The organism is Sutcliffiella halmapala (assembly GCF_050107295.1).
Taxonomy (GTDB): domain Bacteria; phylum Bacillota; class Bacilli; order Bacillales; family Bacillaceae_I; genus Sutcliffiella_A; species Sutcliffiella_A halmapala_A.
This window is the reverse complement of sequence record NZ_JBNIKR010000005.1, coordinates 1-230,686: the sequence shown is the minus strand read 5'-3', so window position 1 is coordinate 230,686 and position 230,686 is coordinate 1. Positions and strand designations below refer to the sequence as shown.

General features: G+C 43.6%; 220 protein-coding genes, 1 tRNA gene, 1 other RNA gene and 3 riboswitches (1 of these 225 cut by a window edge). Of the genes, 36 read left to right on the top strand and 186 right to left on the bottom strand.

All coding sequences use genetic code 11. The features are described from left to right. From ACQCT5_RS10420 to ACQCT5_RS10290, 27 genes are all read right to left on the bottom strand, one after another. Positions 1 to 160 carry the 5' portion of a hypothetical protein gene (locus ACQCT5_RS10420; protein ID WP_499641585.1) on the bottom strand. Its footprint begins 128 nt before the window's first position, so 160 of the gene's 288 nt are visible here — the first part of the coding sequence; it begins with the start codon at positions 158 to 160; its stop codon lies beyond the left edge, outside the window. A gap of 85 nt (positions 161 to 245) precedes the next feature. Continuing rightward, the gene (locus ACQCT5_RS10415; RefSeq protein ID WP_499641584.1) at positions 246 to 743 is read right to left on the bottom strand and encodes a hypothetical protein; all 498 of its coding nucleotides are present in this window, start codon (positions 741 to 743) and stop codon (positions 246 to 248) included. A 21-nt stretch (positions 744 to 764) separates the two neighbouring features. Next, positions 765 to 1,202 (bottom strand): hypothetical protein, encoded by a 438-nt coding sequence (locus ACQCT5_RS10410; RefSeq protein ID WP_499641582.1) that lies wholly within the window; start codon positions 1,200 to 1,202, stop codon positions 765 to 767. A gap of 176 nt (positions 1,203 to 1,378) precedes the next feature. After that, the gene (locus ACQCT5_RS10405) at positions 1,379 to 1,540 is read right to left on the bottom strand and encodes a hypothetical protein (RefSeq protein ID WP_499641580.1); all 162 of its coding nucleotides are present in this window, start codon (positions 1,538 to 1,540) and stop codon (positions 1,379 to 1,381) included. 128 nt (positions 1,541 to 1,668) lie between these two features. Beyond that, a complete protein-coding gene (locus ACQCT5_RS10400; RefSeq protein ID WP_499641578.1) occupies positions 1,669 to 2,400 on the bottom strand; it encodes a hypothetical protein in 732 nt (243 codons plus the stop codon). Between the two features lie 33 nt (positions 2,401 to 2,433). Next, positions 2,434 to 2,892 carry an ArpU family phage packaging/lysis transcriptional regulator gene (locus ACQCT5_RS10395; protein ID WP_499641576.1) on the bottom strand — a complete coding sequence of 153 codons (459 nt, stop codon included), beginning with the start codon at positions 2,890 to 2,892 and terminating at the stop codon, positions 2,434 to 2,436. Positions 2,893 to 2,949: 57 nt separating this feature from the next. After that, complete coding sequence (locus tag ACQCT5_RS10390) at positions 2,950 to 3,108, bottom strand: hypothetical protein (RefSeq protein WP_499641574.1); 159 nt, start codon at positions 3,106 to 3,108, stop codon at positions 2,950 to 2,952. 36 nt (positions 3,109 to 3,144) lie between these two features. Next, positions 3,145 to 3,294, bottom strand: a complete 150-nt coding sequence (locus ACQCT5_RS10385) for a hypothetical protein (protein ID WP_499641572.1) — start codon at positions 3,292 to 3,294, stop codon at positions 3,145 to 3,147. 20 nt (positions 3,295 to 3,314) lie between these two features. Beyond that, positions 3,315 to 3,476: a hypothetical protein gene (locus ACQCT5_RS10380; protein WP_499641570.1), complete on the bottom strand. Its 162-nt coding sequence runs from the start codon at positions 3,474 to 3,476 to the stop codon at positions 3,315 to 3,317. A 43-nt stretch (positions 3,477 to 3,519) separates the two neighbouring features. Then, the gene (locus ACQCT5_RS10375) at positions 3,520 to 3,879 is read right to left on the bottom strand and encodes a hypothetical protein (RefSeq protein WP_499641568.1); all 360 of its coding nucleotides are present in this window, start codon (positions 3,877 to 3,879) and stop codon (positions 3,520 to 3,522) included. A 10-nt stretch (positions 3,880 to 3,889) separates the two neighbouring features. Then, positions 3,890 to 4,021, bottom strand: a complete 132-nt coding sequence (locus ACQCT5_RS10370; RefSeq protein WP_499641567.1) for a DUF3983 domain-containing protein — start codon at positions 4,019 to 4,021, stop codon at positions 3,890 to 3,892. Then, entirely contained in the window at positions 4,021 to 4,476 is a 456-nt protein-coding gene (locus ACQCT5_RS10365) for a hypothetical protein (RefSeq protein ID WP_499641565.1), read from the bottom strand. The genes ACQCT5_RS10370 and ACQCT5_RS10365 overlap by 1 nt, the downstream gene beginning before the upstream one ends. A gap of 3 nt (positions 4,477 to 4,479) precedes the next feature. Further along, positions 4,480 to 5,031, bottom strand: a complete 552-nt coding sequence (locus ACQCT5_RS10360) for a RuvC family protein (RefSeq protein ID WP_499641562.1) — start codon at positions 5,029 to 5,031, stop codon at positions 4,480 to 4,482. Beyond that, complete coding sequence (locus ACQCT5_RS10355) at positions 5,028 to 5,321, bottom strand: pyrophosphohydrolase domain-containing protein (RefSeq protein ID WP_499641560.1); 294 nt, start codon at positions 5,319 to 5,321, stop codon at positions 5,028 to 5,030. The genes ACQCT5_RS10360 and ACQCT5_RS10355 overlap by 4 nt, the downstream gene beginning before the upstream one ends. Further along, entirely contained in the window at positions 5,315 to 5,485 is a 171-nt protein-coding gene (locus ACQCT5_RS10350; RefSeq protein ID WP_499641558.1) for a Fur-regulated basic protein FbpA, read from the bottom strand. The genes ACQCT5_RS10355 and ACQCT5_RS10350 overlap by 7 nt, the downstream gene beginning before the upstream one ends. A gap of 204 nt (positions 5,486 to 5,689) precedes the next feature. After that, positions 5,690 to 6,991 carry a replicative DNA helicase gene (gene dnaB, locus ACQCT5_RS10345; protein WP_499641556.1) on the bottom strand — a complete coding sequence of 434 codons (1,302 nt, stop codon included), beginning with the start codon at positions 6,989 to 6,991 and terminating at the stop codon, positions 5,690 to 5,692. Continuing rightward, on the bottom strand, positions 6,975 to 7,274 hold the full coding sequence (locus ACQCT5_RS10340) for a replicative helicase loader/inhibitor (RefSeq protein WP_499641554.1): 300 nt from the start codon (positions 7,272 to 7,274) through the stop codon (positions 6,975 to 6,977). Before ACQCT5_RS10340 ends, dnaB begins: the two co-directional genes overlap by 17 nt. Further along, entirely contained in the window at positions 7,267 to 8,172 is a 906-nt protein-coding gene (locus ACQCT5_RS10335) for a replication protein (RefSeq protein WP_499641551.1), read from the bottom strand. Before ACQCT5_RS10335 ends, ACQCT5_RS10340 begins: the two co-directional genes overlap by 8 nt. A 190-nt stretch (positions 8,173 to 8,362) precedes the next feature. Further along, positions 8,363 to 9,265: a RecT family recombinase gene (locus tag ACQCT5_RS10330; protein ID WP_499641549.1), complete on the bottom strand. Its 903-nt coding sequence runs from the start codon at positions 9,263 to 9,265 to the stop codon at positions 8,363 to 8,365. Positions 9,266 to 9,400: 135 nt separating this feature from the next. Continuing rightward, positions 9,401 to 10,933, bottom strand: coding sequence for an AAA family ATPase (locus ACQCT5_RS10325; protein ID WP_499641547.1), 1,533 nt, complete (start codon positions 10,931 to 10,933; stop codon positions 9,401 to 9,403). Positions 10,934 to 11,036: 103 nt separating this feature from the next. Next, positions 11,037 to 11,360, bottom strand: a complete 324-nt coding sequence (locus ACQCT5_RS10320; protein ID WP_499641545.1) for a hypothetical protein — start codon at positions 11,358 to 11,360, stop codon at positions 11,037 to 11,039. Beyond that, on the bottom strand, positions 11,357 to 11,638 hold the full coding sequence (locus ACQCT5_RS10315) for a YqaI family protein (RefSeq protein WP_499641543.1): 282 nt from the start codon (positions 11,636 to 11,638) through the stop codon (positions 11,357 to 11,359). The genes ACQCT5_RS10320 and ACQCT5_RS10315 overlap by 4 nt, the downstream gene beginning before the upstream one ends. 277 nt (positions 11,639 to 11,915) lie before the next feature. Next, positions 11,916 to 12,110, bottom strand: coding sequence for a hypothetical protein (locus tag ACQCT5_RS10310; protein WP_499641541.1), 195 nt, complete (start codon positions 12,108 to 12,110; stop codon positions 11,916 to 11,918). 207 nt (positions 12,111 to 12,317) lie between these two features. Then, positions 12,318 to 12,518, bottom strand: coding sequence for a hypothetical protein (locus ACQCT5_RS10305; protein ID WP_499641539.1), 201 nt, complete (start codon positions 12,516 to 12,518; stop codon positions 12,318 to 12,320). 26 nt (positions 12,519 to 12,544) lie between these two features. Beyond that, on the bottom strand, positions 12,545 to 12,706 hold the full coding sequence (locus ACQCT5_RS10300) for a hypothetical protein (protein ID WP_499641538.1): 162 nt from the start codon (positions 12,704 to 12,706) through the stop codon (positions 12,545 to 12,547). Positions 12,707 to 12,738: 32 nt separating this feature from the next. Continuing rightward, positions 12,739 to 12,954: a helix-turn-helix domain-containing protein gene (locus tag ACQCT5_RS10295; protein WP_499641536.1), complete on the bottom strand. Its 216-nt coding sequence runs from the start codon at positions 12,952 to 12,954 to the stop codon at positions 12,739 to 12,741. Between the two features lie 23 nt (positions 12,955 to 12,977). Further along, complete coding sequence (locus tag ACQCT5_RS10290) at positions 12,978 to 13,244, bottom strand: helix-turn-helix domain-containing protein (RefSeq protein ID WP_499641534.1); 267 nt, start codon at positions 13,242 to 13,244, stop codon at positions 12,978 to 12,980. Positions 13,245 to 13,442: 198 nt separating this feature from the next. Between ACQCT5_RS10290 and ACQCT5_RS10285 the strand changes: the two genes are divergently transcribed. Next, the gene (locus ACQCT5_RS10285; RefSeq protein ID WP_499641532.1) at positions 13,443 to 14,318 is read left to right on the top strand and encodes a LexA family protein; all 876 of its coding nucleotides are present in this window, start codon (positions 13,443 to 13,445) and stop codon (positions 14,316 to 14,318) included. A gap of 10 nt (positions 14,319 to 14,328) precedes the next feature. Next, complete coding sequence (locus ACQCT5_RS10280; RefSeq protein WP_499641530.1) at positions 14,329 to 15,570, top strand: site-specific integrase; 1,242 nt, start codon at positions 14,329 to 14,331, stop codon at positions 15,568 to 15,570. A gap of 41 nt (positions 15,571 to 15,611) precedes the next feature. Here the strand turns inward: ACQCT5_RS10280 and ACQCT5_RS10275 are convergent, their stop codons facing one another. From ACQCT5_RS10275 to ACQCT5_RS10265, 3 genes are all read right to left on the bottom strand, one after another. Further along, entirely contained in the window at positions 15,612 to 16,943 is a 1,332-nt protein-coding gene (locus tag ACQCT5_RS10275) for a Na+/H+ antiporter family protein (RefSeq protein ID WP_499641528.1), read from the bottom strand. A 220-nt stretch (positions 16,944 to 17,163) separates the two neighbouring features. After that, positions 17,164 to 18,672: a leucyl aminopeptidase gene (locus tag ACQCT5_RS10270; RefSeq protein ID WP_499641526.1), complete on the bottom strand. Its 1,509-nt coding sequence runs from the start codon at positions 18,670 to 18,672 to the stop codon at positions 17,164 to 17,166. A 62-nt stretch (positions 18,673 to 18,734) separates the two neighbouring features. After that, on the bottom strand, positions 18,735 to 19,115 hold the full coding sequence (locus ACQCT5_RS10265; RefSeq protein ID WP_499641524.1) for a DUF309 domain-containing protein: 381 nt from the start codon (positions 19,113 to 19,115) through the stop codon (positions 18,735 to 18,737). Between the two features lie 208 nt (positions 19,116 to 19,323). Here ACQCT5_RS10265 and ACQCT5_RS10260 point away from each other — a divergent pair, with 208 nt between their 5' ends. Continuing rightward, complete coding sequence (locus ACQCT5_RS10260; protein WP_499641522.1) at positions 19,324 to 19,806, top strand: divergent PAP2 family protein; 483 nt, start codon at positions 19,324 to 19,326, stop codon at positions 19,804 to 19,806. Between the two features lie 8 nt (positions 19,807 to 19,814). Then, positions 19,815 to 20,624 (top strand): cobalamin-binding protein, encoded by an 810-nt coding sequence (locus ACQCT5_RS10255; protein ID WP_499641521.1) that lies wholly within the window; start codon positions 19,815 to 19,817, stop codon positions 20,622 to 20,624. Positions 20,625 to 20,663: 39 nt separating this feature from the next. Here ACQCT5_RS10255 and spsC read toward each other — a convergent pair whose 3' ends face one another. The 5 genes from spsC to ACQCT5_RS10230 all read right to left on the bottom strand — a co-directional run bounded on the left by spsC (position 20,664) and on the right by ACQCT5_RS10230 (position 24,468). Continuing rightward, the gene (gene spsC / locus ACQCT5_RS10250; protein WP_499641519.1) at positions 20,664 to 21,374 is read right to left on the bottom strand and encodes a stationary phase survival protein SpsC; all 711 of its coding nucleotides are present in this window, start codon (positions 21,372 to 21,374) and stop codon (positions 20,664 to 20,666) included. Positions 21,375 to 21,903: 529 nt separating this feature from the next. Further along, the gene (locus ACQCT5_RS10245) at positions 21,904 to 22,227 is read right to left on the bottom strand and encodes a YuiB family protein (protein WP_499641517.1); all 324 of its coding nucleotides are present in this window, start codon (positions 22,225 to 22,227) and stop codon (positions 21,904 to 21,906) included. A gap of 140 nt (positions 22,228 to 22,367) precedes the next feature. Next, positions 22,368 to 22,490: a YuiA family protein gene (locus ACQCT5_RS10240; protein WP_417899109.1), complete on the bottom strand. Its 123-nt coding sequence runs from the start codon at positions 22,488 to 22,490 to the stop codon at positions 22,368 to 22,370. Between the two features lie 177 nt (positions 22,491 to 22,667). Further along, the gene (locus ACQCT5_RS10235; RefSeq protein ID WP_499641514.1) at positions 22,668 to 23,147 is read right to left on the bottom strand and encodes an NUDIX hydrolase; all 480 of its coding nucleotides are present in this window, start codon (positions 23,145 to 23,147) and stop codon (positions 22,668 to 22,670) included. Between the two features lie 94 nt (positions 23,148 to 23,241). Then, entirely contained in the window at positions 23,242 to 24,468 is a 1,227-nt protein-coding gene (locus ACQCT5_RS10230) for an NAD(P)/FAD-dependent oxidoreductase (RefSeq protein ID WP_499641513.1), read from the bottom strand. A gap of 432 nt (positions 24,469 to 24,900) precedes the next feature. Between ACQCT5_RS10230 and ACQCT5_RS10225 the strand changes: the two genes are divergently transcribed. Together ACQCT5_RS10225 and ACQCT5_RS10220 are read left to right on the top strand one after the other, a co-directional pair. Continuing rightward, positions 24,901 to 25,893, top strand: a complete 993-nt coding sequence (locus tag ACQCT5_RS10225) for an NAD(P)/FAD-dependent oxidoreductase (RefSeq protein WP_499641511.1) — start codon at positions 24,901 to 24,903, stop codon at positions 25,891 to 25,893. Positions 25,894 to 26,238: 345 nt separating this feature from the next. Beyond that, positions 26,239 to 26,769: a hypothetical protein gene (locus ACQCT5_RS10220; protein ID WP_499641509.1), complete on the top strand. Its 531-nt coding sequence runs from the start codon at positions 26,239 to 26,241 to the stop codon at positions 26,767 to 26,769. A gap of 52 nt (positions 26,770 to 26,821) precedes the next feature. On the opposite strand, the gene ACQCT5_RS10215 is transcribed toward ACQCT5_RS10220, so the two are convergent. The 3 genes from ACQCT5_RS10215 to ACQCT5_RS10205 all read right to left on the bottom strand — a co-directional run bounded on the left by ACQCT5_RS10215 (position 26,822) and on the right by ACQCT5_RS10205 (position 29,615). Continuing rightward, positions 26,822 to 27,184 (bottom strand): HesB/IscA family protein, encoded by a 363-nt coding sequence (locus ACQCT5_RS10215; protein WP_499641507.1) that lies wholly within the window; start codon positions 27,182 to 27,184, stop codon positions 26,822 to 26,824. A gap of 114 nt (positions 27,185 to 27,298) precedes the next feature. Next, positions 27,299 to 28,156 carry a diaminopimelate epimerase gene (gene dapF, locus ACQCT5_RS10210; RefSeq protein WP_499641505.1) on the bottom strand — a complete coding sequence of 286 codons (858 nt, stop codon included), beginning with the start codon at positions 28,154 to 28,156 and terminating at the stop codon, positions 27,299 to 27,301. A gap of 226 nt (positions 28,157 to 28,382) precedes the next feature. Then, positions 28,383 to 29,615, bottom strand: a complete 1,233-nt coding sequence (locus ACQCT5_RS10205) for a NupC/NupG family nucleoside CNT transporter (protein ID WP_499641503.1) — start codon at positions 29,613 to 29,615, stop codon at positions 28,383 to 28,385. A gap of 304 nt (positions 29,616 to 29,919) precedes the next feature. On the opposite strand from ACQCT5_RS10205, the gene ACQCT5_RS10200 reads away from it, so the two are divergent. Beyond that, complete coding sequence (locus ACQCT5_RS10200; protein ID WP_499641501.1) at positions 29,920 to 30,615, top strand: DUF2225 domain-containing protein; 696 nt, start codon at positions 29,920 to 29,922, stop codon at positions 30,613 to 30,615. A 32-nt stretch (positions 30,616 to 30,647) separates the two neighbouring features. Here the strand turns inward: ACQCT5_RS10200 and ACQCT5_RS10195 are convergent, their stop codons facing one another. Then, positions 30,648 to 30,884 carry a YuzB family protein gene (locus tag ACQCT5_RS10195; RefSeq protein WP_499641499.1) on the bottom strand — a complete coding sequence of 79 codons (237 nt, stop codon included), beginning with the start codon at positions 30,882 to 30,884 and terminating at the stop codon, positions 30,648 to 30,650. A 371-nt stretch (positions 30,885 to 31,255) separates the two neighbouring features. Between ACQCT5_RS10195 and ACQCT5_RS10190 the strand changes: the two genes are divergently transcribed. Next, a complete protein-coding gene (locus ACQCT5_RS10190; RefSeq protein WP_499641497.1) occupies positions 31,256 to 32,323 on the top strand; it encodes an NAD(P)/FAD-dependent oxidoreductase in 1,068 nt (355 codons plus the stop codon). 45 nt (positions 32,324 to 32,368) lie between these two features. On the opposite strand, the gene ACQCT5_RS10185 is transcribed toward ACQCT5_RS10190, so the two are convergent. Beyond that, a complete protein-coding gene (locus tag ACQCT5_RS10185) occupies positions 32,369 to 32,698 on the bottom strand; it encodes a YuzD family protein (protein ID WP_499641495.1) in 330 nt (109 codons plus the stop codon). Positions 32,699 to 32,763: 65 nt separating this feature from the next. Here ACQCT5_RS10185 and ACQCT5_RS10180 point away from each other — a divergent pair, with 65 nt between their 5' ends. Further along, on the top strand, positions 32,764 to 33,102 hold the full coding sequence (locus ACQCT5_RS10180) for a NifU family protein (RefSeq protein ID WP_204418932.1): 339 nt from the start codon (positions 32,764 to 32,766) through the stop codon (positions 33,100 to 33,102). A 58-nt stretch (positions 33,103 to 33,160) separates the two neighbouring features. Here ACQCT5_RS10180 and thrB read toward each other — a convergent pair whose 3' ends face one another. The 3 genes from thrB to ACQCT5_RS10165 are packed head-to-tail and all read right to left on the bottom strand — an operon-like array spanning position 33,161 to position 36,419. Continuing rightward, positions 33,161 to 34,072, bottom strand: a complete 912-nt coding sequence (gene thrB, locus ACQCT5_RS10175; protein WP_499641493.1) for a homoserine kinase — start codon at positions 34,070 to 34,072, stop codon at positions 33,161 to 33,163. Continuing rightward, complete coding sequence (thrC, locus tag ACQCT5_RS10170) at positions 34,069 to 35,124, bottom strand: threonine synthase (RefSeq protein WP_499641491.1); 1,056 nt, start codon at positions 35,122 to 35,124, stop codon at positions 34,069 to 34,071. The genes thrB and thrC overlap by 4 nt, the downstream gene beginning before the upstream one ends. Then, the gene (locus ACQCT5_RS10165; protein WP_499641489.1) at positions 35,121 to 36,419 is read right to left on the bottom strand and encodes a homoserine dehydrogenase; all 1,299 of its coding nucleotides are present in this window, start codon (positions 36,417 to 36,419) and stop codon (positions 35,121 to 35,123) included. The genes thrC and ACQCT5_RS10165 overlap by 4 nt, the downstream gene beginning before the upstream one ends. 198 nt (positions 36,420 to 36,617) lie before the next feature. Here ACQCT5_RS10165 and ACQCT5_RS10160 point away from each other — a divergent pair, with 198 nt between their 5' ends. Then, positions 36,618 to 38,393, top strand: a complete 1,776-nt coding sequence (locus ACQCT5_RS10160) for a DUF2207 domain-containing protein (protein ID WP_499641487.1) — start codon at positions 36,618 to 36,620, stop codon at positions 38,391 to 38,393. 218 nt (positions 38,394 to 38,611) lie between these two features. On the opposite strand, the gene ACQCT5_RS10155 is transcribed toward ACQCT5_RS10160, so the two are convergent. Next, positions 38,612 to 39,583, bottom strand: a complete 972-nt coding sequence (locus ACQCT5_RS10155) for a 2-hydroxyacid dehydrogenase (protein WP_499641485.1) — start codon at positions 39,581 to 39,583, stop codon at positions 38,612 to 38,614. A 116-nt stretch (positions 39,584 to 39,699) separates the two neighbouring features. Next, complete coding sequence (yutH, locus tag ACQCT5_RS10150; RefSeq protein WP_499641483.1) at positions 39,700 to 40,707, bottom strand: spore coat putative kinase YutH; 1,008 nt, start codon at positions 40,705 to 40,707, stop codon at positions 39,700 to 39,702. Between the two features lie 235 nt (positions 40,708 to 40,942). On the opposite strand from yutH, the gene ACQCT5_RS10145 reads away from it, so the two are divergent. Continuing rightward, positions 40,943 to 41,443, top strand: coding sequence for a phosphatidylglycerophosphatase A family protein (locus tag ACQCT5_RS10145; protein ID WP_386641135.1), 501 nt, complete (start codon positions 40,943 to 40,945; stop codon positions 41,441 to 41,443). A gap of 45 nt (positions 41,444 to 41,488) precedes the next feature. On the opposite strand, the gene ACQCT5_RS10140 is transcribed toward ACQCT5_RS10145, so the two are convergent. The 3 genes from ACQCT5_RS10140 to ACQCT5_RS10130 all read right to left on the bottom strand — a co-directional run bounded on the left by ACQCT5_RS10140 (position 41,489) and on the right by ACQCT5_RS10130 (position 44,143). Beyond that, a complete protein-coding gene (locus ACQCT5_RS10140) occupies positions 41,489 to 42,259 on the bottom strand; it encodes a TIGR01457 family HAD-type hydrolase (RefSeq protein ID WP_499641481.1) in 771 nt (256 codons plus the stop codon). 111 nt (positions 42,260 to 42,370) lie between these two features. Then, positions 42,371 to 42,808, bottom strand: coding sequence for a DUF86 domain-containing protein (locus ACQCT5_RS10135; protein ID WP_499641479.1), 438 nt, complete (start codon positions 42,806 to 42,808; stop codon positions 42,371 to 42,373). Between the two features lie 27 nt (positions 42,809 to 42,835). Then, positions 42,836 to 44,143: an EAL domain-containing protein gene (locus tag ACQCT5_RS10130; RefSeq protein ID WP_499641477.1), complete on the bottom strand. Its 1,308-nt coding sequence runs from the start codon at positions 44,141 to 44,143 to the stop codon at positions 42,836 to 42,838. A gap of 179 nt (positions 44,144 to 44,322) precedes the next feature. On the opposite strand from ACQCT5_RS10130, the gene ACQCT5_RS10125 reads away from it, so the two are divergent. Continuing rightward, on the top strand, positions 44,323 to 44,589 hold the full coding sequence (locus ACQCT5_RS10125) for a DUF3055 domain-containing protein (protein WP_386641446.1): 267 nt from the start codon (positions 44,323 to 44,325) through the stop codon (positions 44,587 to 44,589). Between the two features lie 56 nt (positions 44,590 to 44,645). Then, entirely contained in the window at positions 44,646 to 44,942 is a 297-nt protein-coding gene (locus ACQCT5_RS10120; protein WP_499641819.1) for a cytosolic protein, read from the top strand. A gap of 239 nt (positions 44,943 to 45,181) precedes the next feature. Here ACQCT5_RS10120 and ACQCT5_RS10115 read toward each other — a convergent pair whose 3' ends face one another. Next, positions 45,182 to 45,460: a YutD family protein gene (locus tag ACQCT5_RS10115; RefSeq protein ID WP_204418723.1), complete on the bottom strand. Its 279-nt coding sequence runs from the start codon at positions 45,458 to 45,460 to the stop codon at positions 45,182 to 45,184. A gap of 109 nt (positions 45,461 to 45,569) precedes the next feature. Between ACQCT5_RS10115 and ACQCT5_RS10110 the strand changes: the two genes are divergently transcribed. Next, entirely contained in the window at positions 45,570 to 46,268 is a 699-nt protein-coding gene (locus tag ACQCT5_RS10110) for a YhcN/YlaJ family sporulation lipoprotein (protein ID WP_499641474.1), read from the top strand. A gap of 43 nt (positions 46,269 to 46,311) precedes the next feature. Here ACQCT5_RS10110 and lipA read toward each other — a convergent pair whose 3' ends face one another. After that, the gene (gene lipA, locus ACQCT5_RS10105) at positions 46,312 to 47,208 is read right to left on the bottom strand and encodes a lipoyl synthase (protein WP_386641119.1); all 897 of its coding nucleotides are present in this window, start codon (positions 47,206 to 47,208) and stop codon (positions 46,312 to 46,314) included. 285 nt (positions 47,209 to 47,493) lie between these two features. Here lipA and ACQCT5_RS10100 point away from each other — a divergent pair, with 285 nt between their 5' ends. Then, positions 47,494 to 48,441, top strand: coding sequence for a M23 family metallopeptidase (locus tag ACQCT5_RS10100; RefSeq protein WP_499641817.1), 948 nt, complete (start codon positions 47,494 to 47,496; stop codon positions 48,439 to 48,441). 53 nt (positions 48,442 to 48,494) lie between these two features. Here the strand turns inward: ACQCT5_RS10100 and ACQCT5_RS10095 are convergent, their stop codons facing one another. The 7 genes from ACQCT5_RS10095 to ACQCT5_RS10065 all read right to left on the bottom strand — a co-directional run bounded on the left by ACQCT5_RS10095 (position 48,495) and on the right by ACQCT5_RS10065 (position 56,366). Next, positions 48,495 to 48,608: a MetS family NSS transporter small subunit gene (locus ACQCT5_RS10095; RefSeq protein WP_499641472.1), complete on the bottom strand. Its 114-nt coding sequence runs from the start codon at positions 48,606 to 48,608 to the stop codon at positions 48,495 to 48,497. Further along, entirely contained in the window at positions 48,608 to 50,146 is a 1,539-nt protein-coding gene (locus ACQCT5_RS10090; protein ID WP_499641469.1) for a sodium-dependent transporter, read from the bottom strand. The genes ACQCT5_RS10095 and ACQCT5_RS10090 overlap by 1 nt, the downstream gene beginning before the upstream one ends. Positions 50,147 to 50,506: 360 nt before the next feature. Beyond that, positions 50,507 to 52,069 carry a Na+/H+ antiporter NhaC family protein gene (locus tag ACQCT5_RS10085; RefSeq protein ID WP_499641467.1) on the bottom strand — a complete coding sequence of 521 codons (1,563 nt, stop codon included), beginning with the start codon at positions 52,067 to 52,069 and terminating at the stop codon, positions 50,507 to 50,509. Positions 52,070 to 52,206: 137 nt separating this feature from the next. Next, positions 52,207 to 52,396, bottom strand: a riboswitch (Lysine riboswitch). An 81-nt stretch (positions 52,397 to 52,477) separates the two neighbouring features. Beyond that, positions 52,478 to 53,584: an HD-GYP domain-containing protein gene (locus ACQCT5_RS10080; protein ID WP_499641465.1), complete on the bottom strand. Its 1,107-nt coding sequence runs from the start codon at positions 53,582 to 53,584 to the stop codon at positions 52,478 to 52,480. 149 nt (positions 53,585 to 53,733) lie between these two features. Continuing rightward, positions 53,734 to 54,036: a YunC family protein gene (locus tag ACQCT5_RS10075; RefSeq protein WP_499641463.1), complete on the bottom strand. Its 303-nt coding sequence runs from the start codon at positions 54,034 to 54,036 to the stop codon at positions 53,734 to 53,736. Between the two features lie 79 nt (positions 54,037 to 54,115). Continuing rightward, positions 54,116 to 55,477, bottom strand: coding sequence for a bifunctional metallophosphatase/5'-nucleotidase (locus tag ACQCT5_RS10070; RefSeq protein ID WP_499641461.1), 1,362 nt, complete (start codon positions 55,475 to 55,477; stop codon positions 54,116 to 54,118). Between the two features lie 40 nt (positions 55,478 to 55,517). Continuing rightward, positions 55,518 to 56,366 (bottom strand): DUF72 domain-containing protein, encoded by an 849-nt coding sequence (locus ACQCT5_RS10065; protein WP_499641459.1) that lies wholly within the window; start codon positions 56,364 to 56,366, stop codon positions 55,518 to 55,520. Positions 56,367 to 56,486: 120 nt separating this feature from the next. Here ACQCT5_RS10065 and ACQCT5_RS10060 point away from each other — a divergent pair, with 120 nt between their 5' ends. Then, positions 56,487 to 57,158: a VC0807 family protein gene (locus tag ACQCT5_RS10060; protein ID WP_499641457.1), complete on the top strand. Its 672-nt coding sequence runs from the start codon at positions 56,487 to 56,489 to the stop codon at positions 57,156 to 57,158. A gap of 242 nt (positions 57,159 to 57,400) precedes the next feature. Here the strand turns inward: ACQCT5_RS10060 and sufB are convergent, their stop codons facing one another. From sufB to ACQCT5_RS09950, 22 genes are all read right to left on the bottom strand, one after another. Next, positions 57,401 to 58,798: a Fe-S cluster assembly protein SufB gene (sufB, locus tag ACQCT5_RS10055; protein WP_204418694.1), complete on the bottom strand. Its 1,398-nt coding sequence runs from the start codon at positions 58,796 to 58,798 to the stop codon at positions 57,401 to 57,403. Positions 58,799 to 58,867: 69 nt separating this feature from the next. After that, positions 58,868 to 59,305, bottom strand: coding sequence for a Fe-S cluster assembly sulfur transfer protein SufU (gene sufU / locus ACQCT5_RS10050; RefSeq protein ID WP_499641455.1), 438 nt, complete (start codon positions 59,303 to 59,305; stop codon positions 58,868 to 58,870). Further along, positions 59,295 to 60,515 carry a cysteine desulfurase gene (locus ACQCT5_RS10045; RefSeq protein ID WP_499641453.1) on the bottom strand — a complete coding sequence of 407 codons (1,221 nt, stop codon included), beginning with the start codon at positions 60,513 to 60,515 and terminating at the stop codon, positions 59,295 to 59,297. The genes sufU and ACQCT5_RS10045 overlap by 11 nt, the downstream gene beginning before the upstream one ends. Further along, complete coding sequence (sufD, locus tag ACQCT5_RS10040; RefSeq protein ID WP_499641451.1) at positions 60,515 to 61,807, bottom strand: Fe-S cluster assembly protein SufD; 1,293 nt, start codon at positions 61,805 to 61,807, stop codon at positions 60,515 to 60,517. The genes ACQCT5_RS10045 and sufD overlap by 1 nt, the downstream gene beginning before the upstream one ends. 15 nt (positions 61,808 to 61,822) lie before the next feature. Beyond that, on the bottom strand, positions 61,823 to 62,605 hold the full coding sequence (sufC, locus tag ACQCT5_RS10035) for a Fe-S cluster assembly ATPase SufC (RefSeq protein WP_499641450.1): 783 nt from the start codon (positions 62,603 to 62,605) through the stop codon (positions 61,823 to 61,825). A 318-nt stretch (positions 62,606 to 62,923) separates the two neighbouring features. After that, a complete protein-coding gene (locus tag ACQCT5_RS10030; RefSeq protein WP_417899068.1) occupies positions 62,924 to 63,076 on the bottom strand; it encodes a YuzK family famiily protein in 153 nt (50 codons plus the stop codon). A gap of 592 nt (positions 63,077 to 63,668) precedes the next feature. Then, entirely contained in the window at positions 63,669 to 64,040 is a 372-nt protein-coding gene (locus ACQCT5_RS10025) for a carboxymuconolactone decarboxylase family protein (RefSeq protein WP_499641448.1), read from the bottom strand. Between the two features lie 123 nt (positions 64,041 to 64,163). Next, entirely contained in the window at positions 64,164 to 65,009 is an 846-nt protein-coding gene (locus tag ACQCT5_RS10020) for a MetQ/NlpA family ABC transporter substrate-binding protein (protein ID WP_499641446.1), read from the bottom strand. 19 nt (positions 65,010 to 65,028) lie between these two features. Beyond that, positions 65,029 to 65,685: a methionine ABC transporter permease gene (locus ACQCT5_RS10015; RefSeq protein WP_499641444.1), complete on the bottom strand. Its 657-nt coding sequence runs from the start codon at positions 65,683 to 65,685 to the stop codon at positions 65,029 to 65,031. Next, complete coding sequence (locus ACQCT5_RS10010) at positions 65,678 to 66,703, bottom strand: methionine ABC transporter ATP-binding protein (protein ID WP_499641442.1); 1,026 nt, start codon at positions 66,701 to 66,703, stop codon at positions 65,678 to 65,680. The genes ACQCT5_RS10015 and ACQCT5_RS10010 overlap by 8 nt, the downstream gene beginning before the upstream one ends. Positions 66,704 to 66,818: 115 nt before the next feature. Next, a riboswitch (SAM riboswitch) is annotated at positions 66,819 to 66,933 on the bottom strand. Positions 66,934 to 67,030: 97 nt separating this feature from the next. Next, complete coding sequence (locus tag ACQCT5_RS10005) at positions 67,031 to 67,915, bottom strand: diacylglycerol/lipid kinase family protein (protein WP_499641440.1); 885 nt, start codon at positions 67,913 to 67,915, stop codon at positions 67,031 to 67,033. A 103-nt stretch (positions 67,916 to 68,018) separates the two neighbouring features. After that, on the bottom strand, positions 68,019 to 68,339 hold the full coding sequence (locus ACQCT5_RS10000; RefSeq protein WP_499641438.1) for a hypothetical protein: 321 nt from the start codon (positions 68,337 to 68,339) through the stop codon (positions 68,019 to 68,021). Positions 68,340 to 68,461: 122 nt separating this feature from the next. Next, entirely contained in the window at positions 68,462 to 69,730 is a 1,269-nt protein-coding gene (locus tag ACQCT5_RS09995; protein WP_499641437.1) for an MFS transporter, read from the bottom strand. A 160-nt stretch (positions 69,731 to 69,890) separates the two neighbouring features. After that, the gene (locus ACQCT5_RS09990) at positions 69,891 to 70,424 is read right to left on the bottom strand and encodes a dihydrofolate reductase family protein (protein ID WP_499641435.1); all 534 of its coding nucleotides are present in this window, start codon (positions 70,422 to 70,424) and stop codon (positions 69,891 to 69,893) included. Positions 70,425 to 70,524: 100 nt separating this feature from the next. Next, on the bottom strand, positions 70,525 to 70,839 hold the full coding sequence (locus ACQCT5_RS09985) for a thioredoxin family protein (RefSeq protein ID WP_499641433.1): 315 nt from the start codon (positions 70,837 to 70,839) through the stop codon (positions 70,525 to 70,527). A gap of 27 nt (positions 70,840 to 70,866) precedes the next feature. Then, on the bottom strand, positions 70,867 to 71,214 hold the full coding sequence (locus ACQCT5_RS09980) for a toprim domain-containing protein (protein WP_386641049.1): 348 nt from the start codon (positions 71,212 to 71,214) through the stop codon (positions 70,867 to 70,869). A 150-nt stretch (positions 71,215 to 71,364) separates the two neighbouring features. Beyond that, positions 71,365 to 71,610 (bottom strand): YusG family protein, encoded by a 246-nt coding sequence (locus ACQCT5_RS09975; RefSeq protein ID WP_499641430.1) that lies wholly within the window; start codon positions 71,608 to 71,610, stop codon positions 71,365 to 71,367. Positions 71,611 to 71,672: 62 nt separating this feature from the next. Next, positions 71,673 to 72,056 (bottom strand): glycine cleavage system protein GcvH, encoded by a 384-nt coding sequence (gene gcvH / locus ACQCT5_RS09970; protein ID WP_417900785.1) that lies wholly within the window; start codon positions 72,054 to 72,056, stop codon positions 71,673 to 71,675. Between the two features lie 73 nt (positions 72,057 to 72,129). Beyond that, positions 72,130 to 72,486 (bottom strand): arsenate reductase family protein, encoded by a 357-nt coding sequence (locus tag ACQCT5_RS09965; RefSeq protein WP_499641428.1) that lies wholly within the window; start codon positions 72,484 to 72,486, stop codon positions 72,130 to 72,132. 355 nt (positions 72,487 to 72,841) lie between these two features. Beyond that, positions 72,842 to 74,626, bottom strand: a complete 1,785-nt coding sequence (locus tag ACQCT5_RS09960) for an acyl-CoA dehydrogenase FadE (RefSeq protein WP_499641426.1) — start codon at positions 74,624 to 74,626, stop codon at positions 72,842 to 72,844. A gap of 27 nt (positions 74,627 to 74,653) precedes the next feature. Then, entirely contained in the window at positions 74,654 to 75,832 is a 1,179-nt protein-coding gene (locus ACQCT5_RS09955; protein ID WP_499641424.1) for an acetyl-CoA C-acetyltransferase, read from the bottom strand. Positions 75,833 to 75,876: 44 nt separating this feature from the next. Further along, positions 75,877 to 78,261, bottom strand: a complete 2,385-nt coding sequence (locus ACQCT5_RS09950) for a 3-hydroxyacyl-CoA dehydrogenase/enoyl-CoA hydratase family protein (protein WP_499641423.1) — start codon at positions 78,259 to 78,261, stop codon at positions 75,877 to 75,879. A 215-nt stretch (positions 78,262 to 78,476) separates the two neighbouring features. On the opposite strand from ACQCT5_RS09950, the gene ACQCT5_RS09945 reads away from it, so the two are divergent. Continuing rightward, positions 78,477 to 78,623, top strand: a complete 147-nt coding sequence (locus ACQCT5_RS09945) for a YuzL family protein (protein ID WP_499641421.1) — start codon at positions 78,477 to 78,479, stop codon at positions 78,621 to 78,623. 46 nt (positions 78,624 to 78,669) lie between these two features. On the opposite strand, the gene ACQCT5_RS09940 is transcribed toward ACQCT5_RS09945, so the two are convergent. Then, positions 78,670 to 79,587 (bottom strand): proline dehydrogenase family protein, encoded by a 918-nt coding sequence (locus ACQCT5_RS09940; protein WP_499641419.1) that lies wholly within the window; start codon positions 79,585 to 79,587, stop codon positions 78,670 to 78,672. A gap of 290 nt (positions 79,588 to 79,877) precedes the next feature. Here ACQCT5_RS09940 and ACQCT5_RS09935 point away from each other — a divergent pair, with 290 nt between their 5' ends. Continuing rightward, positions 79,878 to 80,165: a hypothetical protein gene (locus ACQCT5_RS09935; RefSeq protein WP_499641417.1), complete on the top strand. Its 288-nt coding sequence runs from the start codon at positions 79,878 to 79,880 to the stop codon at positions 80,163 to 80,165. A gap of 15 nt (positions 80,166 to 80,180) precedes the next feature. Beyond that, complete coding sequence (locus ACQCT5_RS09930) at positions 80,181 to 80,519, top strand: spore coat protein (RefSeq protein ID WP_499641415.1); 339 nt, start codon at positions 80,181 to 80,183, stop codon at positions 80,517 to 80,519. 281 nt (positions 80,520 to 80,800) lie between these two features. On the opposite strand, the gene ACQCT5_RS09925 is transcribed toward ACQCT5_RS09930, so the two are convergent. The 5 genes from ACQCT5_RS09925 to ACQCT5_RS09905 are packed head-to-tail and all read right to left on the bottom strand — an operon-like array spanning position 80,801 to position 84,727. Further along, on the bottom strand, positions 80,801 to 81,055 hold the full coding sequence (locus tag ACQCT5_RS09925; protein WP_386641020.1) for a YusU family protein: 255 nt from the start codon (positions 81,053 to 81,055) through the stop codon (positions 80,801 to 80,803). A gap of 24 nt (positions 81,056 to 81,079) precedes the next feature. Continuing rightward, complete coding sequence (locus ACQCT5_RS09920; RefSeq protein ID WP_499641413.1) at positions 81,080 to 81,838, bottom strand: IucA/IucC family C-terminal-domain containing protein; 759 nt, start codon at positions 81,836 to 81,838, stop codon at positions 81,080 to 81,082. Next, on the bottom strand, positions 81,835 to 82,653 hold the full coding sequence (locus ACQCT5_RS09915) for an ABC transporter ATP-binding protein (protein WP_499641411.1): 819 nt from the start codon (positions 82,651 to 82,653) through the stop codon (positions 81,835 to 81,837). The genes ACQCT5_RS09920 and ACQCT5_RS09915 overlap by 4 nt, the downstream gene beginning before the upstream one ends. Positions 82,654 to 82,670: 17 nt before the next feature. Further along, positions 82,671 to 83,726: a FecCD family ABC transporter permease gene (locus ACQCT5_RS09910; protein WP_499641409.1), complete on the bottom strand. Its 1,056-nt coding sequence runs from the start codon at positions 83,724 to 83,726 to the stop codon at positions 82,671 to 82,673. Continuing rightward, a complete protein-coding gene (locus ACQCT5_RS09905) occupies positions 83,723 to 84,727 on the bottom strand; it encodes a FecCD family ABC transporter permease (protein ID WP_499641407.1) in 1,005 nt (334 codons plus the stop codon). The genes ACQCT5_RS09910 and ACQCT5_RS09905 overlap by 4 nt, the downstream gene beginning before the upstream one ends. Positions 84,728 to 84,906: 179 nt before the next feature. Between ACQCT5_RS09905 and ACQCT5_RS09900 the strand changes: the two genes are divergently transcribed. Further along, on the top strand, positions 84,907 to 85,899 hold the full coding sequence (locus ACQCT5_RS09900) for an ABC transporter substrate-binding protein (RefSeq protein WP_499641405.1): 993 nt from the start codon (positions 84,907 to 84,909) through the stop codon (positions 85,897 to 85,899). Between the two features lie 50 nt (positions 85,900 to 85,949). On the opposite strand, the gene ACQCT5_RS09895 is transcribed toward ACQCT5_RS09900, so the two are convergent. From ACQCT5_RS09895 to ACQCT5_RS09850, 10 genes are all read right to left on the bottom strand, one after another. Further along, a complete protein-coding gene (locus ACQCT5_RS09895; RefSeq protein ID WP_499641403.1) occupies positions 85,950 to 86,705 on the bottom strand; it encodes a (S)-benzoin forming benzil reductase in 756 nt (251 codons plus the stop codon). Continuing rightward, on the bottom strand, positions 86,702 to 87,169 hold the full coding sequence (locus tag ACQCT5_RS09890; RefSeq protein WP_499641815.1) for a site-2 protease family protein: 468 nt from the start codon (positions 87,167 to 87,169) through the stop codon (positions 86,702 to 86,704). The genes ACQCT5_RS09895 and ACQCT5_RS09890 overlap by 4 nt, the downstream gene beginning before the upstream one ends. Before the next feature lie 326 nt (positions 87,170 to 87,495). Continuing rightward, positions 87,496 to 88,278: a sulfite exporter TauE/SafE family protein gene (locus ACQCT5_RS09885; protein ID WP_417900783.1), complete on the bottom strand. Its 783-nt coding sequence runs from the start codon at positions 88,276 to 88,278 to the stop codon at positions 87,496 to 87,498. A gap of 114 nt (positions 88,279 to 88,392) precedes the next feature. Then, positions 88,393 to 89,508: an MBL fold metallo-hydrolase gene (locus tag ACQCT5_RS09880; protein ID WP_499641813.1), complete on the bottom strand. Its 1,116-nt coding sequence runs from the start codon at positions 89,506 to 89,508 to the stop codon at positions 88,393 to 88,395. A 52-nt stretch (positions 89,509 to 89,560) separates the two neighbouring features. Continuing rightward, on the bottom strand, positions 89,561 to 90,112 hold the full coding sequence (locus ACQCT5_RS09875; RefSeq protein ID WP_499641401.1) for a sulfurtransferase TusA family protein: 552 nt from the start codon (positions 90,110 to 90,112) through the stop codon (positions 89,561 to 89,563). A 24-nt stretch (positions 90,113 to 90,136) separates the two neighbouring features. Then, a complete protein-coding gene (locus ACQCT5_RS09870; protein WP_499641399.1) occupies positions 90,137 to 90,433 on the bottom strand; it encodes a rhodanese-like domain-containing protein in 297 nt (98 codons plus the stop codon). 24 nt (positions 90,434 to 90,457) lie between these two features. Continuing rightward, positions 90,458 to 90,814, bottom strand: coding sequence for a rhodanese-like domain-containing protein (locus ACQCT5_RS09865; protein ID WP_499641396.1), 357 nt, complete (start codon positions 90,812 to 90,814; stop codon positions 90,458 to 90,460). Positions 90,815 to 90,829: 15 nt separating this feature from the next. Then, entirely contained in the window at positions 90,830 to 91,312 is a 483-nt protein-coding gene (locus tag ACQCT5_RS09860) for a DsrE/DsrF/DrsH-like family protein (RefSeq protein ID WP_499641394.1), read from the bottom strand. 15 nt (positions 91,313 to 91,327) lie between these two features. After that, positions 91,328 to 91,555 (bottom strand): sulfurtransferase TusA family protein, encoded by a 228-nt coding sequence (locus tag ACQCT5_RS09855; protein WP_499641392.1) that lies wholly within the window; start codon positions 91,553 to 91,555, stop codon positions 91,328 to 91,330. Between the two features lie 231 nt (positions 91,556 to 91,786). Beyond that, on the bottom strand, positions 91,787 to 92,047 hold the full coding sequence (locus tag ACQCT5_RS09850; RefSeq protein WP_417899038.1) for a metal-sensitive transcriptional regulator: 261 nt from the start codon (positions 92,045 to 92,047) through the stop codon (positions 91,787 to 91,789). Between the two features lie 364 nt (positions 92,048 to 92,411). Here ACQCT5_RS09850 and ACQCT5_RS09845 point away from each other — a divergent pair, with 364 nt between their 5' ends. Continuing rightward, positions 92,412 to 92,786, top strand: a complete 375-nt coding sequence (locus ACQCT5_RS09845; RefSeq protein ID WP_499641390.1) for a PilZ domain-containing protein — start codon at positions 92,412 to 92,414, stop codon at positions 92,784 to 92,786. Positions 92,787 to 92,831: 45 nt separating this feature from the next. On the opposite strand, the gene ACQCT5_RS09840 is transcribed toward ACQCT5_RS09845, so the two are convergent. The 4 genes from ACQCT5_RS09840 to ACQCT5_RS09825 all read right to left on the bottom strand — a co-directional run bounded on the left by ACQCT5_RS09840 (position 92,832) and on the right by ACQCT5_RS09825 (position 97,352). Then, positions 92,832 to 93,713 (bottom strand): sugar phosphate isomerase/epimerase family protein, encoded by an 882-nt coding sequence (locus tag ACQCT5_RS09840; RefSeq protein ID WP_499641388.1) that lies wholly within the window; start codon positions 93,711 to 93,713, stop codon positions 92,832 to 92,834. A gap of 267 nt (positions 93,714 to 93,980) precedes the next feature. Continuing rightward, the gene (locus ACQCT5_RS09835; protein WP_499641386.1) at positions 93,981 to 95,144 is read right to left on the bottom strand and encodes an ROK family transcriptional regulator; all 1,164 of its coding nucleotides are present in this window, start codon (positions 95,142 to 95,144) and stop codon (positions 93,981 to 93,983) included. Positions 95,145 to 95,268: 124 nt separating this feature from the next. Next, positions 95,269 to 96,255, bottom strand: a complete 987-nt coding sequence (locus ACQCT5_RS09830; RefSeq protein ID WP_499641384.1) for a glycoside hydrolase family protein — start codon at positions 96,253 to 96,255, stop codon at positions 95,269 to 95,271. Positions 96,256 to 96,281: 26 nt separating this feature from the next. Continuing rightward, the gene (locus tag ACQCT5_RS09825; protein WP_499641382.1) at positions 96,282 to 97,352 is read right to left on the bottom strand and encodes a Gfo/Idh/MocA family protein; all 1,071 of its coding nucleotides are present in this window, start codon (positions 97,350 to 97,352) and stop codon (positions 96,282 to 96,284) included. Between the two features lie 390 nt (positions 97,353 to 97,742). Between ACQCT5_RS09825 and ACQCT5_RS09820 the strand changes: the two genes are divergently transcribed. Further along, complete coding sequence (locus ACQCT5_RS09820; protein ID WP_499641380.1) at positions 97,743 to 100,154, top strand: beta-galactosidase; 2,412 nt, start codon at positions 97,743 to 97,745, stop codon at positions 100,152 to 100,154. Positions 100,155 to 100,332: 178 nt separating this feature from the next. On the opposite strand, the gene ACQCT5_RS09815 is transcribed toward ACQCT5_RS09820, so the two are convergent. The 25 genes from ACQCT5_RS09815 to ACQCT5_RS09695 all read right to left on the bottom strand — a co-directional run bounded on the left by ACQCT5_RS09815 (position 100,333) and on the right by ACQCT5_RS09695 (position 136,899). Then, a complete protein-coding gene (locus ACQCT5_RS09815) occupies positions 100,333 to 101,094 on the bottom strand; it encodes a sugar phosphate isomerase/epimerase family protein (RefSeq protein WP_499641378.1) in 762 nt (253 codons plus the stop codon). Between the two features lie 21 nt (positions 101,095 to 101,115). Then, positions 101,116 to 102,177, bottom strand: a complete 1,062-nt coding sequence (locus tag ACQCT5_RS09810; RefSeq protein WP_499641376.1) for a Gfo/Idh/MocA family protein — start codon at positions 102,175 to 102,177, stop codon at positions 101,116 to 101,118. A gap of 373 nt (positions 102,178 to 102,550) precedes the next feature. After that, positions 102,551 to 103,519, bottom strand: a complete 969-nt coding sequence (locus ACQCT5_RS09805; protein WP_499641374.1) for a sugar phosphate isomerase/epimerase family protein — start codon at positions 103,517 to 103,519, stop codon at positions 102,551 to 102,553. A 16-nt stretch (positions 103,520 to 103,535) separates the two neighbouring features. Further along, positions 103,536 to 104,573, bottom strand: a complete 1,038-nt coding sequence (locus ACQCT5_RS09800; RefSeq protein WP_499641372.1) for a Gfo/Idh/MocA family protein — start codon at positions 104,571 to 104,573, stop codon at positions 103,536 to 103,538. Between the two features lie 37 nt (positions 104,574 to 104,610). Further along, positions 104,611 to 105,333 carry a ThuA domain-containing protein gene (locus ACQCT5_RS09795; RefSeq protein WP_499641370.1) on the bottom strand — a complete coding sequence of 241 codons (723 nt, stop codon included), beginning with the start codon at positions 105,331 to 105,333 and terminating at the stop codon, positions 104,611 to 104,613. 259 nt (positions 105,334 to 105,592) lie between these two features. Further along, complete coding sequence (locus ACQCT5_RS09790; protein ID WP_499641368.1) at positions 105,593 to 106,582, bottom strand: LacI family DNA-binding transcriptional regulator; 990 nt, start codon at positions 106,580 to 106,582, stop codon at positions 105,593 to 105,595. Positions 106,583 to 106,741: 159 nt separating this feature from the next. Next, positions 106,742 to 107,857, bottom strand: a complete 1,116-nt coding sequence (locus tag ACQCT5_RS09785) for a Gfo/Idh/MocA family protein (protein ID WP_499641366.1) — start codon at positions 107,855 to 107,857, stop codon at positions 106,742 to 106,744. A 78-nt stretch (positions 107,858 to 107,935) separates the two neighbouring features. Further along, the gene (locus ACQCT5_RS09780) at positions 107,936 to 109,300 is read right to left on the bottom strand and encodes an ABC transporter substrate-binding protein (protein WP_499641365.1); all 1,365 of its coding nucleotides are present in this window, start codon (positions 109,298 to 109,300) and stop codon (positions 107,936 to 107,938) included. Between the two features lie 406 nt (positions 109,301 to 109,706). Next, on the bottom strand, positions 109,707 to 110,843 hold the full coding sequence (locus tag ACQCT5_RS09775; protein ID WP_499641363.1) for a Gfo/Idh/MocA family protein: 1,137 nt from the start codon (positions 110,841 to 110,843) through the stop codon (positions 109,707 to 109,709). 4 nt (positions 110,844 to 110,847) lie between these two features. Further along, a complete protein-coding gene (locus ACQCT5_RS09770; RefSeq protein WP_499641361.1) occupies positions 110,848 to 111,633 on the bottom strand; it encodes a sugar phosphate isomerase/epimerase family protein in 786 nt (261 codons plus the stop codon). 515 nt (positions 111,634 to 112,148) lie between these two features. After that, a complete protein-coding gene (locus ACQCT5_RS09765) occupies positions 112,149 to 115,496 on the bottom strand; it encodes a GH36-type glycosyl hydrolase domain-containing protein (protein WP_499641359.1) in 3,348 nt (1,115 codons plus the stop codon). Between the two features lie 23 nt (positions 115,497 to 115,519). After that, complete coding sequence (locus ACQCT5_RS09760; protein ID WP_499641356.1) at positions 115,520 to 117,679, bottom strand: glycoside hydrolase family 3 N-terminal domain-containing protein; 2,160 nt, start codon at positions 117,677 to 117,679, stop codon at positions 115,520 to 115,522. A gap of 571 nt (positions 117,680 to 118,250) precedes the next feature. Next, a complete protein-coding gene (locus tag ACQCT5_RS09755) occupies positions 118,251 to 119,207 on the bottom strand; it encodes a carbohydrate ABC transporter permease (protein WP_499641355.1) in 957 nt (318 codons plus the stop codon). Between the two features lie 14 nt (positions 119,208 to 119,221). Further along, complete coding sequence (locus ACQCT5_RS09750) at positions 119,222 to 120,085, bottom strand: carbohydrate ABC transporter permease (protein WP_499641353.1); 864 nt, start codon at positions 120,083 to 120,085, stop codon at positions 119,222 to 119,224. 2 nt (positions 120,086 to 120,087) lie between these two features. Then, a complete protein-coding gene (locus tag ACQCT5_RS09745; RefSeq protein WP_499641351.1) occupies positions 120,088 to 122,346 on the bottom strand; it encodes a DUF5696 domain-containing protein in 2,259 nt (752 codons plus the stop codon). Then, on the bottom strand, positions 122,339 to 124,360 hold the full coding sequence (locus ACQCT5_RS09740; RefSeq protein WP_499641349.1) for a YIP1 family protein: 2,022 nt from the start codon (positions 124,358 to 124,360) through the stop codon (positions 122,339 to 122,341). Before ACQCT5_RS09740 ends, ACQCT5_RS09745 begins: the two co-directional genes overlap by 8 nt. Positions 124,361 to 124,375: 15 nt before the next feature. After that, a complete protein-coding gene (locus tag ACQCT5_RS09735) occupies positions 124,376 to 125,254 on the bottom strand; it encodes a carbohydrate ABC transporter permease (RefSeq protein ID WP_386640916.1) in 879 nt (292 codons plus the stop codon). 40 nt (positions 125,255 to 125,294) lie between these two features. Beyond that, entirely contained in the window at positions 125,295 to 126,188 is an 894-nt protein-coding gene (locus ACQCT5_RS09730) for a carbohydrate ABC transporter permease (protein ID WP_499641347.1), read from the bottom strand. Beyond that, complete coding sequence (locus tag ACQCT5_RS09725) at positions 126,178 to 129,117, bottom strand: extracellular solute-binding protein (RefSeq protein ID WP_499641345.1); 2,940 nt, start codon at positions 129,115 to 129,117, stop codon at positions 126,178 to 126,180. The genes ACQCT5_RS09730 and ACQCT5_RS09725 overlap by 11 nt, the downstream gene beginning before the upstream one ends. 96 nt (positions 129,118 to 129,213) lie before the next feature. Continuing rightward, the gene (locus ACQCT5_RS09720; protein WP_499641342.1) at positions 129,214 to 130,587 is read right to left on the bottom strand and encodes an ABC transporter substrate-binding protein; all 1,374 of its coding nucleotides are present in this window, start codon (positions 130,585 to 130,587) and stop codon (positions 129,214 to 129,216) included. Positions 130,588 to 131,054: 467 nt separating this feature from the next. Next, positions 131,055 to 132,068, bottom strand: coding sequence for a Gfo/Idh/MocA family protein (locus ACQCT5_RS09715; protein ID WP_499641340.1), 1,014 nt, complete (start codon positions 132,066 to 132,068; stop codon positions 131,055 to 131,057). Between the two features lie 10 nt (positions 132,069 to 132,078). Continuing rightward, on the bottom strand, positions 132,079 to 133,164 hold the full coding sequence (locus ACQCT5_RS09710; protein WP_499641338.1) for a Gfo/Idh/MocA family protein: 1,086 nt from the start codon (positions 133,162 to 133,164) through the stop codon (positions 132,079 to 132,081). 199 nt (positions 133,165 to 133,363) lie between these two features. Beyond that, positions 133,364 to 134,206, bottom strand: a complete 843-nt coding sequence (locus tag ACQCT5_RS09705) for a sugar phosphate isomerase/epimerase family protein (RefSeq protein ID WP_499641336.1) — start codon at positions 134,204 to 134,206, stop codon at positions 133,364 to 133,366. Between the two features lie 12 nt (positions 134,207 to 134,218). Continuing rightward, complete coding sequence (locus ACQCT5_RS09700) at positions 134,219 to 134,716, bottom strand: DUF1854 domain-containing protein (RefSeq protein WP_499641334.1); 498 nt, start codon at positions 134,714 to 134,716, stop codon at positions 134,219 to 134,221. Next, positions 134,713 to 136,899 carry an ABC transporter ATP-binding protein gene (locus ACQCT5_RS09695; RefSeq protein ID WP_499641332.1) on the bottom strand — a complete coding sequence of 729 codons (2,187 nt, stop codon included), beginning with the start codon at positions 136,897 to 136,899 and terminating at the stop codon, positions 134,713 to 134,715. Before ACQCT5_RS09695 ends, ACQCT5_RS09700 begins: the two co-directional genes overlap by 4 nt. 429 nt (positions 136,900 to 137,328) lie before the next feature. Between ACQCT5_RS09695 and ACQCT5_RS09690 the strand changes: the two genes are divergently transcribed. Further along, entirely contained in the window at positions 137,329 to 138,789 is a 1,461-nt protein-coding gene (locus ACQCT5_RS09690) for a sulfatase family protein (RefSeq protein WP_499641330.1), read from the top strand. 35 nt (positions 138,790 to 138,824) lie between these two features. Here ACQCT5_RS09690 and ACQCT5_RS09685 read toward each other — a convergent pair whose 3' ends face one another. Beyond that, positions 138,825 to 139,586, bottom strand: coding sequence for an alpha/beta hydrolase (locus ACQCT5_RS09685; RefSeq protein ID WP_499641328.1), 762 nt, complete (start codon positions 139,584 to 139,586; stop codon positions 138,825 to 138,827). 182 nt (positions 139,587 to 139,768) lie between these two features. Between ACQCT5_RS09685 and ACQCT5_RS09680 the strand changes: the two genes are divergently transcribed. Continuing rightward, positions 139,769 to 140,173: a VOC family protein gene (locus ACQCT5_RS09680; protein ID WP_499641326.1), complete on the top strand. Its 405-nt coding sequence runs from the start codon at positions 139,769 to 139,771 to the stop codon at positions 140,171 to 140,173. Between the two features lie 206 nt (positions 140,174 to 140,379). Here ACQCT5_RS09680 and ACQCT5_RS09675 read toward each other — a convergent pair whose 3' ends face one another. Next, the gene (locus tag ACQCT5_RS09675; RefSeq protein WP_499641324.1) at positions 140,380 to 141,129 is read right to left on the bottom strand and encodes a glucose 1-dehydrogenase; all 750 of its coding nucleotides are present in this window, start codon (positions 141,127 to 141,129) and stop codon (positions 140,380 to 140,382) included. A gap of 139 nt (positions 141,130 to 141,268) precedes the next feature. After that, positions 141,269 to 147,802, bottom strand: coding sequence for a 5'-nucleotidase C-terminal domain-containing protein (locus tag ACQCT5_RS09670; RefSeq protein WP_499641322.1), 6,534 nt, complete (start codon positions 147,800 to 147,802; stop codon positions 141,269 to 141,271). A 281-nt stretch (positions 147,803 to 148,083) separates the two neighbouring features. Here ACQCT5_RS09670 and ACQCT5_RS09665 point away from each other — a divergent pair, with 281 nt between their 5' ends. Then, positions 148,084 to 149,178, top strand: coding sequence for a HupE/UreJ family protein (locus tag ACQCT5_RS09665; protein WP_499641320.1), 1,095 nt, complete (start codon positions 148,084 to 148,086; stop codon positions 149,176 to 149,178). A 32-nt stretch (positions 149,179 to 149,210) separates the two neighbouring features. On the opposite strand, the gene ACQCT5_RS09660 is transcribed toward ACQCT5_RS09665, so the two are convergent. The 5 genes from ACQCT5_RS09660 to ACQCT5_RS09640 all read right to left on the bottom strand — a co-directional run bounded on the left by ACQCT5_RS09660 (position 149,211) and on the right by ACQCT5_RS09640 (position 167,853). Beyond that, entirely contained in the window at positions 149,211 to 149,705 is a 495-nt protein-coding gene (locus ACQCT5_RS09660; protein ID WP_499641318.1) for a hypothetical protein, read from the bottom strand. A gap of 1 nt (position 149,706) precedes the next feature. Then, on the bottom strand, positions 149,707 to 150,957 hold the full coding sequence (locus tag ACQCT5_RS09655; protein WP_499641316.1) for an ABC transporter permease: 1,251 nt from the start codon (positions 150,955 to 150,957) through the stop codon (positions 149,707 to 149,709). Next, the gene (locus ACQCT5_RS09650; RefSeq protein WP_499641314.1) at positions 150,954 to 151,658 is read right to left on the bottom strand and encodes an ABC transporter ATP-binding protein; all 705 of its coding nucleotides are present in this window, start codon (positions 151,656 to 151,658) and stop codon (positions 150,954 to 150,956) included. Before ACQCT5_RS09650 ends, ACQCT5_RS09655 begins: the two co-directional genes overlap by 4 nt. A 210-nt stretch (positions 151,659 to 151,868) precedes the next feature. Beyond that, on the bottom strand, positions 151,869 to 162,386 hold the full coding sequence (locus ACQCT5_RS09645) for a carboxypeptidase regulatory-like domain-containing protein (RefSeq protein ID WP_499641312.1): 10,518 nt from the start codon (positions 162,384 to 162,386) through the stop codon (positions 151,869 to 151,871). 337 nt (positions 162,387 to 162,723) lie between these two features. Further along, on the bottom strand, positions 162,724 to 167,853 hold the full coding sequence (locus tag ACQCT5_RS09640; protein ID WP_499641310.1) for a cell wall-binding repeat-containing protein: 5,130 nt from the start codon (positions 167,851 to 167,853) through the stop codon (positions 162,724 to 162,726). A gap of 248 nt (positions 167,854 to 168,101) precedes the next feature. Here ACQCT5_RS09640 and ACQCT5_RS09635 point away from each other — a divergent pair, with 248 nt between their 5' ends. Further along, positions 168,102 to 168,524 carry an LAGLIDADG family homing endonuclease gene (locus ACQCT5_RS09635; protein WP_499641308.1) on the top strand — a complete coding sequence of 141 codons (423 nt, stop codon included), beginning with the start codon at positions 168,102 to 168,104 and terminating at the stop codon, positions 168,522 to 168,524. 342 nt (positions 168,525 to 168,866) lie between these two features. Here ACQCT5_RS09635 and ssrA read toward each other — a convergent pair. From ssrA to ACQCT5_RS09615, 4 genes are all read right to left on the bottom strand, one after another. Then, positions 168,867 to 169,209: a transfer-messenger RNA gene (gene ssrA / locus ACQCT5_RS09630) on the bottom strand. Between the two features lie 187 nt (positions 169,210 to 169,396). Further along, positions 169,397 to 169,864: an SsrA-binding protein SmpB gene (gene smpB, locus ACQCT5_RS09625; protein WP_386634510.1), complete on the bottom strand. Its 468-nt coding sequence runs from the start codon at positions 169,862 to 169,864 to the stop codon at positions 169,397 to 169,399. 99 nt (positions 169,865 to 169,963) lie between these two features. Then, positions 169,964 to 172,336: a ribonuclease R gene (rnr, locus tag ACQCT5_RS09620; RefSeq protein WP_499641306.1), complete on the bottom strand. Its 2,373-nt coding sequence runs from the start codon at positions 172,334 to 172,336 to the stop codon at positions 169,964 to 169,966. A gap of 36 nt (positions 172,337 to 172,372) precedes the next feature. Beyond that, on the bottom strand, positions 172,373 to 173,113 hold the full coding sequence (locus ACQCT5_RS09615; protein ID WP_499641303.1) for an alpha/beta hydrolase: 741 nt from the start codon (positions 173,111 to 173,113) through the stop codon (positions 172,373 to 172,375). Between the two features lie 476 nt (positions 173,114 to 173,589). Next, a riboswitch (cyclic di-GMP riboswitch) is annotated at positions 173,590 to 173,687 on the top strand. 29 nt (positions 173,688 to 173,716) lie between these two features. Here ACQCT5_RS09615 and ACQCT5_RS09610 point away from each other — a divergent pair. Beyond that, positions 173,717 to 173,863, top strand: a complete 147-nt coding sequence (locus tag ACQCT5_RS09610; protein ID WP_499641300.1) for an anti-repressor SinI family protein — start codon at positions 173,717 to 173,719, stop codon at positions 173,861 to 173,863. A gap of 89 nt (positions 173,864 to 173,952) precedes the next feature. Beyond that, positions 173,953 to 174,291 (top strand): helix-turn-helix domain-containing protein, encoded by a 339-nt coding sequence (locus tag ACQCT5_RS09605; protein ID WP_499641298.1) that lies wholly within the window; start codon positions 173,953 to 173,955, stop codon positions 174,289 to 174,291. 295 nt (positions 174,292 to 174,586) lie between these two features. On the opposite strand, the gene ACQCT5_RS09600 is transcribed toward ACQCT5_RS09605, so the two are convergent. The 4 genes from ACQCT5_RS09600 to tapA form a co-directional block, all read right to left on the bottom strand. Then, the gene (locus ACQCT5_RS09600; protein WP_499641296.1) at positions 174,587 to 175,216 is read right to left on the bottom strand and encodes an LPXTG cell wall anchor domain-containing protein; all 630 of its coding nucleotides are present in this window, start codon (positions 175,214 to 175,216) and stop codon (positions 174,587 to 174,589) included. Between the two features lie 68 nt (positions 175,217 to 175,284). Next, entirely contained in the window at positions 175,285 to 176,007 is a 723-nt protein-coding gene (locus ACQCT5_RS09595) for a TasA family protein (protein ID WP_499641294.1), read from the bottom strand. Between the two features lie 95 nt (positions 176,008 to 176,102). Beyond that, complete coding sequence (sipW, locus tag ACQCT5_RS09590) at positions 176,103 to 176,684, bottom strand: signal peptidase I SipW (protein WP_499641292.1); 582 nt, start codon at positions 176,682 to 176,684, stop codon at positions 176,103 to 176,105. Between the two features lie 24 nt (positions 176,685 to 176,708). Next, a complete protein-coding gene (gene tapA, locus ACQCT5_RS09585) occupies positions 176,709 to 177,944 on the bottom strand; it encodes an amyloid fiber anchoring/assembly protein TapA (RefSeq protein ID WP_499641290.1) in 1,236 nt (411 codons plus the stop codon). 249 nt (positions 177,945 to 178,193) lie between these two features. Here tapA and ACQCT5_RS09580 point away from each other — a divergent pair, with 249 nt between their 5' ends. Together ACQCT5_RS09580 and ACQCT5_RS09575 are read left to right on the top strand one after the other, a co-directional pair. Continuing rightward, entirely contained in the window at positions 178,194 to 178,583 is a 390-nt protein-coding gene (locus ACQCT5_RS09580) for a helix-turn-helix domain-containing protein (protein ID WP_499641811.1), read from the top strand. Further along, positions 178,573 to 178,710 carry an anti-repressor SinI family protein gene (locus ACQCT5_RS09575; protein WP_499641288.1) on the top strand — a complete coding sequence of 46 codons (138 nt, stop codon included), beginning with the start codon at positions 178,573 to 178,575 and terminating at the stop codon, positions 178,708 to 178,710. Before ACQCT5_RS09580 ends, ACQCT5_RS09575 begins: the two co-directional genes overlap by 11 nt. Positions 178,711 to 178,765: 55 nt before the next feature. Here ACQCT5_RS09575 and secG read toward each other — a convergent pair whose 3' ends face one another. The 10 genes from secG to ACQCT5_RS09525 form a co-directional block, all read right to left on the bottom strand. Beyond that, positions 178,766 to 178,996, bottom strand: a complete 231-nt coding sequence (gene secG / locus ACQCT5_RS09570; protein ID WP_204412489.1) for a preprotein translocase subunit SecG — start codon at positions 178,994 to 178,996, stop codon at positions 178,766 to 178,768. A gap of 429 nt (positions 178,997 to 179,425) precedes the next feature. After that, a complete protein-coding gene (gene eno, locus ACQCT5_RS09565) occupies positions 179,426 to 180,721 on the bottom strand; it encodes a phosphopyruvate hydratase (protein ID WP_204412494.1) in 1,296 nt (431 codons plus the stop codon). A 25-nt stretch (positions 180,722 to 180,746) separates the two neighbouring features. Continuing rightward, positions 180,747 to 182,282, bottom strand: a complete 1,536-nt coding sequence (gpmI, locus tag ACQCT5_RS09560) for a 2,3-bisphosphoglycerate-independent phosphoglycerate mutase (RefSeq protein WP_499641285.1) — start codon at positions 182,280 to 182,282, stop codon at positions 180,747 to 180,749. Continuing rightward, positions 182,275 to 183,036 carry a triose-phosphate isomerase gene (gene tpiA / locus ACQCT5_RS09555; protein ID WP_499641283.1) on the bottom strand — a complete coding sequence of 254 codons (762 nt, stop codon included), beginning with the start codon at positions 183,034 to 183,036 and terminating at the stop codon, positions 182,275 to 182,277. The genes gpmI and tpiA overlap by 8 nt, the downstream gene beginning before the upstream one ends. A gap of 39 nt (positions 183,037 to 183,075) precedes the next feature. Continuing rightward, the gene (locus tag ACQCT5_RS09550; protein ID WP_499641280.1) at positions 183,076 to 184,260 is read right to left on the bottom strand and encodes a phosphoglycerate kinase; all 1,185 of its coding nucleotides are present in this window, start codon (positions 184,258 to 184,260) and stop codon (positions 183,076 to 183,078) included. Between the two features lie 147 nt (positions 184,261 to 184,407). Beyond that, on the bottom strand, positions 184,408 to 185,415 hold the full coding sequence (gene gap, locus ACQCT5_RS09545) for a type I glyceraldehyde-3-phosphate dehydrogenase (protein WP_417898950.1): 1,008 nt from the start codon (positions 185,413 to 185,415) through the stop codon (positions 184,408 to 184,410). A gap of 48 nt (positions 185,416 to 185,463) precedes the next feature. Beyond that, positions 185,464 to 186,483, bottom strand: coding sequence for a sugar-binding transcriptional regulator (locus ACQCT5_RS09540; protein WP_386634646.1), 1,020 nt, complete (start codon positions 186,481 to 186,483; stop codon positions 185,464 to 185,466). Positions 186,484 to 186,628: 145 nt separating this feature from the next. Next, positions 186,629 to 186,871 (bottom strand): glutaredoxin family protein, encoded by a 243-nt coding sequence (locus tag ACQCT5_RS09535; protein ID WP_499641278.1) that lies wholly within the window; start codon positions 186,869 to 186,871, stop codon positions 186,629 to 186,631. Between the two features lie 16 nt (positions 186,872 to 186,887). Next, positions 186,888 to 188,219 (bottom strand): RNA polymerase factor sigma-54, encoded by a 1,332-nt coding sequence (gene rpoN, locus ACQCT5_RS09530; protein ID WP_499641276.1) that lies wholly within the window; start codon positions 188,217 to 188,219, stop codon positions 186,888 to 186,890. A 468-nt stretch (positions 188,220 to 188,687) separates the two neighbouring features. Beyond that, positions 188,688 to 188,765, bottom strand: a tRNA-Arg gene (locus ACQCT5_RS09525). Between the two features lie 394 nt (positions 188,766 to 189,159). On the opposite strand from ACQCT5_RS09525, the gene clpP reads away from it, so the two are divergent. Then, positions 189,160 to 189,741: an ATP-dependent Clp endopeptidase proteolytic subunit ClpP gene (clpP, locus tag ACQCT5_RS09520; RefSeq protein WP_204412509.1), complete on the top strand. Its 582-nt coding sequence runs from the start codon at positions 189,160 to 189,162 to the stop codon at positions 189,739 to 189,741. Positions 189,742 to 190,346: 605 nt separating this feature from the next. On the opposite strand, the gene ACQCT5_RS09515 is transcribed toward clpP, so the two are convergent. The 25 genes from ACQCT5_RS09515 to ACQCT5_RS09395 form a co-directional block, all read right to left on the bottom strand. Then, on the bottom strand, positions 190,347 to 190,604 hold the full coding sequence (locus ACQCT5_RS09515; RefSeq protein ID WP_386634656.1) for an HPr family phosphocarrier protein: 258 nt from the start codon (positions 190,602 to 190,604) through the stop codon (positions 190,347 to 190,349). Positions 190,605 to 190,640: 36 nt separating this feature from the next. Next, complete coding sequence (gene whiA, locus ACQCT5_RS09510; protein WP_499641274.1) at positions 190,641 to 191,585, bottom strand: DNA-binding protein WhiA; 945 nt, start codon at positions 191,583 to 191,585, stop codon at positions 190,641 to 190,643. A 106-nt stretch (positions 191,586 to 191,691) separates the two neighbouring features. Continuing rightward, positions 191,692 to 192,657: a gluconeogenesis factor YvcK family protein gene (locus tag ACQCT5_RS09505; protein ID WP_499641272.1), complete on the bottom strand. Its 966-nt coding sequence runs from the start codon at positions 192,655 to 192,657 to the stop codon at positions 191,692 to 191,694. After that, on the bottom strand, positions 192,657 to 193,547 hold the full coding sequence (gene rapZ / locus ACQCT5_RS09500; protein ID WP_499641270.1) for an RNase adapter RapZ: 891 nt from the start codon (positions 193,545 to 193,547) through the stop codon (positions 192,657 to 192,659). Before rapZ ends, ACQCT5_RS09505 begins: the two co-directional genes overlap by 1 nt. 208 nt (positions 193,548 to 193,755) lie before the next feature. Further along, entirely contained in the window at positions 193,756 to 194,214 is a 459-nt protein-coding gene (locus ACQCT5_RS09495) for an 8-oxo-dGTP diphosphatase (RefSeq protein WP_499641268.1), read from the bottom strand. A 534-nt stretch (positions 194,215 to 194,748) separates the two neighbouring features. Continuing rightward, complete coding sequence (trxB, locus tag ACQCT5_RS09490) at positions 194,749 to 195,711, bottom strand: thioredoxin-disulfide reductase (RefSeq protein ID WP_499641266.1); 963 nt, start codon at positions 195,709 to 195,711, stop codon at positions 194,749 to 194,751. Positions 195,712 to 195,891: 180 nt separating this feature from the next. Then, a complete protein-coding gene (locus ACQCT5_RS09485; protein WP_499641263.1) occupies positions 195,892 to 196,101 on the bottom strand; it encodes a hypothetical protein in 210 nt (69 codons plus the stop codon). Between the two features lie 105 nt (positions 196,102 to 196,206). Then, entirely contained in the window at positions 196,207 to 197,646 is a 1,440-nt protein-coding gene (locus tag ACQCT5_RS09480; protein ID WP_499641261.1) for a tetratricopeptide repeat protein, read from the bottom strand. A gap of 428 nt (positions 197,647 to 198,074) precedes the next feature. Further along, positions 198,075 to 198,719 carry a bifunctional phosphoribosyl-AMP cyclohydrolase/phosphoribosyl-ATP diphosphatase HisIE gene (gene hisIE / locus ACQCT5_RS09475; protein ID WP_499641258.1) on the bottom strand — a complete coding sequence of 215 codons (645 nt, stop codon included), beginning with the start codon at positions 198,717 to 198,719 and terminating at the stop codon, positions 198,075 to 198,077. Beyond that, entirely contained in the window at positions 198,716 to 199,474 is a 759-nt protein-coding gene (gene hisF / locus ACQCT5_RS09470) for an imidazole glycerol phosphate synthase subunit HisF (RefSeq protein WP_499641256.1), read from the bottom strand. Before hisF ends, hisIE begins: the two co-directional genes overlap by 4 nt. A 2-nt stretch (positions 199,475 to 199,476) precedes the next feature. Continuing rightward, positions 199,477 to 200,205 carry a 1-(5-phosphoribosyl)-5-[(5-phosphoribosylamino)methylideneamino]imidazole-4-carboxamide isomerase gene (gene hisA, locus ACQCT5_RS09465; RefSeq protein WP_499641253.1) on the bottom strand — a complete coding sequence of 243 codons (729 nt, stop codon included), beginning with the start codon at positions 200,203 to 200,205 and terminating at the stop codon, positions 199,477 to 199,479. Continuing rightward, positions 200,206 to 200,838 carry an imidazole glycerol phosphate synthase subunit HisH gene (gene hisH / locus ACQCT5_RS09460; protein WP_499641251.1) on the bottom strand — a complete coding sequence of 211 codons (633 nt, stop codon included), beginning with the start codon at positions 200,836 to 200,838 and terminating at the stop codon, positions 200,206 to 200,208. Between the two features lies 1 nt (position 200,839). Further along, a complete protein-coding gene (gene hisB / locus ACQCT5_RS09455; RefSeq protein WP_499641249.1) occupies positions 200,840 to 201,427 on the bottom strand; it encodes an imidazoleglycerol-phosphate dehydratase HisB in 588 nt (195 codons plus the stop codon). Then, positions 201,427 to 202,707 carry a histidinol dehydrogenase gene (gene hisD, locus ACQCT5_RS09450; RefSeq protein ID WP_499641247.1) on the bottom strand — a complete coding sequence of 427 codons (1,281 nt, stop codon included), beginning with the start codon at positions 202,705 to 202,707 and terminating at the stop codon, positions 201,427 to 201,429. Before hisD ends, hisB begins: the two co-directional genes overlap by 1 nt. A gap of 4 nt (positions 202,708 to 202,711) precedes the next feature. Next, the gene (hisG, locus tag ACQCT5_RS09445; protein WP_499641245.1) at positions 202,712 to 203,341 is read right to left on the bottom strand and encodes an ATP phosphoribosyltransferase; all 630 of its coding nucleotides are present in this window, start codon (positions 203,339 to 203,341) and stop codon (positions 202,712 to 202,714) included. Beyond that, the gene (locus tag ACQCT5_RS09440; RefSeq protein WP_499641243.1) at positions 203,338 to 204,522 is read right to left on the bottom strand and encodes an ATP phosphoribosyltransferase regulatory subunit; all 1,185 of its coding nucleotides are present in this window, start codon (positions 204,520 to 204,522) and stop codon (positions 203,338 to 203,340) included. Before ACQCT5_RS09440 ends, hisG begins: the two co-directional genes overlap by 4 nt. 299 nt (positions 204,523 to 204,821) lie before the next feature. Continuing rightward, entirely contained in the window at positions 204,822 to 205,334 is a 513-nt protein-coding gene (locus ACQCT5_RS09435; RefSeq protein WP_499641241.1) for an acyltransferase, read from the bottom strand. Next, a complete protein-coding gene (ppaX, locus tag ACQCT5_RS09430; protein WP_499641239.1) occupies positions 205,327 to 205,977 on the bottom strand; it encodes a pyrophosphatase PpaX in 651 nt (216 codons plus the stop codon). The genes ACQCT5_RS09435 and ppaX overlap by 8 nt, the downstream gene beginning before the upstream one ends. Beyond that, on the bottom strand, positions 205,967 to 206,884 hold the full coding sequence (locus ACQCT5_RS09425; protein ID WP_499641809.1) for a nucleoside recognition domain-containing protein: 918 nt from the start codon (positions 206,882 to 206,884) through the stop codon (positions 205,967 to 205,969). Before ACQCT5_RS09425 ends, ppaX begins: the two co-directional genes overlap by 11 nt. Before the next feature lie 88 nt (positions 206,885 to 206,972). Beyond that, positions 206,973 to 207,797: a prolipoprotein diacylglyceryl transferase gene (gene lgt, locus ACQCT5_RS09420; protein WP_499641237.1), complete on the bottom strand. Its 825-nt coding sequence runs from the start codon at positions 207,795 to 207,797 to the stop codon at positions 206,973 to 206,975. A 20-nt stretch (positions 207,798 to 207,817) separates the two neighbouring features. Next, positions 207,818 to 208,753, bottom strand: a complete 936-nt coding sequence (gene hprK, locus ACQCT5_RS09415; protein WP_499641235.1) for an HPr(Ser) kinase/phosphatase — start codon at positions 208,751 to 208,753, stop codon at positions 207,818 to 207,820. 156 nt (positions 208,754 to 208,909) lie between these two features. Next, positions 208,910 to 209,272: a phage holin family protein gene (locus tag ACQCT5_RS09410; RefSeq protein ID WP_204412540.1), complete on the bottom strand. Its 363-nt coding sequence runs from the start codon at positions 209,270 to 209,272 to the stop codon at positions 208,910 to 208,912. Further along, positions 209,269 to 209,472 carry a PspC domain-containing protein gene (locus ACQCT5_RS09405; RefSeq protein ID WP_499641233.1) on the bottom strand — a complete coding sequence of 68 codons (204 nt, stop codon included), beginning with the start codon at positions 209,470 to 209,472 and terminating at the stop codon, positions 209,269 to 209,271. The genes ACQCT5_RS09410 and ACQCT5_RS09405 overlap by 4 nt, the downstream gene beginning before the upstream one ends. A 1-nt stretch (position 209,473) precedes the next feature. Then, entirely contained in the window at positions 209,474 to 210,676 is a 1,203-nt protein-coding gene (locus ACQCT5_RS09400) for a DUF4097 family beta strand repeat-containing protein (RefSeq protein ID WP_499641231.1), read from the bottom strand. 65 nt (positions 210,677 to 210,741) lie between these two features. Continuing rightward, on the bottom strand, positions 210,742 to 211,044 hold the full coding sequence (locus ACQCT5_RS09395; RefSeq protein WP_499641229.1) for a magnetosome magnetite crystal formation protein family: 303 nt from the start codon (positions 211,042 to 211,044) through the stop codon (positions 210,742 to 210,744). Positions 211,045 to 211,835: 791 nt separating this feature from the next. Between ACQCT5_RS09395 and ACQCT5_RS09390 the strand changes: the two genes are divergently transcribed. Next, complete coding sequence (locus ACQCT5_RS09390; RefSeq protein ID WP_499641227.1) at positions 211,836 to 212,246, top strand: hypothetical protein; 411 nt, start codon at positions 211,836 to 211,838, stop codon at positions 212,244 to 212,246. Between the two features lie 108 nt (positions 212,247 to 212,354). Here the strand turns inward: ACQCT5_RS09390 and uvrA are convergent, their stop codons facing one another. Continuing rightward, the gene (uvrA, locus tag ACQCT5_RS09385) at positions 212,355 to 215,231 is read right to left on the bottom strand and encodes an excinuclease ABC subunit UvrA (protein WP_499641225.1); all 2,877 of its coding nucleotides are present in this window, start codon (positions 215,229 to 215,231) and stop codon (positions 212,355 to 212,357) included. 7 nt (positions 215,232 to 215,238) lie between these two features. Next, a complete protein-coding gene (gene uvrB, locus ACQCT5_RS09380; RefSeq protein WP_499641223.1) occupies positions 215,239 to 217,215 on the bottom strand; it encodes an excinuclease ABC subunit UvrB in 1,977 nt (658 codons plus the stop codon). Positions 217,216 to 217,596: 381 nt separating this feature from the next. Here uvrB and ACQCT5_RS09375 point away from each other — a divergent pair, with 381 nt between their 5' ends. Beyond that, the gene (locus ACQCT5_RS09375; RefSeq protein WP_499641221.1) at positions 217,597 to 218,094 is read left to right on the top strand and encodes a hypothetical protein; all 498 of its coding nucleotides are present in this window, start codon (positions 217,597 to 217,599) and stop codon (positions 218,092 to 218,094) included. A 22-nt stretch (positions 218,095 to 218,116) separates the two neighbouring features. Here ACQCT5_RS09375 and ACQCT5_RS09370 read toward each other — a convergent pair whose 3' ends face one another. From ACQCT5_RS09370 to ACQCT5_RS09360, 3 genes are all read right to left on the bottom strand, one after another. Next, positions 218,117 to 218,335 carry a DUF2198 family protein gene (locus ACQCT5_RS09370; RefSeq protein WP_499641807.1) on the bottom strand — a complete coding sequence of 73 codons (219 nt, stop codon included), beginning with the start codon at positions 218,333 to 218,335 and terminating at the stop codon, positions 218,117 to 218,119. A 231-nt stretch (positions 218,336 to 218,566) separates the two neighbouring features. After that, the gene (locus ACQCT5_RS09365; RefSeq protein WP_499641219.1) at positions 218,567 to 218,998 is read right to left on the bottom strand and encodes a hypothetical protein; all 432 of its coding nucleotides are present in this window, start codon (positions 218,996 to 218,998) and stop codon (positions 218,567 to 218,569) included. 144 nt (positions 218,999 to 219,142) lie between these two features. After that, positions 219,143 to 220,720, bottom strand: a complete 1,578-nt coding sequence (locus ACQCT5_RS09360) for a peptide chain release factor 3 (protein ID WP_499641217.1) — start codon at positions 220,718 to 220,720, stop codon at positions 219,143 to 219,145. A gap of 150 nt (positions 220,721 to 220,870) precedes the next feature. Between ACQCT5_RS09360 and brfA the strand changes: the two genes are divergently transcribed. Beyond that, complete coding sequence (gene brfA / locus ACQCT5_RS09355; RefSeq protein ID WP_499641215.1) at positions 220,871 to 221,089, top strand: ribosome rescue factor BrfA; 219 nt, start codon at positions 220,871 to 220,873, stop codon at positions 221,087 to 221,089. A gap of 320 nt (positions 221,090 to 221,409) precedes the next feature. Here brfA and gntK read toward each other — a convergent pair whose 3' ends face one another. The 3 genes from gntK to gnd form a co-directional block, all read right to left on the bottom strand. After that, a complete protein-coding gene (gene gntK / locus ACQCT5_RS09350) occupies positions 221,410 to 222,927 on the bottom strand; it encodes a gluconokinase (RefSeq protein WP_499641805.1) in 1,518 nt (505 codons plus the stop codon). A 131-nt stretch (positions 222,928 to 223,058) separates the two neighbouring features. After that, complete coding sequence (locus tag ACQCT5_RS09345; protein ID WP_499641213.1) at positions 223,059 to 224,402, bottom strand: GntT/GntP/DsdX family permease; 1,344 nt, start codon at positions 224,400 to 224,402, stop codon at positions 223,059 to 223,061. 18 nt (positions 224,403 to 224,420) lie between these two features. Then, a complete protein-coding gene (gene gnd, locus ACQCT5_RS09340) occupies positions 224,421 to 225,317 on the bottom strand; it encodes a phosphogluconate dehydrogenase (NAD(+)-dependent, decarboxylating) (protein ID WP_499641211.1) in 897 nt (298 codons plus the stop codon). Positions 225,318 to 225,530: 213 nt separating this feature from the next. On the opposite strand from gnd, the gene ACQCT5_RS09335 reads away from it, so the two are divergent. Both ACQCT5_RS09335 and ACQCT5_RS09330 read left to right on the top strand, forming a co-directional pair. Further along, on the top strand, positions 225,531 to 226,388 hold the full coding sequence (locus ACQCT5_RS09335; RefSeq protein ID WP_499641210.1) for a MurR/RpiR family transcriptional regulator: 858 nt from the start codon (positions 225,531 to 225,533) through the stop codon (positions 226,386 to 226,388). Between the two features lie 713 nt (positions 226,389 to 227,101). After that, on the top strand, positions 227,102 to 228,775 hold the full coding sequence (locus tag ACQCT5_RS09330; RefSeq protein ID WP_499641208.1) for a ribonuclease J: 1,674 nt from the start codon (positions 227,102 to 227,104) through the stop codon (positions 228,773 to 228,775). A gap of 139 nt (positions 228,776 to 228,914) precedes the next feature. Here the strand turns inward: ACQCT5_RS09330 and ACQCT5_RS09325 are convergent, their stop codons facing one another. The 3 genes from ACQCT5_RS09325 to ACQCT5_RS09315 all read right to left on the bottom strand — a co-directional run bounded on the left by ACQCT5_RS09325 (position 228,915) and on the right by ACQCT5_RS09315 (position 230,419). Continuing rightward, the gene (locus ACQCT5_RS09325) at positions 228,915 to 229,190 is read right to left on the bottom strand and encodes a hypothetical protein (protein ID WP_499641206.1); all 276 of its coding nucleotides are present in this window, start codon (positions 229,188 to 229,190) and stop codon (positions 228,915 to 228,917) included. A 548-nt stretch (positions 229,191 to 229,738) separates the two neighbouring features. After that, a complete protein-coding gene (locus ACQCT5_RS09320; protein WP_499641204.1) occupies positions 229,739 to 229,960 on the bottom strand; it encodes a hypothetical protein in 222 nt (73 codons plus the stop codon). A gap of 84 nt (positions 229,961 to 230,044) precedes the next feature. After that, positions 230,045 to 230,419 (bottom strand): hypothetical protein, encoded by a 375-nt coding sequence (locus ACQCT5_RS09315; RefSeq protein ID WP_499641202.1) that lies wholly within the window; start codon positions 230,417 to 230,419, stop codon positions 230,045 to 230,047. Between the last annotated feature and the right edge of the window lie 267 nt (positions 230,420 to 230,686).

Sequence of the window (230,686 nt, the reverse complement as noted above, 5' to 3'; positions counted from 1 at the left end):
CTTCAAAGATTGATTCTGAATTTAGAATTTCATTTATAGTTTCTGTAACAGACATAATCACTTTGTTATTACTGTAGATCTTTTTAAAAACTAATAACTTAGTATACTCTCTAGTTGTTAAGCAACGAGGTTTTCCCCGCGTGACAGATTCACCACCCATAATTTACTCCCTTCTCATCTATATATATTGATTTCGACAAAAGGAAAGTTTTTCCTGCAATTAAAAAAGCATCCATTACGGATGCTTAACTCATCTGTTTTATTATTTTTTGATTAGTCACATTAAAAATTTTCTTTAGTATTGGTAAAACAATATTAATTAATCCAGTGAATAACGAATGCTCATTGACCCCCATAATTTTAGGAGTAATCTTTTGAAGGGTATCCACCTCGCAACTGACATTCACATATGCTTCAATAATAACCCTAAGATTTAAGAAATCTCTCCATAAAATTCTAAAAAATAAATTTGTTTTTGATGATAAGAGTTTTTTTAACTTCTTTTTATCTTCAAAGGTAAGATCTTTATCCTTGTTAATATCTTTAATAATGTCCGTTTTATACCTCAATATCTTCTTGTACTGAAATATAGGGAAATACGGTAAAACGATAAACGCCTTGAGTATAAGAACAATTGTCTTACGATGTGATTTACACCGATCATATAATTGCCAATACATAGCTGTAACGAACGAGATAAACACTGCTAAAAACAATAACTCGATATAGTTTAACAATACCATATTGATTCCCCCTTTCGGTATTTATGCTGCTTCTTCTGCTTTTTTCCCTACTATAATGGTATTCCTTTTGAATTCAATCCAGACTTCCCAAAAGACGACAATAATTGTAACAATTGAAGAACTAACTATATATCCTTCTAAAGGAACATCTGGGAAAATTCTCATCAATATATATTCGCTATTTCCTACTAATTTATCTGAAGAATTAACAATGATAAATTTCGCCCAACCAAAGATATCAATGAACGTAATTATTCCAGTAATAATGGCACCTGTAATAGCCATTTGCCGTTTAGATCCAGCATTAAATCTTATTAAGTTTATGAAATCAAGTACAAGCATACTATAAAACGCTATTCTCGAAATAAAGAATAATTCTTTTTCGGATGGAATTGTACTTAGAAGTACCAAGCTAAAAATTACAAAACATACCCTGATAATTGCCATTAATATTCCCATAAATACCATTACCTTTATTTGTATTTTTGTAGCACTGTAAATTTTAGCACTTATGAGATAATTTTCAAGACTTTTTTGAAAAATTTATATCATATAACATATATTTCTACATTTTACTTCTATATTCCTTCTTACCCAAAAAAGTTAATTCCTATTCTATTATCCGATATTATTAATTACTTTCTCCTTATTGCTCCTTTGACACGCTTATAAATCGCTCGATTAGAACCCATCATGTCATGCCAGTCAATGTGTTCATCCTTCTTGTTCTTTTTCGGTTTCCCTTTTCCAATGAGCTGCTGCCTTTGATCATCTTTCAAATGGTCGGATAATTTCATGTCATCACCCCATAGGCATAATAAAAGCGCTCCTTCGTAAAAAGGAACGCCTCTTTGAAATATTTCGTTAATACCATAATAACACCTTGGATGAAAAATGCTCTGTCTTATTCCTGCCAAAATACTGCCTAATGTCTGCCAAGTATTTCATAAAAATTAACAACATAGTTTTCCACTTCATCTATACATAAATTTAAAAACTCTATGACATCATTACTTGAATCTTTAAAAACAAAAGAACCATTTTCCACTATTATTACTTGGGACAACAACCTTGGATTAATTGCCCCCTTTATTTCTCCATTTTCAATTTTAAAATTCCCTGAAGGTACCCCATCAAAAATACAGTTTTCAACAGTTACACTCGAACTATCATCTACTTTAATATAGCTACCTATACTTAGTTCTTTAGTACTTTGCCTCACACTCTCAGATAATTGATTGTGCTTATTATGATTTGTAATTTTACACATATAACTTAAAAACTTTTTAAAGGGTTGTCTTTTATAATCCTGTAAGTTCTCAATCAGCTCATAAATCCTTAGGTCTTGTTTATCTAAATTTGGTAAGTTCTTTTTTAAACTTTTTAAAAAATCTTCTTTCTTCTTACCATAAGGAAAATACACATTTTTATTTTTTTTCAATTTGATGGTTCTATCTTCAATAGAGATTACGTTTTCAAAGATATCTTGTGCGGTATATTCAAGAATACTTCTGCAATGCTCGAGAATACTTTTTACTTTTGGTTCAAAGTGAATTTTATCATACGTGGATATGAACTTTTTTTCATAATTTTTCTTTGAAATCTCTAATAGCTCCTTACTTTCATCAATTAAAACTTTGCAATGGTTTATCCTCATTATCAATCTCCCCCCATAAATTCAAAGGAGCACCTAATTATTTAGATGCTCCTCCCTCTTATAAACCTCAATTCTAAGAATAAAAGCAAGCTTATAAAATATTCTCGCCTTTATCCTGTAATACCTTCTTTCACTCATTCCTCCATCATTATATATCTCATAATCATATATTTCATCTTCTTCCAGGTACCTCTTAATAATAAGTTCTCGTTCCCGAGCTCCCAGGCGATTTACAGCCCTTCTGATACGTTCTATATATTCCAAACGATCCTTTTCGCCATCTACTCGATTTATAACTGCATCTTCAGTGGAGGAATAAAACTCATTGGTGTTTGATGGTGGTACTAACGAGTAAGAAGGTGTTATTCGCGGTAACTTCTCTTCTGGAATTGTAAGAAGATAAAATCGATATTTCTCAAGAGCACTTTCAACTGCCTTTTTGGTTAATTCTCTATCTATTTCTGGCAATTTAAACTGTAATTGAGACACCAAGATCCCCTCCAATGTTATAATTTAGTTGAGTTTGTCAGGAGTAGATCCTGGCTTTTTTTATTTTGGCTCGGCTTTATCCAGAATTCGAATAACTTCTTCTACTTTTACCTCTAACCCTTCAGGATCCCGTTTACATTCTCCAGATTGAATATCCAAAGCAATATGAATGAGTTTCAATTTTGCTTCAGAAATTTCACTTTTTAGAATTAAGTCCATTTTAATCACCTCAGTATCATTGTAAGCTTTCAGGACTTATTTCCTCAATTCCACCTTCCTCAATGAATCTTTCACAGTGGCATTAAACTGCAGCTGGGTTTTACTATTCAATTTTCTAATTTCCTCTTCTCTGCGCTCTTCTCGGATGACTTGCTTCTGCCATGTTAACCATTGGTCATGGTTCATGTTCATCCCTCATTCATTATTTAATTGTTTTTCTTTTTCACTCGTTTGCCATAGGTATGGATATTAGAGAAAGCCTCTTTCTTTTTATTTAGTTTTTTATTATCTGCCTTAACCGGATGCTTTTTTCGGTACTCTAGCAGCTCCTCTTCCGTCATGTACCAAACGGTTACTTTTCCAATCACTTTCAATCCACCTCAACTTCATCAATTTTAAAGACAATCGATTTCAAACACGCTGCGCCCATCTCTCTTTCCTGCGTTTCTCCAAGTTCTCTTTATAAAATTCCGTTAACTCCGGGTCCTCACCGTATAGCCAGTTTCGAGATATCCCCGTCTTCCGCCCGTCCATTTGCTCATATGAAACTTCCACTATGTGAAGGTGGTATAGTTTGATTCTAAGCGTGGTCAGATTCTCCAAGGCTTTCCCTTCCACATAGACTTGAGAACCAAGCACCGTTCCGTCTGATGCAAAAACCAATGGTTTGTCATAACGCTCTAACTCGGATAGTCTCGCTTCAGCTGCTATCAATCGCTCGGCTAATTCCTGCTTTTTAAACTTTTTCATTATCGTTGATACTGCTGGCATGTGATCACTCCTATTCGTTAATGATTCCTAGTTTTATACAAAAATTTCGCCATGCTCTGTCCATCTGCTGCTTATATACAGTTTTACGACGAAGGGCAATTGTTCTGCCCAGTCGTCGTTTCTGTTTCTTACTAGCGGCCATTATTTGACCCTCTGCAGTTTTGATTCCGTTTCTGCCTCTTTCTCTAATTCATCCAGACTTAGTTGTCCATCCTCCACTTTTACTGACCCATCTTGTTCAACCTGATACTTGATTCCGTCATGAGCTTCGTTAAATTCATCGATACTCATTTGAGATTCCACGATATGCAACGTCACATCCGAGCCAGCTTTCTTGTAAAAATTGAAAGATTGCTCTGCTGATGTGTCACCCTTCACGATGAATTCAAGGGTGGTCTTTTTACCATCCTTTGAGGTTTTGCTGAACTCGCAAGTAAGTTTTTCATCCACGCCCTCGATCTGCAGCTCTACCACTTCCCGGGTCATCTGGGACAGTTCTTGCTTTTTCTCGTCATCACCCTTCACATAAAACTGGATGAGCTCTTTCTTGCTATCTTTCGTTTGCTTATTGAAGTTTGCTTTTACAGTTACTTGCATGTTTTAACACGCTCCTTCTAATATTTTTTCTATGACTTGGGCCTGGTAGTTTGAAAGGGTAGCAGAATTGGTTTCTCGCACAAAGAAGCATTCCAACGCAATTCTTGCTAGGATATAAGCATCCACCACGTTGTCGCTTTTGTGAGTAAAGCCGAAATGACCTTCCACTGCATCCATTACTGCTTTTTTCTTGGCTTTGCCAGTTAGACGCTTCTTGCTTCCTTTCTCCCCTTCCCAGCCGGTGATATTTACAAATTTCTTTACTGCATTTGGTGCTACCTCGTAATAGCCTAATTTCCGCTTGTAAAGCTCATTTCTTATCCCGTGGTGCAATCCCCCTGCAAACATTGCTTTTTGTGTACTGAAGGGGAATCCTTCGATGCAGATAATGTCTTCTGGCTGAAGATGAGCCACTACCTCGTTAATAAGGGTCACCATGCGTTTTGGATCCACTGAACCTATACCTGTAAGTTCTTTTTCGCGGAGCACCCGACAATGTGCATCCAAAGCAACAAATCCAGTTTTTGATGAGGGGTCAATTCCTACGAATCTCAATACTTCTTACCTCCGTGTTTGTATGGCCGGTGCTTGTTAAGTTCCATCTTTCTAAGGATGTGGTGCTCCAGGTCAATCCCCTTGCTGCCAGCAGTATCGAATACCCGGATGCAAATATCCGCTAATTCTTCAGCGAATTCTTCTTCTGTTCCTTTGCGATCAGCTTCGAGCGCTTCACTCACTTCACTGTGAATCAGTGCAAGTTGTGTTGAGGTTTCAATTGGCTTGTCATACCAGCCTTTCTTCTTTGCAGTTTCGTGTGCTTTGTGACAAAGTTTATTGATTAACACTTCCTCAGCTCCTCTCTCCTTTTTTGATTTTGAAAAATTGCTGTGACCTCTGTTAGCGTCAACTGGTTAAGCTCTTTTCCGTCCGATGTTCGTGTATATCCCATGTTGAAAAGTCTGTGGATAAGTGCCCTTTTTTCCTCCTCTACCGCTTGGGATAACCGCATTTCTATCCTCCTGTTTGCAGTTCTAACTGCTCTTTATATTTCTTCAAATGCTCATTCATCCTATTGCGAAACTTTTCCTGGAAGTAGAACTGCAGCTTTTCTTCATCGTCCTCCATGGTAAGTACCTTCTTTTCGTATATGAGGAAGTCTAGGAGTAGTAAAAGGGACTCTTGGTTATAATCAACAGCATCTAAATACCAATCTCTAATTTGCATTTCTCTGATGGAGATCCCGCATTCGTTGAGTTTCTTTGTTGTAATAGATGTCAACTTTCCCGGTGGGCCCGTTCCTTTGTTTGGCTATATCCACTTCTAGAATGCTTTTCTTGTCAGACTCAGCATCATAATATTCATCCCGGTATAAAAACCCGATGATATCTGCATCCTGCTCGATGCTGCCGCTTTCTCTTAGGTCTGACATGACCGGTCTCTTGTTGGCTCTTTGTTCTACACCACGAGACAATTGGGCAAGCGTAATGACGGGACATTTGAATTCCTTGGCCATCCCTTTCAAGTTGCTGCTAATCTCGGAAACTTGTAAATGAGCATTTCCATTGTGACTTTCCTCTGCCTTGATAAGGGTTAGATAATCAATCATGACCAATATCTTCTTATCGGGATTCTCCCTCTTTACATCCCGGACATGGGCCCTCATTTCGTTGACTGTTTGGCCAGCCTTGTCGAATATCTGAAGATTAATCCTTTCCAGAATCCCGATTGCTGTTACCCAGTTCTGCCGATCAGCGTCATCGAAATAATGGTAAGGGTTTCTAGCCTTAATCCCTTGAATTCCACCAAGTAGGCATAGCATTCGTTTAATCAAGCTCTCTGCACTCATTTCAAGTGAGAATATGACTGGTATTGCTCCTTTGAAACCTGCGTTTGCAGCCACATTCAATACAAAAGCTGTCTTCCCCATACTTGGCCTGGCTCCGATGATAATACTGTCTTCATCCTGGAACCCGTCAGTCATATCATCAAGATCCATGAACCCACTCGGGATTCCGGAATAGCCTTTTTCAACTTTGATAAGAGGTAATTCATACATCTGAACCAAGTGCTGCTTTAAATCGAATTTCTCTTTGGTGCCAGTCTTGTCAATGTCATTCAGCTGCTTAATCACTTTTTGAATATCTGTAGTGTTAAATTCCGGATTTTCCACAACTGGCTTTAAAATATTGTGGATATTAAGCTTTTTCCACGCTTCAATTACAGATGATTCATAGTTTTTAAACCCATGTACGGAAGGAACGCTTTCTTTCAAATGGGAAAGGTGTGCAGTCCCTCCGATCCTGTTCAGGTTATGCCGTCCAATCTGTTCAATGATTGTAATTGCGTTTATTGGTTGGTCCTTATCCGCTATTGCCTTCATGGCGATAAACAGTTCTTTGTTTTGATAGTGCTGGAAGTGCTCTGTCTTCAAGTTGATTTCTGACATGATGGTGTTATCGATTAAGATACAGCCCAATATGGCGCATTCAGCTTCGTAATTAATCACGCGATCCACTCCGTAACTTCCTCATGAAAGCAAGATGTTCATGATTTACTTTTGATTCAGATGGCAGTTCGTAAAGATCCGCTATGGTAGGTGGAAACTTGTTTGTTAATACATGTTTTTTCACCTTGGACCTTACCTGGTTGAAATCTTGGTCTTCTAAGAACTCATGCCATGCTTCAGCGATAGTCTTAATCTTAGTCTGTTGCTCAGAAGGTAAGATGTTTCTCGTAAAAGGATAGTTGTACATCTTTTCGATTAATTGGATAACCTCCAAGACTTCCCTCTTATTCACTTTCAAACTCCTTTGCTAAGGCATCATAGTCCACATTGTTGGCTTTCTTATGGGACCTGATATTTAACTGGAAGTGTTCCAGATCTTCCACTGACTTGATTCCTTCCTTTTTCCACTTCCGTAATTTGTTATAGACAAATAACCAGGTTCGTCCATTGCCTCTTGCAGCTTCTTTGATAGCTTCTTCAATCATTATTTGAGGATCGTTGAAACCGAAATTTTCAAAGACATCATTTATGTCATCCCTAAGGAAATCATTTATGTCTTTTTCTCCGACGATTTTGCTCTTTTGAAGGAGTTCTAAAATCCTCTTCACAGTGTTTCTTTCCTCCTCCTCTTTATTTGTCTTTAAATAAATGTCTTTAATAATGTCTTTAAGAGTGCCTTCGTCCTTACTCTCCCAATTGATTTCGGGCAAGTCCAGTAAGTGTTTTACGAACTTTTGAGTAAGTGTTTTACTTACTTTCACACCCGTTTCAGTAAGTGTTTTACTTACTACACCCTCTAAATCAGTAAGTGTTTTACTTACTTTTCGCTCTCTCAGGTTTAAATGAACTAATTGATCCAGCTTATTATCAACCCAACCCTTATTCGGATTGATTTGCCAAGATTCATAGTTTTTATTTAGAGAAAATATGTTGCTGTCCTTATCCCATCCGATCACTTTTGCTTGTGATAGATAAATCAATTCTTTCCGAATGTCTTGCTTGTAGATCCCTGTTATTTCAAAGTCATTTAATTTATTCAGCATGCAATTTTTCCTATTGCAGCCATACGACAATCGGATAATGAGGTGAAGGATGGCTATTTGTCTTTTTGAAAAATCCCGCCTGATTATTTCGTCCATCAGCTCGTTTGCAATTCTTATGTAGCCATTTTCCACTTGAACATTAGCCAAGTCCCTTCACCCCCTATTTCTTGATACAAATTACTATGTCTGCCAGGCTTTCGCCTTTAGGAATAATCTCTTTGGCTTTAAGCCCGGGATAATAAAGTTTCATGTAACCCTTTATATACCGGACATAAAGCTTTTTGTTACCACGAGACAGTGATTTATAGGTGTATGGCAATTCCACCTGGTACTTCATCTATTCCAGCTCCATGCCCTCAAAATCATCGAAACTCATGGATTCAGCGCCCGGCTTTTGCTTAGGAAAATCGAAATCTAGCATTTTCTTAAGGCCGACCACTTGCTGAAGTGTTAATTCCTTGCTTTTCTTTTGGAACTTCTCTTGGATGTAATCCTTCAAATCTTCTTTGCTTACACCGCGGTCATTCACCATACCCTGAATATCGGCCCATATCTTTGCAAGCGCATCATCAGCGTCAATTACTTCACCTTCATTAACCGAGATACTTTTACTGTTCTCAGGGGTAATGTCCACTCGTTCACGCGGTTGATAGCTGTCCATTTCCTGCTGCTGGTCCTGATCATCAACGTCAATACCGAATTGAGCTTTAAGTGCTCTTTTTAGAACATGCTTTTTGAACATATCGTTAAAGTAGGTGTTCCATTGGCTACCTGATTTCTTACTTAGGTGCTCAACTTCTTCACGCTCGATAATTACCAACTTGTCAGGGAATCCTTCTCTTCTAGCGATCGCATAGCAAGCTGCCACTTTACCGCGCGGGAACTTGAAACTATGTTTGACCACTCTTAATTCCTGGGTGTTTTCATCAACAGCAAATTCGATTTCGTCATTCTCGTGAACCAATTGAGTCGTAACACCTCGGTAGTCTTCACGCTGCTGGGCAAGGTACTGAATACCCTCTACAGATACCTGAATGCTCATCTGGTTACCGTACTTGATGAAGTAGATATGATTCTTGAAAGGATCCAGTCCGTTGTGCTTGCAGATTTGGATGAATAGAGCAAGCTCCTCATTTGTAGCGTTTTTGGCAATGCTATTGACTACAACATCCAGTTCCTTTTGAGTGAAGTAATTTTCAAATTCATTCGTGTTAATTGGTGCAAGTTGGTTTTTGCTCATTTTTTATCTTCCTCCCTCATGGTTTCAGCTACACATCTGATATGGCAGTACAATTCTCTACCTAGTTTCCATACAGTATCACCTTTGAAAATGGGTTTCTCACAGCTGTTGTTGGCACAAACATTGATAGGATTATTATTTGGAGCCATCTGGTTGCCCTATCTCAAACGAAACATTTTTTATACTAAACTCCTCATCTACCACTCTCGCAACGATCAACTGACCAGGCGGTGAAGTGAAGTGAAGAATGGACTCCGCATTATCCACAAAAGTAGGAACAATGACCTCAGCTTGCTTGGACAGTACTTCGATAAGTTCAAGACCGGCTTTAATTTTTTCAGCTGTAGAGAGCTTGCTGTAAGGTCTTCCATCCATTTCAATTTCAAAGGTGGCCTTTTCTTCCCCGTTCTTCAGTTTTTCGTATAGCTTCACAGTGATCTTGGTAAAGAGGTTGTCCACCTTGTTGACCATCATCTCAGAGCGAATGGTACGAAACTTCTTGATTGCTTCCACAATGCGTTGTGATTCATTACGATCTTTCCGGATAGCCTCTGTCTGCAGGCGCGCCTCTTTGATTTCATTCTCCAAGTTGGCAACCCGACTGATGGCATCTAGTTGAAAACGAATCTGCATGATTTCATCATCGATTTTCATTTTTTCCCTAGTATCGATTTGAACTTTATCAGGAAGAGCGTTCAGGATAGTTTGTACAGCATTCCTTTCCTGCACCAACTTTTTCCCGTTCTCGACCTCTGAGTTGAACCTCCTCTGTCTTTCGTCCTTCACCTTTTGGACAGAAGTTTCGTCCAGAGGTTGGCCGCACTTGCTGCAGTTCTCTTGAATTTGTTCTTCTTTAATCCGATTGACCAATTGTTTCTGTCGCTCAATCTGATCAGCAAATCCATTCAATTTGCTTTCTAATCGGATACGCTCATGGTTGTTTTGGATGATTTCCTTATCCTGATTGTCCAGAGCTTCCCTTTGTTTTTTCAGAGTGTTTATTCGAGTGATAAGCTCTTGCTCATTGACATTTGAATCAGCGTATTTCTTCAATTGTTCTTCTAGCGTTAAAGATCTTTCAGCTGCTCGTTCATATGCCTTATCGTTTTTGTTGTAGCGGTCACGATGTACCTTTTCAAGGTCATCCAATGTGTACTTTTTAAGATTGTCTTCTAGCGCCTCTTTGTCCAGACTCTCCATCTTATCTAATACTTCTTTATTCAAAGGTTCGCTGATGTATCGAAGCAGCTGAGTCCGTTGTTCATCCCATTTCTGACTTGAAAAGAACGTTGGGTTGAATAGTGAGAAGAATAGTTTTTCATCCCATAGAGAGTCCACCAACTCTTTAAATGCAGTGGCCTTTTCAGGAACTTCATTGATGTAATACTTTGCTGTTTTCTTTTGGCTACGTGACAGGAGAATTTGAGTGCCATCTACTTCAATAAGCAGCTTCACTGCAGACTCTAGGTCAGTACCTATAGGCATAGGTTCAAGCTTGGAGCCCATTACATCCTTTCCATAAAGGCACCAGGTCACAGCGTCACCAAGTGATGACTTGCCGGCACCGTTGCGGCCATGGATGTTGGTAATGTCGCTGAGAGCCACCTTTAAAGATGTGTGGTTTTTGAAATTTGTTAATTCTATTTCGATAAATGAGATCCGTTTCATGTTTACCTCCAATTGATTTATTGGGGCATTTCCTATAGAATTTTAGTAGGCTCGGTTCTATAGGAACTACCCGGAATGACTCACAGGCCAATGTGGGTCATTTTTATGCTTTCAGGTCGAGGTGAACACCTTTGATTGTGACTACCTCTTCAAGAGCTGCATGCAATCCTTTTTTGTGATCTTTTAGGAAACCGATTAAAGCGTACTTCACAACTTTAGAGAATTCCTTGTGATTGATAAGCATTTCAGAAAGGATATATGGTCGAGGTGAACCTTCATCAATTTTGAATGGTGCCAAATCCATTCTCGTAATCCCTCTGTCCTCCAAATCAAGAATCATGCTATGCGTTTCATTAATTGCAGCAATTAGTTTTAAAGCTTTTTGAAGTTCTTCCTGACACTTCTTTTTTGTTTTGTAATCCATCATTCTTCCTCCCCTGCTATTTTTCTTTTTGCACCCAATATATCCACCAGATAATCGATTGCGTTTGACTCCAGGATGATCTCTCCATTGTGGACTAGGATATAATCGCCTTTCCTTATCTCATCCCCACAGGCATCATCGCCCTCGTATTCTGTGGGCAGTCCTGGCGCTTCTTTCTTCTCGTAGCAACCATTCGGACATACAACATCAAACTCTTCATCTTCACGTACTGTGAACGTCTGGTGACACTCCCAACATTTCCTTTGGACTAGATTCAACATTTTCTCCACCTTTCTTTAAAAAGTAGGAATACTTGTCCTCCTTCCGGATATAATATGTAGTAAGAACAATAAAGTGGTGTCTGTAGCACCGCACCATCCTAGAGGGCAGACAGTCGGGGCGGCTAGAGGGTAACCGATAACCATCCTTTGTCTAAGACAGTGCGGCAATACAGAAACGAAGCTTGCCGCAGCACTTCCACAGTGCTAAAATAAAACTACGCTTTCTTTACCGGATTCATAACGGGCAGCCTTAGTGTTCCAGCACTAGGCTGCTTTATTATTTTGCAAGAGCAGCTTTCATCATTTCTTTTTCAATGTGAAGTTGTTTCAACACCTTGGACAAGTGATATGTCATTCCGCCCAACCCACGATTTTCATACATTTCCTTCAGCTGCACGATTTTACCCATTTTGTTAATAAGAGATAAGTATTTTTCTTTTGTTACAGATTCATTATTTTGTAGAGTTTTCATATTCATATCCCCCTTTGGTTTATAATTTTTCCACCCAAGCAACTACACGATCAGTGAGTCCTACCTTTTCCACAGTCCACATTCCCACACCAGCAACTACCATCAGTGAAGCGAACACGATCAGCGCAAACAACATTTCACCTCCTTTAAGCTTGTCCTTCTGTAAAAGCTCCTTGGATTGCAGGAGCATTATCTTCGAATTGCGAATTATCTACAATGCGGATTTATTTCATCGTCTGGATTGTATAAGTCCTCGAATGTCACTCCGTTTTCAATCATTGATTTTAGTTTCAAAACCTCGTCCATTAACCATTCCATATCGTTGTATAACTGATTGCGATGTTCTCTTACAGTGTAGTCATAACCTTTTGCATATCGCTTTTGAATTTCTTCTAAGGACATTCTCATCTTCCTTTCTATGTCGCTATTTGGGTCTACTTCTCTAAATCCAACTCCATCCTTTCGTACGAATTGAACAACCTTTCCATGATGTACTCCTTTGAGTATTCCTTTGGATTTTCTAAGTGAAGTTCAAGCAAAGCTTTAGTTTGTTTACCAAGTTCAAGAATTTTTGCTTCTCTTTCTGCTAAATTCATGTGAATTCCCTTCTTTCTAAAGACTCTTAAATTTAGATGGCTTTTCTTTCTTGATTATTTAACCAACTCACAAAGCTGTCTTTCCTTACTCTCTTAGTAATGCCAATTTGAATAACTGGAATTCCTCCATTACTCGGTGGGACCTGAAACAACTCGTAAACTCTCCTGCGCGAAATATGTAGATATTCTGAGATGTGTGCAGCAGTCATAATTTCCGGATAATCTTCCAACGCTTTCTTTACATTCATTTTCTTCATCCCCTCTATTTTGTTTAACCAGCTGACTTAATAAGTTTGAATAATGATTCAGGCAGTATCTCTTTCGCTGCAGCAATTCTAAATTTAACAATGTCAATTTCCAATATTTCAGCAAGTGCTATATTGATCTCATCTTTAGCCGGGGGAAGTTTCCCGTTCTGTAATTTACTTAGTACCGATTTGTCTAAACAGATGTCCTTTTTTGCTAAGCGAAACGAAATTTGTGTTAATGAGAGGCCTTTGTTTTCGATCGCTTCCTTAAGAAGAGTTTGATATTTCATTCTTTCACCTCCTGTTCGCCGGGATGTGACTAAAAATTCTACTGTTGATTATTTCGTCACTTTGTAGATTTATCATAGCAAGTGGCGTTTCAAATTGTCAATGACTAAAAGTTCACTCGTTTTAAAAAACGTTGATTATTTATTCAACGATATGTTAATATTGTTACTGAGATTAAGATATGGAGGATAGATAACAAAATGAATTATTCAGAACTTATTGATTCATATATCAAGAAAAGCGGTATGACCTTAGCGGAGATAGCAGAGAAAATGAAAAATGCAAAAGGGGTAAAGGTTGATCGTACTTATATTTCAAAGTTAAGAAACAACCCTAAATATCCTGCATCCGAAGAAATAAACCAAGCATTCGCTGAGGTAACTGGCGGAGATCCTACTCCATTGGTGTGGGCAGGTTTAATTTACGGCTCTCATCCAAGTGTTCGTGACATTCTTAAACTTATTGATAACGAGATTATTATTAAAGCGATAAATCTTTCTAAAAAGTACCCAGGGTATTTCCATATGACTGAACAAGAACAAGAGAAATATGAAAACGAACAAGACGTTTTAGAATTTTGGAATGCTCTAGGTGAATCTTTAAATAAAGGGAAAACTGATAATTTTTATAACCCTCAAGAAAATAAAACAAACCATTACGCTAAGGAACCAGTTGCATACTACGCTGATTCGATGGTAAAGGTCCCGCTACTTGGGAATATACAAGCTGGACAACCTATAGAAATGATTGAAAATAACGAGGGTTATACACTGGTTGATCCACACACACTTAACGGAAAACAAGGGTTTGCTTTAAGAGTAAAGGGAGACAGTATGATAGGGGACCGGATACATGAAGGTGATATTGTGATCGTGGCTAAGCAGGAGGAAGTACATCCACATGAAATCGCTGTTGTTGCTGTTAATGGAGATTATGCAACTTTGAAGAGAGTTAAACGTCATGGTGATATGTGTATGTTAATTCCTTCTAATCCAACAATGGAACCTCAACTAGTCTCTGCAAAAGATGTTTATATTATTGGGAAAGTTGTAGAAGTAAAGTTTTGGGTAAATTAGGAGGTAAATTATGAAAGGACATTTTTATAAACCGCATTGCAAATGTGTTGATTCAAAAGGCGAAAGTAAGAAAACAAAAAAGTGTACTTGCGGTGCAAAGTGGTCCTATATCCTTGATATAGGTTTGGATCCGAAAACAGGGAAGAGGAGACAGAAAAAGAAAGGCGGATTCAAGACCAAATCAGAAGCACAAGAGGCAGCTGCAGTTTTGATAGTTGAGTTATCACGAGGATCCGTCGTCCAGGAAACGAAATTGACATTTGAAGAATTTTCTTCTGAATGGCTCGATTTGTACGAAGCGACTGGAAAAATTAAAATTAGCACTATTAAAATACGCAAGTTTGAAGTGAATGTTTTACTAAATTACTTTGCAAAAATTAAACTAAAAGATTTAACAAGGAAAATGTACCAAAACGCTCTAAATGATTTTAGAAATAAAAAATATGCAGACAACACTATTGTAGGCATTCATAGAACAGCAAGAATGATTTTTAAGAAAGCTTTGGAGATGGAATTGATAATAAAAGATCCTACAGAGTATGCGCAGATTCCAAAAACACAAAAAACAGTTGAAGAGATGGAAAATGAAAATGAAATACCTAAATACATGGAGAAAGAGGAATTATCGCTTTTTCTTAAAATAGCTAAGGAAAAGAGTCCTTATAAAGATTATCCGATTTTTATGCTTTTAGCTTACACGGGGATGAGGATCGGTGAGCTTTGCGCGCTTAAGTGGAAGGATATCGATTTTAACGAGGGAACCATCAGTATCACTAAGACAATTTATAACCCTGGTAACAAAGGTGGAGATTACGTTCTTCTTCCCCCCAAAACAAAAGGGTCCAAAAGAATACTTGATGTGGATGCAGTTATATTAAATGTATTAGAAAAACATAGAGCATACCAAAATAAAATAAAAATGAAATTCCGAAAAAATTACCACGATGCTGATTTTGTTTTTGCAAAAACAGATAATAAAAATCCTGGTTACCCTGAAACTGTTATTAATACTAATCATCGAATGAAGCGTTTATTAAAGAATATAGGTGTTATTAGCACGGACCTATCTCCACACTCATTCAGACATACACATACCTCCCTTCTAGCAGAAGCTGGAGTAAGTTTACCAGCTATAATGGAAAGACTGGGGCATACAAATGATGAAACAACAACACAAATCTATTTGCATATTACGAAAACAAGAAAAAAAGAAGCTGCCCACAAGTTCTCCCGACTCATGGAAAGCCTCTAATTTTTTGTTACCCATGTTACCCAAATGTTACCCGGACCATCTTATAATATCATCGCAGCAATACAACCAAAGATAATCAGTGGAATATTGTAGTGGATAAATGTCGGTACACAAGTATCCCAGATATGGTTGTGCTGTCCGTCTGCGTTCAGACCTGATGTTGGCCCTAGCGTACTGTCGGAAGCGGGCGAACCTGCATCTCCAAGCGCTGCAGCTGTTCCGACTATAGCGATGGTTGCCATCGGGCTGAATCCAAGCTCCATGCAAAGAGGAACAAAGATGGCAGCAATAATCGGAATGGTAGAGAAGGAAGAGCCGATGCCCATCGTAATCAGCAAGCCTACCAATAACATCGCAAACGCGGCCAGGAGCTGGTTCGTCCCAATCCATGTTGCAGATGTCTCCACCAATGATTCAATGTGGCCAGTCTCCCTTAGCACACTTGCGAATCCGGATGCAGCAATCATGACAAATCCGATGAATGCCATCATGCGCATACCTGAAGTCAAAATAACATCTGTTTCATTAAATTTCATCGCACCACCAGCATAAAGGATGATGATACCTACGAGAGATCCATAGATCATCCCTTGAACCCCGACTACTTCCGTCAGATACAGTTGTGAAGCAAGAGAAAGAAGTACAGCAACAATCGCAACAGTAAGTGATTTTTTTGTATAACTCTCTGTCTGCTGCCCTGCAATATCTTCCTGTAAATAGTCTCTTTCTTTTCGATAACTGAAGAAAATGGCAACCAACAAGCCTACTACCATTCCTGATGTCGGAATAAGCATCGCCATCGGGATATCAGAAAGGCTGATATCCATTCCGCTCTCGGCTATATTGGTTTTCAGGATATCATGGAAAATACCACCGAATCCTACAGGTAATAGTATATAAGGTGCCGTTAAACCGAAAGTGATAATGGTCGCGGTCAAACGGCGATCAATTTTCAGTTCATTTAATACTTTCAAAAATGGAGGTATTAGGATAGGAATAAAGGCAATGTGCACCGGTATCACGTTTTGGGACATAATCGAAACGGCAAGAATAATCATGAGGATCAGTACCTTTGATAGAGCCATTTTTCGAGTATCCCCCTTCGACCCGACCAGCTTCAAGGCACCTTCAACAAGTGCATCCGGCAAGCCCGTATTGGACAAAGCGACTGCAAATGCCCCAAGCAATGCATAGCTTAAGGCAACAGCGGCATTACCACCAAGTCCATCTGTAAACGTATTGATTGTCGTTTCAAGGCCCAATCCTCCGACCAGACCTCCGATCAACGCACCCGTTACCAGCGCCAATACAACATTTATTCTAAGTAAACTTAATACGAGCATAACTAAAACTGCTATAAGGACTGCATTCATGTGTGTTACTTCCTTTCATTTCAGTAAGTACGATTTATATTTTCGCTTTACTATATTAAACTATTAGAGAATTAGAGTAAAAAAGCATAAAACTAAATTATCACGATTACTTAGGGGTGTCAACAAAAAATGATAGGAAAAGAGAGGAAGTGTCGATGTAAGAAACAGGTTGCGCAACAAAAAAACACACCTTCAAAAGTGAAGGTGTGTGATACATCTATTATTCCTCTTCCGTCTCACCAAAACGCAGCACAAACGTCACCAGCGTTCTTACCATGACACCCGTTCCGCCTGCTGGGCCTAAATCATGATTCGATTTGATTGTTGCTGTTCCGGCGATATCCAAGTGTACCCAAGGCGTCTCTTCCGCAAATTCGCCGATAAATGCAGCTGCGAAGATGGCATGTCCGTCGCGACCAGGAGAGTTATTCAGATCTGCCACTTTACTGTTGCGAACTCTTTCCTTCGCGTGCTCGAAAATCGGAAGCCGCCACATTTCCTCTCCCGCTTCATAGGAAGCTTCGAGAATCTGTTCGAATAGATCCTCATTATTTGTCAACGCACCGGTAGTGTGGTTTCCTAATGCAATGATCACACCGCCTGTCAGCGTCGCAACATCTACAAGATAGTTGGCCCCGTGCTGCTTGGCATAGGTGATGGCATCTGCCAATACTAGGCGGCCTTCTGCATCCGTGTTCAGTACCTCGATTGTTTTACCGCTCATCGACGTAATAACGTCGTCCGGCTTAAAGGCGTTTCCACTGATCATATTATCGGTAGAGGCGATAACTGCCAGTACGTTCTGTTCCGGTTTCAGCTCCCCGATTACTTCCATGGCACCAAGAACAGACGCTGCACCACCCATATCGGATTTCATGCCGACAATGCCGTCCTTTGGCTTGATGGAATAACCGCCAGTGTCAAAAGTGATACCTTTCCCAACAAGACCGATCACGTCCGTCCATTCTTCTTTCCCCTGGTACTTCATGACAATCATTTTTGGAGGTTCGACTGAGCCCTTGTTTACAGCCAGCAACGCGCCCATTCCAAGCTTTTCCATATCCTCTTTTTCCAGGATCTCCAATTCAAATCCGTATTTCTTTGATAGTTCGGATGCGTAATTTGCCATATCCGTCGCTGTGAGCATGTTTCCTGGAAGGTTGACCAACGTACGTGCCGAGTTGGTTCCTGTTCCGAACTGGTATCCGACCTTCAAGCTCGCCTGGATCTCCTCGTTATCGGAATCGGTAATAACCATGACATTCGCAAGCTTTACCTCTGGTTCATTGGATTTCTTTTTATATCCGTAATACATATAGGTAGCCATCGGAATGGCTTCTCCTAAAGCATGGGCTGCATCCAAAGCATCCATTTTATCTGTCAGAAACGAATCCAAAGCGATTGCAACGCTCGTATACTTTGACTCTTGAATCGTTTTTGCCACTCTGCCAAAAACCTTTCTAAGCTCTTCAAAATTCAATTTCTCTTCTCTGCCTAAACCTACAACAAAAATCCTTTTAAAAGATGTCTTTCCAAACGTATGTATTTTAGCTATTTTGTTCTTCTTGGAGCTAATGTCGCCTTCCTTTAATAGATCGGTAATCTGGCCGTCAAGCTGAGCATCCAATTCTCCGAGCAGACCTTCCACCTTTTTATTTTTTTCTGAAAGCCCTACAATGATTGCCGTTTGCTGCTCTGTAAAATCCGTATGATTTTGTACTGTAAACATTCTCTGGCACCTCCAACATATTTGTCTCTATTATATCGAAAAAGAAGAAATATTTCGAGTTTCTAATCATCTTCCAAAAAAAGCACAAGAGAAGGAAGCTCCGGCAGATTAGTAACCTCCTCAAATGGGACCCTATCAATGTCTTGAGGAAAAGTAGCCAAACAATTAACAATGAACTCGTTGACCTTTTCCAGGTCGACTCCCCAAAACTTCGGACGATACTTCTGGATATACACGAGACCGGCGTGCATCATCAGACGCGCACCTTTCACATTACCGTATTCATAATGGTAAATGGCCACCGTCATTTGCAGCAAACCCTTTAGAAAGTAATTTTCCTTATCGGTCATCCAGATTTCCTCCAACAAATCATGACATGTATAATAATCCCCTTCGTTAAAAGAAATGAAAAATTCATAGTATTCTTCTGGGTAAATGACCATTACATAATCCCCTTCAAAAAATCTCTTATTATAATCTTAACAAAAGGATTAAAATAATTCATAATTATTAGATAGACCCTTCACTCTTTAAAAAGGAATTTCTTACTAAAGAAAAGTGCTACAACGAAAGAGAAAGGGTATAGTAAGGAAGAGTCTACCTGTAAATTGTATATATTTCATTTCATCATAGAAAGGGCGTTGGAGAGGCATGGAACTATTCGATAATTTTCCGTTATGGGCTGCACTCGCAGCAATCTTTTTCGCACAATTTGTAAAGGTACCCATTCAATTTATTGCTACGAGAAGAATTGACTGGTCCCTCATAACAAGCACCGGCGGGATGCCGAGCTCCCATTCTGCTGCGGTAACTGCGTTGGCAACTGGAGTGGGGCTTGAGGTCGGTTTGGCTTCTCCCATTTTTTCAGTGGCAACTGTGTTTGCGATCATTGTCATGTTTGATGCAACGGGGGTAAGAAGGCATGCAGGGGAACAGGCAATCGTGTTGAATAAATTGGTCGGGGACTTTAACCGGTTTGTAGAAGAAACAAAAAAGTGGCCAAAGATGAACGAACAGGAAAAAGTCAAGGACCTGAAAGAACTTCTCGGACACAAACCGATTGAAGTTTTCTTTGGGGGGTTAACAGGAATATTCCTTACGCTTGTGCTTCATTATTTTACAGAGATTTGGTAGGTGATAGAATGCGACTCATTTCATTATGCCCTAGTAATACGGAATTACTGTATTACCTAGATCTGATTGATGATTTGGTAGGGGTGGATGATTTCTCTGACTGGCCACAAGAAGTCACCCATCTGCCAAGGCTTGGGCCTGATCTTCAGATTGATATGGATAAAGTGGAAGCACTGAAGCCCGATCTTGTTCTCGCGAGCCTTAGTGTACCCGGAATGGAACGTAATATTGAAACACTTCAAAAAAGAAACATTCCACATATTGTATTGAATCCACAAACTTTAAAGGATATTCAAAACGACTTATTGCAAGTTGGGGAGCTGACTGATAGGAAAGAGCTTGCCAGACAAGTAGCGGAGTCCATGGATGCATTCATTAAATCGTACAAAGAGCTTGCCACAACCGTCAAAATGAAACCTAAGGTATATTGGGAGTGGTGGCCAAAGCCGGTTTTCACTCCAGGATTGGTAAACTGGCTGACGGAGATAAGCGAATTGGCGGGCAGCAGCAATATGTATGTTGACCAGGAAGTGGCTAGCTATCAGACTGATTGGGAGGATGTCAGGCAGAGGAATCCCGATGTCATTTGCATGATTTGGGTCGGTGTGAAGGAATCCAAAATGAACCCTGACCATGTTCGTAGAAGGCCTGGCTGGAAAGAAACTAATGCAGTGAAGCAGGATAACATTTTTGTACTGGAAGAACGTCTATTCTGCCGTCCCTCTCCAAGGTTGCTGGAAGGACTCCAAAAACTTGCCAAGCTTTTGCATCCCGAAATCTTTCCCACAGAAAAAAAATGGTCGAACTATCTTTTATGATAGTATCGACCATTTTATCAGCTATTCAGCTTGTCCAAATTATCTTTCACTGTCCCCTATGAATTTCTGACGAAACACCTGCATCGTTTCTTCTTCATTCAGTAAGGTCAACTCTTCTTCTGTGATTTTTCCGTCACCTTTTTTGACCACATAGACGTCAAGGGTTCTTTTTCCCCATTCGGAAAATACGTCCTCGACTGTCTCATAGTATAGATCAATCTTTTTCCCTTTGATGGCACTGCCTGTATCGGCCACCACTCCATATCCGTATTCCGGTATAAAAAGAATGGTCCCGATTGGAAATACACTTATGTCTGCTGCAATTGTAGAATAGAGATCTCTTCGGACCTGAAGTCCTGAATATGTAATTCCATACCCTGGATGATCGGGGTTTTTTCCTGTAGACTCTATGCCTGCTGTATAACCGGTAGCAGATACCGTCTGCTTTTCGTATCCACTCCAATCCATATCCTCAAGCCTTTTGGAAGACTCCACCGCCTCTTCGGAAGAAACAAGTGTTGGAGTAGCAAATGCAATCTTTAAATTCTTCCAATCCAATCCGATTTTTTTAAAAAAGCCTTTATGTTCATGTTCGCCAGTTTCTTTCGATGTATAAATTTCATTTTCTTTTAGCCAATTCTGTATGGTCGATGCTTCCACACCAGATAAAGATTGAAAGGTTACAAATAGCGCCAGAGTAAACAAAATCGCTGTAACCATCCTTCGGCATATCGTCTTCGCCGTTTTCATGTGATACAATCACTCCTCTCACAAAGTATTTCTTCCCTCTTTCACCAAGAAATATTCCACTTTTGTGAGATTTGTCTAGTAAACACGTTATTTTTCCAGTAAATGTTAACAATCTATTATTTTTTTTACATAAAAAAAGACCCGTTTTGCAATAAGAAATAGCGGAGTTCAAAATGCCAATAAATAGCCTCCAATTGCAATATGATGAGTCTTATGTGGTGAAAAACTGACCATTTTACCAGCCTATTGCAGCAAATATCATCCGTCCACCCGATTTTTCACCACGGAGCTAAGTCAGGTTTTAGGGATTCGCCCGTTCCTTGGGGGTTTCGCCCGAATCGTTGGATTTTTGCCCGTAAAATTTGTTTTACGCCCGAATTAGAAAATTCACGCCCGAACTTACCTCTTTTTCGCCCGAACTCCAAATTTCCACAACTTTTGCTCGCGTGAATCGAAGTCAGGTTCGCAAACTAACAGCGATGTTTTAAAAGCAAAAGAAAAAGAACCGACTTTGGTCGATTCTTTTTTTTTAGAACATCTGATATCCGCTTTTTCTCAGCATTTTTATGACAATACCGGAAAGGATTGCTCCCATAAAACCACTGATCAGGATTGAGATATCAGCCATCTGCAAGGAGGCAATCCCTTTCCCCACCGTTGAGAATGCTTCCCCAGTATTTCTGAAAAAGTCTATGAGATTCAAGTCATCTTGCACGATAATCCATATACAAACCACTGGATAGATGATTGCCATAATCCAGGACATACGCAATAACATATTTAGAAGGAATCCAATTCCAAAAAATAACACAAAAAATAGTACGATCGAAATAAGCAATATTGGTATATTCATACCACGCACCTCCAATACACATCTTTTCTTAGTGTACTGAATGGCTTGATGCGAGTCAATTATATTTGAAAAGCCACATGAAAAAACACTATCACATTTGTCGGTATTTTGTCCGAACCTATGTCATAGTGCCATTTATCTTATTTTCTGCCGCTTCCACCACAGCAATTGCAGGTTTCAGATCCACCTAACAGCAATTGAAAATATCCTTTACCTGAACAGTAAACACAATCCTTTTTCTCTGTTTGCAGTTGATTTTTCATTCCATATCCCTCCAAATGATGTTTTCTCTTAAAACAGAAATTTAATTTAATTTTCTGATAATATATCATCATTTATATATTCTGCAAAGGGACGAAAATAGCGAAAAAACCTAATGTAAGCGATAACATTACATTGAATCTATTTCAATCTCTTTTTTTCTTAAATTTTCGGAATCTTTAGAAAAATAATTTATAGGAGCTATAGCCAAAGATATCTCCCGGATTCATGGGTTTCGTTCCTTTAAGTAACGAAAGATTCTCTTGATTGATGCAATAATGGATGAGCAAGGATGTGTCGGGATCTTCCTCTAACGCCTCTTTTGTCATAAATGCGGCATCCGACAGCTCACTTTGCTGGTACAGCACCGCTTCGTCTAGTGGCCTGCAGAGAAAAATCAGCATATTATCACTGATTTCTCCTTTGATGACACCCGATCGCACGCCAATCAGGCCCTCTACCCTAACCGTCACTCCTGTTTCTTCTAAGATCTCTCTTTTCACCGCTTCATCCACTGTTTCATTCTGTTCTACAAAGCCAGCCGGAAAAGACCATTTACCTCTAAGTCCCCCATACTTCTTCTTCACCACGAGCCATTTTCCGTCCTCTGACCTCACTACACCGGCTACAGCCAACCAAACATTTCCTCTTTTTGACATGATAGCAACCCCTTAGTCTCTCTTCTATCTATATGTTATCAGTAATTCTCCATAAGAAAAAGCCGCCCATAAGAAGGACGGCTTGATATAAAAATTATAATACGTTGAATTTACCCTTTTTCATGACAAGTCCAGCTCCACCGATCATGTAAAGAGCACGGTTATCAACCATCTTCTTCATGAAGGATGCTTTTGAACCCATGATTTTGCGTCCGAATACTACACCGATCGCATCATCTTCACCTAATGAACATACGGTTCCTTTTAAGTCAGGAGTGAATGTTTGCATTTCGCCTTGACCGCGAACCAGAACAGCCAGGTTTTTCGCACATACTTCTCCTTGTTGCATCGCAATTTGAGCTGTAGGAGGATATGGACGATTGATTTCTTCGTTGATGATCAAGGAGCAGTCCCCAACGATGAATACATCATCATGACCAGGTGCTCTTAGGTAAGGATCTACTTTCACACGTCCGCGCATGTTTTCAAACCCGGAATCTTCAACCAAGTGGTTTCCACGAACACCAGCAGCCCATACAACAGTGCCTGCTTTGATTTCTTCCACTTGCTCATCCTTCGCAACGATAATGCCTTCTTCTGTTGCTTCTTTGATTGCAGTACCGATTTTGAATTCTACGCCCTTGCGCTCTAATGTACCTACTGCATATTCAACAAGCTCCGGATCGAACCCAGGAAGAACAGTTGGGGCAGCCTCTACACATACGATGCGTACTTTTTCTTTTGGTACATCAAACTCGCTGCAAAGCTCAGGAACACGGTTTACCAATTCACCCAAGAATTCGATACCAGTGAATCCAGCTCCACCAACAACAATCGTTAAACGATCATCGCGACGGTTAGCTTCTGTATTGTATGTCGCAAATTGATACTCAATATGCTCTCTGATTTTACGGGCAACATTCAGGTTTGCAATTGAGAAAGCATGCTCTTTTAAGCCTTTGATACCAAATGTTTCCGCTTCATAGCCTAGACCGACAACCAGGTAATCATAGGAAATTTCCCCACCCTTAGTCAACGCAACAGTTTTTGCTTCCTTGTTGATGCCTGTAACTGTGTCATGCAAGAAGTGTACCTTGCTCTTATCGATTACTTCTGACACCTTGTAGCGAGTGCGATCCGCAGGCAAAGTCCCTGCAGATGCTTCATGCAGCCATGTAGACTCATAATGGTAATCATTTTTATTAACAAGCGTGATATCCGCTTCGTTTACTCCGATCATCTTTTGAAGACGTACAGCCGTCATCAATCCACCATAACCTGCACCTAAAATTACTATACTTGGCTTTTTCAATCGAATCACATCCACCTTTAGAATATTTTTATTAAGTATAAATAAAGAAAAATAAAGACGCTAGACAAATCCCACTAAACCTATTCTTACAATCCCCTTAAAGGAAGGTTTTTAATGATAAATGAGAAGAAAAATGTTTGTGAAACACTTCACGAATAAGAACGGCATAAAAGTGCGAAATTTGTCACAGAAATATATTTGCCTACATAACATCATATTCTTTTTCTTGACTTTTTTCAAGACTAAAAGATTGTTTTGAAACCTTTAGAAAATTTTGATAAAAAAACGGCAGAGAACTCCGTTCAAGCCTTTATTATTACTATTTTACAGTCTTTCAGCTGAAAGGTGACAGCATTCGCCCTAATGAAAAAAGATATTATTCTGAATTTATGCTATGATAAAGAGAGGAAGTTATATCAATGTTTAGGGGGATAGACAGAGATGAACGAAGAACAAAAAGTATATGACATCACCATTATTGGTGGAGGACCAACAGGCTTGTTCACTGCTTTCTACGGGGGAATGAGACAGGCAAGTGTTAAAATCATCGAAAGTCTGCCACAATTGGGCGGTCAATTATCTGCTTTATATCCGGAAAAGTACATATATGATATTGCAGGTTTTCCGAAAATTCGTGCGCAAGAGCTAATCAACAACCTGAAAGAGCAGATGTCCAAGTTTGAGCCAACGGTTGCATTGGAACAGTCTGTTCAAACGTTGGAAAAAATGGGAGACGGGACTTTCAAAATCTCCACTGATAAAGAAACACACTATTCCAAAGCTATCATCATTACAGCAGGAAACGGCGCTTTCCAGCCTAGACGTCTTGAACTGGAAAATGCGATGGAATATGAAAACAAAAACATCCATTATTTTGTGGATGACATGAACAAGTTCGCTGGTAAAAAAGTCGTCGTCTTCGGTGGTGGGGATTCAGCAGTGGACTGGGCGCTTATGCTTGAACCAATCGCCGAAAAAGTGACCCTGATCCATCGCCGTGACAAGTTCCGCGCACATGAGCACAGTGTGGAACTCTTGATGAACTCCAAGGTGGAAATAAAAACACCTTACGTACCAGTTGAGCTTATCGGCGACGAAAACGCCATTAATCAAGTGGTGCTTGAAAAAGTGAAATCGGAAGAAAGAGAAGTACTTGATGTAGATGACGTCATCGTTAACTACGGCTTCGTGTCTTCATTGGGGCCGATCAAAGACTGGGGCCTTGAAATCGAGAAAAACTCCATTGTGGTCAATTCCAAAATGGAAACGAATATTCAAGGAATCTATGCTGCTGGTGATATTTGTACGTACGATGGTAAGGTGAAGCTGATTGCCTGCGGATTTGGTGAAGCACCGACTGCGGTGAATAACGCAAAATCCTATATCGATCCTAAGGCTAAAGTACAGCCGCTTCATAGTACGAGCTTGTTTTAAATTTTGTGTAGAAGACCAATCCTTTTCGGGGTTGGTCTTTTTTTGCTAACGGGGTACTTATTTTGTGCGGGGTGGAGCGGGGGAACACGCGGCGGAATTTGACATTTTTTGTCTTATTTTTCGTTTTGTGCATAAATGGTTAGTTTTTGTGCATAAATTCTTTTTTTTGCACGCATTTACAATTTTTTAAGCATAAACCCTCCAGAATTGAGCGCAAACCAGGATTTTTGTGCATAAGACTAATTTCAGCTAATGATGAACACACCATTTCCATCGTCATCTGTAACTTCCCTCCTCCTTCTCACGTCAAACTTATTAACTATAACAAGTTGAGGTGAAAAACTTATGAAATTGCTAAAAATCGGCTTTCTTTTCTTACTGATCAGTCTTTTCTCTCTACCTTTTTCCTCTTCAACCTACGCCTGCTCCTGCTTGCCACCCGGTACTCCGTTAGCGGAATTGGAAAAATCGGATGCTGTTTTCTCCGGAAAAGTGATCGAAGTCAAAACAGATGACAGTACGCTAATAGCCAAAATTAGTGTGAAAGAATCGTGGAAAGGAATGGATTCCAAAGAAACAACTGTTCATACCGCCATTGACTCGGCTGGCTGCGGAGTCAATTTTGAAACCGGAAAAGAATATATCGTATATGCCTATCAGGAAGATGGTAAGTACACTACCTATTTGTGCTCCAGAACAGCAGAATTAGCCTATGCACATGAAGATCTTAACGAGCTTGGGGAAGGAACGATCCCTACAAAATCCGGTGATGCAGCAGCAAACTCCCCTTCCACTCAAAATCTTGTCGTGGGATCATTGGGTGTAGTGCTTTTTTTAGGAGGATGCTTCTTTTATAGATGGAAATCAGCAAAATAAAGTAAAAAAGCTCTTTAGCGACATAAATCCGCTAAAGAGCTTTTCTGTTCTTCTAGCACTCCTCCGGCTTTCCAGCTTCCGTAGCTGTACGGAACGAAGAGCCACATCCACAGTTTGCAATGGCGTTCGGGTTGTCGATGGTGAATCCGCCGCCCATCATGGATTGCTTGAAGTCGATTTTGACGTCCTGAAGGATCGGTTTGCTTTCGTCATCAATCAGGATTCTGATGCCGTGCTGCTCTAGCTCGATATCCTTCTCGCCTTTTTCCTCTTCAAAGCCCATACCGTAGGAAAGGCCGCTGCAGCCTCCCCCCTTTACTCCAACACGCAGGAATACGTCATCGCTTCCGTAATCCTTCATCATATCTTTTATTTGAAAAGCCGCCGCTTCTGTAATAGTGATGATATCTTTCATTATTGACACCTCCTAAACAAATTTCCACTCTTATAGGTTCTATTATACCTGTTATAACCGATTCCCTCAATTTAACAGCTTTTCTATAGTATATGCATATTGGTATCCCTTTTGTTATTTATAAAAGAAAGTCCCTGTACAAATGGTTTCAGCAGGTCCGCGCATTTTAACAGCACCCTCTGTTGTCCAAGTAATAAACAGGTCGCCACCTGCCAAATGTACAGTGGTCTCTCTATTTCTATCCGTCTTTTCATTCAGGACAGAAGCCACCACCGCAGCACATGCTCCTGTTCCACACGCCTGTGTGATACCGGATCCACGTTCCCATACTCGAAAATGAAGTTCATCCTCGGCTACCACTTCCACAAACTCGACATTCACGCCCTCAGGAAATCGTGGGTCCTTCTCTACAATCGGACCTAGTGTCGTAAGCGGAGCATCATGAATATCATCCAGATAAAAAATCACATGGGGATTGCCCATGGATACTGTTGTGATGTGATAGGTCTCTTCCCCTACCTTGAATGGTTCGTTCACTATTCTATCTTGTTTTTCCACAAGAATCGGGATTTCTTCGGTCGCCAAACGGGGCGCTCCCATATCAACTGTTACAATGTGGATCTTTCCATCCTCTGGTTCGACTTCCGCTTCCACCAATCCAGATAAAGTCTCTATTTCAAAGGTTTCTTTTTGTACTAGACCATGCTCATACGCATACTTTGCAACACAACGAAGTCCATTACCGCAGTTTTTCCCTTCCGACCCATCATTATTGAATATCCTCATTTTCACCGGAGCAACGTCTGAAGGACATATCAGAATCAATCCGTCTGAACCGATTCCGGTATGAACATTCGCCGCCTGGATCGCGATGGCTGACAGGTCTTCTTCTTTCAAGGCTTCCTCAAACATATTGACATATATATAGTTGTTTCCTAATCCGTGCATTTTGGTAAATTGAAAGGAGCGCATGTGTGAAATATCCTCCAAGTAAAATTATTATTTCCTACAAGTATAAATACATAAAACTTGGAACACAATAGAAACATCCCCCGTTTTATATGAAAAACTCATGTATCGAATGTTTCCAAGAAGGAGACACGATAATATGGGTTTTTCTTGTTTTTAGACTGGTCCCTTTACCCACAAAAAAAGCCCACACGCCATAAAATGACGGGTGAGCTTATAAACATTTATTTTATAGAATGAACATACCTGCAATTGCAGCACTTAACAGGTTGGAAAGTGTACCTGCAATGATTGCACGGAAACCTAATTTTGCGATATCCGGGCGACGGCTAGGAGCAAGGCTTCCTAATCCACCTAGAAGGATTGCCAGGGAAGAAAGGTTCGCGAATCCACAAAGTGCAAAAGAGATTACCGCAATGGATTTTCCGCTGAACATATCAAGCTGCGCTGCAAAAGTGGAGTATGCAACGAATTCATTTAATACAAGCTTTTGACCAATTAGGTTACCCGCAGCGATTGCTTCGCTCCAAGGAATACCAATAATGAAAGCCAATGGTGCAAACAAGTAGCCTAAAATGAAGTCCAGAGTAAAGTTTTCAGCTCCGAACCATCCACCAATTCCACCTAACATTCCGTTAATCAGAGAAATCAATGCAATGAACGCAAGCAACATCGCACCAACGTTTAATGCAAGCTTTAATCCATCGGATGCACCGCGGGCAGCAGCATCGATTACGTTTGTCGGCTTTTCGTCTTCAGCCTCCTCGATTTCCGCCTTGGTTGGTGTTTTTGCCTCTTCTGTTTCAGGAATCAGCATTTTAGCCATGATCAGTCCACCAGGAGCTGCCATGAAGCTAGCTGCTAGAAGGTACTCCAAAGGAATTCCTAGAGCTGCATATCCAAAAAGAACAGAACCGGCAACAGAAGCCAATCCACCTGTCATTACAGCAAATAGCTCAGACTTTGTCATCGACTTGATATATGGACGAATTACTAAAGGCGCTTCCGTTTGTCCAACGAAAATGTTAGCTGATGCTGAAAGGGATTCCGTTTGACTTGTCCCTAAAAGCTTCGCCAATCCACCACCAAGGAATCTGATAACGATTTGCATGATGCCAAGGTAATAAAGTACAGAAATTAATGCCGAGAAGAAAATAATGATGGTTAATACATGGAATGCAAAAACAAAACCAGTTGCTTCTCCAGGGTTCCCTAAAACAGGCCCGAAAAGGAAAGAAATACCGTCGTTTGCATAAGTGATGATATTTTGTACGTAGTTGGTCAGGCCAAGAAATGCCTCTCTTCCCAACTCCCACTTAAGTACGATAAACGCAAAGAGTAATTGAATCGCAAGGCCGCCTAGAATAGTACGGATGCTGATTCTGCGTTTGTTTTCTGAAAGAAGAAATGCAATAGCAAAAATTACTGCAATCCCCATTAATCCCCAAAGGACATTATTCATAATATTCACCTCTATTAGAAATTTCTGCAAGTTGTTTGTCGTCAGACATCTAACTATCACAATAACACTTTACTACGAAATGAAAGCGTTTGAAAGAACTTTTTTTTGTAAATTTGTTACATGACTTTAAAACGTCGACTATTCCTAATTAAATTACCCACTATTAAAAAAATAATGTATGAAGTCCAAAAAGAAACTATAGCGTTACATAGGCATAAAGATTCATGTCCGTCTTTCCCTCTCGGAAGTTTTGTGGTACTTTTGAAGTATGAGGGTAGTATTTTTAACAAAGGATGTGTTGGTATTGGAGCGATTATTCAACCGAAATCATACATGCAGCATATGTGACCATGCGTACACAACAAAAAAAGTGAAATCTCGCTTCATCCGCCCTATTTCACATGACACGGATTTTTGTTCCGTCTATGATTCACTGGAAACAAATCCTTTGCTCTATTATGTAAGTGTTTGTCCAAACTGTGGCTATTCCATGACTGAAGAATTCAGTTCACACTTTCCGCCAGGCACGTTGAATGCGATTAGAAACAAGATACAGAAACACTGGCAGAAAAAAAGTTATGGGGAAATCAGATCGGTTAATACTGCAATCAACACCTATAAATTAGGTATCTATTCAGGAATAATAAAAAACGAAGCTTCCATTGTGATGTCAGGTATGTATTTGAGGTTGGCATGGTTGTACCGGACGGTGGAAAAAAACGAAGTGCAGGAGTTGCGTTTTCTGAAGCTGGCAGCAGATCAGTTTGAACGTTCCTACTCAAACGGTGATTTCGCGCAGACAAGCATGAGCGAGATTAAATTGCTCTATTTAATAGGAGAACTGCACACGCGCCTAGGAAATACAAGACAAGCGATCCGTTATTTTCAGCTTGTCCTTCAGCACAAAGACAAGGACACCCAAGTGAGATTGGTGGAGAAATCCCGAGATCGTTGGTATGAAATCAGATCCGCACAAAAACAGTTATTTATGCAAGCATAAAAAAATCAGCACGCTACAGATGTGCTGATTTTTTAAAACATTGGATTCTCTTCCAAGTATTGATAGATGTTATCTACGAGCTGCTCAGGTGTGTCGCCAGTAACAACGTCCCCATTTACAAGAGCAAATAGAGAATCAAAACATTTCCCACAGTACCCGAGGCAACCATATTCCACTATATCCAGGTTTGGATCCTTCTCCAGCACTTCACGTGCTTTTTGAGATCCGCTGGCTAAGTTACTGATACAAAACTCTATGATTGGTTTCACCTTTTTCACCCCTCTATTGCACCTTCATGCTACCTTTTTTTCCTTATAACGTCAATATTTTGATTTCAGCTGCAACACTATTCATGCACACTAATCCATACCCCTTTTTCAACTGTATAATTTTAGCTAATCATCTACATATTCCCTACATTTTCAACAGTCATTAATATAAGTATTTTGTGAAAGAATGTTGTTATTTTGTCATAATTTCGATATACTTTTAATGGTATTTTATTTAAACGTGACATACACATTGAAGTTTGAAAGCGCAAACGGGTTATCACATGTGCGTTATTTCACATAATTTTCCTAGATTACTAGAAATTATATTAATAAGAATAGATACGAGCTTGAAAAGGAGTTTAGCTGCTATGAAAAAACTTGTTGTGCTTGGCGGAGGTTACGGAGGAATGCGTATTTTGCATCGTCTCCTTCCGAATCAGTTACCTGAAGATACGGAAATTGTGCTAGTGGATCGTGCTCCCTACCACAGCTTAAAAACTGAATTCTATGCACTTGCTGCAGGAACCATTTCAGATCACCATGTTCGCGTGACTTTCCCGGAGCATCACAAGCTCTCTGTTAAATATGGTGAAGTTACTGGTGTCGATATGGAAAACAAAACGATTCATTTTGAGGACCAAAGTACTCTCTCATATGATGATCTTATTATTGGTCTTGGCTGTGAGGATAAATATCACAACATTCCAGGGGCCAAGGAGCATACCTTCAGCATCCAAACCATCAACAATTCTAGAAAAGCTTATCAGGCACTAAACGACTTAGCAGCTAACAAAGTGGTGGCAATTGTCGGCGGAGGCTTGAGCGGCGTGGAAATTGCAAGTGAACTTCATGAAAGCCGTCCCGATTTGACCATTAAACTATTCGATAGAGGAAACATCATTCTTTCCAGCTTTCCTGAGCGTTTAAGTCAATATGTGCAGAATTGGTTTGAGACACACGGGGTGGAAGTAATCAACTGTTCCAATATTACCCGAGTGGAGGAAAAAACGCTTTACAACCACGATGAACCTGTACACTGCGATGCTATCGTATGGACAGCAGGAATTCAGCCGAATAAGGTTGTTCGTGAACTGGATGTCGAAAAAGATAATCAAGGACGTGTAGTCTTAACGAAACAGCACAATATCCCAGGCAATGAACATGTATATGTAGTGGGTGACTGTGCCAGCCTTCCGCATGCGCCTAGTGCCCAGCTGGCAGAGGGACAAGCCGAACAGATCGTCCAGGTACTGGTAAAGCGTTGGAATGGCGAAGCTCCTCCAGAGGAATTCCCTCCAATCAAATTAAAAGGAGTTCTCGGCTCACTTGGAAAAAAGCATGGTTTCGGCCTTGTGAACGAACGCCCGCTTACTGGAAGGGTAGCCCGACTGTTAAAGTCTGGAATTCTATGGATGTATAAATATCATAATGGTTAATAAAAAAATGCGTGAATGAGCAACTCCCTCATTCACGCATTTTTATTATGAAGCAATGTAACCGTATTTCTCCATTTCCGCATAAACGGTTTTCAGCTTTGGATTCCCTTCCCCCACTATTTCACCATTGATGACTACAACAGGGTAAAACATGTCCTCCTCGACCACACGGCTTGCAAATGCCTTCTTCTCTTCCTCACAGGTTTCCGTTTTAAAAATATCTATATAGGAAATGGTGAAGGGCTGATCAGGAAATTTTCTTGCGACTGCCGCCTGCAGCCATTCATAGGTTTCTTTGGATGATGGCAGGTTTACACAACTTGGACAAAGCACTTCTGCCCCATATACGCTTATTTCTACTGCCTGTTTGGACATGACTCGGCCTCCATGACTCTTTTTCTTTCATTTTACCGTAAACCGCTTACTTTTTCATAAAATTAATTCGAATTCCTAAAAACACCCAGTGCAAGGCAATAGATTTTTTGGTGCATTCGCTATATAATATAAATATGGTATGGAAAGGAGCGATAAATATGTCTAACCCAGAAATCAATGAACAAATTGAACAAGTACAGGAAGTATTAGATAAATTGCGTCCATTTCTTCTTCGTGACGGAGGAGACTGCGAGCTTGTAGATGTGGAGGATGGAATTGTAAAGCTTCGTCTATTGGGAGCTTGCGGTTCTTGCCCAAGTTCAACTATCACGCTAAAAGCTGGTATCGAACGCGCACTTCTTGAAGAAGTTCCAGGCATCGTGGAAGTAGAACAGGTATTTTAATACAGCCTATAAATCGAAACCGGGATGGCGATAGCCGCTCCCGGTTTTTTTTGATGTTTTATACACATGTAAAATGATTGGAGTGGACCTCGCTTCCAACGCTGCTGATATCCAAAAAATCCACGGCAAATTCAGGATATTCTCCCTGCAGTTTCTCTTGTACACTCCGTCCTAACCCACGCTCGCAAAAGCAGATGATGGTCGGGCCGGCTCCACTGATGCTCACCCCGAAGGCTCCCGCTTTTTTAGCCTTCTCCCGCACGGTGGAGAGCTGCGGAAACAATTTCAACCGGTAAGGCTCATGGAACACATCACTTTCCATCATTTTTCCCGCCAGCTCCCAGTCCTGCATCAACAGGCCGGCGAGGAGTACATTCGCATGACTGCTTCCAAGCACAGCTTCTTTGAATGGAAGCACATTCGGCAAAAGTTGCCTGGATTCACTTGTCTTTGCTTCAAAATTCGGCACCACTACCACCAATTCCATATTCGGTACCGGTAACTTAATATACTCAAAGTTTCCATTTCGAAAGGTCGATACGACGAGCCCCCCATAGAGAGAGGCAGCGACATTATCGGCATGTCCCTCAAACCTGGCTGCGAGTTGAAGCTTTTCATCCGGCGTCAGATTTTTTCCACATATGATGTTCATGACCTCAATGGCTCCTACAATGGCTGCTGCACTGCTGCCCAATCCACGTGCCATCGGTATTTCACTCATAATATGAACATGAACAGGTGGTGCTTTCAGTTCCCAGAGCCTCTCCAGCTCCATACAAACAGTTCGCAGCAGATTATCCTCATCATCCAGCAATAATGGAGGGACTGAGGTGAATCGCCACTCTTTTGCATATTGCACGAAAAGTGTTACATACTTTGATACTGCCAGTCCTATCGAGTCGAACCCAGGGCCAAGATTGGCAGAGCTGCCTGGAACCTTTATGACATATCCATTCTTATACTCCTTCATACAGACACACCTTCAAAGGATGCTACCAGCTGCTTGTAGTCCTCCAGATTCTTCACCTTCACATTGGCATGCTCTGTTGCAGTAACTGGATCCTTCAAGCCATTGCCTGTTAATACCGCTACGACCCTTTTCCCTTTTTCCAGATCCTTTTGCTGCAGATGCTTCATGATACCTGCCAAGGAAGCACTTGAAGCCGGTTCTGCAAAGATTCCTTCCCTTTTGGCAAGCAGCCTATACGCCAAAATCATCTCTTCATCTGTGACAAAATCAATCTTGCCTTTTGATTCTTCCGCAGCCCTCACTGCATGTTTCCAGCTTGCAGGATTTCCGATACGAATGGCAGTAGCTATCGTCTCTGGATCAGGAATTATGCTATTCTTCACAATTGCTGCTGCACCTTCCGCCTCAAATCCCCTCATTTCAGGAAGACCAGTTTGAAACTGCTGATTGTACTCTTTAAATCCTTTCCAATAGGCTGTAATGTTTCCGGCATTCCCCACTGGTAATGCCAGTACATCAGGCGCCTTTCCCAGTTGATCGCACACCTCGAACGCTGCTGTTTTCTGCCCCTCGATCCGGTATGGATTAAGAGAGTTCACAAGTGTGATTGGCAATTCCTCCGACAATCTTCTGACAAGCTGCAGGGCTTCATCAAAGTTCCCTTTTATCGAGTAGACCTCGGCTCCATACATGACCGCCTGCGCCAATTTACCTTGTGCTATTTTACCGTCCGGAATCACGACAACACATCTCATACCCGCTCTTGCTGCATAGGCTGCAGCAGAAGCGGATGTATTTCCAGTTGAAGCACAGACGATGGTGTTGCTTCCTTCCTCCTTCGCTTTTGCAACGGCCAGGGCCATCCCTCTATCTTTAAAAGAACCTGTTGGATTCGCTCCCTCGACTTTTACATAAAGTTCTATATCCAATTGGTTAGAGAGGTTCTCTAAAAACAAAAGTGGTGTGTGCCCCTCATGAAGACTCACATTAGGGGTTTTCTCGCTCACAGGGAGAAATCTTCCATAGTTGGCTATTAATCCGTTCCATCTCATACCAGCACTTCTCCCTCCACTCGATAGCTGCTTTTGATTTCCTGAACCATCGGCATACCTGAAAGTTCCTCCAGCAGATCCTCATATCTCTGCAAGGAAGTGTGATGCGTGACAACCACCACTTCAGCCAATGATTCTTCTTTCAGAGGCAGCTGCAGGATCTTTTCAAAGCTAACTTCTTTATTGGAAAAAAGGTTAGTAATATGGGAGAGCACACCCACTTCATCCTTCACATGGACACGAAGGAAATGCTTTGCCTGTACTTCATCCTTTTCTTTCAGCGTCTTTTGGAACTGCGGTGTTACCATACTCTTTCCGTTTACTCCAAGCCTCATATTCTTCATGACGCCTACCAGATCTGATACGACTGCTGTTGCTGTTGGGAGACTGCCTGCACCAGGTCCATAGAACATCGTCTCCCCCACTGCCTCTCCATACACATATACTGCATTGTATTCATTTTGCACACTTGCCAGCGGGTGATCTTGTGGCAGAAGCGTCGGTCCCACGCTCACCTCCACTTTCTCGTTTTCGCGGTGTGCAATCCCGATCAGTTTCATTGTGTAGCCAAGCTTTTTGCTGTATTCCAGATCCTCTTCAGAGATGGCCGATATTCCTTTTACCTGTACATCCTTCAGTTCGATATTCATTGAAAAACCGAGAGTAGCAAGTATCGCCATCTTCCTTGCAGCATCAATCCCCTCCACATCGGATGTAGGATCTGCCTCCGCAAATCCAAGAGCCTGTGCCTGTTGAAGCACCTCTTCATAGGAGGAACCGTCATTGTTCATTTTTGTCAGGATGAAGTTGGTCGTCCCGTTCACAATCCCCATCATTTTCGTAATCCGGTCAGACGAAAGCCCATCCACCAGACTGCGCAGGATTGGGATGCCACCAGCAACGCTTGCTTCATAGAAAAGGTCGCAATTGTTCTCTGCTGCTACGGCCAAAAGCTCCGAACCATAGACAGCCATCAGGTCCTTATTGGCAGTCACCACATGTTTCCGATTTTTCAATGCTCTCAGAATGTAATGTCTCGCCTCTTCCACTCCACCCATCACCTCGATCACCACATCAATCTCGGGATCCTCAAGCACCTCTTCGGCATGCAAGGTTAACAGCTTTTCATCTAGATCCACCAGCCGCTCCTTATGTAAATCCTTTACCAACGCTTTTTTTACCTTCACCGCACAGCCTACTTGATGCATCAGTTTGTCCTGATGATTCTCCACAATCTTCACGACCCCACAGCCAACAGTCCCTAAACCAAGCAATCCCAATGAAATCTCCTTCAATCAAATCTACTCCCTTTTGAGGGTCAAGCCCTTTTGTGTTTTCAGTGTGTACATTTGTTTTTATATAATGGACATTATAGAGTGCTTTTAAGTGGCTGACAAGGGGAAAATTTAGGCGGTTTTTGCTTGTAAGCGTTTTACCTGCTGGGAGAGTAAGGGATATTTTTTTTGAAAATTCTTATAAGCAGATGATGCCGGATGAAACCTTTTATCGCGGATGACGTATTAACTAGTAGAAACGAGGTGGAGGATATGAAATTCAACTACTTTTTAATCCCAATCTTATTACTTAGTCTGTTATTGCTTCCCACTCAGGCTCTTGCAGTGGAGTTCCAGATCAATGACGTACAGATAGATGCTTACCTCCAGGAGAATGGTAATGTAAAAGTCTATGAAGCCCATACGTATACGTTTGAGGGAGAGTTTAAGGGGATCACAAGGACCATCATTCCAAAAAGAGGCACTCAGATAAGAAATCTCGAGGCCAGAGAAAATGAAGTGTTGCTTAAATTGGAGCAGGAAGACAATCTTTACCGCATTTATCGCGGTGGCGACACGGAGACTTTTACCGTTCTCATTACGTACGAAATATTGCAAGGCGTTGATGTTTATCCTGACGTGGCGGAATTCTATTGGCCTTTTTTCGATGAGAGCAATGAAACCGACTATGAAAGCTTTTCCGCAACTGTCTATCCGCCTTCTCCCACAAGCGAAGCTATCGCATTTGGTTACGACGAAGCGTTTGGGACAGAAAAGCTCGATTCGGAAGGGAAGGTTCACTTTGAACTTGGTTATGTGCCAAGCCATGAAAACGGTGATATCCGGGTAGCCTATGATGCAAAACTGTTCCCTTCCGCTCCATTAAGTGGTAGTGATCCGATGAAGGAAAAGATAGTATCAGCAAAAGAGGAAGGAATCAACGAGGCGCTCCAAACCGAAAAGGTGCGTGAGATTCTTTCGTCTACTAGCTATATTCTATTACTTCTATTCTCTTTCATTTTGGGAATACTTATCGTGGCAGCAATGATAAAAGGAAGGAATACCAGAGACTCAGCGAACAGGGAAATCGCATCTCTTTCTTGCACACCAAAGCTGCGTCTCAGCATGCCTGCCACTATTTTGTTCACCCATCACCAGCTGCCGGGCCAAGCTATTGCTGCCGGGTTGCTCGATCTGGTCAGACTCGGATATGTAAAAAAGCTATCCAATGAGAGATTTCTTGCAATAGAACGTGACGTGCCGCTGAAGCATCAAGAAATCCTTATCACCTGGCTTTTTGACAAAATGGGTTCCCATAATGAGTTCAGCATCGACGATCTGAACAGCTACATGAAAAACAAGAAGAATCATGAGGAATTCACAAAATATCAATCCATGTGGACACAGGCCATCAGGGAAGAAGTGAAGGAACAGGGACTCTATGATAAAAAAGAGGGGTACAGAATTGCAGTTGGGCTCTCCAGTATCCTCCTGGTTCCATTTTTATTCCTGTTCCCGATCTATGACCTGTTTCCTGCTTTCTTCATCACACTTGTATTGTTCGTTGCAACCATTCTCTATGCAATTGCCTATCATCCTAAAACGGCCAAAGGCTATACTATTTTGTTGGAATGGAGACAGTTAAAACAGCGGTTTTCCTCCTTGTCCCAAAAGGCCTGGGACTCCTGGACGGAGGACCAGAAAATGCGCGCCTTCATCTATGCACTAGGTATTAACGAAAAATCGATGCAAAAGAAAAATGAAAGGTTCGTATCCGGTTTCCAAATACCAATAGACAGATCACATTACGTCAGCCCTGCATATTCTGGTATGGATGTCACCACTCTATTATTGATCGGGAATGCCACCTCATCCAGTTTTCATTCTGCAAGCCGCAAAGCAGCAGCAAGCACAACAAGTGACAGCGGGGGCGGTGCAGGTGCTGGCGGAGGAAGTGGTGCTGGTGGAGGCGGCGGTGGGTCTGGCGGATTCTAACCCACTGATTATCACTCAGTGAAAAGCGAGGTAATGGGGTCTCTTTGATTCCCTCACTCCGCTACAAACACGGGGATGGGGGTATCATTCCATCTCTTTGATTCCCTCACTCCGCTAAAATGAGGGCAGTAAGGGTTTCAAAACAAACAGCAAAAGGGGCCTGACCCCCGCTGCGTTATTGCGTTAACGCGGCGAGGGTCAGGCCCCTCTTTGTTCAATTATCTCCCGCCAACCACACTCTTCGCTTTTCTACCTTCGAGTACAGCGAGGATGTTATCTCGGCATAGTTCCATCATGATGGTGCGTGTTTCCACGCTTGCACTGCCGATATGAGGCAGTGCGACTACCTGTGGGAACTGGAGCAGCGGGTGGTCCGCGCCAATCGGTTCTTTGTAGAAGACATCGAGACCTGCTCCTGCTATTTCTTTCTGCTCCAATGCGTGAATCAACGCTTCTTCATCCACGACCTGGCCTCTTCCCACGTTGACGAAGATTGCGGAGGATTTCATGCGCTTAAATGCATCTGCGTCAAAGAGATGCTTCGTTTCTTCTGTGAGAGGAGTCAAGCATACCACGAAGTCAGAACCATCAAGCAGTTCTTCAAAAGACTTGTACTTTGCTCCGAGTTCATTCTCCGCTGCAGCATGCCTGCTTCGGTTGTGATAGAGGATTTCCATCCCGAACCCTTTCGCTCTTCTTGCGACTGCTGACCCGATGCTTCCCATTCCAACAATACCAATTGTTTTATGGTGCACATCCGTTCCTGCAAGCAGATATGGACTCCAGCTTTTCCATTGTCCCTCTTTTACAAAGAGATTGGCTTCAGTCAATCTTCTTGCCGCTGAGAGCATAAGCCCGAATGTCAGATCTGCGGTCGTCTCGGTCAGCACATCCGGTGTATTGCAAACGATGACTTCGTTCCGTGCCGCAGCTTCCAAATTGATATTGTCATAGCCGACCGCCAAGTTGGCGACCACCTTCAGTTTTGGTGCATTCTCTAGCAATTCCTCATCCACCGAATCGGAAAGCATCGTCAAGAGTGCATCCGCCTTTTTCCCTTCGTTTAACAGCACTTCCCTAGGGACTGCTTCGCTTTCACTGTTCCACATTTGGACATCTGCTATTTGTTTAAGAGGAGTCAGTACCTCCTCCGAAATCTTTCTTGTGATAAATACGTACGGCTTGGACATTTGCTACACTCCTTGTTGTATATAGGGTTGAATGAATGGTGTGAATAGTAAGTATTTTATCACTGTTTTTCCTATTCTTACATACCTATATAGAGAAAATAACCATCTTTACTTTGTTATCTTTTCACCCATTCCAATTCAGGAATACCGTATGTTTTGGCTGGTACACCTGCCAGTTCATAGAAATTGCCCAACACTTGTTCATACGTGTCAGAAGATTGCAGAATGCCTCGGAGCCGGTCTTCATGCCATTTTTTATCCGCAACAGGCCCGCTCGTATAATAATCCTCTACACATTCGAAATAATGGATTGGGAAAACAAGCCGGGCATACAGGAGCCTCCATGAAAAGCTGGAGAGGGGAGATACTCTTTCATAGTCTCTTAAGAAAGTTTGAATATGACCTGGATTCATGTCAGGACCTTTCCTGCATTCAGCCCGGATCCATTCGGAAAGATCACGTGCAGCATGGTCGAATATCCAGTCGGTAGGGAGCTTCATCCATTGGGACTGCTGCCAGGTCAAGTTGGTGAACCTGTGGTGACACAAAGTGGCTGCGTCATTTATCATCGGACTATCGTCAAGCTCCGTATCCACCAAATATTGAATGGCATTCTCTGTCAGCCCCATATAATAGGGAAAAGATTCAACAAACAACGTATCAAAGAGATCAACCGGATTGCTTCTTACTTTTTCGCGGAAAAAATGTTCCATCTGATCAATCCGCTTTACCCAAAGGCTTTTCCATTGCCCGATACGATTGATGGATGTCACTTTAGCGGGGAAGCTTCTGCCGTTTAGATGAAAGAGTGCAAGTTCCTTTCCAACGACCAGTTTTCTGGAGCTATAATCATAAGGCATGCGGAATAGTGCCATTTTCCTGCCTTCTATTTCCGTTGTGTAGGATTCACTTTTATTTTTCACAAAAGAACTAACATATATATCCTGATGGGTGCGTATCATATACTCACTCAGCTTTTGCAGCTCTTCTATCTCGGCCTCCTCAAGATGACCAACCGGCACTAAAATGTACATCACTCGATTCGCCCAGAAAGCATCATAGTGTCGTACCTTTTGTTTTCTTTCCACCCTCAATTCATAATGTTCATAGATTGTCTGCTTCAACTTTTGCTCCCTCCTTCTCTCTCGTAACCTAAATATATGAGGATAAGAAAGAAAACTTGTTAAGTTGTTTAATTTCACGTAAGGATTCCCCAAAAAGTATAAGTTTTCCTTTCTAGGCAATTATGTATATTAATCAAATGAATCTGGGTACTGTATAGGGGGAAACATTTTCTCCTAAGAGTGATTGCCCTAAAAGAAATCATTTTTCACTATATTATAAAAGATGGGTGAGCGCATGAAGAATTTCAAGGAAATGGATGAAGTAGAAAGAAAGGCTAGAAAACTCTTGGAGGAACGTGGAGTTACCATGGATGACATTGCAGATCTCGTTTATTTTCTGCAATCGAAATACCATCCCGCCCTGGAGAAATCGGAATGCCTGGAAAATATCGATCGAGTGCTTGCCAAGCGTGAAGTCCAAAATACCATATTGACGGGAATTGAATTGGATATACTTGCAGAACAGGGGCAGATTCAAGAACCTCTATTACGAATCCTCCAGCAGGATGAGGGATTATATGGAGTGGATGAAGTATTGGCTTTGTCCATTGTGAACGTCTATGGTTCCATCGGCTTTACCAACTACGGCTATATTGATAAGCAGAAGCCTGGGATACTTGGTACCCTAAATGACAAGAGCTCTGGTAAGGTGCATACATTTCTGGATGACATTGTAGGGGCAATCGCAGCTGCAGCATCGAGCCGGTTGGCACACCGTGCAGCGAATACGGAATAACAAAAAATACTGGCGTTCCCTGTTTAATGGGGACGCCAGTATTTTTTATAAATATTGAATCCAATCTTTTAAGGAATCGACCGTATACGTCGGTTTCTCCTGATATGTTTCCAGATGTGCTTTCGTGGTCACGCCTGTATGAACAAGAAGCGTATCCATTCCCGCATTCATGCCGGCCTTGATATCTGTATGATAGTTGTCTCCAACCATCAGTGTTTCTTCCGGCACAATTCCAAGTACCTTCAAAGCCTGCTCCATGATTACTTTTTCAGGCTTTCCAATGAAGGTCGGCTGAGTTTCGGTGGAAACCGTCAACACCGAAGTCAACGATCCGTTACCCGGAAGAAGTCCACGTTCGGTTGGAATGGCGATATCTCCATTAGTGGAGATGAATCTTGCACCGTTGCGGATATTGATTGCCCCTAGTGCGAGTTTCTCATAAGAGATGGTGCGGTCGATGCCACTTACCACTACATCCGCATTTTCATCTACAAGCTCAAACCCTTTTTCAGTCAGTGCTGTGCGAATGCCTTCTTCCCCGATCACATAGATTTTTGCATCAGCCTTATACTCGTAAATGTAATTGGCTGTTGCATTGCTGGTGGTAAAAACTTGTTCATCCAAAGTGGGGATTCCGAAGTCTCTCAGCTTTTGTGCCACCTGTTGAGGTGTTCTGGAAGAATTATTTGTTACAAACAAGTACGGTATTTTCTTGTCATAGAGATGCTGAACAAAATCGCTCGCCTCTTCTATTTTTTCTTTACCGCGATACATGGTTCCATCTAAATCGATTAGATAGCCTTGGTACTTTTTCATCTATTTCACGCTCCACTTTTTATGCTTATATATAATTGACTAGTTCATGTTAGCATAATCCATTGATTTAATAAAATGCAAAAAACGCTTTCCCGAAAGAAAGCGTTTGTACTATTTTTTAAAAGCCGAAACTGGCCCAAGTTCATTCTCCAGGTAATGACGGACAGATGGACAGAAGGACAGAACCGCGTCTTTCCCTTCGGATAGCTTATTCTTTAAATTCTGATGGTCAATGTCGAGGTATTCCTGGACAAGCACCTTGCGCAATCGTACGAGAACCTTCAGCTGTTCAGCCAAGGAAGTGGAAACCACCTTTTCATCCTCTAGAATATCTATGATGTCCTCATAGCTGCCAGGATCGCGCATGATAAATCCATCTATCATCGCGTTGCCCACGTCCAATATCCCTTCGATCACAGACACCATTATCCGTTCAAGAGCTTTAAGTTCCACTGGTGTATCCCATGTTGGATGATTGGAAAAAATCGTCATGTTTTCTTCTATATAAGCGAGTGTTTTTTCCATCTTTTCTCGGTCGACAAAGTACATACAAACATCCCCTTTATGCTGAAATTTTTATGTGATTGGATGGAGAAGCTTAGGTTTTGCATAGAAATAACCTTGCGCCAGATCGACTTTATGCTTCGATAGTATGTGCACTTCCTCCTGCTTTTCAATGCCTTCGGCTACAACAACAGAGCCGGTTTCATTGGCAATCATGAGCAGTCCCTGCAGCATTTTCTCTTTGACAAGACTCGTATCGATATCCTTTATGACAGATCGGTCAATCTTGATGATATCCGGCATGATCCTGCTGATCGTATGTAAGCTTGCATATCCTGCACCCGTATCATCCACCGCAATCTGAAAGCCAAGATCCCTTAAGGCGGCAATATTTTCTTCAAATTGCATCAACCCGTCCGTAGAGTCCTGTTCAGTTATTTCAATCGCGATATTCTTCGGATTTATCTCCGGATATTTTCTCATAAGAGCTTGCACTTCTTCAAGGAGCTCTACTTCATTTAAAGTGGTAGGGGTGAAATTGATAAAAACTGCCTCTTTCATCTGGCATTGATAGATAAGCAGAAAAGCTTTCTCGAGAATGATCATTTCCAAATCAAATAAAGTGTTCGTTTGCTTGGCAATCGAGAACAGCTGCAGGGGATTTTCCATCTGCGATTGTTTAGGTCCCCGGGTCAGCAGCTCCCACGCTTTGATTCCACCATTGGATACATCGATAATCGGTTGTGCCAATAAAGTGATTTGCTTAAAGGCGATTATCTGATTCATGGTGAATAACAACTGATGATATTGCAGCTTATCCTGCTTCTCAGCCATCGCCATGGCCTGGAGATGCGCTCGGAGCATACATTCAGACAAGGAATAGCGATCAGGCTGGAGAAACACATAACCGTATTCGAGCATCAGGTTTTTATTCTCCAACAGTCGATAGCGCTTCTGCTCCATTGCCCTCTTAACAAGGGTGAGCTTCTCCGCTAGATCTGCAGTGTTGTAAGCATGCTCGTCCACTCGAATCAATAAAGAGATCCCATCGCTGTATTGATCATGCAAACACACAATTTGATCGCTGGGAAATATCTGGTCTACTGCCTTTTGAAGTCTTTCCTTTACAATTTCACGGCAACGGTTAAACTTACGTCTTCCAACTTTCGTGATGATCTGATCGAGGCTATGGAAATAAAAAGAAATGACTGCTACTTGAAAGCCTTTCTTCAACGTATATTTGACACGCTCCTCAATCGGGTTTCTAAGGATGTAAACGGGCGGATAGTAACGCAAATATTTGGATGGAAGCACGAATTTAACAAGATGTGAGCCTTTTTTTCTATAGAAGTTCTGTATATGATTCCAGCTTCGCCCCATGAAGTGGCTCCCTTCTTCCATCGTTAATACTTCTGGTGTTTTTTCTTATTTTATCATAAAAAATAAGAAAATTGTCCCATTTTCAAAAGCAGAATAAGAAATAACTTATAACAAGAAAGCGTTTGTATTTGTTATACTAGAAAAAGTATAACAATCGTTACATTTAGGAGGAAGCAAAGATGGCAGATAGATTTTTTCTATATGATGATATGGTGGAAACAAAAACAAGGTTTGTCAGCTTTATGGGGGAACATACCCGCTTTGATCTTGCAATTGTCAAATCGGATCGCTATTATGGCAAAAGCCTTGTTCTTAACATTCAGAGCAACCGTTTTGCGATTATCGGCAGTGATGACCTCGATGAGCCCGGTTATATCGAGCATGCCTACCAGTTGCCTGAAGATGAGGCGGAAGAATTACGGTCTTTCTTGTACGAAGTAGTTTAGTCATCATAATCCCTTCCATGTTGGTAAAGCTAAGAAAAACTTCATGAAAAGGGATGATGGACTTGAGTAAAAAAGACAAGGAACAATACAGTGATTTTATAAATGTGGAAAACTCGCACAACTATTTGATTCCTGAGACGCTGCCTGAAGGACCTTATGGCTCCCCCCGAGGGAAAAATACTCCTGTAGAAAATAAAAGTACTCCCTGGGAAGAGGGCCAGCGTTATTATAGTGCGTTTAATTATGAAAATAAATCCCTGCATGACGACCTTCCAAGGAAGTATCCCGGGGCACATCCAACACACGACCATCCGGACCAAAAGGAAGAACCAGCAGACAATAAACATTCATAATGGCTTTGTTAAACAAAAAGATTATTTTTTGTGTATACTAGCTGTTGATTGGAGCAATAGGCGAAGACTCCGGCGGGTGTTGCGTTTAGTTGAGACCCCACAGGCGAAGCCGAGGAGGCTCAACAAACGCCCCTTGGGTCGCTGCGCCTAGTGCGGAAATCAACAGCGGTGCTTAACGGAACATTCATAATAAAAAGCCCGTACATCAGAATTTCCATCTGCTGTCGGGCTTTATTTTCTCATGCCTTTTTCACTTTTTTCAATACAAAGAAAGCACAGCCGAAATTACAATACTCTAGTATATAATCAGGAAGTGTACTGATTTTTGTATCGTGTGTGGACTTCTGGTTCTGATCCTCAAAGAATCCGCGCAGACGGAGTTGATTATAGCCCCAATCCCCTACAATATAATCGTATTTATTCAGGACCTCAATGTATCTGCCTTTGAACGCTTCTTCATTGAACCCATTTCTTTCCTCTTCAATCAATTCATAGCAATGGTTCCCTATACAAATCATTTTCCGATCCTCCATTTCTTCTCTTACTTACATTATAGACCATTCTCCATCAATTTCTAAGACAAAAATATTTCTTAAAGGTCATGCTATAGATAAGGGGGTGTTACCATTGAACAAGTCGCTTAAGCTAATTTCTGTTTTAGGCTTATCCGCTGCACTTACAACTGCCTGCCAATTCGATACAACGCCTGAGGAACGACAGGCCCGAAGTGGATATACCGATAGAGATGGCAATCCGATGAATACTGGTCATCATGACAAGTATGAACTGTATGACGTTCGAAACGGCCGCTCGAAAGATCATGAAAAATTCGGATTTGTCCGTGAGCAGGCTTCACCTGTAAAAAATTCACAACGATACAATGAGAACATCGCAGCAGTCGATTATGAGGAATTGGCCAATATCATTTCAAAAATGGTGGTACAGCTTCCAGAGATTGACGACGTTGCGACTCTTGTGACTGATGAAGAGGTGCTGATCGCCTACAAAACAAGTGGCGAGGACAGAGAACAGATAGCAGACCAAGTAAGCAAAACAGGATTATCCTTTGTTCCACGCTTCTATCATGTCTATGTTTCAGACAATCCACAGATGATTGCCGACATAGAACGCTTCCGTACACTGACCGTATCGAGCCCGAACATCGATAAGATACTTGAAAGTACAATCGATACCATGCTCGAATCTCCTCAAGGTAAGGATTTGACCAAAGGCGAAAATGCCAACGGGGAAGGTAAAGGCGAAATAAACGAGGACCTCGAACAGGAATACAGTGAGCATGTAAGAAAAATGAGAAAGAACCAATAAATGTGAAAAGGGTCAGGCCCCATTATGGCCTGACCCTTTTTCATTATGCTTGAGCTTGTCTTGCTTTGGCCGCTTCATTGACCTGCTCATCCGCATGGTAGGAGGAGCGTACAAGTGGTCCAGCTTCTACATGACTGAATCCTTTTGTCATGGCAATTTGGCGCAATTCTTCAAACTCATCCGGATGGTAGTACTTCTGCACTTTGATGTGCTTTTTGGATGGCTGCAGATATTGTCCGATTGTCATGATATCCACATTATTGGCACGAAGATCATCCATTGTTTCGATGATCTCCTCTTTCGTCTCTCCAAGTCCAATCATCAAACTTGATTTGGTTGGAATCTCCGGCTGCATTTCTTTTGCCCGCTTCAGGAATTCCAGAGAACGGTCATAGGTTGCTCTCGCACGGACTCTAGGCGTTAAGGAACGCACTGTCTCGATATTGTGATTCAGGATGTCAGGCTTTGCATCCATGAGCATTTTGAGGTTTTCATACACTCCACCCATGTCTGATGGAAGCACTTCAATCGTAGTGAATGGGTTCTCACGTCGAACCGCTCTAACTGTTTCAGCAAAGATTGCTGCCCCACCATCTTTTAAGTCATCACGGGCAACTGCAGTGATTACCGCATGCTTCAGGTTCATCAGCTTTACGGATTCTGCCACGCGTTCCGGCTCTTGTGTGTCAAGCTCCGTCGGCAATCCTGTTTTGACTGCACAGAAACGGCATGCACGTGTACAAACTGCTCCAAGGATCATGAAGGTTGCTGTACGTCTAACAGCCCAACATTCATGGATATTCGGGCACTTTGCCTCTTCACAGACTGTATTCAAATTACGTTCTCTCATCAGCTTCTTCAAGCCAGTATAGTTTTCATTCGTATTCAGCTTAATTTTAAGCCAATCCGGTTTTCTTATGTAGTCTTCTTTTTTTGCCATATGATCAACTCCAAATTGTCTTATTATTCAAAAGACGACAGATATCCTTATTAAACCCATAGGGAAAATGACATGTTTCTACCATGTCACTTTACCAAACATCCTGCCATTACACAAGTGCAAAAGCTTCCAACAATCCACTTCCATGAATTAGTATTTATTAAATATGAAAAAAACACCAAACTAACAGTAGATATGAAAATAGCCTAGGCATTTTAACACGATTGGAAAGGAGATAACCCTTTGATACGCTTACTTCTATGTTGCATTTTACTAATAGGATATTTGCCTGACTCAGCTTCCGCCACTACACTTGAGAATATGACGGACGAACAGATTTACGAAAAGAGAAACGAGTTATATACAAAAATGCAATCCATCACACAAATTCCCTGGCACTACTTTGCAGCCGTCGACCAATACGAACGCAATGTAAGACGTGCCAGAAGAGATATTCCAAAAGCTACAGGTGTTATCGGCATCTACTATAAACCGGAAATTTGGGCTGGACCATTGAACCCGAATCCAAAAGATACGAACCCTAGCAGCATTCAGTTTTTCAGTGGAGTCGGTCAGGATGGAAATGGGGATGGCGTCGCCGATTCCACCAATGATGAGGATGTCCTTTATACTTTCGCCACCTATCTCCAATCCTACGGAACAGATAAAGAAAACCTGAAAATTGCATTATGGGATTACTATCAAAGAGACAAAACTGTAGGGCTTATCATGGGTCATCTGAAATTGTATCAAACTTATCAAACGCTGAAGCTTGATAAACATGCTTTTCCACTGCCGATCCGCTCCAATTTCAGCTACAAGAATACATGGGGGGATGCCAGGGGCTGGGGGGGCAGAAGAATACATGAGGGAACGGATATTTTTGCAAGCTACGGCGTTCCCGTTCGCTCCACCTGTTATGGAATCATCGAAATCAAGGGTTGGAACAAATTCGGGGGGTGGCGCATCGGAATCCGGGACATCAATAATACCTATCATTACTTTGCCCATCTGAACGGCTTCGCGAAGGACCTGGAAGTGGGACAAGTTGTAGAACCCGGGCAGATGATTGGTTCGGTGGGCAGTTCCGGCTATGGACCACCTGGCACTGCGGGGAAATTCCCTCCGCACCTGCATTATGGAATGTACAAGGATAATGGGTATACAGAATGGTCTTTTGATCCGTTTCCTCATTTGAAATCATGGGAACGCGGGGACCGGAGAAAAAGATAGGAAACAAAAAAAAGCTGCTGGCGTTTTTTGTTAAACGCCAACAGCTTTTTATATTATCCTCTTGCTGCTTCTTTTGACTTCTTGACCGCCCAATAGATACTGGCGCCCATTCCACCCCATATGATGGTAATCCCAACGATCATCATAACTAATGCACTAGCTTCCATTATTTATTGACCTCCTTTGAAGAGGAAGATGGTAAAACTACCTCAGCTTTTTTCCATTTCAATAAGGAGAATACGATTCCTACCAAGATCGCTCCCAAAGCAACGATCCAGCCGTACTGGATGGTGAACAAGCGAGAATATCCGCTATCTTCCGCTCCATACACTTCCGCGATGTTTGTACGGATTAGATCAAACATCATGTATCCTAATACTATTGGCGTGATGTATGCAAGTGAAATTTTCCACCATGCCCCTGTAAAGCCAGTCAGTTTGATATCTGAAACCATATTCGCATGGTCCTGTAATGGTTTCAATTGTTTCACGATCCATACTACAACGATAACTTGCACCAACCCAGCCAAAGCTACCCCAAATTGGTTGATAAAGTAATCCGCTACATCCAGTAGGTTCAGACCGCCTTGAGTCGCAAAGAATAAAGATAGGACAGCGGAAAGTCCTCCACCATAAAGAACCGCTTTTGTACGGGAGATGTTAAATTTATCCTGTACACCTGCAACAAAGGTTTCCACGATGGAAATCAAGGACGTTAATCCTGCAAGAACCAATGAAGTGAAGAAAAGGAATCCGAAGAATTGGTTGAAAGCCGGGAACTCGTTGATAACCTGCGGGAATACCATAAACGCAAGTCCAACTCCGCCTTTAACAACTTCATCCACTCCTACACCCTGCTGCATCGCCATGAAACCTAAAATACTGAATACCCCGATACCAGCCAATAGCTCAAATCCTGAGTTACTGAAGCCCGTAATAAAGGCGTTGTTTGTAATATCGGACTTTTTAGGAAGATAGCTTGAATAAGTTACCATGATGGCAAAAGCAATGGATAAACTGAAGAAAATCTGTCCATAGGCTGCTACCCATACCTTACCGCTTGTCAGAACGTCCCAATTCGGCTTAAAGAATGCGTTCAAGCCTTCCACTGCTCCGTCAAGCATTAAAGCGCGCACAACAATGATCAGGAATAGCACTACCAATGTTGGAATGAAGATTTTGTTCGCAACTTCAATTCCCTTTTTAATTCCTTTGAATAGAACACCTAATGTAATGACCCAAACTAGTATTAATGGAATAAGAACAGAAGGCACCAAGCTTCCGAATTCACCAGGAGCTGCAAGCTGAAGGTAATCCTCTACCAGGAATCCTACTGTGTCCTCGCCCCAGCTTAAATTAAATGAGAATACAGAGTAAGACATCGCCCATGCAATAATGACAGCATAATAAGTGGAAATAACAAATGCTATTGCAACCTGCCACCATCCGAGCCATTCAAACTTTTTGCTTAGTCTAGCATAAGAAAGCGGAGCAGATCCCCGATACTTATGACCTAGTGTGAACTCAAGTATCAATAGTGGGATACCTGCTGTCAGAAGAGCGAATAAGTAAGGTAAAAAGAATGCTCCTCCTCCATTGTCGTAGGCAACTGCCGGAAAGCGCCAAATGTTTCCCAATCCGATGGCCGATCCAACCGCTGCCATAATAAATCCTGCCCTTGTCCCCCATTGCGGTCGATTTTCCATTGTAATATCCTCCCCCGTTGAACTCATGAAATTTCCAAAAAATAGATAAAAGAGTCCAAATCTTTTCTTTTTTCAGACTATTTAATATAATTTATACATAGTATAACTAGACTTTATGACTATGTCAAAACATTATTTTCATTTATACTTTTCGAGTAAAGACGACAAAGTTCGATATTGAATAAATATTCATAACTTTAAGATAATAACCACCCAGATACCGTCAAATAAGCTTTTATCCATGAATAATTATTCTTTGAATGATAATAAAAAATAATATAAAAAAAACACACTCTCCATTATGCTAGAAGATATAGCACAATAAGAAAGTGTGTTTTTTAATATATATGAAAAGTATTTTTAGGCAGTTTTCATTGCTCTACTAGCAAATACCAAGATGACAAATGCTGCAAATACCACCAATAGACCCAACACAGTGCTACCAGTCAACCCAAGCACAATATAACCAATAATGGAAATGACTGCACAGATCAACGCATAAGGAAGCTGCGTCATGACGTGGTCGATATGGTTACACCCTGCACCTGTAGAGGAGAGGATGGTTGTATCGGAAATCGGTGAACAATGGTCCCCGAACACTGCCCCTGCAAGCACTGCAGCCAGGGCCGGCAAAAGAAGGCTTACGTCTGTCGCAGCTGCAATCTGACCTGCGATTGGAAGCAATAGGCCAAAAGTTCCCCATGATGTACCTGTAGCAAGAGCTGTAAATCCTGCGATAATGAAGATGACTACCGGCAGGAACGCAATGTTCATGTTGGAGTCACTTACAACACCAGCAAGATAATCGCCAGTTCCAAGCTCCCCGATCAGTCCGCCAATCGTCCAAGCGAATATCAAGATATAAATGGCTGGAAGCATGGATTTGGTACCCGCCCAAATTCCTTTTCCAACAACATTCCCGCTTATTCCACCTTTGGAAATTTGACGGAACAAGAAAAGGAAGGATACAAGCAATGCAAACATACCGCCATAGAACAAGGATGCGGAAGGATCTGTGTTTTCAAAAATGCCAAGCAGTGTAATATCCCCATCAATAGCAGTTGCCCCAGTATAGAACATCGCACCGATCACACCGACAAAGAGAGAAACGATAGGCCATACAAGGTATCCGATTGTTCCTTTCGTACTTGTAGGAAGATCATCAGCAAGTTCTCCAGGAACCTCTTTTTCCGGATCATATAATTGACCAGTTTCCATGGCACGGTCCTCATGTTTTTTCATAGGCCCGATGTTGAAATTGAAAAAGCATACAACAAAAACCATCAAAAGTGCGGAAAATACGTATAAGTTCATTGGAATGATCTGCATAAACGCGCTGAATGCCGAAATATTGTTGATGCCCTGCTTTAATAATACATCAGTACCAATTGTGCCGATAATGACCGCTCCCCAGCTTGAAATGGGAGAAACAACACAGATTGGAGCAGATGTGGAGTCAATCAAGTATGCAAGTTTAGCACGTGATACTTTATGACGATCTGTCAGCGGTCTACTGATCTGACCAACTGCCAAAGCATTGAAATAGTCATCAATAAAAATGATAATTCCTAGAATTGCAGTTAAAAATTTTGAGCCTCTTCTAGTTTTAATCTTTTTTTGTGCCCAATCCCCAAATGCACGGCTACCGCCTGTAAGGGAGATGAATGCCGTAATGATTCCCAGGATGACAAGGAAAATTAAGATATAAATATTCCATAAGTTCAATTCTTTATCTTCCACGGAATAAAATAGGCCAAGCACTGTGTCCCATATCAGTACAAGCATCGTAATCGGATTGAAATCTGCAAGTAATAGTGCAGATGCCAGGATCCCTGCTCCAAGTGATAGCAATACCCTTCTGGTCAAAATAACCATCAGAATTGCAAGCACCGGAGGAATCAACGTATAAATTGTTCCTTCCATACAAAAAACCCCCATAAAATTGTAATTGGTTTGACCTGTCCAAACGGTTTACAATAATGGGGGCTCTGATTGCAAAATAAAAAGCAATGATAGAAAATAACTATCATTACTTGTATGTAATGTATGTTATCCTCCATCCGATCAGTAGCCCTCCATTATTAACCCGTCCGTACCGGTCATAATGGCAGTGTTATCCTTATTCAAGATAACCCCAGCAAAATAAGCTTGACGACTCATTCAGCTTCGGCACAGCATCCTTTCTTCTACCATCCTAGGTGTCACCCTCCAGTAGTTTTACTCTTATGCTATGCAGCCTCTACCTCATCGTATGATAAGGGAAGTATATGATTTTATTGTTTTACTATATCACAAAAATACCACCAGGACAAAGGAAATATTTTGCTAGTATCAGCTTACCGCTGACATACTACCCTGATTGTCGCAATCCACGATACTGACATCCAAGTGATCCTTTAAATTGATATCATAGGGCGAGTCCAGTTCCGCTCCCTCCGCTTCTATGATCCGGATGATCGGTCGTTCCGTGATGTCCTTATTCTGCCCTACTACGAGCCCTTTTCGGCCGTCATTGAGCGTCACAGCAAGCCCAAAAGGATAGATGGCGACAGATTTCCGGAAAGCCTCGATAATTGCAGGCTCGTAAAGGGATTCAGAACCTGCATACAGGATCTCCAAGCCCTCATGGGGCAGCATCGCGCTTCGATAGATTCGATGCGAGGTTACCGCATCAAAGACATCTGCCACTGCCAGGATCTTGCCGAACAGATGGATATCCTCATTTTTAACCCCTCTCGGATATCCACTGCCATTCAGTCTTTCGTGATGCTGGAAAGCGCAATGAGCGACAAGAAGCGGTATGGTGTGCATATTCCGTAGAATATCATACCCATAAGTGGTGTGCTTTTTCATTTCGCTGAACTCTTCACTTGTCAGTTTCCCAGGCTTGAATAAAATCTCGGAAGGTATCTGCATTTTTCCGATGTCATGAAGAATCCCGCCAAGCCCCAGCATCTCAAGGTCCTTTTGCGGCAACCCCAATTTGATCCCAATGGATAGCGCGTATAACGTGACATTCAAAGAATGGGTGAAAACATAGTTATCATGTATATAAACATCTGTTAAAAGTGTCGCCACTTCCTGGTTGTTTTTCATATCTGCAAGCAAAGTTTGAATAAGGCTCTTTAGGTCCTTGGAATACTGGTCCATCACAAACCATTTGCTAAGCTTTTTTTCGCTCTCAAGCAGCTTGAAGGTATCTGTGATAGTGGTGATCGCCTTTTTTCTTGTTTGATCAGATATCATAGTCGGAGCTTCCAAATCCTTTGTTCTGGCATCTTCTATATAAACATATGTGACATTCAACTGCTGCAACCTTGTAATCATCCGTACTGTTACAGGGATTCCCGCACTCAACAATGCTCTTCCCTGCTCATTATAGATAGTTTTCGCTAGCTTCATTCCCGGCTTCATGGACTTAGTGGGTAATAATCTCATAGTTTCTCCTATCTTCACATTTCGACAAAATCTATATATTTTCCATTATAGTAAAAACAATGAAAGAAAACTTCATTATTAACAAAATTTTTATAAAAAATTTATTATAACTTTCGACACATAAAAAAAGACCTTGCAGCGAAGGTCTTTTATATCATCCTCAACAAAGCATCCCTTCCGGACATCCCCACTGTAATGCCCAGACTTTCCGCTTCATACGTAACCGATTCCAAAGGGGCCTCTATTAATTGCTCAATTGTACGAACACCCACCGCTCGCCCAGCAATGATCCGACGATCTTTCAGCTTTTCATTCAAAAGGGCCACATCGAGGGCACCACACATGATATATCCTTTGTCACTGGTTACAGCAAGAAAATTTGTTTTAGGCAATCTGACAGTGATTGCTGTAAAAGTAAATTCATTAATTTTGATTGGCGTCATTTCAATCATAGATAGTTGTCACGCTCCCTTCCCCTATCAATTTATGACAGGAGGGGAAAAGAGTGTGAAAAATGGGTATTAGCTTAGCTTATAAACGCGAAAGCTTTTCCGCTAGGACGTCCCGAAGCAGCTCTGGCATGTAGAACTTCTTGTCTTTTGCACGCACAATGCTTGGATACATGCGCCCAAACGTGAACATATCGATTGTACCAATGGAAATGGCATCATTGTTTTGGATTACTTTCCCCTTTACTCGAATGGCTTTGATTTGCAATGTACCATCTGAGAAAAATTCACTTTCCAGCTCCAATCCACTAAACGCCATCCTTCCCATCACTTTCCCACGGAAGCCAAGGCCTTTTACCTTCAGTTCTTCCATTTCAGGCTGGATTGCTTGCTGTAGTACCTCCCGAAGCTCCTCACCTGTGAGCGTCACTCGACACGGATTGATTGGATGAGGGCATATGCGATGCAATGCTTCTCTTGTGACAGCACCTGTTGGAATGGACTCCAGCAGCACCCCTGCATTCACCATTCCGATATCTGCATCACACCACTCTTTTAATGCTTCAGCTAAAAGATTTGCGAGGGGAGAAGGAGCGAACCAGTCGATGTTCAAAGGTTCCTGTAATTCAGCCAGCTTGTACTGCAAAGCTTTTGACGCTTCCTCTTCCATCCTATCAATCACCTTTATCACTTCGCTATTGGGTTGAGTCTCTTCCAGGGAATGCAGCTTAGCCGTTTTCTGTATTATCCTCTTCTGCTCATTAAAACCAATAGAGACCTCTCCGATAAACTGCCCATACTTCCCGGCGCCACAAACGAGCGTATTCCCGACCAGTTTCCCTTCAGGCAGCTCATGATGGGTGTGTCCACCGAGAATGACATCGATGTCAGGAAACCTTCTAGCCATCTCTTCATCATCTGAGATTCCGAGATGGGACAGCACAACCACAGCATCCGACTCGGCCCTCACCTCTGGCAGGATTTTTTCCAGTATCGTATAAGGGTCTTCCAGCTTCCAACCCAAGAGCTCATAAAAATGCTGATAGTAGACGGTTATCCCAACAAAACAAACCTTTATATCACCCATCTGTTTATAGAAGTAAGGTTTCACCCAATCCGGGTATTTGCCACTGGTTTCGAACAGGTTTGCCACCAGCACCTGAAAATCAGCCTCCCGGTATAGCCCTGACAGAGCCTGATAATCCAGGGTGATTCCCTCATTGTTTCCAATCGTCGCAAAATCATATTTCAATAGATTCAACATGGCGGTATTCGCTTGGCCCTGTGTTGCCTCCGTGATAGGATGAAAGCGGTCCATATTGTCTCCTATATCCACTAGCGCAGATGGAATCTCACTACTATTCTCTTTCAAAAAAGCAGCAATTTTAGGGTATGCCTCAAAATGACTATGTGTATCGTTAGTATGTAATATCCGAATCTGCACGATCTTGTTCTCTCCTCTTTCATTTACGCACATTGATTGCTTAGAATAAATCCAGTTGTTTAGGAGCCAACCCCTCATATTCCAGCTCCAGCATTTCTATCATCCTTTTGGCATTATCAGCAGCATGCCCACCGGAATTATTGTTAAACAGCACATAAATATCCTTTGTGGAGTCCTTTATACTCTCCAAATTCCGCTTCCATTCCAGCAGCTCTTGCTCATTATAGTCGTAAAGATAACGGACCTCCCGCCAGTCTTTACCTGATACGGCCTTTGTCCATCCGTGCACATTTCTCCCATGCAGCCTTACAAGAGTACGCTCCTTATCAGTAGGATGAAGCACTGTAGGGATGGATCCTTTTCCAGCTTGCGGTTCATCGCAAATGCTGTGTATCCAGCCCTCCTCCTCCATAAACGTCAAAGTCTGCTCTCGAAAAGACTCCGAAAACCAGGACTGATTGCGAAACTCAAGCGCAACTCTTGTATCTTTCATCTTTTCCTTGCACCACCGTATATAGCTCACATTATCTTTGTTGCAGTCAAACCAGGGTGGAAATTGGAAAAGTACCATGGCAAGCTTATTAGACTCTTCAAAAGGCTCGATCGACTCAAGAAAAGCTTCAAACATCGCCTCTTTCGTCTCAAACGGAATATCCCCTCGCTGATGACCGGTCATCCCCTGATAGGCCTTTACAATGAATTGAAATGTTGGTGGAGTGTCCGCCACCCATTTCTCCACATTCCGTTTAGGCTGAATGGCATAAAACGAGGAATCCACCTCCACCACCGGGAAGTGAGCAGCATATTCCTTTAATTTATCCCTTGCTGCAACCCCTGAAGTATAGAGGGAATCATGGTCCCCCCAGCCTGTAACCCCAATAAGAAACATCCGTATCACCTCATTTTTTTCATTTTAACATAATCCGGCAGCCATACTAAAATATATAGTGTTGGGCTTGGGGTTAATTGGTACAATAAAGTAAATAGAATTAGAATAGGCGGGGGATATATGAAGAATAAGATTGTCTTTTTTGATCTGCTGTTTTACCTGGTAATGCCTTATGTGATCTGGAAATATGGACAAGACCCTCTGGGGGATTATTATGCCATTCTACTATCCACAGTCCCTGGATTCGTTTATACCATCGTTAGATTTTTAATAGAAAAACAATATAATGTAACTGGTATGTTCATTCTTGCTTCACTATTCATCTCTACCATTGTGGACATACTGTCAGGCACTGCATTCAATATGCTCCAGAACTCCGTATACGTCGGAGCTGGATTCGCCCTTTTCTTCATAGCAACGATGATTGCGAGAAAGCCATTAGGTCTCTACTTCCTGGCTGACATCGCTTACCTGCAAGGCCATAAAAGGGAGGACAGCCTTCGTTTGTATCGACAGAAGGAATTATTGCCTGCCTTTTATATTGTGACAGGTATTTTTGCCTTGAGAGGCCTATTCTCGGCTGGACTGAAGCAATATCTGATCGGCGTGTATGGAGTGGAAGGCTATGACCGGATACTTTTCTTCATGAAGATCAATGGCTGGGTCTTTTCTGCAATCATTGCAGCAGGATTCATCTATGTTAACTTGAAGATCAATGATTATTTGGAAAAGCAGAAAAAGCAGGATAAGAAAACTGACGTGAAGGAAGAGGTCGGGGAGGAATTGATATAGAAAATGTGCATATTCTGTTGCTAAATTTAATGGAGCATTGACTTATTCACAGCTTATGCACAATTCACAGAGCTCTCTGCACAAAAATATTGATTTGCGCGTAAAAAACTCGATTTACGATGAAAAAAATCATTTTATGCACAAAAAAGGGGCAGTTATGCACAATTCGCATATTTCGGCAAAATAAAAAAAATTACAAAACAAAAACCCACACCTAAGTGTGGGTTTATTTATTCTACCGATTACCCAATACTACCTTCCATCTCGAACTTGATCAGACGGTTCATTTCTACTGCGTATTCCATTGGAAGTTCTTTTGTGAATGGCTCGATAAAGCCCATTACGATCATTTCTGTTGCTTCCTCTTCGGAAAGACCACGGCTCATCAGATAGAACAATTGCTCTTCGGATACTTTCGATACCTTCGCTTCATGCTCAAGTGATACGTTATCATTGAACACTTCGTTGTAAGGAATCGTATCGGAAGTGGATTGGTTATCCATGATCAGTGTGTCACACTCGATGTTGGAACGAGCGCCGGAAGCTTTTTTGCCAAAATGCACGATACCACGGTATGTTACTTTTCCACCCTGCTTGGAGATGGATTTGGAAACAATCGTAGAAGACGTGTTCGGTGCAAGGTGGATCATTTTTGCACCTGCGTCCTGGTGCTGTCCTTTACCAGCTAATGCGATGGAAAGAGTCATACCGCGAGCGCCTTCACCTTTAAGGATAACCGCTGGGTATTTCATCGTCAGTTTGGAACCGATGTTGCCATCAATCCATTCCATTGTCGCGTTCGCTTCACAGACTGCACGCTTCGTTACAAGGTTGTAAACGTTGTTCGCCCAGTTCTGGATCGTTGTATAACGGCAATAAGCATCTTTTTTGATGATGATTTCAACTACTGCACTGTGCAGGGAGTTGGTTGTGTATACAGGTGCTGTACAGCCTTCTACATAGTGTACATGTGCGCCTTCGTCCACGATGATTAGCGTACGCTCGAATTGACCCATGTTTTCAGAGTTGATTCGGAAGTATGCTTGAAGTGGAGTTTCCACTTTAACACCTTTAGGAACATAGATGAAAGAACCACCGGACCATACTGCAGAGTTCAATGCTGAGAACTTATTGTCAGTTGGCGGGATTACCTTCGCGAAATGCTCACGGAAGATATCTTCGTTTTCTTTTAAAGCTGTGTCAGTATCTTTGAAAACGACACCAAGGTCTTCCAGGTCTTCCTGCATGTTGTGGTATACAACCTCGGACTCATACTGAGCGGATACACCAGCAAGATATTTTTGCTCCGCTTCAGGAATACCAAGCTTATCAAACGTCTGTTTGATTTCCTCCGGTACTTCATCCCAAGAGCGCTCAGACTTTTCAGATGGCTTTACGTAGTACGTAATTTCATCAAAGTTTAAGCTGTTCAGGTCGCCGCCCCATTGAGGCATTGGCATGTTATAGAAATGTTCCAATGATTTAAGACGGAAATCCAACATCCATTGAGGCTCGGACTTCATGCGAGAGATCTCTTCTACGATCTCTTTCGTAAGTCCACGGCCGGAACGGAAAATGGATACGTCCTTATCCTTAAAACCATACTTGTAATCGCCGATTTCAGGCATTTTTTTTGCCATTTTCTAATTCCCTCCATTCAAGAGGTGAGCTCTAGAAACATGGTTCCTAAAGCTCCCTATCCTAAAAACTTATTCCGACTTGACGCCCTTTTCCATGGCTTTCCATGCAAGGGTGGCACATTTGATACGTGCAGGGAATTTAGCAACACCTTGAAGTGCTTCAATATCCCCTAAGTCCAAATCTTCTTCGCCATCGTATTCCTTACCTAGCATCATATCATAAAAGATCTGGGAAAGTGCCAAAGCTTTCTCGACTTCCAACCCTTTGACCGCTTGCGTCATCATGGAAGCAGAGGCCATGGAGATGGAACAACCCTCTCCATCGAACTTTGCATCTGCTACTTTTCCATCTTCCACTTTCAGCGTTAAGTGTATGCGGTCCCCACATGTCGGGTTATTCATATCAATGGTAATTCCATTTTCCTCAAGCTTCCCCTTGTTGCGGGGGTTCTTGTAATGATCCATAATCACTTGACGGTAAAGAGTATCCAAATTATTAAAAGACATTGCTAAAGTACTCCTTTGTTTTCACTAATGATGCTACCAGCTTATCAATTTCTTCCTCTGTGTTATACAGGTAAAAACTAGCACGTGCCGTGGAAGAAACGTTCAGATACTTCATTAAAGGCTGTGCACAGTGATGTCCTGCGCGAACAGCGATTCCTTCTGCATCCAAAACAGTAGCTACATCATGAGGGTGTACATCTTCTATATTAAAGGTAACCAGTCCAGCACGCTTCTTCGGACCATAAATCGTGATACCTTCTATTTCAGACATGCGGTTCATGGCATACTCGGCAAGCTTATGCTCATGAGCCAAGATATTTTCCATCCCGACTTGTTCAAGAAAATCAATGGCCGCTCCAAGACCGATTGCACCAGCGATGATAGGGGTTCCGCCTTCAAATTTCCAAGGCAGCTCCTTCCATGTGGATTCCTGCAACCCGACAAAGTCGATCATTTCCCCGCCAAATTCAATCGGTTCCATTTTCTCAAGAAGGTGTTTTTTCCCGTATAGGGCACCAATACCCGTCGGCGCACCCATTTTATGACCGGATAGTGCGAAGAAATCGCAATCCAAATCCTGCACATCCACTTTCATATGCGGAGTACTCTGGGCACCGTCCACCACCATAATCGCTCCATTTTTATGGGCAATTGCAGCGATCTCTTTAATCGGATTGATGGAACCCAATACATTGGAAACCTGCATCACAGAAACAATTTTCGTGTTTTCCGTAACAGTCTCCTCTACATCCTTCAAGGAAATCGAACCATCTTCTGTCAGAGGGATATACTTCAAAGTAGCTCCTGTTGCTTTAGCCGCCTGCTGCCAAGGAATGATATTACTATGGTGCTCCATATAGGTAATAACTATTTCGTCGCCCGCTTTAAGGTTCGCACGGGCATAGCTGCTTGCTACAAGGTTGAGGGCAGTTGTCGTACCACGAGTGAATACGATTTCCTCTCTGAAAGATGCATTGATAAAATTCTTCACTTTATCACGTGCACCCTCATAACCATCAGTCGCTCTAGTACCCAGTGTATGAACGCCACGATGCACATTGGAGTTATACCCTTTATAGTACTTTTCCAAGGCCTCAATCACCGCTAGGGGCTTTTGAGAAGTAGCAGCACTATCTAAGTACACAAGCGGATTTCCATTGACCTCTTGATGCAAAATAGGAAACTGCTGACGAATCTCCTGGATATTCATTACTTAACTTTCCTTTCAATTACATCAATCAACAGGTTCTTTACCTTTTCAATTGGTAACTGTTGAACAACCGGTGCCAAGAATCCGTGAATAACTAAGCGTTCAGCTTCCTGCTTGGAAATTCCGCGGCTCATCAGGTAGTAAAGCTGAAGCGGATCTACACGGCCTGCAGAAGCTGCGTGACCTGCTGTTACATCATCTTCGTCAATAAGAAGAATCGGGTTTGCATCTCCACGAGCTTTTTCGCTAAGCATCAACACGCGTGATTCCTGCTCGGCATTAGACTTGGAAGCTCCATGCTCGATTTTACCGATTCCGTTGAATACGGAGCTTGCGCTGTCCTTCATTACACCGTGCTTTAAGATCTGTCCTTCAGAGTTCTTGCCATGATGCACAACCATTGTAGTAAAGTTCTGCTTCTGCACGCCACGTCCAACCACTACAGTCTTTGTGTCACCAGTAGAGCCATCACCGATCAGGTGCGTGACATTCTCTGAAATCGTGTCTCCATCGTTCATCAGGCCAAGTGCCCACTCCAATGTTGCATCGCGTCCTACTACTCCACGACGGTTCACATAGGTAGTAACACCTTTACCAAGGTTATCCACAGTCCCATAAAGAACCTTGGAGTTGCCGTTCGCAATAACCTCAGAAACGATGTTGAAAATGGATCCTTCTCCATCATTTGTGCTTAGGTAGTTTTCCACATACGTAACAGCGCTATTGTCCTCTGCTACAATCAGTACATGGTTGAATACCGCTTCCGCCTTATCATGAACATAGATTGCCTGGATCGGTTCCTCAATCACAACATTCTTAGGAATGTATAGGAATGCCCCGCCATTCATCAATGCTGCATGAAGTGCAGTCAGTTTGTGCTCATCTACTTTCACTCCATCTTTCATGAAGTACTTTTGCACAAGGTCACTGTGTTCTTTTGCTGCTGTTAAAATATCGGTGAAAATGACACCTTGGGAAGTCAACTCTTCTGTTAGGGAAGAAACGACAGGTGTATTGTCTACTTGAACATATATATTCTCAACATCTACCAGAGCCTTTACCTCTTCGGGTAACTGGTCCACAGAAGTAATGGAAGTTTCAACAGTATGCTTTTGGAATCTTGTGAAATTCCAGTTGGTAATCTTCGTTTTATCCGGCTTTGGTAATGGAAGTTCTTCCGCCAATGCAAGAGCTTGTAAGCGAAGATCCGACAGCCACTGCTGCTCCCCTGATTCCTTGGAGTAGTTGCTTAGGTAGTCTTGATCAAACGGTAATTTTGTCTCTAACGTCATGATAATCCTCCTTGCTTACGCTTCTTGACCGACTGTTTCGTCTTCGATACCCAATTCTTGCTTAATCCAATCGTAACCTTCTGCCTCTAAACGCTGCGCTAATTCCTTGCCACCGGACTTCACAATGCGACCTTGCATCATAACGTGAACGTGGTCAGGAGTGATGTAGTTCAATAGACGCTGGTAGTGAGTGATGATAAGGCAGCCAAAGTCTTCTCCACGCATTTGATTGATTCCTTTAGAAACAACCTTCAATGCATCAATATCAAGACCGGAGTCGATCTCATCAAGGATTGCAATCTTAGGCTCAATCATCATTAATTGAAGAATTTCGTTACGCTTCTTTTCCCCACCAGAGAAACCTTCGTTCAGGTAACGCTGTGCCATTGCCTGATCCATTTCAAGGAAGTCCATGTTCTTATCCATTTTGCGGATGAACTTCATCAAGGAGATTTCATCGCCCTCTTCACGACGAGCATTGATTGCAGAACGAAGGAAGTCAGCATTTGTTACCCCACTGATTTCACTTGGATATTGCATTGCAAGGAATAAACCTACTTTCGCACGCTCATCCACTTCCATTTCAAGCACATCTTCACCATCAAACGTGATGCTTCCGCTTGTTACTTCATATTTAGGGTGACCCATGATAGCAGATGAAAGCGTTGACTTACCTGTACCGTTTGGACCCATGATAGCGTGAATCTCTCCGCCTTTTACTTCAAGATTTACACCCTTTAAAATCTCTTTATCGTTAATAGATACATGTAAATCCTTGATTGTTAACGTTGAACCCATAACTCTATACCTCCAATGATCTGTGCTTCTATATAAAAACACATTCTTGTTTTAATTCTCATTTTATTCTCATTACAATCTTATAACAAATAGAAAGTGTTAGCAACCTTTTCCGATTTGTGACAGCCCCCCTCAAATTATATCGAAAATAAAAGGGTTATGTCGAATGAAGTACATAATTTATCTTACACTATTCAGGAGGAATCATCCTTATCTATAAACAAAAAGGGTATGTGATACCTCCATTCATTTCGGAGAAAATCACTTACCCTTTTTGTGTCTTCCTATTATATAGAACCAATCGAATTGCTAAGTTCGTTACGGGTGGAATTTACGGTCTAATTCTGCAACGATCTCCAAGCTTTTCTTGTATTCAGCATCTCGATGCTGTTCTACCTCCATACGCTTGGAAAGCTTACGCGAGTATTCCTCATAACCAAAACCATAAGCCTGATACATTGCCTTTTCCATTTCGCCAGTGTACTTCACATGTACTTGATGGATAATAAACCAATCCCTTCATATTTATATGTGTTTAATTTGCGTATCCAGTTTTGTAGATACCCTCGAAGTATTTACATTAAACACATTATTAATCATAGCAGAGATGGGAAAATGAACCAAAGCGGAAATACACCCGAATATCGGCGTATTACGTTATAATCCCTCATTACGGGCCGAGGTGATAGGCGTTCCTATAATACCTCGGGATTGGTCCTGATTGGAGGATGTCCTGATGGAGGGATTCTTTCTTTTTATGATGGACTTTTGGTGCTACTTTTTTCGTTGAAAGGTCCTTCATAGGCTCGATGATGGACTTTTCTACCCTGTTTCCCCTTGAAAATGGCCTTCATAAGCTCGATGATGGACTTTTCTACCCCGGATCCCCTTGAAAAGGGCCTTCATAAGCTTGATGATGGACTTTTCTACCCCGGATCCCCTTGAAAAGGGCCTTCATAAGCTTGATGATGGACTTTTTCCACCTTGGATCCCTTGAAAAAGCCCTTCATCCTCTTCACATACAAAAAAACCGCCCGAAAAGTAAGTCGGGCAGTTCTTTCACTCATTGCTGCAAATCACTAAAATCCGCAATACACGACTGCACCAATGTCACGGACTGGCTCATCGCCGCACCACCGCCGAATGCCGCAGTCACACCGCATACCTCGAGAATTTCCTGTTCGGTTGCTCCCTGATCCAAGCAACCTTTCGTGTGGTAAACGATACAGTACTCGTCCTGTGAATAGACACTCACCCCAAGCGCAATGAGCTGCTTCTGCTTTTTGTCGAGCACGCCTTCTTTGAAGCATGCTTCAGTAAATTCATTGTAGTGATGTGCAAGCTCCGGCATTTTCTCGGTGAATACCCCTAAGCCCGCTTTATAGTCATGAAGTGCTGCTTCTGCATAGTTTTTCGGTTCATATTGTTGTTCCATTCGTGACAACTCCCATCCTAATTTTTCACAGTGTTAGTATTTGTTTAGGGAGGAGGAATGTATTCATCCACATCACCATCCAATAAAAAAAAGCGTCCAATGAAGGACGCTTTTACATAACCATTACTCCCCTGCAGGAATAACAGTTCCTTGATATTTCTCTTCGATGAACTTTTTGATGTCTTCGGATTGAAGAACTTCCACCAATGCTTTGAGCTGCTCATTGTCTTTGTCCTCAGAACGAACAACAACAAGGTTTACATATGGGTTGTCTTCTGGTGACTCAAGGGCAATCGCTTCTTTCGCAGGGTCGATATCGGCACCAAGTGCATAGTTTCCATTGATCAGAACCGCATCGCCATCACCATTCAAGTAAGCTTGTGGAAGGAATGCCGCTTCGAATTGCGTGTTGAACTGCAAATCTTTCGGGTTTTCTTCGATATCATCCACAGTTGCAGCTGTTTTTTCCACACCTTTTTTCAGTGTGATTAATCCTTTTTCCTGCAGCATGGAAAGAATACGGCCGTGGTCAGCAACAGAGTTACTCATCAAGATTTCCGCACCTTTTGGCAGGTCCTCCAGGCTGTCATGTTTTTTGGAGTAAACTCCAATCGGCTCGATATGAACGCCACCGGCACTTTCAAACTCATAGCCGTTATCAGCGATTTGCGACTTCAGGTAAGGCTCATGTTGGAAAAAGTTAGCATCAAGATCTTTATCTTTTAATGCCTGGTTAGGAATAACATAGTCAGAGAATGTTTTGATTTCTAGCTCGATTCCTTTCTCTTCTAATAAAGGGGCCGCCTCTTCAAGAATTTCAGCGTGGGGTACATTGGATGCACCTACAACCAGCTTACCTTCTTTAATCCCTTTCCCGTCGCCTGAACCGTTCCCGCCTTCATCGGAACCGCAAGCCGCCAATACAAATACCAATAAAGAAATGATTGCAAAGCTTAATAATTTTTTCATCTGTAAAATCCCCGCTTTCTTATCGTTTGTCTAATTTAGCTGTTATAAAGTCACCAATAAATTGGATAACAAACACAATAATTAAAATAATGATCGTACATACAAAGGTGACATCCCAGTTGTTACGCTGGAATCCATCAAGAAAGGCCAGATTTCCTAACCCGCCAGCTCCGACAAAGCCTGCCATTGCTGTATAGCTTACAATTGCGATCGCTGTTACCGTTATCCCTGAAACCAGGGCTGGCATCGATTCCGGAAGCAATACTTTCCAAATGATTTCGGAGGTTTTCGCCCCCATGGAACGGGCCGCTTCAATCACACCTTTGTCAATTTCCCTCAGCGCGATTTCCACCATACGAGCGTAGAAGGGTGCCGCTCCGATGATCAGGGCCGGCAATGCAGCATCCGCTCCGATAATAGTACCCAGTATCGTTCTTGTAAAGGGAATCAATAATACGATTAGGATAACGAACGGAATGGAACGAAAAATATTAACAACGGCAGCTACCAATCCATTGATGAATCTGTTTTGCCATATGTTTCCCTTAGCTGTTAAAAATAATAAAAGACCAAGAATAATCCCTAAGAAGAATGTAATCAGAACCGAGATACTACTCATATAAAGTGTTTCCATTGTTGCATCGTACATCTTATCCCAGTTAACGCGTTCAAACATTCGTCATCACCTCCAACTCCACCTGCTGTTCACGAATGTATGTCAGCGCCCTATCCACTTCTGATTCCTCGCCGTCCAAGTGGACAAATAATGTGCCATAGGCTCCATTTTGGGTTTGAGAGATTTTCCCTTGCAAAATATTGACGTCTATTGCAAATTTGCGAATCAGATTCGTGATGATAGGCTGTTCGGCAGATGCCCCGACGAAAGTGAGCTGAATCACTCTGCCTTGTGGGAACTCGGCCAAAAGATGCTCTATCGTTTCCTGAGTTTCCTCAGGTTCCGTAACCTGTTTCACAAAGCGCTTTGTAATCGGTTGTTCAGGCTTACGGAATACTTCTAGAACATTTCCTTGCTCTACGATTCTTCCAGCCTCCATTACAGCTACCCGGTGACAGATTTTCCTGATAACATGCATTTCATGCGTAATCAATACGATCGTCAGTTTTAATCTCTTATTGATATCCACCAGCAGTTCCAAAATGGAATCTGTTGTTTGTGGATCAAGTGCTGATGTTGCTTCGTCACACAGAAGAACCTTTGGGTTATTTGCCAACGCTCTGGCAATGCCTACTCTCTGCTTCTGTCCACCACTGAGCTGTGCAGGATAAGAATCCTCTCTTCCTTCCAGGCCGACCAGCTTCACAAGTTCAGCAACACGCTTGTTTCTCTCTTCACGCTTTACACCGGCAATCTCCAATGGAAATGCGATGTTTTCTTTTACCGTTCTAGACCACAGCAGATTGAAATGCTGGAAAATCATGCTGATTTCCTGGCGTGCCTCACGGAGATGCCTGCCTCTGACTTTGCCTAAATCACGGCCAGCCACATCCACCACTCCGCTTGTTGGAGTTTCCAATCCGTTCAGCATCCGGATCAATGTGCTTTTCCCTGCACCACTATAACCGATGATGCCAAAAATTTCTCCTTGATTAATCGATAAATCTATATCATCCACAGCGGTAACTTTTCCATTTCTCGTTTGGAATACCTTTTTTACACCCTGTAATGTGATCATACGAACACCTTCCTTCTATCTAGCTTTTCTTAGCTTACCCACACAAGTTAATAGAAAACAAAAAATCCTTTCTGCAGCAATGAGCAGAAAGGATTAAATATTAAAAAAGTCCTTTCTCTCATCTATCAAAGCAATCGTATGCTTTGTGTGAATTGGCACCATTTCAACAATTCCTTGTTGACGGTTGCCGGGTTTCATAGGGCACGTCCCTCCACCTCTCTCGATAAGAGATAACAATATTCAGTTAAGTATTTGGGTAAATCAAATAATTTTTAAAGTAACGAGTGTTATCGTATCACGGTGATATTGGTCTGTCAAACAAAAAAACTATAAAATTTTTAAAGCCTCTTTTTCCACAGTAAGAGTAATCGTTTTTTGCTCAACAATCTCACCATCACACTGAATGACCAATTCTTTCTCCGGTGCAATGAAGATGTCTTTACCTTTTAGCATCGTAACATTTTTATGGGTAATATGTTTCCCTGAAAAAGCTCTGGGGAAGACCATCAACAGCTCCCATCTGCTAACTCCATGCAAAACGCAGATATCCAGTAAGCCATCATCCGCTCTAGCATCCGGACATATTTTGATGCCTCCTCCATAAAAGGGAAGATTGGCAACGGAAATCATCCACACTTCCTTGAAATGATGGATATCCTCATCTATTTTGATGGTTGCTGTGGTAGGTTCATATGTAAACAATACTTTTATCAAACTGTATATGTAAGATAAACTGCCCAAGTTCAATTTGTTAAGCAGCTTCTTTACCTTGGATTCGTTCGTTACCTTGGCAACTTTGCCATCAAATCCTATTCCGGCAATGGTAATGAAAAATTCATGACCGACCCTACCCAAATCCATTGTTTTCACTTTACCCGTCAGTATTCGATTCAACGCTTTTTTATGGTGCTTTGGAATCTGCAGACTTCTTGCAAAATCATTGCCGGACCCCGCCGGAATTATTCCCATCGGCACACCCCTATTGGCTATTGAATTCGCTACCCCATGGATCGTTCCATCTCCACCAACTACCACTATGGCTGAAATATCCGTATGGATGATGCTTTCCACAAGCATAGCATCATGGTCTGACCCATCCGTATACAGAACCTTATAATCAACCCTCTTGGCTTCCAAGAGATTTTGAACCTTACTCCATACAACGGAGCCCTTTCCATTGCCCGAAGTCTTGTTCACAATAAAATAATACATATTACCACTCCGCTCCACATCTGCTTCTACATTTCTGTAAACAACAATTTCGCTAGCATCAAAGCATTATCCTCTATTTGGGACAGAAGAGCGGCTTCAACCTTTAAAGTTGGGCATCCTTAGATAGAATCAGAAGAGAATCCAGAAGAAGAAATTGGCGAAAGCTCCCCCGGAAAGTCAGTTTATCATTCGTAAGTTTTACCGCTCCATTTAGGAGTTCACAAAGAATGTCCGATGGTCCTTCCACCTTGATATCCAAAGATTCAAAGCTGTCAATCAATTCTATTTTATCCCTGCTTATGACAAATATCGAACGGTCACTTTCTGATATCAAACAACAGGTAAGTGAATAGGCAGGCAATATTTCGAGTATATGCGCTTTCGTTCTAACTCTATCTAGAAATGCCTCCAACATGCTTTTCATTGTGCTTCCCCCTTTTTATACTACCAATATTCATGAAAAAAGGGGGAAATCCTGCACATGCTTTCCTACAAATATCGTGGTTATTTTTTTGGTAGGTTTCATTTCCCAAGAAATATGTCAATCTATGATGTCTTAAGCCTTGCTTTTTGATAGGTTGCCGTCGATTTTCCTCTGAATGCCAAATAAAAGTAAGTCGAACTTGTCAAATAAAGGACGGCAGTAATGGAGAACACGATTGCATAACCCCAATAATCCCCGTACATCAAGACGATGGTCATGGAAACCGGACCCATACTAGCCCAACCAAGAGAGAATACCATCTGGCTGATGGAATTCGCAAAACCCTTTAGCCTATCATCCACTTTTTCCATCATCATGGAGGAAATGATAGGATTGGCTGCGTTCATCAGTGCCTGGCGGAATAGAAAGCCCAATGCGGCCAGCCAGAAGCTATGCGTAAATGCCGTTATCATCATAAACGGAAGAGACAATAGCTGAAGGATCACGATTGCTCGTATGTCCCCTACGCGCCTCACCAACGCGGGCCCGATGATCATGGCGACTGCCGTCACCGCTTGACCTAATGACAGTACAAGCCCGATCGAGGAATTGGAAGTATGGAAACGATCCGAAAAATATAAATTGAGATAAGGAATGACAAGCCCCGACCCAAACCCAATGAGGATCTGAGCAGCCGCAAACATAATGATCAACTTCAATTGGCCTTTAGGCATAGAGGTGAAAAGACCTTTTAAAGAAAATCCGGCCTTCTCTGACTTTCTAGGCGTTTCTGTTGTTTTAAGTAGTGGGAATAGACCGATAAAGAAAATGACGCTACCTATCAGCAATGTTAGCCTGACGCTCCAGATTGGACTTAATCCAACAAGATGGAGGAATGAATCTGTCAATGTACCTCCAAGGAGATTACCGACCACATTCGCGCCCATCATCACAGCGAAATGGTAGCTGAACAGTTTGACTCTTTCGGACTTTGTGGAGATTTCCGCAAGCCACGGTACACCTGTAACCTGGATAAATGCCATCGCAATCCCGGAAATGAAGGAACTGATCAGTAGGAGTGACTGTAGTTCAAAAATGCTCCGAAAAAGCATGAAGATGCCGGTAAACAGCACTCCATAGATCATCATTCTACGCCTGCCAAGCTTATCGCTCAAAATACCTGCAGGAATGAGGATAATGGCTGCCGCCAAGGAAGCCATTGCAATCATGCTTCCGTTCACTGTTTCGCTGTATCCCAGCTCCCTGATGTAGAAATTGTAGACGATCATGAAAATCCCCAACCCTATCTGGGTGAGGATATTCACCATAAATAACAATTGAATATTGCGGTTATATTGTTTAAATGACTGAAGCCATCGAAAGTTTTTCATCTTGTGCCCCTTGTGTTTTTTATTTCGTATCCCTAAACAAATTTACTCCTTTTTCTGAAAAATGGCAAGAGAAAAATTACTTGGTTACGTCCATCATTTGGGGCGAAATCAAATAAAAGAAGACAGGAACATTTTACTGTTTTCCTGCCTTCGACTGTTTTTATCGGATTGTTTCATAGTGCATTTCAGCAAATTGCTTGTAGCGTCTTACATCCAACAGCTTCAATCTGTTTTCATGATCACCTGGCATAAACAAGGGGATACCGCGACCGATGATGGAAGGGGCAATCTGAATGATGAATTCATCCACCAGTTTATCTTTTATAATCGGGTCCAGTACCTCGCCGCCACCGACAATCCATGTTCTTTTATCTTGTTTGTTCTTCAAGGATTTGGTGAATTCTGCTACATCTTCATTGATGAAAGTGACGTTCTCATTGGATCCTGTCATAGTACGGGAGAAAACATAGCATTCCTTTCCGGAATACGGAAACTCGTCCGGTGAAAGTATCAGTATTTGTTCATAGGTTTTACGCCCCATCACAATGATATCTATGCTGTCGTAGAACTCCTGGTAGGTAGTGTCTTCCTCCCCTTCCGTACCGATCAGCCAGTCTAATGAATGGTCCTCTCGTGCGAGGTAGCCATCCACACTGATTGCTCCGTAAAAAAGAACTCTGCTTTGATTGCTCATTTATAAATCCTCCTTAAATCGAACTGGTGTTCTTGATTATAAATTACCTGTAACAGCAATTCAAACTTAAACATAAAAAACACCCTGCTACAGGTGTTTTTTATTCATCCTTATATTTTTGAAATAGCATAAAGAGGTGCTCTACCGAGTGGAATGCGTACAATTTTTCATGAATGGTTCCGTTTCTGAATATCATCAGGCAAGGAACACTTTCTATTTCCCATTGAATCGCAAGCTCCCGAATGTAATTGACATCGAGCATGCCATATTGAAAGGTCGGAAAAAGCTCCTTTGTCACTTCAAGCATCCGCTTGGCTACCTGGCATGTTCCGCACATGGGAGTGTAGAAGTACACCACTGCCACCTGATCTTTCTCTATTTCCCCTATTAGCTGGTCTTTTGTCCAATCCTTCATTTCCTCATCCTCGTTGCATAATGCTTATTATAAATAGTGTGTATGAATATCGATATTTGCACTTAGCAATACAGTCGCAATATGCTGATAGGGAGCGCTTGCTACCTCCCGATACATGCGATCGATATAGAGATGCTCCGCTTCCGGGAATTCCCGCTTGAAGAGCCTCCGCAGTTTGTCCCCCGAATCATCGGAGTCCACTAATATATACACTTCCTTATCATATAGATCTTCCATCAATTCGTCTAATCTTGTCACACTTATGGTGCCATTTGTACATATGATATGAACGGGTTCATTGATAATCTGCTGAATCCTTTTTTTATCCGATTTCCCCTCGACAATGATGATTTTGTCTACATCGATCATTTCCATACCCATCACCTGTTCTTAAAAGTGTATAAAGCAGTCATTCTTTATACTATTCATATTCTCTTTACTATGAATGTTCCCCTTTTTATTGAATATAAGTGCAGTAAATAGAAAAAGGGGCGGAACTTTATAAGGTCCCAACCCCACCGATGGCTAACACCACCCATTTTCGTCGTCGCAATCTACATATTTGGCATCTTTTTCAGACGGTACTTGAACCTGTTGGAAAATATGGCTTCCTTCCTGTTCGTACCCGTTTTTTAACGTATATTGGTTCCCCTGTTCCGTGAAAGTCACCTGACCGATGGATTCGTTCTCCACGTAAAGGTTAAATCCATGATCAGACAACTTCCCCACAACTCGATCTGTGATGTCTAAACGTTTATTATCCAAAGTCATTCCTTATCACCCTTTTAGACTGTATTGGCTGCTAAATTTATGGTGCCCGGAATGGTGTTTTATTAGTCTTCTTTTGTCATTGCCTCGTACTGCTCAGCAGTCATCAGCTTGTCCACTTCGCCTGCATCTGTTGGCTCGACAACGATCATCCACGCTTTTTCGTAAGGGGACTCGTTTACGAACTCAGGGCTGTCATTAAGGTCTTCGTTTACTTCTACTACTTTCCCACTGATAGGAGCGTAAAGTTCAGAAACCGTTTTAACAGATTCTACACTTCCAAACGGCTCGTCAGCAGAGATTTCATCTCCAACTTCAGGCAGTTCCACAAATACGATATCTCCAAGCTCGGATTGTGCAAAATCAGTGATACCAATGCGTACTTTTTCGCTTTCTACTTTTACCCACTCATGTTCTTCGGAATAGCGCAATTCTTTAGGTGTGTTCATCATTCTTAACCTCCATAAAAGTGATAGTATTTAGAACTCATACCGCAAAATTCGCGGTAAGAAATGAGCTTTCTTATTTCCAGGTGTCTTCAAACTGCTTTTCATTGAAACCTACAGTCACAATGCTGCCGTCCGTTGTGATCGGGCGTTTGATCAGCATGCCATCTGTTGCCAATGTATCCAGCATTTCAGCTTCAGACATGGTTTTCAGTTTGTCCTTCAAGCCAAGTTCACGGTATTTCATGCCGCTGGTGTTGAAAAACTTCTTCAGTTCCAATCCGCTTTTCTTGTATAGTTCCTCCAGCTCTTGGCGGGAAGGCGGATTTTCAACAATATGTACTTCATTCAGTGCTACATCATGCTGCTCTAACCACTTTTTTGCATTCCTGCAAGTGCCGCATTTCGGATACCAGTAAAATGTCACATTCATTGCTTGTTGCACCACCTTACATACAAGAATTTACTCATATATTGTAGCACAAAGACGAAGATTACTCCTAATTTTCAACACGCTATTTTCTATTATTCGACCTATTTTGCATTTTTCCTTCTTCAAATTATTCAACACAATACACCGCTGTTGATTTCCGCACTAGGCGCAGCGACCCAAGGGGCGTTTTGTGGAGCCTCCTCGGCTTCGCCTGTGGGGTCTCCCCTAAACGCAACTCCCGCTGGAGTTTCCGCCTATTGCTCCAATCAACAGCTAGTATTCACATTAAATATTACACTTCCTTAGCAAAGAAAAAAAGCACTTGGAGAAATCCAAGCGCCTATATTATAAAGTATTATACAGTGTACTTCTGAGCATCCAATACTGCAGCTGCGATTTCGCGTTTTTTAGCTACCACATTGATTGGTGTGTGGCGTGTGAATTTGCGAAGTGCGGAAAGCATCATGCGCAGTGTGTCGCCGGTTTCTGCTGCAATCAATGTTTCTTTTGCATCCGCTTCGATCTGGTTGAATGCTTCCTGGCAGAATACTTGTGTGTACAGAATCTTTTGCTTGCTCTTTTCTTCACCGGATTTAGCAATCGCTTTTTCTGTGCGAAGGACTGCAGACTCCATGGAGTAGACATTGCTGATGATATCAGCGATGTTAACGAGCAATTCTTGTTCTCTTTCCAACGCTTTGCCATATTTTTGTGCAGCTAAGCCCGTCATCAAAATGGCAATTTTCTTCGCGTTCTTTACAAGATACTTTTCTTGCTCCAAAACGCCATCGCCCACTTCCTCAGGCATAAGCATCATCAGTTCTTCCTGTAGGCTTTGCGCTTTTTGGATCAGTGGAAGTTCCCCTTTTAAAGCTTTTCGTAAAAATGTGCCTGGAACCAATAGGCGGTTGATTTCGTTTGTCCCTTCAAAGATACGGTTGATACGGGAATCACGGTACATTCTTTCTACTTCATATTCAGCCATGAACCCGTAGCCGCCATGGATTTGAACCGCTTCATCCACTACATAATCAAGTGTTTCAGAACCGAATACTTTATTGAGGGAACACTCGATTGCATATTCAGCCACTGCTTTTGCAACAGCATTAGGATCTTTCTCTTCTTCCTTCGTCAGACGGCCCATGCTGTCTTCAAAAAGACCAACTGTACGATAAACGGAGCTTTCCGTTGCATATGTTTTTGTTGCCATGTTTGCCAGCTTCTCCTGGATTAAAGAGAACTTGGCGATTGGCGTTTTGAATTGCTGACGTTGGTTGGCATACGTTGCAGCAAGTTCGATTCCACGCTTGGAGCCACCAACTGTTCCTACTGCCAATTTGTAACGGCCGATATTCAGGATATTGAATGCGATAACGTGGCCGCGGCCAATTTCACCTAGCAGGTTTTCTTTCGGAACCTTCGCATCTTCCAAAACTAAGGTACGAGTGGAAGAGCCTTTGATTCCCATTTTCTTTTCTTCCGGTCCAGTGGACACTCCATCATACTCACGTTCCACGATGAAGGCGGAGAAGTGCTCGCCATCCACTTTTGCATAGACAACAAACACATCTGCAAAGCCTGCATTGGTAATCCACTGCTTTTCACCGTTCAGCACATAGTGAGTGCCTTCTGCATTCAATTTAGCAGTTGTTTTTGCTCCAAGTGCATCAGAACCGGAACCAGGCTCTGTCAAAGCATAGGCTGCCAATAATTCACCAGATGCTAGCTTAGGCAAATATTTCTGCTTTTGGTCTTCATTTCCGAAGAGGACGATTGGCAGAGAACCGATTCCTACATGTGCTCCGTAGGATAAAGAGAATCCGCCCGCTCTTGAGAATTTTTCCGTGATGAGGGAAGAACTGATTTTATCCAACCCGAATCCGCCGTATTCCTCCTGTACATCCGCACCTAAAAGTCCAAGCTCTCCAGCTTCTTTCAAAAGCTTTACAGAGATATCGAAGTTATGGTGCTCGATCTGCTCCAGATTCGGGACCACTTCATTTACCACAAAATCTTCCGTCGTTTTGGCAATCAATTTATGCTCATCTGTGAAGTCCTCAGGTGTGAACACTTTTTCAGCCGCAATATCATCCAGTAGAAAGCTTCCGCCTTTGACTACATTTTCTAATGTATTTGACATATCATTTTCCTCCTTGAAATGGTTTTTCTATGCTAATAATTCGAACACGCCGGCAGCACCCATACCGCCGCCGATACACATGCTGACAATTCCGAACTGCTCGTTGCGTCGCTTCATTTCGTGAAGCAGCGTCAGTGTTAATTTAGATCCCGTACAACCGAGTGGATGACCGAGTGCAATGGCACCACCATTTACATTCACCTTATCTTCATCAAGCCCAAGCTCACGCATAACCTGGATCGCCTGGGAAGCAAAGGCCTCGTTCAGTTCAAGCAATCCGATATCGGAAAGCTCGAGTCCAGCAAGCTTTAATGCTTTTGGAATCGCGACTACCGGTCCGATACCCATCACTTCCGGTGGAACCCCTCCAACTGCAAAGGAACGGAATTTTGCTATTGGCTTCAAGCCCAAAGCCTCTGCTCTTTCCCTTTCCATAACAAGTACGGATGCAGCTCCATCACTTGTTTGTGAAGAGTTACCGGCTGTGACTGACCCTCTTACATTAAACGCCGGACGAAGCTTGGCAAGAACATCCATCGTTGTTCCTGCTCTTACCCCTTCATCCTGGCTGAAGGTGAAGCTGGATTCCTGCAGCTTGTGATTAGCGCCAACTTTTCGAACGGCTACATCAACCGGAACGATTTCGTCGACAAACTTCCCTTCCTGGATCGCTCTTGCCGCCCTCTCATGGCTTCTCACTGCAAATGCATCCTGGTCTTCACGACTTACGCCATATTTGGACGCAACCTGCTCCGCTGTGTGCCCCATACCCATGTAATACTCTGGAGCTGAATCAACAAGTCTTACGTTCGGACGCACCGTGTGGCCGACCATCGGCACCATGCTCATGGATTCCGCTCCGCCTGCAATGATGCTTTCGGAATGGCCAAGCATGATTCGCTCTGCTGCATAGGCGATCGTTTGTAGCCCTGAAGAGCAATATCTGTTAATGGTGATGGCCGGGACACTGGAAGGAAGTCCTGCCAAACCACCGATATTTCTTGCCATGTTCAATCCTTGCTCCGCTTCCGGCATCGCACATCCGAAGATGAGGTCATCGATTGGCCCATCGTAATTGCCGGCTCTTCTTAATGTTTCTTTTACTACCAATGCTCCTAGATCGTCTGGTCTTACTGTAGCTAAAGATCCTTTTTTCGCTCTGCCTACTGGTGTTCTAGCACCAGCAACTATCACCGCTTCTTTCAAAGTGCTCCCCTCGCTTTTCTTGTAGTTTAGTATTCTATGAAAAATTAGTTGCGTAATGGTTTTCCTTTTACAAGCATGTGTTGCATACGCTGCTGGGATTTCGCTTCCCCTACAAGGCTCAGGAATGCTTCGCGCTCAAGATCCAATAGGTACTGCTCATCTACTTCTGTGCCATATGGTACATTACCGCCAGCTATGACATGTGCAAGTTTTTTGGCGATTTTCAGGTCATGCTCAGAGATGAAGCCTGAATACTGCATGTTATATGCACCAAGCATCAATGTTGCATAGCCTGTATCCCCTGTCACTGGAATCTTTTTTCGTACTGGCGGTGTGTAGCCTGCTTCAAACAGATGAAGCGCCGCCTGCTTTGCATCGTGTATGAGATGATCGCCGTTAAAGCTGATCTGATCTTTATTATTCAGCAGGTGCAGATCTCTCGCTTCTGCAGCTGATGTGGATACCTTTGCAGTTGCAATCTGCTCGAACACCTTGTTTGCCACTTTTTGCAGGTCATAGTCCAATCCCTCTGGCATGCTGTTCAAGTGCTTGATATACAGCTCTTTGTTTCCGCCTCCACCAGGGATGAGTCCAACTCCCACTTCAACAAGTCCCATATACGTTTCGCTGGAAGCCTGAAGCTGGCTTGTTGGTAGGCAGATTTCCGTTCCGCCGCCGAGTGTCATGCCGAATGGTGCAGCGACTACCGGCTTTGGACTGTATTTGATTTTCATCATCGCTTGCTGGAAGTGCTTTACCACCATATCGATCTCGAAGTAGTTGTCATCTTGCGCTTCCATCAGGATCATTGCAAGGTTTGCCCCTACGCAGAAGTTCTTGCCCTGGTTCCCAATGACAAGCCCTTTATAATTCTTATCCACTTCATCTATCGCATAGTTTACCATTTGGATGATATCCAACCCGATTGCATTATTAGGTGAATTGAATTCCAAAAGTGCAATATCATCCCCAATATCGATCAGGCTTGCACCGGAGTTCTTTTTGATGACTCCATTTGTCTCTTTTAATGTTTTAAGGTGAACAACCTTTTTGTTCACTTCCATAGCCTTGTATGTTCCATTTTCATAATAGGAGGTGGTTCCGTTGTCTTTTTTGTAGAAGCTGCGGTGGCCATTTGCCAAAAGCTCGTCAACCCATTTTGGAACCGGAATGCCATCTACCTTCATTTTCATTACGGACTCTTCGACACCGATTGCATCCCATGTCTCAAAAGGTCCATGGTCCCAGCCGAAGCCCCACTTCATCGCCTGGTCGATTGCCACAATATCATCCGCAATTTCCCCAAGCAGTTCTGCAGAATAGCTGAGAACCGGAGCAAGAATACTCCACAGAAGATTACCTGCACGATCGTCTGCGTATACAAGCGCTTTCATTTTATTGCTGTAGCCTTTTGCCTGCTTGCTCATTTCCAAGGCTGGCGTTTTCAATTTTTTTCTTTGCTCATATTCAAATGTCTCAGCATTCAGCTCAAGGATCTCTTTCCCTTGCTTCAGATAGAATCCTTGCCCGGATTTACTTCCAAGCCAGCCGTTCGCCTGCATTTTCCTCATAAAATCAGGTACTTGGAAAACTTCCTTCTCTGCACCCTCTACCTTGTCGAATACATTGTTTGCAACGTGGATGAATGTATCAAGTCCCACTACATCCAATGTACGGAATGTCGCACTTTTCGGTCTTCCTATTGCAGGACCTGTGACAGAATCAACCTCTCCGACACTGTAGCCGCCTTCAAGCATTTGCTTCACGGTAACAAGCAAACCGTATGTTCCGATTCTATTGGCAATAAAATTTGGTGTATCTTTTGCAAGCACAATTCCTTTGCCAAGGACATCCTCTCCGAATTTCTTGATAAAGCTTACCACTTCAGGGTCTGTATCCTGTGTCGGAATGACCTCTAATAATTTCAAGTAGCGTGGTGGATTGAAAAAGTGTGTACCAAGGAAGTTCTTTCTAAAATCATCCGAGCGTCCTTCTGCCATTGCTTCAACGCTAATACCTGAAGTGTTGGAGCTGATGATGCTCCCCTGCTTACGATGAGCATCCACTTTTTCGAACAATTGCTTTTTGATTTCCAGGTTTTCCACGATGACCTCGATCACCCAGTCACATTCTGCGATTTTTGCGATGTCATCTTCCAGGTTGCCTGCTTCGATTAATTGCAGATTTGATTTGCTTGTAAGTGGTGCCGGTTTTTGTTTGAGTAATTTTTGTAGCGCTGTGCTCGTATATTTATTACGTACCGCTTTATCAGAGAGTGTTAAGCCCTTTTGCTCTTCTTCACTCGTTAGTTTGTTAGGAACGATATCTAACAAGATTGTAGGAATACCAACGTTTGCTAAATGTGCCGCAATTCCGGACCCCATTACACCAGATCCGATGACAGCAGCCTTTTTAATACTATGTTTCATTCTTCCTCCCCCTTGATAGTTGAATTTGATTTCATTTGTTGAATGAATACTCATTCATTTTTACTGCAAAAAAATATCTCCTTTACAAGAGTTCCTTTGATTTCAATAATAAAGTATTTATAGAATTTTCGCAATAAATAAATAAGGTTTTTCCATTTTATTTTGCTGATTGTTTTCACGGTGCGGGTAAAAATACTGATACGGAGGTGATATGAATGGCAAAGATGAAAAAGCAGCCCTCACATGCGGCTAAAAGTGCAGCAAGCGTGAAAGGAAATTCAGGTCCGACAGTGGAAATGGACTATCGAGGCAAGAAGACCAGTAACAACCAACAGTACGGGAAGGCCAATATGGAGGACTGAACAAAAAAAAGGAAAAGCACCGATCACTGCTTTTCCTCCTTGATTATTATTTCTTAATCATACCTTTTAATACGAATGCCACATTCGCTGGACGCTCTGCCAGGCGGCGCATGAAGTAGCCGTACCAATCTGTTCCGTATGGTACATAAACGCGCATTTTGTAGCCTTCTTTTACAAGCTCTAATTGTCTTTCCGGACGGATTCCATAAAGCATCTGGAATTCAAATTGATCATTTGGGATATTGTGCTTTTTCACCAATTCTTTTGTAAACTCGATCATTGCATCATCATGCGTGGCCACTGCGGTGTAGTTGCCGTTCAAAAGATGCATTTCAATGATTTTTTTGAAGTTGTCGTCTACATCCTTCTTTTCAGGAAAAGCAACATTTGGTGATTCCTTGTATGCTCCCTTTACCAGACGAAGATTTGGATTGTATTGATTCAAGTCCTCGATATCCGTAACCGTACGGAAAAGGTAAGCCTGGATAACCGTTCCTACATTATCGAATTCTTCCTTCAGCCTTTTGAAGATTTCAATTGTCTTGCCGCAACGGGAGTAGTCTTCCATATCAATGGTGACAAATACACCGTTTTCATTGGCCGCAGTCAGGATTCTGCGCATATTATTCATGACAATCTCATCGGAAATGTCCAGACCCATTGAGGTCATTTTTAATGATAGCTGAGAATCAAGCTTTTCTCTTCCGATAGCACGGATCGCTTCGATGCTGTTGTCAGCCATCTCATTAGCTTCCTGCTCCGTATCAATGAATTCACCAAGATAATCAATGGTCACACACAGATTTTTTTCGTTTAATTCCTTGATGCATTGAACTGCCTGATCAATTCTTTCCCCGGCTACAAATCGCCCTGCTCCGAATCGCAAGCCATATTTTCTCGCCATTTTTGTTAACGCTTTATTCTTTGATAAAAATAAAAACGCATTGCGCATAACTTGTTCCATGATGTTGTTCCTCCCATTGCTTCTAGATGCTCTCTCTATATCAACCTTTGCTGTTAGCCTAGTAAAATTATTCTGAAAAACTCAGGAAACGCTTTCAACTCTTGCGACAATTTAAATTACATCCTCATTTTATCACCTTTTTAAAAATTTGAATACAAAATATTTGTCGGGAAATAGTTATTTATGTCGTTTATTATTGGAGCTATTTTTCAACAAAGAAATGGTATCGTACATAGAAATGCTGAATTGGGACATTATACAAGTGATATTGAAAATCAGGAGGTCGTTGTATGCAACAACAACAGCAACAGCAGCCATCAACTGCGCAGCAGACAGGCTATTATCCACAGCCCCCAGCCGTTGTCACTATTAAAGACTCATTATATTTTGCAGATATGCTTTCTTGGAATCTGCTTGCGATGAAAAAGGCACATTTCTTTGCAAGTCAATGTCAGGACCAGGAAGTGGTGCAGGCCATTGAAAAGGCCGGGCAAATGCATCAGCGCCATTACCAGAAAGTACTATCCCATGTTCAAGGCCAAAATCAAATGCAACAACAACAATCGCCACTTCAATAAAGGAGGGGAATCCTAATGAACCAGCAGAAGATTCAAAACCCGGAGTCACAAGTAGCAAAAACGCCGCAAATGAATGACCGTGATTTCATCAATGATATGCTCGCAACGGAAAAATATATGACCGCTTCCTACAGCACAGCGCTTAATGAAGCAAGCAATCAGCAAATCTATACGGATTTACTGGCAATCTTCAATGAAACCCAGAACTGCCAGCGTGAATTGTACAACCTTATGTTCCAGAAGGGCTGGTATGCCTTGGAACAGGCCGATCAACAAAAGCTTCAGCAGCAATACCAGCAATTTCAGGGCTATACGAACCAGTTTCCTTATGGAAATAACGGCATGATGCAATAAGTGAGGAAAAGCAGCGATGGATGCTGCTTTTTTCTTTTTAGATTGAATGCTTCCGTACCTATTTTGTATTAATCTGTCCACTTTGACGTGTATTCTGTCGGGTCCATGCATTATTCTGTCGGAAACTTACTATAATCTATCCAAAAAGCGCATTAATCTGTCCAAACTATTTCATATTCCGTCCACTTTACATTTTTAACCAATTTTTCACCCGAACAATAGCTACCTCTTCGCTAACAGCACCTACTAAAAAGAACCCTCTCCCGATAAGGAAGACGGTCCTATTTTTTCGCGCTACCCGCACGATGAGCATCATTCAATTCTTTGATTTCTTTGATCAGGGTCATCATGTCCTGCTTGGCATCTGGGTATTGCTCGTTCCAGTGCTTTACCAATGGTGGCATGGACTTTGCGATGTAGGTATAGAGTACCCAGGCCTTGACGTTCTCCTTTTGTTCATCCGAGCACTCCCCTAAAAGAAGCTCCGTATATTTTTCAAGCAATCCATCAAGCTGTTGCTCCAATTTTTCATTCATCGAATTTCCTCCTCACCTTGCTCTCTAGACTTTGCATTCGAGTGGACAGGTTGAACATCGCGCTCCAGAAGTATTCGTCTGGTAATAGAAGCAGCATGTTTTTCTCACCCTTATTTTCGCTTGATGCTTCTCCACATACACTTTCTCACTATAGAAGGTTGCTCCTGGATTCCGGTTCATTCCGAATAAAGAGGCAGGTGCATCCAAGAGAGCCTGAAAATCTTCCGTTGCATGTTCAGTCACATCCAATTTCGGCAGGACCGTTTCATACAGCCAGTACACATAGACCATGACATTTTCCCATAAGGTCTGCCTTGAAATTTTCGCTTCTTTCGCAACTTGCTCGATTAACGGAACAAACAGCCCCTGGAAAAGAGAACTAAGATGCCTTGTTCTCCAATCACTACGACCTTTTGATGGAGCCTCCTCCACTTCAAGTTCAGTGAATCGAATCTTTGGTAGCCAAGTCCCTTTGTCATAGAAGGAATCCAGCCAAATATTCTCCGGGTCAATTTGCAGGGTCTTATTAAAAGCTGACATACTCATGAAGCAATTGACTGCAAGAAAACCGAGTCTTTTCATCATCAAAGATGCAGCAACGTCATTCTTATCTGTGCCAAGATTTTCCCTTATCGTATCCAGATAGAGATGAACCGCTCCCTCTTCCAATAACGAGGAAAGCTTCACCGAATTCCGGGATGAAGACTGGCCTACCACCAATCGTCCATTTTCCTCCAAAAACCTCTGTTCAGCTTGTTTGAGGCTTGTTGTTTCTATCCTCATGCCCTTAGCCCTTCCAGATTTGGTACGATGCATCGACCTCTGCCATGCGGGATGCATAGTGGTGTACCGAAAAGCGGATCAGTGGTAACCTGGCAGCTCATATCAAAGACATTTTTCACAAGATCACAGTTGATGACTTCCTCAGGTTTCCCTTGAGCATAAATTTGTTTGTCACGAATGGCAACAATATGATGAGCATAGCGGCAAGCCAGGTTCAGGTCATGCAGGACCATGATGATCGTACGATTTTCTTTTTCATTCAATTCAAACAAAAGATCCAATATTTCAATCTGATGTGTCATGTCCAAATAGGTAGTCGGTTCATCGAGCAGGATGACATCGGTTTCCTGTGCAAGTGTCATCGCGATCCACGCTCTTTGGCGCTGCCCGCCTGACAGGGAATCGACTGTACGTTCTGCCAATTCCTCCATCCCTGTTGCACGAAGGGAATCCCATACGACTTTTTCATCATGATCGGACCATTGCTTAAGCCAAGACTGGTATGGATATCTGCCTTGCTTCACGAGCTGAAGGACGGATAATCCTTCCGGTGCGACCGGCCCCTGCGGCAAGATAGCAAGCTGTTTTGCGATTTCCTTTGTCGACTGCTTGGAGATCGCTTTTCCTTCCAGGAGCACATTCCCGTCAGCAGGCTTTAACAAACGAGCTAATGAACGAAGTAGAGTGGACTTCCCGCAACCATTCCCTCCAATGAATACGGTAATTTCCCCTTTTGGGATATTCAGGTCCAATTCCTCAATAATAATGGAATCACCATAGGATAATGTCAGGGACTTAGTTTCTAATGCGTTCATATATATTCCACCTTTCGTTAAGCGTTTCTCGTTTTATAAAGCAGATAGATAAAGTATGGTGCGCCGATGGATGCTGTAAATACGCCGGCAGGGATTTCAAGTGGCGAGAACATGGTTCTTCCGATCAAGTCCGCCAGCATGACCAGGAATGCACCGATCAATGCTGAAGTTGGAATCAATACTCCAAAAGAGGAGCCAACCAGCCTGCGTGCGATATGAGGAGCCATCAGTCCGACAAATCCGATTCCCCCTGCAAATGCAACCGCTCCTCCGGTCAATGCTGTACTAAGGAATAAAAGTCCCATCCTATGTTTATGAACAGCTCCACCAACACCAGTGGCAATTTCATCCCCAAGCTCTTGAATATTCAGATGCCTTACTACCATGATGCTTACTAGTAAAAGTAATAACGTCCATGGAAGAAGGATTTTCACGTGATCCCAGTTGGAACCGTAAACAGTTCCGGTAATCCATATATTTGCCTGGCTTGCGCGGTAGATCGGGCCAAGTATCATAAATAGGGTCGTAAGTGCTTGCATCAGCGTGGAAATTCCAATTCCGATCAGCACAAGGCGAACGGGAGAAAGACCATTTTTCCACGAAAGGGTATAGACCACGATGGCAATCGCCGTTGCACCGATAAAGGCGCTTAATGGCAGCCATTGAATACTGACGGTCAATGAATTATTACCGTCACTGAATAATGCCAGAAAAAGGACAACCGCAGTGGAAGCACCACCCGTTAAGCCTATAATATCAGGAGATGCTAGCGGGTTCCGAATTATGCCTTGTAAAATGGCGCCGGCAACCGCAAGGGAAATTCCCACTAAAAGAGCAATGATGATTCTCGGTAACCGAAACGATTGTACCACAAGCGTCTCCATTTGATCTCCATATCCGAAAAACACCTTCACCACATTCCAGGGGGAGATTTTCATGTCCCCCATTCCAGTGCTGATAATAAACAGGGCAATTACCGATAAGGCTAATCCCAAAATTGCAAGCATCGCTTTTTTATCGATAAAGAATGAAACCGACCTTTGTCCAAGCCTGAATGTTTTATACTTTTTCATTTGCCATGGAACCCCCTTCTCGCGATATAGATGAAGAATGGAGTTCCAACAATGGCCGTCATGACACCAACAGGAACTTCTTGAGGCATGATGACGTAACGTGCTCCAATATCTGCCACCAACAGTAGGATCGCCCCTAAAATTGTGCAATACGGAGCAAGCCAGCGATGGTCCGTTCCAACAAAATATCTTGCAACATGCGGGATGACAATTCCAATGAACACAATCGGCCCTGCTATCGCCACGGAACCGCCGGCCAATAAAATAATAACGACAGCGGCAACAAGCTTCACCAGTCCCGTTTTGACTCCCAGACTGGTTGCCACATCATCTCCCATTGCCAACAGGTTCATTTTTTTGCCTATGAAAAAGGAGGCGATGAATGCAACGGTAATATATGGGCCTACTGCAGTGACAACATCCAGCTTGCGCCCTTGGACAGATCCGGCTAGCCAGAACAGTACCTGATCGAGTGCAGTTTCATTGACTACCAATAGTCCCTGAGTCAGGGAAGAGAACATCGCGGCAAAAGCGGCGCCAGCAAGCGTCAGCTTCATCGGGGTCAGACCCTCGCGACCGATCGAGCCGATAAAATAAACGGCAAAGGCAGCAACGGCTGCACCAAGGAATGCCAGCCATGTATACGTTTGTAATGATGTAACTGAAAAAAAGGAAACCGCCACAACAACGAAAAAACTGGCGCCTGCGTTGATTCCGAAGATCCCTGGTGATGCCAGCGGGTTTTTCGTTAAAGCCTGCATCCATAAACCGGATAAAGCCAAGCTCGCTCCAACAATAGCGGCAATGATGGCTCTTGGCAGCCTTACCGATTGAACGATGATATGTTCATTCGATCCATCGAAATTTCTGAATGCATCTATTGCCAAGCCAAGACTTGTATCTGTATATCCATAAATAATGCTTGCAACAAAACAGAGAAATAATAGGACAGAACCCACTAGTAACCCTATTATTTTTTGACTTGTTGTCCGTAATAACATAATGAGTACCTTCTATCTATATACCATTTTTATATCCACTATAAGTTTAGGAGAATACACTCATTGTGTCAATGACTTTGAAAATCATTCTCAGAAATATATTGACAACCATTCTCATTCCCAGTAATATCATATTTGTAAATGAAAATCATTATCACTATTAACGGGGGAATTACATAATGTTTAAGAACAAAAAGATTTTCACACTATTTTTATTAAGCATCGTTACTTCATTGATACTTGCTGCATGCGGCAATAATAGTGGAAACAATAATGCGGGCAAAGATAACGAAGGCAATGGAGATGCACCAAAAGAAGAAACTTCCTACACAGTGGAACATGCAATGGGAACTGCTGAAATCAAAGGCACGCCTGAAAAAGTGGTTATTTTAACAAACGAAGGAACAGAAGCTCTTCTAGCAATGGGAGTTAAACCTGTTGGAGCGGTTCAATCTTGGTTAGGCGACACTTGGTACGATCATATCAAATCTGATATGGAAGGCGTAGAAGTAGTCGGAACGGAAAGCGCAGTAAACCTGGAAGCAATCGCTGCTCTTCAACCGGACCTTATTATTGGTAACAAACTTCGTCAAGAGGACGTTTACGAGCAACTGAATGCTATTGCACCAACTGTTTTCGCGGAAACGTTAAAAGGTGACTGGAAAGAAAACTTTGCACTTTACTCAAAAGCATTGAACAAAGAAGAAGAAGGCAAGAAAGTAATGGATGACTACGATGCACGAGTTGCAAGCATCAGTGAAGAAGCGGGAGAGGGCGACAAACTGCAACAGGAAGTTTCCATCGTTCGTTTTACAGCTGGAGATGTCCGTATCTATCACAAGGATTCTTTCTCAGGTGTTATCCTGGATCAATTAGGATTTGCTAGACCGGAATCTCAAAACGTTAATGATTTTGCAGAAATGAACGCAACGAAAGAAAGAATCCCAGCAATGGACGGAGACGTTCTATTCCACTTCTCTTTTGAAACTGGCGAAGGGGACGCAACAAAACTTAAAGAAGAATGGTTGGAAGACCCTCTATTCAAAAACCTTGAAGTAGCAAAAGCCGGAAACGTACACGAAGTAAGTGACGCAGTATGGAATACAGCAGGTGGTGTAATCGCAGCTAACCTGATGCTGGATGACATCGAAAAAATCATTCTTGAAAAATAAGAATTTATTTAAAAAGGAGACAGCGATGGCTGCCTCCTTTTTTCTATTATTTACACAAACTCTTTGATATCGTACACTCTGCCATTCTCCATTGCATCAGACCGAACCAGATCCAGCATTTTTTGTGCGACAAAGCCTGGTGAACGGAGCTCCCCTTTTTCATGGTAGTTCTTGAAAACCTCTACATTGGTGAAGTCTTCCTTATCCGCTTGTCGAATGGTCCCCTGCATATCCGTATCCATGATTCCCGGTGAGAAAGAAATGATGGTTGCAGGATTGGCAGCCGTCTCCTGCTCATGTCCGACAGATTTTGTGAACATATCAAGCCCCGCTTTGGTCGTTCCATATGTATTCCAGCCGTAAATAGGACGATTGGCAGCTCCTGAGCTGATGTTGACTATGACTTTTTTACAATCCCAGTCTTCCGTCAGCTTTAAAAATTCATTTGTAATGAGCATTGGTGTCAGAAGGTTTAAATGGACACTTTTCGTCATAAGTTCCGGAACTGATTTTCCCGCCGGTTTGATGGGATCTACCATTCCGGCATTGTTGATGAAGTATATCCCTCCCACCTTTTCTTTAATGATGGAAGCTATGATTTCCTTGACCATGCCAGGAATTTTTCCATGATTGCTAAGATCTTCATTCAAAAAACGTAACGCTACTCCTGCTTCAAGAGCATGTCGAGCCAATTCTTCATTATCGTTTCTTGCAATGCAGATCAACTCGTTGTTTTCCTTTAATAGAAGCTTTGCAGTTGCTTCACCCAGGCCTTTGGAGGCACCTGTTACAATAAAAAAGTTCATCGATCATTCCTCCTTATTTTTACCAGTCTATATAATGAAGTCGCAATTTGCCAGCCATCCGACTTGCGATTGCCCATTTTAAAAGGAATCAGATTAACCAAGCCAACCCAGGAACTAAATAGGATAAATAAATGTAAAAGAAGAAGGTCATACTCTCTTAAGAGTGGAAGAACCAAAAAAATGGATGCAATATTGAACATAGGACCACCAAGCGAGATGAAAGCGACTTTTTCAGGAGACAATACTCCTTCTCTGCTATTGGTGGAGTATCCTCCTAAAAACACAAGGTAATGAACTCGGTACCGAATCGAGGCATGGGAAAAATGGAACCATTCAGGTCCTATTCCTAAAACGATTTCAGTTTCCTTGATACCGAAAAGCTTGGCAAAAAGAACATGACCCATCTCATGAATCAGATGGACAGCTGGAACAATGAATAAGAAAAACAGCAGAATTTCCCACATCAAATTGATAACCCTCTTTAGTAAATGCCTTTAGATACTCTAATTATACATGACTTGGTGGGGGAGTTTGTGCGAAAACAACCTGGGGATGTGAAAGAAATATGAAAAAACCTGACCAGTCAACTGCCGGTCAGGCATTTTGTCTTAGTATTGCTTGTGTTCGCTAGCTGTTGATTGGAGCAATAGGCGAAGACTCCTGCTGGAGGTGACTTTCAGTGGAGACCCCACAGGCGAAGAGGAGGCTCCACTAACGCCCCTTAGGTCGCTGCGCCTAGTGTGGAAATCAACAGCGGCTTTTATCAGAGTCCCTTGTTTAAAGCAATATCTTATAGTATATCCAACCAGATCTTCACGGTTGTCGCTAGTATTAGAAGTGCCAATGTCCACTGCAGCACTTTTGTGTTCATCTTTTGTCCAAGCTTTGCTCCGATCGGGGCAGCAATGATACTTGCCACTACCATCACGATAGCCGGAATCAACAAAACCTGACCCGTTGTTATTTTCCCCACCGTACTACCTATGGAGGAAATAAACGTAATGGCAAGAGAAGTGGCAATGGTCATTCTCGTAGGGATTTTCAGCACCACAAGCATGATCGGAACAAGCAGGAACGCACCTGCTGCTCCAACAATTCCTGAACCGATACCGACAATAAATGCCAGGATTGCTGCAACGGCCTTGTTGAATGTCACCTGATCGAATGGAATATCATCTATACCTTTTTTAGGGATAAACATCATAATAACAGCAATCAAAGCTAATATTCCATACACCACGTTAATAGAATCCTCATTCATAAAGCCTGAGCCATAACCACCGATAAAACTTCCCAGCAGGATACTGACACCCATATAGATAATCAATTCCTTATTCAGGAAGCCACCTTTTCGGTATGCCCATACACCGGAAATTGTTGCGAAGAACACTTGAACCGCACTCACACCGGATACCTCATGGGCAGTCAGAGCAGTCAATCCAAGTAACGGTGGAATATAAAGCAGCATCGGATATTTAATAATCGAACCGCCAATCCCGACCATACCGGAAACAAACGACCCTACAAACCCAATCGCAAACAACGTCACAATCCACATTAAATCAAACTCCATCATTCATTCCCCTCCTGCAGTACGACATGATGGATGAAATTCCTGCTGGGGTCTGGCCCCTTTCAGGAATTTCATCATCTGCCATATTTTCAAATTACATCGCAATTATGGTTATTATCCGTGAACTGCACAGCGGTTTGGACCGATTTCCATGTCGCGCTGCTCGTCGTCTGATGGGTTGATTTTACCCATGTTCATTTCACGGATTTGCTGGTATGCATTCGGTTGTGGAGGAAGGTTTTCGGAAACCAGCTTGCGGAATTCCTCTTCGTCCTCAATGTTCAGTCCAGCGTTGTTTTGAAACAGGTCGCCTAAGCGTGCTGCCACAAGACCGCCTTCGCCAACTTCAGACATGTTCCCGAAGTGTGCAGGTAGAACAACCAATTCTTCTGAAAGCTCTTTATAGCGTTCGTATAAAGTTTCACGAAGATCTGACACCCAGTCCTCCGCTTTACCAGCTAAATCAGGTCGGCCGATAGATTCTACGAACAGGATGTCTCCACTCAAGAGGAAGCGGTTATCCACTACAAAAGATGTACTCCCGATAGTATGTCCTGGAGAATAGATAGCTTGAACCGCCACTTTTGTAGAACCAACAGTAATTTCTACACCGTCTTCCAGCTTTTCATATGCAAATGTCACTTCTTCCGCATCTTTCGGAGGCAACCAGTATGTTGCATTTGTTGCTTCACGAAGCAAACGTCCACCAGAGATGTGATCCGCATGTAAATGAGTATCCGCAACATGAACAAGCTGTAATCCCTTTTCTTTGATGAAGGATACATATTGATCAACCATGCGGGTGGAATCGATGATCATCGCTTCTCCATCAGATTCTACAAGATAGGATAAGCAGCCTTTTCCGATACGTACGAATTGATATAATGTTCCACCGTCAGCAAGGTCAGCAACTTTCACAGGCTCCAAGTACTCACTCCAAGCCTTCATTCCGCCTTTTAGGTAGGATACATTCTTCACTCCAGCTTCCACGAGCATTTCACCTACGAACACAGAAGAGCCTTCTTTTGCACAGACTACAAGAACATTCTCAGACGGAATATCTTCTAAAATCTCTTCCACGCCTTCCATAAGATCGAAATAAGGAATATTCTTATGCTTTACAGAAGCGCCTTCAATTTTCCAATCAGCAAATGCATCTTCATTACGTACATCCAAAATAAATAATGGCTCATTGTTTAAAATTTTCTTCGTTACTTCTTTAGCAGTCATTGCGTTTAACACGAGTAAATACCCCCTATGGTATAATTTTAGTTAAAAAAATTTAGGCAGTAGGACCTTCCCACTTGGACATTCCAGGAATAACGTTGATAACATTAGTAAAGCCTTTTTCAGTCAACTTTTGAGCAGCTAGATCACTGCGGCTACCTGTACGGCAAATAATATACGTTTCTTTTGTTTTATCTAAGCTTTCCGCTAGTGCTTCCAAATCACCAAGAGGCATGGAAACAGCGCCAGGAATATGGCCAAAAGCATATTCTGCAGGCTCACGAACATCAATAACTGTTACATCATCGTTTAATTTTGCTTGTAGCTCATCATTGCTTGCAGTATGCGGGTGCTTCTGTACCTCTTTTTCTTCTTCAGAACGAGCCTTACGGATGTAATGCTTCAGCACATCGCCTTCTTCCATCGTACCTAAATACTGATGGCCTACTTTTTCTGCCCAAGCAGCGATATCCGCTTTAGAGCCTTTATCTGTTGCCAATACTTCTAGGACTTCCCCAGCTTCGATCTGGTCGATTGATTTTTTTGTACGTACGATTGGCATTGGACATGCCAACCCCTTTGCATCAAGCGTTAAATTTACTTTCATTTATAAACAGCTCCCTTGCCAAAATTATTTTACTTCGCCTTCCCAATCGAGCATTCCGCCAACCATATTCGTTACATCAAAGCCTTGTGCTTCCAAAAACATCGTAGCTTGAGCGCTTCTTGCTCCTGAACGACAAACGATGATATGCGCTTTCGTTTTATCAATATCCTGTGTACGGAACTCCAATAAGCTTAAAGGAATGTTGGTTGCTACAGGGATCTTGCCTACAGCTACCTCTTCCGCTTCTCTTACATCAATAATCGAAACTTCCTCACCGACAGTCAGCTTTTTTTCTAATTCTTTTGTAGAAATTTGCTTCATTAGAGCTTCCCCCTTCTTTTCTTTTTACCAGGCGTTCATGCCGCCCTTTACATTTGCAACCTTTGTAAAACCAAGCTTTTTCAGCTTTTTAACCGCTGCATTGCTACGCATGCCGCTTTGACAGATGACCACGATCTCTTTTTCTTTCGATAGCTTACCTGTCTCTGCGTGCAAAGTAGCCAGCGGCAGATTCTTGAATTGCTTAATATGATTTCCCTTATACTCCATTGGTGTGCGGACATCAATGAATTGCTTGTTCTTATCGTTCAGTTCCTTTTTCAGCTCAGCTGTTGTAAGCTGTCTTACTCCGGAAGCTGGTTTCATTTTCAATAAAAGAAATACAATGATTGCCCCAATTAGAACGTATTGAATGATTTCCATCGATCGTTTCACATCCTATATGAATAGATTGACATTACCTTCGGATGCATCCGCTAAATATGCTCCTACTCCTGCATACTCAATTCCATCGATCATCTCTTCATGCTTCAAGCCTAATAAGTCCACTGTCATCTGGCATCCAACCAATTTCACGTCCAGGTCTTTTGCCAATTCAATCAAATTTGGAAGTGACTCTACATTATGCTTTTTCATGATTCCCTTAATCATTTTCGGTCCCATTCCTGCCATGTGCATGTTGGACAAACCTAATCTGTTTGCTCCACGCGGCATCATTTTGCCGAACATTTTTTCGATGAAATTCTTTTTCACAGGCACAAGCTCATCCTTACGTAAGGCATTCAATCCCCAGAATGTATGGAAAATCGTCACCTCATGATCGTATGCTGCTGCACCAGTTGCAATAATATAAGCGGCCATTGCCTTATCATAATCTCCACTGAATAATACGATGGTTGTTCTCTTTTTTTCGATTGTCATAGGTTAAGTTCCTCCTTAGGCTTTCTTAATATAGAATGTAAATACGTCTTGCTCTTCTTTCATTTCCACTAATTCGTTACCTGTAGATTTGGACCATGCAGCCAGGTCTGTTTTAGCACCCTTATCTGTTGCGATTACTTCCAGGATCTCACCAGAGTTCAATTCGTTTAAAGCTTTCTTTGTTTTTACTAATGGCATTGGGCAAGCTAATCCTTTAACATCTAATACTTTGTTTGCATTCATTTTTAATTTCCTCCTTGAGTGTTGGTTTATCATTATATACCTACTTGGGTATGTTTTTAGTTAAAAATATATACCACCAGGGGTATTAAAGTTTGTAAAAAAAATATTCTGTGTTCATTGTATACCCTATTGGGTATTTTGTAAAGCGATTTTTCATACCCTGCACGGTATTTTTCGGGATAATAATATACCCATGAAGGTATACTATCGATTCAATCTTTGGCTTGCAATTTATCTGCTTTTGATTAATAAATCAATAGCTTGTTTAACTACTTCACTTGTGTCTTCACCATTCAGTACATTTTGGCGGACACATTCCTCCAGGTTGGTACTGACAATTACGCCAATGGCTCGATCAATCGCCGTTTTGGCTGCATTCAATTGCATTACAACATCGCGGCAATCCTCGCCCTGCTCCATCATATGAAGCACTCCGCGAATCTGGCCCTCAGCCCGTTTCAAACGATTCTTCACTTGAGAGTTATACTCCATAATCCTTACACCTCCATTATAATCTTTGAATGAGGTCTGCCCTCACTCACAACTTCCATGCTCTTATAATATACCCCTGTAGGTATTTTGTCAACACCTGAGATTCGAATAAAAATAAGGGGCTAAAAATAAGGGGCCAGACCCCGGCAGGAATTTTGATTTACACGTCGAAGGCTTTTTGTTATTTTGGTTGTATGCTCGATGTTTTATGTAGGCTGTTTTCGTAAGTGATTTGCTTGTTTTTTGCTGGGAATCCTTATTTTATGGGTATTGAGCACGATGTCTAGTTGTGAAGGTAGATGCGATAATAGTCAAAAATCAACAACCATCTATTTGAAACAGCTTTAAGTGTGGAGGCGTATGTATGAAGTATAAACGGAATGAGCCGTTTCGATATGAATTTGGAATGCCGGTTAGGGTAAATTTTTATATCAGCAGGATCAATGGAAAGACCACTGCATCCTCAGAAGGCGAGGGCGTGGTGCTGGACATCAGTCCAAGCGGATTAAGAATGCAATCCTCCCTGAACATCCCATCCAATCAGGAAGTCGAGCTGACGATGCATATGACCATCGGCAGTCGGGAAATCGCCCTTATCGGGAACATCGTTTGGCAGAAGAAAGTGTATCCAACATATCAGTATGGGGTTGAAATGATTTCAGATGCTTTTGAGGAACAGATCATTTTTGCATTAAAGGAGTTCCAGAAATCGCATCGATCTAATAGTAGTGATAAATAAAAATGAGCGCTTCCTCCACTTCACATTGGAGAAAGACGCTCTTTTTTATCTTGCGCTAACGAGACCGGGTACCTGTTCCAAAAAGCGTTTCGCAATCAAAATACCCTCTTTGGTTTTTTCCAAGTCTCCGACCCAGACCGGATCTTCGTGCTCAATACTGATTACCCCGTCATATCCCGCTTCCTGGAGCTCTGAAATAAATCTGGTCCAATCTAGAGCCCCAAGACCAGGCAGACGATAACGCCACCAGCTGAAGTCTGTCAGGAAGCCTACTCTCTTCAAGCGGTCCGTATTTATTTCCGTATCCTTTGCATGCACATGAAAGATTTTTCTGCCGAACTCTTTAATAGGAAGATAAGGATCAATGAACTGCCAAATCAGATGTGACGGATCATACGCCAGTCCGACATTTGGTGAATCCAGGCGTTCAAACAGGAGGCTCCACACTTCAGGTGAAATCGCAATATTCCCCATCAAAGGACAGTTCTCAAACGCGATTTTTACATTTTCCCTCTCCGCCAGGGCAACAACCTCTTCGAAAAAGGCTTCCACCTGATCTAAACTATTCTCGGGTTTGGAACGGATGGCGTCGTAGCTGTCATAGCGATCACCCTTAGCACTGTTCGAGATCCCGGTTGAAGTGACAACGGTCGGAATACCGAGTTCCCCCGCTTTTCTTATTCTTGTCATCAGTTCCTCTCGATGACCGGCTGCTATTTCCGCATCCTCACTTAGAAAGTTCCGGCAGTATGTCAGTGCAGCTATATTGATTTTCCCTTCTGAAACCACTCTCTCCAAGTGGTCAAAAGGGATGTTAGGTCCTATTTCCAAATGTCCAAAGCCTTGCTGCAGTGACCATTCTACTATTTTGTTTATATCTGTTATTCCATGATGCACAATCGAATTCGTCAAATAACCGAGTTTCATCTGATCATCACTCTTTTTCATTTTTTGACTTTGTAAACACCGCTGTTGATTTCCGCACTAGGCTTCGCTTTCCGCGGGGCTTGCGAGAGCCTCCTCGGCTGCGCCTGCGGGGTCTCCACTAAACGCCGCTTCCCGCAGGACAAGGAAGGCTGCGGCAGCGATACATCGCACGAAGAAAATGCTCGCATTTTCGAGGAGTCTTCGCCTATTGCTCCAATCAACAGCTAAGCGTCGTTTTACTAGAGCACTTATTATTTATTTTTTAACTTATTTATTTATCGAAGCTGTAAAAATGCTCTCCAATAAGGCGATACTCGCAGCCCCAATTATACCTTGCTGGTCGCCTAATCCTGTTGTGATGATTTCTACCTTCCTCTTTTTTGCTAAGAAGGAATTTGCGTTCGCCTTTTCCCTGATTTCCCGAAGCAGTGGCAATTCTTCCTTTGCCAGGTCGCCACCAATGACGATCTTCTGGACGTGGAACATATTAATGAAGGAAGAAAGTACTACAGCAATTTTGTTACCGGCGGAACGAAGGGATTCCAATGCGTCGGCTTCCCCATTGCGGCATGCTTCCATTACACTTCTTATGGAATCCATTTTAAGCTCATGTAGGACAGCTTCCTCTGAGGCATAACGCTCCAAGCAGCCCTTGTTACCACACCAGCAGCCTCTTCCCTCCGGCTGATAGGTCATGTGGCCAAATTCACCTGCACCGGTAGTTTCACTGCGATAGAGCTGATCTCTTAGAAAAAGTCCCGATCCTATCCCTTGTCCAATATAGACACATAAAAAGTCCGATTGGTTTTTACATGCACCGAACATCTTCTCGGCTAAGGTCATGGCGCGAACATGGTGATCCACATGGACAGGAAGTTTCAGCGATCTGGATAGCTCTGCCGCAATCTCAACATTCTCCCAGCCAAGGTGCTCCGCCTCCAGTATCGTCCCATTTTCATAATTCACCAGGCCGACAGACCCCACACCGATGCAGGAAACAGGGATTGCTTTGTTTTTTTGCAAAAAGCTCTCTAATTTTGTCGTCAAAAGGCTTAAAAAATCGTCCTGCTTAATTTTTTCAGGCAGATTGAAGCTTGTCGACTTCAGGACTTTTCCTCTTAGTGTCACGATGCCCAATTCTACACGGTCACTTCTGATATGTACGCCGGCGACCCTTTTTTTCTCTTCATTTAATCCAAGGACCACCGTTTTGCGTCCTGCCCTTTTCAGTTCACTGACACCGTTCCCAAGCTCCACCACATAACCGTACTCCATCAGTTCATTGACAATATTGGTGATGGTTGCAGGGGTAAGCTTGGTGAAGGCTGCAATTTCTTGCCTGGTCGGCGACTCAAGCCTCAGTAAGGTTTGAAACACAAGCGTTCTATTTAATTGTTTCGTTCTTAATGTATTCTGACCTATAAATGACATTTCCAAAATCCCCTTTTCCTCGGTGGCTCAAGGTTGTGATCGGATTTATACGGCAAGGAGGGCCTGCTCCTGCACTCCTACTACTCAGGGGTTTGAAAAGTTAACCTGCCAAGTATGATGCCTTTTATAATCCTACCTTACATAATCGAAGTTCATGTGCCCCGTCTGCTCTTGTATATTCATAATAATACCATATTTGTCCGTCATGAATAATGGCATCCACATAGCGGACAGCCTTCTTCAAGCTGGTTTCAAGAACCGGGCCATCCACATTTATTTTTGCAAAAGTTTTCAGGTCAGCTGTTACCGCCAATGCAACCTTCTCCTCGTAATTCTGCTCCACCCCAACGCTTCCATCCCATAGGACTGTGTAGGTACCTTCAAAAGGAATGATAGTCGTCACTCGGGATTGGTATTGGTCCCATCCTGCTTCACTTACAGGCAGCACGGTATGGTTCCATTCAAAATCCACACCATCGCTACTTACCGCAAGACCTGTCGGCGCAACGGCAAGTCCGGTATTATGGACGTCTCCAGTTCCATGCATCCCTTTATCCTCCGCTCCCTTCAATCCTTGAGCGTAAACGAAATACATGTAATACATATCATCATGCTTCACGATGTAAGGATCCTTGACACCCTCCACTCCCTCTTGGTCGGAAGCAGTCAGCACTTTTTGGCGTTTATCCACATCGAATGTTGCAGGCGTCTCCGCCTCCACCACGTCGATTCTCCAGCGGTTGTCAGCAGGATCGACATAACTGATATACAATCTGTAAAGATCATCATTCACTTTTAAAAGAGATGAACGCTCGATCGAACTGGAATTCAATTGCTTTTTGTGCAAACTCCACACATCCGTGAAGTTTTCGCCGTCCTTGCTGCTTGCTATCCTCACTTCAAAGCCACGCTCGTTTTCCCCATGGCCACGTGGGTTTCGTAAGCGATAGTATAAATAGAAGGTTTCATCCTTTTCATCAAAAAGAATGGTTGGAGCACCTGCCCAATAGCCTGTTTCATTTCCTAGAGGTGACACCACTGCCTTTCCATCCTCCGGATTAAATAATGGTGCCAGTTTAATTTGATTTGCCATTACTTCTGTTTTCCCCATTTTTCATTCTCCTCACTGTCATCAATTTATATTTCTGATATCTTCACTTTTCTGCCTTGTTCACTGGAAAGGACTGCCGCATCAATTACCCTTGCCATTGCTGCTCCATAGGCGAAGGAAAGCTCGTGTTCCTTGCCATTTGCAATTGCTTCATAAAACTCCTGGTACTGTTTCCCTCGGGCCAAACCAGGAAATTTGTGCTTTTCCTGAAATTCCATTAGGATTGCTTCTGCAGCCCACGACCCGTCTTCTGTCCTATTTCGGAAAAAGACCTCCCCCTGCTGATTAATCGAAACCGCTCCCTTTGTCCCAACGATTTCAATACCATCCCCTTCAGGCGGCAATAGACGGGAATTATTCAATGTACAAATTGCGCCATTTTGCAGTTTTAAAATAACAGCAGCGAGGTCGTCATTGGTGACCTCTCCTTTTCCTTCATCACCCTTGCGATATGGGATGAATGTCGCAAGCTCCGCCTGCACTTCCTGTACTGCTCCACAAACTTCATGAAGGAAAAAATGGATCAGATCGACTTGGTGGATGCCAAAATCAGCGACTGCACCAGGTCCCGAAGTCTCCTTGTTCATCCGCCATTCCAATCCAACATTGGGGTTCCCGATTCTCCAGCCTCCCAGCTTATGCCGGTAGGAAAAGACTTCTCCCAGTTTTCCCTCCTGGATGATTTCCTTGATAAGCTGGGCATAGGGATGATAGCGGTACTGCATGCCCATATAATTCACTATCCCAGCCTTTTCCGCTTCCTCTGCCAGAATCTTGGACTCGTAGTAATCAATCGAAAGAGGCTTTTCGCATAACACGGGCACCTTTCGTTTCATTGCTTCCCTTGCAATGATTCCATGCGATAAATTATCGGTACAGATGGTGATGGCATCCACCTTTTTAAAGACTTCCTCCAAGCTCGAACAGATGATGCTCTCTGAAAGATTGTTCCTTTCCGTCCACCGCCTGGCATTCTCATACTTAATATCATAGATTGCCGTCAGTTCCCACTCGGCAACTGCCTGGATCCCTTTAAGATGGTCCGTCGCCACACCTATTGTTTGGCCTGTTCCAATAATTCCAATCCTTAAACCCATGACTGTACACCTCAATCCGCATGATTTAGAAAAACATTTAATTGATTAATTCATTAAATTTATTTATAATTCAAGCATATCATTTCCCTATAAAATCCTCAATAACAATTTTATCTTAATAAAGCTTCCACCACTTAGCAATAGGTTGTAGATGAGGAAGACTTCTTTCAATAAAAACGTTTCAACAATAAATGAAATGTGATACTATTACTTTGTAAATACTCATTCAAATACTTTGTAATAAAAGGAATTATTTTTCTATTCTATAATATTTAAAAAGCGAAACGTTTCAACATTCTTTTTTGTAAGCGCTGTTATAGCGGTCTAACACTCAGGGTCAGAGTGTAATACAGAAATGCATTAAATCTATTTTTGAGGGGATGGAGAAAAATGATTGAAATTAAAAATAAGCAGATTATCATCGATGGAAAACCTGTATTGATCATGTGCGGGGAGATTCACTATTACCGTTTGGAACGCAAAGATTGGCAGGACCGAATCGATAAATTGAAGGAAGCAGGCTGTAACGCAGTTGCAACCTATGTTCCTTGGCTTTGCCATGAGCCGGTTGAAGGCCAGATCGATCTTGATGGCCATACACGACCAGAACTTGATTTGGGGGCATTCATCGATCTTTGTGAAGAGAATGACCTATACTTCTTTGTTCGTCCGGGTCCATTCATCATGGCTGAGATGAAAAACGAAGGAATCCCTTATTGGGTATACGAAAAGCATCCGGAAATCATTCCTGTAGGCTGGGACGGCAATGACGCTACAACACCTACAATCGACTATCTTGCTCCAGGATTTTTAGCAGAAACTAAGAAATGGTACAAGGCTATAATGGGTGTCATCGCTCCCCGCCTTTACACCAATAATGGGAAAATCATAGGAGTGCAACTGGATAACGAGATCGGGATGCTTTCCTGGGTAAGCAACTGCCCGGACTTGACGGAGCATGTGATCGAAGACTTTTCCGGATGGCTTACGGAGAGATATGATGCCGCGACATTGGATTCCCGCTATCCATTTGATTTATCTAATCCTGAGGTCCGCGTCTCCGGCTTCCGTTCTCCATCGGAAGAATATGCAGCCGAGCTTTTGCGTGATCTAGGTCACTATATGAGAAACCGCTTTGCACGCTATGTAGCTGTCTTGCGCGACTATGCAGAGGAATTTGGCGTGAAGGACGTACCGTTTATCGTCAATATCCATGGAACAGGTGGAGGGCGCGGCTTGACCTACCCGATCGGGATCAGCCAGCTTTATGAATCCTATACACAGGATGAGGGCTATATGTCCGGGTCAGACATCTATTTTGGCGACTTGGATGTGTCCACCTTCCAGGACCTATATTTGATTAACGGCTTCATGGATGCGGTTCACAATCCAGATCAGCCACTAACATCCGTTGAGTTCAACTGTGGAGACGGAAACTTCGGGGAAACCTATGGCGCTCGCTATGATGTTTCCGCTGCGGATTTCAAAACGCGGATGTGTGTCGCTCAAGGTAACCGTCTGATCAACTATTATCTATTTACAGGCGGCTACAACTATCAGATTGATGAAGCTACAGGAGATGGAAATGGGCGTATCGCTTCCACTGGAGAACGCCACGGCTTTGCTGCACCGGTCAATCCGGAAGGTAAGCTGAACTATACATTCCCTAGAATGGCGAGATCCATCAAGACGATGATGGCCGTTTCAGATAAATTGGCAGCAATGGATGAAGATCGCGATGCAGTATCCTTCGCCTTCATTCCTGATTACTACATGACCGAATACCGCTATCCTTCCAGCACGAAAATGAAGGATATCATCGATAATATCACGATGCATCGTGGTGCAGGAGCGTGGGAAATCATGGCGCGGGCAATCCTTCTTGCGAGCTATCGATTCGGATCTGTCGATATTCAAAATAAAGAGTTGAACCCTGAATTGACACCTTCCATCATCGTCCCTTCTGCCAGATACATGGATAGAGATGTGCAGGAAAAGCTTGTGAAGTATTTGCAAGCGGGTGGTGGTGTACTTCTGTACGGCGAGGTACCTACTTTTGATATGGAAGGTAAGCCTTTCCAAGCACTTTCCGATGCACTTGGCGTGGAGCCTGTTGAAGTAAAATTCAACAAGCACGGCCATAACATGTCCCTGACGGCAGACGGCTGGGCAGCACCACGTCCGGAAATTCGCACCTATTTTACACAGACATTCAAAGTTGGCGAAAAAGTCCAGCCGATCATGCGTGTAACCGAAACAGACGAGATCTGCGGATTCGATGTGCAGGTCGGCAAAGGTAGAGCAATTGTACTTTCAACGGCTTATCGCTGTGACCTGGATCTGTTCAAGAAAGCATTAGAACATCTGGGTGCAACAGCTGGTTTGACGCATGACTGCGAGTATCATGGTATTTTCTCAACATCAGTTTCCAATGGGGACGAACGCTTTATCCACCTGTTGAACCTGGATGGATTTGATAAGGACATCCATTTGACTCATGATGGAGTAAAGCTCTTGGATGGCAAAAAGCTTACATTGCAAAGCAAGGATGGCGTCATGCTTCCGGTCAATGTGACTTATCATGATGTGACGATTGCCTATTCCACTGCTGAGATTATCGATGTGGATGCTGATGCGATTGAGTTCAGATTGACCCAAAGTTCGGATACGATTTGTCTTGTTACGGAGCGTACCGTTTCTGAGAGCGATGATTATACGGTGGAGCAGCATGGAGATCGTACGATTGTAACGTCGAAGAAGCATGCGAAAGTAGATGATAAGTTGGTTGTGAGATTCGGATAATAGGTATTTAGATAAAACCAGGTCGTGGCTGCTGATGCTGCGGCCTGGTTTTTTGGTTTTGATCATTATTGAGTTTGTATAGGTTTAGGGTATATCTGACCAGGTACTTCTCCACATATCCCAAATTGAACAAAAAAACCCGACAAAGTCTTAAACTCTGCCAGGCTTTCACTCTATATTATTTCATCTCATCTATTAATCTATGCAAATTATTAATACTCACTCTCAAGCTCTCCAACGGGTTCCCCGGACATTCATCCTGTTCCACCGCGTACCATTCGATACCATTCTCTTCTCCCCAGCGTAGGATCGGTTCAAAGTCGATGGACCCGGTACCAACCTCTGCAAAGGACTTCTCCTCGTTATTCGCCATGTCCTTCAAATGGATGATTGGCATTCTGTTCGCATAAGGCTCCAAAAAGCTGACAATCTCTTTGCCGCCTTTTTTCACCCAATATACGTCCAGTTCCGCAAATATAAGATTATCAACGGATGGCTCCAACAGATATTCCAGTGCATTCACTCCGCCAATCTCTGTTTCGAATTCAAAGTCATGGTTATGGTAGCTGATGCGGTAGCCGTCCGCTTGTAGTTTTCTAGCAATTTCGTTCAGCTCTGCTTTTAGCGCAATATAGTTCTCAACAGTTCTTTCATCTTCCCCTAAGTAAGGAAGAATCAGATCCTTGGTGCCAAATATGTCCGCCTGTTCTAAAACTCTTGGCAACTCGTTACTTAAGCTGTTCAAATCGACATGCATCCCCGCAGCACCAAGTCCAAGCTCTTTCATCAAAGCAGCGATTTCCTTTGGATCATGGCCGAACATTCCGGAAATCTGCACTCCTGCATAACCCATTTCCTTCAATTCTCTTAGCACTCCTGGAAAATCATCTGTTAAAAGGTCACGTACCGTATAAAGCTGAGCAGCAATTTTATGCTTCATCCTATTCACGCCTCTCTGATTTTATAATCTTACCTCATGGCCAGTTTTTGCAGATTTGTAGATTGCATCTAAAATCTTGATCATGTCGACACCTTGTTCCGGAGTGAAAATCGCTTCCGTTCTACCTTGAACCACGTCGACAAAATGATTGATATTATTCGCATGGTCTCCAGTATGATGGTTCCCGATTTCCGGCTCGACATTCCATAGCTTTTCTTCCACTTCCGTAAATATCTTCAGTTTTCCATTTTTGAAGCTTGCTCCAGCCTTTGTTCCGCGAAGCTCGTAGAAGTTAACTTCTTCTTCGATGTTGGAAGCCCAGCTGAATTCGATCTGCAGGCTTGCTCCGTTATCAAAGCGGATGAAACCAGTTGCAAGGTCCTCAACATCGAATGTTCCATCGTCCTGCTTTGTTCCGAATTGACTGTGGACGGAATCAGCTAAATCTGTGTCTGCAAATTTTGTGTAAGTGGATCCAACCACGGATACAGGCTTTGGATTGCCCATGATCCAAATGGCAAGGTCGATGAAGTGAACGCCAAGATCGATTAGCGGACCGCCTCCGGAAAGTTCTTTTGTCGTGAACCAGCCGCCTTTACCAGGAATTCCTCTTCTGCGAATCCAGCCACAGCGACCAGTATAGATTTCGCCCATATGGCCCTTTTCCACAAAACGCTTCATGTATCCTGATGCTGCACTGAAACGGTTGTTTCTCATGACCATCAGTGTTTTTCCGGATTTTTCAGCAGCCTCTGCCATTCTTTCCGCTTCTTCCGGACTTACTGCATCCGGTTTTTCGCAAAGAACATGCTTTCCTGCTTCAAGTGCCGCGACAGAATATTCGGAGTGGAAAAGGTTTGGTGTACAAATGTCCACCATATCGATTTCTTCATGTGCCAGAACATCCTTGTAATCTGTGTAAACATGAGGAATGTTAAATTCCTTTGCTACCGCTTCAGCTTTTTCGCGGTCAGTATCACATACTGCTACAATTTCAACATCCTTGTTTTCTTTCCATGCAGGTGCATGAACATAACGAAAAATGTTTCCTGCTCCAATTACCCCTAATTTTAACTCTGCCATCTGTTTTTCCTCCCCTATGTATCCATTATTAATTAAATAATTTAATTAATTTCTTTTTGTCAATTCCTATATTTATGGCTCTGTTAAACACCGCTGTAGATCTCCGCAATAGGCGCAGCGACCCAAGGGGCGTTTGTGGCCTCCTCGGCTACGCCTGTGGGGTCTCCCCTAAACGCTACCTCCCGCAGGACAAGGAAGGCTCTGGCAGCGACTCATCGCACGAAGAAAATGCTCGCATTTTCGAGGAGTCTTCGCCTATTGCTCCAATCCACAGCTATGCACCCAAAATAAATACATTAATTTAACAGAACCATTTTAATAATAGCTAACCAAAAGAGGCAATTCCCTGCCCCTTCTGGTCAACTTTGTAGGCTTATACCCACCACAATTCTGCTGGCTGTTCTTTGATCAATACGGATTGAAGGTTCGACACCGCGCGAGCGAAGCCTTCTTCAATGGACATGATTGGGTCTTCGTGCTCGATGCTCACCACGTAGTCATAGCCGTATGTGCGGAGCGCGCTCATCATATCAGACCATTCTTGTACGCTATGGCCGCAGCCGACAGAACGGAAACTCCATGCACGAGTCTGGACTTCTCCATATGGCTGCATGTCGGTCAACCCGTACATGTTGACATTGTCCTGATCGATATAAGTGTCTTTTGCATGGAAGTGATGGATTGCCCCAGCTTTTCCAAGGATCTTGATCGCTGCCACCGGATCGATTCCCTGCCACCATAGATGACTCGGATCCAGGTTTGCACCGATTGCTGGAGAAGTCAGCTCACGCAGCTTCAAAAGCGTATGAGGAGTGTGTACCAGGAATCCGCCATGTAGCTCAAGGCCGATTTTGATGTTGCGTTCTTCTGCGTACTTCCCTACTTCTTTCCAGTAAGGAATCAACTTAGTTTCCCACTGCCATTTCAATACATCGCCATACTCGTTCGGCCAAGGTGCAACCGGCCAGTTTGGCGCTTTTGCATTTTCGCTGTCACCAGGAACACCGGAGAAGCAGTTGACCACTTCCACACCTGTCAGTGCTGCAAGGTCAATCGTCTTCAATAGTGTTTCATGGGAATCCTTTGCAAAAGCCTCATCTGGCGAAATCGGATTGCCATGACAGCTGAACGCACTGATTTGAAGGCCACGGGAGTGGATTTCCTCCATGTATGCATTTCGTGCACCTTCATCTTCAAGAAGTGTGTCAAGTGGACAATGGTTGTTGCCAGGGTAGCAGCCTGTTCCGATCTCGACTGCATCAAGCCCTGCACCTTTCACATAGTCCAGCATTTCCGTAAATGATTTATTGGCAAAAAGTACTGTAAACACGCCTAGTTTCATTGAAGTTCACCTTCCCTTAGTTCAAGTCGTTTTTGATGTTGACGATTTTTTTCGTTTCGTTTGATTCAAGTGCACCCAGGATAACCATTAAGGAATTCTTTCCTTCGTTTCCGTCTACAAGCACTTCTGTGCCTTCGATGATGCTCGCTACAAAATGGTCGATCACTTGAGATCCCGTTTGGCCGCCGCTCTCATTGCTCTGAATTTTTCCTAGCTCATAGCGAACTGTTTCTCCTGTTGCATATTGGACAACCAAGGAATGAGTCGGATCGTCTTCTAGACGCAATACCGCTTTTTCCGCGTAGATGATTGTGGAGTTGTCCTCTCTTTTATAGGACCAGCTTGCTGCAAGCGTCCCAACGATGCCGTTTTCCGTTTTAAGTGCACATACAGCAGTGTCATCTACATCTGTGTTTTGTTTGGCAGACGTTTCAATGAATGCCCCCACTTCTACGATCTCTTCTCCAAGAAGGTAGCGCATCAGGTCAGATTTATGGACACCCAGGTCACCCATCGCACCAATGAACGCTTCCTCTTTACGGAAGAACCAGCTGTCCTTGCCGTCTACACTCCAGCCCTCAGGCCCAGGGTGTCCGAATGCTGTACGGAAGCTGTAGATTTTGCCGACTTCGCCGCTTTCGATAAGCTGTCTCGCCTTTTGATGGGAAGGAACAAAGCGCTGGTTGTGTGCAATCATCAGCTTTTTGCCCGATTCCTTAGCCGCTGTAATCATTTCATCCGCTTCTTCCTTGGAAGTAGCCATCGGCTTTTCGCATAATACGTTTACGCCCGCTTTGGATGCGTAGATGGAGACAGGTGCATGCAGGTAGTTAGGTGTGCAGACACTCACGATATCTAATTCCTCACGGTCGATCATTTCCTTGTAATCCGTATATACTTTTCCACCATATTGCTCGGAAGCATGTTCCGCGCGCTCCTGTACGATATCGCATAGAGCTACAAGCTCTACATTCTGGTTTGCATGGTATTCAGGTAAATGGCGGAATTTTGCGATGCTTCCGCAGCCTACCACTCCAACTCTCAATTTTTTCATAAAAGATCCCTCCTAAGTGTCGTCTTAATAAATCTATTTATTTGCTTTTGATTTCTTCCAATGGTTTTGCATTACCGTAGTGCACATGACCGCATTCTGTCGGCTTTGCCCATTTCACTGCATTGCTGATTACCTTTTGCACTTTTTCATGGTAATACGTCGGGTAGGTTTCATGTCCAGGACGGAAATAGAATACTTTTCCTTTTCCTCGTTTATATGTGCAACCGCTGCGGAATACTTCGCCGCCTTCGAACCAGCTGACGAATACAAGCTCGTCTGGATCTGGAATGTCAAAGTGCTCGCCATACATTTCTTCTTTTTCAATATCGATATGTTCCCCGATACCTTCAGCGATTGGATGACCTGGAGATACAACCCAGATTCTCTCCTTCTCGTCTGCTTCTCTCCATTTCAAATCACAAGTCGTACCCATCAAGGTTTTGAAGATTTTGGAGAAGTGACCGGAATGCAGGACAATCAATCCCATGCCATCTAGTACTCTATTTTTTACACGAGTCACAATTTCATCACTCACATCGTCATGCGCCATATGTCCCCACCATACAAGAACATCGGTACTGTTCAGAACTTCCTCAGTCAGGCCATGCTCCGGCTCATCGAGGGTTGCCGTTCTTACTTCAAAGTTGTCTTCTTTCAGGAATGAGGCAATCGCACCATGAATCCCCTCCGGATAAACCTCTCTAACCTTTTCATTCGTTTGCTCATGACGGTTTTCATTCCAAACAGTTACTTTTATCATGATAAAATTGCTCCTCTCTTATATAATCTGCTTCTAAATTTAATTAAAATATCAAACTATGAATTACGATATGAGAACGTTTCCATAAATTACTCTACGAAACGTTTCAACAAATACTACTCTATTATAAATGGATATAAAAGCGTTTTCAATGTTAATGTCCGAACTGGATAGGATAATTCCGACTTTTTCTATGAAATGGTGAAAAAAAAGAAGCCATTCTTCCTTCTCCATTAAGTATAGGAAGAAAGAATGGCTTCTAGGTATGTTTGACGGAATTTCTTGCAATGAGTTCAGTTGATAGTTTATAGGACTGCTCTACTTTTTCTTTGGATAAGGCCTGGAATACGACATGGACGGCCAATGCACCTACTTCGTATTTCGGCTGCCTGATGGTCGTCAAAGGAGGACTGACGTATTCGGAAAGCTGGATATCGTCATAGCCGATGATGGATATGTCGTTTGGTACACTAATCTTGTTTTCTTTGAATGCCTGCAGGCCGCCGATCGCCATTTCATCGTTCGCATAGAAGAATGCTTGCGGCAGGTCACGTTGGGCAATCAGCATCTTGGTTGCACGGTAGCCGCCTTCGCGAGTAAAGTCGCCAAATACTTTCCATTTGGTTTGATAAGGGATTCCGTAATGCCTTAACGCATCTTGATAGCCTTCAAAGCGCATCGTATTATCATGGGAATCCATTGGTCCGCTCACAAACGCTATCTCACGGTGTCCTTTTTCAATAAGATGCTCGGTAGCCAAATAACCGCCATGGATGTTATCGACTTCCACCTGATAGACAAATGGATGTTTTATTTTTCGATCCAGCACGACGATTGGGAAGCCTTCTCTTGCAGATTCGAGAATGATATCGTCGCTGATGTTATGGGCGAGGATAATGGCGCCGTCCACGCGCTTTTCCTTCAGGAATTTCACGGCTGTTGATTGCGCGCCTCCTACAGAGCTGCAGGCGATCAGATCATAGCCATTTCTGATGGTGACCTCTTGAACACCTTTTATCAGTTCTGAATAGAAGGGTCCGGATAGATCCTTCAAAATCAGTGCAATGGTATTGGTCTTGGTCCGCTTTAAATCGGATGCAAATCCATTTTTCATGTAGTTCAGTTCACGTGCGGCCTCCTGCACCTTTTTCATGGTGGCAGGGCTTACCTTGTTTACATTATTCAGTGCATAAGAAGCTGTAGAGACCGCTACTCCAGCTAGCTTTGCAACATCTTTGATTGTTGCCATCTTCTTCACATCTCCAATATGTTTACTCTATCCCCTATATATCAAGCTGGACGAGTAGTTTCAGATTTTTGAAACTACCGGATCCAACTGTTTTGAAACGTTTCAATATCTTATCTATAGCATAATGTAAACACTTACAATAATCAATAGATATTGATTTTACTTGTTAAAAAGGTCCTGTCTGTCCTGGGAGAATCCTACAGGAAATGCCGCAGGGCGTTCGCAGGCATGCTGGATAGCCATATGCATTCCGTCCTGGGAGGATTCATGAATGGCATGCATCGTCTCTAGCACCTGCAGGGCCAATTGCCCGCTTGCACGATGTGGGCGGCCACTCCTGATGGCATGGGCCATATCCGCTGCACCGATTCCCCTGCTGTTTTCGCGATAGCCGTATGCCAACGGCACCTCCGTAAATTGGTTTTCCCCCGCTCTTCTGATGGTGATCGTCCCACCGAAGTTATTCGGATCCGGTACACTTAATGTTCCTAGGGTTCCATAGATTTCCATACAAGGGAGACTTGTTCCCCCTTTTACATCGAAGCTTGTGATGAGGGTTCCGACCGCTCCTCCTTCAAAGTCCAGTATACCGGTGACATGTGTCGGCGTCTCCACTGGAATTTTGCGGCCATAATCCTCGGCTTTTGTTACCGTTCTTTCAGGGAAAGAGATTTGTGCAGAACCTGTCACCCTTTTGATCGGTCCAAGCAGATGAATCATGGCTGTGATATAGTATGGTCCCATATCAAACATCGGGCCGCCGCCTTTTTGATAATAAAAATCGGGGTTAGGATGCCAGCCTTCAGGGCCTGCGCCAAGCATGAAACCTGCCGCTGCAACCGGTTGTCCGATCCAGCCGTCATCAATCAGCTTGCGGCATGTCTGCAGGGATCCTCCTAAAAATGTGTCAGGGGCACAACCGACTCTCAAACCTTTTTTCTCAGCGAGCTCAAGGACCTTCCTGCCTTCTTCGACTTCGATGGTCAAAGGCTTTTCAACGAATACGTGCTTGCCTGCTTCCAAAGCATCCATAGTCACCTGCATATGCGCTTTTGGAATGGTTAGGTTGATTACCATTTCTATTTCAGTATCTGCGAGCATCTCTTCAACGGTATACACCTTTTCCACTTGATATTCCGCAGCTTTTTCCCGTGCTCTTTCGATATCAATATCGGCAACCGCCACAATTTCTAAAATCGAAAATTTCTTTGGTGCCTCCAGGTAGATGCCGCTTATTGTTCCTGTTCCAATAATTCCGACCTTCACTTTTTCCATACTTTTTAACTCCATTCTTAGATGATAAAAGCGGCGACCATAAAACGATCGCCGCACCATTTTAATTTATCCACTCAATTATTGCCCAATCGATTCTTTTCCTTCTTGATGCATCTGATTTGCTAATTCATTGATTTGAGAAATATAATCTTCTATCTTTACTTTACCTTTAACACCGGCTTCCAATAGGGTAGTGATATTGGCATTTGGATTGTCCTCCACCGCTACCCCCGTTGGTGCCTCCCATCTGGACTGCACGTACCCTGGAACAAATTTGAATGGTTCAATTACCCCATTGTCGAGCTTTTCATAAGCAATACGCAATCCAGGAAGGTCTTGAATTTCAAAGTAGGCATCCAATACTTCTTCATCTGTTGTAACTGGTAAACCGCTTAAGCCCTTGTCTTCCGCTACAGCAACTTCAATGCGTTTCAAGTATCCTTCTTTTCCGAACGTCATCCATTTTGTGAACAGATAGGCTTCTTCTGCATGTTTTGTAGTTTTGGAGATTCCCATATAGTCATTTGCAACCACTGTTCTACCACCGGGAATCCCGATGAAATCATAGTCAAAGTCCAGGTTTTCCTCAAAGGAAGCGAGTGCCCATGTTCCATCCCAGACAAGTCCCATACCGCCGGCAGTCCAAACCTCACCTGGGTTTTCTCCTGAAAAATTGCTTTTTTGTTCGTCTGTCAATGATTCAAACGTATATCCGTTTGTGACTAAGTTCTTGGCAAAATTCAAGCCACTGATAAACTCATTGCTATTCAAGTGATAGCCTTCCTCTGTGTATGTATACCAGCCGAGAGTATCACTTACCGCTGCCGGATACCAGTCAATAATCGCGTTAGGGTTGTTTACTCCAACCTGTCCCTTGCTGATATTCGTAACACTTCTTACCGCATCCTCAAACTCATCGATGCTAAAGCCATTTTCCGGGACATTCAGGTTTTCCTGATTGAACAGGTCTTTATTGACATAGTATCCTAACAGTTGCTGTCCTGCAGGTAATGCGTAAAGAACTTCATTGTAAGTGGCGGATTCCCGCACCACTTCCGGAATCTTTGCGAAGTCTTCATCGTCTGCAGCAATTTCAGTAAGATCAAGTAACCAATTGTTTGCAATACCAGGAGGAATCTGTGCAAGCGAGAAGACATCCGGCATTTTATTAGCACTAGCTGCAGCTGCCAAGCCGTCGTTCCATTGCTTACTTGCAATGACCGTTTCATCGATCTCCACATTAATGTGAGGATATTTCTCTTCGAATTCCTCAATCATTATTCGATTCAGATTCCGCTCTTCTTCGGTACCAAGGCTCCAGCTCGCAAAGGAAATGGTTACCTCTTTCTTATCTTCTTTCTTTTCCGTTGATGTTTCATTACTGCAACCGATCAGAAGCATCATACTGGTGGAGACTGCCACCAAGGATTTTAACATTTTCATGAACTGCACCCCTTTGATTGTTAGGTATAAAAGGGTGTTCAAAAAGCTAGGGAAAAGTATCCTCATGCAGCATGGTTTTATAACCTTATGCTATTGAATGCGAAACTCTTGGCCGAATCTTAAGATGTCAGTAATTCCTATAAAGTCTGGTCCTTTTGTCTTCGCTTATTCGAAGAATTTTCTCTTTCTTCTTGAACACACACTTTCAGATCTTAGACACTTGAATAAAAATTATTAGGAAAGTTACTAAACTTCTAATCTCGATAACAGATTCACCGGTTTATCGAAACGTTTTTCTATTTAACAAAAAAAATATATATTATTGACTCATTACCTTATTGATACGTTTCGATAATTTCATTATACTCCACGTTGTAATCGGTTACAATTCTTTTATCAAAAACTATCAATATACATTACTGGGTTCTAAAGCCTGTGTTTGTGCCTTGGAAATGACCTCTTCAGCCGTTACTTCTCTTTCCAAGGTATTTGACAGGTAAATCCCCTCGCTGATAAGCATGGTCTGAAGGGCAATTTCTGCTGTCGGCAACAGTTCCACCCTGCCTTGGAGTGCGGCAATCCAATGATGCTGGGAGGAGTCGTAGGCATCCGTATTTTCCTCCAGCTGATGCCAGCGATAATCCGCTGCCCCTAAGTCAAAGGTGCCGTCCATATCCATCCCACCTATTGATGTATGGTAACTGAATGGGGTGCTCACTCCGTTGGTGTAGCCTGGGAACTGGATACCACCTTCATTACCTACAAGATAGCTGCCTTCAAAGCCATTTAGATGAATGGCCCAGGACTCGATGATGTCCAGTGTTAATCCACCCTCAAACCTGACAAACCCAACCCCAAGTTCCTCTACCTCGAATCCGCTGATTTGTCTTCTCTTTTCGTCCATCTCCAGTTCACGATACGTTTTCCCGGTAATGGTTTTCACTTTAGGCATGTTCATTATATAAAGAAGTTGTGAGATGCGGTAGACTCCCATGTCAAACAATGCTCCCCCGGAAGCCATCTTCTTCTGAAGAAATTCCTTTGTTCCATATCCATCTACATATGGACGTCCTCTCCTTCTAAAACCGGTGGACCTGGCATGGTATAAGGTTCCAAGCTTACCGCCATCTATCAATTTTTTTGCAGCTTTTGTTTCTTTTAAGTAAAGGAAACTCAATTGTATGTGCAATTTCTTTCCGTATTCTTTTGCAGCTTCCAGCATCCGCTTCCCATCTACATATGAACCTGCAATTGGTTTCTCGCAGTACACATGCTTTCCGGCCTTCAACGCTTCTATGGTCACTTGAGCATGAAGATTGTTATGCAGGCAGACATCAACAGCGTCAATGTCCTCTCTTTGTAACATCTCACGGAAGTCTAAATACGTATCAGGGATTTTATATTGATCGGATACCTTTTTCAGTTCATTTTCATTGATGTCACAGATTGCCACAACTTCCGCTCCGGTCACATTTGCGTATTTATCCAAATGATCTTTACCAATGATGCCAACACCGATAACGCCGATTCGTATTTTTCCCATAGGGTTATACACCAATCTTTCTTAATTGTTGATTTTTCATATTTTCCCAAGTGTTACGCGCTGTTGCAAGCTGCCATGCTACCTGGCTGTATTCATTTTTCGATGAGTGATGCTCGATTCCAAGATGTCCCTGATATCCAACTGAGTCGAGAATCCCTAATTTTTCCTCACACTGTGGGATAACCCAGGCAGCCAGGTGAGTATGGAAAGCATATTGTGCACAAAGTCTATCCCCGTTTTCCTTGTCGACATCCCAGTTATCAAAGTGCAACAGGATTCCAAAGGATGGATGGTCAACCGCTTCGTATACTTTCTTAATGTTTTCCGGTACACGGGAAGCTCCCCAATGGTTTTCAGGACCAATCTTAAACCCGCAATCATGGGCAATTTTCGCATATTCCTTATATCGCATCACTGTATATTCAAACTGTTCATCCGTCATTTCCAAATCCCTGCCACCCATGTCGATTCGGACTGTCTCGGCGCCTAAGATCTCCGCCGCCTTCAAGTTCTTCAGTGCATTCTGGTACCACTGTTCCTTGGCTTCCGGATTCGGGTCCCAAACTTCCGCACAATCGACACAGAGATTGGCCAGATACATATCTTTTTCATCCATGGCTTCTTTCACTTTTTTCAAGTAATCTACATCGAAACTTTCCAGCATCATGTTCCAAATATCAGCTGAATTAAGGTGATAACGGTATTTGGCGCTTTCCAGGTAACCGAAAACATCCATTTTCCCTTCATTCATCATTCCGTGAAATGAATAAGATGCAATTGTATATTTCATTCTTTTTACCTCCATGTAATAAATTATTCTTTATTCAAGGATAAAGAATCTACATGATGCAGGTCTAGGTTGGGAATGTACCTTTGTTGAACTGATGACTGTAACTTTTAAAAAAGCATGCGCTTAAAGAGAGAAACGGTTATAAGCATACACTCCTTTCATGTTATTTTAGAATATTCTGAAAAGCCATCTTTCCTAGAATTATACTGTAAAGAACAGCCGAGACAATTAACAAAAACATGCAGTTTGGATGATTCATCGATTTTTATTTTTAAAATAAGGCAGCACTGATAATGGAAAGCAAGTCTTAGTGACTATTAGTACACAATACATTTTGGCATCAACTCGGAAGTGTTTGGCACGAACTTGTTTCATTTCGGCATCAACTCGTTGGCGTTCGGCACGAACTTGTTACGATTCGGCACGAACTCGAGGGTATTTCTTCATATATGAATAAAAAAAGGCTGACCCGACATGGAATATGTGGGTCAGCCCTTCGAAAATAACAAACTATATTAAATATATACCTCTACAACGTTTTTCCCATCAACTAACACATTCTCAAGCACCGATTTACTGATCGTAAACCCGCCTTCACGGTATCTGTTCGATAACGCAGCCGCTTCGACAGCTTGTCCGTTCACCAATACCTTTTTCTCATCCTGGTTCAGGTGGTAGACGAAGCTTACGTCATGACCGTTCACCTTGAATTCAAAGTTCAGTCCATCCAGCTTTTCCGGAAGTACAGGGTCGATGACAAGGTCACCTCCATGCTGACGGATGCCCAGGCAGTTGGAGATCAGCTGGTTCATGTAGATTCCAGGGCCGGAAGAATAGATTCTCCATCCGCCTTTCACCTTCACGGAACCGTCGCGAAGCTTATCAAAGCCTTCTTGTGCTTCATAGCGCGTATTGAATTGCCCGTCTGAGGAGCTGAAGTACGCATTGCTTTGGCGGCGTTCCGCATTTGGCACGGCGTTCTGGATGTTGATCGGATTGATGACATTCAAGCCGTTCCATACTTCATCCGTTTTGCCGATCTTCGCCATCGCTTCCACGAAACGAATGTGGGCGTGTACGTATTGCAATCCGATTTCTCGGCCGAAGTTTGCTGCCTGCTCGGCACGTTTGAAGTGGGTGCTCACTCCGCCTGCATAGTTGGCCGGGCGGTTCATCAGTCTCACTCCATCCGGGCAGAACAGTTTTTCCTTGATGACACCATAGTGCGCTTCCGCTTGCTCCGGTGTCAACAGCTCACTGATCATGCTGCGTGTCATCGGCAACAGGCGATAATGGATGCCTGTTTTTGTATCCTCTGGATGTACCATCAATTCAGGCTTTCCTGGCTCCTCCATGTAGACGAATCCTGGAATCACATCGTTGCCAAGCATATATTTATTGAAGTCCTTTTCGATCCCTTCCGCTAAGCCTTTCAATTCAGCCGCTTCAGTCTGATCTACCTCTTCCAATGCCTTGGATAATGTGTTCAGCACCTGATAGGTCAAGGAAACGGTCCAGCTGCTCACCATGTATTGCTTCAGTTGTGCATTTGCAGGCTGAAGCGTGTCATCCCAGTCCCCATCTCCGTAGGAAGATAGATACGTATCATGCAGGAAGTTGTCCTTGATGAACTGGATTTCTTTCTTCGCATGCTCATAAACCGTAGCAGTATTTTCAGTGAACTGGTAGGCCTTACGGATTGTGTAAGGAACCTGCTCCTGTAAAATGCTGTAGTCCTTCGTGATGGTCAAATAGTCACTTAAGACTTTCAACGGCCAGACGATGATATCGCCATGGCTTTCATCATGCTGGATGCGGAAGTATTTATCGAACATGAACCACTGAGGCCAGTTTCCTGTATCCTCGTACTGGTGGGAATAGACCTTCTTGATGATTTCCTTCACGCTGTCGTATTTTTGTGTAGCCATGAAGTATTCGGTCGGCCCCTGGCATACGTCACGAGTTCCCCAGGCTGCCCCGCCGTACTGCTCCAAGCCGTGAGGGACAGAGTAGTGGACAAGCATATTATGGGTGTACCACCATGCCAATGCATTCACTTTTTCCAGTTCTTCCGTTCCTTTGCCATTCTGGGAAAGCTTAAAGCCATTCATGACATTTTCAAAAAATGTACGGTAACGGTCGATTTCCGCTGATACGTCACGTTGAACAAATGGCAACTCTTCTCCTTGAAGCAAACCTTGCACAGTCATGTTCCACTCGGAAGTTGCCCCAAGCTCAAGCACTACCAGGGAAGCGGAATTTGGCACAACATTTTGCGCAAGCTTGCTCTCGTTTTCCACCGTGAATTCTGCACCATCAATCGTCAGCTTGTAAGCGAGGTTAGGATACGTGTGAATCGAATCAGAGCCTTCTGCTGCATGGAAGGATAAAGTCTTTCCATCAACATGCATCCCAAAATCTATATCAAGCTCGTTATTGTTCATACTGATCTGATTCGTTACAAGATAGCGATACGCTTTCCCTTTTTCGGAACGGACAGTCATGTGGACTTCCGGTGAATCAACCACTGTATAATTTGTGATGACAAGCGTGTCATCCGCTGTTTTGTAGAACCAGCGTGCATAGTTGAAGCCAATCTCGAACACCGAAGGCATGGTCAACAGCTTGTAGCTGCCTTCCACCTCTACGTAGATGCGCTGACCGGAAGTTTTCATCGCGTTCAGGGCGTTACGTGCATTGGTCATCATTTTGTTGAAGCTTGTGTTCCCGACAACAAGCTGGGAGTTGAAAATTCCATACATATACGATGTGGAAGTGATGACGTTTTCTGTCATTTTATCGTTATTTCCGGACATGATGATGTGGCCATGAGGACGTTCCACATGCTGTTCCTTTTCTTTCAGCACAACATGCTCATGTGTGTCGGTGAAGAAAGAAAGCAGGGAATCCCCTTCCCATTCCTCCTGATGGCGGACAGGATAATGCGCATCCACTTCTTCTTTTGTCCAAGCGTTTCCGGAAAGGGTTCCTCCGATTGTCGGAAGGATGTTCACTTTTTCGATAAACTGAAGTTCAATCGCTGCACTTGAAAGAGCCTCCTGCCAAGCCTGCTCCACTTCGTCTGCAAACTCAAGTGCTGTTACCGCCTTCTCCTGGTTTTCCTTGAAAAGACCGTAGAACACGAACTGCTTGCTGCCGTCCAATGTCACCTTTTCCGATTGCAATCCAGTGTAGGCAAATTCGTACTGATACACTTCATTCGGAAGAGATGCTTGTGAAAGAATCTCCGGCTTGTTCGTTTCTTTATAGGAAAGGCCATAGAATTGGAACCCGTCCGTTGAATACCCCACCGCTTTTGTCAGAGAGCCCTGCTGCAGATATGGGAATCCTCCCGGCTGCGGTTGGTTCTGGCGGGAGCAGACAACATAGCCTCTGCTCTCCTCTTCAAACACCTTGTGATCGATGTATTGGGATAGGTAGGATTCATTGGATCGGATCAGGCCTTTGCTTCCGATTCCGACGTCCTGTCCATAGACAAGGTCAACAGTCCGGCCTTGGCCCTCTACCGTTACGTCCCAGAACCAGATGCCTTTTTCCGATAGGAGGAAGGTGACCTGATAGGATACGTTTTCCACTGTGCCTTCCCAGACCATGCGGGATTCCGAATAGCTCACCTTGCTTGTAGATCTAACGCCTAAAAGAGGAAATGCCTTTATCCCATCTTCTTGATGCAAGCGTAAATAAATATTGTTAAGCGCTCCGTCTACCGGGTTGGACATCCATTGGTTGATCATGATTTCCTTATGAGTAGCCTCAAAGATATCTCCGCTGTTTAAAAACGTAAAGCGATAGTTTCCTGCCTGAATATTAATTTTTGCGTCATTTCTCGTTTGAGTTTGCATGGAAAGTCCTCCTTTTAGTTCTTCTATTTCTCAAGTCTGAATGAACGAAGTGTGAGCTCCGTGCTGTTTGGGCCGATCATTGCATGGAATTCCCCATTATCACTTGTAAACTCCAGGTTTGCATGGTAGTAGCGAAGGGCTTCTTCCGAAATCGCAAAGCTTACTTCCTTCGTTTCACCAGGCTCAAGCCATACTTTTTGATAGCCTTTCAATTCCTTCAATGGACGAACAATCTCACCGGCAATATCGCGAACATAGAACTGAACGATTTCCTCTCCCGGCATTTGTCCGGAATTGGTCACCTGGATGGATGCTGTAATCGGTTCGTTTGGTGTTACCGTTTCATTTGATAGGCTCATCTCACTGTACGTAAAGCTCGTATAGCTTAGTCCATAGCCAAATGGAAGAAGTGGCTCATTCGGTATATCCAAATATTTGGATACGTAGTGATCCGGAGCATCCGGTCTGTTCGGTCTTCCTGTATTGAAGTGGTTGTAATAGACAGGAACCTGTCCCACGGAATATGGGAAGCTCATCGTCAGCTTTCCGGATGGGTTGGCATCACCGAACAGCAGGTCTGCAACGGCTGCGCCGCCCTCTGTTCCCGGATACCAAGCTTCAAGCAATGCATCCACTCTATCAATCACACCGTGAAGATCTAATGGTCTACCATTGAACAGTACGGTAACGATCGGTTTCTGCAATTCTTTCATTCTTTCGATCAGTTCAAGCTGTGCCTGTGGCAGTCGAATGTCAGCGCGGCACTTTGCCTCTCCGCTCATGTCAGCTCTCTCCCCGACAGCAAGGACAATCACATCAGCATCCCGTGCTGCTTTTACCGCCTCCTGAAGCTGCTCTTCCGTAATCGTCTCAATGTCGGAGCCTTGTGCAATCGTTAAGTTGGAGGATTCCATTTTCGTTCTGAAAGCCGACTGAAGCTGTACCGCATCCTCCTGTCTGCCATGCCAGGACCATGCACCCATGATATCCCCGCTTGAAGCAAACGGTCCGAACAGTGCTATTTTTTGTTCCTTTTGAAGCGGCAGGACATTTTCATTTTTTAATAGAACACAAGATTTTATTGCCAGTTCCCTTGATACTTTACGATGCTCCTCGGAAAGGATGACTTCCGCCTCCAGCTCCTCCGACGCACCGCGGTATGGGTTTTCAAAAAGTCCAAGCTTTTCTTTTAATGTCAGGATACGAAGAACCGATTCATTGATGGTTTCCTCTGACACATCCCCATTTTCCACAAGCTCCTTCAAGTGCTTCGGAAAGCAGGAGGTCATCATTTCGATGTCCACTCCAGCCTCGATAGACTTCTGTGCACATTCTTTCTCATCTGCTGCCACACCGTGGAAAATCTGCTCCTTCACTGCGCCCCAGTCGGAAATGATGACGCCGTCAAAGCCCCACTCGTCGCGAAGAAGCTCTCTCATCAGCTTTTTGTTTCCTGTTGCCGGAATGCCATCCACCGTATTGAATGCCGTCATCACCATTTCACAGCCTTCATCCAAAGCCGCCTTGTATGCAGGCAGATAGGATTCACGAAGCTGTCTTTCTGACATGTTGACCGTGTTATAGTCACGTCCGCCTTCCGCTGCCCCATAAGCTGCGAAATGCTTGACGCAAGCGGCTACGCGATGATGGTCGTTCGTCAGGTCATTACCTTGGAAACCACGTACAAAGGCTCTAGCAAACTCACTGTTCAAGTATGGATCCTCACCAGTGGATTCCATCACACGTCCCCACCGCGGGTCACGGACAAGATCCACCATCGGGGCGAATGTCACATGAACTCCCGAAACTGCTGCTTCCTTTGCAGCTATTTCCGCGCTTTTTTCTGCGAGCTCCATATTCCAGGAACACCCGATTGCGAGTGGTACCGGGAAGATCGTTTTAAATCCGTGAACGATGTCAGCCATGATAAGCAAAGGGATACCTAATCGATTTTCTGCCAAATGCTCTTTCTGGATGTTCTGAACCTCTTTTGCTCCTGATGCTCCCAAAACGGAGCCGGTATTTGTTACAACGTCCTCATTGATTCCCATATTGGCCATCGGACCAGTAATTTCGCCTTCTCCGGCAGCACCTTTGTAGAAAAAAGTAGCCAATTGCAAGAGTTGTGCTATTTTTTCATCCAGTGTCATTTGTTCTAAAAGAGCTTTTACGTCTTTCCCCATTATGGTTCCCTCCTTGGCTTACATGTGCTGAAACGTTTTTATGCATATAAACCTATATTTATTAAGTTATTTTGTGTAAAATTCTGTTATTTTGTCGAAACGTTTCTATAACAAGCTATAAATTGCCCAATTTAAATTGTGCATTCCCTTTGTTAAGAAAATAATTTTATTTGTCTGTTAAACACCGCTGTTGATTTCCGCATTAGGCTTCGCTTTCCGCGGGGCGTTTGTGGAGCCTCCTCGGCTACGCCTGTGGGGTCTCCACTAAACGCTTCCTCCCGCAGGAGTCTTCGCCTAATGCTCCAATCACCAGCTAGATTCTAAAAAATTCAACAATAGACATTAACAGAGTCCCTCAAGTAAAAGATTTACACCATGAGAAAAATATAGTGTAGACGTTATGCATCACTTGTCGCCCCTGTTGATTGTAGTGCAGGGCATGAGACTCCTGCGGGAGATTGCGGTAGACTTGAGACCCCGCAGGCAAGCCGAGGAGGCTCAAGCACCGCCCCGCGGAAAGCGAATGCCTGGAACGGAAATCAACAGGGAGTTCAAAGTTGGTATAAAGATTTTATTCCCCAGCAATACCCGAACGGTCCACACCTTCTACGAACCAGCGCTGCGTGACCAGGTAGACTAGTAGCATCGGAAGGATCGTCATGACGGTTCCGGCCATTTTGATGCCTTCGTTGATTTCAGAGGAATCCCCTTCCTGCGGGAACATCTGCTGATAGGTGGCAACGAACTTCTGGAGCTCGAGCGGCAAGGTCGTCAGGGCATTTCCGAAATAGATTGAAGCTAAATATGTTTCATTCCAGTACCATACGAACGAGAAAAGGAATGAAATGATGATTGCCGGTCCGGCCATTGGAAGTGCAATCGTGAAGAAGATGCGCAGAAAGCCTGCTCCATCTAGCTGGGCAGCTTCTTCCAAAGCTTTTGGCAGCATTTTAAAGAATTGATAGAATATCAGAATGAATATGGCGCTATTGATTCCTTGCCCAAGCAGTGCAGGGAATAGGAACGACTGAATGCTTCCCAATATCCCCAGCTCGTTAAAAAATACATAACGAGGGATGACGGTCACTTGAGGAGGAATGATGAATGTTGATAGGACCAGCACAAACATCGTGCGCTTGAATGGAAAATCAAAGCGGGCAAAGCCATAGCCGATCACGGCACAGACCGCGGTCTGTACAATGGCCGGAATCGCTGTGACATACAAGGTTTCAAGCAAGGTCGGAATGAACTTCAGAACAGAATAGGCCGCTTCATAGTTATCAAGATACAATTGTGTCGGTAACCAGTTCACCAAAGGATTCAGGATATCATCCAGGCTCTTCAAGCTATAGGATGTCATATACAAGAGCGGATACAGGTAAACAAATCCGATCCCGACCAATAGGCCATAGATGAAAAGCTTGTAGAGAAAGCCGTCATTCCCTTTGACACCGAATGTCACTTTTTTCAGCTTCGTTGCATATGGATGGATGCTTTTTTTCCGATTAGTTGATAGCCAGCTTGCCATGAATCTTCCCTCCCCTATGCATATTTTTTCTTCCCTCTGAACGTTAGAAGACCTACTGAAATGGCAAGTGCTGCCGCAATGAGTAGGAAGTAGATCCAAGACAAGGCGGAGGCATAGCCGAAGCCAGTGTCAATCTGGAACATATTCGTCTGAATATGTTCGATAACCGGGTTTAACGAAAAGACGGAGAACATTACTATGGTATATACGGTATTGACAACGATCATCGGGAAGATGCTTGGAAGTGTTACTTTCCAGAAGCACTCCCAGTTGGATGCGCCATCAATTTTTGCCGCTTCATATACCTGTTGGTCAATTTTTTGCAGGGCAGCCAGGAATATCAGGAACTGAACCCCGGAGAACCATAAAATGATGATCAGGTTGTCCATCAGATACAGGAGTACGGTACTGAAAAATCCTTCAGAGGAAAGCATCGATTCAAAAATCGCGTATTCCTTGATGGATGGGATGCTTGTCACACCCTGGGCGATCAGTTCATTGATAACCGGACCACTTGCAATGATAACAGGCAGGAAAAAGATCGTTCTGAAAAAATTCCTGAATTTAATCGGCTGGTTGAGCAGCAGCGCGATGATCAACGAGAATACGATGATGATCGGCACCGACAGGACCAGCTCCTGTAAAAAGGCCAGAAGCTTCTGGGTAAATAGGGCATCCACCGTGAAGGCATATTCAAAGTTGTCGAGTTTCACAAACTTCGTCTGGATCCCCTGGGTCGTAATTTTTACTTGCTGAAAGCTTAGAAACAGCGAGTAGAAAAGGGGAACCGCTGTGAAAATCAGGAATCCTAAAATCCACGGTGAGATAAACATCAAGCCTGTTAGTGTATTCTTTGATTTCATGGACATCTGCTTCATGCTTATCTTCCCCCCTCTACTACTTCAAATGATGTTGCTTCCACTTCCACACCTTGTACGCTGAATGGCGCTTCTGTGTAATTGACAATGATGGATACGTCGTTTTCATACACCACTTCGACCACTCCTTTTTTGTGGACAATGCGATCGGTGATGGTCATGTTTTCCACTTCTCCAAGGCTTTCCTTCACTGCCTTGTATTGATCGATGACTTGTTCCTTCCAGACATCAAACTCGGAAGTATACAGACCTCTTGATGGAGTTTTCAATAGCTCCTGGGAGGATTCCGTCGTCAGATAGAAAGAAGGATAAGCACCGAATTCGATCATTCTCAGCACTTCCTCTGTCGGGTTATGTGAGAAGTTCGAGAAGCTTGCATAGTATGGCTTGTAGCCCTTTAGGACGATTTGCAGGAAAGGTACCGTATCTGTCACAAACATATAGCTGGAAGAATACATCGGCATATCGAGGTATCGGTCCATATAGCCCCAGGCATAATCGTTCGGCTTATAGAAGGATAACCCTCCCATTTGCTCCTGATAAAGCTCGAAGGTTTCTTGATATGTTTGGATCATATCGGTTCTCGTGCTCTTCATCCCTTTGTTGAAATCAGAGAACAGGATATAGCCGGTCGTATCGACTGCAAGGTTAGTTACACCATGTTCCTTGAATTCTTTTTGATCCTTTTTGGCAATTGCCAATGTCTTTTCCGGACTGAGATAGTAGCTCATTTTGCCATACTCTCTCTGTGTCATCGGCTGTGCATTTTTCTTTTTCGCAACATCCTTGCTTCCGGAGAAACCGGATGCGCCTTGATAGGCTTTTGTAAAATCAGTATAGAAATAGAAAGGAATATCCTTGTCCTTCAATTGCTTCATTGTTACCTCATAGTCGGCATCGCTTCCAAGCTTGCCTTCAAGCGGGAACTTCTCAGGCAGGGTGCCTGTCAGACCGCCCTTTGTATAGCCGCGATAGACGACGTGCATATTGTCGACTTCATTTTTCTGAAGCTCTTCAACATAGCCTGGGATCTCGTCCACTCTTGTCATTGGTAGAACAGTATCCCAAAGCAGGCCTTTTTTCGTTTCTCCACCTAGGAATTCAAGGCGGACATCGACGGCATCCTCTTCTTTTTCAAGGCCGCCCGTCTCCACTAATCGTTCCTGGTAGCGTTTTGCCATTCCTACGTAGTCCGCTTCTTCATCCTCAAGGATCATGACACGCTGCTTGATGTCAAAGGAGTTCTTTTCCTCCTGATAGACATTGAAGCCGCCCATGCTTTTACTTGTCGGCTGATAGTAGCTGAAGCGGTACTGGTACTGGGAAGTTACCCAGAAAAAGTCGGTGGAAGCGCCGGAAGGATAAGCAAGAATGCTTCCATAGCTCTGCCCCTCTTCAATGGCGGTGATGAATCCATTTTGCTTTACTCCATGAACTGCCCCATAAACAGGAACGGATATTTCCTGTGTCGGGTACGTATAGTCATCCTGGGAATCGATGTTACGGGTGAAGCCTTCATCTGTTCCATAGATGTTTCCTACGAAAGGAGTGTCGGAACGGAACGGACTTTTTTCGAATCTCATCAAAGCGCCGCTTCCATCTGGAATGAACAGATAGCCGCTGATGTCTTCCTCATTGACTGCTCCAAGGAAAGGATATACTTTCATGGAAACGATTTTGTTGTACTTACCATCCTTGATTCCTGCATCGGGAACTTCGATCAGGACATCATCTTCCTCGAGGCTCACCTTCAGCTGGACATCGATGCTCGAATTCTTGAATTCGATATCAGCAGTGAAGCCATTTTCCTCCATCGTGATCTCTGAAGCAGATTCGGATGTCAGAATACTTTCTGTTTTCACGTTTCCTTTGCGGTCCAGGTAATCGATCGTGATGGCCGATTGGACCATTTCTGTCCATGTATTGTTCAGTCGATAGTTTTCAGGCTGATCCAATCCGGAGTTCCAGATATATCCCGTGCTCTTGTTCTGGATCTTGATGGCAAGGGATGCCCTGTTTACGTAAAGAGCAAGCTCTTCGTTTTCGGTAACCTTCTCAAATCCATCTAAAGTTCCTTCCGGAAGCGGCTTATTCTCTTTTTCCGTTTGCGTAAATTGGTTGGAATCAAATCGGAGTGTCTCTTCTCCAAGCTCCGATTCCACTTCAATCTCATCCAGTTCTTCCTTATCTGTCAGCGAATCCGCGATAACGTGGATGGGAAGCATGGCAATCAGCAGAAACAGGATTATCTTTTTATACACGGAGAATCACCTCCTGAATGATCGCTGTGACAAAGTCTACTACTTGATCCATTAATACGTAAATGATGAAGCTCACGAGCACGATGATGATCATACAGAATATCGTGATCAGAATGTTTCTTACTGTTTCAAAGAATTCATAGGCATGTATCTCTTTTACCATGATGAACAGGATAACCAGCGACCAGCCGATCATGACCTGCATCGAGAAGGTGTAAAGGAATGCTTCATTCAGAGTCAAGGCATTGGATAGCAGCGTGACCGGAATGATGAATATCAGATAAGGAGCCAAGCTATAGATGGTTCCTATGTAGATGTCCCGGAATCTTCCTTCTCCGTCACTGATCGTACTCACCAGGTAGTTGGAGACGATGAATAACAGGATCGGCAGGAAGAGTGTCACAAGCTCGAATGCAAAATTAATCTGGTCTGTGTTTGATCCTCTGAAAATAAAGCCGGTGAAATATTTCATCATGAGATATTCCACGAATAGAACCAGGTAAAGAATAGTGGCAGAAAGTAGGGAAACCTTTCTGACGCGCTTTACATAATAGAAGCTGTCGACCGGTTTCTTCAGGAAGTTCACAAGGAATAGAAGCTCGCTGATCAGCGTTTTCGCTTTGATCCTTTTCCATCTTTTCCGTGGTTGTGTGAGAATTCCCTTCTTTTTATCCACGTATAGGACAGATGCACGGAGCGCGAACAAGCCGATGATTACTGCGAATACCTTGCTTAAGTGCTCCTGCATCCAGATGTTTCGTATCTCCCAGAAGGAATTGGAGTATCCTTCCTTGCTGTTGACGATTTTGAATGATTCAAGCGCTTCGTCATACTGCTGCTGCTTGTAGTACGCTTCACCCATTGCATAATGGGCAAGTCCGATGGAAGAGTTCAGGCGAAGAACCTCGCTCCAGTACTTTCCACTTTCTACGTAGAGCCCTTCTGCATATAAGGAGATCCCTCCATGCATCATTTCCGCAAATGCGGTCGGCTCAAGCATCTGAACTGTTCCTCTTTCACGATCTGTTACAAGAAGGCGGCCAAGATTGTCCACGCTTATTCCGGTTGGATCTTTGAATAAGCCGAGACGGTTTGTTCCATCATCCTTGCCCCCGAAAATGAAGAGTAGATTTCCATAGCTGTCATATTCATAGATACGTCCATTGTTTTCAAGAACAAAGAAGTTTCCAAGTGGCCCGACAGTGATATCTCTCAGATTGGTAGTATCAGAGATGTCAGGAGGGAGAATGTTACTCCCGGCAATATTCAGTTTTCGGATCACTTCAAATTTTGTCCCGCCTGTAACTGTGAATACCAGCCCTTTTTCATCAATGGCGATATTGGTTGGCGCCGGTGGAACCTTTATAAACATCCTTGACTTTTGACTTTCTGTCGTAAGTGCATCCTGTACTACAGACATGAGGGACGATTGGGTCCGGTTTACTCCAAAGAATCCAAGGAATGTTCCGTCCTGCCCGATCTGGATGATTCCGTTATTGGAACCTTCTCCGATAATGTAGAGGTTCCCCCGCTTATCAACGGTTACTTTTTGAGGCTTATACGGTGATCTTGTTCCAAACAAGGGTGAGTCAGGTCTACCATACTCCTGGATCATCTCACCTTCCTGGGAAAAGCGGAACACCTTTTCATTTTTATAGTCCGCAACATAGATTTCCTGGTTGTGGTCCACATACACTCCTGTCGGCTGGGCTAGCTGACCTTCCCCAACCTCTAACAGCTTTTTGCCGTTCTCATCGAATTTTGTGACCTTTTTCGTTCCTGAATCCGCTACATACACATTGTTATTTTCATCAATGTAAACATCTTCTGGATTAACAATCTCACTGTTACTTCCAAAGAGACTGACAGGGATATAGGCTGTCTGCGTTTCAATGATATCCCCCTCGGATGAAACCGTCTCCGTTTTGTAAGGAACAGAAAGCGAAGCAGAGGATTGTGCTGGAAAGAGTATCAGTAGCCAAACACATAGTAAGCCGATGAAGATTTGCTTCATTTTCTTTCCTCCCCTTTACTTGATACCTGAATGCGCCATCGTGTTCATTACCTGGCTTTGTAGAATGATAAAGATGATCAGATTCGGAATAAACATGATCAGTGATGCCGCCGCTGCCATACCTTGACCGGCTACCGTATTACCAGTGGTAGCAGAAGAAAGGGTGGACATATAGAAGGCGAATGTTTTCAAGTTTTCATTGTTGACGAATAGCTCGGAAGTTTCCGTGTTGTTCCATACCACCTGAAACGACAGGATGGCGATAGTGGCGATTGCCGGTTTTACCAATGGAATGATGATCTTACGGAAGATCTGGAAATCTGTCGCTCCATCCATCTGGGCCGCTTCAATCAGTTCGTTCGGTATCTGATCGATAAACTGCTTTACAAGAAATAGTCCGATCGGCATGGCAATCAAAGGAAATATGTGTACCACGAAGGTATCAAGCAATCCGACCTTTTCAATCAGCAAATACCGTGGGATAACCACTGCTGCAGATACGAACATCAACGCCAGTGTATTGATTTCGAAAATTGTCTTCTTCAATTTGAAGCGTTTTTTCGATAGTGCATATCCTGCCATCGTACTGATCAAAACCGTCAGGAACACCACGATCAGCGTAATGGCAATACTATTAAAAAGGTAACGAGACATCGGAACCCCGGATGCGCTCGTGTTATTCATCAGATCGATAAAGTTTTGAAATGTTGGCTTTTCCACGAAAAATCGGGGCGGATAGGCAAAGAGCTCGTCTATCGGCTTGAATGCGTGAGAAAAGACAAACACTATGGGCATTGCCATAAAAACGGCAAGCGGAATGAGAAAAAGATAGAACTTCATCTGACTCCGGTGAAACCTGTCTGGATTAATTTTCGTTCCATGAAATGCCGACACATCGTTCACTCCTTACGTATTGAAGATTAATAGACGTTTGTTAATCCTTATCCCCGAATAATCGCCAAGCAACCTTCGAGAAAATATAAACAACCAGTAGCAAAATAACAGAAATGGCAGCTGCGTAGCCCATCTCATAACGGATGAATCCATAGTCCTCCAAGTGGTTGACCATCAACTGGCCCGCATACTGCGGCGTCGGGTTGGCGCCTGATAGCGCAACCCCGATGGCGCCGGCCTGGAAGGTACCTACAACAGCCATTACTGCTCCGAATAACATTTGCGGCTTCATCGATGGAATCGTGATATAGATGATCTCTTGAAATCTATTTTTAATTCCATCAATATAACCTGCTTCATAGATTTCTTTATTGATATTCAGGACACCGGACAGCATCGCCAGGAATCCTACTCCCATGCTTCCCCATAGTGTCACGACAATCATGATCGTCATTAAGTGATCAGGTGATTGCAGCCATTGGATTGGTTCGAACAGTACCCCCATCGTAATAAGGAGACTGTTCAGGTAACCTGTCTGGTCCCCACTGAAAATGATGGTCCATACTACCGCCATCGCGATTCCCGCAGTCATGGAAGGGGAATAGATGATAAGCGCCAGAATGGTTCTTGGCACTCTGGAAATCTGAGCCAGCATCCAGGCGAGCAGGAAGGAAAGGATATACCCTCCTGGTCCTACAATGACCGCAAAGGTAAGGGTATTCGGCAGTACCTTCTGCATGAACACCTGGTCCTGCGTCAGCACACTTACATAGTTTGCAAGTCCGATAAACGTCGGCATCTCAATTGCATTGAAATACGTAAAGGATAGAAAGATCGCAACCACGACCGGGATAATAATAAAGGTAAAGAAAAAGATAAGGTATGGTGCAAGAAAAATAGATGTTCCTGCATGCTTTTGGACTTTATTCATCATTCTCTTCCACCCAGCTTTCTACTTGTTCAATTGTCGGTATATGGTACGGCTTAATGATCTTGCCATCCTTCATATAACCGAACTCCTCCATTTTCCTGCGCATCTCGCGGTCGATTGTGACCACTGCGTCATCCACCGCAGATCGTGTATTTTCCCCATCGAATACTACCCGGTTCCATACATTACTGATTTCACGTTCGATCATATACGTGTAAGGTGTTTTGGGAACCTCCATTAGCTGCTCCCATTGCTCAAGGATTACTTCTTTATGCTCTTCCGGCCATGGAAGCTGTGCAAATGCTTCCAGATTGGAGGTATTCCACATATAAGAAGGTCCATACATGATTTGAAGCGTTGTTGCAAAATCGGTCTGGATCTCAGTTGAGGTCCACCACTTGAGCAGTTCCCAAGCCTGTTCTTTATTTTTACTGCCGTTAAAGATCATGCCGGCTTGGCCTGATCCTGTAGCCCATCTCGATACGGTGCCATCCTCCTGCTTCACGCCAGGATGAGGGGCGATATCCCACCAACCGGAGATTTCAGGTGCAGCTGCGGTCAGCTGGACATACGTCTGGAAATTGGCAACACCGATCGGCAAGGTCGAATATCTGAAATGGTTGTAGAAATTAGGCACTTGAAGCGGCGTACTATAAATCGTATTCAAGTCTGTCATGAACTGAATGCCCTTGATGGTTTCATCACTATCAATGGATGTTCCCAATCCGTTCTCCACGTAGAGGTCACCTTGATTCTGATAGATGAAAGGTGCAGTAGCCTGGAACGGCTTGAAAGCGACAGCGCCAGCAATCGGCGTGTAATAATTCAGTCCGAAGCGCTGCAGCTCAGGCAGTACCTCCACGACGTCGTCCCATGTATCCGGCACCGGTACATCCAATGCATTCAAAATATCTTTTCGATAGAATTGCACAAAGAAATCCTGTGTTTCCGGCAGTGCATAAACCGAATCATCAATAATCATCGGAAGGAATGCACCCGGTGAGAAACGGCCGACCGTCTCGCCGAAATCATCAAACTGTCGAAGATCATAGGCAGCTCCACGTATTGCCAATTCATATGGCAGCCACGTACTGATTCCAAGCGCAAGATCTGGCTGGCTGTTCGCCGCATTCGCCAGGATAAGCTTCTGCTCCGATGGCATGATCGAGAATCTCACTTTGATCCCCGTTTCAGGAGTGAATTGCTGATCGGCCATGTTCTGCATCAGTTCCACATACTGTCTTGGTCGATTCACCCAGATATCCACGACATCGTCTTCCACGTCTTCGGTGGCAAGCGTATTCGATTGGAAGGAATGGAAGAATTTCAAGACGGATTCCTTCGTTTTTGCAAAAAATCCTAATTCTGCTTTTGGCAACTTTTCGTCACCATGAATATATATTCGATCCATAAATAATGGCTGTTTTTTCAAATCCAATATTGCATTTCCAAGAATCTGTGCAACAGAGCTGGAACCCTCAGATAGCTGTGTCAATCTGGAAGGAATTTCATCCGGTGACTCTGCAAGGGAACGAAGTCTTTCTGACGCGATGTTCAAGGACACCACTTCCACTGCTTCCTGTCCTTCACTCAGCTCAAGCAAGTACTCACTTTCCTTGTCCAAAGCAGTTGCCCAGTTTAGCAGCCGGTCCTCGATATCCGGAAGGTACTCCGTGATTCTCCATCCACGTGAACGGTCTTGGCTGTTACCTGTTAATTGTTTAATCGATAAGGAAAGCTCTTCAATACCCTGCATAACCTGATCGATTTCAAAGAGTGTTCGATTGACTGGCGAAGCATCCACTTTCAGGGTTAGGGTATTTGTCCCTTTTTTCAAATAAAACGAGTAGGCTTCTCCCTTGTCATCACTCAGCGTTTCGTTCTTCCAGTTCTTTTCTTGCTGGAAGCCGTAATGTTCCACTTCTTCAAAAGGTATTTCTCCATTAATCATGACGGTACGGTATACCGGAAAACTCGTTTGCTTTTCCTGTAAAACTTTTAAACTAATGTTATAGTAACCGTCTTCTTCTACTTCAATATTCCATGTGGCGCTTTGCCCGCTCTGCTCCCAGGACTCCCCGCCGATTACATTTAATAGGCGGCTGTCTCTTTTGTAAGGAACAACTGAAGCGTCCTGTCTGTTGACAGGTCTGATGAATGAGCTGTTTTTCTTGGCTGGATGCTCGGCTTCAACCGTCACCATTGCATCCTCTATGAGCTCACCCTTGTTTTGTTCTAAGTATTCTTTATAGGAAGGTATCGTTCCCACACTGTCCACATAAACGTTTCCAAGAAGCATTTCCCCTCTAAGGTTGGAAAGCTTGATCGTGTTCTTTCCTGCTTTCAAATGGAACTTCAATGGTCTTGAGTGCAGATAACTGGAATCCTCCGCTTTTACATAATGCCATTCTTCAACCGGCACCTGCTTTGGAATGATTTCATCTCCAAAACGGTCTTTCTCAAACTTTGTTGATGCACTTTTCCAATCTTTCGGGAAAAGAATTCGGCGACTTTCATAATAAGGATAGCTTCCATTTACTTCGATGGAACCTTCTATCGGTACAATCCCTTCTCCTAAAGGAAAATAATCAAAGCCAAGCTCATATAGACCTTCTTCTTCTACATCCACTTCAACGGTGATTGATTTTTGATCTTTCCAGGAGAAAACTTGATCCTCATACCCCTTACTTTCATTCAAAGGCAGTAAATCACTTTCAGGAACGGATAAAAAATCAGTGGGACTGATAGCACGCTCATAAGGAGACGCGCCATCGATTCCCACTTCTTTCCACTGTTTCAGGATATAAAGATAGCTAGGTTCAATGACTTGTTCGGCCAATTGTTCAGGAGAATTCTTTTCATCGGCGAAAGCGATATGATTCGGAATCAATAAAAGTAGTAATAGCGGCCAGAACAACATCTTACGTTTCATATCATTTATCCCCCTCAACAGTTATAAGAAAAGCGCAAGCGGTCGGGAGCAAGACTACGCCCCCACCTCTTAAGCGCTTCACTATGAAAATTTTAATTATTGACCAATTGCTTCTTTACCTTCTTGCAGCTTTTGGTTAGCCAGTTCATTGATTTGAGAGATGTAGTCCTCGATCTTGATTTCGCCTCTCACACTTGCATCAATGATACCTGCGATGTTTGCATTAGGGTTGTCACCAACCGCTACACCAGTTGGAGCTTCCCATCTGGATTGAACATAGCCAGGAACCGTTTTGAATGGCTCGATCACTGCATTGTCCAAGTTGTCATACGCTGTACGAAGACCAGGAACATCCTGGATTTCAAAGTATGCATCCAATACTTCTTCGTCATTGATGACAGGAAGGTTGTTCACTGCTTTTTCGTTCTCTACTGCGATATCAAGGCGTTTCATGTAACCTTCTTTACCAAAGCCCATGAATTTAGCGAATTTGTAAGCTTCTTCTGCATGCTCAGTAGATTTGGAGATTCCCATGAAGTCGTTTACTACAACTGTTCTTCCACCAGGAGTACCGATGAAATCCCATTCAAACTCAAGGTTATCCGTGAAGTTCGTTACAGCCCAAGTTCCATCCCAATTGATTCCAAGGCCGCCTTGTGCCCAAACCTCACCAGCATTTTCTCCACTGAAGTTTGCTTTTTGCTCATCTGTCAGGTTTTCAAAAGAATAACCGTTTGTTACGATATTGCTCGCCAAGTTGACGCCACCGATAAATTCGTTGCTATCAAGGTTGTAGCCTTCTTCCGTGTATGTGTACCAACCAGCTGTTTCGCTTACAGATGTCGGGTACCAGTCAACAATCGCAAATGGATTGTTCATTCCAACAACACCATTGTTTACATTGGAGATGGAGCGAACCGCCTCAGTAAAATCTTCTACGGAAATTCCATACTCAGGAACATCCAGGTTAGCCTGGTTGAAAAGATCTTTGTTTACATAGTAGCCCAAGAAATGCTGTGCACTTGGAATAGCGAATACTTTGCCATCATAAGTAGTAGATTCTTTTACTACATCAGCAATCTTTGCGTAATCTTCATCTTCTGTTGTGAATTCCGTTACATCCAATAACCAGTCATTTGCTAGTCCAGTAGGAACCTGTGCAAGCATGAAAACGTCCGGCATTGTCCCGGCACTTGCCGCTGCAGATAATGCATCGTTCCAGTCACCCGTGATGGACTCATCGATTTCGATTTTCACGTTCGGGTTTGCTTCTTCGTAAGCCTTGATTAGAAGACGCTCAATGTTTTGCTCTTCTTCCGTTCCTAATGCCCAGCTAGCGAAAGTAAGTGTTACTTCTTCTTTGTCTGACCCTTTATCGTCTTTTTTCTCATCATTTGAAGCATCATTGCTGCAACCAACTACTAACATAAAAACAGTTAAAATTGCAATCCAAGGTTTTAACAATTTCATCCCATACACCCCTTATTTTTTTGTTTTATTAGATAAAAACTTTTTTGTAAGTTTAGATCTCAAATGCGTTAGCTTGTCCACAAGACTGATAGATTACAAGAAGCTGAGGTTAACTACATCAATTGAAGAAGAAACAACAACCCCTTTCCCGATTTCGAAACGTTTCAATTTCTTTTCAAAAAATAAAGTGAAGATTCACTTGGGTTCAAAAAGCTATTGACTGAATACTTACAATTGATTGATACGTTTCACTAAAATCATTATACTCCACCTTGAAACCGATTACAATTCCATTTTTGAAGAAAATTTACGTAACTTGTTTTAATTGTGGGAAATCTCAATTATCCTAGCGAGGGCAACCGTTTGCTCAACTCATTTTATGATTGAATTCATAAAAATAACGGAAGAAACGCTTATAGAATCGATTCGATTCTTGTAAGGTTTTCTTCCGTTACTTACTATTTACTTCATTTCTTTATTTTTACAGATTCTCCATTTTTTGAACTTTCGTAAATAGCGAGGATGATTTCCAGTGCATTTCTGCCGTCCTGGAGTGAGATAGCCGGTTCCTTGTCATTCTGGATGGCCTGGACCATATCCTCTATGATTGGATAGTGACCTTCTTGCGCAGTCGAAAAAGTAGAATCTTCTTTCTGTGATTCATTATCCTCGTGAAGAAAATGCCAGCTTTTTAACTCATCTATGTATTTTCCACCGACAATCGCCGTTCCTTTTGTGCCGAAAAGGCTTAAAGAGGCTTCCAGGTTGGTTGGATAGATGGCAGTCGAGCCCTCGATGATTCCAAGCGCCCCACTCTCGAACTCGAGGATCGCGACCCCTACATCCTCCATCTCCATCGTGTGGCGCCTTGTAGCAGTAAACCCAGAGACTTTTCGGACCGGACCCATCATCCATCTTAATAGATCGATATTATGGATGGACTGATTCATCAAAGCACCACCATCCATTGCGGCAGTTCCACGCCAAGAATCCTGATTGTAATAGCTTTGGTCCCGATACCAGCGGACTGAGGTCGTTGCATGCATCATCTTCCCGAAGCTTCCATTTTCGAGCTTCTCCCTCATTTGAAGAATTGGTCGATTATAGCGTTTCTGGAATGCGACGGTGGCTTTGACCTTGCACTTCTTGGCCGCTGCGATTACCCGGTCCGCATCCTCAAGCGTCATCGCGAGCGGCTTTTCGACGATAACATGCTTGCCGGCTTCGATCGCTTTGATGGCCATGTCGGCATGCAGTCCACTTGGGGTGCAGATGCAGACCACATCTATGGAGGGATCTTGCAGCAAATCCTCGTATGCTGTATAGAATCTGCTAGTGGCATACTGTTTGACGAAGCCTGCAGCCGTTTGCGGGTTCTTATCACAGACCGCATCTAATGTGGCTTCAGGATGCAGGGTGATGGCCTCTGCATAAACAGGAGCAATCGCCCCCGCTCCCACAATGGCAAAATTGATCATCATTTTGTTCCTCCTAATCTGATAGAGTCACAGATTTCCCTGTTCTGGCAGATTCATAGATTGCCAGGATGATTTCCAACGGTTTCAGCCCTTCCTCTCCATTGACAAGAGGCTCGCGATCCTCGATGACCGCATGCATCATATCTTCTATTTGAATGCGGTGTGCACCACCGAAGATGGCTGTCGGATCACTCGCACCGGTACCGCTGTCGTTTTGTCCGGTTTTGGCCAGATTTTCCACCTTGCCACCACCGTACCACTCACCCTTGCTATCTTGCGTCTTCTGGAAGTGATGGGTCAATCGATCATTTTCAATCACAGCGGATCCCTTCGTCCCAAATACTTCAAGGCGGCAGCTTAATCCAGGGAACGCACTTGTTGTTCCAACGATTGTGCCGAGTGCTCCATTCTTGAATGTCACCGTGGCGACCGCCACATCCTCGACCTCCATTCTTTCGTGGGCAAGGGTGGCTGTTCTGGCAAAAACGCTTTCAACAGGTCCCATCAAGTATTGAAGGAGATCTATCGTATGAATCGATTGGTTCATCAGTGCCCCTCCGCCATCAAGTGCCCAAGTTCCGCGCCATTCGCCACTGTCATAGTACTCCTGTGTGCGATACCAGTTTACGGCACATTCACCAAGGATCATGCTGCCGAAATTACCTGCATCCACTTCCTTTTTCACTTGGATGGTTGCCGTGTCGAAACGATGCTGAGAGATGACCGAAAGCTTGACCCCTGCATCCCTGCACACCTTGATCATTGCTTTTGCTTTATCCAAGGAGATGTCCATCGGCTTTTCCGTAATGATGTGTTTACCTGCTTTGGCTGCATCGATTGCCATATCAGCATGCATGCCGCTTGGCGTAAGGATATTGACGATATCGATATCGTCACTTTGGAGCATCTCCTGGTAGTCAGTGTACCAATCGGTGTTGTATTTTGTTGCAAGCGTTTTGGCACGGTCCTCTTCAATGTCTGCAACAGCTACTAATCTCGCATTGGGTATAGCTTGGATTTGTTCAGCGTGTGTGGCGCTGATGGAGCCGCAGCCGATTATAGCGAAGCGCAGTTCTTTGTTTTGGGTGGTATTGGTCATGGGTGGGTCCTCCTTTGGTTTGGTTGGTTTTTGGTATAGGTTTCCGTTTGATGATGGACTTTTTGGAACTTGTTTCAGTGGGTTCGGGCCTTCATCGACTTGATGATGGACTTTTTGACCCTTGGTTCTGCTGGTTTGGGCCTTCATCACACCGATGATGAGCTTTTTTACACCTAGTAATCTCTTATTTTTCCCGTCACTACTTTGATAACGTACTTTTCACAGGCATCCCCACTTCCACAAGCAGCTCCTTGAACCGTTCTACAGCAGTTATAAACAGATCAGGCCCACTGAATCCCGAAAATGGACCGGCCGCCGCGAGATGCGGCTCCATGGAAGCGAATCCGACAAAATCCCGCTTAAGCAACGCCTGATACAACTCCTTCATCTCGCCATCTCCATCACCTGCTGGCACCACATGACCATCTGCAAACCTTGCATCCTTTACATGCATATATTCTACATAGCCTTTTAACAATGGATAAGCTTCCGTAAATGGCTTTACTCCGCATTGTACAAAGTTGGCCGGATCGAAAGCTGCCCGAAGATTGGGAGATTCGCAGCTTGCAAGAATATCAAGACAGCGCTCTGCATTGTCCCCATATATGTCCTTTTCATTTTCATGCAATAGCACTACATTTTCTACTTCAGCAGCCTTGACAAGCTCATTCATTCTTCTCAACACCTCGTCCCGGTAATCACCAGGGTCCTCTCCCTCCGGAATAAAGAAGGAAAAGATACGGATGTACCGGGATCCCAGCACATGAGCTGCATTCACAACCCGCTGGAAATCCTCCATATGTACGTCAAAATCCTCCATCACTCCTATTTTCCCAATCGGCGAACCAATGGAAGAGACAGAAAAGCCTCTGGCATCCAAAGTCCGCTTAATCGACAATAGCTGTTCATCCGTCAAATGTGCAACATTCTTCCCCCAAACACTCCGCAGCTCAAGGTGCCGGATGCCTTGGGACTCCAGGACATCTAGCTGTACATCGAGTTCAGGGGAGATTTCATCTGCAAAGCCTGTTAATGTAATCATCCAATTCCTCCTTTAAATGACTTTACTCAACTGCTTGCGGCTTGCCGCATCAAGAGATTCGATGTCCTTGATTTCACAGCGCTTGCCTTCCATGTCCGTTATGATCAGTCTATTCACCCCGATCGAATGGATATGCTCATGAATGTTTCTCATCAATAGCTGCAAATCCCCTCTGTCCGTTTTCACCTGGAAGGTCCACAGTCCTGGCTCCGCCTTGATGGAAATAATCTTCGTCACTGCAGGAATGACGTAGCGAAGTTTCAACTCCGCCACCAGCTCTTCCCTGCTTTTCTCATCCAGTTCCTCGATATCACGGATAATTCCGATCTCCTTGTCATCCTTGGTCCAGACAGACAAATATTCGTAGGGTCTGGACATAGGATACGTACGTCTGACCGTTATCTCGGCAAACAGCTCCCGGGCGGTTTCCATCCGCAGCATTCCGCCTGCACTTCTGGTAAAAGACGTAACACCAGGATTGATATAGGTTATTTCAAACAAATCGCTCATCCAACCTCTACTCCTTTTATCTGCGACATTTCCTTTTGCGCTTCCACAAGCTTATAGTAGATTCCTTTTTCAGCAAGAAGCTCTTCATGTGTCCCTATTTCTGCAATCTGCCCTTTGTCGATTACAACGAGGCGATTCGCATTTCGCAATGTGGAAAGTCGGTGTGCGATGGCAAAAGTGGTGCGCCCCTGCACCAGTCTGCTGACCGCTTCCTGTATCTTATGTTCAGTTTCCGTATCAACGGACGCTGTTGCCTCATCGAGAATAAGGATCTGTGGATCATGCAAAATGGCACGGGCAATAGCAATCCTTTGCTTCTGGCCGCCTGATAAACGGTGGCCACGCTCGCCGACCTGCGTTTCATATCCATCCGCCATTTTCACGATAAACTCATGGGCATTTGCTATTTTCGCAGCCCGCATGATTTCGTCGGGCGTCGCACCTTGGTTCGAATACGCAATATTGTCAGAGATGGATCCATCAAAAAGGAACGTCTCCTGCAATACCACCCCAATATGCTTGTGCAGATCTTCCTGCCTGATATCCTTCAGGTCTATTCCATCAATTGAAATGGCCCCTTCTGTAGGATCATAGAATCGGCTGATCAGGTTGATCAAGGTAGATTTACCGGCACCTGAATGACCTACAAGACCGATCATTTCTCCCGGTTGTACGACGAGGTTCAAGTCCTTTATCACGGGATTGTGCTTCTCATAGCCGAACGTTACATTCTTGATTTCCACTTTTCCCTCCATATCTCCTACCGAGACGGCTTTTTTGCTATCCGGAACTTCTGATGGGGTATCCATGATTTCGAAAATCCTGTTTGCAGATGAAATCGCGCGACTAACCCATGTGATCATCTGGTTGTACCATTGAAGTGGTCCAAAAAACATACCAAGATAAGCGATGAATGCCATCAAGGTCCCTAGGCTGAGGTCGTTACTGATGACCGCCATGCCTCCGAAATACCAGACAAGCAACATCCCTGTTCCTGTGATGAAAGAAAATATCGGGAACACGCCCTGCCACATGCCATCGGTTTTAATCGTCTGCGTCATCAATATTTCATTCCCCTTCATATAGCGGGAATGTTCCTGTTTTTCCTGTCCAAAAGCTTTTACAACCCGAATCCCTTGCAGGGTATCTCCCACTACCATGTTCAGACGGTTGATTGCCTGCCACTGCTTGTACCACATCTGGTGAACTCTTGGCCAGATCATGACAGAGAAGAGTATGACAACCGGCGTTGGTAATAATGCAAACAGGGTCAGCTTCCAATCAAGGCTGAACATCATAATCAGGATCGCGACCAGCATCAATGCCTGACCTACTACCCAAAGGACACCGTCAGTTAAGAATTGACGGGTATCCTCCACATCCCTGTTTACCCTACCGATGAACTGGGACGTCTGCCTGCGGTCGAAATAACTTAAGGAAAGCCGCATCAGCGCTTGATAGACCTCTTTACGCAAATCACCCATCACTTTACTGCCAATCCAGACGCCGAGCATCCCTCTGACAATCTGCATCAGGGCAAGGACAATGCTCGTCACACCGAGAAGAGCCACCAATACAAGCAATCCTCCGCCGATGTCCTTCGGCTCCAATACCTCGTCCACTAAGATTTTCGTAATGTATGGAGGAGCAAGCTCCAAAAGGGTTGCCAGAATCAGCATGACCATCGCAAAGACCATCTTCATGCGATAAGGTTTTGTGTACGCAAGAAGTCGACCGACCACTTTCTTTCTATCCACACAGACCGAGCATGCATTGGTTGCATCCTGAAGCGGACGCTGACAGGTTGGGCACTGGCGCGGAAGGTCATTTTTCGATAAAACAGGCAACGGCTTTCCGTTTATCAAATTTTCAATCACCTTTACTGCAATTGTAAATTGGCTTGTAAACGGAGCGGAAAAACGAATGACAACCACTCCCCCATCGTCGCTCTCCACTACAAGTGATCCGCCGCCTATATAGGAATCAAGTCTGGCTCCCTTCAGCTCTGAAATTTCCAACGATTTAATAGCGCTTCCATTCTCCACATAGACAAGAATCTGATTTTCTGTGATGGCAAGCCAACTGTCTACAAAACTACCATTTTCATTCATGTCCGCTTTTGCAAAATACAACATGTTCCCTGCCGGCTTAATCCTGTCGGGAATCGTTTCTACTATTGACATATAAGACTTACTCCACCTTTACGGTAAATTTTCGAAACTTCGGATTAATTAATTTATTGTTTGAATTTATCTAACATTATAGTTTATCTTCCCTCGTTTACAAGGGGATTTTTTCACCTAAAAGAAATATATAGGATTCCATCATCTTATTATTTAGGCTGTGCTATTGAATACCGCTGTTGATTTCCGCACTAGGCTGCGCTTTCCGCGGGGCGATTGTGGAGCCTCCTCGGCTTCGCCTGTGGGGTCTCCACTAATCGCTACCTCCCGCAGGAGTCTTCGCCTATTGCTCCAATCAACAGCTAGATTCTCATAAATACATCTTAATCTTTAACAAAGATTTTATTTTTTGTATTGATATTTAGTAGGTTTTCCATCTATAATTAATTAAAACATTTAATTAATAAAATTGAAAGGCAGGTTACAAAAATGAAAATTTTATATATTGATATTGATTCCCTGCGTCCTGATCATTTAGGATGCTATGGCTACCACCGTGAAACTTCTCCTAATATTGACGGGCTTGCGGAACGCGGCGTTCGCTTTACAAATTATTATGCATCAGACGCTCCATGCGCCCCTTCCCGTACAGGACTTTTCAGTTCTAAGTTCGGCATCCACACAGGGGTTGTCAACCACGGAGGTGTTCAGGCGGATATGCGTCCAATCGGACCAGAGCGTCCATTCAACTATCACCATACCGAACACCAGGCATGGGTGGATACGCTCCGATTCAAAGGCCATCATACTGCCATGATCAGTCCCTTCCCTGGTCGCCATGCAGCTTGGCATGTTCAACAGGGGTTCCTGGAAACCTATGATACGGGCAAGCACGCAGGGGAAACGGCTGGTGATGTTTCCAAGGAAGCACTTCGGTGGATAAAAGAGCGTGCCACTGAAAAAGAGGACTGGTTCCTTTATCTGAACTTCTGGGATCCGCATACTCCTTATCGTACTCCGGGGGAATATGGGAACCCATTTAAAAATGACCCTGCTCCGGAATGGCTGACAGATGAAATTATTGCTGAACAACGGGAAAGCTATGGCCCGATGAGTATACGGGATCTCCCCCGCGGCAACCAATGGGATGGTCTTCCGAGTGAAATCACTTGCCGTGAGGACTTCAAGAACTGGATAGATGGCTATGATACAGCAATCCGCCATGTTGATGATCATGTCGGAAAGATCCTGGACGCACTAAAAGAGCAAGGTATTCTCGATGAAACCATCATTGTCATTTCTGCCGACCATGGCGAAAATCAAGGAGAGCTGAATGTCTATGGTGATCATCAAACCGCTGACCATATTACCAGCAGAATCCCTTGTATAATTGCCGGACCGGGAATCAAACAGGGACACGTGGATGAAGACTTCCACTACCAAATTGATTTCGGACCTACATTCTCGGAATTGGTTGGCGCAAAGGCAAGCGGAAAATGGGATGGACAGAGCTTCCTTCCTGCACTGACGGATGGCGAATCCGCTGGCCGCCCATATCTGGTAGTCAGTCAAAACGCATGGAGCTGCCAACGTTCTGCCCGTTTTGATAATTGGATCCTGATCCGCACATACCATGACGGACTGAAGGAATACCCGGAGCTCATGCTTTTTGATTTGGAAAACGATCCCCATGAAACCGTGAACCTGGCGGAAGAACGACCTGAAATCGTCGCCAAAGGATTGCGACTGTTGGACCAGTGGGTTGCAGAGCAGATGGCATCCTCGGATTCACCGATTGACCCAATGTGGGCTGTCATCCATGAAGGAGGCCCTTTCCATACTCGCGGTAATGCGTTGGACAGCTACCTTGCAAAGCTACGTAAACAAGAACGACACGCGGCGGCAGACCGCTTGGAACGTCGTTATCGACCTGAAAAATACAATGGATAATAGATGGGCAGGCTCAAAGTTGATGAGCCTGCCTTTTAACGTTGATGCAAAAATTGCAGCACCGGTTGAATATGCTTATCCCAATAACCCCATTCATGCCCGCCTGGACCATCCTCAAATGTGCTCTCGATCGATAGCTCTTTCAGGTGATTGCGGAATCTTTGATTTGCCTGGTAGTTATGATCCTCCGTTCCACAGCAATGGTACAATCTTGGTCTCGGCCCATCGCTCTTGGCCATGTTTTCAGCTACATGAAAAAGGTCGTCATCACTCCCTTTTATCGGACGATTGCCAAAAATATGCTGGAAGTCACGAGGAAATGCAGGAATACGGTCCACAATATCCAAAGAACCCGACAGGCTAGCCCCTGCTGCAAATTTATCTGGATTACGCATCACCGTTTTCAACGCACCATACCCACCCATGGATAGACCGGCAACAAAATTGTCCTCCCTTTTTTCGGAAAGGTTGAAAAACGACCTTGCTATCTGAGGCAGCTCCTCGCTTACATAAGTATAATAATCGTAGCCATTTTCCATATCGGTATAAAAGCTTCTCCCTGCTGCAGGCATCACAACTGCAAGGCCAAGAGGTGCAACATATCTTTCTATGGAAGTAAACCGGGTCCAAATTGTGTTGTCATCCGACAAGCCATGCAGAAGATATAAGGTTGGATGCTTCTTTTGCTCGGCTTTGGATTCCACTCCGATATGGGAGGTTGTCTGCGGCAATATGACTGTCATCGAGGTCGAGCACTGCAAGGCCTCGGAGAAAAAATTGCATTGAATCAGTGCCATTGAACACACATCCTTTTAATAATCTAGAGTTTTTGAAACGTTTCGAATATGACCAGTATAAAGGAAATATGTATTCGCTTTCAATATTTTTATCAATACGAACAAATGTTCTTTACTTTTTATTGGTTTTTATTTTATAATGTAAATGTTGGATTAAACTTATATTATAAGGAGTGTTCAAAATGAAGCAAGTAACACCTTACTTATCTTTTAATGGAAATACAAAAGAGGCACTTGAGTTCTACAAAACGGTTTTCGAAGGTGAAATTGTGGGAATCCAAACATTCGGAGAAGCAGACTTCCCTACTCCCCCTGAAGCGGACAACCTGATTATGCATGCCCGATTTGAAAAAGGCGATTTTGCACTGATGTTTTCCGATGCTTTCCCTGGACACTCCATTGAAATGGGCGACCAAGTCTCCCTGACCATTGAGCCTGAAAATGAAGAAGAAATCCAAACCCTGTACAACCGTTTATCCGATAACGGTACAGTTGTGATGGAGCTTCAAGACACGTTCTGGGGCGCACGCTACGGAAAAGTGAAAGATCAATTTGGTATTACATGGGACTTGAACCTGCAAAAATAATAAAGCTAACCGTAAAAAGTCGGCTTTTGGATTTTTTACTGGGATAAACTTGGCTTTATCTAAAAGTAAATCCAATTATTAAACGTGAAAAGAGCACGATCGTAGGTATAATTACGTGTTTATATTCCATACGTGAAAACCTACAATGTCTGCGAAAACAGAACAAGAAAAAGAAGCTTCCGATTGTCGGTAAGCTTCTTTTTTGATTAATGCTCGTATATCATCTTTCGTGTCATCCCGCCATCAACGGTCAGATTCTCCCCAGTTACAAAATCATTCTCTCCATCGGTCAGATACAGGCAAGCTCTTGCGATGTCAGAAGGCTTTCCAACACGGTTGGAGAGGTGCTGTTCATGATCTACATCACGTAACTTTTCGTAATCACCTGTTTCAATCCAGCCTGGAGAAACGGCATTGACTGTGATGTTATCAGGACTGAATGAGGCAGCCATCGCATGGGTGATAGCCACAATTCCTCCCTTGGACGCAGCATACGCCTCAGAATTCGGCTCCGACATCGTAGCACGCGTGGAAGCGATATTGACAATGGACCCACCGCTCTCTTTTTGCCTCATAACTTTGGCCGCTTCGCGGGATGCGATGAACACACTGCGAAGATTGGTCTGGATGACGTTATCCCAATCCTCGATGGTCAGTTCATATGGGGAGGTAAAGGTTGAAATGCCTGCATTATTTATCAGGATATCTATTTTCTGATACTGCTGTACCGTTTTATTGATCAAGTGAACAATATCCACTTCTTTGCGGACATCTGTCTGGATGAAGAGGGCTTTTGCTCCTTGTGATTTCAATTCCTGTTCAAGCTCTTCTCCTGCCTTTACCTCCATATCTGCGAGTACAACCGTTGCACCTTTTTTTGCATATTCCTTGGCTATTCCTTTTCCGATGCCGTTTGCTGCACCGGTGATGATAACGACTTTGTTTTGGAAGTTCATGGTTTTCTCCTCCTATTTCTTACTTTTGTTGAGAAAAGTATACAGGTACGGAGGCGGGAATACAAAAGAAGCGCTTTGACAACTACCTATACTAAAAAAGAGACGCACTTCCAATTAGAAGTGCGTCTCTCAGAAATTATTATTCGGCTGATTCTTTTCTTCTGAAATAGAAGAATGATCCAGTTCCAAGCCCTAGCATTAACATACCAATGAGTAACAGGTTATAGGTGTTCGTTGCCGTGTTTGGCAGTTTTCCACCGTTGTTGCCACCGTTGTTACCGCCGTTGTTGCCGCCATTGTTACCTCCGTTGTTGCCGCCGTTGTTACCGCCGTTGCCATCGCCGTTGCCATCGCCATCTCCGTCTCCGCCACCTGTAGAAGTAGCTTCCACTTTGATTCTTCCTTCCACAACTGGTGAGATTACCTCAAATTGTGCAATGTATGCGATGACTGCTTCATCCAGCCCTGCAAATTCGTTCAGGATCGGATAGGAAGCAAACATGGAATATTCGTCTCCACCAGCAGCCATGAAGTCATTAGTTGCCAATGTATACGTTTCGTTCAAGTCTAGTGCCACCCCGTTAATTTTAACTGAGTGCACTCTTTCTCCCGCAGGCTTGTCCTTGTCAATGGAGAACATAATTCCTGCTACGTGCGGGAATGCACCTTTCGGATTCGGATAGTCACTTACCCCGTGTTCAAGTGCAGCCTTGATGTCGGCACCTGATACTTCTTTCGTAACGATGTAGTTACCAAATGGCAATACTGTGATTACTTCACCAATGGTAATATCACCGACATCGATGGAGTCACGGATACCGCCACCATTAGTAATGGCAACATCAGCACCTGTTGCTTCCAGCATTGCGTCAGTAATCAAGTTGCCAAGGTTTGTTTCATGGACACGAACCTGTTCACGTGCGCCATCAAGATGTACAGTAGTATGACCGATCACTTCGTTCAGGATTTGCTCCTGTTCTTTATTGATTGCATCAATTACTGCTTGGACGTCAGGATCAGCTTCGATACCGTCCATATCCGCTTTTGTGATGAGGTCTCTTGATTTGCTTACCAATTCTTTTCCTTTGAAGCTTAATTCAACCACACCAAGGTTTTCTGTATATTCACCGGCACTTACAATCAATGTCCCGCTTTCGTTGATGTTATCCACTGTATGACTGTGGCCATCCACGATTACGTCAATGCCAGGTGCACCTTGTGCCACCTTGATGCTTGTTTCTGTACTTGAAGCATCTGTCCCTAAGTGAGATAGGGCAATGACAACATCCACGTCTAGACCTTCAAGTTCTTCTACCATATCTTTTGCAGCTTCAACCGGATCTGTAAAGGTCAATCCCTCTACGTTCTTCGGATGTGTCTTATAATGGGTTTCCGGTGTTGATAATCCGAAGATACCCACTTTGATTCCATCAATTTCCTGCACCATATAAGGAGGAAGCAGATAATCTCCCGTTTCATCCACAATGATATTGGCACTTAAGACTGGGAAGTCAGCCATTTCAGTCAACTCTAATAGTCTTTCATATCCGTAGTTGAAGTCATGGTTACCTGCAGCCATGGAATCATAGCCCATTGCATTCATGATATCCACAATGCTCTTACCTTCAGTCAGTGTAGCAAAAGTCTGACCATGGAAAGTATCCCCTGCATCAAGAAGCAATGTATTGCTATTATTCTCTCTGTATTGCTTCACTAGTGTAGAAAGCTTGGCAAATCCGATGGAAGAACTGCTTTCTGTTACACGTGAATGAGAGTCGTTGGTATGAAGAATCGTAATGTTAGTGATTTTTTCTGTTATCTCCATATCCTCAGCAAAAATGACACGGATACGGTTTCCATCTGCACCGGATGATGCGATACCTGATACAGAAATGTAGTCACCCACTTTGAAGCGTTCCACACCCAAAGGCAGGTAGCCATCCACATGGATTCTTGCATCATTCTTGCCGTCATTGACAATCATGAAGCTTCCTTCATCGTTGATTTCTTTAACAGTACCTTTCAGTTCCACCAACTGGCCGTTGAAAGTACCATCAATGATTTGTTGCGCTGTTACTTCTTTTGCTTCCACTTCTTCACCAGGGCCGACATAGAGGATTTCCATGTCAAAGTTCTCGTATTCGAGCTCCAATTCCCCTTCAAAAGTAGTGATTCCACCAGTGGCAATTACTACTGTTCCTATCGGAAGCTCTCTTCCTTGAGCTCCGAACAATGAAATACCGCCAGTTTCGTCTTGGATATAGATGGTATCAAAGAATTTGTTTGTAGGTGCCGTAACCACACCTTTAACTGTTACAATATCGCCATCTTGCGCATTTGCACGAACATCCGCGATGGACTGAATTCGATTGTAATCAGCTAGCCAATCCATCAATGTCAGCGTAAAGGACGTGTTACTTACATCATTTACGATTTCGAAGTCAGAGTAAAAATGACGACCAGCTACAACGATTCTTCCTTCACCCACATACTCTTTCGCGATTAGTGGAATGGACTCACCATTTGGTCCAGACGTTTGGTTTGCATCATTTTCTCCACCAATTGCTTCATTATATGTGTGGTATCCCTCTTCTACGTTGAAGTTGTATGATGTTGCATTTCCTGCTACTAGAATTTCCAATCCTGTTTCAGGGTCATTCGTTAATGCGCCAAGATTTTCATCAACCAGGGATGCACCGCTGAAATAACGGATGGCATCAAGGTTTTCATTCAAGCCGCTCGTTGTAGCCGGAGCAGTATGCGCATATACGGACCACTTCATTCCACCACTGAACTTATCGGATGTGTTTGGCTCATAAACGTTATCAGAGTTGATACGAATTCCTGAGCCCATTTTTTCCAATAGCGGATTGAGCTTTTTGTTATCAAAGTTAAAGTTCGATTTGGATGCAAGCATGAGTGAACCACCCGCTTGTACCCAATCATTGATGGCTGTCATTTCCCCATCTGTAAATACCTTGTTAGGTGCGTTGATGACAAGAACATCATATCCTGCCAATACTTCAGCTGTATAAGCCTCGGAGTTGTACTTTGCATGATATCCACTGCGGCGTAATAATTCCATGAAATTGTTCATGGATCCAGGAACATCCGCGTTGCTGTGTGCAGAGTCAACAAGCACTTTTTGCCCGTTTGATTCTACTACTTTAATGGATTTCGTAATTTCAGTAACTGTTGTAACACCAGGAATTTCTGTCAATACAGCAATAATCTTGTCCTGACCAGATGCAGTCGGGATCCATGTAGTTGTTGCATCAGCACGTTTCCCTGGTCCGATATAAGGAATGTTACCTGTACCTATGTGGTTCTCTTCGCTTACAGAGCCACGATAGAATTTCACTTCCAGGTTTTCTGCAGAGCGTACACCCATGTTACTTACAGTTGCAGTTAATTCTGTTTCAGATCCTGGAACACTAGGATCTGGATTCACTTGAAGAAGTGTTAACTTAACATCACTTTCTCCACCGGAAGTGAAGATGGCACTTGCTGTTGTCCATTTGCTATCTGTATGGATAACCTTTACAACATACCAGTTTGCACCACTTCCGTCTTGGATGGTAGGAGTCCATGCAAATTCTGTCTTTTCTCCGACCATAACGGATTCAATAACGTTTCCGCCATTGGAGATGATTTGGATTTCACTGATCGGATTATCGGAATCCTGAACCCAGATGTCAAAATTCAGATTAGATCCGTCTTCGATATCAACAGTGCTACCCATCCAGTATCCGTTCGCTTTCACTCGAAGCTTCGTGTCTCGAGCTTCTGTGGAGTAGACACGACGTGCTTTCATTGCTTCCATGAATGACTCATTGGATAAATCTTCTGCTACAACTGCAGTCATGTTATCAGGAACGCCCCAGTTTGCGGAGTGGTTGTCCTGACCATTAATTGCACCAACGTGCCAACCGTTATCCATCGCACGGAAGAAATGCTCTTCAGCACGTGCATAGCTGTAAGGCGGCGCACCATTACCCACTTCGATCATCGCCATTAAATGGTCGATTTCTGGAACGTATGCAAGGTCATTGAAGGAATCACTTGGCCAATTCGGATGGTTGAATGCTGCTACGGCATTTTCCTCTGTTGTTAACCACTCATAGAAATCACCAAGTTCTACGACCGTTTGTTTTGCTTCCACGTAATCATTGGTGTTTGTTACGTTAATGTGTCCCCAATTTGAGGATGTCATTTCAAACCCGCGCATAGCAAGGAATTCACCTGAGTGCGCTGAGTTGAATGTTTCCATCTGTTCTCTTGTCGCATGCCATTCGGAGCCTACTTTTTCAACAAACTCCTTACGGTCAGTAATATACTCATCGCCATCCAACCAGTTGGAGTGGTCTGTAACGATCAAGTAGTCCAAATCATTCTCATATGCCATCTCAAAGGCATCAGCTGGAATGCCTTTCCCATCGGAATAGCTTGTATGAGCATGCGGTACACCGAAGTAGAAGTTGTAGTCACTGTCATCCTTCGCTTCTTGGATGTAAAAATAAGAAACGTAAGAGGTTTTAGCTCCTGCAACGTCTGCCACTTCTACTGAGATACTATGTTCTCCCAATGACATATCAGTAGCAGGCGTATAACTGAATGTAAATTCTTCTTCATTGATTTGAGCTGTTACTTCTTCACCATCTACCACTAATTTGAAGCTTGTCCAGTCAATCTCTGCATCCGCTTCATCGATCTTACCTGAGATCTCAGGCTTGAATTCGTTGATTGTTACCATTTTGGCAGGCTTTACTCCATAGATAATTGGCAATTTTGCCGTTTCTGGAGCATCCTGCTTCACCATATCCGCTCCGAAACGAAGCTTCAATTGTGGGTCCTTGAATTTCGCCGCGATACCTACAATGCTGTAGTACTCGCCATCTTTGTAAGATGCTTTAGTAAAGCTGTCCGCCTTGCTGTGATATAGCTTTGTAGTATTCTTGGCCATATCTTCAATGAGGAAACTGTATGCATCCACGTTTACATTTTTAATCAGCGCCAATTCCACTTTTACAAGCTCACCTTGATGAGCGTCAATCTGGTCAAGAGTAATGACGGTTGGAACAGGCACTGCTTTTGTTCCAATCTTTGTAATTTTTTCTGCAGCTTCTACCACGATTTGGATTTCTCCATTATATACGGAAGTCTTACCTACAACCTTCAGTTCTTCGCCTTCCACATAGTCGGAAAGTGAAACCCCTTTACCGGTAGTATTGATTTGCACTCCGGAAGTTGCATCCTGGATGTACATCGCAGTGCTAGATTCAGCATGCGTTACAACACCTTGGATGGTTACTTCTGTTCCAACTGCCTGTACTTTCGCATCAGCAATCGCCGATACCTCCGGATCAACCGGTCCTTCAGGTACAACTGCGATATCATCAGGTGTGCGGAGTAATACGTGATAAGTGTCCGGTCCAGTCCCTTTTTGCTCCACCACACCTACTACATTTACTTCATCACCGACAGTAACAGTTAATGATGTACTGTCATGGCCTGTTCTGCTGTCCAATTTAACAGATACAGTAGTCGTACCATTTGAAACAGTTATTAAACCATTATCATAGTCATCTGATTGAATTTCTGTAACTGTCACGTTTTTAAGCTCAACCAATTGAGCCTCTTTGCTCTCTGCAACTTCGTCGACCGTTACATACTTTGGAGCCGGTTCACCTGCTGCAGGATTCAACACTTCCACTGCAGTAGGGACTAATTCGAATTTTCCTTTGTATTCCTCTGTTGAACCTAATACTTTAATTTTTGCACCAATGGCAACGTCTGCATATTCATTGCTTGTGTATACCATCAATCCGCCAGTCGCATCCTGCATGTAGAAAGATTTACCGCCAAATCCACCAGGAGCGGTAGTAACAATTCCTTCAACAATTACATCTTCCTGTCCAACTCCACCTAATCTTACATCTGCAATCGTCGATACAGATGGATCAGTCGGATCAGTCGGGTCAGTTGGATCAGTTGACTCTCCGTTAGGCGGTTCTGCCGGAGATGCAGCGTTTTGCGGTGCTGGGGTAGCCTCTACAAAATCAACGCTGTTATCGTTTGTATCATAGCCGTTTCCTGAACCAGGAGTGTAGCCATCTGCATCGCTTTTTCGGACTAAACTTTTCCCTCCTGGTACATCAATAGCCGGAGTTCCTTCACCAACTGTAGAAGATCCATCCCCTGTACCATATTCAAGGCCGTCTACAGCATTTTCATCGGCATCTTTCAGTACAATACCGTCTGAAGCACCGTTTTGCCAGTCAGAAGTAGATTCTCTTACTAAGTCAGGCACAATGTCTGTGCTGCCAAAGTCTCCTGAATTCAGAGGACTGACCTCCCCAATTAAATAAAAACCGTATGGAGCAATCACAGTGCCATCCGGAATGGTTACCGTATTGGACTGTAACTGGCCAAGTTGGTTATAATGCTCTAACTTCCAACCTGAAATATCAACAGGATTTGCTGTCGGATTATAAAGCTCTGCAAATTCATTATTATCAGTTCCTGATTCATCATAGAAAAACTCACTGATAACAACATGATCTGCAATGTTCGTCTGCGCATTTGCCGGCTTCATCGGAACCATTCCCATGAGCAGGACAAAAATGAACGCTAACGAAAACCATTTCTGATTCTTGCGAACTAGCTGGTACATTTTTTTCCCCCTTAAAATTGTTTGTTCTTACTAGATTTACAGAATGGAAGCGCTTTCTATGTAAAAATCAACTATGCCAAAATCCCCATTTTCCCCCATATAAAGAAATTAAACCTAGTAAAGTAGTACATTATTAATTTAACAGAAAAGCTTGCAGAAAAATATCAATTTTCTATAAATTTTTTGTAAAATTATCCGATATTTTGAATTATTTCTAAAAAAGACATGGTATTCTATTAATGGTTAATAAAAGAACACAACAAAACTTGGGGGTAAGCGCTTTGAGAAAATTTTTAAACATCATTTTTATAGGACTAATAGTATTCCTGCCATTTTTACAGCCAACGGCTACTCATGCACATGCGCTAAGTGCAAGCTTCGGGAAGATTGTGCTGGAAGAGAGCCAAATCACCTATATATTTTCGATTGATGATTTGTCCGTTATTGAAAATATTCAGCTTGACCAAAACAATGATTCAACTCTTTCACAAGAGGAAGTGGATAACGGAAAAGCTTCCATTGAAGAATGGATCGGTCAGAACCTGACCATGCAGGCAGATGGCGTTGCACTCCGTCCGAGCACAGGAAAAATGATCAGTGAGCAGCGCAACGACAAAAACGTGGTAACAACCACATTGACGTATTCACTTGGTGAGGAAAGCAAAACAATCACATTAGTGGACAACTTCTATAAAAATACCAATGACAATACAACTTACACGCAGCTTTTAACCATTGAACAGGACGGCAACTTCTCGGAGAAAATCATCAAAGGCGACGACCGTACTTGGGAAGCTGATCTGACTGTGGAAGGGGCAGCGACATCCGGTACAAGCTGGTGGGAATTTTTCCTTTTCGGGATGGAACATATCCTAACCGGGTATGATCACCTCCTGTTTTTATTTGCACTTCTACTGGCACGACAAAGCTTCAAGGATCATATCAAAGTGGTAACCGCGTTTACGATTGCCCACAGTATCACAATCACACTTGGCTACCTGGAAATCATCAAATTGCCTGGTTTGCTGGTGGAATCGGTTATTGCTCTAAGTATCGTCTACGTTGCGATTGAGAATATCTTTAGAAAAGAAGTAAAAAAACGCTACATTCTTACCTTTATGTTCGGACTTGTTCACGGACTTGGTTTTGCTGGATTGCTATCGGAAATGACCATTCCAAAAAGCCACCTTGCTATATCATTGCTGAGCTTCAACCTTGGCATTGAGGTCATCCAAGTGGCATTGGTTGCATTAGTGCTTCCTTTCCTGGCAAAGGTCCAAAAACTGAAACAATATCCAAGCACACTGAAGTACGGATCTGCAATTATCATTTTTATCGGTGGGTATTGGGTGATAGAGCGAGTGTTTCAACTTTAATAGAAAGAGGCTGCCACGGCAGCCTCTTTTTGTTACCTGATTTGATATGGTTCAATCGAATCGGCTTTTAAGCGGAACATGCTGATCAAACCAGTTATCGGATCGACCTCTTCTCCAACCTCAAGCGTACCATATGCCCATAGTGCTTCTTCCGTGAATTCCAGCTCTTTTCCTTTCTCCGGGAAAACAGCAATCGCTTCAATGTATTCCGGGTTATCCGAAGAACAGAACGGACATGCAGCACCTGCTGTAGGGACTAAATACACAAAGCCATATTCCAGTGGAGTGATTTCTGTCATATAGCCCTTGATTCCTACCTTTTTGCCTTCAAGTTCCAGCATCTTGTCGGTAATTTTTCCGTCTCCTGTATCCGATTGGGTAAAAAAGTCATCAAATGTGATTTCTGTTAGTGTTCCTTCAGTAGATTGTCCCGCTTTATCTTCCTTGTTCGTATCATCCGCAGCGCCCTTTGAGGAGCATGCTGTCAGCACAACCAGCACAAGGACGAGTAGCATTTTCTTCCACATATTATAACTCCCTTTTTCGTTTAATTAGATAAGATGGCAATAATGGCAACAGTGCGATGCTTGTTGCTCCCACAAATACCAGGCCAGCATAAAGTGCATATTCAACCGGTAATCCGACATCTCCAAGCGTCAGCCCGAATTGAGAAAGACTGATTATTTTCAATCCCGCAAAAATGAGGGAAGCGAACACGATGCCAAGAATGGTTCCTGCACCGGTTAAGATGGATATTTCAAGCAGAACATTGGCCAAAATCTTATTTCTGTTTACCCCAAGTGATCTGAGAATGGATGTTTCCTGTTTTCTTTGATGGATGGAGCTGATGATGGCAAAGACAATAAACAGTCCAGCCAGAACAATGGACACTCCCGTCAGCAAGTATGCGAGATTCTTCCCATAGTCAAATGTTTCGAGAAGCTGCCTGAATGTACGAACCGGGAATATCGCCTGCACCTCATGAATGGAATCCATTTCCTCTTTCAGGCTTGGAATATGGCCGATCTGCTGAGGCTTTAACAATAAAGCGGTAATTCCCTGATTATCTTCATGTGCTTCACTGTGCTCTTCATGATTCTCTCCTTCATGTTCTGAAGCGTCTTCTTGTTCATGCTCTTCGTGCGCTTCTTCATGCACAAGCCATACACTTTCAATCGGTGTAAATATCCCTTTATCATCAGCGGTCCCGGTCGGCTCCAATGTACCAACCACTTTATAAGTAAAATCTCCGTGCTGGTCACCATTTTCACCTAAACCATGATTCCCGGTGAAAGTATCACCAACTGAAAGATTCGCTTCTTTCGCGACAAACGAACCTAGTACCACGTCCCCAGGATCTTCAAACCAAGCCCCATCAGCTAAATGGAACCGTTCGGCCAAACCTTCACGATACGGAAGAAAGAAATCCTTGGTCGTCCCAACAATTGGCAAACCGTAATAAGAATCTCCCAATGCCAAAGGGACAGCCCTAAGTATTCGGTCATCCTCTTTCATTTCTTCATAGATATGATAGGGGATATTGCCGATTGGGGCATCGAGGTACATCACGCTGTTCAAAACAAGCTGTGTTGGACTTCCCTCTGCCCCTACAATCAAATCATAGGTGGCAGACTGCTTTTTGATTCCTTGTTCAATACCTGAAGAAAGCATGATAACAAGGAAAGTGAGGGTAACCGCCAAAGTGAGCGCGACAACCGTGAATGCTGCATTCAGCTTTCTCACTTTGATGCTGAGCAGAGTATATTGGAGGATGTTCATCGCAATACCTCCTTCAACACACCGGAGTAGGATTTATTGATTTCTTCCATAGTGATCATTCTGGTAAAACCCTTGGCTATATGTACATCATGTGTAACCGTAATCAGCGTTGTTCCATTGGTTCTACTGATTTCCTGGATCTGATTCATGATATGGATACCTGTTTTGATATCAAGATTGCTTGTAGGCTCGTCCACCAGCAAGATTTGTGGATTATTCAGAAGAGCCCTTGCTATTGCTACTCGCTGCTGCTCTCCACGTGAGAGCATCATTACTCTGTTCTGCAATCGCTTTTCCAGCCCCAGTTCGTTAAGCAAAGTGATCGCCTTTTCCTTGGCAGTCTTTTTATCCATATTATGGTTAGCCAGTTGCTGTACAAGAACATTTTCCACCGCTGTCAATGCAGGAAAGAGCTGAAACTCCTGAAACACCATCCCGATATTCCTCCCGCGGAATTCATCCCGCTCTTTTTCCGATTTATCTGTAAGCTCCTCACCAAGCAGCTGAATCGTTCCACTTTCGGGTAAAACCAATCCTGATAGAAGTCTTAACAAAGTCGTCTTTCCAGATCCGCTAGGCCCCATGATAGCCAGCTGATCCCCTTCATTTATAAACAATGAATCTATATTTAGTATTTCTTCCTTTTGTTTATTCACCTGTACATCATAACGAATATTCCGACAAATTACGGCATCTTGCAACTTTTCGTTCTCCCCCTTTGGTGTTCTATTACTGATTCTACCATTTAATTGTGAAGGGGAAATGAATTTTTTGTTGAAAGATAGAATTTTCTTAATATAGTCCTTTAATCGTTTTTCTATTAATTTCTACAGATGTATAAAACACACTCTAATTATGTAAACAAAAAAGAACCCACCTTCTATGAAGATGGGTCCCATAAACTAGTTTACTTATTCGATTATTTTAACAAGTGATGCTTCAACTTCTTCGCTTACTGCATACTGTCCACCCAATATAGTTACTTGCTTGACCCCATGTTCGGTCATGTAGCTAGATACTACCGATGGAATGTAATCACGAACCAGAAGGATTGCACTGTTATTTTTTGAAGCTAAGACAGCTCCTGTCAATGCATCTGCAAATCCTTTTCCAGTAGCGACATACATATGCTTATTAGATACCCCAAACGCTTTTACTATTTCTATATTTGTTTCATAACGATCATTTCCTGCGATGCGGATAGCTCCAGGCAGTTGATCTGAAATGTCTTCTGGTATCACATCATATCCACCCACTACAATACTTTCTGAACTTCCTAAATTATCGATTGCAGCAGTAGTATAATTCGATAAACTTTGTGCAGAAGTCAATAAAATCGGCATACCTTCCCTTGCAGCAAAGGTTGCAACAGATAATGCATCAGGGAAGTTCTTCCCACCTGCTACCACAACTTTATCCGCCCCATTTGGAGCTACTTCTTCTGCGATTAACGCTGCAGTTTGATATCGGTCAATACCGGCGATACGAGTAACCTCTAATCCATCACTTTCAAGCATGGATGAGATATCTTCGCTTACCGCATAACCTCCACCAAGGATCACTACCTTACTAGCGCCTAACCTTTGAATTTCTTCTCTTGTTTCTTCTGGTAATTGATTGCTTCTTGTTAGTAGGATCGGTGTCCCCAGTTTATGAGCTAAAGGCACGCCTGCTAATGAGTCTGCATAGTCATCGCCACGAGCTAAGATTACGGTTTCTGAGGATGTCCAACCATTGCGGCTAGTTTCCACTGCAGTTAGATATCTAGACTCCCCGAAAATACGGTCTACCTGCTCTTGAGAAATAAACAGTTTACCGGCGGCTTCTTGTACAACCTTGTTTCCAGCCACATCTGTTAATTCCACTTCAATAATGGCACCTTGAAGGTCTACATTGGTCGGAACGGTCCATGTTCCTTTGTATACCCCTGGTTCCACTTCTTCCATTGCATTACTAGAAGAAGACTGAGTAGAGATCTGGGCAGGAAGCTTAATGGAATAGCTTGCAGTTCCGCCTACAGATTCACTCCTAAAGGAGACTTCCACCTTGTCTCCAGGTCTTACATACAGATCCGAAGATGGAGTTAAGTCTGTAATTACCGGCGAACTTAGGTTTACCGTTACCGTTCGTTCCACCATTGTTACATTGCCTACTGAATCTAATGCTTCCACTTTAACCGCATGTGTTCCTTCTTCTAAAATGATTCGAGTAGAGAACGCTCCATTCTCATCCACTTCTACTTCTTCACCATTTACTAGAATTCGAGCTAAATTTGCATCAGTTGCTGTTCCATTTACATCGACCACTTCTTTTCCGGTTACCATGTTATCAACAGGAGAGGTTACCTCCAGCTGAGGGCCTTCTGTATCCACAATAACTGTAACCTTCTTATCAGCAGTAACTTCACCAGCAAAGTTGTTGGCTTTTAGAACAAGCTCGTAACTGCCATCTAATAAATCTGATATCTCTACGCTGAAAGAGCCGTCCTTTTCTGGTAAAACTGTAGCAAGCACTTCTTCTCCATGATGAATAGTGACGGTACTTCTATATTCTCCTGTACCAGTCAAAGTCACTTTCCCATCCGTTGAGATGACCTCTTCTTCATTTGATACAGGAGATGCTGGTAACTCTTGCACTCCATCTCTTGCCCATTCAATTGCCTGAAGATATAACTGCTTCCCTTGTTCAGTCCATCCTTGTTTCGGACTGATCATATTGTTTACAGCGTATGTGGAGAGTAATAGATGCATATGATTCTTACTTTGGAAATCGTAAGCGATCGTTGCGCCTTTATCTTTTTCATCCACAACTAGATTTGCAAGTGTAATACCTTCATAGTTCTCGAATGTTGCATAAGGGCTCTTCTCACTATGGATTTTGATTGTTTCTTCATCTAATCCTGTGAAGATTTCATTGTCCTTTTGTACATCTACATAGACAGCACCTTCGTTATATCCATGTTCTGCACGAACAGGACTTCCAAAAGCTTTTTCCAGTAGCTGTATGGAGCCATCAACACCCCAAGTATCTACAAACACCAAGCTTGTTTCATTCTTGTTACTTTCATCAATAAGTTTTTGTAGCTGCTCTTCCGTTCCGGTATTTGTGTTGACGATAATTACTTCATAGTTATAAACATCGTCTACAATATCCCAATCACGCTTTTGGGCAGCCAAGCCACTCTCTTCAAGGAAGTCCGTGATGGAAGTTTGAATATCTCCCAGTACGGCAATGTTGAAGTCACTTAGCTTAAAGTTTAATTCAACATTTTCCCCATCTTCAATCACAATCTCTTGTGTGACTGTTTGATAGCCATTTACTTCAATTTTAAGTTCATATTCACCAGCGAGAAGTTCATCGAATTGATAAGCTCCCGCTTCGTTCGTCTCGACTGTCTCTTCATAAAGGCCGGTCTTCTCTGTCAGGGTAACTTTTGCCCCTTCCAGACCATTGCCTTCTGTATCTGTTACTTTACCGGTGACACTCATGCGGTCTGTCTTTTCCATTTCAAAGTTCAATTCGACTGCTTGTCCAAGTTCCTCAATTACAGCAGTTCCAGTTTGTGTCACAAACCCTGGGATTTGAACTTTCACTTCATGGCTTCCTACCCCTACGCCCAGGCGATATTGCCCTTCTCCATTGGTCTCTGTGCTCAATCCTTGGCTTTCAATGGATACGATCGCACCTGCAATAGGATTTCCTTCCTTATCTTTGACTGTACCAGTTATTTCGCCCAGACTGGCTGATATTGCCCAGTCAACCGCGTTTGTGAAGATCCGTTTTGTATCATCTGTCCATAATGTCTCTGGATTCCCATACGATCCTGCATGGATGCTCGATAATAAGATGTGAACATTGTTTGCAGTTCTAAATTTGTAAGCTACTCCTCCACCAATAGTCCCATTTGTATCATGCGTTAAATCTGCAATTTTAGTTCCGCTATACTCTGAGAAATAGGACCATTGTTGATTCGCATCACCCTTGTCCAAAATACGGATTACATCTCCAACTTCATATCCTGCAAAAATTGGATGTTCTTCCAAAACAGTGTAATTAACATGTCCTGGTGAAAAGCCTTGAGTAACCGTAACTGGATCTTGATAAAAGTCACGTAAATCACGAATTGTACCACTAGCATATTGGCTTGTAAAAATCATACTTATTCCGAAGCTGTCAGCTAACTCTACGAATTCTTTAAACTTAGCTTCCGGCATTCCTGAATAGTGTCGGTCATTAAAGATTACAAGCGCATATTCACTTAATTCTTCCATTAGTTGATCTGTTTCAGTGTTTACCCAAGGAATGGCTTCGTACCCTTGCTGCTCCAACACGGTTACGAATCTGCCGGCATTAAGACTTGTTCCGACTACAGCAATCTTTTCGGAAATACTTAATGTGAAGTTTAATGTTTCTTCTTGATCAATTTCCACTACAACAGGTACTACTTGAGGAGTATATCCGTTAGCAGTAACCCGGACCTGATACTCGCCTGCTGGAGCTTGAAGTTCATAGTACCCATCTTTATCTGTTGTTGTCTGTAAAGGAGTTCCATCCAACTGGATTTTCGCACCTTCCAGACCACTGTTCGTGTCTTCTGCCTTTACCTGCCCTTTAATGAGACCGGCATTGTCAGAGGTCAGTACGAATGTCTGCTCTTTGCTTTCTCCGCGAACCACATCCACTACAAATGTTTCCGATTCATGTCCGAAAGCTTCCACATTCAACGTGTACCTGCCTGTGTCTAGCCCCAGGAAGAATGAACCATCTTGTTCCGTTTGGAATGTATATCCGGTTTCTTGTACGGTAACAGTAGAGAATACACTGCGGTCAAAATTATTATTCACTTGGCCGTGTATTTCCCCTACTAATGGCTCTTTGTTATCAAGTGCCCAAGTAAGAGCATTATTTACGATTCGTTCACGATTTTCATCAAAATAACCGTTCTCTGTAAAACCGTATCCGAACGTCATATTTGATAGTAATACTTCCACACTGTTCAAAGTACGTCCACCATATGCCACAAAACTGCCCAGTTCACCTTGACCAGGGTGGGAAACTGTCGCTACTGTTTTCCCTGTATATCCTTCAAACCCATGATAGTATCTGCTATCAAACTCAAATTGTCCATTTTCATCCGTTTTCACACCTTCTAGCAATGGGTGATCCTCAAGGATTTTAGCTGTTAGTGTTTTCTGGGATGATGGCGTACTTCCCATATGCTCTTCTGCAGGGTCTCCCAAATAATCCACAAGGAAACGAATACTTCCTCTTGGTCCTCCATTTCCTGTCCAAATGACAGGCGTTTCTGTCCGGTCCAATTCTTTTACGAAGTCGAGGAATACTTGTTTCTCTGGATTCAAGCTATTATTATAATCTGAGTTGGCAAATATCAGATCATAATCAGCAATTTTATCCAGGTCTGAATAGTATAGATCCTCCACTACATATCCTCTAGGTGATAAATAATCCTTTAGCTTTACAACTGAAGAGAGCTGTCCGTCCACAATGACTCCTATTTTTGGAGATGGCTTCATTTTACGCTCAAATACAGTTGCTTCCTTCGCTTTAATCTCCACATTGAATTCCTGAATGACATATCCTTCTTTCGTAACAACAAGAGGGTAAGTTCCAGGCACTAAATGATCAATAGTAAAGTCTCCACTTACATTAGTAGTCGCTTCACGCGGTAAACCCTCTACCTCTATGTGCACACCTTGAATTCCTTCTAGTGTGTTTTCATCAAAGAATTTACCTTCTAACGAGCCGTTGTTTTCCTGTAAAGCCATTTCTACGGTAAACTGCTCTAGATTCTCATCCAATGTCACCGACTGCGTATGCGTTTGATATCCGAAAGAATCTACTTCCAATTCATAATCACCATCTAACGCTGCAATACTGAAGAAGCCAGTTTCAGGGTCTGTCCAAGCACCTAACCCTTCGCCCTTCACTTTGACATTTGCGTATAGTGGGTTTCCTTCTTCATCTGTTACATAACCCTCGATTACATTGTATTCAACGTAAGCTGCCCAAAGTAAAGCATTAACGAATATATCTTTACCATTTTCCGTGTAATGCCTGTTGTCATGAGTAAACGAAATACCATGCCCACCCATTAACAGTTCCATACTTGTAGCTGTTCTTGGTTTATAACCAATACCTAAGCCATGAACATCTTCATGCGCTTCGTGTTTGATATAAGCTAAAGGATAGCCTGAATAGCCTTCAAAAGAAGCAACATCACTGCGGTTCGGTAAGAGAATGTCAACAAAATCCCCAGGCTTCAAGTCTCCGAAGATAGGATTCTCTTCTATTACTTCATAACCGGCTGAGCTGTTGTAATCTCTATGCTGTGTGCGAGATTCCGGGTCTTGGAATCTATTTACGAGGTGATTCAACCCTGAACCTGTCCAATACGTATCCCCCAAAATTACACTTACCTCATGCTTGTCCGCTTCTGCTAAAAACTCTTCCAAAACTTGCAATGTCACACTACTAGTAGACTGATCATTAAAGAATACAACATCCAAGTTAGGCAGCTCGGCTAGAATATTACTGATGGAAGAATAGTTTGTCGCTTCGATTCCATCCTCCGCCAATAAATCCCTTAAGGATCCAAACGACCCATCCCCAATGATTCCCACATTCGGTGAAGGGTATATCTCAATATCTAACTGAATAGGTTCACCTGCAACATTTAAGACCTGAGTATAGGTTACATGGTCTCGCAGTACTATTTTCAGTGTGTACGCCGCTTCATTCAAACCTGCTATTTCATAAGCACCATTGATGGAGCTTACTTCTTCTGCGACGAGGTTGTTTTCTTCGTCGTATAAGTTGATTTCAACATATGGTATTGCCTGCCCGGTAATTTTATTCGTAACTTGTCCGGAAACTGTACCACTATTTGACACTTCCATCGTTACATCTTTTATTACCGGCTCTCCATTTTTAAATTCGACTGTCGCTTCCTGCATGGCATATCCGGATTTTCGGAAAGCGACCGTATACGTGCCTTCATCGTGGAACAATTCGAAAGATCCATCGGTTGATTCAGTCGATACTCCCGTTTCCACAACCTCCACTGTAACTTCCAATGGATTTCCGTCTGCATCGACAACGGAACCGGATATTTCACCAAATTCAGCATCCATCACATAATTGATACCATTCAACAAAATTTGCTGTTGTGTAGGCAGCCAACCATTGAATGGAGATACCCATGGAGAAGCTGCATGAGTGGAAAGAAGTAAATGTGCACTTTCCTCAGAAACGCCTTTGTAAGCTACTCCCGAGCCTACAAATCCGACTCTTGTGCTTCCGACTGTAGCCAGATGGCGTCCGGAATATTGGTTGAACCAGGCAAAATCTCCGTTCGCGTGAATATCGTAATTGCTATCCTTCTCCAACCCTGCCGTAATTGGATGTTCTTCATCCACACGTAAACGGACTGTTGCAGTATCGTAAGCTGAGTTATATTGTGCCGGGTCATTCCTGAATTCCCAAAGGTGTCTCAAACTTCCATAACTGATGCCCCATGTATCGGCAAATACAACACTGACTCCTTTTTCCTCTGCTGCGGAAACCAACTCTTCAAATTTCTCTTCTGTTGGTCTTTCCCCCATCGAAGTGTAGGCACCATTCATGTAAAGAACCTGATAGCTGCCAATTTCATCGATAACATCCCATCCACGCTCTTCAGCAGGGATGTTATTATTGTTCAGGAAGCGTACAATTTCTCCATTGTAGTCATCCAAAACTACAACGTCCACAGGTGTCATTTCGAATGGTACAGCTGTATTTTCTCCTGCCTTGACTGTGACTTGAATTACTTGATCTACATATCCAGCCAAGGAGAATTGCACATCATAGGTTCCTTCATATACTTCTGCAAAACTATATTTTCCATCTTTATCCGAACTAGCTTCAAGTGGTGTGTCATTCACTTTTATGGATACACCCTCGATTGGAAGACCAGATCTCTTATCTTTAATTTCACCTGAAAATGACCCAAGTGCTGCCGGCTCAAGTTGAAAATCTTTCTGAATGTCATAGCCCGTTACAAATGTGACTTTTTCTACAATCTGCTTGAGTCCGTAATAAGCAATTTTTACATCATAGGTACCTGGCTGCATGTTTATTGCATAATTTCCATTTTCATCTGCTTCAGTTGACTTTTCTGTTCCAACGATGGTTATTTTTGCTGGAACTCCTTCTCCGTCAGCATTTGTAACAGAACCGGATAACAAACCAGGCGCTTCAAAACTTGATACACCTGAATGATCTGCTACAACTATCTGGCCATCAGTAATTGCTACCCCTGATGTACTTAAGTTTTTCAGATTATAGGTATGCAGCCTCTCTCCAGAAAACACATCGAGCACTTGGAGATTGGAGGAAAGATCTGTGACAAATAAATAGCCATTCCCAGACACTGCTCCACTATTCACCATCATGCTTCCAATATCCGATTCCCAAACAAGCTCACCAGAAGTTTTGTTAAATGCTTTGATGACTGGTTTTACAGAGGAACCGATGATAACAAGGTCATCGAATACAATTGGAGAACCGGCCTGGGTATCACCTATATCTGCTGCACTCCACAATTTATTACCTGTATCAGCATCAAAGGCATTTAATGTACCTGTTTGATTACTGAAGTTTACACTAACTGCATATACAACCCCATCCACATAAACCGGACTCGATGCGAACCCTTCTTTTTCCAAAGTGATTTTCCACTGCTCAGATCCATCTGATAGGGAAAGTGCGGTTAAATGCTTAGAGTCATACGTTCCGACATATAACAACCCTTCACCTATGGCAGCGCCGAAGAACGATCTCTCACCTACAGCTTTTTCCCATACCTTCTCACCAGTTTCTGCATCAAGCGCAACTGCTTTTGCGTCTGCTTCCATGTAAGAAGTGATGTATAGAATCCCATCATGATAAATCGGTGCTTCATAAATTGCAGGAAAATCAACTTTAGCTGTCCATTTTGTCATGCCTGATTCTAAATCAATGGCATAAATCTTACTATCCGAACCACCTGCCACATAAACGACTCCATCCACAACTGTTGGAGTGGAACGGTTTGTATTACCAGTTCTGATGGACCATAATTCTTCCCCGGTTCGTTGGTCCACAACCTCCACATATCCGCGGTCGGTGGTAAATACTACTTTACCTTCCGCAATAACAGGTGAACTGAATAATACTTGTCCATTTGACTCATAAAACCAGGAAGACACTAATTTCTCTGCATCGACTTCTGCAGAGGTCACTGCGTTCCTTGAGAAATTATTTTTGGAAGTAGCCCAATCATCCAGTGCGGTGACCTTAGTGGAAGCTACCTCAAAATTAACTGTTGTATTTTCATTTACGGTAATTGTTTCTGATTTTTGCTTAATCCCTTGACCGTTCACTACGATCGTATATTCATTCTCCGGGACACTTTCAATCAGGAATTGTCCGTTCGAATTCGTTCTTACTGTTTCAAGTGGTGTATCCAATACACGGACATAAGCATAAGGTACAGGATCTCCATCTGTATTTTTAACGCTTCCCTCTACATTGAATCTTTCTGCCTTTTCCAATGCCCATGCCTTATCCAGCACCTCGCCTTTTTTCACTTCCAAGGTTTCTGTTATCGCATGGAATCCAAAGGAATCGACTTCCACTTCATGCGTGCCTTCGCGAACCTTGAAGCTGAATTGGCCATCTTCTTTTACTTCTATGCGCAAGTCTTCTTCAGACAGGAAGATCTCACCTGCAATCGGATTACCCTCTTTATCTTTCAGGGTCCCACGGATTTCTCCTGCATACGCTGCTTCTGTCACAGCCTGGTATACGTTGACAATCCCATGACCGTAATTATCATTTGGGAGCGTACCCATATGGCTTGCTGTCCGCGCTGTTCTTTCCAGAAGATCAGCAACTTCATCAATGGTCAAATCAGGCTGGCTTTGTAAAATAAGTGCAATCGCTCCTGCAACATGAGGAGTTGCCATGGATGTTCCACTTATCGTGTTATAGCCTCCACCTGGCCATGCAGAATATATTTGATGACCCGGAGCTGTTACCTCAGGCTTAATGTATCGCACTTGTTCTCCATTTTCATTTGGCCAAGAAACTGGACCTCTACTTGAGAATGAAGCGATTTGATCATTTATATCTGAAGCCCCAATTGCAAAAGCTTCAGGAAAGCTTCCCGGAGATCCTATCGTTTGAGCACCAGGGCCATCATTTCCTGCAGCAAAAAGCGGGAATATTCCAGCTGCAACCCATGCACGTACCCCTTCCAAAAATTCAGTCCGATAAGTGTCGGCACTTCCCCAAGAGTTATTGACCACATCCGGCGCTTTACTTGGATCACCACCAGGAGCTAAAAACCATTCGAATGCTTGGTGAATGGCGGATGCAGTTGTACCACCTGAATCGTTAAAGATCTTGGCAGCTATCCACTCAGCACCTGGAGCGACCCCGATCGGTTCCCCTGCTCCTCCACCAACTGCAGACCCGGCAACATGCGTTCCATGTCCATGGCCATCTTTCGGTGAGGAATATTCAGAGCCTGATAAATCAATCCAGGAATATTGATGATTTCCATCACGGCCACGGTAGTTATGTTGAAGCGCTTCATGTTCTCCCTCAACACCAGTATCCATGATACCAACCACAACACCTTCACCCTGGAGTTCATATTCCCCCCATACTTTTGGAGCAAAGATTTTTTCCAATCCCCACTCCGGTAGACGTGGAGGAGAATCTTCCACTAACATTTCGGGAACTTGAAATTCCCTATCCAACGTAATCCGCTTCACATCTTCTCTTTGGGCAATAGTCTCTAATGCCTCTTTATTAATAGTTGCGGAGAGTCCGTTGATTACCCAGAATGATTGGATATTACTTACCATCTTCTTACTCTCTAAATCTTGCATTTGCTGCAATAGCTTGCTTTGAGAAGCTTTGGCAACACCTTTTAACTCGTCAATGACCGTACCTACGCGATCCGTTCTATTTTCAAGTGCAGAAACAGTAGTCGACAATTCCTTCATATCAACAGATTCCTGTAAACGGATTATGACATTGACCGTTCCTTCAGAATCTAGTTCATTGATAATATCTGTTTCTACTTTCCCTTCCATTACAAAATCGTCTTCGTCATATTCAGGTTCAGAAGATAGGTCAATTCCATCGAGTAGGCTTGGAATCCCATTTTCTGAGGCTTCCCCATTCGTTTCTTCTGAATTATTTTGAACGCTTTTCTCTCTTTCCTTTTCCAATTGCTTTTCTTGTTCAACAGTCAATCTCGTGGAATCATTAGGAATTTCGGCTCCTACCATGTTCGGTAATAATAAACTGGCAATAAGCAGAAAAATCATAAAAAGTGAAATAGATCTCCGTTTTTTCTTCGAGTAATATGTACTCAAGTCTTTCGCACCCCCAATTTTTTCTAAAAGAAGACTAGTTACCTGCATCCCCCTTTCCATCACTCAGCTAAACTAAAACAGTTAATCTCTTATAAGCTCTAGTTGACTGAAAGGAAGAATGATGACAAATCAGGATGTAGAAACAACTCTTCATTTGTAGAAAAACTTTACATGGTGAATGCTATAAGGAAAAACATACTCATCTCAACATGTTATTTCGACAACAAAATAAATAATCCTACTAAAATTTATTAAATATTTAAAATATTTAATAAATAGTAAATTTGGATTATATAAGAAAAGTGTGCTCCACCTTTAGGAGCACACTTCCCTTACATCACCTGATTAAATTTTCCAATTCTGCCATGACCTCTTTGGATACTACATCCTCTCCACCAAAAATCGTCAAACGTTGGATTTCATTTTCTAAAATGAAATCTCTCGTTATGGAAGGTATGCTTTGGTTCGTTAGCAGAACCCCGCTATTATTCTTTGCGGCCAAGGCTGCACCAGTTAAAGCGTCTGCAAACTGTTTACCTGTTGCCACATAGAAATGATTTCCTCCTGCGTTATAATGCTCAAAAACTTCAATATTTGTATCATAACGAGTGATTCCACTCACTCTAATAGCATTTGGTAATTTATTTTTCACATTCTCTGAAACAGCCTCTGGGCCACCAATTACTGTTGTGTTTTCTATTTGTAATTTCTCGATTATCTCAATGGTAGCCTCAGGCAATTGATCTGTACGAGTCAACAAGATCGGTGTACCTTCTCTCGCTGCGAAGGACGCTACGGATAGAGCATCAGGGAAGTTCGATCCACTTACCACAACCGCTTTCTTATTCGTGGACCCTAAACGGTTTGCAATAAGAACCGCTGTGTCGTACCTTGATGAGCCTGAAATTCTCTCCACCGTGACCCCTGAACCCTCTAACTCTTCAGCGATACTTTCGTCGATAGCCTCCTTTCCTCCTAAGATGATTACTTTTTCAGCACCTAACCGTTTTATTTCTTCTTTTGTAGCCGGATTCAAGCTATTTGTTTTCGTTAATAATACAGGTGCTCCGAGCTTATGTGCCAGAGGTACCCCCGCTAAGGCATCGGCATAGAAATCACCTCTTGCCAGTATCACAATATCTGCCGACTTCCAACCTTCTTTACTGATTTCCACCGCTGTTTCATATCTTGTTTCGCCTGATAACCTTGTTACTTGCTCAAGATTCAGTTTAAGTGAACCATTCGCTTCCACACTGGTTTTATTCCCGGCGGGATCAACATGTTCCATAAAAAATTTGGCACTGGAGAAGGTTGCATCAATCGGAATCATCCAATCCACCTCATATACAAAAGGCTCCACTTCTTCCATGACCAACTCCTCGAGAACTGTATTTGCTTCATCTTTAATGACCAAATTAGCGGTTCCGCCTCTTGTGTCACTTGTGATGGAAATCTTTATGCTATCTCCTGGATTCTTGTAAATGTCTTCCGAAGGACTGATAGCGCTTATTACAGGAGCCACTGTATCCAAGTGGACTTCAATTGATCCCATCTCTTCATTTCCTGCCAGATCCCTTGCTTCCACAACGACTTCGTTCAATCCTTCATTCAGCTGCACTTCATGACTAAAGCTGCCATTTTCATTTACTGTTACCTCTTCACCTTGAATGAACACTGTATCAAGGTAGGTATCGGTTACAGAACCGGTTACAGTAATGTTCTGTTCATTTGTGGACACTCCACTTTTCGGTGAATCAATAGATATGCTTGGTTTTGTCACGTCTTTTACTATTGTCAATGTGTTGGAATGGGAAGATTCCACCTCTCCCTTCGTTAACGTCGCGGTAATTTTATTTTCCCCTTCATTAACTGGCACTTCCAATTCAAATGCTTGATTAACCGCTTCTGTTGTTCCCACCAAGATGTCATTATTATAAATATTCACCACTCCATCTTCTTCAACAGAACCAGAAATGGCATACGTATCTTCATTGACAAATACGTTTTCGGAACCTCCATTGATTGTAGGTTCGTTTAAGACATAATACAGGTGGGAACGAATCATGAAATTACCTTCTGATGATCCTAACTTTGAAAAGACCCCTGCGTTATCCATTTGATAGGAGCGATCTGCAAAAGGTGAACTTTCATCGATTCCTACTCCCGGAACATTAGGGAAATCACCTGTTTGAAGAACGACTACAAAATAGTCCTTATCGGTCTTATAATCGAATTCGCTTAAATCAACAAAATTCCATTGACCCCTTTCACCAACGACCGTTGTCGGGTCAATCACCCTTTTTCCTGGATTTCCCTCTTCATTACTCTCATGAATCGCAACGGAGAACTCATTACCTCCAGGCATTGGCCAGTTCGCCTCCCATAAGTAAACGCTGATCCCCGCTAATCCAGCTAATTTTTCTGGTGTCATCTTTGTAGCAAAGCCATACCCTGCACTATAGTAAGCCTTCGCATTTTCTGCCGTTCCATCATCATAGGAAATAGCGACCCCTGGGAATGGCGTCAGTTCCACCGTCACAATGGAGCTTTCCCCTCCACTTACTTCCACAGTGAGACTCTTTTGTTGGTAGTTCGGTAGAGATAAAGTTAATGTATAGGTACCTTCCAATACTTCCTCGAAAGTATAATTTCCATTCTCATCAGTCTCTGCAACAGGAAGCCTGCCATCCTCCAAGACTTTCACCTTGGCACCTTGAATCGGTTCCTGTGACCTCACATCTATTACATTTAGTGAAATTTCTCCTCTAGGAATTTCAGCCAAGAGGAAGTTCTTCTCGATTACCTCTTCATCCTGAAGCACAAATTCTTCTTGTTGCTTGTAAAAACCATAGGACTCTACCTTTAGCGTATAGGTTTCTCCTTCAGGTGTAGGTCGATGCAGAATATGGTAGGACCCATCCTCCAAACTCGTTTTTACGGTTCGTCCGGTTTCTACAACTGTGACGTAAGCTTCAACTGGCAAACCGCTCTGATTGGTTGTGACCGCCTTTGGTTGCTCCACCTTTTGGGTTGCTTGGAAGTCCGCTTTATCAATGGTTATTTTTGTATCAGACAGCTCGGTTGCCTCAACCGTATTACTAGTGATGGACAGCTCATCAATGTACCACCCTGCATGATTGACCTTCTCATCAGAAGTGAATAGTAGAGCTACAAACACTTGATTTTCCGAGCCGGCAAAGCTATCTAGATTTACCGCCAGTTCTTCCCATGTTCTTTCCCTTCCAGTAAATGTTGCTGCTTCTTGCCATACGTCACTTTCAATATCGTTTGTAACCAACACTTTTGCCATGTCATAGGTATACTCAATATCAAACCAATGCTGGAATGAAAGCGAAGCAGTTTCTGCGTTCCTTAGGTCAACCGGTGGAAACTGAAGCAAACTATCGGAATCATCAGAGTAGTTGCTTGTCAGTTTAGTCGCAACCAGATTTTCCCCACTTTTTGGGGTTGTACCAACAGTCGGTTTTCCCCACTCCCAATCACCATAAAGCAGCATGCCATCTAAATTATGTTCAAAGTTAACTTCAAACGCTTCTTCCGGATTGATACCGAAGCTGATTTCCACGTCAAATATTTCCGTTTCAGCTTCATTCCCACTGAAGTCCACCGCTTTTATCATATATTGAAAGCCTGGGTCCTTCACGAATTCCAACGGTACTTCCACTTGATAATTTCCATTCCTAAAGTCTCCGGTGGTTCGTGTATGCTCAACAATTTGCCAATCTGATTGTTCATCTTCTCTTACGTATAGATCTGCCTTGACCACTGAAACATTATCAGTGATTTGTGCATCAAGGACGACATCCAAGCCTTTATATCCAAAAGTGAAAGGCTCGTGCATGATAGCCGGAGCTTCCTCATCCACTCCCTGCTTCAATACTTGCCCCGTAATACCTCCAATTCCGGAAGCAATAGAAGCAACTGCTTCATACGCATTTACCAAGCCATTCCCGTAACCGTGGTTTGGCGCTGTCGGATATTGGCTGTCTGTAAGCGGAATCGCCGTTTCATTGATGATATCTTCTAGTTGATCTACCGTTAAAGAAGCGTCAACGGAACGTAAAAGCGCGGCAACACCTGAAATATGGGGAGCAGCCATGGAGGTCCCATTCCAACCGCCTTCATACCCTGTCGGGACGGAGGACCTAATGTTAACTCCAGGTGCAGCAATATCCGGCTTAAGATCATCTGCATAAGGTCCGGCTCCCACACTCGAGAAGCTTCCTCTTCTATTTTGACTGTCCGTAGCTGCGACAGCATAGCTTTCCGGATAGTTCCCAGGTGCACTTACTTTATTCGGATAAGCATTTCCTGCTGAAAATACTGGAAGGATACCAGCATCTCTCCACGCTTGGACCATCGGACGATACCATTCATCCAAGCCTGCTCCGCCGCCCCAAGAATTGTTCACGATATCAGGAGCCAAACTCGGATCCCCGTTCGGCGCTAACATGAACTGCCCTGCCGCAAGCAACCAGGAATCCTGTCCACCTTGTTCCGTGAATGCTCTAGCAGCAATCCACTTGGCACCAGGAGCGACACCGATTTTATTATTCCCGGCAGGATCCTGCCCTAATATTGTCCCTAAAACATGACTACCGTGTGGAATTGAAGCGAGATCATAAGGCATACTTTGATTCGAAACTGCATCAAACCAATTTCCTACAGGGTTTGGGTTATTGGGATCAAGAGGATCATACCCGCGCCACTTCTCTTTCAGGGCTTCATGGGACCAATGGGCACCGGTATCAATCAACCCGACAACCACTCCACTACCATCAATTCCAAATTCATTCCATACCCTTGGGGCTTCCACTTGGTTAATGTTCCACTCTATAGTGCTATCGCCCTCTTGCATAATACTCTCATCCATAGCTTGCTGAGTATTTTCTTCCATCTGGCTTGAAGACATTGCCGGCCAATCTATTTCTATCTTGGAGTCGAGCCTGACACTTGCTACCTCTGGATGATTTCTCAACTCTTCTAAAATGTTCTTTGTTGCTTTCACGTATACGATATTCATTATGTAAAAGCTTTTCACATCTTTTACATGTTCACTTTTTTCTAACGATTGAAGTAAGGAATTTTGTGTAATTTCTGCTGTGGATTTTAATGCGTCAACAACTGCATAGCGAGTCTGGAGGTTTTGTTGGAAGGGAGAAACATGTTGTATAGCTTTCATCTGTTCCCTCGCTTGGATTGCAACTGCTGTAGTATCTACTTGATCCTTCATTTCAACTAATAATTCGACATACTCATTTTCCCTAAAAGCTTCTGTCACCTCTTCACTTACCGTTACTTTTTCATTTCCATCCTTTGACTTTAAAAATATCTCCGCATCATTCGCTCCTCTTGCCCCAACAGTACCACTCATCGTACTAAAAATTAGGAAAAAAGATAATAGCGATGCAAACAATGGCTTTCTAATTTCTCTCCTTCGCTTCACTTAGCACACTCCTCCATTTTTTCAACATCAATACTATTATTTTGACATTTTTCTAAATTTTCCTTTTATTTTTAATATTTAAAATTTAATTAGTAATATATAACTAATTCTTTACTTGATAAATGATAGAAAAGGAGGGGAAAATGCATTCCTTATTAATATTTTAGAGTAACGGACGGTTTGACGAGCATGTTAGAGGGTATTGTTCAATATACCGTTCTCAATAAAGAACTATATTTAATAAGAGATTGGAGGTAATTATTACGGAAAATTGGGAAGCTGCCTATATTGCGGGAATTATTGATGGAGAAGGTAGTATTACATTAACCAGAATGCATGCTCATGAGAATCGTAGGCCCTGCATAACGATTTCCTCCACAGATATAGAATTACTTGAATACATAAAAAATCTTGCTGGAGGATCAATCAATAACAAAAAGAATTACAAACCGGAAATACACAAAAATTCTTTCACTTTGAATATCAAACAAAAAGATCAAGTCTTTCACTTATTAATGGATATCTATCAATTTTTAAGAGTGCAACAAAAGAAAAAACGTGCAGAGTTTATCCTGAACCACTTTAATCTAGTGACAAAGAGAAACGGAAAATACACGCAGAAGGAATTAGAAAAGAAGAAAAAATTCGAAGAGGATTTTTTTAATTTGTAATAAGGTAAATGTAAAAAAGACCCCACAAAAGTGAGGTCTTTCAATTTGTATGGAGACGGTGGGACGTGCAATTCCATGCTTTCGTCATGGCACTGACTATATCTTGAACCTCAAATTTGAGGCCCTCTGGCGTATTATGCGAATCATTATTTTTACCATGAAAGGCAGAGATTTCGCATCCTAGTATTACCACAAGTCGTGGCAACCTATGAGTCGATACACGGCTGTTGGATTACTCCACATACCGCTCGGCATTGCCTTATCGCACACTTTTTGCGACTTAGGTTTCACCGATAAAGCCAGATTTTCACTTGTATGTTACCATACAAGGCGACTAATAATTAATCGAACCCACGTCCAGAAACATCGCCACTTAAGCGTCTACGAGTGTAGTCAATATATTAGTATTTCGCTGAACATTCCGCCTATTGACTGGCATCCTGGCAGCTAGCCTGATTGTTCTCTTCCTTTGACCTCAGACGGCGATCTCCGGCGTAGCCCACTTAGAGTGAGTCCCTGATCCTACCACATGGGCGATGGAGGGAGGAACCGCTATAGACTGTTATTAAGCAGCTAAAGCGAAGTTGTTGTTTTCTTTGCCAGTTATTATTGGCGTTGACGTTGATGACGAGGACGATCCCCCCGACTCGCAACCCAAGCTCGAACTATCCCTGTCGAATCCGTAACGTCCCCTCGATTGTAAATGTCTTTTGTTGAAATTTAAATCAACCAAGACTCGAGGTGTTAACGGGAAAGATAATGAGCTAACAAGTTAGCTATTCAATTATCAAAGTGCCGCTGTTTCAGCGACAACCTTATTATAGCATACTCACATAACTTTGCAATTGTAAGTTACTGTAAAATACCCTATACTATTCCTTCTGACGCTCACGGAATGCGCGCTCAATATCACGTTTTGCTTCTTTCTTTTTCAGGTCATCCCGTTTGTCGTATTTCTTCTTCCCTTTACCTAGACCGATCAACAGCTTGGCATAGCCGTTTTTCAGATAGATTTTCAAAGGAACAAGCGCATATCCCTCTTCCTTCGTCAATCCGATCAACTGGTTGATCTGCTTGCGATGAAGAAGAAGCTTTCTTGTACGCAACGGTTCATGGTTGTAGCGGTTACCTTGCTCATATGGACTAATATGAAGATTGTGAAGGAATACCTCTCCATTTTGGACACGTGCAAAGGAGTCCTTCAAGTTTGCGCGCCCTGAGCGCAAGGATTTGATCTCTGTTCCTTGCAAAACCATGCCAGTTTCGTATGTCTGTTCAATAAAATAATCGTGGTTGGCTTTTTTGTTAGTGCTGATAACCTTGCCTTCCCCTTTTGGCATAGCGTTCTCCCCCTTCTAGCGGTAGTGAATATTTTACCAAAATTTATGGTTATGTACAAGAAAGAAGAGCCGTACTGCGGGCTCTCCTTCTTTTAAATATTATCTCTTTTTCTTCTTGGTGCGTTTTTGCTTTGGCGCATTCTCAAAGAACTGTTTCTTTTTGTTCTTCTTTTTGCTACTGCCGCCAGGAGCTTGCGTGCTCCAACCGATTTCAATATCATTGATGTCGCTTTCCTGCTTACGCTTTTGACTGCGACCTTTAGTAGGCTTCTTGCGGTCTCCGCTCTGGATGACCCTTGGTGCCGTTTTTGTATCAGGACGGCGGGTTCCCTTCATTCCGACCACTTCAAAGTCGATGGAACGCTCATCCTTATTCACGTTCACTACACGAATGGAAATCTCATCACCGATTCGGTACACCTTGCCTGTCCGCTCGCCGATCATCGCATAGTGACGCTCATCATAGCGGTAATAATCGTCGGTCAGGTAGCTGACATGGACAAGTCCTTCAATTGTATTAGGAAGTTCGACGAACATTCCGAAGTTCGTGACGGAGCTGATGATCCCATCATACTCTTCCCCGATTTTATCGAGCATGTATTCCGATTTCTTCAGATCATCCGTCTCACGCTCCGCATCCACGGCACGGCGTTCCATGTTGGACGAATGCTCCGCGATTTCCGGCAACTTCTCGCTCCATTTCTCCTGTGTCTTCTGATCGATTTTCTTCTGAATCAGATACGTACGGATCAAACGGTGGACGATCAAATCCGGATAACGACGGATTGGTGATGTGAAGTGCGTGTAGTACTCGGTGCTTAGACCAAAGTGCCCCAGACTCTCCTCATCATACTTTGCTTGCTTCATGGAACGAAGCATGACAGTCGATACGACCATTTCCTCCGGTTTTCCTTGTACCGCTTCGATCACCTCTTGAAGTGCACGAGGGTGGATCGCATTACCCTTACCTTTTACCACATAGCCGAAGTTTGTGATGAATTCGAAAAAGCGTTGCAGCTTTTCTTCCTTCGGATCCTCATGGACACGATAGATGAACGGCACATTCATCCAGTGGAAATGCTCGGCAACCGTTTCATTGGCTACCAGCATGAACTCTTCAATCAGCTTTTCCGCAACAGAACGCTCGCGAAGGACGACATCAGTCGGAGTTCCCTCTTCATCCACCAATACTTTTGACTCTTTAAAGTCAAAATCGATGGCACCACGCAGCATACGCTTTTTGCGCAGGACAGCAGCCAGCTCCTCCATCAACTGGAACATCGGAACGAGAGGCTCGTAACGCTCAATCAGCGCTTCATCCTTGTCGACCAAGATTTTATTCACATCAGTATACGTCATACGCTCCGTCGTTTTGATCACACTGTGGAAAATTTCGTGCTTGACGACTTCCCCAGCATTATTCAATTCCATTTCACATGAAATCGTAAAACGGTTCACTTGAGGGTTCAACGAGCAGATTCCATTGGATAAACGGTGTGGAATCATCGGAATTACCCGGTCCACGAGATACACACTCGTCCCGCGTTCCTGTGCTTCCATATCGATTGCTGAGCCTTCTGTAACATAATGTGTCACGTCTGCGATATGCACACCCAGTTTGTAGTTGCCGTTATCAAGCTTCGTCACGGTTACAGCATCATCCAGGTCTTTCGCATCCGCACCGTCAATCGTCACGATCATCTGGTCGCGCAGGTCACGACGGTCCCCGATGTCATTTTCATCAATTTCATCAGGTGTTGCATTCGCCTGATCCAATGCCTCTTTCGGAAACTCCTGCGGCAAGCCATGCTTATGGATGACGGAAAGGATGTCGACACCCGGATCATTTTTATGACCAAGGATTCGGATTACTTCTCCCTCCGCACTTAAACGCCCTTCCGGATACGTCACAAGCTTCACGACCACCTTATGACCTTCCACTGCTCCGTTCGTTGCGCTTTTCGGGATGAAAATGTCATTGGCAATCTTTTTATCATCCGCAATCACAAAGCCAAAATTCTTGCTTTCCGTATATGTACCGACGATTTCCTTTACTCCACGCTCGACAATCCGAATGATGGTACCTTCTTGGCGGGAGTCACCATTTGCTTTCCGATTGATCCGGACAAGCACAATATCCCCATGCATCGCATTATTTAGCTCGGTAGGCGGAATGAATACATCATCCATATCCCCTTCCTCAGGCATTACAAACGCAAAACCCTTCGAATGCCCAATCACCTTACCCTTAATCAGATTCATCTTCTCCGGAAGTCCGTAGCGGTTGCTTCTCGTACGCACAACAAGCCCTTGGTCCTCCATATGAACCAGTGCCTTCACAAAATTCTTGAACTCCTCGGAATCCTTGATTCCAAAAGCCTCTTCCAACTCTTGGGTCGTCAATGGCTTATATGCCTCTTCCTTCATATAGGACAAAAGCTTATCCACATGCTGCTGAATTATTTCTTCCATATATATGTCCCTCCTTTATTTCGTTTTTTAATAGTATTACCAATCCAATGATTCCAAAAACTCATATACATCCTCATGCAACTGATCCCGCTCTTTATCAAGCGTAATCACATGCCCGGACTCCTCGTACCATTTGATTTCCTTGTTGTCCGACTCCACTTCATTGTAGATGATGTTGGCACTGTCGGTGTTGATCATATTGTCATGACGAGCCTGTACCACAAATGTCGGAGAGTAAATCATATCCACATTATTCCGCACATCAGCAATCAATCCCTGCAAAGCCTTCAACGTGCCCATCGGCGTTTTTTCGAATTCCTTCATTTCTTGTTCAATCTGCTCAGGGGATTTCCCTTCACGTCTCTTCCATTCTTTTGCGTACTCCAGAACTCCACGATACATGATTTCTTCACTCTTGATATACATTGGCGCACACATAGGCACAATACCCTTGACAGGAACAGTGTAACCCAATTTCAAGGAAAATACGCCACCAAGCGAAAGTCCAACGACAGCAATACTTTCATGCCCGCGATCCTTCAGGAATTGATACGCCTCCATGACGTCCTTCCACCAATCCTCAGGACCTGTATGAACCAATTCCTCAGGTGGCACCCCGTGTCCTTTATATTGTGGCGCATGACATGTATATCCCCGCTTCTCCAGGTAACGTCCCAGCATCCGGACATCTGCAGAATTCCCGGTGAACCCATGCAGCATCAGCACAGCACGCTCGCCGCCCTCAAACGTAAATGGCTTAGGCAACTTTATATTCATTTAAAACCTATCCTTTCTATGTATACTATCTATAGTATGCTACTCTAATTAAAAAAACAGATACAATTGGTCTAGAAAGAACATTTTACCATAATCGGGTGCGAATAGCTTTTGAGGGAGATTATTATACGGTTATATCGAACGAGCCTGCTTTCGAATCTTGAAATGTTTTTATGTGGGTATTTATTAAAGAAGTATTTAAAAGACTGTTTTTGAACTTCCTTTCGACAGAAAAAGTAAAATTAATTTATATTTCCGCCATAAAAATCAATCTATTTTGCTATTCAAAATGATGGATTTATTCGTCCACTACCTTTCATGTCCTTGTTTTATTCCTTAAAGAATTTTTTTGAAATAACTTGATCTATTCGACATCAATCAGCAACATTCCATAAATAGTTAATTTATAATAAATTTGGGGTATAGGAAGGTCGTTGGTAGTAATACCAAAGTTGTATATCGAATGAATTCGAAACAACAGCAAAAGGCAAACTTGTTGAAAAGCAAGGACGCAAAGTCAACAGATCTAATATAGTTACATTTACATAACTATTAGGATGGCTGGGCTGCCTGAAATACCAAAGTATTTTAGGAGGGAAAAGGATGGAAAAGGTGTTTGTTGATTTAACTGAAAATTTAGACAAGGAGTGGGTGGAACTAATAGGCAGTGCGCTTGAAATTGGAATTTCGTCTGAGCAAATTAGAGAATTTCTACATAATTTCCCTAACTCTCCCCTTAAAAATCTCTAATTTTATTGAATAATCATGTAATTTTGTTCTAAATATCTAACAATCCCTTCGTTATATGCTATAATATGCATGATAGGAAGGTGAAAGCCATGATTGGTGAACGAATTAAAAAATATAGAGAACAACGCAAATTATCCATGTCTGAACTCGCGGATCGCGCAGGCGTCGCAAAGTCATACCTAAGCTCCATCGAACGCAACCTGCAATCCAACCCTTCAGTACAATTTCTAGAAAAAGTTTCATCAGTTCTGGGTGTCTCGGTGAATACCCTCCTACATGATGACAATGAAGAATCCCAAAAAGAAAACCTCGACCGCGAATGGGCCACTCTTGTAAGAGAAGCCATGGACTCCGGCGTTACCAAAGATCAATTTAAAGAGTTCCTAGAGTTTAATAAATGGAAGATAAAGCAAGAAGAACAAAAATAAAGCGCTGGTGCGGATGCATCGGCGCTTTTGTTATATGACTTTATCGAATTTGTAGCTTGTGACTGTTAGAGTTATTTTTTTGTTTTTGAAGATTTTGGGTTGATGAATGATGGTGGTAGGGATTAATGCTTTTTTCATGGTAAGATCTTCGGAGCAGGTTGGGCAGGACCAATGGTGGGATTGGCAGGAGCTGTAGGATGGTTGAGTGCAGATTGGGCAGGTTTTGGTGTACATGTAGTATCTCTCCTCTTTTGAGTTAAAAGACAATAAAAGACCTTGATTTTCTAATTGAACATCAAGGTCCAATTACTTTTTCCTTCAACGATTTTGCTTTTACATCTCGATTTTTTCTCTTCTGATAGAACAGTAGCATACCACCGAAAGTGACCATTGCAGCACCAATTAACATATAATTGAACATTTCAGTCGCTGTTACAGGAAGTCGATTGTCTACAGGAAGTACTCCGCCGAGGGTTCCTTCGACGTAGAATTTGAATTCAAATTCACATTCCAACCCTTGGTATTCATTCCCCAATTCATATGGCATTTCAACTCTGAAAGTTAAGTTTTCTTGATCTGAAGATGATAGAAATCTTGGCTCAAGCTTATTGAAGTCACTTAAACTACCCTTATACAATTCTCCCTTGGCATCAGTTATCACTAACGATAGAGCATCGTACATTTTAGTTGAACCTGATGTTAGCTTTGCGGAAGATAAGTAATTAAAGTCTTGTTGGCCGCTATTTTTTATCACCAAGTTTCGAGAAGCCCATTCTCCAGGTACCATTTTACTAATGTCAAATAAAACTTTCGTTGGAGTCGTCTCAAGATTAATAACTTCTTTCTCTTCAGAATAAGCAATGTTTCCAAATGTAATGACAAAGATTACGCACAGCATAAAAATTTTAAGAAGATTAATTCTCATATAATATCTCCTTGTCTATTGTAATAAGAGGGTGGGTATGCCCCACCCTCTCTTTTAAAATATTTGTATTAGTCGTTAGCAACATTACCTGTTCTAGCATCTTGCTTAGCTTCGAATGCGAAGTTTAAGGTAACACTGTTGCTCATAAACTTATTCTGAACATATTCAGGAGTTCCGACTACTTTCGTTGGGTCATCGACAAATGTAAGTTTAATTTTGATTGTGTCGGAGTCTCTATTATTAAAGTCTCCTTCTTTATTGTCTAATCCATCATTGGATACTACATCAAAAGCGTTTGAAGAAACAAATTGTTTTAAATCATTTAATGAGATAAATGTTTGCCCACCAACAGTAGTCCCCGCAGTTAGTCCATTGGCAGTTAATAGATTATGAGAGTCCGAATTGAAGACCTCAATCTTAAATTGTTTTAAGAACTCAGCCTCAATCGTGTTATGTGGAGCAGGGTAACTAGCCGTTGGATTTGCAGAACGGTCTTGCGGCATTTCTCCAGCAGCAAAATCTGTTGTCATAGTCAAAAGAACTTCAGAGATGTTTACATTTCCATCATTTTGGATTTCAAAGGATCTTTCAATCCATTCTCCAGGTACTAACTTTGATACATTGAATGATCCAGCTACAGGCTGGTCAATTACTAAATCCAATGTTCCAGCAGCAAGGCTATTAGTCATTGTTTCCACATCGTTAAATGCTGCCCAAGTTCCGCCACCTACTAAAGATAGTCCTAATGCTGCAGATGCTACGCCTAAACCTAATTTCTTTTTGATACTCATTTTTTATTCCTCCCGTTTTCCCCTTCGTTTTTGAAGGTATGTAGTTTTTTATTTATTGAACCCTCATGTTTTCATAAGGGATACAACCAAGATAGTTAAGCTGATTTTTCTACTTTTTCTTCTTTTCTTCTGCCGGCTACTTTTTCAATATCTTTCAGGGCACCCATGATGGATACAGCCGAATAGATAAGGAGTAGTAGTCCTGGACCTATTAATAGTGTGGCGGTTCCTGATTTTGATTTAGCAAATTCTATAAAATGTCCAATGTATGGAACAGTAAACCCTGTGTATTTGGCAACAATATTGTCTGGCAAGAGGAGATTTCCATCAGCATTTTCGTTGTTATCTCCTTTTGTCCGGTACATCACACTTTCACCTTTTTCGACAACCTCTATAATCCTATGTGTTGTTACGTTTTGTTCATCAATGAGGTAAGTGACAACATCCCCCTCAGCAAGCCCTACCTTATTTTCTACTGGTTCAACAGCTATGATTGATCCAGTTTTAAAGGTTGGTTCCATTGATCCGGATAAAACTGTTTTTAATTGATAACCTAGTATTTGAGGCTCTCCGCCAGAAGCTTTTGTTGATATGACTAGAAACACCATGAATAGTAATAGAAGAAATAATACTATGGTAAACAAATTGCTTGTCATTTTTAGTATCTTTTTACTCACCCTATTTCACCTTGCCTTTCACAATCATTTTAAATTAACTGTTATCTCGATACCTTCCGACTCTTTGCCATTTTTGGTAACTGTTACTATTTTGTAAATATAATCCTGTTTTTTTACAAGGCCATTGTCTCTGTATGACTTGTCACTGGTTTCTATTAGCCTAGTACCATCCTTGTAAAGGATAATATGGCTAAAATTATCTCCTAAAGGATTTGACCAAGTAATGTCCACGTTTGCGCTCTGTCGGAATTGGACCCACTTAACATCTAAGACTTCTATTGTTTGTTCTTCACTTTCCTCATCATTTACTATTTGTGCCGTTTTAATGGAATACGTTGCTCCATTTGATTCTTCACCGTTTGTATCCACAGTAGTAATTCTATAAGTGTAATCTGTATCTGCATCTAGCTCCGTATCTACAAATTCTCCATTTGTAATATTGGCAGCCACTGGGGTATTCTCGTTGTTTCGATACACATTAACGTAACTGAAAGTAGTTGCATTAGGATTAGTCCAAATCAAGGTAATTGAGGTTTCTGAGGAAACTCCTTCAAGCCCTTCTACTTCCATTGAAACTGGCTCTGTTTCTTCAGGTGCATCTTCCTCCTCTTCACTTTGTTCAGAGCAGGCTTCCACTTTTATTTTTTTGCTCCATCCAAGATAGGTATATCCTTCTTCATCAGGGTTATTACCTGCTGGGTGACCCAAAGGTCTTCTTACTTTAATCTTATATTCACCGTTTTCTGATACTTCCGATTCGATTTTTCCTGTCTTTTTATTTTCTATTAAAGGCACAACTCCTGTATTAACTGGTTCCTCGATCACATTTCCGCTACTATCTAATTTGTGTACAAAATATCGCCAAGTTGATAAACTATTTGCTTCATCCCCAGAGTTATAAATCGTAGTGTGAATTGTACATCCTTCCACCCCTACTGTTGATCCATCCATTTCAAATGAACTATTATCCCACTCCTCATTATCTGGTGGTGATTCTCCCCATTCACCAGCGGCTATCGGGAAGGACAATAATTCAACGTCATTATATCCGGCGTTGGTTTCAGAGAACTGAACAAGAGAAAAAATCATAAGATACCAAACCGCAATAACTTTTATACCTAATGAAAATTCTTTTTTCAGATGATTAAATTTTCTTACTCTCTTGTATCTAATAAGGATCCCTCCCTCATTCGTCCTTTTAAATGAACTTTTAAACTTTTGTATGTTTTTAAGAACGAAGTTGGAATATTTAGTTGTCATGTTCTCAACTTCCTTTTTTACTTAGTCGTTTTCTATGCGTTAATGTTCTTTTTAACGAACCTTACAATACGTAGTATAAAACACCTTGTTCTTAATGAAAAACATCAAATTTGTTCACTTTTTATTAATTAAGAACGTTTTCATTAACTTTCCTTTCATTATCTCCTATTTACTTAATTTTTCGTTTTTTATAAAGAATTATTTGTACTATATAATGAACGTACGTCATAAGAAAATAAGGGGAAGATGATGCTTGGTGAGCGGCTGAGGAAATTGCGTTTGAGTAAGGGGTATTCGTTGAGTGAGTTGGCTGAGCTGGCCGGGGTCTCCAAGTCGTACTTGAGTTATCTGGAGCGAAATCTTCAGACAAATCCCTCCTTACAGTTTCTTAATAAGATCTCCGCTACTTTAGAGACGGATATTGAATACCTATTGAATGGGGTGTCGGTGAAGGAATTGGAGCTGGAGCAGAAGCATATGCTGGATGATGAGTGGAGACGCTTGGTGCAGCGGGCGATTGCTGAAGGGATGAGCAAGGAGGATTTCATAAACTTTAAGGAGTACATGGAATTCCAGAAATGGCAGGGGCAGAAGAAGCAGGCAATGAAGGTCAAGGAGGAAGAAGAACTTGAACAATGAACTGGATCAGGAATGGGTGGAGTTGATTGAACAGGCCAGAGAGATTGGATTATCGCTTAATGAAATAAGGGACTTCCTCCAGAAAACACGGCAGCAGGACATAGAAATGGCTTTGGTGAGCAAGTGACCGAGGCTTTTTTTCGTAAAAAAACCACTCTCCTATTGGAAAGTGGTTTTATTTATTAAGCGAAGTATGCAATTGTCAGTGTTAGGATGAAGAATAACACGGAAAGAACAACTGTCGTACGGTGTAGGATAAGGTCTAGACCGCGCGCTTTTTGTTTTCCGAAAAGTGTTTCTGCTCCCCCGGAGATCGCTCCGGAAAGGCCGGCACTTTTACCGGATTGAAGTAAAACTACTGCGATAAGTCCTAGTGCTACGATAATAAGTAAGATAGTTAATAAGATCGTCATGTAAACTACACCTCCTGCGAACGCACATATAACATTACATTAAATGTACCATATATTGTGAATGGGGACAAGGGGGAAAACGAGGGTGACGGGATTGGAATTTTTGTTTGGGTTGGCGGCTTAAGACCGGGGCCTGACCCTCGCAGTTGTTGTTGTATTTAGGTTGCAAGGAGACGACTGATAGAGTGATATATATTTTTTGGTGTGTCGGAGGGTCAGGCCCCAGGCGGCCGTCGTCTTTTTATTTAAAATAGGTAATTATTTTTTCTTCTTTTTGGTGTTTGTTTTGGGGTGGCTGGTGACTTTTGTTTGGTGGGAGCGAAGGGCCTTGGGGGCTCTTTGGCTTGAATGATGTGAAGGGGTTGTAATGTATATGAAGCCAGCATCCCTAAAAATAAAAAGACCCGGCATTAGCCGGGTCCAGGTAACTTATTTTTTTAGGTTGTAGAAAGATTTCAAGCCATCGTAGCGGGCTGTGTCACCAAGCTGGTCTTCGATGCGAAGTAGTTGGTTGTATTTTGCTACGCGGTCGGTACGGGATGGTGCACCTGTTTTGATTTGGCCGGAGTTTGTTGCTACGGCGATGTCGGCGATTGTGCTGTCTTCTGTTTCACCGGAACGGTGGGAGATTACAGCTGTGTAGCCAGCGCGTTTTGCCATTTCGATTGCTTCGAATGTTTCTGTGAGTGTACCGATTTGGTTCACTTTGATCAGGATGGAGTTACCGATTTTGCGTTCGATACCTTCAGATAATTTCTTTGTGTTTGTTACGAAAAGATCGTCTCCAACAAGTTGAACTTTGCTTCCGATACGCTCAGTTAGAAGCTTGAAGCCTTCCCAGTCGTTTTCATCTAAGCCGTCTTCGATGGAGATGATTGGGTATTTTTCTGCCATTTTTTCGTAGAAGCTAACCATTTCCTCAGAAGTGTAGACTACGCCTTCACCTTTAAGGTGGTATTTGCCGTCTTCTTTGTTGTAGAACTCAGAAGCTGCAGCGTCCATTGCAAGCATAACTTGCTCGCCTGGTTTGTAGCCTGCTTTTTCAATCGCTTCGATGATTGTTTGAAGTGCTTCTTCGTTGGAACCTAGGTTTGGAGCGAATCCGCCTTCGTCACCTACAGCAGTGTTTAAGCCTTTTGCGCTTAATACTGATTTAAGAGCGTGGAAGATTTCAGCGCCCATACGTAGAGCTTCTTTGAAGTTTTCTGCACCAACAGGCATTACCATGAATTCTTGGATGTCTACGTTGTTGTCAGCGTGCTCTCCGCCGTTGATGATGTTCATCATTGGTACTGGAAGAGTTTTCGCGTTGAACCCGCCTAAGTATTGGTATAAAGGAACTTCTAGGAAGTCAGCTGCTGCACGTGCTACTGCCATGGACACACCAAGGATCGCGTTTGCACCTAATTTTCCTTTGTTTTCTGTACCGTCAAGCTCGATTAATGCTTCGTCGATTGCCACTTGCTCAAGAACATCGAAAAGGCCTACTAGTTCAGGAGCGATGTGCTCGTTCACGTTTTCAACCGCTTGCTGAACACCTTTTCCTAGGTAACGGGACTTGTCGCCGTCGCGAAGTTCAACCGCTTCGTACTCACCAGTAGATGCTCCACTTGGTACTAATGCGCGTCCGAACGCACCTGATTCTGTGTAAACTTCTACTTCGATTGTTGGGTTACCGCGGGAGTCAAGGACTTCGCGTGCGTAAATATCAGAGATAATTGGCATGTAAAACGCTCCTTTTTAGTTGAATTTATTTTTTAATTAAAGACGTTCCAGTCATTTCATTCGGTTTTGCCACTCCAAGCAAGTCTAACACTGTTGGAGCCAAATCGCCAAGAATACCACCGTCACGTAATTCCGCGCCTTTGCGCGTTACGATCACAGGTACAGGGTTTGTTGTATGTGCAGTCATTGGGTTACCTTCTGTCGTGACGACTTCATCGGCATTCCCGTGGTCTGCGGTGATGATGGCCACACCATCTTTTGCAAGGATGGCATTTACCACTTTTCCTAAGCACTCATCTGTCACTTCCACAGCCTTGATCGTTGGCTCAAGCATTCCGGAATGCCCGACCATATCAGGGTTTGCGAAGTTCAGGATGATCGCATCATGTTTGTCCGCCTCTATTTCGGCTAGGAGTGCGCTTGTTACTTCATAGGCACTCATTTCCGGCTTCAGGTCGTAGGTTGCCACCTTTGGAGAATCTATCAGGATACGTTCCTCACCTGGATAGGCATCCTCACGTCCACCGCTCATAAAGAAGGTAACATGTGGATATTTTTCCGTTTCGGCTATACGCAGCTGCTTCAGGCCGTTTTGGGATAGTACTTCACCAAGTGTATTATCCATTCCAACCGGCTTGAACGCTACATAGCCGTCCACAGTTTCACTGAAGTGTGTAAAGCAGACGAACATCAGGTTGTTCGGGTGCTTTGGTCCACGATCGAAGGAACGGAAATCCTTGTTCGTGAACGTGTTAGAAATTTGAATCGCTCGGTCCGGGCGGAAATTATAGAAAATAACCGCATCGTCCTCCTGGATTGTTGCAACAGGACTTCCATCTTCCTTTGTCATGACAGAAGGAAGAACGAACTCATCAAAGATTCCGTTGTTGTAGGAGTCATTGATACATTCCATCGCATTGGAGTAGGCCGGGCCTTCTCCGTATACCATGGCGCGGTACGACTTTTCCACTCGATCCCAGCGCTTGTCACGGTCCATGGAGTAATAACGTCCAGAAATTGTTGCGATTTCGCCGACTCCAAGGTCAAGAAGCAGTTCGTTCAGCTGCTTGATGAACTCAGGTGCGCTTTTAGGTGCAACATCCCGGCCATCAAGGAATCCATGGATATACACTCGCTCCAATCCTTCTCTTTTTGCAAGCTTCAATAGCGCAAAAAGATGCTGGATATGACTGTGCACACCACCATTGGAAAGCAAGCCGAAGATGTGGAGGTTCTTGCCGTTCTGTTTTGCATGATTGATGGCATTCAGGAAGGTGTCATTTTCATAAAAATCGCCTTCACGAATGGAAACATTCACACGAGTCAAGCTTTGGTATACGATACGGCCGGCACCGATGTTCAAATGTCCAACCTCGGAGTTGCCCATCTGCCCTTCCGGTAGTCCAACCGCTTCCCCGCTTGCCGTCAATTCAGCATGGGGATACGTATTCCAGAAATGATCGAAGTTCGGTTTATTCGCTTGCGCAACGGCATTACCCATTGTTTCTCCGCGCAATGCGAAACCGTCCAAGATGATTAATGCTACTGGCTTTTTACTCATTCTTACCTGCCTCCAAAAGCTGTAAGAAAGATTGCGCCTCTAAGCTTGCTCCGCCTACAAGCGCTCCATCGATATCGGATTGCGCCATGTATTCAGCAATGTTTGTCGGCTTTACGCTTCCGCCGTACTGAATGCGGACTGAATCTGCTGCAGACTGGTCGAATTGTGACGCGATGACACTGCGGATGTGTGCGCAAGTTTCGTTTGCATCTTCAGCAGTGGAAGACTTGCCAGTTCCGATTGCCCAGATAGGCTCATATGCGACAACAGTGGTTTTTACTTGTTCAGTTGTTAAGCCTGTTAAAGCTTTCTTCACCTGATTGCCAACGATATCATTGGTTTTGCCTGACTCGCGCTCTTCAAGGGTTTCACCGCAACAAACGATTGGCGTTAAGCCGTGCTTGAATGCTGCAAGAGTTTTCTTGTTGACGGTTTCGTCTGTTTCAGCGAACATTTCACGACGCTCGGAATGGCCCAGGACTACATAGGATACACCGATGTCTTTTAATGCAACAGGGCTCACTTCGCCAGTGAATGCTCCGCTATCTTCGAAGTGCATGTTCTGTGCACCGATTTTTAGATCTTTGCCTTCTACATTTGTTACAAGACGCTCCAAGAATAATGCAGGGGCACATACAACTGCGTCCACTTTATCTGTAGAAGGTACAAGTCCTTTTACCTCTTCCACGAAGCTTGTCGCTTCAGAAAGTGTTTTGTGCATCTTCCAGTTACCAGCAATAATTGGTTTACGCATGGTATCCTTCCTTTCAAAGCCAGATTTTATCATGATGTATTACTTATCGTTTAACGCCACTACTCCAGGAAGCTCTTTGCCTTCCATGAACTCTAATGAAGCGCCCCCACCAGTTGAGATATGGCTCATCTTGTCTGCAAGGTTGAACTTTTCAACTGCAGCCGCTGAGTCTCCTCCACCGATGACAGAGTATGTATCCTTTGCTTCTGCCAAGGCTTCTGCTACTGCTTTTGTTCCACCGGCAAATGCATCCAGTTCAAATACTCCCATTGGTCCATTCCAGATAACAAGCTTGGACTTACTGATGACATCCGCGTAGATTTCACGGGATTTAGGTCCGGCATCCAGGCCTTCCCAGTCACTTGGAATTTCTTCAATAGGAACCACTTTTGTGTTTGCATCGTTAGAGAAATCGTCTGCTACCACTACATCCACAGGAACATAGAAGTTTACGCCCTTTTCTTTTGCTGTTTCCATGAACGATTTAGCCAAATCAATTTTATCTTCTTCCAACAGGGACTTTCCAACGTCAAAGCCCTTTGCCTTGATGAATGTATAGGCCAGTCCACCACCGATGATGATGTTATCCACTTTGTTCAGCAGGTTTTCTATTACACCGATTTTATCTTTAACTTTCGCTCCGCCAATAATCGCCGTAAATGGTCGATCTGGATTCGAAAGTGCTTTGCCTAGTACTTCTAATTCTTTTTCCATTAAGAGGCCTGCCACTGCCGGTAAATGCTGAGCAATTCCTTCTGTAGAAGCATGTGCACGGTGAGCTGCGCCGAAAGCATCGTTTACGTAAACATCAGCAAGTGCAGCAAACTCTTTTGCAAGTTCTGGATCGTTTTTCTCTTCACCAGGATAGAAACGAACGTTTTCAAGTAAAAGAACGTCTCCTTCGCTCATTTCGCTTACCATGCTCTTGACTGAATCACCGTAAGCTTCATCCGCCTTTTTCACATCTTTGCCAAGAAGCTCCTGTAGACGGGCTGCTACCGCGTTTAAGCGAAGCTCTTCCACTACTTGCCCTTTTGGACGGCCCAGGTGGCTCGCAAGCAACACTTTCGCTCCTCCGTCAACCAAGTGCTTGATGGTCGGCAATGCTGCGCGGATACGAGTTTCGTCCGTTACTTGTCCGTCCTTCATCGGTACGTTAAAGTCCACGCGGCAAAATACGCGTTTGCCTTTTACGTCGATGTCACGAATACTTTTCTTGTTCATCTTCAAACGGCCTCCCTTAAAAGGAATTTGTAGTTTTTCAAAAACATGAAAAGAGGGAGGGGGTGTGTTCCCCAATCCCCCTCTACTTCACATTTCTTATTATAGAATGCTTTCGCGGTTTATACCAAATAATATCTTAATTTAAAATTAAAGTCCTTTAGAAGCGATGTACTTCGCAAGGTCAACTACACGGTGAGAGTATCCGCTCTCGTTGTCGTACCAAGAGATAACTTTTACCATGCTGCCTTCCATTACCATTGTAGATAATGCGTCGATTGTGGAAGAATCAGGGTTACCGTTGTAGTCACCAGATACTAGTGGCTCTTCGGAGTAGCCAAGGATTCCTTTTAATTCGCCTTCAGCCGCTGCTTTGAACGCTGCGTTCACTTCTTCTGCAGTTACGTCCTTGTCAAGCTCAGCAACAAGGTCAACAAGGGAAACGTTTGGAGTTGGAACACGCATAGCTCCACCGTTCAATTTACCTTTTAGTTCAGGTAATACTAGGGATACCGCTTTTGCAGCTCCTGTAGAAGTTGGGATGATGTTCTCAGCTGCTGCACGCGCACGACGGTAGTCTTTGTGTGGCAAGTCTAAGATCTGTTGGTCATTTGTGTAAGAGTGAACAGTTGTCATCATTCCACGCTTGATACCGAATTTGTCGTTCAATACTTTCGCGAATGGCGCCAAGCAGTTAGTTGTACAAGATGCGTTTGAAATAACGTTGTGGTTAGCTGCATCGTACTTGTCTTCGTTAACACCCATTACGATTGTGATATCCTCATCAGATGCAGGAGCAGAGATGATTACTTTCTTCGCGCCAGCTTCCAAGTGTTTCGCAGCGTCAGCACGCTTTGTGAAGAATCCAGTTGATTCAACAACGATGTCTACTCCAAGCTCGCCCCAAGACAATTTCGCTGGGTCACGCTCAGCTGTTACTTTGATTGTTACGCCGTCAACAACAAGGTTGTCGCCGTCCACTTTCACGTCAGCAGCCAATTTGCCGTGAATGCTGTCATATTTTAAAAGGTGAGCAAGCATGTTAGCGTCTGTTAAATCGTTAACTGCTACTACTTCTACCTCAGAGTTCTTTAATGCTGCGCGGAATACGTTACGTCCAATACGTCCAAATCCGTTAATACCAATCTTTACTGCCATGTTAATTTCCTCCTTAGTATGCTAAGAAATTTTTATTATTAAGGGTTGTTACTCCCTAATTAACTCTTTTGCCGCTCCTTCATCCGTTATGAGGATGGTATGGGGAGCTTTTTTTAAATATGCACGGATCGCCTTTGCTTTCGATGCGCCACCCGCTACTGCAATCACACATTCTATCTTTTCCAAATCTGCCAACTGCATTCCTACGGTTTGAACTTTATGCACTACTTCTCCGGCTTCGTTAAAATAGTAGCCAAAAGCTTCTGCGACTGCATGTGCCTGTTCGATTTTCTGCATATTTTCCGGTGCTGTTTTACGGCGCTCTGCCATTGTTTTAGCGTCTCCAATTCCATGAATAACCATACTAGAATTTTTGATCAGCGAAATCACTTCTTTTATCGATGGTTCCTCTATCATGGACTGGTACGATTCGTGACTGAGCGAATCCGGAATATGGAGCAATCGGTAGTTGCCCATCGCCTTTTCTGCCATCGTCGCACAGATCGTATTTGCCTGGTTCTGCACCTTTTCGCCAAGCCCGCCACGTGCCGGGACAAACAGCAATTCACGGTTTTTCGCGTCCGGCTTCATCATTTCTGCGACGGAGGAAATGGTTGTTCCGCCAGCCACTGCAATGATATTTTCGTCATGGAATCTTTTACGCATCGTATTCACACATGCACGACCCATTTCTTTTTTAACCCAAGGGGATTGGTCACTGTCTCCCGGAACGACGACTACCTTTGAAATCCCTAACTTTTCTTCTATTCCCGCTTCAAGCACCTTTAAACCGGAAACCTCTTTCATGATCTCCTCCAGGCTTTTTAAAAGAACGGTACCTTCTTGTGTCAGTGTCATGCCGGCAACACTTACATGAATCAGGTTTTGTGCTTTAAGGAAGTCGACTTCACTTCGCAGCACACGCTCACTCAAGCCCAGACTACCTGACAGGCTTCTTCTTCCAATCGGCTGCATCAACCTTATGTAACGTAGTATTTCGTATCGTTTCTGCATAATGGATAGAAGATCAGGCAACAATTTCTTTTGTACTTCAATAATCTGCTTCATTATAGCTTCCCCTTCAAGGTGCAAATTTTACCTCGTTGGACATTATATGTCCCGCTATGACATATTGTGTCCCAGTAGCGGTAAAAAAAATCACCCTTGCTACAAGTTGATTGTAACAAAGGTGAAACCCTTATGCAACTAGGGTCTATCGGTTTTTTTCAAGTAAACGCTTTCTTATTTCTTCTTTGTTTATGATACCGTAACCAAGCATTTCTCCATCACATTCCACCACCGGAATCATAATCTGATATTTTTCCAGCAAGGCATCATCCTGATAGATATCCACTTCTTCTATTATAAAGTCCAGCTCGCTTTGCAGCTCCTGAAGCCGGGCTTTTGCCTTCTCGCATAGCGGACAGTCCACTTTTGTATAAAATTTCAGGTTCACTTTTCTTACACCCTTCTCAATCGTAGCGTTTTCTCATCGAGGAACTCGGGATGTTCAGCAAATCCCGGTATTTCGCGACCGTCCTTCTTGAGATAGCTATATGATACTGCTTTTGGAGCAGGTTTGTCAGCTGTTGATCGGACAAAGGCTTCTGCTTATCCTCCGCCTTTACCAGTTCCTCCACAAGCTGCTGCACCTGCTTGGTTGATTTCTCTTCATCAAATTGGCCCGTCAGGCTCTGGCTAAAAAAGTATTTCAGTTCAAACAGTCCGTATGGCGTCTGCACGTATTTCTCCTTTGTCGCCCGGCTCACCGTCGACTCATGTACGTTCAGGCGCTCCGATATATCTTTTAGTGTCAGGGGCTTCAAGAAGGATGGCCCGTTCAGGAAAAAGGACAGCTGTGCCGACACGATCTCTTCCATCACTTTTACAAGCGTGTGCTTGCGATGTTCGATGCTCTTGACGATCCATTGGCATTGCTGGAGCTTCTCCTGAAGATAAGCATCCACTTCAGCTTGGGACGATAGGCTTGTTTTATATTTCTCGTTGATCGCAATCTGCGGCACAATTTCTTCATTCAACGAAACGATGAACTGATGATGTAGCTGTTGTACAATCAAGTCAGGAATGATATATCTTGGTTTTTCCGTTGTTTCATATAGATTCCCCGGACGAGGATGCAGCTTAACGATCTCATCATGGACCCCCTGAATCTCCTTTAAACTGATTTCATGCTTCTTCGCCAAGGTCTTCCACGCTTTTTCAGCAAAAAGGGTGAAGTCTTCTTCCAGGATTCTTTGTGCAAGATGGTTTCGTTTTGGTAGCCTTCTCAGTTGAATCAGCAGACATTCCTTTAAATCCCTTGCACCGATCCCTGCAGGCTCTAAGCTTTGAATGCTTTTAATGGCCTGTTCAACCTGTGATGTTGGTACCTTCAGCTGCTCTGCGATCGCATCGGCTTCTTCCTGCAAGTATCCGTTCGCGTCTATATAGTCAATCATGCGTTTTATGATTCGTAGTTCGTTTGCTGGCAAACAGCTATCCAGGAGCTGGTGCTCTATATGGTGATGAAGGGTTTCTCCGTGCCTGCTGAAGTTCTCGATCGAAAAGGCCTGTTTTGCCCCTGTTTTGTTGCGCTGTCTCAGGCGCTGAACGCGTGAAGCGGCAAACTCCCGTGGAGCCTCCAAATCCTTCAGCTCTAAAAGGGGGTTTTCCAGAGATTGCTCTTGCAGAAAATCAAGAAGCTCATGCGAAGAATACTGCAGCAACGTAATGGCCTGCTTCAACTCCTGCGTCATCGCAAGCTTAAGCGTCTGTTCTTGATACAAACCTACAGATTGCTTCATTTCCATTCTCCCTTCTGTCCTTACCTTCATTTTGTCAGTCTTCAGGTGCAACCGTCCGTTGCCCCACTAGGGTTTCAGTGTTTCAGTCAGAAAACGGACGCTGGCACCTCATTTGTAAGCGCATTCTTATTGTACATGAGAACAGACCCAAATTGTATCGAAAAATGTTGGAAGACCTGCATCCCCCTATAACTATACGCCCACTTCAAGGCGGCAATGCAGAGAAGCGGGAAATAACATCTTATTGTAATAAAAGAAGAGGGGCTTAATAGAAAGGGGCCTGACCCCCAGCGCTTTAAAGCGCTGGGGGTCAGGCCCCAGTTGTTATGTAAACAAATAGAAAACCCAGTGTGCCGACACTGGGTTGAAAGTTAAATGTTTTTCACGGCGCTTGTCCGCTACATGTAATATCGTAACATAGGTTTTTGCAAGATCCCAGCTGTAAGTTTTTCCAGCCGTATGTAAGAATGGCGCGCTCGGAGGGATTCGAACCCCCGCATGACGCGGTACCGGAAACCACCGCTCTATCCCCTGAGCTACGAGCGCATGAAACTTTTATGTTCTAACGATATTATAGGCTATATATATCAAAGTTTCAAGATAATATTCGTTATAGTCCTATATTAATATTTTCTCCTTAAATCCGACATCGATTTGGGATTACAATATAGAGATGTCCCTTTTAGAACATTTTCAAGTTTAATTCCCTCCCAGAATGGATATCATTATTACATGGAGAAAAATAGGGGTTTTTGCGATGGTTTTTATTTGACCATTATTGACCTTATATGTATGATAAAAGTACATAAAGTTTATGAAATGCCTGCTAATTGGTTTAGGTTCCCTTATGATATCTGTAACACTTTTTCTGTTGCGGAATCTAATACATATGAACCTAGCAAAACTAAATTATTACCTAATTTAAAGGAGGAAAAGTGAGATGAACTTAATTCCTACAGTTATTGAACAAACAAGCCGTGGAGAGCGTGCATATGACATCTACTCCCGTCTTTTAAAAGACCGCATTATCCTGCTTGGAAGTGCAATTGACGACAACGTGGCAAACTCCATCGTTGCTCAGCTTCTATTCCTGGCAGCGGAAGATCCAGAAAAGGATATCTCGCTTTACATCAATAGCCCAGGTGGATCCATTACTGCCGGTATGGCAATCTACGACACAATGAACTTCATCAAGCCGAACGTCAGCACGATGTGTGTAGGTATGGCTGCTTCCATGGGAGCATTCCTACTTTCTGCAGGTGCAAAAGGCAAACGCTTTGCGCTACCAAGCTCTGAAGTCATGATCCACCAACCACTTGGCGGTGCACAAGGCCAGGCAACAGAAATCGAGATCGCTGCAAAGCGCATCCTATTCCTACGCGAAAAGCTGAACACCATCCTTTCCGAAAACACAGGCCAGCCAATCGAAGTAATCTCACGCGACACAGACCGTGACAACTTCATGACAGCTGAAAGAGCGCTTGAGTACGGATTGATTGATAAGGTTATTAAAAATAACTAATAGTTAGTAGAAGAACCCTGGTCCGGATGGATCGGGGGTTTTTTACGTAAAAATAGCGTGTCCGAATGGCACTGTATACTGCAAACTACCACTTACTCCCGGAAATTTCATTTTTCGCCCGATTAATCGTACTTTGCGCCCGAATTTTAATTTTTACGCCCGAAAACCACTGCCATTCGCCCGAAAAGAAGCTATTTTCGCCCACTTCAACTTTTCTCCAGCGGCGGCATACTCGCACTAACTATGTTCTCCCAAAAAATCATTCACTTTCTCCGCATACCATTTTTTAAACAAACGTTTGTTTCACAACTCCTCAAAATCGCTCAACCACGCGCCGCAAAACTTGTCCAAACAAATTAACTTTTAAAAAAGGATTTTCAGTATAATAACGCAAAACGCACCAATCTGAGTAAAAACAAGCAATTCCCTCTACCAAAATACCATTTTTTAAACAAACGTTTGTTTCACAACTCCCCAAAATCGCTCAACCACGCGCTGCAAAACTTATCCAAACAAATTAACTTTTAAAAAAGGATTTTCACGATAACATTTCGATCTCTCACAGACAAAACAAAAAAGGACACCATCCACGGCATCCTTTTTCCTTAATTCTCTTGCTGTACGTATGTGGTTAATGCTGCAATTGCATCGTCTTCATCGTGGCCATCGGCGATCAGGGTGATGGTTGTTCCGGAACCGATTGCTAGGCTCATAAGGCCCATGATGCTTTTTGCGTTCACCTTTTTACCGTCTTTTTCTAGGAATACATCTGATGAGAAGCGGTTTGCTTCTTGTACGAAAAGGGCAGCTGGGCGTGCTTGTAAGCCTGTTTTCAAACGAACATCTACTTGTTTTTGTACCATTATTCTTCCTCCTCTATATCTATTTATATTTTTTAATTAATGAACCGTTTCTCCCGCACGTAATTTATCGGCGATCTCATCAATTTTGCGCAAGCGGTGATTGATACCGGATTTGCTTATGGTGCCACTGGACACCATTTCCCCAAGCTCCTTTAAGGTCACGTCCTGATAGTTGACACGGAGCTCTGCAATTTCCCTCAGTTTATCGGGCAGGATATGAAGCCCTACAGTGCGGTCGATGAAGCGGATGTTTTCGACCTGTCTGATGGCAGCTCCTATCGTTTTGTTAAGATTCGCGGTTTCACAGTTCACGAGACGGTTGACAGAGTTCCTCATGTCCCGCACGATGCGGATATCCTCGAACTTCAACAGTGCTTGATGGGCACCGATGATACTGAGGAATTCAGCGATTTTCTCCGCCTCTTTCAAGTATGTGATGAATCCTTTCTTGCGTTCCAGCGTTTTACTGTTTAAGTGAAACATATTCATCAGTTCGCATAAAGATTCGTTATGTTCATGGTAAAGTGAAAAAATCTCTAGATGATAGGAAGACGTTTCCGGATTATTCACGGATCCTCCTGCTAGAAACGCCCCTCGCAAGTACGAGCGCTTGCAGCATTTCTTGGCGATCAATTCCGGCGATATGTCACGGACAAAGGTGAAGCCGTCCTTCAGGATCTTCAGTTCATCCAGAATGTAGTGCGCCTGCTCGGCATAGCGAACAATGTATACATTATTCTTTTTCAACCTCATTTTCTTTCGTACAAGCAGCTCGACACGTACATCATATATTTTTTTTGTCAGCGTATAGATCCTTCTCGCTATTGCAGCATTTTCCGTTTGAATGTCCAATATCAATTTCCTGTTGGAAAAGGAAAGTGAACCATTCATTCGAATCAATGCGGCAAGCTCGGCTTTTACGCAGCAATTCTTGATTTCAATCGTTGTTAATTCTTTCTTTGTTTCAGAAGCGTAGGACACGATTAATCACCCCCCAGTGAATAAATGTTGGGGAAGCGATGAGCCGTTTAATAGGAAAAACCCCTCATCTCTAACCACCTAAGACGTGCACCCGTTTGCATTTCTTCTATTTTTCTTGCTGTATCATCGAGTATAAAAGCGCTGCCACTTTTTGAGTGTCATGTCTAATATATCCATCTTCGTAACGGATAATCTTATCATGGACAATCTTCAGGCCCATTCCGGACAATTTTGCGATGTCATAGACGACCGGAGTAGCATATTCCTTTTTATAGCGGAATTTTATCTCTTCCGGAATATCCTCGTCGTTTACAAGAATCGTATCCATAAACGGACACCCAAGATGGTCATACAAGGCTTTTACATGATCGCTTGCTGTGTAATCCAACGTTTCACCGGCTTGCGTCATCACATTGCAGATATATACTTTTTTAGCATCAGACTCACAAACCGCCTCACCAATTTTAGGTACCAGCAGGTTTGGCAGAATGCTAGTATACAGGCTCCCAGGCCCTACAATGATCAGATCCGCCTTCCTGATTTCCTCCACGGATTCCCCGAGAGGCTCCACGTTTTCAGGTGTCAGGAATACTCGCTTGATCTTTTTACCGGAGTATGGAATTTTGGATTCACCGGAAATCACGGTACCATCTTCCATTTCCGCATGTAGAATGACACTCTGGTTTGCTGCAGGGAGCACCTTGCCCCTTACATTCAAAACCTTACTCATTTCGCGGATTGCGTGAACGAAATCCCCGGTGATGGTGGTCATTGCCGCCAGCAGGAGATTGCCTAGTGAATGGCCGGATAGCCCGTTACCCGCTTGAAAGCGATGTTGGAAAAGATCCTCCACCAATGGTTCGACATCGGATAGGGCTGCGAGTACATTGCGGACATCACCCGGCGGCGGAATATGCAGCTCGTCTCGCAGTCTGCCTGAGCTTCCGCCATCGTCTGCCACTGTTACAATGGCGGTAATGTCCACATCATAGTGTTTCAATCCCCGGAGCAGGACAGGAAGACCTGTACCTCCTCCAAGAATGACGATTTTCGGAAGTTTGGAACGACTCATCAGCGTTTATCCTTTCGTCGTTCAATATCACGATGTGTTATCAGCGTATCATAATCATCCTTGAAATGCTTTGCAAAGTACTCTGCCAATGTCACGGAACGGTGCTGGCCGCCTGTGCAGCCAATCGCGATCACAATCTGGCTCTTTCCTTCACGCTTATAGTATGGAAGCATAAAGGTCAAGAGGTCTGTCAGCTTTTCAATGAACTTCTGTGTTTCCGACCATTTTAGCACATAAGAAGATACTTCTTCATCCAATCCGGTCATCGGTCTCATATGATCGATATAATGCGGGTTGGGCAGGAATCGTACATCAAAGACAAGGTCTGCATCAATCGGAATTCCGTACTTAAATCCAAAGGAAAGAACGTTCACCTTGAAAGTTTGTTTGGAGTGCGTTGCAAATTGTTTGAGGATTTTCTCTCTAAGTTCTCGCGGTTTTAAATTGGAAGTATCCAGAATCAGCTGAGCACGGCCTTTCAGCTCTTCTAACAACTCGCGTTCATGCTCGATTCCCTCAAGCGGCAATCCGGATTTCGCCAGCGGATGCGATCTTCTTGTTTCCTTATAGCGGCTGACAAGCACCGAATCCTTCGCATCCAGGAACAAGATCTGAGGCGTTACCCACGATAGCTCGGAAATATCGTCAAGCGCTTCGAACAAGCTATCGAAGAATTCGCGGCCCCGAAGATCCATGACAAGGGCTACCTTGTTCATCTTGTTTCCGGACTCCTCCATCAGCTCCAAAAATTTCGGCAATAACGTAGGGGGAAGATTGTCCACGCAGAAAAAGCCCAAATCCTCCAAGCTTTGAATAGCAACGGTTTTACCGGCTCCACTCATTCCAGTAATAATGACTAATTCCACATCACTGCTCGTACCTGTACTCATGTTTCTTCCTCTCCTTTATTGGTAACTTTTTTCGCAGACATTGTTGCTTTTAACGAATACAATGTATACACGTAAAATTACCTATCATCGTGCTCTTTTCGGTATATTAGATCATTTACTTATTAAATAATGCATAGTTTATTACTGTAAAAAATCCAAAAGCCTATTTTTTACGTCAAAAACAACAAATTATATGAAAAGAGCCTTATTAATTGGGATCGAGACGATAGGTTAACAGTTCGAAGTCCGGCGTGTACGTAAACGTACCGAAAATCATTCCTGATCCTTTTATCAAATAATCCAGAATATGAAAATCTCCCGGAGCCATCGGCAATTCCGCTATACTGTCGGCCTTATGCCATTCGATTTTGCCTTCCTCCGACTCCAACACGTTCTGGCCGTCATATTCAGTCGCCAGAAATGTGAACATCATCCATTCTGAAACAATTTCATTTCCTTCTTTTATCACAAAAGTAAAAACACCCTTAAGGGCAGGATTTTTTAAATATATGCCTGTTTCTTCGCGATATTCACGCACAACGGAATCCTTCACAGACTCCCCATGCTCCATCTTTCCGCCAGGTGCTACCCACCAGCCGCGTCTCGGCTTTTGCAGCAGAAGGACTTGATCATCACGCATTAATACACAATTTGTTACTCTTTGCATGATTCTTCACCTCAATTTTATTGGAAAAGCTCAGCAGGAACTTTCATTCTCCATACTGAAACAAGGCTTTTGTAAAATAATTCGATTTTCAGAACTAGCCAAGTGTATCATTTCTATTTTACTTTAAAAGAATAAAATAAGACACAGTAAAGTTCTACAAATTAGGGAACATTGAGCTTGCTGAAAATTGAAATCAAAAAAGGGATCGATTCCATATTTGTGAAAACGCTTTACTTTCATAAGTATAGCATACCAAAGGATACATGTAGAACAAGCCTGTGAGAATTTCTGACAATATGTAGGATGGATCAAAGTTAAGTAAAGAGGATGGTTGAAAAGAAGCAAAAAAAATTGGCACGGGAAAAAGGGAACCCGTGCCGTCCAACTATATTTATAAAAGGGGGTCAATTACTACTTATATAATAACCGATTATTGTTTCAAAGCTGTTACAGATTGGTTAAGGCCCAGTTACGATTTGATTAAGAGGATATTTCGACAAGTTTACCCATAATCCCCCACCTACCGACAACACCTTAAATTTTCTCTGTTTGCTGGGCCTTTAATTCTTCCAAAAGCTCTTCTACATAATGCTGTGCGCTTTGTGCAGCGATACTTCCATCCCCAGTTGCCGTTACGATTTGGCGTAAAGTCTTCTCGCGGATATCTCCAGCTGCAAAGATGCCAGGCACCTTCGTTTCCATACGCTCATTCGTTTCGATGTAGCCCATATCATTAGTGATACCAAGGTTCAAGAACGGTTTAGTCAGTGGAAGCATTCCAACATAGATGAACACTCCATCTGCTTTGAAATCCTGTTCGGAACCGTCTTTTGTGCTGACAAGCGTCACACTGCCCACTTTTCCGTTCAGTTCATTGATTTCCTTCACTGTATGGCTCCAGATGAAATCAATCTTCTCGTTATCAAATGCACGCTGTTGAAGGATCTTCTGTGCACGTAGCTCATCGCGGCGATGCACAATTGTCACTTTTGAAGCGAAACGGGTCAAGTATACGCCCTCTTCCACCGCAGAGTCTCCTCCACCTACAACAACAAGCTCTTTTCCTTTAAAGAAAGCTCCATCACACACCGCACAATAGGATACCCCGCGGCCGCCAAGCTCTTTTTCACCAGGAACGCCGATTTTCTTGTATTCCGCACCGCTGGAAATGATTACCGTGCGCGCTTTATAGGATTTGCCTCCTGCATTGACTGTTTTATATTCCTTGCCGTCAACAATCTCTTTAACGTCTCCGTATGCATATTCCGCACCGAATTTTTTCGCATGATCAAACATTTTTGTAGAAAGCTCAGGTCCAAGGATATGGTCAAATCCAGGATAGTTTTCCACTTCCTCCGTGTTCGCCATCTGCCCGCCCGGCATTCCGCGTTCAATCATCAATGTGCTCAGGTTTGCACGGGAAGTATACACTGCAGCTGTCATTCCAGCCGGTCCTGCTCCGATAATTACCACATCATAAATTTTCTCTTCTGTCATGTTGTCCCACTCCTTTTAATACTTTCAGTCGCTATTTTTATGAAAGGACCCTTGTTTTTCATCCTGTTTTTAAGAAGCCTGTTATCTGTTTTTCGGAATACTTCTAGTAAAAGTATTCCCAGTTACTATCCTATATAACAGACTAGTTGTACGTCCAACTTTTTGCTCATTCTCTTTCTGTTAATGTGTTTTTCGTTCCTGGACAAACATTATGATGCTTAATATAAGAAAACACAGGCCCGCAATAATCGGCCACACAACAAGAAACCAAGGAGTGTTTTGGACACCATTGCCGATTGGCCCCACTTTGGGTTGACTTTCATAATAGAGCCCATACAAAGGCAGACAAATCATAAACAATGATAATAACAATATCACGTACTTTCTCATGTTTACCTCTCCTAGCATTATCCTTTTACATTTATAGTAACATGATTTAATTCCAAAAAATCACAAAACAAAAAGCCAAGACATTTATATTGTCTCAGCTTTCCGTCAAGGTGTGGTGTCTATTAGGTCCTCTACCTTTTTTACATATTTTCTTAAGGTGCTGACAGAGACATTGTATTGCTCCGCCAATTCTTTTTGTTTGGCTGAATAGCCATTGTGTTTGCTCCAAACATAATCAAAGGCGCTTGCCCACGCGGGTGCATTCGTGAAACTGACCGCTTCTTTTTGCGCTCTGGTGAAAAGGACGAACCATTCCTTCACTGCCTGATCTGTAGAATGAAGCTTCAGTAGGGATGCTATCTCGTAGCCGTTTGCAATGCTAAGCGGAACATCCTTCTTCTTAAGGAGTGCTGCCATGGCAAAATCGCGTACACTGGAACTTGCATATGGCTGGTCGAGCACATTCTTTATGGTCGTTTTCTTGGAAAAGCTAAGCGTGAAAATCTTAAAAAGCTGCTCTGCCTCCTCCAATTCCAGATCCACATCATCCTTTTGCTTCCATGGTTCCGTACCCGCTTTTTCAGGGTTCATCTCCAACACTTTCGCCCATGCCTGTTCGGCAACTTGATAGCGCTCCGTATGGTAGGCAGCATTTGCCAACCAGAAAAAGAACGTGCCATCTCCCTGGAATCCGTTGCGCTGCAGGGATCGCAGCCACTTATAAGCAAGGTCATGACGGCCGATCAAACCGAATGTCGCACCAAGTTTATAGCGATGCTCCACCAGGATCGGAGTCACCTTTTCCAATCTTCCTGCAAGAACTTTCATTTCATCCAGGTTATTTTCATAATGGTAGAACACCAGCAGATTGCATAATGCATGAAGATTGCCCGGATTTTTGTCCAGAACATCCTCCAGCACATCACGTGCCTCTGTCAGATTGCCTTTATAAAAATAAGCGAGCGCCAAATTGTTATACGCCGACCAGAACTGCGGATACTCCTCGATAATCTCCTCCAAAAGCTCCAGCGCTTCATCAAGCTGGCCTTTTTCCAGAAGATTGCGAGCCTGCTCCTGCATCACAATGAGATGATCCTGCCCCATCACATAATCCTCAGGCTCATCAGTCTCAATGGAAAGCAGATCCATCAGGTCCTCCGTATCCTCGACAAACTCCCCATCCGGCTCCATCGTCAAATATTCCTCGGCATGCTTTCTGGACTCCTGGAACAATCCAAGATACGCATAATTGTTCGCCAAAAAATAATGGCAATCATGCATCTCCGGCTCCAAGTTCTCCACAATATCCATCAACAGCTCGTTCGAACGCTGATAATCACCAAGCTCCGTCAACACAATCGCCAGCTGGCACATGATCGACGCATCACTCGGCTTCAAATCCTCCGCACGCTGCAGCCATTTCCTCGCTTTATATAAATCCCGCTTCCGATAAGCACGAATTCCCTTTTGATAAAAATAATCCCCATTCTGCGCAAATGGGATCACCTTAGTAACACTCTTCTTCAAATTCGGTTTCTCTCCCATTATAGCCTCCAACAAAACATACTTTACCGTTCGTAGTATAACACAACTCCCCCCCTCACAACAGATGGCAAAATTATTCAACCAAAAACCCCTAAAAAACCAGCAAAACAACCCCACCCCGCAAGCCAAAGCGCCCCCAGCGCTTCGCTCTCCCTTCGCTACGCAAACCACCCCACCAAAACAAACTAAACAAACCACAACCCCTCCACGATCTCGTACCCTATAAATCCGACGGCCGCCTGGGGCCTGACCCCAAAAACCACACAACCTCCCTCAATTAAACAGACTAAGTGCACCACATCAACTATACAACCTCACCCTATGGGGTCTGGCGCCGGTCTTAAGCATCCCTCCCCTACAAAAAATCCGGAGAACCAAAAAAAGCGCCCCCCCAGCACCCTCTCAGCTGCCAAAGAAACACCCCCACATCACTCACTCTTCGTATGCCGCTCCTCCAAAACCGCCAGCACCTCATCCAGCCTTACACCCTGCTCCCGCAGCAGCACCATCAAATGAAACACCAAGTCAGCAGCCTCCCAAGTAAGCTCCTCCTTGTCGCGATTCTTCGCCGCAATAATCACCTCGGCAGCCTCTTCCCCAACCTTCTTCAAAATCTTATCTACACCCTCACCAAACAGGTAAGTGGTATAAGACCCTTCCGGCATCTGCTGCTGCCTTTCTTCTATTAAACGTTCCAAAGTCGTAAGAATCCCTAAACCAGAACCGCCGCTTACCGCGCTGTCCCTCAACATCACCTCATGAAAACACGTCTCCTCACCCTTATGACAAGCTGGCCCATTCGGCTCCACTAGCACAAGGACCGCATCCTGATCACAGTCGTAGCGCATTTCGATCACCTTTTGCGTATTGCCTGAAGTAGCCCCCTTATGCCAGAGTTCACCACGAGACCTGCTCCAAAACCACGTTTCACGGGTCTCCACGGTTTTCACTAGCGACTCCCCGTTCATATACGCAAGCGTCAACACTTCACGACTTCTTGCATCCTGAACGATGCAAGGCACAAGGCCCTTCTCATCAAAAAGGACCGCTTCCAAATTGATTTCCACACTCATCGAACGAGCACCCCCTTCTCTTTTAAAAATGATTTCACTTCACGTACGGACGTTTCTTTATAGTGGAAGATGGATGCTGCAAGCGCCGCATCTGCCGCACCTTCCTCAAAAGCATCCAGGAAATGCGCAGCCTCTCCTGCTCCACCGGACGCAATGACAGGTACGCTAACAGCCGAGCTGACCGCTTTTGTCAAAGCAAGATTGAAGCCCTTTTTCTCGCCATCACTATCCATGCTTGTCAACAGAATCTCCCCGGCTCCCAGGCGCACCGCTTCCTTCGCCCAGGCGACCACTTCCCACTCCGTTTCCCGGCGTCCGCCATGGGTATAGACGCGCCAGCTTCCAAGGTCCGCATCATACTTAGCATCAATCGCAACCACAATACACTGCGACCCAAAATAGTCACTTCCCGCTTGAATAAGTGTAGGGTTCAACAAGGCTGCCGTATTCAGGGCAACCTTATCCGCACCTGCGCGTAGTAGCCGTTTCATATCCTCAATCGTATTGATGCCGCCCCCGACTGTAAAGGGGATCGCAAGCTTTGCAGCAACCTGCTCGACCACTTCGACTATCGTTTCACGCCCTTCATGGGAGGCGGAAATATCCAGAAACACCAGTTCATCCGCACCTTCTTCATCATAGAAAGCCGCAAGCTCCACCGGATCGCCCGCATCTCGTAACTCTACAAACTGGACCCCTTTTACCACACGTCCTTCTTTTACATCCAAACAGGGAATGATTCGCTTCGTCAGCATCGTCATTTCACCTCTTCAATCGCACTGGCCAGAGAAATTTTATTCGTATAAATCGCCTTCCCGACAATAGCTCCTACTACGCCACGCCCGGCGAACTCCCTTAGCACCTGCAGATCGACTATGGAACTTACTCCGCCTGACGCAATGACCGTTGCACCTGTCACACTGGCCAACTCAGCCGTTGCGCCAACATTTGGACCGGAAAGCATGCCGTCTGTTGCAATATCGGTAAAAATGAAGGTCTTTGCGCCAGCCTCTGCAAGCTCACGTCCTAGGACTGTCGCTTTTACTGTGGAAGTTTCCACCCAGCCTTCCGTTGCAACATAACCATCCTTCGCATCCAGGCCGATTGCTATCTTTTCCCCATAGCGTGCCAGCATTTCTTTTACAAAAGAAGGATTATTGATTGCTGCACTTCCTAAAATCACCCGGTCCACACCTTGCGATAGATAGAACTCTACGTCTTCCGCAGTGCGTATGCCGCCACCAATCTGCACCTTAGCCGGAAGCTCACTTGCAACCTGCAAAACAAACGAATGATTCACAGGCTCACCTGCCTTTGCTCCATCAAGATCGACCATATGTATCCACTCAGCACCCTGTTCCACGAAGCTTTTCGCCATCTCAAAAGGGGAATCGCCATACACCGTTTCCTTGCTATAGTCACCCTGCTGCAACCGCACGCATTTCCCGCCACGCATATCGATTGCCGGATAGATTGTAAATGCCATCTATTTCTCCCCCTTTTCCGTCAAACTTACAAAATTCTTAAGAATCGCAAGTCCAGCGTCACTGCTTTTCTCTGGATGGAACTGTGTGCCGAACACATTCCCACTCCCAACTACAGCCGGCACCTGTACGTCATAGCTGCTGCTCGCCAGCAATTCATCCGATGCAAAACCAGTAACATAATAGGAATGGACAAAATAAACAAAATCATCGTCAAGTCCTTCCAAAAGCGGTGACTCCTTGTGAAAGTTCAGCTTGTTCCATCCCATATGAGGAACCTTATAGTTCTCGCCGTTCGGAGTCACCCCAGGAAAACGCACGACCCTGCCTTCGAGCAGACCGAGACCTTCCGTGACGCCGTTTTCCTCGCTTTCGCCATACAAGAGCTGCATGCCAAGACAGATTCCGAGCAGCTTTTTACCACGATTCACTTCATCCAAAATAAACTTGTCAAGGTCTGTCTCTTTTAAAATAGCCATCGCATCCCGGAACGATCCCACTCCCGGCAGAATCAAGCTATCCGCCTTTGCCAGGACTTCTTGCTCCGAGGAGATGACATAAGGTACATCCATCCGTTCCAGCGCCTTGCTCACACTATACAAATTTCCCATTCCGTAGTCGATGATGCCGATCATTCTATAACATTCCTTTCGTGGAAGGCACTCCTTTTACACGGGGATCGATAGTGGTCGCTTCGTCCAGGGCACGTCCCAATGCTTTAAAAATCGCTTCAATGATGTGGTGTGTATTGCTTCCGTAATGCACGATCACATGCAGGTTCATCCTAGCTTCCAATGCCAGCTTCCATAAAAATTCATGCACAAGCTCCGTATCAAATGTTCCGACCTTTTGGCTCGGGAACTCCGCTCTGATTTCAAGATGCGGACGATTGCTCAAATCCACAACCACCTGCGCCAAAGCTTCATCCATCGGGACAAATGCATTGCCGTAGCGTTTTATCCCCATTTTATCCCCAAGTGCATTTTTCAGCGCCTGGCCGAGGCAGATTCCGATATCCTCCGTTGTGTGATGATCATCGATATCCACATCCCCGTTTGCCACGAGATCCAGGTTGAACTGGCCATGCTTGGTGAACAGGTCCAGCATATGTGTCATGAAAGGAACTGGTGTTTCAAGGTTTGCCGCTCCTTCTCCATCTACCGTAAAAGATAAATCTATCTGTGTTTCCCTTGTATTCCGCTCGATGCTTGCCTTTCTTGTCATCAGAATTCCCCTCGCTTTTTAAATCTTGCTTCCACTGCACGTGCATGCGCCTCAAGACCTTCCAATCTTGCAAACGCCGCAATTTTATCCACATTATCCTCCAGTGCCTGTTGACTGTACATGATGATGCTCGACTTTTTCACAAATTCATCCACAGATAATCCACTGGAGAACCTTGCCGTCCCATTTGTCGGCAAAACATGATTCGGTCCTGCAAAATAATCCCCAACAGGCTCTGAGCTATATCTTCCAAGGAAGATCGCACCTGCATGCTTGATAAAAGGCAACAGGTTCATCGGTTCCTTTGTCATCACTTCCAGATGCTCAGGTGCCAATTCATTGACCACCCGGAGCGCTTCCTCCATCGACTCTGTCACATAGATGGCCCCAAATTCGTTGATCGAGGCACGTGCAATCTCCACACGTGGCAGATCGGATAGCTGCTTTTCCACTTCCAGGGCTACACGCTCCGCAAGTTCTCCACAGGTTGTCACCAGCACACAGGAGGCACGCTCATCATGCTCCGCCTGTGATAGCATATCTGCCGCCACTTCATGGGCATTTGCCGTTTCATCTGCCAGCACCACAATCTCACTCGGGCCTGCGATGCTGTCGATATCCACAAGTCCATACACTTCTTTTTTTGCAAGCGCAACAAAGATATTCCCAGGTCCGACGATTTTATCCACAGGACGTACCGTTTCTGTACCGTAGGCAAGAGCTGCAACAGCCTGAGCACCGCCAACTTTATAAATTTCATCCACACCAAGGATATCCGCAGCCACAAGGACGCCTGCCGGAACAGTGCCATCAGCAGCCGGTGGTGTCACCATCGCAATACGGTCCACACCGGCAACCTGCGCCGGAATAACATTCATCAGGACCGAGGAAGGGTATGCCGCCTTTCCGCCTGGCACATAGACGCCGACAGCATCGAGTGCGGTCACCTTCTGACCAAGAATCGTTCCATCCTCTTTTGTAGATAACCACGATTGCCTGACCTGCTTTTCATGGTACTCCCGGATATTCGCTGCCGCCTCCTGAATCACGACATTGATGCTTGTTGGAAAAGCCTCATATGCCTGGATAATCTCCTCTTTCGTGACTCGAAGGCTATCCAGGTTCGCTCCATCCCATTTTTCCGTGTAGGAAAACAGCGCCTCATCGCCTTTTTCACGTACTGCATCTATGACTTCCAATACCGCTTTCCGCTGCTCTTCCGTTCCCTGATCAAGCGAGCGGCGCAGTGATACGCTCTCTTCAATTCTCTTTATTTTCATGGAGCTAGACCTCCTCTACCACTTGCGCCAATCTATCCACAAGCTCATCTATTTGCTGGTCCTTCAAGCGATAACTCACAGGATTGACAATCAACCTGGACGTGATATCCACAATCCGTTCGATTTCCACCAATCCGTTCTCCTTCAAAGTCCGACCTGTGGATACAATATCCACAATCCTGTCGGAAAGGCCGATCATCGGGGCAAGCTCAATCGATCCGTTCAATTTCACAATCTCCACCTGCTCCCCCTGTTCACGGAAATAACGGGAGGCGATTCCAGGATATTTGGTGGCAATCTTCGGAGCGACATCCTGCATTTCCGTACCCGGCAGTCCCGCAACAGCCAGATAACAGTAGCTGATTTTCAAATCAAGCACCTCGTAGACATCCCGCTCCTCCTCGAGCATCACATCCTTGCCTGCAATCCCGACATCTGCCACTCCATGCTCAACATAGGTCGTTACATCCATCGGCTTGGCCAGAATAAAGCGCATGTTCTCAGCCGGCACATCAATAATCAACTTTCTGGAATCATCCAGATCAGGCGGAATCTGGTAACCAGCCTTCACCAGAAGTGCTGCCGCTTCTTCAAAGATTCTGCCCTTTGGCATCGCAATTGTCAGTACGCTCATGATTCATACCCCTTTCTGGCCTTTCCGAGAAAAAAGGTCACCTCATGAAAGGAGCCGGTGCATGCATCGACATTTTCCACTCCGCTGATGTCCTGGAGCACCACTCGCTCCCCCTCTTCCCTTTTCAATCTCGCAAACTCGATCGCTTCTTCACGCCGTTCCTGGCTGAAAAGAACACCATGAATCGCAGCAGTCGACTTTTTCATATCCTTCGCCTCTAAAAGACGGTCAAGATGAATGCCGAATCCGGTAGCGGACTTATCCCGGTCAAACTTTTGGAAAAGATGATCATAGCGTCCGCCGTTCCCGATTGGAAAACCGATATTTCCTGCATAGGCCTCAAATACAATCCCAGTGTAATAACTCATATGGCTGACGATATTCAGATCCAGCTTCACAAAATCCTGTACACCATAGGCTTCAAGCATCGTCCAAAGCTGCTCAAGCTCTTCAACCGCTTTTCTGCCAGCTTCGCCTTCCACAATCTCTTTTGCAGACTGGATCTGCGTGGAATTACCACGAAGGGTCAACAGGGACAGTAGGCGTTTTTTATCTATCGAAGATAATGGCAAGCCTTTCACATGCTCACGGTATCCTACATAATTTTTTTCATATAAGTATCTTCTTAATGTCGCAGCCCGTTCTTCATTCCCTACAATGTCTAGAAAAATCTCTTGAAGAAAGCCTACATGCCCGATCGCAATCGTAAAGGTAGATAGACCGACCTTCTGTAAAAGGGAAACCATCAACGCGATCATTTCCGCGTCCGCACTGATCGAACGGTCCCCGATGCATTCCACCCCGATCTGCTCGAACTCTGCAGGTCTTCCGGCCTCATTTTGCTGAGCTCGGTACACATTCGCCGAGTATGCCAAGCGCAACGGGTAGCCTTCATTGATCAATCTTGAAGCAGCCACCCTCGCAATCGGTGCCGTCATGTCAGGACGCAATACAAGTGTATGTCCCTGCTGATCAAGCAGTTTAAAAAGCTGTTGATCTAATATAGCAGAAGCTTCACCGACCGTATCATAATATTCCAGGGTCGGAGTCTCCATAAACTGATAGCCCCATTGATTGATTTCCGTTGTAATCGTATCCTTGACCATCTTCTTCGGTTCATATAATGAAGGGAGCGTATCCCGCATTCCCAGTGGTTTTTCAAACATAAACAGTTTTGACATCTGGCAGCCCGCCTTTTGCTGAAATGATAAATTGTACAATAAATTCTAAATCCTTTAGTTCGCTAATATGGTAACATACTAACAAATTGATGATTGATGGTCAAGTTTTAAGTGGCGAGTTAGGTATGTAGGAATTCTCTGAGGTGGATATAAGCTGTTACCGCTCCTATACCCTATTATGACTAAAAAAAGGCACTCTATCCTTGAGCGTGAATGGTCGTGGTGCAGTCCAATTTGGTCCTTCATCACAAAAAAAACAGCCCACCCAATATATTGAGTAGACTGCTTTAAAACTAACATTACATTTTCAACCGCTCTGCCATCTCTTCCTTCGTATAGATGACGCGCATCGGGTTGCCGCCGACGAAGACGCCTGGCTCAATATCCTTATGTACGAGGGTACCGGCGGAAACGATGGCTCCGTCTCCTATCGTGACACCAGGTAAGATGGTGGTATTAGCACCGATCATGACCTCGCTGCCGATCTCGACATCTCCAAGGCGATATTCCTTTACGAGGTATTCGTGGGCGAGAATCGTCGTATTGTATCCAATCACCGTATTACGTCCCACGCTTATTTTCTCCGGGAACATCACATCAAGCATCACCATCAGGGCAAAGGAAGTCTGATCGCCAACCTTCATTCCGAGAAAAGTGCCATACAGCCAATTTTTCATTCCTAGAAATGGGGAATATCTCGCAAGCTGAATGACGGCGAAATTTTTCACGACCTTTAAAAAAGGAACCGTTTTGTACACATGCCAAAGAGAATTAGCACCTTCCACCGGATACCGGGTCGTTCTTCTACTCACCCTTGGTCACTCCAACGAGCGGAAGAATGTCTTCCATGTGTGTGAGTACATAATCCGGCTCAAATTGCTGTAGGTACTCCACGCCTTTGATGGTCCAGCTTACGGCAGCCGTTTTCGTTCCCGCATTCTTTCCTGCAAGGATATCGTGGTAGTTGTCTCCAACCATGATCGCCTCTTCAGGAGTGGATCCAAGCTGTTGCAGGGCAAGATGGATCGGCTCCGGGTCTGGCTTGGCATTCGTTACATCATCCAGGCAGACCACTACATCAAAGAAAGCATCGAGTCCCGTCAATTTTAATCCCATTACGACAGTCCCTCGCATTTTTGTTGTGACGATGCCGAGTTTCAGCCCTTTTTCATGAAGCAGCTTCACTGTGTCATAGACACCTTCGAACTCCTTCACCAATTCATCATGCTTGCTCAAATTGAAGTCGCGATAGTGGGTGATCATTTCCTCCACTCGTGCTTCATCCATTTTGACGAACGTGTCATAAAGAGGCGGCCCAAGGAACGTGAGGATATCTTCACGCTGGTATTGGTCTGGATAGTAGTGGTTCAAGGTGTGTAAAAAGGACTCAATGATCAAGTCATTTGTATCAATCAATGTTCCATCCAAATCAAACAGTAAGGTGTTAATGCTCATAAGTTGCTTCCTTTCTTTTTGAAACTTCGATTCTCTTCCAGATAAATGCTACGGCAATCGTTAATAGTATAGCCGTAACAAGGCGGATCACGAGCAATGGCCAGACAGGAATGCCAAGCGGAATGAAGATCAGCGTATCCTCCACAACAGCATGGCAGGCAACAAGGAAAATGAAAGCCAAGGTAAGGTCCTTTTTGCTTACATTATCCTCTTTTACGGCCTGAATCATCACACCTGCACCATAGGCAAGACCAATCGTCAATCCCGCAACCATCGTCGTAGCGGTATTTTCCTTCATGCCAAGCATTTTCATAAAAGGCGCCATCCATTTCGAAAAGACGGCGAGCCAGCCCAATTCCTTCATATATTGGACAAGTATCATCAATGGGATGACGATGATGGCAAGCTGCACGATCCCCATCAAGCCGCGTTGCACCGCATCAAGGATGATCGGAAAGAATCCCGAGACAGCCTCCTCGGACTTCGAAACCAGTCCGTATTTCGCCAGCTCCTGCCCTCCGTTCCATGCAAGGTTGATGATGATTCCGGAGAATATCGCCAAGCCGAGGCGGACGATGAGAATCACCCAGATCTTCAAGCCCACTTTCGCCGCTACCGTCGATTCCACCAAGAGATTATGGGAAAAGGACAGCATAATCGCCAGTATGAACACTTCTTTTACAGTAAGGTCCAATGTCAGGATGGCACCGATCCCGGCATATAAATTTAGAAAATTCCCAATGACAAGGGGAATGGCCGCTTCCCCGGACAGTCCGAATATCCCCATCAATGGCGCAATCGCATTTATGATAAATTGCAAAATCGGGGTATGCTGCAAAATCCCCACAATCAATGTAACCGGAAAAATCACTTTACCTAAGGTCCAGGTCGTCTTCAGACCGACCATGAGACCTCTTTTGAACGTCTCTAGCAAGGCGCTCCCCTCCCCTTTGTCAACACAAGCCGTACCATATTCGGGGGCCGTTTATCTTTTTTTATGAAGCGGTATCTGTATCTAAATATTTCTTATTGGCAAGCCCAGTCATACGGCGCACCACAATCAGGCCGATCGCGAGCAATACTAGTGCGATGGAAATGACCTGTGCAATACGCAGTGCTTCCGTCAGCATTAAACTGTCGGTACGCATTCCTTCCACAAAGTAGCGTCCGATGGAATACCAGATCACGTAGCTCAAGAACAGCTCTCCGCGGCGCAGATTCACCCGGCGCAGAAGCAGCAGTAATCCAAAGCCGACGAAATTCCAGATTGATTCATAGAGGAACGTAGGATGGTAATAGGTTCCGTTGATATACATCTGATCGATGATGAATTGCGGCAGATGAAGACCTTCGAGGAATCCGCGTGTTACTTCTCCTCCGTGGGCTTCCTGGTTCATGAAATTTCCCCAACGGCCGATTGCCTGGCCAAGGATGATGCTTGGAGCTCCGATGTCGGCAAGCTTCCAGAATGAGATTCCACGTACTTTTGCAAAAACAACACCGGTCGCAATGGCCCCGATCAAGCCCCCGTGGATGGCAAGGCCACCTTCCCAGATTTTAATGATTTCACCCGGGTTGTCTCCATAATGGTCCCATTGAAAGATGACATAATAAAGCCTTGCACAGATAATCGCAATCGGTATCGCAAAGAGCACTAAATCAACAAAAACATCTTTATTTAATCCACGGCGTTCAGATTCGCGCATGGCAATCCAAAGGCCCAGTAATGCGCCGGTTCCAATAATTGCCCCATACCAGTAGATGGTGATGGGCCAGCTGATCATTATCGGATCCAACGGCTGAATGTTACCTATTAGCATTTCTTCCACACTCCCATAGTTTAAATATCCTCATGTTCCCCTTCATCGATGACACCGGATAAACGATTCGAGAACTGTTCAGCCGCATTCATGCCCATCCGCTTCAAGCGGAAGTTCATCGCCGCAACCTCGATGATGACTGCCAAGTTTCGTCCTGGACGAACCGGCACCGTCAATTTAGTCACTTCAGCATCAATGATCTTCATCTTTTCCTCTTCCAGGCCAAGACGGTCATATTGCTTGTTCTTATCCCAAAGCTCAAGATTGATAACAAGCGTAATGCGTTTATAGCTTCGTACAGCCCCGGCTCCGAACAGGGTCATCACATTGATGATACCCAGCCCGCGGATCTCCAGCAGATGCTCGATCAGCTCCGGGGAATTCCCGATGAGCGTATCCGTATCCTCCTGGCGGATTTCCACGCAATCATCGGCAACAAGGCGATGGCCTCTTTTTACAAGCTCGAGCGCGGTCTCACTTTTACCGACGCCACTCTTCCCGGTAATCAGTACGCCGAGACCATAAATGTCGACAAGCACACCATGCACCGCAGTTGTCGGGGCAAGCTTTCCTTCCAGATAATTCGTCAAGTGGGAGGAAAGACGCGTCGTTTTCAAAGGGGAACGCATCAAAGGGACACTTTCCCTTTCTGCCGCCTCCACCAATTCCTGCGGCACTTCCATATCACGAGAGATAATGATACCAGGCGTGATATCCGTGCAGAGCTGATCCATCCGGTCCTTTTTCTCTGCAGGTGTCAGCTGATCAAGAAAAGAAAGCTCCGTTTTTCCCAATAGCTGAATTCTTTCAGCAGGATAATAAGTGAAATAACCCGCTATCTCAATACCCGGCCTGGAAATATCACTTGTCGCGATGGGACGGTTGATCCCTTCCTCACCGGCAATCAATTCAAAATTAAACTTTTCCATTAGATCCTTCGTCCGAACTTTTGGCAAGGCCAAAACCTCCTTAACTATGTAAAAACCCTTATTTCCCATATACAAAAAACAACCTGTTCCCATTTTAGCACTTTTTAACTTTATTATTAAGCGCAGAAACTTATCGGGGGAAAATAAAAAATCCCGGAAGTGTGGATTCCGGGGATTGATTACCTATTTCTTTTTATCTTGCAAAGGTTCGACAATTGCTTTCTGTATCAATAGATTCAATAACGAGATGACAATCGCGGCTAAAATTGCTGTGCCGAAGCCGTCAATATTGAACGCATCTCCCATCAGGGTAGCGGTCAGCATGAGGGTGATGGCGTTGATCACAAACAGGAACAGACCGAGCGACAAAATGGTAACCGGCAAAGTAAGAAGCACCAGTATCGGCCTTACGATCGTATTCAGTACTGCAAGAATCAAACTCGCGATGATGGCCGCTCCGACCCCGCTCAAGTAGAAGGAATCGAAGTAGCCAGATACGACGATAAGAACAAGCGCATTAACTAATATGCTTGCGGCCCATTTCATGAGCGCATTTCACCTTCATCATTCGGCATCAGGAATACGAGCACAAAGTAGGTGATAAGCAATGGAACAAAGCCTGTCGGGAATAGGGCAATGACGAAGATTACACGTAAAAGTGTCGCATCCATTCCCATGTAGTTGGCAAGTCCGCCAAGTACACCTGCTAGTTTTCTGTCATATTTGGAACGAATAAGTTTTTTCAAATTATTTCACCTCGTACGGTTTTATGGTGATAGATCCAGTCGTTGTCTCCGCTAAAATATGCGTGAGCGCTGCATCTTCTTTCTTTACTTTAAAGTGCATGGCTTTCTGCACTACTTCATTTTTCTCTTCCACTACATCCATTCCCGGCATTTCACAAGTAAAGCCGCCAAGATTGGTCTTCAATTCCGCCTCTATACTGTTAGTGGTCGGCAGGTATAAGTCGATGCTGCCGGTCTTTGTTTTCGCCATCACGGAGCGGACGGAATCCCCAGTCAGTTCACCGGTTACGTTTCCGTTAAAACTCTGGATATCCAGCTTCTCAATGTCTCCTTTAACAAAGACTTTTCCATTGATTGTTTCAGCTTCCAGTTCCCTGCTGTTGCAATCAATCAGCTTAATATGCCCGTTTGCCGTTTCCACTTCCATGTCGGAGCTTGTTGCGCGGTCAATCATGATCGAACCATTGGCTGATTTCAGCTTCATCGTCGTTACATGTAGACCTTCCCCTTCGATTCGGCCATTAAACATGCGCACATGCAGGTTATGATACTCAGCCTCCGGGATGTACACCGTCGCGTCCACTTTCAACTGCTTCTTCTGAACGGAAAAACGAAGCTTTCCTGATTCGATTGAAAACAGCACTTCCGATAAAAATGCCTTGCGAGCCTCATCCTGTGTCTCCACTTCGTAGACCTTCGCCTCACATTCGATCTTTACGTCCTTTTCTTTCCAAGGTACTAGCTTCACGTTTCCATTCGCCACATCGATATCAATGTCCTGCAGATAAACATCGGACTGTTGGAAAACGTGCTGGATGGAAGTAGACGGACCAAAGTTGAAATCCAGGTCAAGATCCTTGATTTTCTGCAAGGCGCTTCCTACAAAATCCAGGATGTTATTTTTAAAAGAGGAAGCCTGCTTGCTGTAGGAGGAATAGTCCTTCTTCGTTTTCTGCTTTTCACCCTCTTGTGAACTTGAACCGTACCCAGTCTTAGAAAAAATCTTGGATGATAATGCTGCAAAAATATCATTCTCCGCTTCTTGCGAGGCTTTGGCATTTTTTGTCCACTCAGTGACAATCTCGTCATTTTTCAATTCTTTTTCCTGGCTGTTCTTTTCCAGACTCTCCAATAGAATGATTGCTTCTTCCGCCGTCAGCTTCCCTTCTTCCACCAGCTTCAAAATACGCTTACGCTCTTCCATTCTCTCTTCCTCCTTTAGTATATCCATCCAGAATTCTTTGTATTAGTTGGGCAATCAGTCACCTTTTATGATTCTTTTAAAAGTTGAATTCCTTTAACAATATTCCAAACTGTAGTACCTATTACTAAAACAGCACCAATGATAACCAGTACTATGAACCATAATACTGCTGCCTGGTCCATTACAAAACCGAATGCGAAAAGGGGAACGACAATCAGAGGCAGCAGATGTGAGAGCAGTGATGCCATCGCATGCCCCTTCACCTCTTGTTCATCCGCTATAAAATACACCACAAGCGGCAGCAAAAACGGTGCAAAAAACAAACTGAAGTAACATAGCGCCGACAAAACCTTATTATTCTTTCCCAAGACGGCCACCTCCCTTCCCTTTCCAGCCCCGGCATCAACAACCCGCCAGGATCCCACTACCTACTAATACGCATACCCTACCCTAAAAGTTTCACACTTTCTGTAAAGCTCTTTTGATACTGAAAATTTGTATAGATTGTTGCTTGAAAACGGAGGTTATTTCGTACACTTGTTAAACACCCCTATTGGTTTCCGCTTCAGGGGTTCGCTTTCCGCGGGCGGCCTCGGGAGCCTCCTCGGCGCTTAAAGCGCCTGCGGGGTCTCCCTTGACACGCTGCTCCCGCAGGAGTCTCACCCCTTGCGCTCCAACCAATAGGGGGAAAGTAATAGAATAAGTCTTCCTGTATTAATAGCAACAAAGCAGTCTATCACTTATTCTTTATCCTTATAATTACTTCCTATCATCATTGTCGCATAAATCCCTTCATTAGGGGTCAGACCCCAGCAGTATTCTTGCTCCCCATCTACTACGTCTAGAGGCTTATATGAATCTAATTTGTTAAAGTCCTATGTTAGTTATTACGTAATTCCAGCTGTTGATTGGAGCAATAGGCGAAGACTCCTGCGGGAGGCAGCGGGAGGCTGGAGACCCCACAGGGCGAAGCCCGAGGAGGCTCCAGCACCGCCCCGCGGAAAGCGCAGCCTAGTGCGGAAATCAACATCGGTGTTCAATGGGGCCGCAATTTCTAATTATTAGTTCGCTCCTTTTGGGCTCTAACTTATGGCATGGTATAATGTAGAATAATAGTTGGGTATAGTGGGTAGTAAGTAGGATAGAAGGAGTGACGAGTATGTTTGATTTTGTAATGGAGCATTTATTGACGATTATAATTGTACTGGTTGTTTTATTTGTAGTAATCCCTTTCCTAAAAAGCATAATTTCAAAGCTGGTAATCATAGGACTAGTATTAGTAGGATTAGTGTACTTCGGTATTATCGGCCCTGACTTCACAGAGTCATCCACCAATTACGTGGAAAATACAATCCGACCTGTCGTGACCAACGAAATCGACAAAGCGGATTTCACCTATGATGAAGACACCAAGGAATATATCGTTCAGAGCGCCTCTTTTCATCTTAAAGGGAAACTCAACGAAAATACTGGCGAAGTACGTTTCAAGGATAAAACGTACGAAATGGATGTCCGCTTCCTGAAGGACATCATCGAGAAAAAAGTGGAAGAGGAACAAGCAAAGGAATAGTCATCAACAACCTGACTAATCTACGTATAATAGTAAAATAGAAAAAAGGGCTGGAAGCTTTGACGGATTATCCATCAAGGCTCCAGCCCTTTTGTTATATTATAGATCTTAACCTTTGCTTACCGTTTCGACTTCACGCACCTTCTGATCCATGCGGTCACGATCTCGGAGAAGCACCGGCCTCAAATATTGGCCTGTGTAGGAAGCTTCCACTTCGATGAGTTCCTCCGGTGTACCGGTTGCAATAATGGTACCACCTTTGTCGCCACCCTCCGGTCCAAGGTCGATCATGTAGTCGACAGCTTTGATGACGTCCAGGTTATGCTCGATGACAAGAACCGTATCCCCGTTTTCAACCAATCGCTGAAGAACCTTAAGCAGTCTCGCAATATCATCCACATGAAGGCCTGTGGTAGGCTCATCCAGGATATAGAGGGAACGGCCGGTAGATCTGCGGTGCAGTTCGGAAGCCAGCTTCACACGTTGCGCCTCTCCCCCGGAAAGGGTCGTTGCAGGCTGGCCCAGGGTGATATAGCCTAAGCCCACATCAAAGACAGTCTGAAGCTTGCGCTTGATTTTCGGGATGTTCTCAAAGAAGCTGACTGCATCTTCCACCGTCATCTCCAGGATATCGGCAATGTTCTTTCCTTTGTACTGGACCTCCAATGTTTCACGGTTGTAACGCTTTCCATGGCACACTTCACAAGGTACATAGACATCCGGGAGGAAATGCATCTCGATTTTGATGATTCCATCTCCACGGCACGCCTCACAGCGCCCGCCTTTTACATTAAAGCTGAAGCGCCCCTTTTTATAGCCGCGCACCTTCGCCTCATTCGTGGAGGCAAACACATCACGAATATCATCGAATACGCCTGTATAGGTTGCAGGATTGGATCTCGGTGTACGCCCGATTGGCGACTGGTCGATATCGATCACCTTGTCGAGATGTTCCACACCTTTGATTTCCTTATGCTCGCCAGGCTTTGTTTTCGCATTATGCAATCGCTGTGCCAATGACTTGTGGAGAATATCATTGATCAGCGTACTTTTTCCGGATCCTGAAACCCCTGTTACGGCAACAAAGCAGCCAAGCGGAATTTTTACCGAAACATTGCTCAGGTTGTTTTCATTCGCACCGACTATTTCGAGAAAGCGATCCTTGACCACTATCCTTTCAGTAGGCAGCGGAATGAACTTCTTCCCGGACAGATATTTTCCTGTCAATGAATGAGGATCGTTCATTACCTCTTCCGGTGTACCGGCAGAGACGATATTCCCTCCATGTACACCAGCTCCAGGACCAATATCAATCAGATAGTCAGCCGCGATCATCGTGTCCTCGTCATGCTCCACCACTATCAAGGTATTTCCGATATCGCGCATATTTTTCAGCGTCTGGATGAGGCGGTCGTTGTCTCGTTGATGCAGTCCGATGGAAGGCTCATCGAGGATATAGAGAACACCTGTAAGCCTCGACCCGATCTGGGTAGCGAGACGGATGCGTTGTGCTTCCCCGCCAGACAATGTCCCAGCAGCACGGCTGAGTGACAGGTAATCCAAGCCTACATTGTTCAGGAAGCCTAACCGCTCACAGATTTCACGAAGAATCATGTTGGCGATTTTCTTTTCCTTCTCGGTGAGATCCATATTTTCAAAGAATTCAATAGCCTCCACGATGGAAAAGTTGGTTACATTTCCGATGTGGAGTTTGTTAATTAGAACGGACAAGCTCTCTATTTTCAGACGGAACCCTTTACAACCAGGGCAAGGCTGCTGCGCCATGTATTTTTCCATCTGCTCGCGGATGTAATCGGAGCTCGTTTCCTTGTAGCGGCGTTCCACATTCGGAATGACCCCTTCAAAACGGATATAGCTTTCTCGAACCTGACCAAAATCGTTTTCATAGCGGAAATAGACCTCATCTTTTCCACTGCCATAAAGAATCTTGTCGAGCAGGTGATCCGGTATTTCACTTACCGGCACATCCATATCAATGCCATAATGATTGCAGACCGCCTGCAGCATTTGCGGGTAATATTGAGAGCTGGTAGGCTCCCAAGGCGCAAGGGCATGCTCTTTCAAACTGAGTCGTTTATTCGGCAGGACCAGATCCACATCGACTTCGAGTTTCGTACCAAGACCATCACACTTCTGGCAGGCACCATACGGACTGTTGAAGGAGAACATTCTCGGCTCAAGTTCCCCGATTGAGAAACCGCATTGCGGGCAGGCATGATGCTCGCTGAACAGCAGTTCCTCTTCTCCCATCACATCGACAATGACCTTGCCGTCACCTAGGCGCAATGCCGTTTCCAATGAATCGGAAAGACGCGTCGCAACACCTTCTTTTACGACAATGCGGTCGATGACCACTTCAATGGAATGCTTTTTATTCTTTTCCAATTCTATTTCATCCGTTACCTCGACCATTTCCCCATTAACACGTATACGGACATATCCCTGTTTCTTGATGTCTTCGAGCGTCTTTACATGTGTCCCTTTGCGCCCTTGCACAACAGGCGCCAGGATTTGCAGCTTCGTCCGTTCCGGGTATTCCAGGATGCGGTCCACCATCTGCTCGATGGTCTGGGAGGAGATTTCAATTCCATGCTTCGGACAAGTTGGACGCCCCACCCGTGCAAAAAGCAGACGCAGATAGTCATAGATCTCCGTAACCGTACCCACAGTCGAACGAGGATTGCGGCTTGTCGTCTTCTGGTCGATGGAGATGGCAGGCGAGAGGCCTTCAATTGCATCGACATCAGGCTTATCCATCTGTCCCAAAAACTGGCGTGCATACGCTGACAGGGATTCCACATATCTCCGCTGGCCTTCTGCATAAATCGTATCAAACGCAAGGGACGATTTCCCTGAACCTGATAGACCCGTCAAAACGACAAGCTTATCCCGCGGGATCGTCACATCGATATTTTTTAAGTTATGGGCTCTGGCCCCTTTCACTACTATCTTATCCATTGCCATTCTTCCGTCATCCTTCCGCTTTTAGCTCTAAGATGAGATCACGAAGCTCGGCAGCCCGTTCGAAATCGAGTGCTTTTGCGGCGTCCTTCATCTCCTGCTCCATACCTTCTATGAGCTTTGCTCGCTCTTTTTTGTTTTTTGGTCGTAGTATTGCTTTTGTATCATATTCCCCTTGATCCTCAGCCGCAAAAGTGGCTTTGATAACATCGCGAACCTTCTTCTGGATCGTGGTCGGGGTAATGCCATGTTCGAGATTGTACGCTTCCTGTATTTCACGGCGGCGCTTCGTTTCACTTAACGCGATCTCCATGCTTTTCGTTACTTTATCGGCGTACATGATAACCTGTCCGTTGGAGTTACGCGCAGCGCGTCCGATTGTCTGGATCAGGGAACGCTCCGAACGGAGGAAGCCCTCTTTGTCTGCATCCAGAATGGTGACAAGGGAAACCTCCGGAATGTCGAGACCTTCCCTTAAGAGGTTGATTCCCACCAGTACATCATATTTTCCAAGACGAAGCTCACGGATGATTTCGATCCGCTCCAAGGTTTTTATTTCAGAATGAAGGTATGCAACTTTTATGCCAAGTTCTTTAAGATATGCTGTCAGATCCTCGGACATTTTCTTCGTTAAGGTGGTAACAAGTACTCTTTCATCCACTTCGACCCGTTTGTGGATCTCCCCGATCAGGTCGTCAATCTGACCTTTGATTGGACGGACCTCTATCGTAGGATCCAATAGGCCTGTCGGTCGTATGATCTGCTGGATCATTTCCGGTGTATGCTCTATTTCATAAGGTCCCGGTGTAGCGGAAACATAGACGATTTGACTTGTTTTTTCTTCAAACTCTTCAAATCTTAATGGGCGGTTATCCTTTGCGGACGGCAGACGGAAGCCATGATCTACAAGCACCTGCTTTCTCGCCTGGTCCCCATTGAACATTCCCCTGATCTGTGGAATCGTAACATGCGACTCATCCACGACAAGCAGAAAATCCTTCGGAAAGAAGTCGATCAAGGTGTATGGGGTCGAGCCGGCCGGTCTTAACGTCAAATGCCTGGAGTAGTTCTCGATGCCGGAGCAAAAGCCCATCTCCGCCATCATTTCCAGGTCATAACGCGTGCGCTGCTCAAGTCGCTGCGCTTCCAGGAGTTTGTTATTTTCCCGGAGCTCCACCAGTCGCTCTTCCAGTTCCGCCTGTATATTCACGATCGCTTTTTTCATTTTTTCTTCACGGGTTACGAAGTGGGATGCTGGGAAAATGGAGACATGATTACGGTCTCCAAGTATTTCTCCTGTGAGTGCATCCACTTCACGGATGCGGTCGATTTCATCCCCAAAGAACTCCACGCGGATACAATGTTCATCGCGGGAGGCCGGGAAAATCTCCACCACATCGCCACGCACACGGAACGTTCCGCGCTTAAAATCAATATCGTTGCGGGCATATTGAATGTCGACAAGATCGCGAAGCAGGGCGTTGCGTTCCTTTTCCATGCCTGTTCTTAATGAAACAACAAGGTCGCGGTACTCTTCCGGCGACCCTAACCCGTAGATGCACGATACACTGGCGATTATGATGACGTCCTGCCGTTCAAAAAGGGACGCTGTGGCCGAGTGGCGCAGTTTATCGATTTCATCGTTGATGCTCGCATCCTTTTCGATGAATGTATCTGTGGATGGCACATAGGCCTCCGGCTGGTAGTAGTCATAGTAGCTGACAAAATACTCTACTGCATTGTTCGGGAAAAATTCCTTGAACTCACTATATAGCTGCCCAGCTAACGTTTTGTTATGGGCAATGATCAACGTTGGCTTGTTCACTTCTTTTATGACATTGGACACTGTGAAGGTTTTTCCTGTTCCAGTTGCCCCAAGCAGGGTCTGATGCTTCTTTCCGGCATTCAGCCCTTCCACTATCTGACGAATGGCCTCGGGCTGGTCCCCTTCCGGCTTATATCCTGACACTAATTCAAACTGATCCATCTACACAGCCTCCATTTCCGTTCCTATAGGCTCTTTTCATATACATTGTTATTATGTGCCTCCAGTAAAAAATCGGCACTTGGATTTTTTACTTACTTTCACGTAAAGTTTGCTAACCTCCATCGTATCATCTCTTAGGAAAAGAGCACGAGGATACACTATTTACGGGGGAGAGACTAATACGAAAAACAACAATCAATGCGAAACAACCTACAACTGACTTCTACCAATATTCTACCACAAAGCATACCCAAAACAACAAAAATACGAACTGACATTCGATTATTTTTATTCATGACTCCATCCTTGTTGATATTAGCCTCTTATTCTATTATTGTTATCCTGTAGAGGAATTGTGAAACCTGTTTAAGGGAGATTAGGATGAAAAATAGTCTTTTTATCATTATTTTATGTGGTTCTTTGTGGATGGCAGGCTGCAGTACGAACAATTTCCCCACCGAACCGCTACAATTATCATACATAGATGAAAAAGCCCTTGAGAATCCGGAGCAAGAACTCACCTACAGCGAAATTGGTGGTGAGTATGTGCACGATTTTATTGATAGGAACAAAGACAAGTCCATTCGCTGGACCGCTTCGGTCATTCGGGTGGAAAATGACCGGACATTCGAGCTTCAGGAGCCGCTTCTTCCTGCCATATTAGTGACTGTTTCGGAAGCACCGTCGCAGTCTATAAAAGTGGGGGATCTCGTGACCTTCACCGGTGTGCTGACAGGCTATGGGGAAACCTATGGCAAGGACCCATTGTGGGTGGTCCGTCCGGCACGATTGGAGAAAACGACAGAGGAAGAACGTTCTGCCGTGGAGGCATACCGCCAAGCGGCTGAAAACGCAAAAAAGGAGGCGGACTCTGAATAAAGTCCGTCTCCTTTATTTGCATTCACCGGAATTTCTTCACCATTTGTCTCGCGTAGATGAAGCCAATTCCAATCGAAATCACATCTATTAAAATGATATACCATTCTTCGGTATACCCCTTTATCATGGAACCTATGAAAAGCGCTATCGTCAGTCCCGTCCCCACATACAAGCTATATGTGACCCGGGTAAACAGCACCACAAGCAGCGCAGGCAGAAATACTGCCAACAAAACCTTCACCAATAACAAACTCAAAACCTCTTTCCTGTCAGACACTATTCTCTACTAGACATTATAGCAGTTTTGAGTAGGGGGAAGCTACAGGTTTCACTGGTTTGCATCAGGGAGCGAGGAGTTCTAGCGATTTTTTAAGACTTCTAGCGATTCCGGGAAATGATTTAGCGATTCTCTTTTCAAGTGGCCCGACCCATAAACACAAATCCAAAAGTCCACCCAGTCCCCACTAATCTTCTATTCCACATCTATCGCCGTACGCGTGGCATTCCTTAATTTCTTCTGTTTGTTTGCCAACTGAATCTTATTTACAAAAGAGAGAACGTTCATGATTTCTTTGTCATCCTGCATGACCAGGCCTACAAGATAGGTATACCGTTTTTTCTTTTCATTGATTCTGACACCTTTAATATAAGCCTTAAAATCCAGAACCTTCTCAGAAATTGTAAAGCGCAGCCCGAGTACAATTTCCTTATTCTCCGGCAGCAGAACCTTGGTGACAAAACGGAACTTTTCCCCATTCAATTCATCCAGATAGATTTGGGTACTGCCGGTTGTAACTTCCTTCCCCGCCACTTTCAATATGGTCATGCTTCCCACCACATAATTCCTGATCCGGTACAATCCTTCCCATTCTGCCAATTCATCCAGAGTTGTCTCATTCCCCACCTTAATGCCCCCATATCCGATATGTTTTTTATTTTTATCGGCAAAAGAGCACATTGAATTTAGACACATTTCGACAATTGTAGGTTGAAAGGTGGTTTTTAGTATAAAAGGCCCATGCATTTCTCAGCATGGACCTCAAATTATCTATTCATTTTCATTCGCCATGATATCAATCAGGCCGATTTTCGGATTCTTTTCCTGGAACCAGCGCAGGGAGAAGTCACTGTCAAACAGTGCAACATACTGGTCGTTTCTGTCCTTCACCAGGATGTTGCGGGAATCAAATAGGTTCGTATCCACTTCCTGAGTTTCCAGCCAGCGAGGAATTTTGGAGCCGATCATGTTATAGACGACCTCAACATTATACTCGCCCTTCATGCGATATTCGAATACGTCCAACTGAAGCTGACCAACCGCACCAAGAATATATGCTTCTGTACCATATTGACGGAACAGCTGGATTGCACCTTCCTGCACAAGCTGCGTGATGCCTTTTCCGAACTGCTTCCCTTTCATGACGTTTTTCGCCTCCACTTTTACAAAAAGCTCGGGAGCAAACGTAGGGATTTCGTCGAATTCGACCTTTTGGTTGCCATCAAATAACGAGTCACCGATCTGGTACACACCAGGATCATAGATTCCGATGATGTCACCAGGGTAAGCATGGTCCACCGTTTCACGGTCAGAGGCCAGGAACTGCTGCGACTGCGACAGCTTGATCGTTTTACCGGTACGCGCTACCGATACCGTCATTCCGCGCTCGAACACACCGGAGCAGATTCGCAGGAATGCCAGACGGTCGCGATGAGCCGGATTCATGTTGGCTTGTATTTTGAAAATAAAGCCGGAGAATCCAGGCGCCTGCGGTTCAATTTTTTCCTCGGAGGTCTGACGGGGCTGCGGCTCACTCGCAAGATCAAGGAACGTACGGAAGAACATTTCCACGCCGAAGTTGGAGATCGCACTTCCGAAGAATACAGGAGTCTGCAATCCGTTCTTCACTTTTTCAATCGAAAAGTCGTTACCGGCTTCCTCTAAAAGATCGAAATCCTCTTTTGCTTGAACGAACGTTGGGTGTGTAGAGATTTCTTCTACCCCATCCAACTCTTTAAAAGGAATGCGATCTTCCTCGTCCTTCCCTTGGTAGCGGATGAACACTTCATTGTAGCGGTCATAAACGCCCAAGAAGCGTTTCCCCATTCCTACAGGCCAGTTCATCGCATAGGACTCGATCCCAAGAACCTCTTCAATTTCCTCCAATAGGGCAAGCGGCTCTTTTCCTTCACGGTCCAGCTTGTTGATGAATGTGAAAATAGGAATCCCGCGCATACGACAAACCTTGAAAAGCTTGATCGTCTGAGGCTCCACCCCTTTTGTACAGTCGATGATCATCACCGCGCTGTCGACAGCCGTCAACGTACGATACGTATCTTCACTGAAATCTTCATGTCCCGGGGTATCGAGAATGTTGATATGACGGTCCATGTACTCAAAGCTCATGACACTGGACGTAACGGAAATTCCACGTTTTTTCTCGATTTCCATCCAATCCGACGTCGCGAACTTGCCTGATTTCTTCCCTTTTACCGTACCCGCTGAACGGATGACGTTCCCAAATAATAAAAGCTTCTCCGTTAACGTTGTTTTCCCGGCATCAGGATGCGAAATAATCGCAAACGTTCTTCTACGGTCTATCTCTTTATTTAAAAGTTCATTTTTCACAGTTTCCGTACCTACCTCTCAAAAATTACACAATAGTGATATTATAGCAGAAACACAGGCTAATAAAACATAGCAAAAGGACGAAAACCTATTTCCAATACAAGGTTTATCCTGTATACTCATTGTAAATATATGTTAGGAGTGAACGAAATGGCAAAGAGCAAAGCGAAAAAGCTGCGAGAAAAGCTTGCACGAGAAGGAAAAAGAAATCCGGAGAACGGCCGGGGAGCCTATGCACTGGCAAATCTGACCACAAAAATGACGAAGACGAAGAAAGAAAAACTGAATAAGATCTATAAAAAAGAACGACAATCTCGCTACGGTATGGATAGAGAGATTGTCGTTCTTTTATTTTGTTCGCTCCGTTAAACACCGCTGTTGATTTCCGCACTAGGCTTCGCTTTCCGCGAGGCGGTGCTGGAGTCTTCGCCTATTGCTCCAATCAACAGCTAGTTCAACACTATGCTTAACATAACCTTTTTGTTAATTGATTGGCGACAGATCTTCCATCAAAAGTGGATACCTGTTTTATTTTTGTAGTCTCTCACTGGGATTTTGGGTCTATCGGATTTTTTGGGGTTCTATTGAACTTTTTCTTTCTATAGAACCTTTTTCCAGTTCTATTGGACAATCATTAAAATTTTCATAAAAGAAGCCAGAGAGCACTATGACTCTCCGGCACGTAAACCTTATCGCTGTTGAAACTTCACAATCTCATCATATTCCTGTTGGAACAGTCGGCTCAAGCGGATAAAGATTGGTGTCAGTTCTTTATATGTTTCCACCGCTTCCGCTTCCGGGCTGTAGCTGTTAGTCGATCCGACCATCTCCGCCATCACATCAAAGCTATCAATCTCACCTAAAGCATACAGTCCGAGCACCGCCGCTCCAAGACATGAGCTTTCAACGCTTTCCGGAATGCTGACCTGCTGGTTGAAGATGTTGGATAGCATCTGGCACCACACTTCGGATCGAGCGAACCCGCCTGTTGCATGGATTTTATCCGGAATGCCGATGATCTCCTCGAGTGCCAAAAGGACCGTATAGAGATTCAGGTTGATTCCCTCGAGAACCGCACGCATCATATGCTCTTTTTTATGGTGGATGCCGAGGCCGAAGAAAGATCCACGTGCATTTCCGTTCCATATCGGCGCACGTTCGCCAGTCAGATAAGGATGGAAAATGACCCCTTCCGAACCAGGCTTGATGCTGGCAATCCGGGAGGTGATCACATCGTAAGGATCCATTCCTGCAAGGCCTGCTTCCTCCGTCTCTTCCCCGCAAAGCTCATCGCGAAGCCAGCGCATGATCATGCCGCCGTTATTGACAGGTCCTCCGATTACCCAATGCTTTTCCGTAAGTGCATAGCAGAACGTTCTTCCCTTTGGATCTGTCACAGGACGGTCCGTTACCGTACGAATTGCACCGCTTGTTCCGATTGTCAACGCGACCACGCCAGGCTGAACCGCATTTACTCCCAGGTTGGAAAGTACCCCATCATTGGCTCCAACCACAAATGGAACATCAGCGGAGATTCCCAGCACAGCAGCCACTTCCGACTTCATCCCTCTTAACACTTCTGTCGTTGGGACGATTCGGGAAAGCTGCTCAGGTGATACTCCCGCAATTGTTAATGCCCCTTCATCCCAGGTGAGGTTTTTCAGATTGAACAGTCCTGTGGCAGAAGCGATGGAATGATCCACGACATACTCGCCGAATAATTTATGGAAGACATATTCCTTAATGGAAATGAATTTCGCCGCTTTTTCGAAAACCTCTGGATGGTCGTTACGGAGCCAGACCAGCTTCGCCAACGGGGACATCGGATGAATTGGTGTTCCCGTACGCAGATAAATCTCGTGACCGTTCCACTCCTCCTTCAGTTTCTTTGCCCATTTTTCGCTGCGCTGATCGGCCCAGGTGATGCTTTTCGTCAATGGAGTACCAGCTTCATCAATCGCAATCACGCTGTGCATCGCGGCACTGAAGCTGACATGGGAAAGCTCGTTTTTTGAGATGTTCCCGAGGCGGACCGCTTCCCTGATCGAAGTCAAGACCGCCTGCAAAATCTCATCCGGATCCTGCTCCGCCGCTCCAAGCTCCGGCGTGTATAAAGGATATTCCACAGCAAACTGACTGCGGACCTGCCCCTTCTTCGTAAAAAGCACCGCCTTCGTACTCGTCGTTCCTATATCGACACCTAACATGTATTTAGCCAAGTTGATTTCCTCCTTATGCCGGTCTTACTGGTCTTAGAATGATGTTTTAGCCATGGGACAACGGAAAAAGCGCCTAATCAGCGCTTTTGTCCGTTCATAGTTGGACGTGGGACCATTCCCTATCCGATAAATATTCCAATAACAAATACTACCACAAAACCGACTAGACCGATAATTGTTTCCATGACGGTCCATGATTTAAGTGTGTCTTTTACGTCGAGTCCGAAGTATCTGTTCACGAGCCAGAAGCCGGAGTCGTTTACGTGGGAAAGTACGGTCGCACCGGATGCGATCGAGATAACGATCAGTCCAAGTACCGGTCCTTCCAGACCAAGGATGCCGATAAGCGGTGTGATAAGACCGGCTGCTGTTACCATCGATACTGTGGCAGAACCTTGGGCAACACGAACTGCTGCTGCAATCAAGAACGCCAGCACGATTGGCGGCAATGCAGACCCAGCCATCATATCACCTAGTACATCACCAACACCTGAGTCTATCAGTACTTGCTTGAATACTCCACCTGCACCAGTTACAAGAATGATGATACCGGCAGGCTCCAACGCTTTTGTTGCAATGTCTTGAATTTCCTGCTTGCTGTAGCCACGTTTTGTGCCTAAGAAGAAGAATGTTAATAGTGTTGCAATAGTCAATGCCACGAATGGATGACCAACAAAAGTAGTAATTTCCCTTACGATGTGGCCTTCTTCATAAACAACTGTAGAAAGCGTATTCACTAAAATCAGTACTAAAGGAACTAAAATGATGCTAGCGATCAATCCAAAACCAGGTAGTTCTTTGTCGTACTCTTTTTCTTCCATTTCCATATATTTCGGAACTGCCACTTGAATCTTTTTACCAATATACTTACCGAATACAGGACCCGCAAGGATCATAGCCGGAATACCAGCGATTACCCCGAACAGGATGACCCAGCCAAGATCGGCACCAATCAAGTCTGCAACTGCGATTGGTCCAGGTGTTGGCGGAATGAAGCTGTGCGTTACCGCTAAACCTGCAAGCAATGGAATACCATAGTGCAATAATGATTTCCCTGTTTTTCTGGCCAATCCATAAACGATCGGAACCAAAATGATGAAACCAACATCAAAGAATACCGGGATTGCTACTAGGAAACCTGTAATACCCAGCGCCCATTGGGACTTTTCTTCGCCAAACTTTTTCATCAATGTCTGGGCAAGACGTTCTGCTCCGCCGGAAACCTCCAGCATTTTACCGAACATGGCACCAAGTCCGACCACGACTGCTACGAACCCGAGGGTGCCTCCCATCCCGTTCTGAACGGATGCGATAACTTCATTAAGCGGCATGCCTGCTGCAATACCAACCAGTAAACTCACAAGTAAAAGTGCAACGAACGCATGCAGCTTTGTACGGATTACCAAGAATAATAGCAAAAATATCGCTGCTGCTGCGATCAATATCAACATAGAACCTGACATGTTAGTTTCCTCCTAATATTAGTTTTTTTCAACGGCATGACCGCCGAATTCATTTCGCAGTGCTGCTACAACTTTTCCGGAAAACGTATCGGTCTCAAGTGATCGGTAGCGCATCATCAGTGCCATGGTGATTACTGGGGCTGCCGCCTGTAAATCCAACGCAGTCTCCACTGTCCATTTACCTTCACCCGAGGAGTGCATCACACCTTTGATCGCTTCCAGGTTTGCATCCTTGCTGAACGCGTTCTCCGTCAGTTCCATCAACCACGAGCGGACAACCGAGCCATTATTCCATACCCTTGCAACCTTTTCATAATCAAATTCGAAATCACTTTTATCGAGAATGTCAAAGCCTTCTGCAATGGACTGCATCATGCCGTACTCCACTCCGTTATGTACCATTTTCAAAAAATGCCCGCTTCCGGATTTGCCGGCATACAGGTATCCATTTTCCACGCAAATATCTTTGAAAATCTCTTCCACATGGCGAAATGCCGCTTCGTTCCCGCCGACCATCGTGCAGGCTCCGTTACGTGCGCCATCCATTCCGCCGCTTGTGCCGACATCTAAATAGTGGATGCCTTTTTCAGCAAGTGCTGCCGCACGCTTCAGCGTATCCTTGTAGTTGGAGTTTCCACCATCAATGATGATGTCGCCTTCCGCTACAAATCTACTAATCTGGCTTAGTACACTTTCTGTGATTTCCCCAGCCGGTACCATCATCCAGATTACCTTTGGAGATTCCAGCTTTCCGATTGCCTCTTCAATTGAATATGCAGGTATTGCACCATACTGTTCGCTTTTGGCAACGTTTTCACGCTCAACGTCAAAAGCAACCACCTCATGTTTGTTATCTATCAGGTTAAGAGTCAGGTTATATCCCATTTTGCCTAAACCTATCATTGCAAGTTTCATAATTTGCTAGACTCCCTTCATGTTGTTGCTGTGTTTTATGCGGTTGCGGAAAAATATTCTATCTCAATATTCTTTTGAGGAAAAATATTTTTTGTTATGTTCCTATTATGAAAAAAAATTCCCTATTTTGCAAGCGTTATCAAAAAAATATTTTATTTTTCTATGAATCATATTAAGATAGATAGTAATACTACTAATTCTGGAGGTCGCACCATGAACACTCAAGAGAAGCAATACTGCATGATGCGCATTCGTTCCCACTACCCGAAATTCAGGGGAAAGGAGCAAGTCATCGCGGATTATATCCTCAATAACCCCAAAAAAATCGTCCATAGCACCATCAATCAGGTTGCCGATGATCTCGGTGTTGCCGATTCGACCGTGTTCCGTTTCTGCCAGCGAATCGGCTTCAAGGGCTATCAGGCCATGAAAATTGCGCTTGCTACGGAAATCGTGGAACCGATCCAGGATATCCACGAAAACATCATGGAGCATGATAACGAAAAAACCGTTGCGGAAAAAGTTTTCCGCTCCAATATAAAAACACTCGAGGACACGTTAAAGGTGCTCGATGAACCGTCCTTCAAACAGGCGGTACAAGCCATCCTCGGTGCCCGGAAAGTGGAGCTGTTCGGAAGCGGTGGCTCCAATGTCATCGCAATGGATGCCTACCACAAATTCATCCGGACCGGCATTTCCGTCAGCGTCCAAGCCGACACCCATATGCAGCTCATGTCTGCAAGCCAGCTGACCTCAGAGGATGTGGCGATCATCATCTCCCACACCGGTGCATCGAAAGACATGATGCATGTTTTGGAGGTTGTGCAAGATAACGGCGTCAAAACCATCGGCATCACCAACTTTGCAAAATCTCCTTTGAGCCAAAAGGTGGATATACCGCTCTACACTGTATCTGAAGAAACCGACTATCGTTCCGAGGCACTGGCATCGAGGATTGCCCAGCTCGCGATGATTGATGCGATTTATGTGAATGTGTTGATGGCGAAGAAGGAGCAAGGGAAAGAAGCGCTGCAGAAGGTACGGAAGGCGATTTCGGTTAAGAGAGTTTAATTGAGTTTGTTGATTGTGAAACCCGCGTTTTGGAGTGCCTTTTAGGAGGTTTTGCTCTGATGCGTGGGTTTTGTTGTGGGAGTAAGAGACTCGTTGAAACGTTTGCTTGAATCAATCGATGCTTTTGATACCACCATTCCTCCTTTTCCCGCTTATCGTGGTCTCATTCATGGCTTTTGAAACCACCATTCCTCCTTTTCCCGCTTATCGTGGTCTCATTCATGGCCTTTGATACCACCATTCCTCCTTTTCCCGCTTATCGTGGTCTCATTCATGGCCTTTGATACCACCATTCCTCCTTTTCCCGCTTATCGTGGTCTCATTCATGGCTTTTGAAACCACCATTCCTCCTTTTCCCGCTTATCATGGTCTCATTCATGGCCTTTGATACCACTATTCCTCCTTTTCCCGCTTATCGTGGTCTCATTCATGGCTTTTGATACCACCATTCCTCCTTTTCCCGCTTATCGTGGTCTCATTCATAGCTTTTGAAACCACCATTCTCTCCATTTCACACCTATCGTGGTCTTATCCATATTTTCACTCGCCTAGTGCCACTAACTCCTTATCTAACACCGCCTAACCAACGCCATGGCAATTCAACTTCTCACAATCAATACAACCTCGAGGGCAAAATACCACTAACCTAAATAATTCCATCCCAACCAACACATACTAATATCAACTCAAAATGAACTTTAGGAGGACCTAAAATGAGCACAAAAGAAACTGCTCTTTCCATTTTTGCACTTGGAGGCATTAATGAAATCGGCAAGAACATGTATGTCGTTCAATACAAGGACGACATCATCGTCATCGATTGCGGGGGCAAATTTCCTGACGAGTCTTTGCTTGGCATTGACCTGATCATCCCTGACATTACATACCTGGAAGAAAACAGGGATAAAATCAGAGGATTGATTATCACTCATGGACATGAGGATCATACAGGTGGCATTCCTTACATCATGAAAAAGCTCGATATTCCCATCTATGCGACCCACTTCACGTTGGGGCTGATTGAACTGAAGCTGGAAGACCATAAGCTGTTGAGGGACACGACGCTGACTACTATCGATTCAGAGACGACACTGCAACTCGGCAGCATTGAGGTCTCTTTTTTCAAGGTCAGTCATAGTATTCCCGACTGCCTTGGCATAGTCTTCAAAACGCCGGAGGGAACCGTTGTACATACCGGAGATTTCAAATTCGATCTGACACCAGCCAATAATGAACGGCCCGACCTTCATCGGATGGCGGAGATTGGCAAGGAAGGAGTGCTTTTGCTTATTTCCGAAAGCACGAATGCGGAGCGTAAAGGGTTATCCCCTTCCGAAAAAATGGTGTCATCCCATATGGAAGAAGCGTTCTTGAGAGCGCAGGGAAAAGTGGTTGTATCGACCTTCGCCTCCAATGTCAGCAGGTTGCAGCAGGTGGTCGATGCTGCTAAAAAGACAAACCGCAGACTAGCACTGCTTGGGCGGAGCATGGTGAATGTCGTTCAAGTGGCAATGGAACGGGGATACTTGGACATACCGGATTGGATGCTCATAGAAGGGAGAGAAGTGGAGCAGATGCCGCCTGAAAAGGTCGCCATCCTTTGTACAGGAAGTCAAGGAGAACCGAATGCTGCCCTGGCAAGATTGTCTACTGGAAATTTTCGCGATGTCAGCCTTTATCCGGATGACATGGTTGTTTTCGCTGCATCCCCTATTCCCGGTAATGAACGTGATGTCTCTAAGATAATTGACAACCTGTACAAACTAGGTGTCGATGTCATATATGGCTCTGGCAGCTCCACCGGAATGCATGTATCCGGGCACGGCTATCAGGAAGATCTGAAATTTATGCTCACCCTTATGAAGCCTACCTATTTCATTCCAATTCATGGGGAGTACAGGATGCTTCATCACCATGGATTATTGGCACAGTCGGTAGGAGTGGAAAGAGAAAATATTTTCATTATCAAAAACGGTGATGTCGTGGATGTGGAGAATTCCATTGCCCGTCAAACCCGGTCTATCCCTTCTGGTGACATATTCGTGGATGGCATGGGACAAGGCGATATGGGATCGGTCATGCTACGTGATCGGAAGGTATTGTCTGAAGAAGGAATGCTCGTTATCGTCATTACCTTGAGCAAATACGACCGCCGCATCCTCTCCGGGCCAGATACCATCACAAGAGGTTTTTCTTTTGACCAGAATGGGGATCAGCTCATGAGACAAGTGAATAAGCTGGTCACGAAGACGGTCACCGAACTTCAGGAGGAAAATGTGAGGAAGTGGACCGTAATGAAACAGAGTATTAAAAAATCAGTCGGGCAGCATATCTTCTCCCAGACGAGAAGGAAGCCGATGATCTTGCCGATTATTATCGAAATTTAAAAAGGAGGCAGCTACCCACAAAGTAGCTGCCTCGAGTCATCCATTATTTTTTATGAAGCAATTGAAAGAAAGCCAATTCCTAATCTTTAAGGAATTGGCTCTTATACTTTTAGTTTATATCAATTACGATTAACATATACTAACTTTCTGGATTTACATCATTTTCGTCTACTCCATCACCGTCTGGATCCTCGATCGGTTCTTCCAGGTCCTCTTCAAGCTCTTCGGTAGGAGTTTCTCCTGGATCTGGATCCTGCTCTTCTTCAGGTGCTGGATTCGGTTCCGGTTGTTGTTCATGCTCTCCGTTTTGTTCCACTTCAGGAGGGGGAGGATTCTGGTCATCATTCACGTTACATCCAGCTAACATAGCAGTGAAGAATATTCCTGTTAACATAATAAGCCATTTTTTACTCATCTTCATTCTCCTTTCTTTTAAAAACTAAGCTTATTGTTCCCCACAAGAAAAATTTTATATGCCTTTTTATAGAGAAGTGGTTTCACTTGCTCAGATAGGTTTAATATAACTAAAGATGTGATTGGAACAAAAATTTTCAGCATGAGAGACATAAGTTTTAAACCTATCAACTCCACCACTGAAATTTTAAGTATAAAAAAGAAGCGAAAGTAATTGGCTTCTCATTAATTGGATTCATTCTATTTAATGTAAATCTTCATAATTTTCCGGAATAAGATATTGGTATTTCAATGATATAACCAACCTATTTTTCATAATTACCTGGAGTAATATGAAAAAATAATCTAATGTTTCACTTTTATTCAAAAACTTCCGGAAGAAATATTTATATCTAAAATCATAGGCTAACTATATAGATTCTCAAAATACTTATAAAACGTTAAGTCACTTGTTACAGAAAAGCTCCCGATTGTGGAAGATCAAGATAATAATTATAATAGCTGTCTTTAGCTTGTTGAACTAAAGCAACCGTTAGCTTAAAATCATACTTAGTCTTTTTTTTCTTCAATTTGCTTAATTCCGTTATTCAGTGCTTTAACAACTTTTTTAGCATTATCTAAATCTAACCATATTTCTGCATCCCCATTGTTTAATTCAGAAACAGCAATGCCTACCTCTTTGTTATCAAAAAGGCTTAATATAAGCACACCTTCTTCATCTCCACCTTGGTTTATATTTAAAGTAAGTATTTCTTTACGTCCGTCTGACAAAGAAATTCACCTCTCATTTTTCCACTAATTTTTCAGCTCTCTTATTGCATTATCTTGTCCCATTAGTACAAGAAGCGACTCCTCTTATTGAGCAATCGCGCTTATAATTATTAATTCTTTTTCAATTTCTGTATGCTCAATTTGATCTAAAACCCAAGGTTTATCTCCTGCTTTTGAGTACGAAGAAAAATACTCTTTATTCTTCTCAATTAAGTGCCAAACCATCTCTTCTTGAATCACTATCTTAAATGCTTCATCCTTAGCTTGGTTGTTCGGGTCATATGCTTTAATCCAATATTCTTTGTAGTCGCTTGAATGCCCTTTTTCAATAACATTCAACATCGAAGTAGTCGATGTGAAAGGTCCTCTGCCACAAGACGTTAGCATCAATAAAACAATAATAATTAAAAAACTAAAAGCTTTTTTCGTCGTACTCCACCCCTTTAATTTAATTCCCAATCTTTATTCCTCGATTCTGCCCTATTGCTTAATACCAATTATTTCAAATTTCAATCATTAACTCAATATATAATTTCACAAAAAAGAAGCTTACCTTGTTCCAGATAAGCGCCCTATAATGGAATACTAAATCATGATCTAATCTTAAAATCAATTAATTCTTCTTTCACTAAAGCACCCAGTTAGCACAAGAAGACAATAGTTTACTTAAAGTTTTTTTATTTTTTTAATTTCATCTTCTACTATTTGATAATCTTCGTTTTCTTC

Coding starts and splice junctions, on each gene's coding strand:
- ACQCT5_RS10005 (WP_499641440.1), bottom strand. CDS start 67,915: ATGTATTATTTTATTGTGAACAAGACTTCGGGCAATGGAAAGGGCTCC.
- ACQCT5_RS10220 (WP_499641509.1), top strand. CDS start 26,239: ATGAAATTGCTAAAAATCGGCTTTCTTTTCTTACTGATCAGTCTTTTC.
- eno (WP_204412494.1), bottom strand. CDS start 180,721: ATGCCAATTATCTCTGATATTTACGCACGCGAAGTCCTTGACTCCCGC.
- gap (WP_417898950.1), bottom strand. CDS start 185,415: ATGGCAGTAAAGATTGGTATTAACGGATTTGGACGTATTGGACGTAAC.
- uvrB (WP_499641223.1), bottom strand. CDS start 217,215: ATGGATCAGTTTGAATTAGTGTCAGGATATAAGCCGGAAGGGGACCAG.
- ACQCT5_RS10065 (WP_499641459.1), bottom strand. CDS start 56,366: ATGTTTCTTATTGGGGTTACAGGCTGGGGGGACCATGATTCCCTCTAT.
- spsC (WP_499641519.1), bottom strand. CDS start 21,374: ATGAAAACGGCGAAGACGATATGCCGAAGGATGGTTACAGCGATTTTG.
- rpoN (WP_499641276.1), bottom strand. CDS start 188,219: ATGAAGCAATCTGTAGGTTTGTATCAAGAACAGACGCTTAAGCTTGCG.
- ACQCT5_RS10145 (WP_386641135.1), top strand. CDS start 40,943: ATGAAGAATTTCAAGGAAATGGATGAAGTAGAAAGAAAGGCTAGAAAA.
- ACQCT5_RS10010 (WP_499641442.1), bottom strand. CDS start 66,703: ATGATCACATTACAGGGTGTAAAAAAGGTATTCCAAACGAGAAATGGA.
- ACQCT5_RS09725 (WP_499641345.1), bottom strand. CDS start 129,117: ATGAAACGTAAGATGTTGTTCTGGCCGCTATTACTACTTTTATTGATT.
- ACQCT5_RS09730 (WP_499641347.1), bottom strand. CDS start 126,188: ATGATGAATAAAGTCCAAAAGCATGCAGGAACATCTATTTTTCTTGCA.
- ACQCT5_RS09980 (WP_386641049.1), bottom strand. CDS start 71,214: ATGGAAATGATCGATGTAGACAAAATCATCATTGTCGAGGGGAAATCG.
- ACQCT5_RS09920 (WP_499641413.1), bottom strand. CDS start 81,838: ATGAGGATAGAAACAACAAGCCTCAAACAAGCTGAACAGAGGTTTTTG.
- uvrA (WP_499641225.1), bottom strand. CDS start 215,231: ATGGCAATGGATAAGATAGTAGTGAAAGGGGCCAGAGCCCATAACTTA.
- rnr (WP_499641306.1), bottom strand. CDS start 172,336: ATGGAAGAAATAATTCAGCAGCATGTGGATAAGCTTTTGTCCTATATG.
- ACQCT5_RS10300 (WP_499641538.1), bottom strand. CDS start 12,706: ATGAATTTAGCAGAAAGAGAAGCAAAAATTCTTGAACTTGGTAAACAA.
- lgt (WP_499641237.1), bottom strand. CDS start 207,797: ATGCTAATAGGTAACATTCAGCCGTTGGATCCGATAATGATCAGCTGG.
- ACQCT5_RS09495 (WP_499641268.1), bottom strand. CDS start 194,214: ATGCAAAGAGTAACAAATTGTGTATTAATGCGTGATGATCAAGTCCTT.
- ACQCT5_RS10130 (WP_499641477.1), bottom strand. CDS start 44,143: ATGGGGCGAAGCTGGAATCATATACAGAACTTCTATAGAAAAAAAGGC.
- ACQCT5_RS10260 (WP_499641522.1), top strand. CDS start 19,324: ATGGAACTATTCGATAATTTTCCGTTATGGGCTGCACTCGCAGCAATC.
- ACQCT5_RS09675 (WP_499641324.1), bottom strand. CDS start 141,129: ATGAACTTCCAAAACAAAGTCGTTATCATCACCGGTGCAGCAAACGGC.
- ACQCT5_RS09580 (WP_499641811.1), top strand. CDS start 178,194: ATGCTTGGTGAGCGGCTGAGGAAATTGCGTTTGAGTAAGGGGTATTCG.
- ACQCT5_RS09945 (WP_499641421.1), top strand. CDS start 78,477: ATGGCAAAGATGAAAAAGCAGCCCTCACATGCGGCTAAAAGTGCAGCA.
- ACQCT5_RS10060 (WP_499641457.1), top strand. CDS start 56,487: ATGAAGAATAAGATTGTCTTTTTTGATCTGCTGTTTTACCTGGTAATG.
- ACQCT5_RS10375 (WP_499641568.1), bottom strand. CDS start 3,879: ATGCCAGCAGTATCAACGATAATGAAAAAGTTTAAAAAGCAGGAATTA.
- smpB (WP_386634510.1), bottom strand. CDS start 169,864: ATGCCAAAAGGGGAAGGCAAGGTTATCAGCACTAACAAAAAAGCCAAC.
- ACQCT5_RS10255 (WP_499641521.1), top strand. CDS start 19,815: ATGCGACTCATTTCATTATGCCCTAGTAATACGGAATTACTGTATTAC.
- ACQCT5_RS09775 (WP_499641363.1), bottom strand. CDS start 110,843: ATGGGAAAAATACGAATCGGCGTTATCGGTGTTGGCATCATTGGTAAA.
- ACQCT5_RS09330 (WP_499641208.1), top strand. CDS start 227,102: ATGAGCACAAAAGAAACTGCTCTTTCCATTTTTGCACTTGGAGGCATT.
- sufD (WP_499641451.1), bottom strand. CDS start 61,807: ATGACGTTAGAGACAAAATTACCGTTTGATCAAGACTACCTAAGCAAC.
- ACQCT5_RS09895 (WP_499641403.1), bottom strand. CDS start 86,705: ATGAACTTTTTTATTGTAACAGGTGCCTCCAAAGGCCTGGGTGAAGCA.
- ACQCT5_RS09550 (WP_499641280.1), bottom strand. CDS start 184,260: ATGAACAAGAAAAGTATTCGTGACATCGACGTAAAAGGCAAACGCGTA.
- ACQCT5_RS09905 (WP_499641407.1), bottom strand. CDS start 84,727: ATGTTATTACGGACAACAAGTCAAAAAATAATAGGGTTACTAGTGGGT.
- ACQCT5_RS09375 (WP_499641221.1), top strand. CDS start 217,597: ATGAAAAATAGTCTTTTTATCATTATTTTATGTGGTTCTTTGTGGATG.
- secG (WP_204412489.1), bottom strand. CDS start 178,996: ATGACGATCTTATTAACTATCTTACTTATTATCGTAGCACTAGGACTT.
- ACQCT5_RS09410 (WP_204412540.1), bottom strand. CDS start 209,272: ATGAAATGGGCCGCAAGCATATTAGTTAATGCGCTTGTTCTTATCGTC.
- ACQCT5_RS10085 (WP_499641467.1), bottom strand. CDS start 52,069: ATGGAAGGAACAATTTATACGTTGATTCCTCCGGTGCTTGCAATTCTG.
- ACQCT5_RS10155 (WP_499641485.1), bottom strand. CDS start 39,583: ATGTCCAAGCCGTACGTATTTATCACAAGAAAGATTTCGGAGGAGGTA.
- ACQCT5_RS09680 (WP_499641326.1), top strand. CDS start 139,769: ATGAAGCAAGTAACACCTTACTTATCTTTTAATGGAAATACAAAAGAG.
- ACQCT5_RS10115 (WP_204418723.1), bottom strand. CDS start 45,460: ATGATTTGTATAGGGAACCATTGCTATGAATTGATTGAAGAGGAAAGA.
- ACQCT5_RS10215 (WP_499641507.1), bottom strand. CDS start 27,184: ATGAAAGATATCATCACTATTACAGAAGCGGCGGCTTTTCAAATAAAA.
- ACQCT5_RS10090 (WP_499641469.1), bottom strand. CDS start 50,146: ATGGAAAATCGACCGCAATGGGGGACAAGGGCAGGATTTATTATGGCA.
- ACQCT5_RS09515 (WP_386634656.1), bottom strand. CDS start 190,604: ATGGTACAAAAACAAGTAGATGTTCGTTTGAAAACAGGCTTACAAGCA.
- ACQCT5_RS09795 (WP_499641370.1), bottom strand. CDS start 105,333: ATGATAAAAGTAACTGTTTGGAATGAAAACCGTCATGAGCAAACGAAT.
- hisB (WP_499641249.1), bottom strand. CDS start 201,427: ATGACAAGAAAGGCAAGCATCGAGCGGAATACAAGGGAAACACAGATA.
- ACQCT5_RS10385 (WP_499641572.1), bottom strand. CDS start 3,294: ATGAACCATGACCAATGGTTAACATGGCAGAAGCAAGTCATCCGAGAA.
- ACQCT5_RS09940 (WP_499641419.1), bottom strand. CDS start 79,587: ATGGAACAAGTTATGCGCAATGCGTTTTTATTTTTATCAAAGAATAAA.
- hisA (WP_499641253.1), bottom strand. CDS start 200,205: ATGGCATTTACAATCTATCCGGCAATCGATATGCGTGGCGGGAAATGC.
- ACQCT5_RS09915 (WP_499641411.1), bottom strand. CDS start 82,653: ATGAACGCATTAGAAACTAAGTCCCTGACATTATCCTATGGTGATTCC.
- ACQCT5_RS10000 (WP_499641438.1), bottom strand. CDS start 68,339: ATGAAAAGCATGTTGGAGGCATTTCTAGATAGAGTTAGAACGAAAGCG.
- ACQCT5_RS09910 (WP_499641409.1), bottom strand. CDS start 83,726: ATGAAAAAGTATAAAACATTCAGGCTTGGACAAAGGTCGGTTTCATTC.
- ppaX (WP_499641239.1), bottom strand. CDS start 205,977: ATGAGCATTAACACCTTACTGTTTGATTTGGATGGAACATTGATTGAT.
- ACQCT5_RS10280 (WP_499641530.1), top strand. CDS start 14,329: ATGAAAGGACATTTTTATAAACCGCATTGCAAATGTGTTGATTCAAAA.
- ACQCT5_RS09700 (WP_499641334.1), bottom strand. CDS start 134,716: ATGAGCGATTTGTTTGAAATAACCTATATCAATCCTGGTGTTACGTCT.
- ACQCT5_RS09440 (WP_499641243.1), bottom strand. CDS start 204,522: ATGTCAAAACTGTTTATGTTTGAAAAACCACTGGGAATGCGGGATACG.
- ACQCT5_RS09935 (WP_499641417.1), top strand. CDS start 79,878: ATGCAACAACAACAGCAACAGCAGCCATCAACTGCGCAGCAGACAGGC.
- lipA (WP_386641119.1), bottom strand. CDS start 47,208: ATGGCAAAAAAAGAAGACTACATAAGAAAACCGGATTGGCTTAAAATT.
- ACQCT5_RS10125 (WP_386641446.1), top strand. CDS start 44,323: ATGGCAGATAGATTTTTTCTATATGATGATATGGTGGAAACAAAAACA.
- ACQCT5_RS10095 (WP_499641472.1), bottom strand. CDS start 48,608: ATGGAAGCTAGTGCATTAGTTATGATGATCGTTGGGATTACCATCATA.
- ACQCT5_RS09480 (WP_499641261.1), bottom strand. CDS start 197,646: ATGGGAGAGAAACCGAATTTGAAGAAGAGTGTTACTAAGGTGATCCCA.
- ACQCT5_RS09885 (WP_417900783.1), bottom strand. CDS start 88,278: ATGGAGTTTGATTTAATGTGGATTGTGACGTTGTTTGCGATTGGGTTT.
- ACQCT5_RS10015 (WP_499641444.1), bottom strand. CDS start 65,685: ATGTTTGAACGCGTTAACTGGGATAAGATGTACGATGCAACAATGGAA.
- ACQCT5_RS09400 (WP_499641231.1), bottom strand. CDS start 210,676: ATGGAAGAGCGTAAGCGTATTTTGAAGCTGGTGGAAGAAGGGAAGCTG.
- ACQCT5_RS09615 (WP_499641303.1), bottom strand. CDS start 173,113: ATGAATATAAAGTTGCCTAAGCCATTTACGTTTGAGGGCGGCGAGCGT.
- hisD (WP_499641247.1), bottom strand. CDS start 202,707: ATGAAAATAAAGAGAATTGAAGAGAGCGTATCACTGCGCCGCTCGCTT.
- brfA (WP_499641215.1), top strand. CDS start 220,871: ATGGCAAAGAGCAAAGCGAAAAAGCTGCGAGAAAAGCTTGCACGAGAA.
- gcvH (WP_417900785.1), bottom strand. CDS start 72,056: ATGAACACACCTAAAGAATTGCGCTATTCCGAAGAACATGAGTGGGTA.
- ACQCT5_RS09770 (WP_499641361.1), bottom strand. CDS start 111,633: ATGAAATATACAATTGCATCTTATTCATTTCACGGAATGATGAATGAA.
- tpiA (WP_499641283.1), bottom strand. CDS start 183,036: ATGCGTAAACCAATTATTGCTGGTAACTGGAAGATGCACAAAACACTT.
- hisF (WP_499641256.1), bottom strand. CDS start 199,474: ATGCTGACGAAGCGAATCATTCCCTGTTTGGATGTAAAAGAAGGACGT.
- ACQCT5_RS09820 (WP_499641380.1), top strand. CDS start 97,743: ATGATTGAAATTAAAAATAAGCAGATTATCATCGATGGAAAACCTGTA.
- ACQCT5_RS09790 (WP_499641368.1), bottom strand. CDS start 106,582: ATGGCAACAATCAAAGATGTTGCAAAGCTAGCTGGAGTAGCGGTCTCT.
- ACQCT5_RS09765 (WP_499641359.1), bottom strand. CDS start 115,496: ATGCAAACTCAAACGAGAAATGACGCAAAAATTAATATTCAGGCAGGA.
- ACQCT5_RS09865 (WP_499641396.1), bottom strand. CDS start 90,814: ATGGAAATCATTCAATACGTTCTAATTGGGGCAATCATTGTATTTCTT.
- ACQCT5_RS10030 (WP_417899068.1), bottom strand. CDS start 63,076: ATGGAAAAGGCAATGTATCAGGCTTATGGTTTTGGTTATGAGGAATAC.
- thrC (WP_499641491.1), bottom strand. CDS start 35,124: ATGAGATGGAACGGATTAATAGCCAACTATGGAAGATTTCTCCCTGTG.
- ACQCT5_RS09840 (WP_499641388.1), bottom strand. CDS start 93,713: ATGAAACTCGGTTATTTGACGAATTCGATTGTGCATCATGGAATAACA.
- ACQCT5_RS09335 (WP_499641210.1), top strand. CDS start 225,531: ATGAACACTCAAGAGAAGCAATACTGCATGATGCGCATTCGTTCCCAC.
- ACQCT5_RS09800 (WP_499641372.1), bottom strand. CDS start 104,573: ATGAAAAAATTGAGAGTTGGAGTGGTAGGCTGCGGAAGCATCGCAAAA.
- ACQCT5_RS10245 (WP_499641517.1), bottom strand. CDS start 22,227: ATGAATATACCAATATTGCTTATTTCGATCGTACTATTTTTTGTGTTA.
- ACQCT5_RS09975 (WP_499641430.1), bottom strand. CDS start 71,610: ATGACTTTGGATAATAAACGTTTAGACATCACAGATCGAGTTGTGGGG.
- ACQCT5_RS09930 (WP_499641415.1), top strand. CDS start 80,181: ATGAACCAGCAGAAGATTCAAAACCCGGAGTCACAAGTAGCAAAAACG.
- ACQCT5_RS09780 (WP_499641365.1), bottom strand. CDS start 109,300: ATGAAAATGTTAAAATCCTTGGTGGCAGTCTCCACCAGTATGATGCTT.
- ACQCT5_RS09325 (WP_499641206.1), bottom strand. CDS start 229,190: ATGAGTAAAAAATGGCTTATTATGTTAACAGGAATATTCTTCACTGCT.
- ACQCT5_RS09695 (WP_499641332.1), bottom strand. CDS start 136,899: ATGTCAATAGTAGAAACGATTCCCGACAGGATTAAGCCGGCAGGGAAC.
- ACQCT5_RS09425 (WP_499641809.1), bottom strand. CDS start 206,884: ATGGTCGGTCTGAAGACGACCTGGACCTTAGGTAAAGTGATTTTTCCG.
- ACQCT5_RS09950 (WP_499641423.1), bottom strand. CDS start 78,261: ATGAAACATAGTATTAAAAAGGCTGCTGTCATCGGATCTGGTGTAATG.
- ACQCT5_RS10045 (WP_499641453.1), bottom strand. CDS start 60,515: ATGAATATCCAGGAGATTCGTCAGCAGTTTCCTATTTTGCATCAAGAG.
- ACQCT5_RS10240 (WP_417899109.1), bottom strand. CDS start 22,490: ATGAAAAATCAACTGCAAACAGAGAAAAAGGATTGTGTTTACTGTTCA.
- ACQCT5_RS10025 (WP_499641448.1), bottom strand. CDS start 64,040: ATGGAACAACAATATGAACCGAAAAACTATGCAGAAGCAGCACTTCAT.
- ACQCT5_RS09740 (WP_499641349.1), bottom strand. CDS start 124,360: ATGAAGCAAATCTTCATCGGCTTACTATGTGTTTGGCTACTGATACTC.
- ACQCT5_RS09685 (WP_499641328.1), bottom strand. CDS start 139,586: ATGGCACTGATTCAATGCAATTTTTTCTCCGAGGCCTTGCAGTGCTCG.
- ACQCT5_RS10400 (WP_499641578.1), bottom strand. CDS start 2,400: ATGAGGATAAACCATTGCAAAGTTTTAATTGATGAAAGTAAGGAGCTA.
- ACQCT5_RS10075 (WP_499641463.1), bottom strand. CDS start 54,036: ATGATTGAAATGACGCCAATCAAAATTAATGAATTTACTTTTACAGCA.
- ACQCT5_RS09890 (WP_499641815.1), bottom strand. CDS start 87,169: ATGTGGGAAATTCTGCTGTTTTTCTTATTCATTGTTCCAGCTGTCCAT.
- gnd (WP_499641211.1), bottom strand. CDS start 225,317: ATGAAACTTGCAATGATAGGTTTAGGCAAAATGGGATATAACCTGACT.
- tapA (WP_499641290.1), bottom strand. CDS start 177,944: ATGACAACTAAATATTCCAACTTCGTTCTTAAAAACATACAAAAGTTT.
- hisH (WP_499641251.1), bottom strand. CDS start 200,838: ATGATCGGCATCATCGACTACGGAATGGGAAATTTGTATAGTGTGAGC.
- ACQCT5_RS10140 (WP_499641481.1), bottom strand. CDS start 42,259: ATGAAAAAGTACCAAGGCTATCTAATCGATTTAGATGGAACCATGTAT.
- ACQCT5_RS10225 (WP_499641511.1), top strand. CDS start 24,901: ATGAACGAAGAACAAAAAGTATATGACATCACCATTATTGGTGGAGGA.
- ACQCT5_RS09995 (WP_499641437.1), bottom strand. CDS start 69,730: ATGAAAAACTTTCGATGGCTTCAGTCATTTAAACAATATAACCGCAAT.
- ACQCT5_RS10350 (WP_499641558.1), bottom strand. CDS start 5,485: ATGCGGTTATCCCAAGCGGTAGAGGAGGAAAAAAGGGCACTTATCCAC.
- ACQCT5_RS10270 (WP_499641526.1), bottom strand. CDS start 18,672: ATGTTTACAGTACAAAATCATACGGATTTTACAGAGCAGCAAACGGCA.
- ACQCT5_RS10410 (WP_499641582.1), bottom strand. CDS start 1,202: ATGGGAATATTAATGGCAATTATCAGGGTATGTTTTGTAATTTTTAGC.
- ACQCT5_RS09850 (WP_417899038.1), bottom strand. CDS start 92,047: ATGGAGTATAACTCTCAAGTGAAGAATCGTTTGAAACGGGCTGAGGGC.
- ACQCT5_RS10290 (WP_499641534.1), bottom strand. CDS start 13,244: ATGAAATATCAAACTCTTCTTAAGGAAGCGATCGAAAACAAAGGCCTC.
- ACQCT5_RS10310 (WP_499641541.1), bottom strand. CDS start 12,110: ATGAAAACTCTACAAAATAATGAATCTGTAACAAAAGAAAAATACTTA.
- ACQCT5_RS09785 (WP_499641366.1), bottom strand. CDS start 107,857: ATGGAAAAAGTGAAGGTCGGAATTATTGGAACAGGAACAATAAGCGGC.
- ACQCT5_RS10295 (WP_499641536.1), bottom strand. CDS start 12,954: ATGAATGTAAAGAAAGCGTTGGAAGATTATCCGGAAATTATGACTGCT.
- ACQCT5_RS09715 (WP_499641340.1), bottom strand. CDS start 132,068: ATGATGATCAATTTTGCCATTGTGGGAGCGGGGGCGATTGCTCCTGTT.
- thrB (WP_499641493.1), bottom strand. CDS start 34,072: ATGAAGGAGTATAAGAATGGATATGTCATAAAGGTTCCAGGCAGCTCT.
- clpP (WP_204412509.1), top strand. CDS start 189,160: ATGAACTTAATTCCTACAGTTATTGAACAAACAAGCCGTGGAGAGCGT.
- ACQCT5_RS09990 (WP_499641435.1), bottom strand. CDS start 70,424: ATGAGCAATCAAAGCAGAGTTCTTTTTTACGGAGCAATCAGTGTGGAT.
- gntK (WP_499641805.1), bottom strand. CDS start 222,927: ATGTTAGGTGTCGATATAGGAACGACGAGTACGAAGGCGGTGCTTTTT.
- ACQCT5_RS10235 (WP_499641514.1), bottom strand. CDS start 23,147: ATGTCAAAAAGAGGAAATGTTTGGTTGGCTGTAGCCGGTGTAGTGAGG.
- ACQCT5_RS09690 (WP_499641330.1), top strand. CDS start 137,329: ATGAAAATTTTATATATTGATATTGATTCCCTGCGTCCTGATCATTTA.
- ACQCT5_RS09670 (WP_499641322.1), bottom strand. CDS start 147,802: ATGTACCAGCTAGTTCGCAAGAATCAGAAATGGTTTTCGTTAGCGTTC.
- ACQCT5_RS09815 (WP_499641378.1), bottom strand. CDS start 101,094: ATGAAGCATAAAATTGCTGCTCAGCTTTATACGGTACGTGACCTTTTA.
- ACQCT5_RS09900 (WP_499641405.1), top strand. CDS start 84,907: ATGTTTAAGAACAAAAAGATTTTCACACTATTTTTATTAAGCATCGTT.
- ACQCT5_RS09755 (WP_499641355.1), bottom strand. CDS start 119,207: ATGGCAAGCTGGCTATCAACTAATCGGAAAAAAAGCATCCATCCATAT.
- sufC (WP_499641450.1), bottom strand. CDS start 62,605: ATGGGTTCAACGTTAACAATCAAGGATTTACATGTATCTATTAACGAT.
- sufB (WP_204418694.1), bottom strand. CDS start 58,798: ATGGCAAAAAAAATGCCTGAAATCGGCGATTACAAGTATGGTTTTAAG.
- ACQCT5_RS10365 (WP_499641565.1), bottom strand. CDS start 4,476: ATGCAAGTAACTGTAAAAGCAAACTTCAATAAGCAAACGAAAGATAGC.
- ACQCT5_RS09855 (WP_499641392.1), bottom strand. CDS start 91,555: ATGAATGCAAACAAAGTATTAGATGTTAAAGGATTAGCTTGCCCAATG.
- ACQCT5_RS10265 (WP_499641524.1), bottom strand. CDS start 19,115: ATGGTCATTTACCCAGAAGAATACTATGAATTTTTCATTTCTTTTAAC.
- ACQCT5_RS10370 (WP_499641567.1), bottom strand. CDS start 4,021: ATGGCCGCTAGTAAGAAACAGAAACGACGACTGGGCAGAACAATTGCC.
- ACQCT5_RS10320 (WP_499641545.1), bottom strand. CDS start 11,360: ATGATGGATTACAAAACAAAAAAGAAGTGTCAGGAAGAACTTCAAAAA.
- ACQCT5_RS09845 (WP_499641390.1), top strand. CDS start 92,412: ATGAAGTATAAACGGAATGAGCCGTTTCGATATGAATTTGGAATGCCG.
- hisIE (WP_499641258.1), bottom strand. CDS start 198,719: ATGAGTGTGGAAATCAATTTGGAAGCGGTCCTTTTTGATGAGAAGGGC.
- ACQCT5_RS09960 (WP_499641426.1), bottom strand. CDS start 74,626: ATGTCAAATACATTAGAAAATGTAGTCAAAGGCGGAAGCTTTCTACTG.
- ACQCT5_RS09595 (WP_499641294.1), bottom strand. CDS start 176,007: ATGAGTATCAAAAAGAAATTAGGTTTAGGCGTAGCATCTGCAGCATTA.
- ACQCT5_RS09965 (WP_499641428.1), bottom strand. CDS start 72,486: ATGAATGTGACATTTTACTGGTATCCGAAATGCGGCACTTGCAGGAAT.
- ACQCT5_RS09875 (WP_499641401.1), bottom strand. CDS start 90,112: ATGAAAGTAAATTTAACGCTTGATGCAAAGGGGTTGGCATGTCCAATG.
- gpmI (WP_499641285.1), bottom strand. CDS start 182,282: ATGAGTAAAAAGCCAGTAGCATTAATCATCTTGGACGGTTTCGCATTG.
- ACQCT5_RS10390 (WP_499641574.1), bottom strand. CDS start 3,108: ATGGACTTAATTCTAAAAAGTGAAATTTCTGAAGCAAAATTGAAACTC.
- ACQCT5_RS09505 (WP_499641272.1), bottom strand. CDS start 192,657: ATGAGTCGTTCCAAACTTCCGAAAATCGTCATTCTTGGAGGAGGTACA.
- ACQCT5_RS10325 (WP_499641547.1), bottom strand. CDS start 10,933: ATGAAACGGATCTCATTTATCGAAATAGAATTAACAAATTTCAAAAAC.
- ACQCT5_RS09985 (WP_499641433.1), bottom strand. CDS start 70,839: ATGAAGGATTGGACAAAAGACCAGCTAATAGGGGAAATAGAGAAAGAT.
- ACQCT5_RS10160 (WP_499641487.1), top strand. CDS start 36,618: ATGAAACCTTTTATCGCGGATGACGTATTAACTAGTAGAAACGAGGTG.
- ACQCT5_RS10135 (WP_499641479.1), bottom strand. CDS start 42,808: ATGTACTTTGTCGACCGAGAAAAGATGGAAAAAACACTCGCTTATATA.
- ACQCT5_RS09810 (WP_499641376.1), bottom strand. CDS start 102,177: ATGGCAGAGTTAAAATTAGGGGTAATTGGAGCAGGAAACATTTTTCGT.
- ACQCT5_RS10405 (WP_499641580.1), bottom strand. CDS start 1,540: ATGAAATTATCCGACCATTTGAAAGATGATCAAAGGCAGCAGCTCATT.
- ACQCT5_RS10185 (WP_499641495.1), bottom strand. CDS start 32,698: ATGTCCAAACAGGCAGTAGAAATAAGCGTATATGGGGCAGAAGTGCTT.
- ACQCT5_RS09705 (WP_499641336.1), bottom strand. CDS start 134,206: ATGATTACATTAACAGGCTTTGCAGATGAAATCTCCCCTGAACTCGAT.
- ACQCT5_RS09540 (WP_386634646.1), bottom strand. CDS start 186,483: ATGAAGCAGATTATTGAAGTACAAAAGAAATTGTTGCCTGATCTTCTA.
- ACQCT5_RS10315 (WP_499641543.1), bottom strand. CDS start 11,638: ATGTTGAATCTAGTCCAAAGGAAATGTTGGGAGTGTCACCAGACGTTC.
- ACQCT5_RS10080 (WP_499641465.1), bottom strand. CDS start 53,584: ATGAGATTATTACCCACTAAGTCCATGAAGCCGGGAATGAAGCTAGCG.
- ACQCT5_RS10285 (WP_499641532.1), top strand. CDS start 13,443: ATGAATTATTCAGAACTTATTGATTCATATATCAAGAAAAGCGGTATG.
- ACQCT5_RS09880 (WP_499641813.1), bottom strand. CDS start 89,508: ATGACTGCTAAAGAAGTAACGAAGAAAATTTTAAACAATGAGCCATTA.
- dapF (WP_499641505.1), bottom strand. CDS start 28,156: ATGCGCTCCTTTCAATTTACCAAAATGCACGGATTAGGAAACAACTAT.
- ACQCT5_RS09835 (WP_499641386.1), bottom strand. CDS start 95,144: ATGTCATTTATAGGTCAGAATACATTAAGAACGAAACAATTAAATAGA.
- ACQCT5_RS10415 (WP_499641584.1), bottom strand. CDS start 743: ATGGTATTGTTAAACTATATCGAGTTATTGTTTTTAGCAGTGTTTATC.
- ACQCT5_RS10190 (WP_499641497.1), top strand. CDS start 31,256: ATGAAAAAACTTGTTGTGCTTGGCGGAGGTTACGGAGGAATGCGTATT.
- ACQCT5_RS09750 (WP_499641353.1), bottom strand. CDS start 120,085: ATGAAGCAGATGTCCATGAAATCAAAGAATACACTAACAGGCTTGATG.
- ACQCT5_RS10205 (WP_499641503.1), bottom strand. CDS start 29,615: ATGAATAATGTCCTTTGGGGATTAATGGGGATTGCAGTAATTTTTGCT.
- hisG (WP_499641245.1), bottom strand. CDS start 203,341: ATGAGCGTACTGACAATTGCGATGCCAAAGGGCAGAATCTTTGAAGAA.
- ACQCT5_RS09825 (WP_499641382.1), bottom strand. CDS start 97,352: ATGGGTTTAAGGATTGGAATTATTGGAACAGGCCAAACAATAGGTGTG.
- ACQCT5_RS09720 (WP_499641342.1), bottom strand. CDS start 130,587: ATGAAATTGTTAAAACCTTGGATTGCAATTTTAACTGTTTTTATGTTA.
- trxB (WP_499641266.1), bottom strand. CDS start 195,711: ATGACAGAAGAGAAAATTTATGATGTGGTAATTATCGGAGCAGGACCG.
- ACQCT5_RS09860 (WP_499641394.1), bottom strand. CDS start 91,312: ATGACAATCGAAAAAAAGAGAACAACCATCGTATTATTCAGTGGAGAT.
- ACQCT5_RS10020 (WP_499641446.1), bottom strand. CDS start 65,009: ATGAAAAAATTATTAAGCTTTGCAATCATTTCTTTATTGGTATTTGTA.
- ACQCT5_RS09600 (WP_499641296.1), bottom strand. CDS start 175,216: ATGAGAATTAATCTTCTTAAAATTTTTATGCTGTGCGTAATCTTTGTC.
- rapZ (WP_499641270.1), bottom strand. CDS start 193,547: ATGAGTACAGGTACGAGCAGTGATGTGGAATTAGTCATTATTACTGGA.
- ACQCT5_RS09925 (WP_386641020.1), bottom strand. CDS start 81,055: ATGAATGAAAAATTGGAGCAACAGCTTGATGGATTGCTTGAAAAATAT.
- ACQCT5_RS09660 (WP_499641318.1), bottom strand. CDS start 149,705: ATGTGGAAGAAAATGCTACTCGTCCTTGTGCTGGTTGTGCTGACAGCA.
- ACQCT5_RS10330 (WP_499641549.1), bottom strand. CDS start 9,265: ATGAGCAAAAACCAACTTGCACCAATTAACACGAATGAATTTGAAAAT.
- ACQCT5_RS09610 (WP_499641300.1), top strand. CDS start 173,717: ATGGAAAAGGTGTTTGTTGATTTAACTGAAAATTTAGACAAGGAGTGG.
- ACQCT5_RS09605 (WP_499641298.1), top strand. CDS start 173,953: ATGATTGGTGAACGAATTAAAAAATATAGAGAACAACGCAAATTATCC.
- ACQCT5_RS09710 (WP_499641338.1), bottom strand. CDS start 133,164: ATGACCAATACCACCCAAAACAAAGAACTGCGCTTCGCTATAATCGGC.
- ACQCT5_RS09870 (WP_499641399.1), bottom strand. CDS start 90,433: ATGAAGCAAATTTCTACAAAAGAATTAGAAAAAAAGCTGACTGTCGGT.
- ACQCT5_RS10120 (WP_499641819.1), top strand. CDS start 44,646: ATGGACTTGAGTAAAAAAGACAAGGAACAATACAGTGATTTTATAAAT.
- ACQCT5_RS09805 (WP_499641374.1), bottom strand. CDS start 103,519: ATGAAACTAGGCGTGTTTACAGTACTTTTTGCCAATAAATCATTTACG.
- sufU (WP_499641455.1), bottom strand. CDS start 59,305: ATGTCTTTTAATAATTTGGATACTCTTTACCGTCAAGTGATTATGGAT.
- ACQCT5_RS10275 (WP_499641528.1), bottom strand. CDS start 16,943: ATGAATGCAGTCCTTATAGCAGTTTTAGTTATGCTCGTATTAAGTTTA.
- ACQCT5_RS09390 (WP_499641227.1), top strand. CDS start 211,836: ATGTTTGATTTTGTAATGGAGCATTTATTGACGATTATAATTGTACTG.
- ACQCT5_RS10305 (WP_499641539.1), bottom strand. CDS start 12,518: ATGAGAATGTCCTTAGAAGAAATTCAAAAGCGATATGCAAAAGGTTAT.
- ACQCT5_RS09760 (WP_499641356.1), bottom strand. CDS start 117,679: ATGGGGAAAGACGTAAAAGCTCTTTTAGAACAAATGACACTGGATGAA.
- ACQCT5_RS09345 (WP_499641213.1), bottom strand. CDS start 224,402: ATGTCAGGTTCTATGTTGATATTGATCGCAGCAGCAGCGATATTTTTG.
- ACQCT5_RS09830 (WP_499641384.1), bottom strand. CDS start 96,255: ATGGGGAAAACAGAAGTAATGGCAAATCAAATTAAACTGGCACCATTA.
- ACQCT5_RS09485 (WP_499641263.1), bottom strand. CDS start 196,101: ATGAGAAAGTACGTGATATTGTTATTATCATTGTTTATGATTTGTCTG.
- ACQCT5_RS09655 (WP_499641316.1), bottom strand. CDS start 150,957: ATGAACATCCTCCAATATACTCTGCTCAGCATCAAAGTGAGAAAGCTG.